Annotated in this window: 164 protein-coding genes, 4 tRNA genes, 2 pseudogenes and 1 riboswitch; of the genes and pseudogenes, 58 read left to right on the top strand and 112 right to left on the bottom strand. The window is 69.7% G+C overall.

Going from position 1 to position 209,144, the window contains the following annotated elements; translation table 11 throughout:
* Positions 1-26: 26 nt before the first annotated feature.
* From ACFU8W_RS22175 to ACFU8W_RS22155, 5 genes are all read right to left on the bottom strand, one after another.
* A tRNA-Gln gene (locus ACFU8W_RS22175) sits at positions 27-98 on the bottom strand.
* Between the two features lie 12 nt (positions 99-110).
* Positions 111-183: transfer RNA gene (locus ACFU8W_RS22170), tRNA-Glu, on the bottom strand.
* A 60-nt stretch (positions 184-243) separates the two neighbouring features.
* Positions 244-316 (bottom strand) — tRNA-Glu (locus tag ACFU8W_RS22165).
* Positions 317-340: 24 nt separating this feature from the next.
* A tRNA-Gln gene (locus ACFU8W_RS22160) sits at positions 341-412 on the bottom strand.
* Between the two features lie 87 nt (positions 413-499).
* Complete coding sequence (locus ACFU8W_RS22155) at positions 500-1,219, bottom strand: HAD family hydrolase (protein WP_345510659.1); 720 nt, start codon at positions 1,217-1,219, stop codon at positions 500-502.
* A gap of 85 nt (positions 1,220-1,304) precedes the next feature.
* Between ACFU8W_RS22155 and ACFU8W_RS22150 the strand changes: the two genes are divergently transcribed.
* Positions 1,305-1,805, top strand: a complete 501-nt coding sequence (locus ACFU8W_RS22150; RefSeq protein ID WP_384039755.1) for a tetratricopeptide repeat protein — start codon at positions 1,305-1,307, stop codon at positions 1,803-1,805.
* Positions 1,806-1,870: 65 nt separating this feature from the next.
* On the opposite strand, the gene gltX is transcribed toward ACFU8W_RS22150, so the two are convergent.
* From gltX to ACFU8W_RS22135, 3 genes are all read right to left on the bottom strand, one after another.
* Entirely contained in the window at positions 1,871-3,382 is a 1,512-nt protein-coding gene (gene gltX / locus ACFU8W_RS22145) for a glutamate--tRNA ligase (protein ID WP_384039752.1), read from the bottom strand.
* The gene (locus ACFU8W_RS22140; protein ID WP_384039749.1) at positions 3,375-4,160 is read right to left on the bottom strand and encodes a fumarylacetoacetate hydrolase family protein; all 786 of its coding nucleotides are present in this window, start codon (positions 4,158-4,160) and stop codon (positions 3,375-3,377) included. Before ACFU8W_RS22140 ends, gltX begins: the two co-directional genes overlap by 8 nt.
* Positions 4,161-4,242: 82 nt before the next feature.
* Positions 4,243-4,437, bottom strand: coding sequence for a hypothetical protein (locus tag ACFU8W_RS22135; protein ID WP_345510663.1), 195 nt, complete (start codon positions 4,435-4,437; stop codon positions 4,243-4,245).
* A gap of 579 nt (positions 4,438-5,016) precedes the next feature.
* Between ACFU8W_RS22135 and ACFU8W_RS22130 the strand changes: the two genes are divergently transcribed.
* The 8 genes from ACFU8W_RS22130 to ACFU8W_RS22095 all read left to right on the top strand — a co-directional run bounded on the left by ACFU8W_RS22130 (position 5,017) and on the right by ACFU8W_RS22095 (position 15,527).
* Entirely contained in the window at positions 5,017-8,709 is a 3,693-nt protein-coding gene (locus ACFU8W_RS22130; protein ID WP_384039746.1) for a nitrate- and nitrite sensing domain-containing protein, read from the top strand.
* Positions 8,710-9,132, top strand: coding sequence for a roadblock/LC7 domain-containing protein (locus tag ACFU8W_RS22125; protein WP_003966009.1), 423 nt, complete (start codon positions 8,710-8,712; stop codon positions 9,130-9,132).
* 133 nt (positions 9,133-9,265) lie between these two features.
* Positions 9,266-9,673 carry a DUF742 domain-containing protein gene (locus ACFU8W_RS22120; RefSeq protein ID WP_266981123.1) on the top strand — a complete coding sequence of 136 codons (408 nt, stop codon included), beginning with the start codon at positions 9,266-9,268 and terminating at the stop codon, positions 9,671-9,673.
* Positions 9,654-10,235 (top strand): ATP/GTP-binding protein, encoded by a 582-nt coding sequence (locus ACFU8W_RS22115; protein WP_072487286.1) that lies wholly within the window; start codon positions 9,654-9,656, stop codon positions 10,233-10,235. Before ACFU8W_RS22120 ends, ACFU8W_RS22115 begins: the two co-directional genes overlap by 20 nt.
* Positions 10,236-10,594: 359 nt before the next feature.
* Positions 10,595-13,786 (top strand): nitrate- and nitrite sensing domain-containing protein, encoded by a 3,192-nt coding sequence (locus tag ACFU8W_RS22110; RefSeq protein ID WP_384039742.1) that lies wholly within the window; start codon positions 10,595-10,597, stop codon positions 13,784-13,786.
* Positions 13,787-13,796: 10 nt separating this feature from the next.
* A complete protein-coding gene (locus ACFU8W_RS22105; RefSeq protein WP_006127847.1) occupies positions 13,797-14,210 on the top strand; it encodes a roadblock/LC7 domain-containing protein in 414 nt (137 codons plus the stop codon).
* Positions 14,211-14,299: 89 nt separating this feature from the next.
* On the top strand, positions 14,300-14,965 hold the full coding sequence (locus ACFU8W_RS22100; RefSeq protein WP_384039739.1) for a DUF742 domain-containing protein: 666 nt from the start codon (positions 14,300-14,302) through the stop codon (positions 14,963-14,965).
* Complete coding sequence (locus tag ACFU8W_RS22095; protein WP_014048542.1) at positions 14,946-15,527, top strand: ATP/GTP-binding protein; 582 nt, start codon at positions 14,946-14,948, stop codon at positions 15,525-15,527. Before ACFU8W_RS22100 ends, ACFU8W_RS22095 begins: the two co-directional genes overlap by 20 nt.
* A gap of 162 nt (positions 15,528-15,689) precedes the next feature.
* Here ACFU8W_RS22095 and ACFU8W_RS22090 read toward each other — a convergent pair whose 3' ends face one another.
* The 4 genes from ACFU8W_RS22090 to ACFU8W_RS22075 form a co-directional block, all read right to left on the bottom strand.
* Positions 15,690-15,893: an acyl-CoA carboxylase subunit epsilon gene (locus tag ACFU8W_RS22090; RefSeq protein WP_384039737.1), complete on the bottom strand. Its 204-nt coding sequence runs from the start codon at positions 15,891-15,893 to the stop codon at positions 15,690-15,692.
* A 62-nt stretch (positions 15,894-15,955) separates the two neighbouring features.
* The gene (locus ACFU8W_RS22085) at positions 15,956-17,539 is read right to left on the bottom strand and encodes an acyl-CoA carboxylase subunit beta (protein ID WP_384039734.1); all 1,584 of its coding nucleotides are present in this window, start codon (positions 17,537-17,539) and stop codon (positions 15,956-15,958) included.
* Positions 17,540-17,857: 318 nt separating this feature from the next.
* The gene (locus ACFU8W_RS22080; RefSeq protein ID WP_384039731.1) at positions 17,858-20,197 is read right to left on the bottom strand and encodes a polysaccharide lyase 8 family protein; all 2,340 of its coding nucleotides are present in this window, start codon (positions 20,195-20,197) and stop codon (positions 17,858-17,860) included.
* Positions 20,198-20,338: 141 nt separating this feature from the next.
* The gene (locus ACFU8W_RS22075) at positions 20,339-24,211 is read right to left on the bottom strand and encodes an endo-alpha-N-acetylgalactosaminidase family protein (RefSeq protein ID WP_384039727.1); all 3,873 of its coding nucleotides are present in this window, start codon (positions 24,209-24,211) and stop codon (positions 20,339-20,341) included.
* A 349-nt stretch (positions 24,212-24,560) separates the two neighbouring features.
* On the opposite strand from ACFU8W_RS22075, the gene ACFU8W_RS22070 reads away from it, so the two are divergent.
* Positions 24,561-25,787, top strand: a complete 1,227-nt coding sequence (locus ACFU8W_RS22070) for a glycoside hydrolase family 64 protein (RefSeq protein WP_384039723.1) — start codon at positions 24,561-24,563, stop codon at positions 25,785-25,787.
* Positions 25,788-25,855: 68 nt separating this feature from the next.
* Here ACFU8W_RS22070 and ACFU8W_RS22065 read toward each other — a convergent pair whose 3' ends face one another.
* Positions 25,856-26,380 carry a hypothetical protein gene (locus ACFU8W_RS22065; RefSeq protein ID WP_384039720.1) on the bottom strand — a complete coding sequence of 175 codons (525 nt, stop codon included), beginning with the start codon at positions 26,378-26,380 and terminating at the stop codon, positions 25,856-25,858.
* 224 nt (positions 26,381-26,604) lie between these two features.
* On the opposite strand from ACFU8W_RS22065, the gene ACFU8W_RS22060 reads away from it, so the two are divergent.
* The 3 genes from ACFU8W_RS22060 (at position 26,605) to ACFU8W_RS22050 (ending at position 28,417) form a co-directional block, all read left to right on the top strand.
* On the top strand, positions 26,605-27,222 hold the full coding sequence (locus ACFU8W_RS22060) for a YceI family protein (protein WP_384039717.1): 618 nt from the start codon (positions 26,605-26,607) through the stop codon (positions 27,220-27,222).
* Positions 27,223-27,350: 128 nt separating this feature from the next.
* The gene (locus tag ACFU8W_RS22055) at positions 27,351-28,004 is read left to right on the top strand and encodes a class I SAM-dependent DNA methyltransferase (protein ID WP_384039714.1); all 654 of its coding nucleotides are present in this window, start codon (positions 27,351-27,353) and stop codon (positions 28,002-28,004) included.
* Positions 28,005-28,243: 239 nt separating this feature from the next.
* Positions 28,244-28,417 carry a hypothetical protein gene (locus tag ACFU8W_RS22050; RefSeq protein WP_384039711.1) on the top strand — a complete coding sequence of 58 codons (174 nt, stop codon included), beginning with the start codon at positions 28,244-28,246 and terminating at the stop codon, positions 28,415-28,417.
* Between the two features lie 165 nt (positions 28,418-28,582).
* Here the strand turns inward: ACFU8W_RS22050 and ACFU8W_RS22045 are convergent, their stop codons facing one another.
* Together ACFU8W_RS22045 and ACFU8W_RS22040 are read right to left on the bottom strand one after the other, a co-directional pair.
* The gene (locus ACFU8W_RS22045) at positions 28,583-29,953 is read right to left on the bottom strand and encodes a hypothetical protein (RefSeq protein ID WP_384039708.1); all 1,371 of its coding nucleotides are present in this window, start codon (positions 29,951-29,953) and stop codon (positions 28,583-28,585) included.
* 175 nt (positions 29,954-30,128) lie between these two features.
* Positions 30,129-30,782, bottom strand: a complete 654-nt coding sequence (locus ACFU8W_RS22040) for a TetR/AcrR family transcriptional regulator (RefSeq protein WP_384039705.1) — start codon at positions 30,780-30,782, stop codon at positions 30,129-30,131.
* Positions 30,783-30,959: 177 nt separating this feature from the next.
* Between ACFU8W_RS22040 and ACFU8W_RS22035 the strand changes: the two genes are divergently transcribed.
* Together ACFU8W_RS22035 and ACFU8W_RS22030 are read left to right on the top strand one after the other, a co-directional pair.
* Positions 30,960-31,994 carry a medium chain dehydrogenase/reductase family protein gene (locus tag ACFU8W_RS22035; RefSeq protein ID WP_384039702.1) on the top strand — a complete coding sequence of 345 codons (1,035 nt, stop codon included), beginning with the start codon at positions 30,960-30,962 and terminating at the stop codon, positions 31,992-31,994.
* Positions 31,995-32,047: 53 nt separating this feature from the next.
* The gene (locus tag ACFU8W_RS22030) at positions 32,048-32,569 is read left to right on the top strand and encodes an SRPBCC family protein (RefSeq protein ID WP_384039699.1); all 522 of its coding nucleotides are present in this window, start codon (positions 32,048-32,050) and stop codon (positions 32,567-32,569) included.
* A 112-nt stretch (positions 32,570-32,681) separates the two neighbouring features.
* Here ACFU8W_RS22030 and ACFU8W_RS22025 read toward each other — a convergent pair whose 3' ends face one another.
* The 8 genes from ACFU8W_RS22025 to ACFU8W_RS21990 form a co-directional block, all read right to left on the bottom strand.
* The gene (locus tag ACFU8W_RS22025) at positions 32,682-35,771 is read right to left on the bottom strand and encodes a glycoside hydrolase family 3 N-terminal domain-containing protein (RefSeq protein ID WP_384039696.1); all 3,090 of its coding nucleotides are present in this window, start codon (positions 35,769-35,771) and stop codon (positions 32,682-32,684) included.
* Positions 35,772-35,815: 44 nt separating this feature from the next.
* Positions 35,816-37,234 carry a GH1 family beta-glucosidase gene (locus ACFU8W_RS22020; RefSeq protein ID WP_384039693.1) on the bottom strand — a complete coding sequence of 473 codons (1,419 nt, stop codon included), beginning with the start codon at positions 37,232-37,234 and terminating at the stop codon, positions 35,816-35,818.
* Positions 37,235-37,261: 27 nt separating this feature from the next.
* Positions 37,262-38,275: an ABC transporter ATP-binding protein gene (locus ACFU8W_RS22015; protein WP_384039690.1), complete on the bottom strand. Its 1,014-nt coding sequence runs from the start codon at positions 38,273-38,275 to the stop codon at positions 37,262-37,264.
* Positions 38,272-39,249: an ABC transporter permease gene (locus ACFU8W_RS22010; RefSeq protein ID WP_384039687.1), complete on the bottom strand. Its 978-nt coding sequence runs from the start codon at positions 39,247-39,249 to the stop codon at positions 38,272-38,274. The genes ACFU8W_RS22015 and ACFU8W_RS22010 overlap by 4 nt, the downstream gene beginning before the upstream one ends.
* 4 nt (positions 39,250-39,253) lie before the next feature.
* Positions 39,254-40,234, bottom strand: coding sequence for an ABC transporter permease (locus ACFU8W_RS22005; protein WP_266981156.1), 981 nt, complete (start codon positions 40,232-40,234; stop codon positions 39,254-39,256).
* Positions 40,231-41,280, bottom strand: a complete 1,050-nt coding sequence (locus ACFU8W_RS22000) for an ABC transporter ATP-binding protein (protein WP_384039684.1) — start codon at positions 41,278-41,280, stop codon at positions 40,231-40,233. The genes ACFU8W_RS22005 and ACFU8W_RS22000 overlap by 4 nt, the downstream gene beginning before the upstream one ends.
* Before the next feature lie 21 nt (positions 41,281-41,301).
* Entirely contained in the window at positions 41,302-42,981 is a 1,680-nt protein-coding gene (locus ACFU8W_RS21995; RefSeq protein WP_384039681.1) for an ABC transporter substrate-binding protein, read from the bottom strand.
* A 205-nt stretch (positions 42,982-43,186) separates the two neighbouring features.
* Positions 43,187-44,161 carry a LacI family DNA-binding transcriptional regulator gene (locus tag ACFU8W_RS21990; RefSeq protein ID WP_384039678.1) on the bottom strand — a complete coding sequence of 325 codons (975 nt, stop codon included), beginning with the start codon at positions 44,159-44,161 and terminating at the stop codon, positions 43,187-43,189.
* Between the two features lie 280 nt (positions 44,162-44,441).
* On the opposite strand from ACFU8W_RS21990, the gene ACFU8W_RS21985 reads away from it, so the two are divergent.
* Positions 44,442-46,310, top strand: a complete 1,869-nt coding sequence (locus tag ACFU8W_RS21985) for a lectin (RefSeq protein ID WP_384039675.1) — start codon at positions 44,442-44,444, stop codon at positions 46,308-46,310.
* Positions 46,311-46,404: 94 nt separating this feature from the next.
* On the opposite strand, the gene cimA is transcribed toward ACFU8W_RS21985, so the two are convergent.
* The 7 genes from cimA to ureA all read right to left on the bottom strand — a co-directional run bounded on the left by cimA (position 46,405) and on the right by ureA (position 54,397).
* Positions 46,405-48,012, bottom strand: a complete 1,608-nt coding sequence (cimA, locus tag ACFU8W_RS21980) for a citramalate synthase (protein ID WP_345510152.1) — start codon at positions 48,010-48,012, stop codon at positions 46,405-46,407.
* Positions 48,013-48,291: 279 nt separating this feature from the next.
* Positions 48,292-49,626 (bottom strand): MFS transporter, encoded by a 1,335-nt coding sequence (locus tag ACFU8W_RS21975; RefSeq protein ID WP_384039672.1) that lies wholly within the window; start codon positions 49,624-49,626, stop codon positions 48,292-48,294.
* A gap of 201 nt (positions 49,627-49,827) precedes the next feature.
* Positions 49,828-50,427: a TetR/AcrR family transcriptional regulator gene (locus ACFU8W_RS21970; RefSeq protein ID WP_345510154.1), complete on the bottom strand. Its 600-nt coding sequence runs from the start codon at positions 50,425-50,427 to the stop codon at positions 49,828-49,830.
* Positions 50,424-50,966, bottom strand: a complete 543-nt coding sequence (locus tag ACFU8W_RS21965; RefSeq protein WP_384039669.1) for a hypothetical protein — start codon at positions 50,964-50,966, stop codon at positions 50,424-50,426. The genes ACFU8W_RS21970 and ACFU8W_RS21965 overlap by 4 nt, the downstream gene beginning before the upstream one ends.
* Before the next feature lie 3 nt (positions 50,967-50,969).
* Complete coding sequence (locus tag ACFU8W_RS21960; protein WP_384039666.1) at positions 50,970-51,989, bottom strand: agmatine/peptidylarginine deiminase; 1,020 nt, start codon at positions 51,987-51,989, stop codon at positions 50,970-50,972.
* 42 nt (positions 51,990-52,031) lie between these two features.
* Positions 52,032-53,714, bottom strand: coding sequence for an urease subunit alpha (locus tag ACFU8W_RS21955; protein ID WP_345510160.1), 1,683 nt, complete (start codon positions 53,712-53,714; stop codon positions 52,032-52,034).
* Positions 53,714-54,397 (bottom strand): urease subunit gamma, encoded by a 684-nt coding sequence (gene ureA, locus ACFU8W_RS21950; RefSeq protein WP_266981180.1) that lies wholly within the window; start codon positions 54,395-54,397, stop codon positions 53,714-53,716. The genes ACFU8W_RS21955 and ureA overlap by 1 nt, the downstream gene beginning before the upstream one ends.
* Positions 54,398-54,523: 126 nt before the next feature.
* Between ureA and ACFU8W_RS21945 the strand changes: the two genes are divergently transcribed.
* Positions 54,524-55,957, top strand: coding sequence for a cytosine permease (locus tag ACFU8W_RS21945; RefSeq protein ID WP_384039661.1), 1,434 nt, complete (start codon positions 54,524-54,526; stop codon positions 55,955-55,957).
* Between the two features lie 78 nt (positions 55,958-56,035).
* On the opposite strand, the gene ACFU8W_RS21940 is transcribed toward ACFU8W_RS21945, so the two are convergent.
* Together ACFU8W_RS21940 and ACFU8W_RS21935 are read right to left on the bottom strand one after the other, a co-directional pair.
* A complete protein-coding gene (locus ACFU8W_RS21940; RefSeq protein ID WP_384039658.1) occupies positions 56,036-57,124 on the bottom strand; it encodes a branched-chain amino acid aminotransferase in 1,089 nt (362 codons plus the stop codon).
* Positions 57,125-57,365: 241 nt separating this feature from the next.
* On the bottom strand, positions 57,366-58,406 hold the full coding sequence (locus ACFU8W_RS21935; protein WP_384039655.1) for a 3-isopropylmalate dehydrogenase: 1,041 nt from the start codon (positions 58,404-58,406) through the stop codon (positions 57,366-57,368).
* Positions 58,407-58,534: 128 nt separating this feature from the next.
* Here ACFU8W_RS21935 and ACFU8W_RS21930 point away from each other — a divergent pair, with 128 nt between their 5' ends.
* Positions 58,535-60,106, top strand: coding sequence for a purple acid phosphatase family protein (locus ACFU8W_RS21930; RefSeq protein ID WP_384039653.1), 1,572 nt, complete (start codon positions 58,535-58,537; stop codon positions 60,104-60,106).
* 21 nt (positions 60,107-60,127) lie between these two features.
* Here ACFU8W_RS21930 and ACFU8W_RS21925 read toward each other — a convergent pair whose 3' ends face one another.
* The 3 genes and pseudogenes from ACFU8W_RS21925 to ACFU8W_RS21915 all read right to left on the bottom strand — a co-directional run bounded on the left by ACFU8W_RS21925 (position 60,128) and on the right by ACFU8W_RS21915 (position 61,698).
* Positions 60,128-60,256: a hypothetical protein gene (locus ACFU8W_RS21925; RefSeq protein ID WP_093772350.1), complete on the bottom strand. Its 129-nt coding sequence runs from the start codon at positions 60,254-60,256 to the stop codon at positions 60,128-60,130.
* A gap of 183 nt (positions 60,257-60,439) precedes the next feature.
* A pseudogene (locus ACFU8W_RS21920) lies at positions 60,440-60,763 on the bottom strand (LysR family transcriptional regulator substrate-binding protein); the annotation flags it as partial.
* 92 nt (positions 60,764-60,855) lie between these two features.
* Positions 60,856-61,698 (bottom strand): helix-turn-helix transcriptional regulator, encoded by an 843-nt coding sequence (locus ACFU8W_RS21915; protein WP_345510169.1) that lies wholly within the window; start codon positions 61,696-61,698, stop codon positions 60,856-60,858.
* A 128-nt stretch (positions 61,699-61,826) separates the two neighbouring features.
* Here ACFU8W_RS21915 and ACFU8W_RS21910 point away from each other — a divergent pair, with 128 nt between their 5' ends.
* The gene (locus ACFU8W_RS21910) at positions 61,827-62,690 is read left to right on the top strand and encodes an NAD-dependent epimerase/dehydratase family protein (RefSeq protein WP_384039803.1); all 864 of its coding nucleotides are present in this window, start codon (positions 61,827-61,829) and stop codon (positions 62,688-62,690) included.
* A gap of 3 nt (positions 62,691-62,693) precedes the next feature.
* Here ACFU8W_RS21910 and ACFU8W_RS21905 read toward each other — a convergent pair whose 3' ends face one another.
* Positions 62,694-63,239, bottom strand: a complete 546-nt coding sequence (locus ACFU8W_RS21905) for a GNAT family N-acetyltransferase (RefSeq protein ID WP_384039649.1) — start codon at positions 63,237-63,239, stop codon at positions 62,694-62,696.
* A 324-nt stretch (positions 63,240-63,563) separates the two neighbouring features.
* Between ACFU8W_RS21905 and ACFU8W_RS21900 the strand changes: the two genes are divergently transcribed.
* Positions 63,564-64,034 (top strand): DUF1877 family protein, encoded by a 471-nt coding sequence (locus ACFU8W_RS21900; RefSeq protein ID WP_384039646.1) that lies wholly within the window; start codon positions 63,564-63,566, stop codon positions 64,032-64,034.
* Positions 64,035-64,145: 111 nt separating this feature from the next.
* Here the strand turns inward: ACFU8W_RS21900 and pruA are convergent, their stop codons facing one another.
* Both pruA and ACFU8W_RS21890 read right to left on the bottom strand, forming a co-directional pair.
* On the bottom strand, positions 64,146-65,777 hold the full coding sequence (gene pruA, locus ACFU8W_RS21895) for an L-glutamate gamma-semialdehyde dehydrogenase (RefSeq protein ID WP_358862168.1): 1,632 nt from the start codon (positions 65,775-65,777) through the stop codon (positions 64,146-64,148).
* A 53-nt stretch (positions 65,778-65,830) separates the two neighbouring features.
* Entirely contained in the window at positions 65,831-66,757 is a 927-nt protein-coding gene (locus tag ACFU8W_RS21890; RefSeq protein WP_345510173.1) for a proline dehydrogenase family protein, read from the bottom strand.
* A 183-nt stretch (positions 66,758-66,940) separates the two neighbouring features.
* Between ACFU8W_RS21890 and ACFU8W_RS21885 the strand changes: the two genes are divergently transcribed.
* Positions 66,941-68,089, top strand: a complete 1,149-nt coding sequence (locus tag ACFU8W_RS21885) for a helix-turn-helix domain-containing protein (protein ID WP_345510174.1) — start codon at positions 66,941-66,943, stop codon at positions 68,087-68,089.
* 11 nt (positions 68,090-68,100) lie between these two features.
* On the opposite strand, the gene ACFU8W_RS21880 is transcribed toward ACFU8W_RS21885, so the two are convergent.
* Positions 68,101-68,583: a carboxymuconolactone decarboxylase family protein gene (locus tag ACFU8W_RS21880; RefSeq protein ID WP_384039642.1), complete on the bottom strand. Its 483-nt coding sequence runs from the start codon at positions 68,581-68,583 to the stop codon at positions 68,101-68,103.
* Positions 68,584-68,630: 47 nt separating this feature from the next.
* Between ACFU8W_RS21880 and ACFU8W_RS21875 the strand changes: the two genes are divergently transcribed.
* Entirely contained in the window at positions 68,631-70,055 is a 1,425-nt protein-coding gene (locus tag ACFU8W_RS21875; RefSeq protein WP_384039639.1) for a PLP-dependent aminotransferase family protein, read from the top strand.
* A gap of 294 nt (positions 70,056-70,349) precedes the next feature.
* On the opposite strand, the gene serA is transcribed toward ACFU8W_RS21875, so the two are convergent.
* From serA to ACFU8W_RS21845, 6 genes are all read right to left on the bottom strand, one after another.
* Positions 70,350-71,942 (bottom strand): phosphoglycerate dehydrogenase, encoded by a 1,593-nt coding sequence (serA, locus tag ACFU8W_RS21870; RefSeq protein ID WP_345510179.1) that lies wholly within the window; start codon positions 71,940-71,942, stop codon positions 70,350-70,352.
* Positions 71,943-72,212: 270 nt separating this feature from the next.
* Positions 72,213-73,214, bottom strand: coding sequence for a ketol-acid reductoisomerase (gene ilvC / locus ACFU8W_RS21865; RefSeq protein WP_345510181.1), 1,002 nt, complete (start codon positions 73,212-73,214; stop codon positions 72,213-72,215).
* Positions 73,215-73,315: 101 nt separating this feature from the next.
* Positions 73,316-73,843 carry an acetolactate synthase small subunit gene (gene ilvN, locus ACFU8W_RS21860; protein WP_266981212.1) on the bottom strand — a complete coding sequence of 176 codons (528 nt, stop codon included), beginning with the start codon at positions 73,841-73,843 and terminating at the stop codon, positions 73,316-73,318.
* A gap of 22 nt (positions 73,844-73,865) precedes the next feature.
* Positions 73,866-75,722, bottom strand: a complete 1,857-nt coding sequence (locus ACFU8W_RS21855; RefSeq protein WP_345510182.1) for an acetolactate synthase large subunit — start codon at positions 75,720-75,722, stop codon at positions 73,866-73,868.
* A gap of 206 nt (positions 75,723-75,928) precedes the next feature.
* Positions 75,929-78,766, bottom strand: coding sequence for a putative bifunctional diguanylate cyclase/phosphodiesterase (locus tag ACFU8W_RS21850; RefSeq protein ID WP_384039634.1), 2,838 nt, complete (start codon positions 78,764-78,766; stop codon positions 75,929-75,931).
* Positions 78,767-79,051: 285 nt separating this feature from the next.
* Complete coding sequence (locus tag ACFU8W_RS21845) at positions 79,052-80,002, bottom strand: 2-hydroxyacid dehydrogenase (RefSeq protein ID WP_384039632.1); 951 nt, start codon at positions 80,000-80,002, stop codon at positions 79,052-79,054.
* 154 nt (positions 80,003-80,156) lie between these two features.
* Between ACFU8W_RS21845 and ACFU8W_RS21840 the strand changes: the two genes are divergently transcribed.
* From ACFU8W_RS21840 to ACFU8W_RS21830, 3 genes are all read left to right on the top strand, one after another.
* The gene (locus ACFU8W_RS21840) at positions 80,157-81,113 is read left to right on the top strand and encodes an aldo/keto reductase (protein WP_345510582.1); all 957 of its coding nucleotides are present in this window, start codon (positions 80,157-80,159) and stop codon (positions 81,111-81,113) included.
* A 192-nt stretch (positions 81,114-81,305) separates the two neighbouring features.
* Positions 81,306-82,460, top strand: coding sequence for a PQQ-dependent sugar dehydrogenase (locus tag ACFU8W_RS21835; protein ID WP_384039799.1), 1,155 nt, complete (start codon positions 81,306-81,308; stop codon positions 82,458-82,460).
* Positions 82,461-82,490: 30 nt separating this feature from the next.
* Positions 82,491-82,742: a DUF6191 domain-containing protein gene (locus ACFU8W_RS21830; protein WP_384039629.1), complete on the top strand. Its 252-nt coding sequence runs from the start codon at positions 82,491-82,493 to the stop codon at positions 82,740-82,742.
* A 62-nt stretch (positions 82,743-82,804) separates the two neighbouring features.
* Here ACFU8W_RS21830 and ACFU8W_RS21825 read toward each other — a convergent pair whose 3' ends face one another.
* The 17 genes from ACFU8W_RS21825 to ACFU8W_RS21745 form a co-directional block, all read right to left on the bottom strand.
* On the bottom strand, positions 82,805-85,939 hold the full coding sequence (locus tag ACFU8W_RS21825; protein WP_384039796.1) for an AAA family ATPase: 3,135 nt from the start codon (positions 85,937-85,939) through the stop codon (positions 82,805-82,807).
* A 58-nt stretch (positions 85,940-85,997) separates the two neighbouring features.
* Positions 85,998-86,171, bottom strand: coding sequence for a hypothetical protein (locus ACFU8W_RS21820; protein WP_345510186.1), 174 nt, complete (start codon positions 86,169-86,171; stop codon positions 85,998-86,000).
* A 308-nt stretch (positions 86,172-86,479) separates the two neighbouring features.
* Positions 86,480-87,136, bottom strand: a complete 657-nt coding sequence (locus ACFU8W_RS21815; RefSeq protein ID WP_384039626.1) for a hypothetical protein — start codon at positions 87,134-87,136, stop codon at positions 86,480-86,482.
* A 102-nt stretch (positions 87,137-87,238) separates the two neighbouring features.
* The gene (locus ACFU8W_RS21810) at positions 87,239-87,793 is read right to left on the bottom strand and encodes a GNAT family N-acetyltransferase (RefSeq protein WP_384039623.1); all 555 of its coding nucleotides are present in this window, start codon (positions 87,791-87,793) and stop codon (positions 87,239-87,241) included.
* Positions 87,794-87,814: 21 nt separating this feature from the next.
* Positions 87,815-90,034, bottom strand: a complete 2,220-nt coding sequence (locus ACFU8W_RS21805; RefSeq protein ID WP_384039620.1) for an MMPL family transporter — start codon at positions 90,032-90,034, stop codon at positions 87,815-87,817.
* Positions 90,035-90,184: 150 nt separating this feature from the next.
* Positions 90,185-90,517: a hypothetical protein gene (locus ACFU8W_RS21800; RefSeq protein WP_384039617.1), complete on the bottom strand. Its 333-nt coding sequence runs from the start codon at positions 90,515-90,517 to the stop codon at positions 90,185-90,187.
* Positions 90,518-90,540: 23 nt separating this feature from the next.
* Positions 90,541-92,652, bottom strand: a complete 2,112-nt coding sequence (locus tag ACFU8W_RS21795; protein WP_384039614.1) for a phosphocholine-specific phospholipase C — start codon at positions 92,650-92,652, stop codon at positions 90,541-90,543.
* Between the two features lie 141 nt (positions 92,653-92,793).
* Positions 92,794-94,032 (bottom strand): SLC13 family permease, encoded by a 1,239-nt coding sequence (locus ACFU8W_RS21790; protein ID WP_384039793.1) that lies wholly within the window; start codon positions 94,030-94,032, stop codon positions 92,794-92,796.
* Between the two features lie 116 nt (positions 94,033-94,148).
* Positions 94,149-95,657, bottom strand: a complete 1,509-nt coding sequence (gene gatB, locus ACFU8W_RS21785; protein ID WP_384039611.1) for an Asp-tRNA(Asn)/Glu-tRNA(Gln) amidotransferase subunit GatB — start codon at positions 95,655-95,657, stop codon at positions 94,149-94,151.
* Between the two features lie 16 nt (positions 95,658-95,673).
* The gene (locus tag ACFU8W_RS21780) at positions 95,674-95,913 is read right to left on the bottom strand and encodes a hypothetical protein (RefSeq protein WP_384039608.1); all 240 of its coding nucleotides are present in this window, start codon (positions 95,911-95,913) and stop codon (positions 95,674-95,676) included.
* Positions 95,910-97,412 carry an Asp-tRNA(Asn)/Glu-tRNA(Gln) amidotransferase subunit GatA gene (gene gatA / locus ACFU8W_RS21775; protein WP_266981238.1) on the bottom strand — a complete coding sequence of 501 codons (1,503 nt, stop codon included), beginning with the start codon at positions 97,410-97,412 and terminating at the stop codon, positions 95,910-95,912. The genes ACFU8W_RS21780 and gatA overlap by 4 nt, the downstream gene beginning before the upstream one ends.
* 5 nt (positions 97,413-97,417) lie before the next feature.
* A complete protein-coding gene (gatC, locus tag ACFU8W_RS21770) occupies positions 97,418-97,714 on the bottom strand; it encodes an Asp-tRNA(Asn)/Glu-tRNA(Gln) amidotransferase subunit GatC (protein WP_327244220.1) in 297 nt (98 codons plus the stop codon).
* 237 nt (positions 97,715-97,951) lie between these two features.
* On the bottom strand, positions 97,952-100,132 hold the full coding sequence (locus ACFU8W_RS21765; RefSeq protein ID WP_384039603.1) for a putative bifunctional diguanylate cyclase/phosphodiesterase: 2,181 nt from the start codon (positions 100,130-100,132) through the stop codon (positions 97,952-97,954).
* A gap of 303 nt (positions 100,133-100,435) precedes the next feature.
* Complete coding sequence (gene ligA / locus ACFU8W_RS21760; RefSeq protein WP_384039600.1) at positions 100,436-102,631, bottom strand: NAD-dependent DNA ligase LigA; 2,196 nt, start codon at positions 102,629-102,631, stop codon at positions 100,436-100,438.
* Between the two features lie 29 nt (positions 102,632-102,660).
* Positions 102,661-103,686: a methionine synthase gene (locus tag ACFU8W_RS21755; RefSeq protein ID WP_345510198.1), complete on the bottom strand. Its 1,026-nt coding sequence runs from the start codon at positions 103,684-103,686 to the stop codon at positions 102,661-102,663.
* An 85-nt stretch (positions 103,687-103,771) separates the two neighbouring features.
* Entirely contained in the window at positions 103,772-104,461 is a 690-nt protein-coding gene (locus ACFU8W_RS21750) for an SDR family oxidoreductase (RefSeq protein ID WP_327244223.1), read from the bottom strand.
* Positions 104,462-104,489: 28 nt separating this feature from the next.
* Complete coding sequence (locus tag ACFU8W_RS21745; RefSeq protein ID WP_384039597.1) at positions 104,490-105,029, bottom strand: TIGR00730 family Rossman fold protein; 540 nt, start codon at positions 105,027-105,029, stop codon at positions 104,490-104,492.
* 76 nt (positions 105,030-105,105) lie between these two features.
* On the opposite strand from ACFU8W_RS21745, the gene ACFU8W_RS21740 reads away from it, so the two are divergent.
* Positions 105,106-105,441, top strand: coding sequence for a DUF427 domain-containing protein (locus tag ACFU8W_RS21740; RefSeq protein ID WP_384039594.1), 336 nt, complete (start codon positions 105,106-105,108; stop codon positions 105,439-105,441).
* A 219-nt stretch (positions 105,442-105,660) separates the two neighbouring features.
* Here ACFU8W_RS21740 and mnmA read toward each other — a convergent pair whose 3' ends face one another.
* On the bottom strand, positions 105,661-106,797 hold the full coding sequence (mnmA, locus tag ACFU8W_RS21735; RefSeq protein WP_345510202.1) for a tRNA 2-thiouridine(34) synthase MnmA: 1,137 nt from the start codon (positions 106,795-106,797) through the stop codon (positions 105,661-105,663).
* Positions 106,798-106,858: 61 nt separating this feature from the next.
* On the opposite strand from mnmA, the gene ACFU8W_RS21730 reads away from it, so the two are divergent.
* A complete protein-coding gene (locus tag ACFU8W_RS21730; protein ID WP_384039591.1) occupies positions 106,859-107,575 on the top strand; it encodes an N-acetylmuramoyl-L-alanine amidase in 717 nt (238 codons plus the stop codon).
* On the opposite strand, the gene ACFU8W_RS21725 is transcribed toward ACFU8W_RS21730, so the two are convergent.
* From ACFU8W_RS21725 to ACFU8W_RS21715, 3 genes are all read right to left on the bottom strand, one after another.
* A complete protein-coding gene (locus tag ACFU8W_RS21725; protein WP_384039588.1) occupies positions 107,568-108,737 on the bottom strand; it encodes a cysteine desulfurase family protein in 1,170 nt (389 codons plus the stop codon). The two genes, ACFU8W_RS21730 and ACFU8W_RS21725, sit on opposite strands and share 8 nt — an antisense overlap.
* Positions 108,738-108,869: 132 nt before the next feature.
* On the bottom strand, positions 108,870-109,184 hold the full coding sequence (locus ACFU8W_RS21720) for a DUF4190 domain-containing protein (RefSeq protein WP_384039586.1): 315 nt from the start codon (positions 109,182-109,184) through the stop codon (positions 108,870-108,872).
* A gap of 62 nt (positions 109,185-109,246) precedes the next feature.
* Positions 109,247-109,408, bottom strand: a complete 162-nt coding sequence (locus tag ACFU8W_RS21715) for a hypothetical protein (RefSeq protein WP_266981258.1) — start codon at positions 109,406-109,408, stop codon at positions 109,247-109,249.
* A 127-nt stretch (positions 109,409-109,535) separates the two neighbouring features.
* Between ACFU8W_RS21715 and ACFU8W_RS21710 the strand changes: the two genes are divergently transcribed.
* Complete coding sequence (locus tag ACFU8W_RS21710; protein ID WP_384039583.1) at positions 109,536-110,204, top strand: TetR family transcriptional regulator; 669 nt, start codon at positions 109,536-109,538, stop codon at positions 110,202-110,204.
* A gap of 49 nt (positions 110,205-110,253) precedes the next feature.
* Here the strand turns inward: ACFU8W_RS21710 and ACFU8W_RS21705 are convergent, their stop codons facing one another.
* The 8 genes from ACFU8W_RS21705 to ACFU8W_RS21670 all read right to left on the bottom strand — a co-directional run bounded on the left by ACFU8W_RS21705 (position 110,254) and on the right by ACFU8W_RS21670 (position 119,277).
* Positions 110,254-111,243 carry a helix-turn-helix transcriptional regulator gene (locus ACFU8W_RS21705; protein WP_384039580.1) on the bottom strand — a complete coding sequence of 330 codons (990 nt, stop codon included), beginning with the start codon at positions 111,241-111,243 and terminating at the stop codon, positions 110,254-110,256.
* Between the two features lie 20 nt (positions 111,244-111,263).
* Positions 111,264-112,109 carry a thioesterase family protein gene (locus ACFU8W_RS21700; protein WP_384039577.1) on the bottom strand — a complete coding sequence of 282 codons (846 nt, stop codon included), beginning with the start codon at positions 112,107-112,109 and terminating at the stop codon, positions 111,264-111,266.
* 69 nt (positions 112,110-112,178) lie between these two features.
* Positions 112,179-112,850 carry a trimeric intracellular cation channel family protein gene (locus tag ACFU8W_RS21695; RefSeq protein WP_345510211.1) on the bottom strand — a complete coding sequence of 224 codons (672 nt, stop codon included), beginning with the start codon at positions 112,848-112,850 and terminating at the stop codon, positions 112,179-112,181.
* 18 nt (positions 112,851-112,868) lie between these two features.
* Entirely contained in the window at positions 112,869-114,143 is a 1,275-nt protein-coding gene (locus ACFU8W_RS21690; RefSeq protein ID WP_384039790.1) for a dipeptide ABC transporter ATP-binding protein, read from the bottom strand.
* Positions 114,144-114,187: 44 nt separating this feature from the next.
* The gene (locus tag ACFU8W_RS21685) at positions 114,188-115,297 is read right to left on the bottom strand and encodes an ABC transporter ATP-binding protein (RefSeq protein WP_345510213.1); all 1,110 of its coding nucleotides are present in this window, start codon (positions 115,295-115,297) and stop codon (positions 114,188-114,190) included.
* On the bottom strand, positions 115,294-116,295 hold the full coding sequence (locus tag ACFU8W_RS21680; RefSeq protein ID WP_384039573.1) for an ABC transporter permease: 1,002 nt from the start codon (positions 116,293-116,295) through the stop codon (positions 115,294-115,296). The genes ACFU8W_RS21685 and ACFU8W_RS21680 overlap by 4 nt, the downstream gene beginning before the upstream one ends.
* A gap of 121 nt (positions 116,296-116,416) precedes the next feature.
* Entirely contained in the window at positions 116,417-118,180 is a 1,764-nt protein-coding gene (locus ACFU8W_RS21675) for an ABC transporter substrate-binding protein (protein ID WP_384039571.1), read from the bottom strand.
* 104 nt (positions 118,181-118,284) lie between these two features.
* Positions 118,285-119,277, bottom strand: a complete 993-nt coding sequence (locus ACFU8W_RS21670; protein WP_384039568.1) for an ABC transporter permease — start codon at positions 119,275-119,277, stop codon at positions 118,285-118,287.
* Between the two features lie 104 nt (positions 119,278-119,381).
* On the opposite strand from ACFU8W_RS21670, the gene ACFU8W_RS21665 reads away from it, so the two are divergent.
* On the top strand, positions 119,382-119,513 hold the full coding sequence (locus tag ACFU8W_RS21665; protein WP_384039565.1) for a hypothetical protein: 132 nt from the start codon (positions 119,382-119,384) through the stop codon (positions 119,511-119,513).
* 155 nt (positions 119,514-119,668) lie between these two features.
* Here the strand turns inward: ACFU8W_RS21665 and ACFU8W_RS21660 are convergent, their stop codons facing one another.
* From ACFU8W_RS21660 to ACFU8W_RS21650, 3 genes are all read right to left on the bottom strand, one after another.
* Positions 119,669-120,445 carry an enhanced serine sensitivity protein SseB C-terminal domain-containing protein gene (locus ACFU8W_RS21660; RefSeq protein ID WP_384039562.1) on the bottom strand — a complete coding sequence of 259 codons (777 nt, stop codon included), beginning with the start codon at positions 120,443-120,445 and terminating at the stop codon, positions 119,669-119,671.
* A 232-nt stretch (positions 120,446-120,677) separates the two neighbouring features.
* The gene (locus ACFU8W_RS21655; RefSeq protein WP_345510219.1) at positions 120,678-121,448 is read right to left on the bottom strand and encodes an enhanced serine sensitivity protein SseB; all 771 of its coding nucleotides are present in this window, start codon (positions 121,446-121,448) and stop codon (positions 120,678-120,680) included.
* Between the two features lie 145 nt (positions 121,449-121,593).
* The gene (locus ACFU8W_RS21650) at positions 121,594-122,289 is read right to left on the bottom strand and encodes an AAA family ATPase (RefSeq protein ID WP_384039559.1); all 696 of its coding nucleotides are present in this window, start codon (positions 122,287-122,289) and stop codon (positions 121,594-121,596) included.
* Positions 122,290-122,447: 158 nt separating this feature from the next.
* Positions 122,448-122,545, top strand: a riboswitch (glycine riboswitch).
* Positions 122,546-122,686: 141 nt separating this feature from the next.
* Here ACFU8W_RS21650 and gcvT point away from each other — a divergent pair.
* The 5 genes from gcvT (at position 122,687) to ACFU8W_RS21625 (ending at position 128,252) form a co-directional block, all read left to right on the top strand.
* Positions 122,687-123,802, top strand: coding sequence for a glycine cleavage system aminomethyltransferase GcvT (gcvT, locus tag ACFU8W_RS21645; RefSeq protein WP_384039556.1), 1,116 nt, complete (start codon positions 122,687-122,689; stop codon positions 123,800-123,802).
* Positions 123,803-123,871: 69 nt separating this feature from the next.
* On the top strand, positions 123,872-124,249 hold the full coding sequence (gcvH, locus tag ACFU8W_RS21640; protein WP_037690095.1) for a glycine cleavage system protein GcvH: 378 nt from the start codon (positions 123,872-123,874) through the stop codon (positions 124,247-124,249).
* A 20-nt stretch (positions 124,250-124,269) separates the two neighbouring features.
* Positions 124,270-125,529: a serine hydroxymethyltransferase gene (gene glyA / locus ACFU8W_RS21635; protein WP_266981289.1), complete on the top strand. Its 1,260-nt coding sequence runs from the start codon at positions 124,270-124,272 to the stop codon at positions 125,527-125,529.
* 156 nt (positions 125,530-125,685) lie between these two features.
* The gene (locus ACFU8W_RS21630) at positions 125,686-127,068 is read left to right on the top strand and encodes an L-serine ammonia-lyase (RefSeq protein WP_345510222.1); all 1,383 of its coding nucleotides are present in this window, start codon (positions 125,686-125,688) and stop codon (positions 127,066-127,068) included.
* Positions 127,069-127,976: 908 nt separating this feature from the next.
* Entirely contained in the window at positions 127,977-128,252 is a 276-nt protein-coding gene (locus ACFU8W_RS21625; RefSeq protein ID WP_384039551.1) for a hypothetical protein, read from the top strand.
* Positions 128,253-128,384: 132 nt separating this feature from the next.
* Here ACFU8W_RS21625 and ACFU8W_RS21620 read toward each other — a convergent pair whose 3' ends face one another.
* The gene (locus tag ACFU8W_RS21620) at positions 128,385-128,867 is read right to left on the bottom strand and encodes a hypothetical protein (protein WP_384039548.1); all 483 of its coding nucleotides are present in this window, start codon (positions 128,865-128,867) and stop codon (positions 128,385-128,387) included.
* A 74-nt stretch (positions 128,868-128,941) separates the two neighbouring features.
* On the opposite strand from ACFU8W_RS21620, the gene ACFU8W_RS21615 reads away from it, so the two are divergent.
* A complete protein-coding gene (locus ACFU8W_RS21615; RefSeq protein WP_384039546.1) occupies positions 128,942-129,904 on the top strand; it encodes a helix-turn-helix transcriptional regulator in 963 nt (320 codons plus the stop codon).
* Between the two features lie 397 nt (positions 129,905-130,301).
* Positions 130,302-131,312, top strand: coding sequence for a terpene synthase family protein (locus ACFU8W_RS21610; RefSeq protein ID WP_384039544.1), 1,011 nt, complete (start codon positions 130,302-130,304; stop codon positions 131,310-131,312).
* A gap of 44 nt (positions 131,313-131,356) precedes the next feature.
* Here the strand turns inward: ACFU8W_RS21610 and ACFU8W_RS21605 are convergent, their stop codons facing one another.
* Complete coding sequence (locus ACFU8W_RS21605; protein WP_384039541.1) at positions 131,357-132,622, bottom strand: PucR family transcriptional regulator; 1,266 nt, start codon at positions 132,620-132,622, stop codon at positions 131,357-131,359.
* Between the two features lie 181 nt (positions 132,623-132,803).
* Between ACFU8W_RS21605 and ACFU8W_RS21600 the strand changes: the two genes are divergently transcribed.
* The 3 genes from ACFU8W_RS21600 to ACFU8W_RS21590 are packed head-to-tail and all read left to right on the top strand — an operon-like array spanning position 132,804 to position 136,159.
* Entirely contained in the window at positions 132,804-134,294 is a 1,491-nt protein-coding gene (locus ACFU8W_RS21600; RefSeq protein WP_384039538.1) for a long-chain fatty acid--CoA ligase, read from the top strand.
* 33 nt (positions 134,295-134,327) lie between these two features.
* Positions 134,328-134,675, top strand: a complete 348-nt coding sequence (locus tag ACFU8W_RS21595) for a hypothetical protein (RefSeq protein WP_384039535.1) — start codon at positions 134,328-134,330, stop codon at positions 134,673-134,675.
* A complete protein-coding gene (locus ACFU8W_RS21590) occupies positions 134,672-136,159 on the top strand; it encodes a carboxylesterase/lipase family protein (protein ID WP_384039532.1) in 1,488 nt (495 codons plus the stop codon). Before ACFU8W_RS21595 ends, ACFU8W_RS21590 begins: the two co-directional genes overlap by 4 nt.
* A gap of 205 nt (positions 136,160-136,364) precedes the next feature.
* On the opposite strand, the gene ACFU8W_RS21585 is transcribed toward ACFU8W_RS21590, so the two are convergent.
* The gene (locus tag ACFU8W_RS21585; RefSeq protein ID WP_037690105.1) at positions 136,365-136,580 is read right to left on the bottom strand and encodes an EF-hand domain-containing protein; all 216 of its coding nucleotides are present in this window, start codon (positions 136,578-136,580) and stop codon (positions 136,365-136,367) included.
* A gap of 142 nt (positions 136,581-136,722) precedes the next feature.
* Here ACFU8W_RS21585 and ACFU8W_RS21580 point away from each other — a divergent pair, with 142 nt between their 5' ends.
* On the top strand, positions 136,723-137,361 hold the full coding sequence (locus ACFU8W_RS21580; protein ID WP_384039529.1) for a GNAT family N-acetyltransferase: 639 nt from the start codon (positions 136,723-136,725) through the stop codon (positions 137,359-137,361).
* A gap of 19 nt (positions 137,362-137,380) precedes the next feature.
* Here ACFU8W_RS21580 and ACFU8W_RS21575 read toward each other — a convergent pair whose 3' ends face one another.
* The 5 genes from ACFU8W_RS21575 to ACFU8W_RS21555 all read right to left on the bottom strand — a co-directional run bounded on the left by ACFU8W_RS21575 (position 137,381) and on the right by ACFU8W_RS21555 (position 142,705).
* Positions 137,381-138,592, bottom strand: a complete 1,212-nt coding sequence (locus tag ACFU8W_RS21575) for a beta-propeller fold lactonase family protein (protein ID WP_384039527.1) — start codon at positions 138,590-138,592, stop codon at positions 137,381-137,383.
* On the bottom strand, positions 138,592-139,404 hold the full coding sequence (locus ACFU8W_RS21570) for a polysaccharide deacetylase family protein (protein WP_384039524.1): 813 nt from the start codon (positions 139,402-139,404) through the stop codon (positions 138,592-138,594). The genes ACFU8W_RS21575 and ACFU8W_RS21570 overlap by 1 nt, the downstream gene beginning before the upstream one ends.
* 425 nt (positions 139,405-139,829) lie before the next feature.
* Positions 139,830-140,345, bottom strand: a complete 516-nt coding sequence (locus ACFU8W_RS21565; RefSeq protein WP_384039521.1) for an ATP-binding protein — start codon at positions 140,343-140,345, stop codon at positions 139,830-139,832.
* Between the two features lie 251 nt (positions 140,346-140,596).
* A complete protein-coding gene (locus ACFU8W_RS21560) occupies positions 140,597-141,364 on the bottom strand; it encodes an enoyl-CoA hydratase/isomerase family protein (protein WP_266981313.1) in 768 nt (255 codons plus the stop codon).
* 87 nt (positions 141,365-141,451) lie between these two features.
* A complete protein-coding gene (locus tag ACFU8W_RS21555) occupies positions 141,452-142,705 on the bottom strand; it encodes an Ig-like domain-containing protein (protein ID WP_384039518.1) in 1,254 nt (417 codons plus the stop codon).
* A 694-nt stretch (positions 142,706-143,399) separates the two neighbouring features.
* Here ACFU8W_RS21555 and glgX point away from each other — a divergent pair.
* Positions 143,400-145,679, top strand: coding sequence for a glycogen debranching protein GlgX (gene glgX / locus ACFU8W_RS21550; RefSeq protein ID WP_384039515.1), 2,280 nt, complete (start codon positions 143,400-143,402; stop codon positions 145,677-145,679).
* Between the two features lie 24 nt (positions 145,680-145,703).
* Here glgX and ACFU8W_RS21545 read toward each other — a convergent pair whose 3' ends face one another.
* From ACFU8W_RS21545 to ACFU8W_RS21530, 4 genes are read right to left on the bottom strand one after another with little or no spacing between them, the layout of a single operon-like run.
* Positions 145,704-146,354, bottom strand: a complete 651-nt coding sequence (locus tag ACFU8W_RS21545; RefSeq protein WP_345510238.1) for a response regulator transcription factor — start codon at positions 146,352-146,354, stop codon at positions 145,704-145,706.
* A 23-nt stretch (positions 146,355-146,377) separates the two neighbouring features.
* Entirely contained in the window at positions 146,378-147,667 is a 1,290-nt protein-coding gene (locus ACFU8W_RS21540) for a histidine kinase (RefSeq protein WP_384039512.1), read from the bottom strand.
* 32 nt (positions 147,668-147,699) lie between these two features.
* Positions 147,700-148,494, bottom strand: coding sequence for an ABC transporter permease (locus ACFU8W_RS21535; protein ID WP_384039509.1), 795 nt, complete (start codon positions 148,492-148,494; stop codon positions 147,700-147,702).
* Position 148,495: 1 nt separating this feature from the next.
* Complete coding sequence (locus ACFU8W_RS21530) at positions 148,496-149,425, bottom strand: ABC transporter ATP-binding protein (RefSeq protein WP_384039506.1); 930 nt, start codon at positions 149,423-149,425, stop codon at positions 148,496-148,498.
* A 181-nt stretch (positions 149,426-149,606) separates the two neighbouring features.
* Here ACFU8W_RS21530 and ACFU8W_RS21525 point away from each other — a divergent pair, with 181 nt between their 5' ends.
* The 5 genes from ACFU8W_RS21525 to ACFU8W_RS21505 all read left to right on the top strand — a co-directional run bounded on the left by ACFU8W_RS21525 (position 149,607) and on the right by ACFU8W_RS21505 (position 158,943).
* Positions 149,607-151,463: an ABC transporter ATP-binding protein gene (locus ACFU8W_RS21525; protein WP_384039503.1), complete on the top strand. Its 1,857-nt coding sequence runs from the start codon at positions 149,607-149,609 to the stop codon at positions 151,461-151,463.
* Positions 151,460-153,463, top strand: a complete 2,004-nt coding sequence (locus ACFU8W_RS21520) for an ABC transporter ATP-binding protein (RefSeq protein ID WP_384039501.1) — start codon at positions 151,460-151,462, stop codon at positions 153,461-153,463. The genes ACFU8W_RS21525 and ACFU8W_RS21520 overlap by 4 nt, the downstream gene beginning before the upstream one ends.
* Positions 153,464-154,407: 944 nt before the next feature.
* Entirely contained in the window at positions 154,408-156,435 is a 2,028-nt protein-coding gene (locus ACFU8W_RS21515) for a M4 family metallopeptidase (protein ID WP_384039498.1), read from the top strand.
* Positions 156,436-156,525: 90 nt separating this feature from the next.
* Positions 156,526-157,206, top strand: a complete 681-nt coding sequence (locus ACFU8W_RS21510) for a response regulator (RefSeq protein WP_384039495.1) — start codon at positions 156,526-156,528, stop codon at positions 157,204-157,206.
* A gap of 138 nt (positions 157,207-157,344) precedes the next feature.
* The gene (locus tag ACFU8W_RS21505; protein ID WP_384039492.1) at positions 157,345-158,943 is read left to right on the top strand and encodes a sensor histidine kinase; all 1,599 of its coding nucleotides are present in this window, start codon (positions 157,345-157,347) and stop codon (positions 158,941-158,943) included.
* A 10-nt stretch (positions 158,944-158,953) separates the two neighbouring features.
* On the opposite strand, the gene ACFU8W_RS21500 is transcribed toward ACFU8W_RS21505, so the two are convergent.
* Together ACFU8W_RS21500 and glgP are read right to left on the bottom strand one after the other, a co-directional pair.
* Positions 158,954-160,186 carry an alginate lyase family protein gene (locus tag ACFU8W_RS21500; RefSeq protein ID WP_384039489.1) on the bottom strand — a complete coding sequence of 411 codons (1,233 nt, stop codon included), beginning with the start codon at positions 160,184-160,186 and terminating at the stop codon, positions 158,954-158,956.
* 203 nt (positions 160,187-160,389) lie between these two features.
* Positions 160,390-162,993 (bottom strand): alpha-glucan family phosphorylase, encoded by a 2,604-nt coding sequence (gene glgP, locus ACFU8W_RS21495; RefSeq protein WP_384039486.1) that lies wholly within the window; start codon positions 162,991-162,993, stop codon positions 160,390-160,392.
* 928 nt (positions 162,994-163,921) lie between these two features.
* Here glgP and ACFU8W_RS21490 point away from each other — a divergent pair.
* The 4 genes from ACFU8W_RS21490 (at position 163,922) to glgB (ending at position 172,009) form a co-directional block, all read left to right on the top strand.
* Positions 163,922-165,991: an alpha-1,4-glucan--maltose-1-phosphate maltosyltransferase gene (locus tag ACFU8W_RS21490; protein ID WP_384039483.1), complete on the top strand. Its 2,070-nt coding sequence runs from the start codon at positions 163,922-163,924 to the stop codon at positions 165,989-165,991.
* Positions 165,988-167,694: a maltose alpha-D-glucosyltransferase gene (gene treS / locus ACFU8W_RS21485; protein WP_384039481.1), complete on the top strand. Its 1,707-nt coding sequence runs from the start codon at positions 165,988-165,990 to the stop codon at positions 167,692-167,694. The genes ACFU8W_RS21490 and treS overlap by 4 nt, the downstream gene beginning before the upstream one ends.
* A 312-nt stretch (positions 167,695-168,006) precedes the next feature.
* Entirely contained in the window at positions 168,007-169,410 is a 1,404-nt protein-coding gene (locus ACFU8W_RS21480; RefSeq protein ID WP_384039478.1) for a phosphotransferase, read from the top strand.
* Positions 169,411-169,510: 100 nt separating this feature from the next.
* Positions 169,511-172,009: a 1,4-alpha-glucan branching enzyme gene (gene glgB, locus ACFU8W_RS21475; protein WP_384039476.1), complete on the top strand. Its 2,499-nt coding sequence runs from the start codon at positions 169,511-169,513 to the stop codon at positions 172,007-172,009.
* Here the strand turns inward: glgB and ACFU8W_RS21470 are convergent.
* Entirely contained in the window at positions 171,966-174,176 is a 2,211-nt protein-coding gene (locus tag ACFU8W_RS21470) for a HelD family protein (protein ID WP_384039787.1), read from the bottom strand. The genes glgB and ACFU8W_RS21470 overlap by 44 nt on opposite strands.
* 437 nt (positions 174,177-174,613) lie before the next feature.
* Here ACFU8W_RS21470 and ACFU8W_RS21465 point away from each other — a divergent pair, with 437 nt between their 5' ends.
* Positions 174,614-175,561, top strand: coding sequence for a TIGR04222 domain-containing membrane protein (locus ACFU8W_RS21465; RefSeq protein WP_384039473.1), 948 nt, complete (start codon positions 174,614-174,616; stop codon positions 175,559-175,561).
* Positions 175,562-175,571: 10 nt separating this feature from the next.
* Here the strand turns inward: ACFU8W_RS21465 and trxA are convergent, their stop codons facing one another.
* The 3 genes from trxA to ACFU8W_RS21450 all read right to left on the bottom strand — a co-directional run bounded on the left by trxA (position 175,572) and on the right by ACFU8W_RS21450 (position 177,903).
* Entirely contained in the window at positions 175,572-175,913 is a 342-nt protein-coding gene (trxA, locus tag ACFU8W_RS21460) for a thioredoxin (protein WP_384039470.1), read from the bottom strand.
* Between the two features lie 3 nt (positions 175,914-175,916).
* A complete protein-coding gene (locus ACFU8W_RS21455) occupies positions 175,917-176,321 on the bottom strand; it encodes a MerR family transcriptional regulator (protein WP_327244276.1) in 405 nt (134 codons plus the stop codon).
* A 217-nt stretch (positions 176,322-176,538) separates the two neighbouring features.
* Positions 176,539-177,903, bottom strand: coding sequence for a cation:dicarboxylate symporter family transporter (locus tag ACFU8W_RS21450; RefSeq protein ID WP_384039466.1), 1,365 nt, complete (start codon positions 177,901-177,903; stop codon positions 176,539-176,541).
* Between the two features lie 130 nt (positions 177,904-178,033).
* Between ACFU8W_RS21450 and ACFU8W_RS21445 the strand changes: the two genes are divergently transcribed.
* The 3 genes and pseudogenes from ACFU8W_RS21445 (at position 178,034) to ACFU8W_RS21435 (ending at position 181,098) form a co-directional block, all read left to right on the top strand.
* Positions 178,034-179,728 (top strand): ATP-binding protein, encoded by a 1,695-nt coding sequence (locus ACFU8W_RS21445; RefSeq protein WP_384039463.1) that lies wholly within the window; start codon positions 178,034-178,036, stop codon positions 179,726-179,728.
* Positions 179,725-180,399, top strand: a complete 675-nt coding sequence (locus ACFU8W_RS21440; protein ID WP_384039460.1) for a response regulator — start codon at positions 179,725-179,727, stop codon at positions 180,397-180,399. The genes ACFU8W_RS21445 and ACFU8W_RS21440 overlap by 4 nt, the downstream gene beginning before the upstream one ends.
* A 28-nt stretch (positions 180,400-180,427) precedes the next feature.
* A pseudogene (locus ACFU8W_RS21435) lies at positions 180,428-181,098 on the top strand (XRE family transcriptional regulator).
* 152 nt (positions 181,099-181,250) lie between these two features.
* Here the strand turns inward: ACFU8W_RS21435 and ACFU8W_RS21430 are convergent.
* Complete coding sequence (locus ACFU8W_RS21430) at positions 181,251-182,276, bottom strand: ATP-dependent 6-phosphofructokinase (protein ID WP_345510259.1); 1,026 nt, start codon at positions 182,274-182,276, stop codon at positions 181,251-181,253.
* Between the two features lie 272 nt (positions 182,277-182,548).
* Between ACFU8W_RS21430 and pta the strand changes: the two genes are divergently transcribed.
* The 3 genes from pta (at position 182,549) to pyk (ending at position 187,424) form a co-directional block, all read left to right on the top strand.
* Positions 182,549-184,621, top strand: coding sequence for a phosphate acetyltransferase (pta, locus tag ACFU8W_RS21425; protein WP_384039457.1), 2,073 nt, complete (start codon positions 182,549-182,551; stop codon positions 184,619-184,621).
* A 5-nt stretch (positions 184,622-184,626) separates the two neighbouring features.
* Positions 184,627-185,919 carry an acetate kinase gene (locus ACFU8W_RS21420; protein ID WP_384039454.1) on the top strand — a complete coding sequence of 431 codons (1,293 nt, stop codon included), beginning with the start codon at positions 184,627-184,629 and terminating at the stop codon, positions 185,917-185,919.
* Positions 185,920-185,993: 74 nt separating this feature from the next.
* Positions 185,994-187,424 carry a pyruvate kinase gene (gene pyk / locus ACFU8W_RS21415; protein WP_037689380.1) on the top strand — a complete coding sequence of 477 codons (1,431 nt, stop codon included), beginning with the start codon at positions 185,994-185,996 and terminating at the stop codon, positions 187,422-187,424.
* A 102-nt stretch (positions 187,425-187,526) separates the two neighbouring features.
* On the opposite strand, the gene ACFU8W_RS21410 is transcribed toward pyk, so the two are convergent.
* From ACFU8W_RS21410 to ACFU8W_RS21375, 8 genes are all read right to left on the bottom strand, one after another.
* Complete coding sequence (locus ACFU8W_RS21410; RefSeq protein ID WP_384039450.1) at positions 187,527-188,801, bottom strand: hypothetical protein; 1,275 nt, start codon at positions 188,799-188,801, stop codon at positions 187,527-187,529.
* Positions 188,791-189,384, bottom strand: a complete 594-nt coding sequence (locus ACFU8W_RS21405) for a DUF6114 domain-containing protein (protein WP_345510263.1) — start codon at positions 189,382-189,384, stop codon at positions 188,791-188,793. Before ACFU8W_RS21405 ends, ACFU8W_RS21410 begins: the two co-directional genes overlap by 11 nt.
* A 97-nt stretch (positions 189,385-189,481) precedes the next feature.
* Positions 189,482-190,120 (bottom strand): DUF6230 family protein, encoded by a 639-nt coding sequence (locus ACFU8W_RS21400; RefSeq protein ID WP_345510265.1) that lies wholly within the window; start codon positions 190,118-190,120, stop codon positions 189,482-189,484.
* Between the two features lie 609 nt (positions 190,121-190,729).
* On the bottom strand, positions 190,730-194,665 hold the full coding sequence (fxsT, locus tag ACFU8W_RS21395; RefSeq protein ID WP_384039446.1) for an FxSxx-COOH system tetratricopeptide repeat protein: 3,936 nt from the start codon (positions 194,663-194,665) through the stop codon (positions 190,730-190,732).
* Positions 194,662-196,008 carry an FxsC protein gene (gene fsxC / locus ACFU8W_RS21390; protein WP_266987346.1) on the bottom strand — a complete coding sequence of 449 codons (1,347 nt, stop codon included), beginning with the start codon at positions 196,006-196,008 and terminating at the stop codon, positions 194,662-194,664. The genes fxsT and fsxC overlap by 4 nt, the downstream gene beginning before the upstream one ends.
* A 91-nt stretch (positions 196,009-196,099) precedes the next feature.
* Entirely contained in the window at positions 196,100-198,403 is a 2,304-nt protein-coding gene (fxsBH, locus tag ACFU8W_RS21385) for a radical SAM/SPASM protein FxsBH, inactivated beta-hydroxylase extension form (protein WP_384039442.1), read from the bottom strand.
* A 30-nt stretch (positions 198,404-198,433) separates the two neighbouring features.
* Positions 198,434-198,598, bottom strand: coding sequence for an FXSXX-COOH protein (locus ACFU8W_RS21380; RefSeq protein ID WP_208857661.1), 165 nt, complete (start codon positions 198,596-198,598; stop codon positions 198,434-198,436).
* Between the two features lie 474 nt (positions 198,599-199,072).
* The gene (locus ACFU8W_RS21375) at positions 199,073-199,783 is read right to left on the bottom strand and encodes a hypothetical protein (protein WP_384039439.1); all 711 of its coding nucleotides are present in this window, start codon (positions 199,781-199,783) and stop codon (positions 199,073-199,075) included.
* 321 nt (positions 199,784-200,104) lie between these two features.
* Here ACFU8W_RS21375 and ACFU8W_RS21370 point away from each other — a divergent pair, with 321 nt between their 5' ends.
* Positions 200,105-201,034 (top strand): DUF4231 domain-containing protein, encoded by a 930-nt coding sequence (locus ACFU8W_RS21370; RefSeq protein WP_384039784.1) that lies wholly within the window; start codon positions 200,105-200,107, stop codon positions 201,032-201,034.
* Between the two features lie 26 nt (positions 201,035-201,060).
* Here the strand turns inward: ACFU8W_RS21370 and ACFU8W_RS21365 are convergent, their stop codons facing one another.
* The 8 genes from ACFU8W_RS21365 to ACFU8W_RS21330 form a co-directional block, all read right to left on the bottom strand.
* On the bottom strand, positions 201,061-201,540 hold the full coding sequence (locus ACFU8W_RS21365) for a hypothetical protein (protein ID WP_327247179.1): 480 nt from the start codon (positions 201,538-201,540) through the stop codon (positions 201,061-201,063).
* 189 nt (positions 201,541-201,729) lie between these two features.
* On the bottom strand, positions 201,730-202,629 hold the full coding sequence (locus ACFU8W_RS21360) for a S1 family peptidase (RefSeq protein ID WP_384039436.1): 900 nt from the start codon (positions 202,627-202,629) through the stop codon (positions 201,730-201,732).
* Between the two features lie 443 nt (positions 202,630-203,072).
* Positions 203,073-203,870: a DUF1684 domain-containing protein gene (locus ACFU8W_RS21355; RefSeq protein WP_384039433.1), complete on the bottom strand. Its 798-nt coding sequence runs from the start codon at positions 203,868-203,870 to the stop codon at positions 203,073-203,075.
* Between the two features lie 4 nt (positions 203,871-203,874).
* On the bottom strand, positions 203,875-205,179 hold the full coding sequence (locus ACFU8W_RS21350) for an NtaA/DmoA family FMN-dependent monooxygenase (protein WP_384039430.1): 1,305 nt from the start codon (positions 205,177-205,179) through the stop codon (positions 203,875-203,877).
* A complete protein-coding gene (locus ACFU8W_RS21345; protein ID WP_384039427.1) occupies positions 205,176-206,243 on the bottom strand; it encodes an LLM class flavin-dependent oxidoreductase in 1,068 nt (355 codons plus the stop codon). The genes ACFU8W_RS21350 and ACFU8W_RS21345 overlap by 4 nt, the downstream gene beginning before the upstream one ends.
* Positions 206,244-206,265: 22 nt before the next feature.
* Positions 206,266-207,240 (bottom strand): ABC transporter substrate-binding protein, encoded by a 975-nt coding sequence (locus tag ACFU8W_RS21340; protein WP_384039425.1) that lies wholly within the window; start codon positions 207,238-207,240, stop codon positions 206,266-206,268.
* 41 nt (positions 207,241-207,281) lie between these two features.
* A complete protein-coding gene (locus ACFU8W_RS21335; protein WP_384039781.1) occupies positions 207,282-208,034 on the bottom strand; it encodes an amino acid ABC transporter ATP-binding protein in 753 nt (250 codons plus the stop codon).
* A 41-nt stretch (positions 208,035-208,075) separates the two neighbouring features.
* Positions 208,076-208,993 (bottom strand): amino acid ABC transporter permease, encoded by a 918-nt coding sequence (locus ACFU8W_RS21330; protein WP_384039422.1) that lies wholly within the window; start codon positions 208,991-208,993, stop codon positions 208,076-208,078.
* Positions 208,994-209,144: the final 151 nt, after the last annotated feature.

Below are 209,144 nucleotides of genomic sequence, written 5' to 3'. Positions count from 1 at the left end.
GCGTATTGTACAGATGAAGATCTGCGCTGGGCTACCAGGACTCGAACCTAGAATGACGGTACCAGAAACCGTAGTGTTGCCAATTACACCATAGCCCATGGTGAAACCCGTACCCCCGACCGGATTCGAACCGGCGCTACTGCCGTGAGAGGGCAGCGTGCTAGGCCGCTACACAACGGGGGCCCTAGCGATCCTGCATCGAAATCGTGGGTGCGACCCAGATGATCTCGCGGGAAGGATCTGTACCCCCGACCGGATTCGAACCGGCGCTACTGCCGTGAGAGGGCAGCGTGCTAGGCCGCTACACAACGGGGGCGTATTGTACAGATGAAGATCTGCGCTGGGCTACCAGGACTCGAACCTAGAATGACGGTACCAGAAACCGTAGTGTTGCCAATTACACCATAGCCCACCAAAACTCAACCCCCAGAGGGGATTTTGTTCGGCTTGCGCTTCCCGACCGGATCTTCCGGCCCGCTCGGGCGGCGCAGAAAGAACATTACCCGAAGGTGTCCGGCGCTCCAAAACGGGTATCGCCCACCAGTAGTCCGGGGAGCTGATCGAGACCGGTGATGCGCTCCAGTTCGGGCCGTCCACCGCGCCCTTCCCGGTCCAGCCAGATCCCCTTCAGCCCCGCCGCCACCGCCCCGGCCGCGTCGATGTCCGGGTGGTCTCCGACGTACACGACGTCCTGCGGCTCCAGCCCGAGCGCTTCACAGGCGGCATGGAACGCGGCGGCCTCGGGCTTGGAGATGCCGAGCTCCACGGCACACACCACGGCCTCGAAACGGTCCCGCACCCCGAGGGTGCGCAGCTTGCGGTCCTGATTGACGATGCTGGAGTTCGACAGGACGGCCTGCCGGTAGCGGCCGGCCAGCACGTCCAGGACCGGCAGGGCGTCCGGGAAGAGCGACCAGGCGGCCTCGTAGTGAGCGAGGTGCCGGGCGAACCAGTCGTCGGCCTCCGCGTCCGTGAGCGGCCGTCCGAGGAACGAACGGACCCGGTCCCGGCGCTGCCCCTGGAAGTCGGTCTCCCCGGCGGCGAAACGCGCCCAGTGGACGTCGGTGATCGCCCGCCAGGCATCGAGGGCCTGAGTGGCGGAACCGTATCCGCCGGGCACGCCCTCGCTCTCCAGATGTTTCCGCAGGCCGACGCGGTCGGCGCCCGTGTAGTCGAAGATCGTGTCGTCGATGTCCCAGAGCACGGCTCGGATCGGCATACGGCCACGCTACCGCCCGCCCGGTGAGGGGGCCGGGCAATGCCCTGAGCCCCGCCCGCAACGCCCGACCTGTGACAATGCGTGCATGAATGAGCACGACAGGGACAGTCTGCTGGCCGAGGCCGTCGGGCTGCGCGAGCAGGGACAGGCGGAAGAGGCCAGGGAGCGGCTGCTGATGCTCGCCGCCGGGCATCCCGAGGACGCGGAAGTGGCGTACCAGACCGCCTGGGTCCACGACGTGCTGGGCCTGGAGGCCGAAGCCGTCCCCTTCTACGAACGCAGCTTGCGGGGCGCCGGGCTGTCGGAGGAGGACCGCCACGGTGCGCTGCTCGGGCTCGGCAGCACCTATCGGGTACTGGGGCAGTACGCAAAGGCCGTCGAGACGCTGCGACTTGGCGTCGCGGAGTTCCCCGGCGACGGCGCCCTGCAGTCCTTCCTCGCGATGGCCCTGTTCAACACCGAGCAGCATCACGAGGCCATGCAGATCCTGCTGAGGCTGCTGGCCACGACCAGCCAGGACGCGTATGTACAGCGGTACCGGCGGGCCATCGAGCACTACGCGCAGGACCTCGACGAGACCGTCTGAGGCATGCAGAAGGGGCGGTCACCGGTACGGACCGGTGACCGCCCCTTCGGGCGTACGGGAGTCGCTTACGCGGTCAGCTTCGCCCTTGCCGCGTCGATCCGGGCCAGGGACTTCTCGCGGCCCAGGATCTCCAGGGACTCGAAGAGCGGCAGACCGATCGTGCGGCCGGTGACGGCGACGCGGACCGGGGCCTGGGCCTTGCCGAGCTTCAGGCCGTGCTCCTCGCCCGCGGCGAGGATCGCGTTCTTCAGGGCCTCGGCGTTCCACTCGGCGTCGGCCAGCTTGGCGCGGGCCGTGGTCAGGAGGGCGTCGGAGCCCTCCTTCATCGCCTTGCTCCAGGACGCCTCGTCCTCGACCGGCTCGTCGAGGAAGAGGAAGTCGACGTTGGCCGTGATGTCCGAGAGGACGGTGACGCGGGTCTGCGCATACGGGGCGATGGCCTCGAACTGCGCGGCGTCGAAGGCCTCCGGGGCCCACGGGGCGAAGGGCGCCTTCAGCCAGGGGCCGCACGCCTCGGTGAAGGTCTTCACGTCGAGCATGCGGATGTGCTCGGCGTTGATGTGCTCGCACTTCTTCAGGTCGAAGCGCGCCGGGTTGGCGTTCACGTCCTTGATGTCGAACGCGGCCACCATCTCCTCGATGGAGAAGATGTCGCGGTCCTCGGCGATCGACCAGCCGAGCAGCGAGAGGTAGTTGAGCAGCCCCTCGGGGAGGAAGCCGCGCTCACGGTAGAGGTTGAGCGAGGCCTGCGGGTCACGCTTGGAGAGCTTCTTGTTGCCCTCGCCCATGACGTACGGGAGGTGGCCGAACGCGGGGGTGCCCTTGGCGATGCCGAGCTCGATCAGCGCCTTGTAGAGCGCGAGCTGGCGCGGCGTGGAGGAGAGCAGGTCCTCGCCGCGCAGGACGTGGGTGATCTCCATCAGCGCGTCGTCGACCGGGTTGACGAGCGTGTAGAGCGGCGCGCCGTTGGCCCGGACGATGCCGTAGTCCGGCACGTTCTCCGGCTGGAAGGTCAGCTCGCCGCGGACCAGGTCCGTGAAGGTGAGCGCCTCGTCGGGCATCCGGAAGCGGACGATGGACGTCCGGCCCTCGGCCTCGTACGCGGCGATCTGCTCGGCGCTCAGGTCGCGGCAGTGACCGTCGTAGCCGGACGGCTTGCCGGCGGCGCGGGCGGCGTCGCGGCGGGCGTCGAGCTCCTCGGTGGTGCAGTAGCAGTGGTACGCGTAACCGCCGGCCAGGAGCCTCTCGGCGACATCCTTGTAGATGTCCATGCGCTGCGACTGCCGGTACGGGGCGTGCGGGCCGCCGACCTCGGGACCCTCGTCCCAGTCGAAGCCGAGCCAGCGCATCGAGTCGAGCAGCTGGTTGTACGAGTCCTCGGAGTCGCGCGCCGCATCCGTGTCCTCGATGCGGAAGACCAGCGTGCCGCCGTGGTGTCGGGCGAACGCCCAGTTGAACAGGGCGGTGCGGACCAGGCCCACGTGGGGGTTGCCGGTCGGGGAGGGACAGAAACGTACGCGGGGGGGTACCCCGTGCTCGAGCGAAGCCGAGAGATTGGGGGAGTTCGTGTTAGCCACGCTTGATCACCTTGTTGGTGAGAGTGCCGATGCCTTCGATGGTGACGGCGACCTCGTCGCCGATGTGCAGGGGCCCGACCCCTGCCGGGGTGCCGGTGAGGATCACGTCGCCCGGGAGCAGCGTCATCGCCTCCGTGATGTGGACGACCAGGTCCTCGATGGAGCGGATCATTTCGCTCGTACGGCCCAGTTGGCGTTGCTCGCCGTTGACCGTGGTCTGGATGGCGAGGTCGCTGGGGTCGAGGTCGGTCTCCACCCAGGGGCCGAGCGGGCAGGACGTGTCGAAGCCCTTGGCCCGGGCCCACTGCTTCTCACGCCTCTGGGCATCGCGGGCGGTGACGTCGTTGGCGCAGGTGTAGCCGAAGATGACGTCCTTGACTCGCTCACGCGGCACTTCGCGGCACATACGGCCGATGACGACGGCCAGCTCGGCCTCGTAGTGCACTTCGTTGGAGAAGGAGGGGTACTCGATGGCGTCCCCGGAGCCGATCACCGAGGTGGTGGGCTTGAAGAAGGCGACCGGTACGTCCGGGACCTCGTTGCCGAGTTCGGCGGCGTGCTCCGCGTAGTTGCGGCCGATGGCCACGACCTTGTTGGGGAGCACGGGCGGCAGCAGCCGGACCTTGCTCAGCGGGACCTTGGTGCCGGAGAGCTCGAAGTCGGCGTACGGAATGCCCTTGATGATGTCGAGGACGAGGTCACCGGAGCCGACGGTGCCGTCGCCCTCGACCGCGCCGAAGGCGACATTGCCGTCGATGGAGAACCTGGCGATGCGCACGGGATGCTGTCGCCCCTCACTTGCTGGCTGGCTGAAGACTGACGCTCCAGGCTAACGCGGGTGAGGGGGACAACCGCGCCCATTACCCGGCGGTCGAGGCGGCCGCTGCCGCCGGGGCCACCATGAGGACGGTGCGACGCGGGTTGGCCGTCTGTGCGGGCAGGTCGACTGCGTGCTCCGGCTGCTCCGGCGTCTGCAGCGCTTCGGCGTCCTTGAGGTGCGCCAGCGTGGTGCGCCGGGGGTTGGCAATGTTGCGGAACATCATCGTCGTCTTCATCTGCCGTTCGGACCCTGTCGGTACGGGCGCCGCCCGGAGGGGCGCCGGTTGTCGGATTTGCCATCCCTGTAAAGCGTCAGGCTAAACATCCAATTCCCTCCGGGCCCCCGGAAGAGAGGGCGATCATCATGTGAGTTTGCTCACGAACGCGTTGACAATTACGTCATTTCGGGCGGTCGATCAAGGTCGAGGAAACGGACATTGCATCACTGAATGAACCATTCCGCTCCCGATCATCTCGACTGGGACACTCCCCACTCCCGCCTGTTTCACCCTTTGATGCCCCCTTTGACCCTGAAAGCTCTCCACATTTCGTGACGCATCCATTACAATGTGTCACCCAGGTCACGGCCCGGTACGCGGGCCTTGTTGGAGATCCGGCACTGTGCTGGAATTCCACGCACCGCCGCGGGTTTCAGGCCGGCGCGCAGGGGGCGCAACGCAGCGCCGAGTGGCGGCGGGAAGGGGAAGAGCGCCGGTCACTCACGACCACCATGGGGCGGGTACGACGCCCCACGACGCCGACACCGTCCCACCCGCCCACGCGGAGGGACGCCTGGTCCAGAGGTTGCGACGCTAGTGCAGGGACGTTTCAAGAGGGATGGCAGCGCTGCGGCGGAACAGGAGCCGCGCGGCGGGACCGACCGCGGTTCCTCGCCCCAGCACGCCCAGAACCCCGGACCGGCCGCGGCCGGCGACAACGGCGACCGCGCTCCGCGCTCAGGTGCCACGGCGAACAGCGGAACCGACCCGGTCGCCCCGCTCCAGCCCCGGGGGCCCGTCAGCACGGGTTCGCGCATGGCTCTGCGCAACTGGCGCATCAGTACGCGCCTGGTCTCCCTGCTCGCTCTTCCGGTAGTCGCCGCGACCACCCTGGGTGGTCTGCGCATCAACGACTCCATGAACGACATCCAGCAGCTGGACCACATGCAGCTGCTCACCCAGATGACCAAGCAGGCGACCCAGCTCGCTGGAAAGCTCCAGGAGGAGCGCGACAAGTCGGCGGGTCCGCTGTCCAACGGCGTGAAGGCCAGCGACTTCAAGGTCTCCGACTCGCGCAAGAACACCGACCGGGCGAAGACCGCCTTCCTGCAGGCGACGAACGAGATCGGCGACACCGAGGGCGACGACGCCCTGAAGTCGATCCAGGCGAGCGTCAGCCAGATCGCCAATCAGCTCGGTCGGATCCGCGACATCCGCAAGACGGCGTACGAGGAGGGCAGCCCGAGCCTCCAGACCGTCGACCAGTACAGCCAGCTGATCAACTCGCTGCTGAGCCTCTCGCAGGACATGGCGCAGGCGACCAGCAACCCCGAGATGATCAAGCGGACCCGTGCCCTGGCGGCCTTCTCCTCCGCCAAGGAGTACGCGTCGGTCCAGCGGGCGATCATCGCCGCGGCGCTGCCCGGCGGGGGCGGCAGCCTGAAGGGATCGCATCTCGACGAGAACGACCAGCAGTTCGGCAAGGCCGCCCTCAGCAAGGAGTCGTCGGCCATGGAGTCGTTCAAGGCGGCCTACGCGGCGACCGGTCAGAACGCCGACCAGCTGACGGCGACGCTGGAGACCGGCAACCCGGAGATCAAGGCCGCCAACACCTACGCCAAGAAGGTGCTCGAGACTCCCAACGGCATGGCGGGAGCGGATGCGCGTTCGTACCTCGACTGGTACGAACAGAGCTCCACCAAGATCCAGACGATGAAGACCATCGAGGCAACCCTCCTCGGCGAGATGGAGGGCAAGGCCCGCGAGCTCCGCGACGAGTCGAAGCGCGAAGCCATCATCAGCGGTGCGCTCATCCTGCTCGTGCTCGGTGTCTCCCTGGTCGGCGCCTTCGTCGTCGCCCGGTCCATGATCCGCTCGCTGCGGCGACTGCAGGACACCGCGACCCGGGTCGCCCAGGACCGGCTGCCGGAACTCGTCAAGCAGCTCTCCGAGTCGGACCCGCAGGACGTCGACACCTCCGTCGAGTCGGTCGGTGTGCACTCCCGGGACGAGATCGGCCAGGTGGCCTCGGCCTTCGACGACGTGCACCGCGAGGCCGTCCGCCTCGCCGCCGAACAGGCCCTCCTGCGGGGCAACGTCAACGCGATGTTCACCAACCTCTCGCGGCGTTCGCAGGGTCTCATCCAGCGTCAGCTCTCGCTCATCTCCGAGCTGGAGTCGCGCGAGGCCGACCCGGACCAGCTGTCCTCGCTCTTCAAGCTCGACCACCTCGCGACCCGTATGCGCCGTAACGGCGAGAACCTCCTCGTCCTCGCGGGCGAGGAACCGGGCCGTCGGTGGACCCGCCCCGTCCCGCTGGTCGACGTGCTCCGTGCCGCCGCCTCCGAGGTGGAGCAGTACGAGCGCATCGAACTGGCCGCGGTGCCCGCCACCGAGGTGGCCGGCCGCGTGGTCAACGACCTCGTGCACCTGCTCGCCGAGCTGCTGGAGAACGCCACGTCATTCTCCTCGCCGCAGACGAAGGTCCGGGTCACCGGTCACGCACTGCCCGACGGCCGGGTGCTGGTGGAGATCCACGACACCGGCATCGGCCTCTCCCCCGAGGACCTCGCGGCGATCAACGAGCGGCTCGCGTCGCCGCCCACCGTCGACGTCTCGGTCTCCCGCCGCATGGGTCTGTTCGTGGTCGGCCGGCTGTCCCTGCGTCACGGCATCCGGATTCAGCTGCGGCCGTCCGACTCCGGTGGCACGACCGCACTGGTCATGCTCCCCGTCGATGTCGCGCACGGCGGCAAGCAGCCGGCCGCGAAGCAGGCACCGGGTCAGCAGCAGTCCGCCCCGGGCGGTCTGCTCGCCGGCGGCAACGGCAACGGTGCGAGCCTCGGCGGCGCTCCGGCCGCCCCGGCGCGCGGTCTCGGCACGGCTCCCGGTGGACAGCGCGGGCAGGTCGGTGCGGGCTCCGGTCCGCGGGCGGCGCTGCCGTCGCGCGACAACGGTCCCCGCCAGCAGCCGAACCAGCAGCCTCAGCACGGCCAGCAGGGCCAGCAGAACGCCGGTTTCCAGAGTGCCGGGCTGTCGCACACCGGCCCTCAGGACACGTCCCGGCAGGAGCCGCCGCGTCAGGGCGGCGGGCTCTCCGGCGCCTTCGGCGGCGGTGCCCGGCTCGGCGCCCGCGGCGACCAGGGCGATTCCGGTCGTACGGAGTCGGGTCAGGCCAACCTGTTCGGTCAGAACCGGCCGGGGCAGCCCGGCCAGCAGAACGGTCCGGGTGACCGGCAGGCCCCGCAGCAGCCGCGGTACAACGCTCCCGACGGCCAGGACGTCTTCCAGCGGCCCGGCGGTCCGGGCAACCCCGGCCGTCAGCTGCCGCCCGTCGGCGGTCCGCGTGCCGAGCTGCCCGGTGGCAACCCGCAGCCGCAGCGCCCGCAGACCACCAGCTGGGGCACCGAGGACCCGTCAGTCCCGCGGCGTACTCCGCTCGACACCCCGCGCGGTCACGAGGAGCCCGAGTCCACCGGCCAGTTCCAGCGGCCGATGAATCCGTCCATGGACCGGCGCCCGCCGATCGACGACCGGCAGGGGCCCGGCTCCACCGCCGAGTTCGCCCGCCCGGACTTCTCGGCCCCGGCACCGCAGCACCAGGACCCCGCGAGCACCGCGCAGTTCGCCCGCCCGGACTTCGGTGTCCCGCAGTCCTCCCAGGATCAGGGGGTGCCCGGGTCGCGTCAGCGCGGCCGGGACGCCGAGGACTTCGGCGCGCCGCGTCCGGCCGCCGCTCCCGCCCCCGAGGCGCAGTACCGCCCGGTGCTGCCGTCCCAGCCCCAGCCCGAGGCATTGCCTCCGGCCGGTCCCGGGGACGGTCGTACGCCGCTGTACGACACGCTGGAGACGAACTGGTTCCACGGCCCGCAGCAGGGCGGCCAGCAGCCGCCCGCCGAGCCGCAGGCGCCGGGCGCCCCTCAGCAGTCCGCCCCTGAGCGTTCCGCTCCCCCCATGCCGCGCCGCGGCGCGGGCGACACCGGCACCACCAGTTCCTGGCGTGCCTCGCCGAACGACGAACTCGTACGGCAGGCGGAGCGGGCCAAGAAGCCCGCAGCAGGCGGAATCACCACTTCCGGACTGCCTCGCCGGGTGCCGCGTGCCAATCTGGTGCCGGGCACTGCCCAGCAGCAGAACCACCAATCCGGTCCTCAGGTTTCGCGTGCGCCCGATGACGTGCGCGGGCGCCTGACCAATCTCCGCCGGGGTATCCAGCAGGGTCGGCAGGCCAACAACGGCCAGTCGACCGGCAGTTTCCCACTCGGCCCCACTCACCAGCAGGAGCGTTAGTTGAGCCCGATGAGTCAGGCCGCGCAGAATCTGAACTGGTTGATCACCAACTTCGTGGACAACACCCCTGGGGTGTCCCACACGGTGGTGGTCTCCGCAGACGGCCTGCTGCTGGCGATGTCCGAAGGATTCCCGCGCGACCGCGCCGACCAGTTGGCGGCGGTCGCCTCCGGGCTCACCTCGCTGACCGCGGGCGCCTCCCGGATCTTCGAGGGCGGCGCTGTCAGCCAGACCGTGGTCGAGATGGAACGCGGGTTCCTCTTCCTGATGTCCATCTCGGACGGCTCCTCACTGGCCGTGCTCGCCCACCCGGACGCCGACATCGGTCTGGTCGGGTACGAGATGGCCCTCCTGGTCGACCGCGCGGGAACGGTCCTCACCCCGGACCTCCGCGCCGAACTCCAGGGCAGCCTGCTCCACTAGGCGGCGATGAACCGGTGACCGACACGATTGCCCCAGGTACCGCACTCCAACCCTCGCCCGTCCGGCCGTTTCAGCCCCCCACCGGCCCCTTCAGACGGCAAGCCGACCCCTTGCTGTCACGCCCGGAGGATTCATGACCCCGCCACCCGCCTCACCCGATCCGTACGGCGCACTGCACCACGCGTCGTACGAAGGTGAAGGCGACCAGCCGCTGGTCCGTCCGTACGCCATGACCGGCGGCCGGACCCGGCCGCGCTACCAGCTCGCCATAGAGGCCCTGGTCTCCACCACGGCCGACCCGGCGCATCTGGCGACGCTGCTCCCGGAGCACCAGCGGATCTGCCACCTCTGCCGTGAGGTCAAGTCGGTGGCCGAGGTGTCGGCGCTGCTGTCGATGCCGCTCGGTGTGGCCCGGATTCTCGTCGCGGACCTGGCGGAAGCCGGCATGGTGGCCATCCACCAGCCGGGCAACGGAGAGGCCGGCGGCGCGCCGGATGTGACACTGCTCGAAAGGGTGCTCAGTGGACTTCGCAAGCTCTAGCGGCGGTGCGGCCCGGGCCACCACCTCGGCGAAGATCGTGGTGGCGGGCGGTTTCGGCGTGGGTAAGACCACGTTCGTCGGTGCCGTTTCGGAGATCAACCCGCTGCGCACGGAAGCCGTGATGACGTCCGCGTCCGCGGGCATCGACGATCTGACGCACACCGGCGGCAAGACCACCACGACGGTGGCCATGGACTTCGGCCGTATCACCCTGGACCAGGACCTGATCCTGTACCTCTTCGGTACCCCCGGTCAGGACCGGTTCTGGTTCATGTGGGACGACCTGGTCCGCGGCGCGATCGGCGCCGTCGTCCTGGTGGACACCCGGCGTCTCGCCGACTGCTTCCCGGCCGTCGACTACTTCGAGAACAGCGGCCTGCCCTTCGTCATCGCCCTCAACGGCTTCGACGGACACCAGCCGTACACACCGGACGAGGTGCGCGAGGCCCTGCAGATCGGCCCCGACACCCCGATCATCACAACGGATGCCCGCCACCGCGCGGATGCCAAGAGCGGTCTGATCACGCTCGTGGAGCACGCGCTGATGGCCCGGCTGAAGTAGCCGAGAGCTCGCCGCAAGTCGGTATGGGCATACGGCAGTTGCCGTAGTCACACGGGGGTGGACTGTGTCCTTTGACACGATCCACCCCCGTGTTCATAACGTTTCGACAGAGAATTGCCCCGGCTTCGACACCCGATGCGTTCGGCCGGTATCACTGTGCTCACATGAGCCCCGCCTTTTGACGGGGCTCGCTCTTTATGCCCGTTTTATCTGCGGCTTGGACCACTCGGAATGGCTCATTCCGAGTGTTTGGAACGCGGCCGGTCCCCGTGCTGCAATTCGACGAAACTCCCGAGTAGTACGGCCCTGAACAAAAAACGGCACAGCGTAGGTGCCGACGCCGAGAGGTTGTTGGTCGAGTGAGGCGTAGCAACAAGGGCTCCGCAGTTCAGTCGGAGCGGGGCAATTTCACCCCGCCGCCGCGCACCGCGGCGTCACCCGCCGATGTGTCCGCACAGGCACCGGCCGGTGGCAGCACCAGCCGGCTGTCCCCCCGCAACTGGCGGGTGCCCACCCGGCTGAACGCGATCCTCCTGATCCCTGTACTGGTCGGCCTCGTCATGGGCGGCTTCCAGGTGAAGGGGTCGATCGACACGTGGAATGAGGCCCAGGACGCCGAGAAGACCGCGCTGATCGTCCGCGCGGCCTCGGAGTACGGGCAGGCACTGCTCAACGAGCGTGACCTCTCCGCGCAGTCCCTGTTGTCGAACAAGCGTGACGCCGCGATCGTCTCCCAGGTGCGTGCCACCACCGACGCCGCCGCCGCCAAGTTCGACGACGCCGTGCAGGACATGCCGAAGAAGCAGGGCCTGGAGCGCCGTCTCCAGCTGTTCAAGCAGGAGGAGCCCAAGCTCCCCGATCTGCGCAAGGCCGCCTACGCCGAGGCCATGGACCCGGTGAAGACGGAAGAGGGCTACGTCAAGGTTCAGCACTCCCTGATGGAGTTCTGCAACGAGCTCGGCCTCGGCACCGGCAACATCACCAGCTACGGCCGTACGGTCTACGCGCTCGAGCTGGCCAAGGCAGCAGAATCGCTTCAGCGCTCCATCGGTATGCACCTGCTGGTGCGCCCGAGCCAGGAGGGCCCCAAGTTCGACGCCCAGGTCAAGGCGTTCGGCTCGTACAACTACCTGGAGCAGATCGCCCTCGGCGAGTACGTCTCCGGTGGCACGGAGGCCGACTCCGCGCGGCTGAAGCAGGTCATGGCCGCCAAGGCGGCCGAGGGTGCGAAGAAGCTGAAGACCGCCAAGGCGCAGGCCGACGCGGCCGGTGTGCCGTTCGTCGCGCCGCCCAGCATCGACGGGTCGGTCTTCGACGGGATGGCCCAGCAGATCGGCCAGGGCAAGTCGCCCGAGAAGCTGGCCGCCAAGGGCATCACGCCCGAGACCTGGATGGCCGCCGCGACCGCCAAGTTCGACGGCTACACCACGGTCGAGGAGGAGCTCGTCGACAAGGCGGTGACCGAGGCCGCGGACATCTCGTCCAGCGCCAAGACCGACGCCATCGTCAATGCCGCGATCGTGCTGGTCGCCCTGCTGGCCGCGTTCGTCCTGGCCGGGCTCATGGCCCGCCAGATGAGCCGCTCGATGCGCCAGCTGCGCACCGCCGCCTTCGGGATCGCCGAGCAGCGGCTGCCGATGCTGGTCGACCAGCTGTCGCGGACCGAGCCCGGCCGGGTCGACACCCGGGTCCAGCCGATTCCGATCACCAGCCAGGACGAGATCGGCGAGGTCGCCCGCGCCTTCGACCAGGTGCACCGCGAGGCGGTGCGGCTCGCGGCCGAGCAGGCCATGCTGCGAGGCAACGTCAACGCGATCTTCACCAACCTGTCGCGCCGCAACCAGTCGCTGATCGAGGGCCAGTTGACCCTCATCACCGACCTGGAGAACAACGAGGCCGACCCGGACCAGCTGGAGAGCCTCTTCCGGCTCGACCACCTGGCCACCCGTATGCGCCGCAACGGCGAGAACCTCCTCGTTCTCGCCGGCGAGGAGCCGGGCCGCCGCTGGAACCAGCCGGTTCCGCTGGTCGACGTCCTGCGGGCCGCCTCCTCCGAGGTGGAGTCGTACGAGCGCATCGAGCTCTCCGGTGTCCCGGAGACCGAGATCCACGGTCAGGCCGTCACCGACCTCGTGCACCTGCTTGCCGAGCTGCTGGAGAACGCCACCACGTTCTCCTCGCCGCAGACCAAGGTCCGTGTCACCGCGACCCGGCTGCCGGACAGCCGCGTGATGGTCGAGATCCACGACAAGGGCATCGGCCTCACCGCCGAGGACTTCGCGGACATCAACCACAAGCTGGCCAACCCGCCGATCGTGGACGCCGCGGTCTCCCAGCGGATGGGGCTCTTCGTGGTCGGCCGGCTCGCCGACCGGCACGGCATCCGGGTCCAGCTGCGTCCCTCGGGCGAACAGGCCGGAACCACCTCGCTGGTCATGCTGCCGGACGCGATCACCCACGGCGGCGGGGGCGAGGGCCTCGGCTCCGTCGGCCCTCAGGACGACTTCACCGTCTCCTCGATCATCCCGCAGCAGGCGTCGTTCGAGCCGGAGCCGCAGCAGCCCCGGCTGCGCACGGCGGCCGAGCTCGGCTTCGACGACTCGCGGTACGAGCAGCCGGCCGACGCCGCGCAGCTGGACCCGGTGGGCCGCTCGCTCATGCGTGAGGAGCGCCGGGCGGCGCTGGAGGCCCAGACGGGCGGAGAGCGCCCGCAGTTCGCGGACGCCCCGTTCGCGGACACCGCGTACGCACAGGACGCGTACGCACAGGACGCGTACGCACAGGAGCCGCAGCAGGGTCAGGAGCAGTACGCACAGACCGCGTACGACAGTTCCTACGACCCGTACCGCGGCGACACCGGCTATCCGGAGCACTCCGACTACGCACCGCAGAACGGCTATCCGGAGGCGACATATGCCACCCCGGAGAGCGCCCAGCAGGGTTACGACGAAGAGTTCGCAGCCCAGCCCCACCAGGAAGAGTGGGCAGATCAGGGCACGTACCAGGACGCGTACGAGTCCACACCGCAGGCTGAACCGGAATCTGTCCCCAGCGCTCCCGCGGAGCCGCAGGAGCGCGTAGGCTTCGACCGTCCGGGCCCCACCCCGAACGCCGGCCACGAGCTGACCGATGCCGGTCTGCCGCGCCGGGGCGGTCAGCAGCACTGGCAGCCCACCGGCCGCGGAAACGAGCAGCCCGTCTCAGCCGAGCAGCAGCCGCCGCAGCAGCAGGAGTTGCCGCAGCGGCCGTCGCCCGCGCAGCAGGACGGGAACGGCTCCGACGACTGGCGCTCGAAGAACGACGAGCGCTGGGAGCGGGCCGAGAAGCTCCGGGAGCCGAAGGCGGGCGGGGTCACCCCGTCCGGACTTCCCCGGCGAGTGCCCAAGGCCAATCTGGTCGAGGGCACGGCGGAGCAGACCCAGCAGGGTGGCCCTCAGGTCTCCCGCGCCCCTGAGGACGTCCGGGGCAGGTTGAGCAACCTGCGCCGGGGCATTCAGCGGGGACGTAACGCTGGTTCGGACGCAAGTAATACCTACAACCAGGAGCGTTAGTGTGAGCCCGATGAGCCAGGCGGCGCAGAATCTCAACTGGTTGATCACCAACTTCGTGGACAACACCCCCGGGGTGTCGCACACGGTGGTGGTCTCCGCCGACGGACTCCTGCTGGCCATGTCCGAGGGATTCCCGCGCGACCGTGCCGACCAGCTGGCGGCCGTTGCCTCCGGTCTGACCTCGCTGACCGCGGGCGCCTCGCGGATCTTCGAGGGCGGCGCCGTGAACCAGACCGTTGTGGAGATGGAGCGCGGATTCCTCTTCATCATGTCCATCTCTGACGGATCTTCGCTCGCAGTTCTTGCACATCCGGACGCCGATATCGGTCTGGTTGGGTATGAGATGGCACTTCTGGTCGACCGTGCGGGCAGTGTCCTCACACCCGACCTCCGCGCCGAACTGCAGGGAAGTCTTCTTAACTAATAGACAGACGGTGCGTTTCGCGCCACCGCGCCATAGGGTGCGTTGGCGCGGCCCCACTGGGACCCGGACCGGCAGTCGGAGGAGGAAACGTGGCAACACCCCCAAGCGGACACCAGTACGACGGTGGTCAGCAGGTACCGGGTGAGCACGGGGACAACCGTTTCAACTTCCCCTCCACGCCCAGCAGACAGGGCTCGCAGCAGCCCTATCAGCCGCCTCAGCAGCCGTATCCGCCCCGACGGGCACAGGGCGGCGGGTGGCCGCAGGCCCAGGACGGTGGGTGGCCCCAGCAGCCCCAGCAGCCCCAGCAGCCGCAACACCCTCAGCGGCCGCACCGGTTTGACGCGCCCCAGCAGCCCCGGATTCAGCCGGTGCAGCCGCGGCAGGCCGCCGAGCCCGCCGCGTCGGCGGCGCACAACCCGCTGGTCCGTCCGTACGCCATGACCGGCGGCCGGACCCGACCGCGCTACCAGCTCGCCATTGAGGCGTTGGTCAGTACCACGGCCGATCCGTCCCGGCTGCAAGGGCAGTTGCCCGAGCACCAGCGGATCTGCCGGCTGTGCTTCGAGATCAAGTCGGTTGCCGAGATCTCGGCGCTTCTCTCGATCCCCCTCGGCGTTGCCCGGATCCTCGTAGCCGACCTGGCCGAGGCCGGACTCGTCGCTATCCATCAGCCCGGCGGCGACGAGTCCGCCGGCGGCCAGCCAGATGTGACACTGCTCGAAAGGGTGCTCAGTGGACTTCGCAAGCTCTAGCGGCGGAGCAGCCCGCTCCACTACCTCCGCGAAGATCGTGGTGGCAGGGGGCTTCGGCGTGGGTAAGACCACGTTCGTCGGTGCCGTTTCGGAGATCAACCCGCTGCGCACCGAAGCCGTGATGACGTCCGCGTCCGCGGGCATCGACGATCTGACGCACACCGGGGACAAGACCACCACGACGGTGGCCATGGACTTCGGCCGTATCACCCTGGACCAGGACCTGATCCTGTACCTCTTCGGTACCCCCGGTCAGGACCGGTTCTGGTTCATGTGGGACGACCTGGTCCGCGGCGCGATCGGCGCCGTCGTCCTGGTGGACACCCGGCGTCTCGCCGACTGCTTCCCGGCCGTCGACTACTTCGAGAACAGCGGCCTGCCCTTCGTCATCGCCCTCAACGGCTTCGACGGACACCAGCCGTACACACCGGACGAGGTGCGCGAGGCCCTGCAGATCGGCCCCGACACCCCGATCCTGACCACGGATGCCCGCCACCGCGCGGATGCCAAGAGCGCGCTCATCACCCTGGTCGAGCATGCGCTGATGGCCCGCCTGCGGTAACCTCCGCCAGCCATGCGGAAGGCCCCGCACTCCTTCGGGAGTGCGGGGCCTTCCGCGTCGCGGGGCTTCGGCCACGCCGTGTCCTCGATCGCCGGACGGGCTGAAACGAATCGCCGGACGGGCTTGATTCCAAGCCCGTCCGGCGATCGAGAACAGGGGCTCTCAGCCCTGCCAGGAGTGCGGGGCGCGGAAGCCCGGGGTGCGCTCCAGACGGCGCCAGCCCGCGGAGGTACGGCCCCTGTGGGCCGGGGCGGCGGACGTGGCTGCGGCGCGGGCGAGCAGAACCGCGGTTATGGCGGCCAGCTCCTCGGGGTCGGCAAGACCCCTCTCGACGCGCAGCACGGACTCGGCAGGAACAGCGCTCATGATTGTGTCTCCGTCTTTCGGCAGTATGTGGCGGACTGTGCGGGGTGGTGCGGCAGCCGCGGTTACTGCGGGGGGTTCCCGTGCTTGCGGGACGGCAGATCGGCGTGCTTGGACCGGAGCATCGCGAGCGAGGCGATCAGTACCTCGCGGGTCTCGGCAGGGTCGATGACGTCGTCGACCAGGCCGCGCTCGGCGGCGTAGTACGGATGCATCAGTTCGGACTTGTATTCCTTGACCATGCGGATCCGCATGGCCTCCGGGTCCTCGGCGTCGGCGATCTGCCGACGGAAGATGACGTTGGCGGCACCTTCGGCGCCCATCACGGCGATCTCGTTGGTGGGCCAGGCGTAGGTCAGGTCCGCCCCGATGGACTGGCTGTCCATCACGATGTACGCACCGCCGTAGGCCTTGCGCAGGATCAGCGAGATCCTCGGCACCGTGGCGTTGCAGTACGCGTAGAGCAGCTTCGCACCGTGCCGAATGATTCCACCGTGCTCCTGATCGACGCCGGGCAGGAAGCCGGGTACGTCCAAAAGAGTGATGATGGGAATGTTGAATGCATCACACATCTGAACGAAGCGGGCCGCCTTCTCCGACGCCTCGATGTCCAGGACACCGGCGAGGGACTGCGGCTGGTTGGCCACGATGCCGACGACCTGACCGTCGAGCCGGGCCAGGGCGCAGATGATGTTGCGGGCCCAGCGCTCGTGGATCTCCAGGTAGTCGCCGTCGTCGACGAGCTCCTCGATGACCTTGTGCATGTCGTACGGGCGGTTGCCGTCGGCCGGCACGAGGTCGAGCAGGACGTCGCCGCGCCGGTCGGCCGGGTCGTCGCTCGCCACGGTGGGCGGGTTCTCCCGGTTGTTGGACGGGAGCATCGACAGCAGGTACCGCACCTCGGCGATGCAGGTCTCCTCGTCGTCGTACGCGAAGTGCGCGACGCCCGAGGTCTCGGCGTGCACATCGGCGCCGCCGAGACCGTTCTGCGAGATCTCCTCACCGGTGACCGCCTTCACGACGTCCGGTCCAGTGATGAACATCTGGGAGGTCTCGCGGACCATGAAGACGAAGTCGGTGAGGGCGGGGCTGTAGGCCGCGCCGCCCGCGCACGGGCCGAGCATCACGGAGATCTGCGGGATGACGCCGGAGGCGCGCGTGTTGCGCTGGAAGATGCCGCCGTAGCCGGCGAGCGCGCTGACGCCCTCCTGGATGCGGGCGCCGGCGCCGTCGTTCAGCGAGACCAGCGGGGCGCCCGCCGAGATCGCCATGTCCATGATCTTGTGGATCTTGGTGGCGTGGGCCTCGCCCAGTGCGCCGCCGAAGATCCGGAAGTCGTGTGCGTAGACGAAGACCGTGCGGCCCTCGACCGTGCCCCAGCCGGTGATGACACCGTCGGTGTACGGCTTCTTCTCCTCCAGGCCGAACCCGGTCGCCCGGTGGCGGCGCAGCTGCTCGACCTCCTTGAACGAATCCGGGTCCAGGAGCAGCTCGATGCGCTCACGCGCCGTCAGCTTGCCCTTGGCGTGCTGGGCCTCGGTCGCCCGGTCGCTCGGTCCGCGCCGGGCCTGCTCGCGCAGCGCCAGCAGTTCGGCCACCCGGCCACGGGTGTCACTCGGCTCGCCCGGGGTTTCGTCCACAACGGTCATGTATCGACCCTACGAACCCGACCAAGAAAATCCTGCCGTCGACTCCGTACAGTCTCCTGACCCGTTTCCTGGTGGAGCCGAACAGAACCCCTGCCCCATGCAGGCAAACCACCAGGGGAATGCGGTCCCGCTTTGTGGGGGCTCCACAAAGCGGGACTGTGGTGTACGGCACAAGCCCGTCACTCCGGGCGTGTGGGCCGTTTGTGCGTACCGCACGCAGGAGCGGCGGTCCGGACCCGTCGGCCCAGGGCCTTTCGGGCCGTTCCTCTTTCGGATCGGGCCGGATCAGGGAGCCCGGCGGGATCCGGAGGAAAGGCCCTAGCGGACCTCACAGCGCAGGCTAGCGCCTGCCGTACCCGGTGTGACCCGCAGGACCAGGCAGCGGCCGGTGGCGCGCACCTCGATCCCCGGGTCGGCTGAGACGACCTCGCGCACCGGACGCTCCCACACCACGTCCACGGGCGTCCCGCTCCGGTCGGGTCCGCTCACGCACACCGTCGTCGAGTGACGCCCCTCCCGTACGAGCACGCTCGCCGGGGCCGTGACGGAGAGCGGGCCCGCCGTGCCCGGCTGCCAGAAGTTGGCGGCGGTCAGCCCCAGCGAGCGGACGGCGACACCCTGCCGGTCCGCGGTGTTGGCCAGGACGGTCAGCCACTGCCGGTCCGCCGCGCGGGCGGCGAGCGTGCGGCGGGAGGCGCCCGGCATCAGCAGATAGAGGTACGTGGCGTCGGTGGGGTCGGTGCCGTGGTCGAGCCAGAGGGTCTGCCAGTGGCGGGTCCGCTGCTCGGTGGAACTGGTGGTGTTGATGTCGGACCAGGCTCCGGTCCTGGCCTCCCGCAGCGTCCGCAGGGCGGCGCCGCCGGGCAGCACCCATCCGCCGTGGCCGTCGAGGTGCGCCCAGCGCGGACGGTCCCCGCCGTCGAGGGTGAACGCGGCGGAGGGTTCCGGACCGAGGTTGCGGTTGTCGACGATCGTCTCGACCGGGACCCCGTCGGCGGCGCTGATACCGGCGCCGAGACAGATGATCGTATCGGCGGCGCAGAACCAGGACTTGCGGGCCTGCAGGGTGGATCCCAGGCCCTTGACATGCTGTCCGACGGCGGCGAACTCACCGTCGTGCGTGCCGCCGACCCACTGGACGGCGGGCCGTGGTTCGCCCCATTCGCCACCCGCGCGGTCGGCGAGGCGCTTGGTCGAGACGGTGGTGCCGGGCAGGCGGTACCAGTCGACGGTCGGCCAGAACCAGTCGGTGTACTGGTCGCCTCCCGAACGCCCCTGCCACCAGTAGAGCATCCCGGCCCCGGTGTGCCAGCCGCGCGGGTTCTCCCCGTTGCCGCATTCGTACGAGCTGATCCGCTCCGACGCCATGGAGAGGTTGGCGACCCAGCCGGGGCGGCGGTGCACGGCCCGGTCCATGGCGGTGAAAAGCGTGTGCCCGACGGGTTCGGGGGCGGCGGGGACGGTGTCGGCGGCGACGGCTGCCAGCCGGGACAGATCGGCGACGCCGAACTGCGGCGCAGTGAGGATCGGGGTGACGGTGTCCCGTTCGATCCACCCCTTCACCATGGCGTTCCACCGGTCGCGCTCGGCGGCCGAGGCGCCACCGGCGAGGAGCGCGATGGCGGCGATCAGCCCCTGCCCGTGGAAATGGTCGCTCCGCATGACCTTGCGCTCGTCGCTCTTGAGCAGCCCCCGGCTGATGGCCCGGCCGTTGACGCTGTCCATCATCAGACCGTCGTGGATGAGCGGCGCGTAGGCGTGCTCGACACTGTCGAGGATGATCTGCCGGTTGGGGTCGGTGACGGCCCAGCTGGACCCGGCGAGCAGCGCGAAGAGCCGGCCGAGGCCGTCGAGCATGACCTGCCCGTACGTTCCCGAGTAGGCGACCCAGGTGTGCTGGACGAACGACCCGTCGGCGTAGAGGCCGTCCCCCTTCGTCACGTACGGGAAGACGGGCGAGAGGGCGTCGCGGGCCAGGGCGGTCTTCACGGGGTCGCGGCCGAGGATGCCGCGCAGGGCGACGGAACGGCAGAGGTCGACGCGGTTGGCGCCGGTGGACGTGCCGCTGTAGTCGCCGAGCATGGCGTCGGGGATGAAGTGGTCCACCGCGGCGCAGGCGGCCTGCCGCTGTTCCTCGGTGAGGTGGTCGTGGAGGACGGCGACGATGTCCATGAGGAGGCGTGGGCTGCCGATCTGCCATTCCCACCAGTTGCCGTACCGGGTGGTGGCGGGGTTGTAGATCGTCGCGGCGAGGTGGTCGAGGCCTCGGACGATGTCGGCGAGGAGCGCGGTGTCACCGGTGTGGCCGGTGCCCTGCTGGGCGTACGCCTGGGTCATCGTCCACAGGCGGCTGTAGCTCGCGGTGATGCCGGACGGCGGGTCGAAGGGGCGGTCGGCCCAGAGGGAGGCCGCGGCGGGGGCCATGGTGGCGCGGAACCCCGCGGCAAGTCCACCGGTCTCGGCGAGCCGAGAGGCGTAGGGCTCGGCGGCGGCGTCGTATCCGGTGCCGAGGGCGAGGTCGACCCAGCGCAGCCGGAGGGTGTCGAACTCGTCGGCGGGTGCGGCAGCGTGGGCCTGTCCGGGGAGGGCCAGGCCGAGTGCGGTGGCGGTACTGGTGGCCAGAAAGACACGGCGGGACCAGGCGGGCAGGAGTGACACAGCAAGACCTCCGGAACCTCAGTGGTGTGGACCGGGCGCCCGTCGGTTTAGCACGCGCCCGTGGGAACGGGAAGGGGGCGGGGCCGAGACCGGCCCCGCCCCCCCTCACCGCTCATTGCTCATTGCTCACCGGTCGCCCGGTCAGCTCCCGCAGTGGAACCGTGCGTTGCCCCAGTCCGCGTGGTCGTTTCCGTTGCCGTCGCCGCCGTCCCCGACGACCAGCTCGACGTACTTCGCGCCGGTGACGTCCGCCGTGAGCGACCAGGCGGTGTCGGCCGCCCTCAGCACCGGTGACTTCACCTTCTCCGTGCCGTCGGCCGTGACGCTGAACTGCACGCTGCCCGCGCTCTTCTGGACATCGTCCACGCCGACCTCGGCGGTGAACGAGGTGCACTGGCCGCCCAGGTAGTAGCGGATCTTCGCGGGGGCGTGGCTGCCCAGGCCCTTGGCGTAGACGGTGCCACCGATCGTCAGCGGGGAACCGTCGCCGGCACCCGTCTCACCGTTGGAGATGTCACGCTCGACCGGTCCCCAGCCGTTGCTGGCAGCGGTCCAGTCCAGGTCGCTGGCCCAGCTGTCCGTAGTGGGCGGCGGCGGCAGTGTCCGTACGGACGTCTGCGCGCCGAGGGTCCGCTTCGCGCCGCCGACCGTGTAGGACACCTCGGAACTCAGGTTGTAGGTCTGGTACTTGGCGTCCACCGGCGGAGTGACCCGCCAGCCGGCGGTGGCTTTGGCACCCGCCGCGACCGAGTCGAAGGCGACCGCGCCCACGGGCTCCGCCTTCCAGCCGTCCGGGACGGTGAGGCCCACCGAGACGCCGGTGACCGCCGTCGCCTCATAGTTGGTGAAGCTCGCCTCGACGATGCCTGCGACGCCCGGCTCCAGGGTCTCCGCGGCCGGGTCGACGCTGAGCGTTCCGCAGGCGGCCATCTCACCGGCCGGGGCGGCGCCGAGGTCCGTCACGGTGAACCCGTCGAGGACGAAGTCGGCACCGTCGGGTGCGTCGCCACGCTTGCGCAGCCCGGTCCAGGTGTCACCGCAGCCCGCCGTGACGGTCTCGGAGAAGTGTCCCGTGGTGCGCTGCTGACCGATCGCCGTGGTGCGGGTCTCGACCGAGTCCGGGGTGCCGTCGGCCGTGATCCGGTCGTACCCGTCGACCCACTCGTAGGCGCCGGCGTGGCTGGACTGGTAGTCGTACTCGACCTTGTAGCGGTGGCCGTCGGCCATCGGCACGGTCCAGGGCGCGGTCCGGTAGACGAGCCCGCCGTTCTCCTCGTGGGCCTTGAGGGACTCCTTGCCGCCGATGACGTCGTCGACGAGCTTCCCGTTCCAGCCGGCCTGGGTGTACGGGGCGTGCAGCTGGGAGATGACGGTGCGGGGGTCGGTGGAACCGCCCGCGTCGCCCTTGAGGAAGGGGCCCCAGCCCTGGTCGACGTCCTCGAAGTCCTCGTGGACGACGGTGTTCTTCTTCGTCGCCGGGGCGTTGGCGACGATACGTACGTCATCGGCCCGCACGCTCGCCGTGCTGCCCCCGGCCGCTTCGATACGGAATGTGGTGCGGCCGCTCGCGGGCGCGGTGAAGTTCACCTTGGCGCGCTGGAAGTACGTGCCGTGCCAGTCGGACGCGGCGACGTAGTCCTTGGCCGTGGAGCGGTCCACGACGACGGACTTCCCGCCAGCCGAGAGTGTCGTGTGCCGGGTCTTTCCGGGCTGGACCTCGATGAGCGCGGACGCGGTGTAGCGCTTGCCGGGCGTGAGGCCGGAGATGCGCTGCGAGAGTGCCGCCGTGCCGGTGCCGGAGAGCTTGGCACTGTTGCGGCCCCGGCCGTCGGTGTCGCGGGCGACGGTGCCGGTCTTCGACCAGGCGTCGAGCCTGTCGTCGTTGAAGCCGGGGTCGCCGACCGGGGTGCCCTCGCCCCACTTGGTGTCGGCGGCCTTCGGCGCCTCGTCCGGGTAGAGGACGTACGGCTGTCCGGCCTCTGCCGTCAGCGTGATCCTCCCGCCGGCGGGCTTGACCGTGCCGACCTTGACCCGGCCGTTGTCGGTGAGCTTGTAGACGGTGTACTCCCCCGTGGACGGCACGGCCCAGCTGCTCGTACCACCGGACTTGCTGTAGTGGTAGAGCTTCTTCCCGCCGTCCCACGGAAGCAGGTAGTCGGTGCCGCTCAGCACCTTGCGGCCGTGGTCGTAGAAGGTCCGCTTGCCGTCCTCGACGGTGCCCCGGACATCACCGGTGAAGGTGATGTCGTTGCCGTCCCAGCGGATGATCTTCTGGTGCTGGAGGTACTTGGCCGGCAGGTTGCGCTGCCAGATGTTGTTGTAGAAGGCGTTCCAGTCGGTCTCGCCGGTCCAGCCCTCGAATTCGCTGATGGCGGTCTGGCCGAGGACCGGGTTGTTGTTCCAGACGTCCTTCTCGCTGTTCCGGATGAACCGGATGATCTGCGAGTTGAGCCCCTTGTTGGTGGCGCCACCGTAGTCGAGGTCATTGGCCCAGTGCGACCAGAGCGAGCCGCGCTCGAACTTGTCGGCCCACTCGGTGGCGACGTTCCAGCCCTGCTTCTGCACGGACTGGAGGGTCTTGTCGGCGATCCAGCCGTGCGAGTAGTAGACGTCGATGTAGAGCATGCTGAGGTTGGGATCGGTCTCGTTGCGCAGTTGCTGGAAGCGGCGGGCCAGGTTGCCGCTGTTGATGTCGCTCCGCTGGTCGATGTAGTAGCTCTGGCCGAGCCAGTTCCAGCCGGGCTTCGTCTTGTCGACGAGCTTCTCGTCGAAGGCGTTGGCCTCCGCGTACGCCTCGGTGGCGTTGACGTGGACGCCGAAGGCGGCGCCCCACTTCTTGCCGTCCTTCAGCAGGGTGTTGAGGTCCTTCAGCCCGCCGGCGCGCTTGTTGTAGTTGCCGCCGTAGTCGGGGTGGGCGGAGTCGTGCCCCTCGGAGGCGTACCCCTTGAGGATCGCCATCTGCCCGAGGCCGTCCGTGGACAGCGAGACCCGCTTGACGTCGTCGAGGGTCCGCAGGAAGGGGTGGGTGGCCTGGCTGGCGAAGTTGAACGGAATGTGGGTGATGACCCGGTCCGCGGTGTCGTCGCCGCCGGGAGCGATCACGCCGATGGTGCGGAACGCGACCGCGCCGTCCTGCCAGTCGACGGTCTTGTCGCCGTTGGCGTCGGGTGTGACGACGACCTTCGCCCAGGGAAGGTCCGCGCCGCTCTCGGGCTCCGGTGCTCCGGCACCGCGGTAGGTCCACTGCCCGGACCAGACGCCGACCCGGACGCTGCCGTCGTCGGCCTTGCGCGCCTGGTGCCAGAACCGGGCGTCGTCGCCGCCGGTGGCACCCGACGGCTTGTCGTACGAAGAGTTGGACTCGACGGCCGCCGCGAGCGAGCCGGTGTTGACGATCGCGTACGAGGCACCGACCGGCGCCTTGTCCGCGGCGGTGTCCGCGGTGACCTTGGCGAAGACGTCGGCGGTCCGCGTGGAGTCCGGGTCGAGCCGGGTGAACGCGGTGGCGGCGCCGGTGTCGGTGGAGCCGACGGAGACCAGGTCGTGGCCGGGGATGTCGATGGTGCCGACCCGGAACGCCTCGGTGTCGCGGACGGCCGTCACCTTGAAGGTGGTGGCGCGCCCGGAGACCGAGAGCGAGGCGTCGATCTCGATGCCGGGCAGATCGGGGAAGGTCAGCGTGTACCGGGCGGTCGTATCGGTGACCTCGGGCGCGGCCTTGAGCTTCACGGCGTGTGCGGTGCCGTTGAGGGTGACCTCGGTGACCGGCTTCGTGGAGCCGGACAGCTGGTTGCCGCTGGCCCGGTCGGTGTACGACAGGACGCGCGGGAAGTCGTCGGCGACAGCGACCGAGAGCTGCGGCGATCCGATGACGGCGGCGTCCGCGGGGACGGCCGTGCCGACTGCGGCGGGTGACAGGGTGGCGGCTGCGGCGGGGAGTGCGGTCCCCACGAGCGCCAGGACGGCGGCTGAGGCGGCGGCTGCAGCGCCCGCCGAAGTGAATCTTCGCGACATGTGCTCTGAGTAGTCCCCGTGTCGGCGCACCGTCAACGACGTACGGCCCCCCGGGGCCCTCCAGTCCAACAACCGCGATGCGTAAGTCCAAGTGGACAGTGCGCAGGCGGGGGCGGGTGCTGCGTTCACTTCCTGACCGCCGCGCCGACATCTGCGCCGGACCGATCCGCCAACCACCGCTCTCTCACGCCGGGTTGTGAAGACTTCTCCTTTTTGAGAGCGCTCTCAGACACAAGTCTTGACGCCTGTCGCAGCCGTCGCAAGAGTGGTGCGCACCGCGGACGCCCCCGGCACCACCTGACCGCACGATCGCCCCGTCCGCGGCCCCCCACACCTCAGGAGTCCCCCCGTGATCTCGCGCAGACTGTTCCTGACGGGCGCCGCCGCCACCGCGACCGCGCTCACCTACCCCACCTGGGGAACCACCCTCGGCCCCCACGCGTCGGCCGCGGCCGCTACCTGCGAACTGGCCCTGGAGAACCGCTCGTTGCCGGGCGCGGTCCACGCCTATGTCACCGGGCACGAGCAGGGCACCGACCGCTGGATACTGCTGCGGGCCGACGGCAGCGTCTACCGCCCCGACTCCCCCGCCACACCGCAGACGCCACTCCCGGTCGATTGCGCCATCCCGCTGAAGGCGGCGGGCGCCGGGTCCGTGATGCTGACGCTTCCTCAGATGTACGGCGCCCGCGTCTATTTCGTACGCGACGACACGCTGGATTTCTTCCTCAACCCCGGTCCCGCCCTGGTCGAGCCGGCGTTCGCGACATCCACCGACGCGAACTACGGGCGCACCTGGTCGTTCTGCGAGTTCACCTTCAACCCGCAGCAGCTGTACGCGAACATCAGCTACGTCGACCTGGTCACCGCGCTCCCGATCGGCCTGACGCTGGAGGGTGACTCGACGCACACGGTCGCACCGCTGCCGAACGGCGCCGTGCAGCGGATCGCCGACGGTCTGACCGCACAGGCGGCGACCGACGGGCAGCCGTGGGACAAGCTGGTGACACGCGGCGCGGACGGAAGCGTGCTGCGGGTGATCTCGCCGCAGAACCTGATGGCGCCGTACTTCGACCGGCCGGACCAGATGCCCTTCCGGGACCTGTTCACCGCGCAGGTCGACCAGGTCTGGGAGAAGTACCGGAGTACGGATCTGCGGATCGATCTCCAGGGCGGGCGGGGCGTACGGACCGGCCGGGTCAGCGGCGACACCCTGACCTTCGACGGCGGCCACACGTTCACCAAGCCGGCATCGAAGGACATCTTCACCTGCAACCATGGACCGTTCATCAACAACCCGGGCGACTCGGACGACAAGAAGGCGCTGCTGGCGCGGCTGGCCGCGGGCTTCAATCGATCGATCATGCTCTCCCACCCGGACCAGCCGAACGGCACGACGGTGGCGGACTACTACCGGGGTGCGGTGACGAACCACTGGTCGCGCGTGGTGCACGCGAACACCCCGATCGGGTACGCGTTCCCGTACGACGACGTCCGTCCCGACGGGCAGCCGGACGTCTCGGGCGCGGCGAACGACGGCAACCCGCGGCGGTTCACGGTGAGCGTGGGGTCCTGAGGTCCCGGCGGAGAACTGCGGGTGCCCCCCGTCCGCTCGCCGGACGGGGGGCACCCTCGCGTACGGGCTCAGCAGCCGCCGCAGTTGTAGTACGTCACGTCCCAGTGGTTGCCCTCGTCCGCGTAGATGTTCCCGGAGGCGGACTTGTACTGGGGGGCGCCGTCACCGCGGAGCCCTATGTAGCTGAAGACACCGTGGACGTAGTTGGTGAGACAGGTGGACTTGCCGAAGTCGAGCTTGTAACCGTTCCAGTGCGAATACGTACCGCTGGCATGCCCGGTCTCGGTGCCGCCGGTGATGTTGAGGGCGCAGCCCGTGGCGCTCTTGAGGGTCTGGGCGCCCTGCGCGGTGGCCTGGTTCAACTGCTCGAACGAGGTACAGGTGGCGTTGTTCCGGTTGGAGCAGCCGCCCGAGGACGACCAGGTGATGCCGGACGCGCGGAACATCGACGTCGCCTGCGCGTGCGTGAGCTTGGTGACGGCGTGCGCCTCGGTGGCGCCGCTGCCGAGGGCGCCGACTCCGGGGGCGAAGAGGGCGCCGAGGACGAGGACGAGGGCGGTCAGGACGGGGCGCAGCGTCATACGGGACACCATGGGGGATTCCTCCTGCTCATGACAACTGGGGCAGGGAGATAGTGCCCGAGTTCTACGCGCGTCCGCCAGAGGGCCTCGCGAGACCGCGAGGTGAACATCGCCCTTCCGGAAACGAATCGGATCCTTGATGTTGAACTTTTAACAAGATGCGTCTACAGTCAATCTCGTTGAAGGTTAAACATCCACTTCGACTACCGCTCGATCACGTCCCCCGAGGAGGAGCCATGGCTCTGTTCAACCGCAAGTCCACCGCCACCCCGTCCACGCCCGCCACCGTCGCCGTGGACCCGGCCCTGACTGCCCTGACCGGCGAGTACACCATCGACCCGGCCCACAGCAGCATCGGCTTCACCGTGCGTCACGCCATGGTCACCAATGTGCGTGGCTCCTTCGGGGACCACGAGGGCAGCCTGACGCTGGACGGCGCAGACCCGAAGAACTCGGCCGCCTCCATCGACATCAAGATCGCCAGCGTCGACACCGGTATCGCCGACCGTGACGGCCACCTGGTCAGCGGCGACTTCTTCGACGCCGAGAAGTTCCCCCTCATGACGTTCCGCTCCACGCAGGCCGAGCAGCTCGGCGGCGACAAGTACCGGATCACCGGCGACCTCACCATCAAGGACGTCACGCGCCCGCTCGCCATCGACCTGGAGTTCAACGGCTCCGCCACCGACGTCTACGGCAACGAGCGCGTCGGCTTCGAGGGCAGCGCGGACATCCTCCGCTCCGACTGGGGCCTGACCTGGAACGCGGCGCTGGAGACCGGCGGCGTGATGGTCAGCGACAAGGTCAAGCTGAACTTCGACATCTCCGCGATCAAGGCCGCTCCGCAGGCCTGATCCCCGGAAGTCCTCCGACCCGAGCGCGCCCGCCCTCCATTCCCCCGCCGGGGAGGAAGGCGGGCGCTCGGCATTTCCTTCCTCGCGACTCTGACGCCGCCCGGGCCGGGACCAATAGGATCCGCGGTATGGCCGAACCGTCCCACCTGCGCGAAACCCGGGCGTCGTACGACACCGTTGCCGTCGACTATGCCGAGCTCGTGCGCCCCGCGTTCGAGGGCGATCTGCTGGGGCGCGCGATGCTGGGCGCATTCGCCGAACTCGTGCGGGCCGCCGGCGGCGGCCCGGTCGCCGATGTGGGATGCGGACCCGGCCACGTGACAGCACATCTTCACTCCCTCGGCCTGCCGGCATTCGGCGTGGAGCTGTCGCCGGGAATGGTCGACGTCGCCCGGCGGGACCACCCCGGCCTGCGGTTCGACGTCGGGACGATGACCGCCCTGGAACTGGCGGACGGCGAACTCGACGGCGTCGTCGCCTGGTACTCGATCATCCACACGCCACCGGAGGTGCTGCCGACGGTGTTCGAGGAGTTCCACCGGGTGCTGGCCCCCGGAGGCCACCTGCTGCTCGGATTCCATGTCGGCGACGAACGACGGCGCAAGGAGAAGGGGTACGGCGGCCACGCCATGACCCTCGACGTCTACCTGTTGCCGCCTGACCGCATCGCCGAGTTGGCGATCCGCGCCGGGCTCGTGGTGCACGCCACACTGGTACGCGAGCTGGAGAGCGGGCGGGCTCCTGGGGCCTGCCTCCTGGTGCGCAAGCCGAGGAATTCGTAACCGCCGATCGGCAACAGCATCGGATTACCGTCCGCCGTCCCGCTCGCAAGGGGACACGGGGAACGACACAGGATTCGCTCCGAAGATGACCCCATTGGGCTCTCTGGAGTCGCTGGCTGCCCGCACTCGGTGTGATCTGACATAGCGCACCGCAACGAAAAGCGGGCGCCGGACGGGCAAGCCCCGGGCTGAAGAGCCGGGCGGCCCCTGCCGATCGACACCGAGAAGTGGAGAAGTCAATGCAGCACAACCAGGGTCAGCGCGTGGAGTACCGGGACGAGAACAACAAGAAGTGCCAGGGCGAGATCACCAAGGTCAGCGGCACCGGCCCGGCGACGACGTACACCATCAAGAATGACAAGACGCACCGTGACGACAAGGTCCGGGAGATGCAGATCGACCAGAACCTGTAGCAACGGCTCCCCCGCTGATGCGCTGCCCGAGCCCCGAAGGCCGGGCTCGGGCAGGACGCTGACTCCAGCGCATGCAAGGGCGCCCGCGACCGCGGCAAAGCGGCTGTGCGGGCGCCCTCTGCTGCGCGGTGGCCGACGGATCCGGCCGGCGCGCGGCAGTGACTCTCAGAAACCGCCGCCACCGAAATCGCCGCCACCGCCGAAATCGCCACCCCCACCGAACCCTCCGCCGTCTCCCCCGCCGCCGAAATCGGACGCGTCGAAGTCGGAGCCGGAGTAGTCGCCGCCCGCATAGTCGCCACCGCCGAAGTCGCCGCCGCCGTAGTCCGCCGCGTAGGCCGGGGACGAGAGCATCGAACCGAGCAGGGTGCCGACCAGCAGGCCGGGAAGGATGCCGCCGCCGAAGTAGCCGCCTGCCCAGGGACCGTATGCCGGGCCCGCCTCCCAGTACGGGCGACGGCCGCCGTCGCCGGTGTCGACCATGCGGCTCAGCGGGTCCTCGCCGTCGCGCAGCCGGATCTCGTCCGCGCCGCAGACCGGGACCTCACGGGGCGTGCCGCCGGACGGGGTCCACATCGCGTCCGCAACCGAAGGGCCGTGGCGCGGGTCGAAGAAGCACGGGGGGCGGCGGTCCGGGAGCGGGCGGCCGGTGCGTCGGGCCTCCAGGACGGCCAGGGAGAAGCGGCCGTCCTCCAGAGCCCGGGTGACCCCGCGCACGTCGGAGGGGTGCTGGGCCTTGTCCATGGCCGACTTGGCGCTCTCGTACGAGTCGAGTGCCCGCTCGTAGTCCGCGCGCATCGCGTCGTCGGCGCCCGCCTCCGCCGGGTGGAAGTCGAGGCGGTCGAGGGTCTCGCCGTATGCGGTGATGTCCTCGTCCACGACGACCCGGAGCTTGTCGAGCGCCGCCCGTTCCTCCTCCGCCTTGCGGCGGCGGCTGCGGCGGACGATTGTGTACGCGGCCCCGCCGCCGATCACGGCGATCGCGCCGACGGCGATCAGTGCCGTCACGCCGGAGCTCGTCCCGGTCGAACCGCCGCTCCAGGAGGCGGGGGCGTGGCCGCGCGCCTGGGCGACGGCCTGGTCGACGAAGACGGTGAGCTGAGTCGCGGCGTCGGCATTCGTGCCGGGGGCCTGCAGCGCCGCGGAGAGATTCTGACGGGCCGCGACGGACATGACCGACCGGTCCGCGCCCAGCTTGAACGTGTCGCCGAGGCGGATTCCGTAGACGCCGGTGATCCCGGTGTCGTTGCGCAGCGTCCGCAACACCGTGGCCTCGGGAAACGCGGAGGTCCGCGGCAGCACCGCCACGAAGACCGGCTTGTCGGCGTCCTTGATCTTCTTGGTCAGGGCCTTGGCCTGACCCGCGGACAGCTGGTCCGCCACTGCCGGATCGACGTACACCGGTCCCTGACGGAGGGCCTGGGCCACCTCGTTGATCGTCGTGGCGTTCTGCGCGGTCAGAGCCATGGCCGGCGCGGCTGCCGACAGAATCAGCAGCAGGCCGGCCAGCAGGGTGAGGAACAGCCTGTTCCGCATATATCGAAGCTAACCCAGGTGGGCGACAAATGCTCCGCCCGCCCGGGTGGGCCCGGTTTCCGCTGAACTCCCGAGGGCACATGGGCGCGAGCGTCGGCCGCGGCCCTCGCGAATCCTCCCGCCGCAACGATCGTGCGATGGTCCGCCACCTCGTACGGACCGGGCCCAGGACCGTTCAGCGGGGGAAGAGAGTGCCCGCCTCGGCCTCAAAGAGCAACTCCGGGTCCAGGTCCATGCCGGCGAAGTGGCCGGCCAGCTCCAGGGAGAGCAGGCCATGGAGGCGACTCCAGAAGGCCAGGGCGCGGCGCAGGGTCGCGGGTTGAGCGGTCGGGTGGCCGGCGGCCCAGGCGCGGTGGCCCTCCACATACGCGTCCAGGGCGGCTTGCTCGCCTGTCGGGGGTTCCTCCGGGCCGGCAGCGACACAGGCGTCGAGCAGCGTCGACATGATCTCCGACGCGATCGCGGTGACGTCCTGCGGTGCCTCGTAACCGGGTACCGGCGTGCCGTAGATGAGGAAGTAGCGGTGCGGGTCCTCCAGGGCCCAGCGGCGCAGTACCTGTGCCAGCCCGGAGAGGTCGAGGTCGGCGGCGCCTCGGAAGGTGTCGGCGAGGCTGCGGTACGCGTCCTTGATGAGTTCGGTGATCAGCTCGTCCCGGCCGGCGAAGTACCGGTACAGAGCCGGTCCGCTCATGCCCATCTGCTTGGCGATCGCGTTCAGGGAGAGCGCTGACGCGCCCACGCCCGCGATCTGCTCCCAGGCCCGCTCCTTGACCTCCGCGCGCACCTGCTGCCGATACCGCTCTCGGGGGGTCGCCGTACTCCCGGTCATGGGCGCCACCTCTCACTTCCTTCTCGTCACCGCATCACCCAGACAGTTAGAAGTTATCACTTACGGCACGCCCCATCACGATCGAACGAACCACACGCTTGACACGGACCAGAGAAGAACTCACTCTAGTTACAGGTCCTAACAACTGTGAGAATCTAAAACACGATGGAGGTCGTGATGAGCACCGTCGAGCGCGTCGAGGTCGTCCTGCCGGGCAAGGTCGAGCCGGAGGGGCTGGAGATCCGCTACGGGCAGCCGGTACCCACCCCGGCCGCGGGACAGGTCCTGATCGGCATGGAGGCGACCGGAGTGTCCTTCGCCGAGCAGCAGATGCGTCGTGGCCGGTACTACGACCAGCCGCCGTTCCCCTTCGTCCCCGGATACGACCTGGTCGGCAGCGTGCTAGCCGTCGGCGAAGGCGTCGGCCCTGACCTGCTCGGCAAGCAGGTGGCCGCCCTGACCAAGACCGGCAGCTGGGCCAGCCACGTGGTGCTCGACGCCGCCGACGTGGTCGAGGTGCCTGCCGGTCTGGGCGCTGCGGAGGCCGAGACCGCGGTCGTCAACGGCATCACCGCCTGGCAGATGCTGCACCGCAAGGCGCGCGTACGCGCCGGACAGACCGTCCTCGTCCACGGGGCCAACGGCGGAGTCGGATCGATACTCATCCAGCTGGCGCTCGGCGCCGGCGTCCGGGTCATCGGCACCGCCTCCGCCCGCCACCACGCCGCGCTGCGCGCTCTCGGCGTGTCCCCCGTCGACTACCGGGGCGGCGACGTCCCTGCTCGTGTCCGGGAACTCGCCCCCGAAGGGGTGGACGCCGTGTTCGACCACGTCGGCGGCCGCAGCGTCATCGACTCCTGGCGGCTGCTCGCCCCCGGCGGCACCCTCGTCTCCTACGGCAGCGCCGCCACCCGGGACGACGAGGGATCGGGGCAGTGGCCCGTACTCAAGCTCCTGGGCCAGGTGTGGCTGTGGAACTGGCTGCCCAACGGCCGCCGCGCATATTTCTTCAACGTCTGGGCCGGCCGCGCCTTCTCCAAGAACCGCTTCCGGTCCCGGCTGCGCACCGACCTCACCCAGGTGTTCACGGCTCTGCAGCGCGGCGAGATCACCGCCCGGGTCGCCGCCGAACTCCCCCTGGCCCGCGCCGGCGAAGCGCTGCGCCTGGCCGAGTCGGGCACGGTCGCCGGGAAGGTCGTCCTCGTCCCGTAACCCCTGTCCGCCACCACCCGACCGCCCCCTCACCGCACACCAGGAGTACCACCGTGCTCGTCTCCCTTCTCGCCAAGGCCGTTGCCCTGCCCGTCGCATTCACGATCGGCGTGTCGGGCGGCTCCCACCTCCCCGTGGAGATCGACCACCGGGCCCCGGTCATCACCCGTGACGACATCGTCATCCACGCGCCGCTGAACAGGATCTGGAAGATCCAGACCGACGTCGAGGCCTGGCCGACCTGGCAGCCCGATGTCACCGAGGCGGTCGAGCTGACCCCCGGCCCGCTGCGGGCCGGCTCCGTCTTCCGCTGGTCGGTGCACGGCCTGAGCGACATCAACTCCACCGTCAAGCAGGTCTCGCCGCAACGCCGTATCGCGTGGGGAGGGCCGGCACAGGGCATCACCGCGGTCCACGTGTGGACCTTCACCCCGCGCCGGGACGGCGTGCACGTCCACACCGAGGAGTCCTGGTCCGGAGCGCCTGTCGAGGCCGATGTCCCCGCACTCCAGGCGGCATTGGATGCCTCACTGGACGCCTGGCTCCACAACCTGAAGGCAGAGGCCGAGAACTGACCGTGCGGGGCGGAGCCCTGACCGCCCGGCCACCGGGCGCGAGTCCACATGCATGGGCGGGCCTTTCAAAGTCTCTGTGACCCTGAAAAGGCCCGCCCAACTCCTGTGCGCCTCAGGCGGCCCGGTACGCCGCCTTCAGCTTGGCCAGCGCCCCGGTCAGATCGCCGGTGAGCAGCAGGTGGTCCGCGTCGGCGAACGGCTTGGACACCGCCGCGGTCGGCTTCCCGCCGGTCCTCTGCTGCACCAGCAGCCTGGCCTGGTCGACGATCGCCTTCCCCGCCGCGGTCCTGCCCAGCCCGGCCTTCTCCGCGACCTGCGCGGCGACCGTGAGCGCGGTGAGAGTCGGTTCGCCGCCGGTCGGGGCCTTCTTCAGCGTGGTCAGTCCCCAGCCGTACGGGAACTGCGGGTCGTACGTCGCGTCGCCGACGTTGATCGGCAGCTGCGACTCGGACTTCGGCCAGGTGACCGGCAGTTGTCCGGTGAAGGCACGCTTCCCGTACAGCACGTCCGCCACCCCGTCGCCCTCGGTGCCGGGCAGCCACGACGCGACGAGTGCGTCGATGTCGCCGAGCCGGTCGCCGATGAGCTGCGGGCGGCCGGACACGACCAGGACCGCGCACTTCATCGCGGCGCAGACCTTGTCGATCGCGGCCTTGTCGGCGGCGGTGAGCTCCAGGTCGTTGCCGTTGCCGACGTCGCCGATGCCCTCGGCGTACGGGGTCTCGCCGACGACCACGACTCCGACGTCGTAGCCGTCCGTGGGGGCGGAGGCGTCCTTGGAGTACGTGGCCGAGGCTGCGTCCTTCTTGATGCCGTCCAGGATCGTCGTACCCGTGGTGATCTTTCCGGACGAACCCTGCCAGCTGACGGTCCAGCCGCCGGCCTGGTTGCCGATGTCGTCGGCGTCGGATCCGGCGACGTACACCTTCTGAGAGGCCTTCAGCGGCAGCACCGCACCGTCGTTCTTCAGCAGGACCTGCGACTTGGCCACCGCCTCACGGGCCACCGCACGATGGGCGGCCGAGCCGACCCGGCCGATGTTCGTGGTGTCCGCGTACGGTTTCTCGAAGAGACCGAGCCGGAACTTCTGGGTCAGGATGCGGGTCACCGCGTCATCGATCCGGGTCCGGCTGATCCGGCCCGCGGTGACCTCGTCCTGAAGCGTCCTGGTGAAGTCCCGGTACGCCGTCGGGACCATGATCATGTCGAGTCCGGCATTGATCGACGTACGGATGTCGCTCGCGTAGTCGCCGGGGATCTGGTCGATGGCCTGCCAGTCGCTGATGACGAAGCCCTTGAAGCCCATCCGGTCCTTGAGCACGCCGTTGATCATCTCGGCGTTGGCGTGCATCTTCACCGGGCCCTCGTCGTCGCCGAGGATGTCCAGCGAGGAGTACGACGGCATGACCGTGCCGACGCCGCGCTCGACGGCCTCGTCGAACGGGGCGAGGTGGACCGCTTCGAGCTCCTTCCGGGTGACCTTCGTGACGCCCTGGTCGATGATGTACGAGCCGGTGGTGGACGACCCGAATTCCGTACCGCCGTCGCCGACGTAGTGCTTGGCGGTGGCCAGGACCTTGTCGTTGCGGTCCAGGTCCTTGCCGGACGCGCTGCCCTGCATGCCCTGGATGACCGTCTCCATGGACTCGACGAGTGCCGGATCCTCACCGTACGACTCGTAGGAACGGCCCCAGCGCTCGTCGCGGGTCACGCAGAGGCAGGGCGCGAAGTCCCACGGGATGCCGGTCGCGCGGACCTCGCTCGCGGTGACCGCGCCGGTCGCCTCGGCGAGCTTCGGGTCGCGGCCGGCGCCGATGCCGATGTTGTGCGGCATGATCGTCGAGCCGATGACGTTGTTGTGCCCGTGCACCGCGTCCACGCCGTAGATCAGCGGGATCTGGAAGCGGGTCGCCCGCGCCCGGAGTTGGTAGGAGTCGACCGTCTTCGCCCAGGCCTCGGGCGTGTTCGGCGTGGGGACGGAGCCGCCGCCGGAGAGCAGCGAGCCGAGGTCGTACGTGGCGATGTCCCCCTGCGACTTCAGCGCGTTGCGCTCGGCCTGGGTCATCTGGCCGGCCTTCTCGGCGGGCGACATCCGGGACAGGAGGTCGGCGACGCGCTTCTTCACCGGGAGCTTCGGGTCGAGGTACGGGAGGCCGTGGGCGTCGATGACGACCTGCGGGTTCTCCTTCGGCGGCTTGGCGCCGGTCACGGTGAGTTCGAGCGGGATCGTCTCGGCGGACTCGGCGGCGCCGTCCTTCTTGGTGGCGACCGAGATCCGGTGCGAGGTCCCGGACGCGGTGCCGGCCGGGAAGGTGTATGTGCCGCTGACCGGTGTGTAGTCCGTGCCGGCCTCGGCGCTGCCGCCCTTCGTCTCGTACGCGACGGTGACGGGTTCCTCGATCGGTGCGGAGCCGGTGGTGGCGACCGAGACATCGATGTCAGCAGTGCCGCCCTCCTTCACCGTGTGGACGGCCGCGTCCGTGACGACGCTCGCCTTCAGTGCGGCGTCGGCCTTCCCGTACAGCTCCACGCCGTCCATGGCGAACGAGCCGGGGGCGCCCGTCGGCAGTGTGACGGCGTAGCCCCACATCCGGTCCAGGCCGAGGACCTGGTCGATGCCGCCGACGGGCTGGTAGTCGGTGCGGTACACGAAGTCGGTGAACGGGATCTCGACCTGGTGCCAGCCCTCCCAGTCGTCGGTGAACGACGTGGTCCACAGCTCGGATGCCTCGCCGTTGGCGCCGCCGTCCTTGATCTCGAAGTTGATCCTCTTGCCCGAACCGGGCGGCAGCGGCGCGGTGTTCTGCCCGTACCACCAGAAGCGGATGCCCTTGTGGGACGACCAGTCGTGGGCGGGCCGGTCGGCGGCGAAGTCGTGGCTGAGTCCGCCGTAACCGCTGATGTCGTACGTGCCTTCGAGGACCTTGGCGCCCTCGGGGGCGTCGGCGCGCTCCTTGAGGGCCAGGGTGGGCGGGTCGTCGGAGTCGCCGCCCCAGGTGAAGATGCCGTCGGCAGGCTGGTTGGCGAACGGGACCTCGCCCTCGAAGCGGTCGACGAGGACAGGTGCCGGGTCGTCCGCCGTCGCCGCGGTGGCGCTCGGGACGGCTCCGGCGAGCAGGCCGGCCAGGACGGTGACGGCGGCGAGCGCCGCTGTCGTCGGTCTGGCCCGGTACCGGCTGTGCCGGCGGGTGCGTGATGGCATTGCGGCTCCTTCGGACACGAAATCTTCTGTCGCAGCGGTGCGGCTCATGCGTCGCGGGTGAGACGGATGGTGTCGCGGTACCACTCGGCGCTGTCCTTGAGCGTCCGCTCCTGCGTGTCGTAGTCGACGCGGACGATGCCGAACCGCTTGTCGTAGCCGTAGGACCACTCGAAGTTGTCCATCAGCGACCAGGCGAAGTAGCCCCGGACATCGGCTCCTTCGGCGCGGGCGGCGGCCACGGCGGCAATGTGGTCGGCGAGGTAGGTGGTGCGGTCGGCGTCGTGGATCCGGCCGTCCGCGGAGACGGTGTCGTCGAAGGCGGCGCCGTTCTCGGTGATGACGGTCGGGATGCCGTAGTCCTTCTCCAGTCCCACCAGCAGGTCGGTGAGGGCAGTGGGGGTGATCTCCCAGTCCATGGCCGTACGCGGCAGATCGCGCTCCACGCCGCGGGTGACGGGCAGGCCGTCGGCGTCCAGCGGGGAGCCGTCCTCGGTGACGCCGGAGAAGAGCGTGCCGCGGTAGAAGTTGACGCCGAGGATGTCGATCGGGGTGGAGATGATCTCCAGGTCGCCTTCCTGGGCTGGGAGTTCGACGCCGCGCAGGGCGAGGTCGGCGACGACGTCCTCGGGGTAGGCGCCCTTGACCAGCGGGTCCAGGTAGAGGCGACGGCCGAGCCCGTCGGCACGGCGGCAGGCCTCGGCGTCCTCGTGGCTGTCGGTCTCGGGTGTGGCGGTGCCGAGGTTGAGTGTGATGCCCAGTTCGAGCTCGTTGCCCCGGGCGGCGGCGGTCCCGCGGATGTACTGGGAGGCGAGCCCGTGGCCGAGGAGGAGGTGGTGGACGGCGTGGATCGCCTCGCCGAAGTTCGTACGGCCGGGGGCCTGGCTTCCGTACGCGTATCCGAGCATCGCGGAGCACCAGGGCTCGTTCAGCGTGGTCCAGTGCCTGACCCGGTCGCCGAGCGCGTCGTAGGCGAGGGCGGAATACTCGGCGAAGCGGTAGGCGGTGTCCCGGGCCGGCCAGCCGCCCGCGTCCTCCAGCTCCTGGGGCAGGTCCCAGTGGTAGAGCGTGATCCAGGGAGTGATGCCCTTCGACTCCAGCTCGTCGACCAGGCGCTTGTAGAAGTCGAGTCCCTTTGCGTTGGCCGGGCCTCGGCCGCCGGGCTGGATGCGCGGCCAGGCGAGCGAGAAGCGGTACGTGTCGACGCCCAGGTCCGCGATCAGCTGCACGTCCTCGGGCATCCGGTGGTAGTGGTCACAGGCCACATCGCCGTTCTCACCGCGGACGACCATGCCCGGCACCCTGCAGTACGTGTCCCAGATCGACGGGGTTCTGCCGTCCTCGGCGGCCGCCCCCTCGATCTGGTAGGCGGCGGTGGCAACGCCCCAGCGGAAGTCGGCGGGCAGACCGTGGACGGGCTCGGCGGCAATCTCGCGAGCGTATCCCTGGGGGATGACGAGGTTCATGGTTCTCCTGTGGTGTGCGTGGGGTCGCTACAAGCGGGGGGCGGCGGTGGCCGGCGTGGGCTGATGGAGCCAGCAGGCCACTGTGCGGGAGCCGTCACCGTCCGGTCGGGCCAGGACCGGCACCTGGGTGGCGCACGGATCGAGCGCCTTGCCGCAGCGGGGGTGGAAGGCGCAGCCGTCCGGCATCGCCGACAGATGCGGGGGCGAGCCGGGGATGCCGGTGAGTTCGCGACGGGGGCCGTGCAGCGCCGGGAAGGAGTGCAGCAGTCCGTCGCTGTAGGGGTGGCGGGGGTCGCGGTAGATGTCGGAGGCACCGGCCTCCTCGACGATCCGGCCGCCGTACATGATCGCGATCCGGTCCGAGAACTCGATCAGCAGCGAGATGTCATGGGTGATGAAGACGACGGAGAAGCCCAGCTCCTCGCGGAGCTTGACCAGTTGGCGCAGGATCTGGCGCTGCATGACGACGTCCAGGGCCGTCGTGGGCTCGTCCATGATGACGATCTCGGGCTCCAGTGCGAGCGCCATCGCGATCATCACGCGTTGCCGCATGCCGCCGGAGAGCTGGTGCGGGTAGGCGGAGAGCCGGTCCTCCGAGATGCCGACCAGGGACAGAAGCTCCACTGCGCGTGCGGTGCGTTCGGCCCGCTTCATCTCCGGGCGGTGGGCCTTGAGCACGTCGGTGAGCTGGCTGTGGACCGTGTGCACCGGGTTCAGGGAGTTCATCGCGCCCTGGAAGACGATCGACAGCTCCTGCCAGCGGAAGGCACGCAGCTCGGGGGCGGTCAGGGTCAGCAGGTCGAGCGCTTCGCCGTCGCGCTGGTGGTAGTGGACCTCGCCGCCGGTGATCACTCCGGGCGGGGAGAGGAGCCGGGTGACGGCGTACGCCAGGGTGGACTTGCCCGACCCCGACTCGCCGGCCAGGCCGAGGACTTCGCCGCGGTGCAGGGTGAGGTCGATGTCGCGCAGCGCGTGCACGGCGTCGTCGCCGGTCCCGTAGTCCACGTGGAGTCCGCTGATGGTGAGGACGGGCTCGCTCATGGGCGGGTCTCCTTCTCAGGGGTGCCGGGACGTGCCACGGGGGTGAAGCCGACCCGCATCCGGACCTTCCGGGACGCGCCCGTCTCCGTACGCAGCCGTGGGTTGACGAACTCGTCGATGCCGAAGTTGATCAGGGCGAGGGACATGCCGAGTAGTGCGATGCAGAGCCCGGCCGGCACGAACCACCACCACGCGCCCTGGGCCAGCGCCTGGTTGGACTGCGCCCAGAACAGGACGGTCCCCCAGTTCCAGTTGGAGATGTCGGCGACGCCGATGAAGGCGAGGGTGATCTCGGAGAGGATCGCGAAGATCACCGTGCCCACGAAGCCGGAGGCGATGACGGCCGTCAGGTTCGGCAGGACTTCGAAGAGGATGATCCGCCAGGTGGACTCGCCGGTGGCGCGGGCCGCTTCGACGTAGTCCCGGCGGCGCAGCGACAGCGTCTGCGCGCGCAGGACGCGCGCCCCCCAGGCCCACGAGGTGAACGCGATGACGGTGGCGATCAGGAGATCACCCGTGTCGGAGACGAAGCTGGCGATGATGATGATCAGCGGCAGTCCCGGGATGACCAGGAAGACGTTGGACAGCACCGAGAGCAGTTCGTCGGCCGTGCCCCCGAGGAAGCCGGCACTGACTCCGATCAGTACGGACAGGATGGTCGCGAAGATCCCGGCGACGAAGCCGACGACCAGAACGCCGCGGGTGCCGACGAGGATCTGCGAGAGGACGTCCTGACCGGTCTGCGTGGTGCCGAACCAGTGTGCTCCGGAAGGCGGTTGGAGCAGTTCGTTGCTCATGGCGTCGGGGTCGTACGGGGCGATCCACGGCCCGATGACGGCGATCAGGACGAAGAAGAGCAGGATGCCGAGCCCGACGGCGGTCTTGCGGCCGCGCAGGAACCGGAATCTGCGCTTACTCGGTGCCGGGGTCTCGGTCGTGTCGAGTACGGCGACCTCGGCGGCGGTGACAGCCATGTTCCTAGGCCTCCCTTCGGGTACGGGGGTCGAGGACCATGTAGATCACGTCGGCGAGGAGGTTCGCCGCGAGGACGGAGAGCGTGATGATCAGGAAGACGCCCTGCATCAGCGGGTAGTCCTTGGCGCCCACGCCCTGGAAGAGCTGGTAGCCGATGCCCGGGTAGGAGAAGACCATCTCCACCAGCAGCGTGCCGCCGACGATGAAGCCGAGGGAGAGCGCGAAGCCGGAGATGTTGGGCAGGATCGCGTTGCGTGCCGCGTATCCGAACATCACCCGGCGCTCGGAGAGCCCCTTGGCCTGGGCCACCATGACGTAGTCCTCGCTGGACACCGTCACCATCATGTTCCGCATGCCGAGGATCCAGCCCGCCACCGCGCTGAGCACGATCGTCAGCCCCGGCAGCGCCGCGTGATACAGCGCGCTGGAGATGAACGGCCAGTCGAAGGCGGGCACCAGGGCGCTGTCGTAACCGCCCGCGGCAGGGAACAGCGGCCACTTCACGGCGAACAGCGCGATGGCGATCAGCCCCAGCCAGAAGTACGGGATGGCGGAGATGAAGGTGGTGACGGGCAGCAGGCTGTCCATCCAGGAGCCGCGCCGCCAGCCGGTGAAGACGCCGATGCCGGTCCCGAGCACGAAGCTGATCAGGGTGGTGACACCGACGAGCGCGAGCGTCCACGGCAGCGACTGGGCGATCACCTCGCTGACCGGCGTCGGGAAGAAGGTGAAGGACAGCCCGAGGTCGCCGTCGAGCAGGTGCGACCAGTAGTCGGTGTACTGCTGCCAGAGCGACTGCTGCTTGTCGAGTCCGAAGAGCGCCTTGAGCGAGGCGATGGCGCTGGTGTCCAACTGGCCCTGGAAGCGGGCCATGAGCGCCTGTACGGGGTCACCCGGCATCATGCGCGGGATCAGGAAGTTGATGGTGATCGCGGCCCACGCGGTGACCAGGTAGAAGGCGAGCCGTTGCAGCAGGTACTTCACTTCGCAGCCGCCTTCTCGTGGTCGCCGGCGTTGTCCGTGGTCTCCGCGCCGTCCGCGTACAGCCAGCAGGCCGCCCACTGGCCGTCCGCCAGCTCGAAGCGCGGCGGCAGTTCGGTGCGGCAGCGCTCCATCGCCTTCGGGCAGCGCGGATGGAAGCGGCAGCCGGCCGGCGGGGCGATCAGCGAGGGCGGTTCGCCGCTGCCGGCCTCCTCCTGTTCCGCCTCGGCGACCACCCGGTCCGGGTCGGGCGCGGAGGCGATCAGCAGTTGGGTGTACGGGTGCGCGGGGCGCTGGGTGACGGTCTCGCTGTCGCCGCCCTCGACGATCCGGCCCGCGTACATCACGAGCGTGGTGTCCGCGAAGTAGCGGGCGGAGGCGATGTCGTGGGTGATGTAGAGGATCGCCAGGTGGAGGCGTTCCTTGAGGTCACGCAGCAGGTTGAGGACGCCGAGCCGGATGGATACGTCGAGCATCGAGACCGGCTCGTCGGCGAGGAGGACCTTCGGGTCGGCACCGAGCGCACGGGCGATGGCGACGCGCTGGCGCTGGCCGCCGGAGAGCTCGTGCGGGAACTTGTCCAGGTACTGCGCGGCGGGAGTCAGTTGCACCCGCTCCAGCAGCTCGGTGAGTTCGGTCCCGGTCGCCTCCCGCCCGTGGATCCTCAGCGCCCGGGTGAGGTGGTAGCGCACGGTGTGCACCGGGTTGAGCGAGGCGAACGGGTCCTGGAAGATCAGCTGGACCTGGCGAACGTAACTGCGGAAGGACCGGCCACGGCCTGCCTTCACCGCCTGCCCGCCCAGCCGGATCTCGCCCCCGGTGAGCGGATACAGCTGGGCGAGCAGCCGGGCGACGGTGGATTTCCCGGAGCCCGACTCCCCCACCAGCGCCGTGACGGTGGAGCGCCGCAGGTGCAGCGAGACGTCGTCGACGGCGTGGACGGTGCGGCGCCTGCCCGCGACGAGGTCGCGGCCGGTACGCCGGACGGGGAAGTGTTTGGTGACTCCGCGCGCTTCGAGCACGACGTCGGTCTGATCGGTGGTGGTCATGGCCGGTCCGTTTCCCCGTACTTACTTCTTGGCGGGCTTGAGCTTCAGCACGATCTCCAGCGCGCTCGGCTGGGTGTGCTGCGGCGGGGCGTAGGGGTCGACCTCGGTGGGCCAGCCCACCCAGTTCTTCGTGGAGTACTCGGCTCCGATGGGGGCGGCCGCCGTCGGGATCATCGGCGCCTGCTCGACCATGATCTTCTGCAGGGTGTTCATGGCGTTGATCCGGGCGGTGTCGTCGGTGGCACTGGCGAAGTCCTTGAGCGCCTCGGTCGCCTCGGTGTTCTTGAAGCGGCCGAAGTTGCCGATCTGGGAGGCCTTGCCGATGGGCTGGAGCAGCGCGCCGTCCATGATGTTCTGATACATGTCGTACGGGGTCGCGCCGCTGTTGGTCCAATGCAGGGTGGCGTCGAAGTTGCCGTTGGCGACGTCCGCGCCCCAGGCCTCGGCGGTCTGCGTCTTGACCTTCGCCTCGATACCGAGCTGCTTGATGTTGTCCTTGATGATCGAGAGCCCGGTGATGTAGTCGTTCCAGCCGGCCGGGTCGGTGAAGGTGAGCTTGACCGGCTTGCCGCTCGGGTCCTTCAGGACCCCGCCGGCGAGCTTGAACCCGGCGTCGGCGAGCACCTTCTTGGCCCCCTCCACGTCCGGCTTGGTGGTGGCGCTCTTGTACTCGGGCGCGAGGAACGACTCACCGGCGGGCAGCGGAATGCCGGTCGGGTTGGTGATCTCCGGGTAGAGGGTCGCCTCGGCCTGCGTGTAGATCGCGTTGCGGTCGACGACCATCGCCATCGCCTTGCGCAGCGCCGGGTTGTCGAACGGTTTGCGGGCGGTGTTGAACCACAGTCCGTGGATGCCGAGCCCGGACGGGAACCAGAGCTTGTGGTTCTTCGGGTCCTTGGAGATGAACAGCTGCTTGTAGTTCGGCATGAAGACGAACGACCACTCGACCTTGCCGCCGGCCAGCGCCGTGGTCGCCGCGCTGTTGTCGTTGTACGCGGTGTAGCGCAGCTCCTTGACCTTGGTCGCGCCCTTCCAGTACGTGGGCGTGGCGGTCAGCGTGGTGGTCTGCGGGGTGAACGTCTTGAGCTTGTACGGTCCCGAGCCGACCGGCGTACGGTTGGGCCAGGTCTCCGGGTCCTTGACGTCCTTCCAGATGTGCTTGGGCACGATGAACTGCTGGATGATCTTGTTCTGGTTGACGTACTGCGAGTCCTGGAAGGTCAGCACGACCTTCTTGCCCTGCACGCCGATCCCGTCGAACGGGATGCCGTTGCCGTTGAGCGCCGGGTGCTTCTTGAGCAGCTCGAAGGTGTACGCGACGTCCTCGGCGGTCAGCGGCTTGCCGTCGGCCCATTTGGCCTTGTCATCCAGGGTGAAGGTGACCTTGGTGAAGTTGAGCTCCCACTTCCAGTCGCTCGCCAGCCACGGGTCCGCCTTGTCCGCGGGCCGGATCTGGTTCGTCATCGCCAGGGGCTCGTAGATCATGAAGCGGTAGCCGAGGGTGGCACCGGCCGAGGTGGACAGGAACGGGTTGCTGTTGTTCGTCTGCGGTCCGTCCGGCTTGCCCAGGGTCAGCACGCCGGAGGCGGCGCCACCCCCTTTGTTGGCACCCGAGTTGGCGGACGAGCAACCGGTGGCGAGAGCGACCACGACGGTGGCGAGTGAGAGCGCTCTCAGCGCGGGGTGACGACGTGCGGACATGGCGACTCCAGGAAGGACTGCGGGTCTGGGAGATCCGGGGAACGGGGGGTGGGCAGCGCTCGGCGCGCCGTGTTCGGGCGGTGCGGAGTGGTGCGGGTGCTGCTGGTCGTGCCGGTGGTGCGCAGACGTGCACGGGGAGGCGCGGGGTGGTGCCTGAGAGAGTGGAACAACGGGAAGCGGATGGCCGGTCGGACCGGCCGGACCGCTACGGCGCCGAGTGGCGCACGACCAGTTCGGTGGGCAGCACGACCGGTTCGTCCGGAACGGCCGTGCCACCCAGATGGGAGAGCAGCAACCGCGCCGCCGTCTCACCCATCTGACGAGTGGGCTGGCGCACGGTGGTCAGCGGCGGTTCGGTGTGCTCGGCCATCGGGATGTCGTCGAAGCCGACCACCGCGATGTCGTCGGGCACGGACCGTCCGGCCGCGCGCAACGCCCGCAGCACGCCTGCCGCACTGATGTCGTTGTGCGCGAAGACCGAGTCGAACTCCACGCCTTCGGCGAGGAGTTGCTCCACGGCCTGGCGGCCGCACCGTTCGGTGAAGTCCCCCTGGACCACGAGATCGGTGGGCAGAACCGTACGGAATCCGTCCAGCCGGTCGCGCACGCAGCCGAAGTGCTGGGGGCCCGTGAGGACCAGGGGCCTGGTACGTCCTGCGGACAGCAGATGGCGGGCAGCGGACGCACCTCCTTCGCGGTTGGTGGTCACGACGGAGGGGAACTCGGGGTGGTGGCCGCGGTCGTCGATCAGCACGATCGGCAGACCACCGCGGTGCAGTGCGGTGAGGTGATCGAGGGTGTTCTCGGGTTCGACGACGACGAGTCCGTCGAAGGCGCGCGCCGACACCTGACTGGTGAAGCGCTCCACCGATTCCGCACCCCGGTTGCAGGTGAAGAGCAGCAGCCCGTAGTCGGCCGCTTCGACGGTGTCGACGACGCCCTGGAGCACTTCGCCCATCCACGGCCAGGTGAGCGAGGGCACCAGCATGCCGACCGTACGGCTGCTTCCGCGGGCCAGTCCGACGGCGCCCGAGCTGGGTACGTAACCCAGCTGTGCGATCACTTCACGAACGCGGGCGGCCGTGGAGCCGTCCACTTCGCCCTTGGTGTTGATGACCCGGGACACGGTCGTCTTGCTGACGCCGGCCTCGCGGGCGACATCGGCGATGGTGACTCGCATCGGGGGGCCTCCAGGGCACGGCATGACAGGGAGCTGAAACCGGTACCGCAACCGGTTCCGGAACCGGTACCGGCGTTGCGGCGTGAGTTAACCGCGCCGGAACAGTGCCGTCAATACTTCACGCCGACATTGGTCCGTACCCATATTCCAAGCAGGCGGGGCACGTTGTGTCTTCAAGTCATGAACGCGCACCCCCTTGACGTGGGCACCTAACAGCAGTTCACTCACGCCTCGATCGACGGCAACTCCCCCACAGCCCTGCCGAGAAAGGCAGCAGCCCATGATCAGATCAAGCGGAGCGGCTCGCGTACTGGTCGCCGCAGTGCTCGCGACAGCGGGTCTCACCGGGGTCTCGTCCGGCACCGCCCAGGCGGCCGGTGAGACCGTGAACATCGCGCTGACCACGACGGACGACGCCGGTGGCCGGCATGTCACCCGGGGCCTGGAGGCACAGACCCCGATTGCCTTCGGCTCCGGGAACGGTGGCGGCGGTACGAACATCACGGTCGACGAATCCACCCGCTACCAGACATTCACGGGCGGCGGCGCCTCGTTCACCGACACGGCCGCGTACCTCATGAAGAGCAGCGGGGCGCTGACCCAGGCGACCCGCGACGCGACGATGAAGAAGCTGTTCTCCCCCACCGAGGGCATCGGGCTCTCGTTCGTACGCAATCCGATGGGCGGGTCGGACCTCGCCAGGACCGGCTACACGTACGACGACATACCGTCCGGCCAGACCGACCCGTCGCTCGCGAAGTTCTCGATCGCACACGATCTGGCGGACGTGCTCCCGCTGACCAAGCAGGCCAAGCAGCTCAATCCGGCACTGACGACGGTCGCGTCGCCGTGGACCGCGCCGGCCTGGATGAAGGACAGCGGCCGGCTGAACGGCGGCTGGCTCAAGGCGGAGAACTACGGGACCTACGCCGACTACTTCGTGAAGTACCTTCAGGCGTACCGGGACCAGGGCGTTCCGGTCGACTACGTCACTGCGCAGAACGAGCCGACCTGCTGTTCCGGCTATCCGTCGATGAGCTGGAACGGCTCGGGGCTCGCCTACTTCACCAAGAGCGAGCTGCTGCCGAAGCTCCAGTCCGCGGGGCTCGCGACCAAGGTCCTCGCCCACGACTGGAACTGGGACACCTACGACGCCTACGCGGCGGCCACCGTGGACGACGCGGCCGTGCGCAACCACCCCAACTTCGGCGGGGTCGCCTGGCACGGCTACGGCGGCGACGTCTCCAAGCAGACCACCGTGCACAACCAGTACCCGACGACGGACGCCTTCCAGACCGAGCACTCGGGCGGCACCTGGATCGCCGACCAGCAGCGCGAGGACATGCTCAACATCGTCGACTACACCCGCAACTGGGCGAAGTCGGTGACCAAGTGGTCCCTCGCGGTGGACCAGAACCGCGGCCCGCACAACGGCGGCTGCGGCACCTGCGACGGGCTGATCACCGTGCACAACGGGGACAGCAGGAGCGGCCAGGTCGACTACACCATCGAGTACTACACGATGGGTCATCTGACGAAGTTCGTCCGGCCCGGCGCCCAGCGGGTCGCCTCGACCGCCAGCTCCACGGTGCCGAACGTGGCCTGGCGCAACCCGGACGGTTCGAAGGCGCTGATCGCCTACAACGGCGGTACGTCGGCGCAGCAGGTGACCGTCAACTGGGGCGGCCAGAAGTTCACCTACTCGCTGCCGGGCCGCACCTCGGCGACGTTCACCTGGTCAGGCAACCCGTCCGGCTCCACCGGCACCTCGGGCGTCTTCTCGGGCCCCGCGGGCAAGTGCCTGGACGTCGCGGGCGGCAGCAGCGCCGACGGGACGGCCGTCCAGCTCTATGACTGCAATGGCTCGGCGGCCCAGCGCTGGACGGTCGCAGCGGACGGTTCCATCCAGGCGTTGGGCTCCTGCCTGGATGTGACGTCCGCGTCGACGGCCGACGGAGCGAAGGTCCAGCTGTACACCTGCAACGGTTCGTCGGCGCAGCGCTGGACGTACAACGCCTCGACGGGTGACGTCGTCGACACGGCGGCGGACAAGTGCCTGGACATCACCGACCACTCGACGGCGAACGGGGCGCGCGCCCAGATCTGGACGTGCACCGGAGCGGCCAATCAGAAGTGGCGTCTCCAGTAAGTGAACGAACCGGTCCGGGGCGGGCCCACGGCGACCACGCCGTGGGCCCACTAGACCTCCGTGCAGCCCGGTGGGCCCGCCCCGGACCCGGGGGCTACTCCGTGGGCTCGACCCCGGCCCGCAGCAGACCGTAGGTGTACGCGTCCTCCAGCGCCTGCCAGGACGCGGCGATGACGTTCTCCGCGACGCCGACGGTCGCCCAGTCACCGGTGCCGTCGCCCGTGGTGATCAGCACGCGGGTGGTGGACTCGGTGCCGGTGCGGCCCTCCAGGATGCGGACCTTGTAGTCGACCAGCTCCAGCTTGGCGAGCTGCGGGTAGATCCGCTCCAGGCCGACGCGCAGCGCCCGGTCGAGGGCGTTGACCGGGCCGTTGCCCTCGGCGGTGGCGACGATCCGCTCGCCCTTCGCCCAGAGCTTCACGGTCGCCTCGTTGGCGTGCGTGCCGTCGGGTCGGTCCTCGACGATCGCCCGCCAGGACTCCGTACGGAAGTAGCGGCGCACTCGGCCCTCGGCCTCGGCGCGCAGCAGCAGCTCGAAGGAGGCGTCCGCGGCTTCGTACGTGTAGCCCTTGAGCTCGCGCTCCTTGACCCGCTCCACGACCCGGCCGACGAGCTCGCGGTTGCCCCCGAGGTCGATGCCGAGCTCCTTGCCCTTGAGCTCGATGGAGGCGCGGCCCGCCATGTCGGAGACGAGCATCCGCATGGTGTTGCCGACGAGCGCCGGATCGATGTGCTGGTAGAGGTCGGGGTCGACCTTGATGGCGGAGGCGTGCAGTCCGGCCTTGTGGGCGAAGGCGGAAACACCCACATAGGGCTGGTGGGTGGAGGGTGTGAGGTTGACGACCTCGGCGATGGCGTGCGAGATACGGGTCATCTCGGCCAGTGCGCCCTCGGGGAGGACGCTCTTGCCGTACTTGAGTTCCAGGGCGGCGACGACGGGGAAGAGGTTGGCATTGCCGACCCGCTCGCCGTACCCGTTGGCGGTGCACTGGACGTGCGTGGCGCCGGCGTCGACGGCGGCCAGGGTGTTGGCGACCGCGCAGCCGGTGTCGTCCTGGGCATGGATGCCGAGCCGGGCGCCGGTGTCCGCGAGGACGGTGGAGACGACGGCCTGGACCTGGGCGGGGAGCATCCCGCCGTTGGTGTCGCAGAGGATGACGACGTCGGCGCCGGCCCCGTGCGCGGCCCGGACGACGTCCTTGGCGTACTCGGGGTTGGCGCGGTAGCCGTCGAAGAAGTGCTCGCAGTCGACGAAGACCCGGCGGCCCTGTTCGCGCAGGTAGGAGACGGTGTCGCGGACCATCTCCAGGTTCTCTTCGAGGGTGGTGCGCAGGGCGAGTTCCACATGCCGGTCGTGCGACTTGGCGACCAGTGTGATCACCGGGGCTCCGGACTCCAGCAGCGCCTTGACCTGGGGGTCCTCCGACGCCCTGGCTCCGGCCCTGCGGGTCGCGCCGAAGGCGACCAGCTCGGCGTTCTTGAACTCGATCTCCTGCTGAGCACGGGCGAAGAACTCCGTGTCGCGGGGGTTGGCGCCGGGCCAGCCGCCCTCGATGAAGCCCACGCCGAAGTCGTCCAGGTGCCGGGCAATGGTCAGCTTGTCCGCGACCGTCAGGTTGATGCCTTCACGCTGTGCACCGTCGCGCAGTGTGGTGTCGAAGACATGGAAGCTGTCGTCGGTGGGCTTGGCCTTGGTGGTCATGCTGGTCTGACTCCTGTCGGATGAGTGGATCCGGACGATTGGGCTCCACTTGCCCCCATCATCCCGCGCGCGCATCGCCCCGGCCGAGGTGAGGGCCGGAAAACGAAAAAACCCCTCGCGGGTGCGAGAGGTCTGCGCGCGGGTCTGGGGCACGGTGCCGCTCCGTACGTGGTGGTACGAGACGGTCACTGCGGACCGGCGCGCCTGTTGCCAATAATCATGACGAACGAGGACACGGACGCAGTCTCGCACAGCACTGCCCCCGTGCCGTCGGCCGTCTCAGGATGCGGGCGTGACGCTCGTCGCTCCGGCCGGCTCCGTCCGCCCGTCCCGGGGAGCCACCGTGCCGACCCGTCCCAGGTCGATGTCGCGGGTCTCGCGCATCGTCAGGTAGACGACCAGGGAGACCGCGGCACAGCCCGCCACGTACCAGTAGAAGCCGGACTCCACGCCGGCCTTCTTGAACCAGAGCGCCACGTATTCGGCGGTGCCGCCGAAGAGGGCGTTGGCGAGGGCGTACGGGAGGGCGACGCCCAGCGCGCGGATGCCGGTCGGGAAGAGCTCGGCCTTCACGCAGGCGTTGATCGAGGTGTAGCCCGTGACCACGACCAGGGCGAGCAGCGCCAGCCCGAACGCGGGCCAGAAGGTGCCCGCGTGCTTCAGCATGGTCATGATCGGCACGGTCAGGAAGGTCGAGCCGACCGCGAACGTGATCAGCAGCGGGCGACGGCCGATCCGGTCGGACAGCCTGCCCGCGAGCGGCTGGATGCACATGAAGACGAACAGGGCGCAGAAGCTGACGAGCGAGGCCGTGGACTTCTCCATGCCCGCGCTCTTCGAGAGGAACTTGGTGAGGTAGGTCGTGTACGTGTAGTACGCGACGGTCCCGCCCATGGTCAGCGCCATCACCAGGAACGCCTCGCGCTTGTGCTGCCACAGCGCCCTGAGCGTGCCGCGGTCCTCCTGGTCCGCGGCGCCCGACTCCGCGTACACCTCGGTCTCCGGCATGGAGCGGCGCAGATAGAAGACGACGGCCGCGCCGAGCGCCCCGACGATGAACGGGATGCGCCAGCCCCAACTGTGCAGGGCCGCATCGGACATGGTGCGCTGCAGGACGATCTGGAGACCGAGGCCGACCAGCTGCCCGGCGGTCATGGACACGTACTGGAAGCTGGAGGCGAAGCCGCGCCGTCGGGGTGCGGACGCCTCGGTGAGGTACGTGGCGCCGGCGGCGTACTCGCCGCCGACGGAGAGGCCCTGGAGCAGCCGGGCCACGAGCAGGACGGCGACGCCGCCGTAGCCCGCCACGGCGTACGTCGGCGCGACGGCGATGAGGATCGCCGAGGCCGACATGAGGGTGACGGTGAGCGTCAGCGCGGCCTTGCGCCCTCTGCGGTCACCGATCCGGCCGAGCATCCAGCCGCCGACCGGCCGCATGAAGAAGCCGACGGCGAAGATGCCCATGGTGTTCATGAGATTGGCGGTCTCATTGCCTTCGGGGAAGAACGAGTCCGCGAAATAGACCGCGAAGGTCGCGTACACGAACCAGTCGAACCACTCGACCATGTTGCCGGCGGAGCCGACCCAGATCTTCTTCCACTGCTCTCGTCCCATGGTCCGTCACCGTGCCGCACCGGCCGGGAACGTAACAACCGTGCAGGGGGCAACGAACGCGCGTACTTACGTGCGCCTCGTTCACGGCCGGGGGAACGGAGGCTTCGGCACGGGCAGTCCGCCGCACCCGATCGGCGGCGGCGTGCGGCCGGGCGCGCGCCGATGCGGAACAGGCTGTCGCCGGGGTGGCGATCGATGGTCTCAGCCGAGCGCCTCGTCCAGGAACTCCCGTACGTGAGTGAGGATCCCGCCCCGGTCGGTGCCCGGCAGGCCGATCGCCACATGGATGCTGAACCCGTCGAGCAGGGCGCGCAGCCGGGTCGCGAACCGGTCCGCGTCCACGGCCCGGAACTCCCCGCGCGATACGCCCTCCGCCAGCAGCGCCACGAGGTCCCGGTGCCAGGCCCCCTCGATCGCGACCTGCCGGGCGCGCGCGTCGGCGTCAGCGTTCTGCGAGCGGTTCCAGACCTCCAGCCAGAGCGTCCAGTGCGGGTCGCGGTGGCCGTCGGGGATGTACAGATCGACATAGGCGTCGAGCCGCTCGCGGACGGGTGTCTGCCGGGCCAGCAGCTCCCGCCGCTCGGCGCCGAGCCGGCCCTCGCTCCACTCCAGGGTCTGCAGGAGCAGCTCGTCCTTGGTGCGGAAGTAGTAGAGGAGATGACCGCTGCTCATGGAGACGTCACGGCCGAGCCCGGCCATGGTGAGCCCGTCGAGCCCCCGCTCGGCGATGGTGGCCATGGCGGCGGCCAGCACCTCCTCGCGGGGCGGGGCGGTGTTGCGGCGGCGCGGGGCGGGGGTCATCGGGCGGCTCCCCCGGTCCATCCGTCCGACGCGAGCAGCGCCCGCAACTCGGCGACGGCGCCCGGCGGAGATGTGCGGACCGCGGCCACGTCGCTCCGGACCGTCCGCGGGTCCATGTCGTAGGCCGCGGACAGCACCGTGCCGAGATCGTCGTCGGTGAGCAGCTCCGCGAGGATCGCCAGCAGCGGGAGATACTGCTCGTCCTCGACCGTCAGACCAGGCAGGAGCAGACGCAACTGCCTGGTCATGCCCAGAAGTTCGGGCGCGATCTCCATCCAGCCCCGGCTGCTGCGCACCTCTTCGGCCGTCTCTTCCATGAACCAGGTCATGACGGCGTACGGAATGTCCCGGTGCCCGGTCTGCTCGTCGAAGCAGACCGTGGGCGTGCGGTCCGGGTCCTCGTCCGCGACGATCGCGGTGAGGAAGGTGCGGCCGGGAGGGTCCGTCTCGGCGAGCTCCAGGTACCACGCGTCGTCCGGCACCGAGTAGAAGCGCTCGATCGCATAACCCTGTCCGGCGTGCTGGATGGTGCTCGGCATGGATCAGACCTTAGGTTGCTGCTGTGTGATGCAGTGGATACCTCCACCACCGGCAAAGATCGTACGGGCGTCGACCAGGGTCACGGTCCGATCGGGGTGGAGACGGCGGAAAATGCCCGCCGCGATCTCGTCACGGGGGTCGTCGAAGGCACACAGCACCACGCCACCGTTGCAGACGTAGTGGTTGATGTACGAGTAGTCGACCCAGTGACCGTCCTCACCCTGCACCACGGTCGGGGCAGGGACCTCGACGACCTCCAGGGGACGCCCCCGAGCGTCGGTCTGGGCCCTGAGCATGGCCACGTTCTCCTTGCAGAGCTCGTGGTCGGGGTGGGACGGGTCCGGCTGGGTGTGGGCGACGACGACTCCGGGGCCGGCGAACGCGGCGACGATGTCGACATGGCCGAGCGTGCCGAAGCCGTGGGGCGGGTAGTCGGCGGTCAGGCCGCGCTTCAGCCAGATCGCCTTCGTGGTGCCGAGCTTGGCGTGGATCTCGGCCTCGACCTCCTCCTTGGTCCAGCCCGGGTTGCGCTCGGAACCGAGCTGGACGGTCTCGGTGAGGAGGACGGTGCCTTCGCCGTCCACGTGGATGCCGCCGCCCTCGTTGACGAGAGACGAGCTGTGCACGGGGACCCCCGCAAGATCCGCGACATGGCGGGCGATCTTCGCGTCGTGTTCCCAGGTCGCCCAGTCCTGCGCGCCCCAGCCGTTGAACACCCAGTCCACAGCGGCCAATCGGGTGCCGTCCGTGACGAAGGTCGGACCGATGTCGCGCATCCAGGCGTCGTCCAGCTCGCGCTCGACCAGGTCGATGTCCGGACCGAGAAGGGCACGGGCGCCCTCCGACTGGCCCGGCCCGACGACCATGGTCACCGGCTCGAAACGGCGTACCGCCCGGGCCACCGAGGCCCACGCCTCGCGGGACTCGGCAAGGTCGTCACCGGTGAACGTGACGTTGGGGCCCGGCCACGCCATCCAGGTGCGCTCGTGCGGGGCCCACTCGGGCGGCATACGGAAGGTCATGTCGTTGGACTCCTCAAGGCTGTGTGCTGAAAGGCTGTGTTCTTACAGGAAATAGAGGCGGTTGAGGGACACCGATTCGGCGGGTTCCGAGCGCATCGGGGCACCGTCCAGCGTGACCAGCCCACTGCGCCCGTCCACCGCCACATCCCCGATGCGGGAGTTGAGCCGGAGATCCGCCGGGCCGATCCCGCGGGTGCCGCGCACGGCCACCCTGCGCCGCCGCGTCGGCATCAGGTCGGAGCCCAGCTCGGCCGCGGCCTTCGCCACGAAGGCCACCGAGATATCGGCGGGGGTCGCGCCGTGCCCCCCGAACAGCGGTCCCAGGACCAGCGGTTCACAGGTGTCGGTCGCTGCGTTGGGGTCACCCGTCACGCCCCACGCCGGGAAGCCCGCCTTCAGTACCATCTGCGGCTTCGCCCCGAAGTACTGCGGCTTCCACAGCACGATGTCGGCGAGCTTGCCCACCTCGATCGAACCGATCTCGTGCGCGAGGCCGTGCGCGATAGCCGGGTTGATCGTCAGCTTCGCCATGTAGCGCAGCACCCGGGCGTTGTCGTCGTGCGCGCCGTCGCCCTCCATCGGGCCCAGCTCGGCCTTCATCTTCCCGGCCATGGCGAAGGTGCGGCGTACGGTCTCGCCCGCGCGCCCCATCCCCTGCGCGTCCGACGAGGTGATGCCGATCGCGCCGAGGTCGTGCAGCACGTCCTCGGCGCCCATCGTCCCGGCCCTGATCCGGTCCCGCGCCATGGCGGCGTCCCCGGGCAGGTCGGTCTTGAGGTCGTGTACCGAGACGATCATCCCGTAGTGCTCGGCCACCGCGTCCCGGCCGAACGGCAGGGTCGGATTGGTGGACGAACCGATGACGTTCGGCACGCCCGCCATCTTCAGGACGTTCGGTACGTGTCCACCGCCGCAGCCCTCGATGTGGAAGGCGTGGATCGTCCGGCCGTCCAGGACACGCAGGGTGTCCTCGACGGACAGGCACTCGTTCAGCCCGTCGCTGTGCAGGGCGACCTGCACGTCGTGTTCCTCGGCGACGCGCAGGGCGGTGTCGAGCGCACGGGTGTGCGCGCCCATGTCCTCGTGCACCTTGAAGCCGGATGCACCGCCCTCGGCGAGCGCCTCAACCAGGGGCGCGTCGCCGGAGGACGAGCCGCGGGCCAGGAAGCCGATGTTGACCGGCCAGGCGTCGAAGGCGTTGAAGGCGTGGCGCAACGCCCACGGCGAGTTGACGCCGACGCCCCACACCGGGCCGAACTCCTGACCGATGACGGTGGTGACGCCGGAGGCGAGCGAGGCCTCCATGATGCGCGGCGAGAGCAGATGGACGTGGGTGTCCACGGCACCGGCCGTCGCGATCAGGCCCTCGCCGGACACGATCGTGGTGCCCGTGCCGACGACGACGTCCACGCCGTCGAGCGTGTCCGGGTTACCGGCCCGCCCGATCGAGTGGATCCGGCCTTCACGGATGCCGATGGAGACCTTGCGGATGCCTTGAACAGCGTCGATGACCAGCACGTTGCTGATGACGACGTCGCAGGTGTCGCGTACGGCCGCGGCCTTGAGGTGCAGCCCGTCGCGCGCGGTCTTGCCGAAGCCGGCCAGAAACTCGTCGCCGTGCGCCTGCGCATCCGACTCGACGCGCACCACCAGGCCGGAGTCGCCGAGAACGACCCGGTCTCCGGCGCGCGGTCCGTGGACCGATGCGTATTCGTTGGGGTCCATCAGGCGTCCTCCGCTCCCAGATAGCCGCAGGCCGCCGCGCGCCGCAGGGCCTCTTCCTTCGCGCCGGGCGCGTCCAGCGGTCCGTCGACCAGGCCGGCGAAGCCGATCGCGATCCGGGCGCCGCCGATCGGCATCAGGCCGACCTCGGTCTCGCCGCCCGGGTCGAAGCGGACCGACGATCCGGCGGGGACGCACAGCCGCATCCCGTACGCCGCGGCCCGGTCGAAATCAAGGCGCGGGTTGGCCTCGAAGAAGTGGAAGTGCGAGGTGACGCTGACCGGGACGGTCGCGGTGTTGTGCACGGTCAGCCGCAGCGCGGGCTCGGGCTCGGCGTGCGGCGGTGCGGGCAGTACGGCGCCGGGTGCGGCGTCGCCGAGTCCTCCCCCGATGGGCTTCGAGACGACCGCGAGCCGGGATCCGTCGTCGAAGACGGCCTCCACATGCACCTCGGTGACCACATCCGCCACACCGGGCAGGACGTCGTCGGGCCCCAGCACGCCGCGCGCGGCCTCGATCGCCTCGGCGAGCCGCTTTCCGTCCCGGGCCGCCTCGCAGACGGTGTCCGCTATGAGCGCGGTCGCCTCGGGAACATTGAGCCTCAGTCCACGCGCCCGGCGCGCCCGTGCCAGTTCGGCGGCACCGAAGAGCAGGAGCCGATCTCGCTCGGTAGGGGTAAGTCGCACGTCAGTACACCTCCAATTTGAACATCACTCTAATCAAGATTTTCCCGTCTGGGAACCATTGACGGAGAGCCGCACTTGGGCTCATATAGAGCGGCACTCAAACTGTCGAACGTCAGGGGCGTCCTCATGCCGGTAGAACAGCGCGGAGTCGACACCATCCCGGAGGCGGAACGCACCAGCGCCCCACGCGACCTCGTCTCGATCCTGCTGGGGTCCAATCTCTGCCTGGGCGTGATCATCTTTGGCTGGCTCCCGGTCTCCTTCGGCCTGGACTGGTGGGCCTCGGTGAGCTCGATCGTCGTGGGCACCCTGCTCGGCACCCTGCTGACGGCACCGCTCGCCCTGGTCTCGCTGCGCACCGGAACCAACCTCTCCACGTCCTCCGGTGCCCAGTTCGGTGTGCGCGGCCGCCTGGTCGGCTCGATCGTCGGCCTGCTGCTCGCTCTCGGCTACACAGCGCTGACCGTCTGGATCGGCGGCGACGCGATGGTGGGCGCCATGCATCGCCTCTTCGGGCTGTCGACCGGGGGGCTCTCGTACGCGGCCGTGTATGCGCTGCTCGCCGCCGCCACCGTGATCGGCGCGGTCTACGGCTACCGGATGCTGCTGCGTCTCTCCCGCGTCCTCGCCGTCGCGATGAGCGCGCTGCTGATCCTGGGCATCGTCGCGTACGCCCCACACTTCACCACCGCCGCGTTGCCCGGCACCGGCGGCCATCTGCTCGGATCCTTCTGGCCGACCTGGCTGCTGGCCGTGGTCGCATCGGGGCTGAGCGGCCCGATCGCGTTCATCACCCTGCTCGGCGACTACACGCGGTACATCTCCCCGGACCGTCACTCCTCCCGGAGCGTGCTGCGCGCAAGCTGGATCGGCCTGCTGATCGGTCTGCTCGTCCCGCAGCTCTTCGGCACGTTCACGGCGTACGCCTCCCGGGCGGCCCTCGACTATGCGGGCCCGCTCGTCGACGCCTCCCCCACCTGGTACCTGATCCCGCTGCTGCTCGCCGCCTCCGCCGGTTCGGTCGGCAACGCCGGCCTGATGCTGTACTCCATGGGCCTCGATCTGGATGCGATCCTGCCGCGCGCCTCGCGCCCCCAGGCCACTTTCGCGGTCGCGGGCGTCGCCACGGCGTGCGTCTTCGTGGGGCACTACGCCTGGGACGCCGAATCCGCGATGACGTCGTTCGTCCTGCTGCTGACCGCCATCGGCACCCCGTGGGCGGTGATCACCCTGATCGGCTTCGTCCGATGTCGCGGTGTCTACGACTCGGAGGCCCTCCAAGTCTTCAACCGGCGCTCGCGCGGCGGCGCCTACTGGTACACAGCCGGCTGGAACCTGCCCGCCACGGCCTCCTGGGCCCTGGGCGCGGCAGTGGGCCTCTCCGCCGTCTCGCTGCCCTCGTACGAGGGTCCGCTGCTCTCCCTGACAGGCGGGGTGGACTGCAGCTTCCTGCTGTCGGGCCTGGTGGGCGGTGTCGCGTACACGGCGCTGACGCGCGGCAGGCGCACGGAGCCCGCGGTGCCGGCCGCCCCGGAGGCACAGCCATCCGCCATGTTCTGAGCGGGAACGACGACGCCCGCCCCGGCTGCTGCCGGGGCGGGCGTCGCGGTACGGGACGTCGCCGTACGGGACCGTGGCTCAGCCGAGCGGGTGCATCCAGCCGTGCGTGTCCTGCGCGACGCCGCGCTGGATGTCCAGCAGGCGCTCGCGCAGCTTGAGCGTGACCTCGCCGGGCCGGCCCTCGCTCTGGGTCCACTCGCCGCCCGCGGACTTGACGATGCCGACGGGGGTGATGACGGCGGCGGTGCCGCAGGCGAAGACCTCGGTGAGGGTGCCGTTCTCGGTGTCGGCGCGCCACTGGTCGATGGAGACGCGGCCCTCCTCGGACTCGTAGCCGAGGTCGCGGGCGACCTGGAGCAGCGAGTCACGGGTGACGCCGGCGAGCAGGGAGCCGGTCAGGGACGGGGTGATGATCTTGTCCCCGTACACGAAGTACAGGTTCATGCCGCCGAGTTCCTCGACCCACTTGTGCTCCACGGCGTCGAGATAGGCGACCTGGTCGCAGCCCTTCGCGGACGCCTCGGCCTGGGCGAGGAGGGACGCCGCGTAGTTGCCGCCGGTCTTGGCGTCACCCATGCCACCGGGGACGGCGCGGACGCGGTCCTCGGAGAGCCAGATCGAGACCGGCTTGACGCCACCGGCGAAGTACGCGCCGGCCGGCGAGGCGATGACGATGAAGAGGTACTCGTTGGCGGGCTTCACACCGAGGCCGACCTCGGACGCGATCATGAACGGGCGCAGGTAGAGCGACTCCTCGCCGCCGTGGGCCGGAACCCATGCCTTGTCCTGCTGGACCAGTGCGTCGCACGCCTCGATGAACGTCTCGACCGGGAGCTCCGGCATGGCGAGCCGGTGTGCGGAACGCTGGAAGCGCTTGGCGTTGGCCTCGGGGCGGAAGCTGGCCACCGAGCCGTCGGGCTGGCGGTAGGCCTTGAGCCCCTCGAAGATCTCCTGCGCGTAGTGCAGGACGTTGGTGGCGGGATCGATCGAGAGCGGGCCGTAGGGAACGAGCTGGCCGTCGTGCCAGCCGCGGCCTTCGGTCCACTTGATGATCACCATGTGATCGGTGAAGTAGCGGCCGAATCCGGGGGTGGCCAGGATCGCCTCGCGCTCCGCGTCGGACAGCGGGGTCGAAGAGGGCTTGAGCTCGATCGTGGGCGTCGTCATGAGTGCGTGTCCTTCACCGGTCTTGTGTGTGATGGACCGCGCTCACGCCGGCTCCTGTCAGACAGGTGCTGGGACGTCCGAGCTTTACCGCAAGCCACGGCCCGTTCGATTATCTCTCGCGGGGACCCGTGCACGAAATGACGTGAATGCGGTCCAGGGTTCGATGGTGGCACCCGGGACCACACAGGAGAAGCCGCCGGGTGCGGTGGGGACCCGGCGGCTTCGAAGTGGAGTCGTCGGGTCAGCTCGCTACGCGTACCGCGAGCGCGTCACCGATTTCCGAGGTCGTACGAGGGGTGTCGCCGCGCTCCGCGAGGTCGGCGGAGACGGCCTCCTCGATGCGCGCAGCCTCGGCCTCGTAGCCCAGGTGGCGCAGCAGGAGGGCGACGGAGAGCACCGCGGCCGTGGGGTCGGCCTTGCCCTGTCCCGCGATGTCCGGGGCGGAGCCGTGGACCGGCTCGAACATCGAGGGGAACTCGCCGCTCGGGTTGATGTTCCCCGAGGCCGCGACGCCGATGCCGCCGGAGACGGCCGCGGCGAGGTCGGTGATGATGTCGCCGAAGAGGTTGTCGGTGACGATCACGTCGAAGCGCTCGGGCTGCGTGACGAGGAAGATCGTCGCCGCGTCCACGTGCAGGTAGTCGGTGGTGACGTCCGGGAACTCGGCCGCGACCTTGTTGAAGATGTTGGTCCACAGGTGCCCGGCGTAAGTCAGCACGTTGTTCTTGTGGACCAGCGTCAGCTTCTTGCGCGGGCGGGCCTGGGCGCGGGCGAAGGCGTCACGGACCACACGCTCGACACCGAAGGCGGTGTTGACCGAGACCTCGGTGGCGACCTCGTGCGGGGTGCCGGTGCGGATCGAGCCGCCGTTGCCGGTGTACGGACCCTCGGTGCCCTCACGGACCACCACGAAGTCGATCTCCGGCTGCCCCTTGAGCGGGGTCGCGACACCCGGGAGGAGCTTCGACGGCCGCAGGTTCACATGGTGGTCGAAGAGGAAACGGAGCTTCAGCAGGAAGCCGCGCTCCAGGACGCCCGAGGGGACCGAGGGGTCACCGATCGCGCCGAGCAGGATGGCGTCGTGCTGCTTGAGCGCCTGGACATCGGCGTCGGTGAGGGTCTCACCGGTCGCGTGGTAACGCTTGGCGCCGAAGTCGAATTCCTTGGTCTCCAGCTTCACATCCTGCGGGAGAACGGCGTTGAGGACCTTGAGGCCCTGAGCCACGACCTCCTGGCCGATACCGTCACCGGGGACCACTGCGAGATTGATGCTGCGAGTCATGTCGGCACCCTACTGCTCGTCCCATCTTGTGACATTTGACGTCCACCATACGGACACATGGGGAGTTGTACGTGTGCCGTTCACTCATCCGGTGGGACGGCGTCAGCACACGGGTGGATGTTCTGGCCATGGACATCCCTCGCTTCGGCATCCCCGAGAAGCTCGCCGACCGCATGACCATGGCGGAGCAGCACGACTATCTGCGCACCCGGCTGACCCGGCGCGGCGTGCTGCGCACGAGCGTGGCGACCGCGGCCGTCGCCGGTGCCGGTCTGGGCACCGGGCTCGCGGCCTCGCCCGCCTCCGCCGCACCCGCTGTGCTCACCTCGCGCAGCTCCACCCAGGTGGACGGCTCTCTGGTCGCACCGTTCGGCCGGCATCTCGCGTACGGCGCCGACCCGAAGACGCAGATGCTGGTCTCCTGGCAGGTCCCGTTCGCTGTCCGGCGCCCGTACATCCGCATCGGCCTCAAGCCGTGGGCGCTGAGCCGCAAGATCGACGCCGAGGTGCGGCACCTGACCACCCCGCTGCTGAACGACGGCAGGATCGCGGCCGCCGAGCAGTTCTACGTACACGCGGGCCTCGACCGGCTGGAGCCCGGCACGACGTACTACTACGGCGTCGGCCACGACGGTTTCGACCCGGCGGACACCCGCAATCTGGGCACGCTCGGCACCTTCACCACCGCACCTTCGCGCGCCGAGTCCTTCACCTTCACCGCCTTCGGTGACCAGGGCGTCAGCTACCACGCCCTCGGCAACGACCAGCTGATCCTCGGTCAGAACCCGGCCTTCCACCTGCACGCGGGCGACATCTGCTACGCCGACCCGTCCGGCTCCGGCCGGACGACCGACACGTACGACGCCCGCACCTGGGACCAGTTCCTGGCACAGACGGAGACCGTCTCGAAGACCGTGCCGTGGATGGTGACCACCGGCAACCACGACATGGAGGCGTGGTACTCGCCCGACGGCTACGGCGGCCAGAACGCCCGCTGGTCGCTGCCGGACAACGGCCCCGACCCGGTGGGCCAGCCCGGCGCCTACTCGTTCGTGCACGGCAACGTGGGCGTGGTCGCACTCGACGCCAACGACGTCTCGTACGAGATCCCCGCCAACTTCGGGATCAGCGACGGCAAGCAGACCCGCTGGCTGGACCGGCGCCTCGGCGAGCTGAGAGCCCGCCACGACATCGACTTCATCGTGGTCTTCTTCCATCACTGCGCCTTCTCGACGACCAATGCGCACGCGTCGGACGGCGGTGTGCGGGACGCCTGGGTGCCCCTCTTCGAGAAGCACCAGGTGGACCTCGTCATCAACGGCCACAACCACGTGTACGAGCGCACCGACGCGATACTGAAGAACGCGGTCGCACGGAAGGTGCCGATCGGCGAGCACACCGACCCGACGCGGGACGGCATCGTGTACGTCACGGCGGGCGGCGCGGGCAAGGCCCTGTACAACTTCCCGGCGCCCGACACGTACGAGGGGCGCGTCAAGGACCAGGAGAGCGTGGACACGTACCACGTGGTCAAGGGCGGCGGCAGGGCGACCGAGACCGTGGAGTGGTCGCGGGTGCGCTACACCGGCTTCTCGTTCCTCGCGGTGGAGGTCCAGCCCGGGCCCCGTGCCCGGATGAAGGTCACCGCGCTCGCCGAGTCGGGCGAGCGCATCGACCACTTCGAGATCAGCCGCGGCTGAGCGCTGCCGGACGGACCGGCCTCAGTGGCCGGTGGAGCCGCCGTTGTCCCTGCGGTCGAGGGCTCGCTGCAGGGCGGCGGCGGCATTCTGGCGCTCCGACTCGGTCGGGCGGTGGGTGTGTCGGACGCGGCGGACAGTCGTCTCGGCCATGGTGGATCGACTCCTTGAGATCGCGAGGATTTCGAGATCGAAAAAACGTGAGCGTGATTTCGAGTTCGGGATTTCGAGGCGCCGGAAGGGGCGGGGAGCGGATGCCGCAGGGGTTGCCTGCACGGGGCATGCGCTCACGACCGCCAGTCGCTGGATCTAGCGAGACGTTCGGCTTCTACAAAGCTAGGACAGCTCGGCCGGTCTGTCTCCACAATTACTCGGACTTCCTACTATCTGAGACGGGGGTTTACGGCCTGCCGCCCGCAGTTCCCGGATCAGAGCCCGGACAGCAAGGGATTGTGCCTGCTCAGGGGTGGTGACATAGCCGACGGAGCGGGTCGGCCGCTCCGGTCCGAGATCAGTGATCTCGACGTCGCCGGGTACTCCTTCGAGGGAGAGCTGCGGCATGATCGCCATTCCGAGACCACGGGACACCATCGAGAGCACCGCTCCGTCGTCCTCGATCTGCGTCGGTGCCGGCGGGTTCCACTTCTGCGCAGCCCACCAGCGGGCTCGGCGCCAGTACCCGTGGAAGCCGAGCGCCACCTGGGCCGCGGGCGGCATCGACGGCGAGGCGCTCGGCATCAGGTCCTGACCGGTCACGGCCCGACGGTCAGGTCCTGGAGGCCCACCACACGCAGCAGTTGCAGCCGTTCGTACGCGTCCGTGCCGGGCCGGGCCGTGTGGATGACCAGCACCTGACCGTGGTCGGCGCTGAGCAGCGCCTCGCATTCCAGGTCCAGTTCCCCGACGACCGGGTGCACGAACCGCTTGTGCTCGGCACGCCGCACGGCGACGACATGCTCGGCCCACAAAAGGTCGAACTCCTCGCTCGCCGCACGCAGTTCATCGACGAGCGCGATGAGCGCGACATCATCGGGGCGGGCGGCGAGCACCGCACGGAGCTGGCCGACATGGCTGCGGGAGTGCGCCTCGTGGTCCTCTGCCGGGAAGAGCGCCCGCCCCTCGGGGGCGGTGAACCAGGACCGGATGATGTTGTGCCCCGGCTGGTGCTCACCGGTCAGCGCCACGGCCATGGCGTTCTGGGCGAGGACCTCGCCGCGGTCGCTCAGGACCTGGGCGGGTGCGTCGTGCAGTCGGTCGAGGACCATCAACAGCCCGGGGCGCACATGCTGGGTGGGGCCGTGGCGGTTGCTCGGCGGCTCCTCCCCGGCCAGCCGGAAGAGATGGTCGCGTTCGTCCTCGCTCAGCCGCAACGCCCTGGCCACTGCGGAGAGCATCTGACGCGAGGGGCGTGAGCCGCGGCCCTGCTCCAGGCGTGTGTAGTGGTCCACGGAGGCACCGGTGAGATGGGCGACCTCCTCCCGCCGCAGCCCCGGGGTGCGCCGCCGGGAGCCGGCGGTCAGCCCCACGTCGGCCGGTTCGAGGCGGGCGCGGCAACGGCGCAGGAAGTCGGCGAGTTCCGATCGGTCGAGGTCCACGCCCCCAGCATGGCTCGTGCGCGGATCCGTATCCAGGGAGTGCCGGTCCTCGGATAGCCCCGTCTCTCCCGCCGGCCGGAGGCCCGTCGCAGGGTGATGGACATCGGAAGCGACGAGAGGAACCGATGATGCTGATTCTGGTGACGGGTGCCACGGGACAGGTCGGCCGGCGTTTCGTACCGCGGCTGCTGCGGCGGGCCGCCCCCGGTGACACGGTGCGGGTGATCGTGCGGGACGAGGAGCGGGGTGCACCCCTCGCCGCGCTGGGGGCCGAGGTCGTCGTCGGTGACCTCCGGGACCCGGAGGACGTACGGAAGGCGCTGGCCGGAACCGACACGGTGGTGAACATCGCGGCGGCGTTCCGAGGGGTGCCGGACGAGGAGGCATGGGCGGTCAACCATGCCGCTGCGCTGGCCCTGGGCCGGGCGGCCGTGGAGGCGGGCACGCAGCGGTTCGTGCAGGTCGGCACGAACCTCGCGTACGGCGCGGGGCGCGGCAGGCCGCTGACGGAGGACGACGCCCCGGTGCCGGGCGGGCAGCTGTGGGGTGCGTACACCGAGTCCAAGGTGGCGGCCGAGGAGGGCCTGCTCGCGCTCCACCGCGACCACGGGCTCGATGTCCGGATCGCCGTCCTGGCCTTTGTGTACGGCGAGGGCGACCCGCACCTCGCGCAGTCGATGGCCTGGGCCGGGCAGTGGGCGGCCACGCAGCGGCTCGCGATGGTGCACCACGCGGATGTCGCGCAGGGACTGCTGCGGCTGCTGTACGCACCGGGCCCGGCGGGTCGCCGCTACAACTTCTCGGACGACGCGCCGGTGACGGCGGTGGAGCTGCACCAGCTCAACGGGGTCGCGCTGCCGGCCGAGTCGGCGGACCGGGTCGACCCCGACCCGTGGTACGGAATCACGTCGACGCTGCGGGCCAGGGACGAGCTGGGCTTCCGGCCGCTGTATCCGTCGGTGTGGACGGCGCGGGACGCGGGGGCCCTGTAGGGATCAGAGCACGTCGCCGTCGCGCCAGTCGAAGATCAGCTTCCTGGACGGCGAGGGCAGTGGGCGGCTGCCCGCCGCCCTGACGTACGTGCTGCCCTCCTCGTCCGGCAGCAGCTCCACCCGGCTCAGCCGCTGCACGCCGATCCGCCCCTGCCACACCTGCCAGCCACGCGCCGCGTACAGGCCGGCCCCGGTGGCGGAGGCGGACAGCGCGCCGAACGTGTACGCATCGTCGATGACGCGTTCCAGCGCAGCCATCACCCGGCCGCCGAGCCCCTCGCGGCGCCGGTCGGCACGGACGGCCACGCCCTCGACATAGCCGATGCGGTACGAGCGGTGGGCGTGGATCACCCGGCGCTGGACGACGCTGCCGTGGGCCAGGAGACCGCTGTTGTCGCGTGCGTAGGCGTGGATGCCGCCCAGGGTGTGGTCCCAGTCGTCGTCGCTGAAGTCGCCCTCGAAAGCGGTGTCGAGGAAGGCGCGGATCCCGTCGCGGGCGGTCGGGGTCAGCTCGTAGGTGTGCGCGATGTGCCACAGCGGCTCAGTCATGTCCCCCAGCCTCGCAGGCACTTGCACCACCGGGTACACAGGACGCATGTGAGTGGCGGCCACGTGTCGAAGAGTTCCGCGCCGAAAGAGAGTTGGCCCCATGAACGGTCTCCGTGCTCTCGAGCCCCGGTACGCGGACCGGCTCTCCGGTGTCCGCGGCGCGCGCGGTCCTCAACGGCCGCACCTCCTGCGACCGGTAGCGGGGGCCGGATCGCCCACCGGGCTCGCCCACCGGCAACCGCGCGCGCCGTTGTCGGTGGGCACCCCTACTGTTCATGGACAGGACAGGGGCCGCGCGCGGCGGCCCGGCGGGAGGGGACAGCGATGAGCTTCAGCATGCAGGCACGGGCCGTTCCGGCAACCGGGCTGCCGCAGAACTTCGCCGGGGTGGCGGCGGTCTTCGCGGACACGGACGACGAGCTCGACCGCCTGGAGACGGATCTGAACATCTCCAAGGATTTCTCCGAGGTGCACAAGCTGTGCCTCACCGCACCGCCAGGCCAAGGCAGTTGCGAGCTCCCGATCTTCGGCGGGGCCATTCATGAGGACCCGGCAGGGATCGAGGCACCGTCGGTGACTCTGGAGGCCGGGGAGGTGCGGGAGGCGGCGGAATTCCTCCGCACCCATCCGTTCGACGAGCTGTGGCGCGCGGCCGCCGATGGCGTTGCCGCGCACTGGAGTCTGCCGGAGCCCGAGGTCCGCGCTGTCTTCGCCCACCACTACCGGCGGGTGCTGGACTTCTACGAGCGGGCCGCGGATTCGGGCGACGCGGTGGTGAAGCGGTTCCTGTACTGAGCGGCCGTGTGCCGGAGGGGCCGAAATGGAAACCGCCTCCCGGCCGGCAGGGGAACCGGGCGGGAGGCGGGAATCATGGCGGGGCGCCGGGGTGCGGCGCCCCGAGGGGCGTCAGCCCTGGTGGGGGTAGGTGTAGTCGGTCGGCGGGACCAGCGTCTCCTTGATGGCGCGGGTCAGCGTCCAGCGCTGCAGGTTCTGCGGCGCACCCGCCTTGTCGTTCGTACCCGAGGCACGGCCGCCACCGAAGGGCTGCTGGCCGACGACGGCACCGGTCGACTTGTCGTTGATGTAGAAGTTGCCCGCGGCGTACCGCAGCTTCTCCATCGTGTGCGCGGCCGCGGCGCGGTCGTTCGCGATGACGGAACCGGTCAGCGCGTAGTCGGAGACCGACTCCATCTGCTCCAGCATCTCGTCGTACGCGTCGTCCTCGTAGACGTGCACGGCGAGGATCGGGCCGAAGTACTCGGTCGTGAAGACCTCGTTCTCCGGGTCGCTGCACTCGATGACGGTCGGGCGGACGAAGTAGCCCACGGAGTCGTCGTACGTACCGCCCGCGATGATCGTGCAGGACGGGTCGGACTTGGCACGGTCGATCGCGGCCTTGTTCTTGGCGAACGAGCGCTCGTCGATGACGGCACCGATGAAGTTCGACAGGTCGGTGACGTCACCCATGGTGATGGAGTCGACCTCGGCCGCGAACTTCTCCTTGAAACCGGAGTTCCAGATGGAGGCCGGGACGTACGCGCGGGACGAGGCCGAGCACTTCTGGCCCTGGAACTCGAAGGAGCCACGGGTCAGCGCGGTCTTCAGGACGGCGTGGTCGGCCGACGGGTGGGCGACGACGAAGTCCTTGCCACCGGTCTCGCCGACGAGCCGCGGGTAGGTGCGGTAGTTGGCGATGTTGTTGCCGACCGTCTTCCACAGGTGCTGGAAGGTCGGGGTCGAGCCGGTGAAGTGGATACCGGCCAGGTCTCGGTGGTTCAGGGCAACCTCGGAGACGGCGATTCCGTCGCCGGTCACCAGGTTGATGACGCCCTTGGGCAGACCGGCCTCCTCCAGGAGCTGCATCAGCAGCACCGCGGAGTGGGTCTGCGTCGGGGACGGCTTCCACACGACGACGTTGCCCATGAGGGCGGGGGCGGTGGGCAGGTTGCCCGCGATGGCCGTGAAGTTGAACGGCGTGATCGCGTAGACGAAGCCCTCCAGCGGGCGGTGGTCCATGCGGTTCCACACGCCCGGCGCGTTGGCCGGGGGCTGCTCGGCGAGGATCTGGCGCGCGTAGTGCACGTTGAAGCGCCAGAAGTCGACGAGCTCACAGGGGGTGTCGATCTCGGCCTGCTGGGCGGTCTTCGACTGGCCGAGCATCGTGGACGCGGCCAGCGTCTCGCGCCAGGGGCCGGACAGCAGCTCGGCGGCGCGCAGGATGATCGCGGCGCGGTCGTCGAAGGACATCGCACGCCACGCCGGGGCGGCGGCGAGGGCGGCGTCGATCGCGTCCTGGGCGTCCTGCTCGGTGGCGCCGGCGAAGGTACCGATGACGGCCTTGTGGTTGTGCGGCTGCACGACGTCGAAGCGCTCGCCGCCGCCCATCCGCTTCTCGCCGCCGATGGTCATCGGGAGGTCGATCGGGTTCTCGGCGAGCTCCTTGAGCTTCACCTCCAGGCGGGCACGCTCCGGGGAACCCGGGGCGTAGGAGTGGACCGGCTCGTTGACCGGCGCGGGGACCTGGGTCACAGCGTCCATGAGTGCCTTGTCTCCTTGCTTCAGCGGGGTGGGGGGGCAGCGGGGCGGGCGGGTCAGCCCTTGGTGAGGATGGAGCGGGCGAAGAACAGCAGGTTGGCCGGCTTCTCCGCGAGGCGGCGCATGAAGTAGCCGTACCAGTCGGTGCCGTACGCGGTGTAGACGCGCATCCGGTGCCCCTCGGCGGCGAGCCGGACGTGCTCGTCGCTGCGGATCCCGTACAGCATCTGGAACTCGTACTCATCCAGTTTGCGCCCGGCCTTGCGTGCCAGCTCCTGGCTGATGGCAATCAGCCGCGGGTCGTGGGACCCGATCATCGGGTAGCCCTCGCCGTCCATCAGGATCTTCAGGATGCGGACGTACGCCTTGTCGATCTCGGCCTTGTCCTGGTACGCGACGGAGGCGGGCTCCTTGTAGGCGCCCTTCACGATGCGGACACGGCTGCCTGCGGCGGCGAGGCGGCGGGCGTCCTCCTCGGTGCGGAACAGGTACGCCTGGATGACACAGCCGGTCTGCGGGTAGTCCTTCCGCAGCTCCTCGTGGATGGCGAACATCGAGTCGAGGGTGGTGTGGTCCTCGGCGTCCAGGGTGACCGTGGTACCGATCGCCGCGGCGGCCTCGACGACGGGGCGCACATTGGCGAGCGCCATCTCGTGGCCGCCCTCCAGTGCTTGGCCGAACATCGACAGCTTGACGGACATCTCGGCCCTGGTGCCCAGGCCGAGGTCCTTCAGGCGGTCGATCAGCTCCAGGTAGGCGTCGCGCGCGGCGGTGGCCTGCTCCGGCGTGGTGATGTCCTCGCCCACGACGTCGAGGGTGACCTCCAGGCCCTTCCCGGCGGCGTCCTTGATGATCGGGACGACCTGCTCGACCGTCTCGCCGGCGATGAACCGGTCGACGACCTGCTTGGTCCCCGGGGCGGCCGAAATGAATCGGCGCATCTTGTCACTGCGCGACGCAGCGAGAATCACGGGAGCCAGCACGGGGCACCTCCAACGGAAAGGTATGTACGAGGGCCGTATCGGCAGGAACTGAATCAGACCGGTACAGCACGGAGAACCACCGTGAAATCTAAGGATCTCGCCGATCCTGTGCCATCGACAGCTGTCACGCATCCGTGCACTGGATCTCAGACATATGTCTGAAGGGGGTGCGAGAATGGCCGGGTGAAGGGCGATTACCAGGAGCTGGTCGACGAGATCTCCGCGCTGCTCGGCGTCCCCGCCACGCTGGAGGACCGGGACTTCGGTCTGGTCGCCTTCGGGGCGCACGACAGCGACGACGACACGGCGATGGATCCGGTCCGCACCCGGTCGATCCTGACCCGCCGCTCCACCCCGGCGGTCCGCGCGTGGTTCGAGGGCTTCGGCATCGCCCGCGCCACCGGCCCGGTCCGGATCCCGGCCGCCCCGGAGGCGGGTGTGTTCCGGGGCCGGATCTGTCTGCCGGTACGCCATCGGGGTGTCGTGCTCGGTTACGTATGGCTGCTCGACGCGGACCCCGGGCCGACCGACGAACAACTGACCGCGGCGATGGACGTGGCGGCCCGGATCGGGGCGCTGCTCTCCGAGGAGGCACGGGCCGGCACGGACCTGTCACGGGAGTTCGGCGCGGTACTCACCGCCGGACGGGGCTGGCAGCGCGACATGGCCGTCGCCGCGCTCCGGGAGGCGCTGGGCCCGGACGCGGACGGCCTGCACACGGTGGTCTGCGTGACGCCGTGGCCGGACGAGATGCCATCGGCCCGTACGGTGCCGTCGGCTGCGGCGCTGTCCACCGTCCCGTCTCCGGCGCGGGCGGGCACCCTGTCGCTGGCAGCGCTGGTCCGGCTGCGCTCATCCGACGTGCTCGACCCGGCTGTCACAGCCGCGGACCGGCTGCGGACCGCCGCGGGCCGTACGGCGACCGCCGGAATCGGTGTCCCCCGCCGAGGCCTGCCGGAGCTGGCCGCGGCCTGGCACGAGGCCGCGGCCGCAGCCCGCGCGGCGGCCGCGGAGTCCCGCCTCGGCCCGGTCGCCGAATGGTCCGCCATCGGCCCGTACCGTCTGCTGACCGCCCTCCCGCCGGCCACGGACACCGCCCCGGACCTCACCGTCCGGACACTGCTCACCCCGCCCCACGCGGAGCTGGCCCGCACCGCCGAGGTGTTCCTCGACTGCGCGGGCCAGGCGAGCCGGACGGCGGCCGAGCTGGGCATCCACCGTCAGACGCTCTACTACCGGCTGTCCCGGGTCGAACAGCTCACCGGCCTGGACCTCAACGACGGCGAGGACCGGCTGCTGCTGCACATGGCGCTGAAGGGGGCCCGGCTCTGAGCTCCGTGCGCTCAGTGCGCCACCCGCTCGTCCGTGCCGGCCACCTTGGCAGTGCTCAGCGCGACGCGGTTCCAGGTGTTGATCGTGAAGATCAGGGCGAGCAGCCCGGCCAGTTCGGTCTCCTCGAAGTGGGCGGCCGCGCGGGCGTAGACGTCGTCCGGGACGCCACCCCTGGAGACCAGGGTGACGGCCTCGGTGAGGGCGAGCGCCGCCTGCTCCTTCTCCGTGAAGAAGTGCGCGGCCTCCGGCCAGACGGCGACCATGTGCAGCCGCTCCTCGCTCTCACCGGCCTTGCGGGCGTCCGTGGTGTGCATGTGGAGGCAGTACGCGCACCCGTTGAGCTGGGAGGACCTGATCTGGACCAGCTCGACGAGCGCGGGGTCCAGGTCCTGGCGGGCGGCGGCGTCGAAGCCGATGAGGGCCTTGAACGCCTTCGGCGCGGCCTTGGCGAAGTTGATCCGAGGGGTGCGGGTGACTGCGTCGTTGTTCGTCATGACCACTACGCTACGGAGTCGGGCGACCTCACGTAGGGTGCATTTTCATGGCGGAATCATGGGTCAATTCGGCGGAGCGGATCGGCAGTGACCTGCTGTTGGAGCTGACCGGTCCCGGCAGTCGCCGGAGCGTTCTCATCCGTGCGCTGCGGGACGCCGTACGGGAGGGCAGGCTGGCCCCGGGCACCCGGTTGCCGCCCTATCGCTCGCTCGCCGCCGACCTCGGCCTGGCCCGCAACACCGTCGCCGACGCCTATGCCGAGCTGGTCGCCGAGGGCTGGCTGACCGCCCGGCAGGGCTCCGGCACCCGGGTCGCGCACCGCGCTGCCCCGGTCGCCCCGGCCCGGGTGCCGAAGAAGGCGCCGACCCGCCCCGCCCCTCCCGTGCACAATCTCCGGCAGGGCCAGCCCGACGCGGGCTCCTTCCCCCGTACACCCTGGCTTGCCGCCTCCCGCCGCGCCGTGAACGCGGCACCGAACGACGCCTTCGGGCCCGGTGATCCGCAGGGCCGGATCGAGCTGCGCCGGGCGCTGGCCGACTATCTGGCGCGCGCCCGAGGGGTGCGCTGTGTGCCCGAACGGATCGTGATCTGCTCCGGTTTCGCGCACGCGCTGCGGCTGCTGTTCGGCGGCGGGGTGCTGCGCGGACCGCTGGCGGTGGAGTCGTACGGGCTCGGTTTCCACCGCTCCCTGCTGGCTGCCGCCTCGGTGCGTACGGTCCCGCTGGCGCTCGACGAACACGGGGCACGCACCGGCGAGTTGACCGGTCTGCCGGGCGTGCGGAGTGTGCTGCTCACCCCGGCCCACCAGTTCCCGACGGGTGGGCCACTGCACCCGAAGCGGCGCACGGCCACCGTCGACTGGGCGCGCACCCGCGGCGGACTGGTCCTGGAGGACGACTACGACGGGGAGTTCCGCTACGACCGCGAACCGGTCGGCGCCCTCCAGGGACTCGACCCGGACCGGGTCGTCCACCTCGGCTCCATCAGCAAGAGCCTCTCCCCCGCGGTCCGGCTGGGCTGGATGGTGCTTCCCGGGCAGCTCGTCGACGCCGTACTGGCCGTCAAGGGTGAACGCGAGGGCTGGGCGAGCGTCCTGGACCAGCTCGCGCTCGCCGAGTTCATCGAGTCCGGCCACTACGACCGGCACATCCGCCGGATGCGGCAGCGCTACCGGCGCCGCCGCGACCAGCTGGTCGCCGCCCTCTCCGAACACGCCCCGCACATCACCCCCACCGGCATCGCGGCAGGTCTGCACGCCGTTCTGCGGCTGCCTCCCGGCTCCGAGCGCTCCACCGTCAAGGCCGCGGCCTGGCAGGGGCTCGCTCTGGACCCGCTCGCCGACTTCCGGCACCCGGCCGCCACGATGCCAGCCGAGGACGGCCTGGTCGTGGGCTATGGGACGCCGCCGGACCATGCGTACGGCGCGGCTCTGGAGGCGCTGTGCCGGGCCCTGCCACCGCCCTCCGCCTGACCGGGCCCGCGCATGACCGGGCCGGGCCCGCGGAGGACGGACCCGGCCCGGCGTTCGGTGGTGCCTGGGCGGCTTCCGGTGATCGGCCTGAGGCCGTCCGTCAAATCCTGCGGCGACGGCGCGGTCTCCTCGACGGCGCGGGCCGTCGTCCGCCCGGCCCCCTTCTCCAGCAGGCAGCGCTCGGCGCCTTCGGGCAGACTCTCACGGCGCCCCCCGACAGCAGCGCACCCGGCATGCAGACGTCCGTTCAGGACGCCCGTATGCCGGGTGCGGCTGGGAAAGAAATCGGCGGAATCAGTCGGTGAGGTTCACCGAGCGGGCCGAGGTCGCGCCGATCTCCTCGGCGATCTCGCTGAGGACGGTCTGCGGGACGTTGTCGTCGACGGTGAGCACGACCAGCGCCTCGCCGCCCGCGGCCGCGCGCGAGACCTGCATGCCCGCGATGTTCAGCCCGGCCTCGCCGAGGATCTTGCCGACCGTGCCGACGACGCCGGGACGGTCCTCGTAGCTCAGGACGACCATGTGGTCGGCGAGCGCCAGGTCCACGTCGTGCTCACCGATCGCGACGATCTTCTGGAGGTGCTTGGGTCCGGCCAGCGTGCCGGAGACCGCGACCTCCTCGCCGTCGGCGAGCGTGCCGCGGACGGTCACCACATTGCGGTGGTCCGGCGACTCGGAGCTGGTGGTGAGGCGGACCTCGACACCACGCTCCTGGGCGAAGAGCGGGGCGTTGACGTACGACACGGTCTCGTCGACGACGTCCTCGAAGACACCCTTGAGCGCGGAGAGCTCGAGCACCTTCACGTCGTGCTGGGTGATCTCGCCGTACACCTCGACGTCGAGGCGGGCCGCGACCTCTCCCGCGAGCGCGGTGAAGATACGGCCGAGCTTCTCGGCGAGGGGCAGCCCGGGACGTACGTCCTCGGCGATGACGCCGCCCTGGACGTTGACCGCGTCCGGCACGAGCTCACCGGCCAGCGCGAGGCGCACGGACTTGGCGACCGCGATGCCCGCCTTCTCCTGGGCCTCGTCGGTGGAGGCGCCCAGGTGCGGGGTGCAGACGACCTGGTCGAACTGGAACAGCGGGGAGTCCGTGCAGGGCTCCTTCGTGTACACGTCCAGACCGGCGCCGGCGACGCGGCCCTCCTTGAGGGCCGAGGCGAGCGCCTCCTCGTCGACGATGCCACCGCGCGCGGCGTTGACGATCCGCACCGAGGGCTTCACCTTGTGCAGCGCCTCGTCGCCGATCAGGCCGAGCGTCTCGGGGGTCTTGGGCAGGTGCACGGTGATGAAGTCGGAGACTTCGAGCAGCTCGTCCAGCGCGAGGAGCTTGACGCCCATCTGCGCGGCGCGGGCCGGCTGCACGTAGGGGTCGTACGCGACGATCTTCATGCCGAAGGCCGACATGCGCTGCGCGACCAGGACGCCGATGCGGCCGAGGCCGACGACACCGAGGGTCTTCTCGCTCAGCTCGACGCCGGTGTACTTGGAGCGCTTCCACTCGCCTTTCTTGAGGGCGGTGTTGGCCTGGGGGATGTTGCGCGCGGTGGCGACCAGCAGACCGCAGGCCAGCTCGGCGGCGGTGACGATGTTGGAGGTCGGGGCGTTGACGACCATCACGCCGGCCTTGGTGGCCGCGGACACGTCGACATTGTCCAGACCGACGCCCGCGCGGGCGACGACCTTCAGCTTCTTCGCGGCGGCGATGGCCTCGGCGTCGACCTTGGTGGCGGAACGCACCAGGATGGCGTCGACATCGGCGATCGCGGGGAGGAGCTCGGCGCGGTCCGCGCCGTTGCAGTGCCGGATGTCGAAGTCCGGGCCCAGGGCGTCAACCGTGGCAGGCGACAGCTCTTCAGCGATGAGTACGACAGGTTTCGAGCTCACGTGAGTCCTCACAGGTCCAGTGCGGACGGCCGTCCCGACGGCCGCAGGCGGTGGAGGGGCTTGCCGCGTGGAAGACGCACGACACTGTGGGCCTGACGCGTGTATGTGGAGAAGTGTAGTCATGCGCGAGGGCGCATTCTGCGCCCCGTTGGAAGGATCACCCACACGGGGCTGGACGACTTGTACACACGTACGACGCCGCTTCTTCCAGCGGTGTTGCGATGGATACGCCGCGGGGCGGGTCCGAAGACCCGCCCCGCGGCGAAGGACTTACGCGTCCTCGTCGTTGACCCAGCTCATGAGCTTGCGCAGCTCACGGCCGGTGGTCTCCAGCAGGTGGTCGCTGTCGGCCTTCTTGTACTCGTTGTACTTGGGCAGACCGTTGTGGTACTCGGCCATCCAGTTCTTGGCGAAGGTGCCGTCCTGGATCTCGCCGAGGACCTTCTTCATCTCGGCCTTGGTGGCGTCCGTGATGATCCGCGGGCCGGTGACGTAGTCGCCCCACTCGGCGGTCTCCGAGATGGACCAGCGCATCTTCTCCAGGCCGCCCTCGTACATGAGGTCGACGATGAGCTTCAGCTCGTGGAGGCACTCGAAGTACGCGATCTCCGGCTGGTAGCCGGCCTCGGTCAGGGTCTCGAAACCGGCCTTGACCAGAGCGGCGGTACCACCGCAGAGGACGGCCTGCTCACCGAACAGGTCGGTCTCGGTCTCCTCGGTGAAGGTCGTCTTGATGACGCCGGCGCGGGTACCGCCGATGCCCTTCGCGTACGAGAGGGCGAGCGCCAGGCCGTTGCCCGAGGCGTCCTGCTCGACGGCCACGATGCAGGGAACACCGCGGCCCTCCTCGTACTGACGGCGGACCAGGTGGCCCGGGCCCTTCGGGGCGACCATGCAGACGTCGACGTTGGCCGGCGGCTTGATGAAGTCGAACCGGATGTTCAGACCGTGGCCGAAGAACAGCGCGTCGCCGTCCTTGAGGTGGTCCTTGATGGACTCCTCGTAGACCTGGGCCTGGATCGGGTCCGGGACGAGGATCATGATGACGTCGGCCTCGGCGGCGGCCTCCGACGGGGTCACCACGCGCAGGCCCTGCTCCTCGGCCTTGGCCTTGGACTTGGAGCCCTCGTGCAGACCCACACGGACGTCGACACCCGAGTCGCGCAGCGACAGCGCGTGGGCGTGGCCCTGGCTGCCGTAGCCGATGACCGCGACCTTGCGGCCCTGGATGATGGACAGGTCGGCATCGTCGTCGTAGAACAGCTCGGCCACTGGGTCTTCTCCTTGGTGTGCAGGTGTTGCGTCCCACCGTACGGCGGGGTGCGTCAGAAACGTTTTCGGGTCTCGCCATACGAGCGGCGAGGGGGTGTCGGCTAGGCCGTACGGTCGAGTGCGCGCAGAGAACGGTCGGTGATCGAGCGCGCGCCGCGCCCTATGGCGATGGTGCCGGACTGGACGAGCTCCTTGATGCCGTACTGCTCCAGCATCTTGAGCATGGCCTCCAGCTTGTCGGCGCCGCCGGTCGCCTCGATCGTGACGGCCTCCGGAGAGACGTCCACGGTCTTGGCGCGGAACAGCTGAACGATCTCGACGATCTGGGAGCGGGTCTCGTTGTCGGCGCGGACCTTCACCAGGACGAGCTCACGCTGGATCGCAGCGGAGGGCTCGAGTTCGACGATCTTCAGTACGTTGACCAGCTTGTTGAGCTGCTTGGTCACCTGCTCGAGCGGCAGGTCCTCGACATTCACGACGATGGTGATGCGGGAGATGTCGGGATGCTCGGTGGTACCGACCGCGAGTGAGTCGATATTGAAGCCGCGGCGGGAGAACAAGGCCGTGATCCGGGCGAGGACACCGGGCTTGTTCTCGACCAGGACGGAGAGCGTGTGCTTGCTGGACATGGAGTCGGTCTCTCTCTGTCTCTCAGTCGTCTTCGTTGTCGCCGAAGTCGGGGCGGACACCGCGGGCGGCCATGACCTCGTCGTTGGAGGTGCCGGCGGCGACCATCGGCCAGACCATGGCGTCCTCGTGGACGATGAAGTCGATCACGACGGGGCGGTCGTTGATGGAGTTGGCCTCGGCGATGACCTTGTCCAGGTCGGCCGGGTCCTCGCAGCGGATCGCGTAGCAGCCCATGGCCTCGGACAGCTTGACGAAGTCCGGAACCCGGGTGCCCTTCGCCGGGGTGCCCTCGGTGTCGGCGCCGGAGTGCAGCACGGTGTTGGAGTACCGCTGGTTGTAGAACAGGGTCTGCCACTGGCGGACCATCCCGAGCGCGCCGTTGTTGATGATCGCGACCTTGATCGGGATGTTGTTGAGCGCGCAGGTGGTCAGTTCCTGATTGGTCATCTGGAAGCAGCCGTCGCCATCGATCGCCCAGACCGTACGGTCCGGCATGCCGGCCTTCGCGCCCATCGCGGCCGGGACCGCGTAGCCCATCGTTCCGGCGCCGCCGGAGTTCAGCCAGGTGGCGGGCTTCTCGTACTGGATGAAGTGCGAGGCCCACATCTGGTGCTGACCGACACCCGCCGCGAAGATCGTGTCCTCGGGGGCGAGCTCACCGATGCGCTGGATGACCTGCTGCGGCGAGAGGCTGCCGTCCTCCGGCAGGTCGTAGCCGACGGGGTAGGTCTCGCGCCAGCGGTTGAGGTCCTTCCACCAGGCGGAGTAGTCGCCGACGTGACCGTCGGTGTGCTCGGCCTGGACCGCCTGGACGAGGTCGGCGATGACCTCGCGGGCGTCACCGACGATCGGCACGTCGGCGGCGCGGTTCTTGCCGATCTCCGCCGGGTCGATGTCGGCGTGGACGATCTTTGCGTACGGGGCGAAGCTGTCCAGCTTGCCGGTGACACGGTCGTCGAAACGGGCTCCGAGGGCGACGATCAGGTCGGCCTTCTGCAGCGCGGTGACGGCGGTGACCGCACCGTGCATGCCCGGCATTCCCACGTGCAGCGGGTGGCTGTCGGGGAACGAACCGAGCGCCATCAGGGTGGTGGTGACGGGCGCTCCGGTGAGCTCGGCGAGCACCTTCAGTTCGGCGGTGGCGCCGGCCTTCATGACGCCGCCGCCGACGTACAGCACAGGACGCTTGGCCTGGGTGATGAGCCGGGCGGCCTCGCGGATCTGCTTGGCGTGCGGCTTGGTGACCGGGCGGTAGCCGGGCAGGTCCTGGGTCGGCGGCCAGCTGAACGTGGTCTGTGCCTGCAGGGCGTCCTTGGCGATGTCGACGAGGACGGGGCCCGGACGGCCGGTGGAGGCGATGTGGAAGGCCTCGGCGATCGTGTGCGGGATGTCCTCGGCGCGGGTGACCAGGAAGTTGTGCTTGGTGACCGGCATCGTGATGCCGCAGATGTCGGCCTCCTGGAAGGCGTCCGTACCGATCGCCTGCGAGGCGACCTGGCCGGTGATCGCGACCAGCGGGACGGAGTCCATGTGCGCGTCGGCGATCGGGGTGACCAGGTTGGTGGCGCCGGGGCCCGAGGTGGCCATGCAGACACCGACCTTGCCGGTGGCCTGCGCGTAGCCGGTGGCGGCGTGGCCCGCACCCTGCTCGTGGCGGACCAGCACATGACGGACCCGGCTGGAGTCCATCATCGGGTCGTACGCCGGAAGGATGGCGCCGCCGGGAATGCCGAATACCGTGTCGGCCCCCACCTCCTCAAGAGACCGGATGAGGGACTGCGCACCCGTGACGTGCTCAACGGTGGCGGGGGACGATCCGCCGCTACGGGCCCGCGGCTGGGGATGGTGGGCCCCGGTGGCCTGCTCGGTCATCGGCATTCTCTTCTCGAAGCTGAGGGTTTTTGCGGGGTTTTGGGGTGTGCCGGTGCAACAAAAAACCCCTCGTGCCGTGAGGCAAGCGAGGGGAGCGCGCCGGTGCGGTCTGCAGAGTGTCAACGAGGGACTCTGCTTCAGCCGACGCGCTTTCCAAGTACGAGAATTCGGGTGCGCATGGCATTGACCCTCTCTCCGACGCGCCCGACGTGTCAAGTGGGTGGGACGAGCGTCTCACCATGTGAGCCGCTGAGGAGCGGGATCGAGCCGCCTGCCAGGACGGGCTGAGCAACCGGACCACCGGGTACCGGGAACTCGCCGCGGGCCAGTGCTCGGCGCAGCCGGTACTCGTCCAGCGGCCCCGAGAAGGCCATTCCCTGCCCGTGCGTACAGCCCATGGCGCGCAGCGCGAGGACCTGCTCCGGTACGTCGACACCGTCGGCGACGGACTGCAGACCGAGGTCGCAGGCGATCCTCAGCAGCCCGCTGGTGATCTTGTGCAGCCGGGCCGATTCCACGACACCCTCGACGAGGCCGCGGTCCAGTTTCAGGACGTCGATGGGGAGCCGGCGCAGCGCGTTGATCGCGGCGTAACCGCTGCCGAAGCCGTCGAGCGCGATCCGTACGCCGAGCCGCCGCAGGGCGACGAGGCGCTGTTCGAGCTCGTCGAAGGAGACCCGGGGGTCACTGTCGGAGACCTCGATCATCAGCGCCCCTGAAGGCAGGCTGTAGCGGGTGAGGAGGGCCTCGACGGAGCCGAACGGCATCGCCTTGTCCAGCAGTCTGCGGGCGGAGAGCCGGACGGCCACGGAGACGTGGTGCCCGGCCCTGGCCCGGTCCGCGGCCTGCTCGACGGCCGCTTCCAGGAGCCAGCGGCCGAGCTCGGCGGTGCGGTCGCTGTCCTCGGCGACACGAAGGAACTCGGCGGGGGTGAACAGCATGCCCTGGGCGGAGCGCCAGCGGGCCTGTGCGGCGACGGCGGCGACATTGCCGGTGGCGAGATGGATCACGGGCTGGTGGAGCAGGGCGAACTCGCCGTCCCGCAGCGCGGTGCGCATCCGGGCCGCGAGCTCCGAGCGGCGTACCACGTCGGCCTGCATCTGCGGAGCGTACAGCTCCACGCGGTCCTTGCCGCCCGCCTTGGCCCGGTACATGGCGAGATCGGCGTTGCGCATGAGGTCGGTGGGGGTGATGGCGGGCTCGGCGAAGGCGACGCCGATGGAGGCGGCGACCCGGACCTCGCCACCTCCGATCCGGTAGGGCTGGGAGAGCCTGAGGCGCAGCCGGTCGGCGATCTCGTGGACCTGGTACTCACGCGCCGACTGGTCCCGGGTGCCGTCTCCGAGGATCAGCGCCGCGAACTCGTCGCCGCCGAGGCGGGCGGCGGTGTCCCCCACCCGTACGGACTCCTGGAGGCGGCGGGCGGCCTGGATGAGCAGCTCGTCGCCCGCCTGATGGCCCAGCCGGTCGTTGACCGCCTTGAAGCCGTCGAGGTCGATGAAGAGCACCGCGGTGCCGGGGTCGCCGGAGCGGCGGCCACCGAGGGCCTGCCGGACCCGGTCGGTGAACAGGGCGCGGTTGGGCAGGTCGGTGAGCGGGTCGTGCTCGGCGTTGTGCTGCAGCTGGGCCTGGAGCCGGACCCGTTCGGTCACGTCCCGGCTGTTGAGGATCAGCCCGCCCTGGTGGCGGTTGACGGTGGACTCGACATTGAGCCAGTCACCGGTGCCGGACCTGAACCGGCACTCGATCCGGGTGGTGGGTTCCTCACTGGGTGGGGCGGCCAGGAACCGCCGCACCTCGTGGACCACGCGCCCCAGGTCCTCGGGGTGGATGATCGAGGCGAGCTCGGCACCGATCAGGTCGTCGGCCTCGCGCCCGTACACCCCGGAGGCGGCGGGGCTGACGTACCGGAGTATGCCGGTGGGTGCGGCGATCATGATGACATCGCTGGAGCCCTGGACCAGGGAGCGGAAGTGGTTCTCCTTCTGCGCCAGCTCCTGGGTGAGGGCGATGTTGTCGACGAGCATGATGCCCTGCCGGACGACCAGGGCGAGCACCACCGTGCAGCCGGTGAACACCACGACGCGGTCCACCCTGCGGCCCTCGATGACGTTGTAGAGGATCCCGAGGGTGCAGACGGCTGCGGCGAGATACGGCGTCAGGGCGGCCAGCGAACCGGCGATCGGGCGGCTGGTGGCACGCGCGGCGGGGCGCTGCTGGACAGCGTTGTCCGAGGTCCGGTTCGCACCCCAGGGGGCGTACGCGAGGAGCAGCGACCCGGCGAACCAGCCGGCGTCCAACAACTGGCCGGAGTGGTAGGTCTGGCGGAGCAGCGGCGAGGTGAACAGCGCGTCCGACAGGACGGTCAGGGCAAGCGCGGCGACGGCCGTGTTCACCGCGGAGCGGTTCACGTTGGACCGCCGGAAGTGCAGGGCGAGGACCATGGAGACGAGCACGATGTCGAGCAGCGGATAGGCCAGCGAGAGCGCCACGCGGGCCACGCTCGTCCCTCCGGCGTCCGCGAGGTGCGCGGTGTGGGCGAGGGCGAGGCTCCACGACAGAGTCAGGAGCGATCCGCCGATCAGCCAGGAGTCCAGTACGAGACAGACCCAGCCGGCCCGGGTGGCGGGGCGTTTGGCGAGGACGAGCAGTCCGATGATCGCGGGCGGGGCGAAGCAGAGGTAGAAGGCGTCGGCGAGGGACAGGCTGGGCACCGGGAGCCCGAGCACGACCTCGTACCACCCCCAGACGGCGTTTCCCCCGGCGGCCATCAGCGAGGAGAGCGAGAACAGCAGCCAGGCGGGCCGGAAGCGGTTCCCCGAGGCGCGCGCGTAGAGGAAACAGGAGACAGCCGCGATCAGGGCGGCAGCACTGAGGCCGAAGTCACCCATGACGAGTGCCAGTTCGGGCGAACCCCAGCCCAGCGCCGCCCCCACGGCGTAACCACCGCAGACCAGGCCGAGGAAGAGCTGCGAGACCAGCCCCCAGGCACCGCCGGCGGTCGGCTGCCGGGAGAGGAGCGCCCCGAGTGCGCTTGCCGGGGCGCTCACCGGGGTGCCTCCGATGTCATCGGATGGGCGCGGGCCCGGCGGGGTGGCCGGCCCGGCGGTCGCCGCCGACCGCCCTGTCGCGTCGGATCGTTCGTCCATCGGCCATACATCGCCTGTCGCCCCCCTCGCGTTCCGCTGCCACCCCGGTACCGCCCCTTCCACAACACAGCCCCCCATCCGGGACGATACACCAGACTCGTCACACAGGGACATAGCGCCTCTACTCTCCGTGACTATCTGGGGAGTTGTCGACACGGTGCGCTACGGAACCGATCCGCAGCGTGGTCAGCCGGTGGTGAGTACGACGTTCTGCACCGGCTCCCCCGCTGCGAACCGGGTGAGCTGGCCGGCCAGCAGGCGCTTGGCACGCGGCAGGAATGCCGAGGTGCTGCCTCCCACATGAGGTGTGATCAGCACGTTCGGAGCATGCCAGAGGGGATGGCCGGCGGGCAGCGGTTCGGGGTCGGTGACATCGAGGGCGGCGCGCAGCCGGCCGGACTCGAGTTCGGACAGCAGGGCCTTGGTGTCCACGACGCCACCGCGCGCGACGTTCACGAGCAGCGCGCCGTCCGCCATCGCGGCCAGGAAGTCGGCGCCCACCAGCCCTTGTGTGGAGGCGTTCAGCGGGGTGGACAGAACGACGATGTCGGCCTCGGGCAGCAGCGCGGGCAGGTCGTCGAGCGTGTGCACGGGGCCGCGCGCAGTTGTCCGTGCGGAGCGCGCGACGCGCGCCACCCGCGCACACTCGAAGGGCACGAGCCGGTCCTCGATGGCGGCGCCGATCGATCCGTACCCCACGATCAGTACGGACTTGTCCGCGAGCGCCGGGTAGAAGCCGGAACGCCATTCCTCCTTGTCCTGTCCGTGGACGAATCCGGGGAAGCCGCGCAGCGAGGCGAGGATCAGGGCGAGGGTGAGCTCCGCCGTCGAGGCCTCGTGGACACCCTTTGCGTTGCACAGCCGTACCCCGGCGGGCAACCGGCCGAGCCCCGGCTGGACATGGTCGATGCCCGCGGAGAGCGTCTGCACGACCTGCACGGCCCCCATCCCGGCGAGCGGGCGGACCGCGATCTCCAGGCCCTTCATGTAGGGAACGACGTAGAAGGCGCAGTCCGCGGGATCGGCGGGGAAGTCCTGCGCGCCGTCCCAGAACCGGTAGTTGAGCCCCTGGGGGAGTCCTTCGATCTCGTCGGCCGGAATCGGCAGCCATACGTCGGGAGTCTTTGTAGAAGTCATGGTCAGGAGGCTATGCGAAGCCCGCCGGGCGGCAGAGGTTACTTTTGGGTGCGGTGCGGCCCCCTGACGGCGGGGCCGAGTGCCTCGCCGGGCGGGGTACCAAGGAGGGTTCGGGGAGTTGGAGCGCAGGAGTCTCGGGGCGGCGGCGCTCGCCGTGGGTGCGGTCGGACTCGGCTGCATGCCTATGAGCTGGGCGTACAGCGCGTCGCAGCAGCGTGGTGACCGTGCGTTGCGGACAGTGCACGCCGCGCTCGACGCGGGTGCCGACCTGCTCGACACGGCCGACATGTACGGCCCCTTCACCAATGAGCTCCTGATCGGCAGGGCGCTGAAGGGGCGTCGGGACGAGGCGTTCGTCTCCACCAAGTGCGGGCTGCTGGTGGGCGATCAGCACATCGTGGCCAATGGCCGTCCCGGCTATGTGCGCCGGGCCTGTGACGCGTCGCTGCGCCGGCTGCAGACCGACGTGATCGATCTGTACCACCTGCACCGGGCCGACCCCGAGGTGCCGGTGGAGGAGACCTGGGGGGCGATGGCGGAGCTGGTCACCGCGGGGAAGGTGCGGGCGCTCGGGCTGAGTGCGGTCGGGGCACGGGCCTCGCGCCGGCCGGGGGCACGGATGCATGACGGAACGATTCGGCAGCTGGAGCGGGTGCAGCAGGTCTTTCCGGTGAGCGCGGTCCAGGCGGAACTCTCGGTGTGGTCGCCGGAGGCGCTGGACGCGCTGCTGCCGTGGTGCGAGGCGCGGGGTGTGGGCCTGCTGGCTGCGATGCCGCTGGGGAACGGCTATCTGACGGGCACGCTGACGCCGGGCCAGGGCTTCGAGCCGGACGATCTGCGGGCCAGGCATCCACGGTTCACCGCCGAGATGATGGCGGCGAACCAGCCGCTGGTGGTGGGACTGCGCCGGATCGCCGAGCGGCACGGGGCGACTCCGGCCCAGGTGGCGCTGGCCTGGGTGCTGCGGCAGGGCCCGCATGTGGTGCCGGTGCCGGGCACGAAGCGGGAGCAATGGGCGGTGGAGAACGCAGGGGCGGCCGGACTGGAGCTGACGGCGCGGGATCTGGCCGAGATCGCGCGGCTGCCACGGGCGCGGGGGTCGTGGGACTGAGGGCGGGTGTGCGCGGGTCCGGCACCTGCCGGAAAAGTTCGTGTGCTTGCGGAACCCGGGGCCGGGCTGCGGTGTAGGAACAGTAGTCAGGCAGCCGTCGAAGGGACCGGTGTTGTGCGCATTGCTGTATTCGGATCGCCGAGAACCCGTGCGGGACGCCCACGCATCCTCCCGGGCGCGCGCCGCGCTGCGGTGGCCGCGCTGGCTGCGGGCTCGCTGCTGCTGACCGCGGGGTGCTCGTCGAACGACGACTCGGAAAACACGCAGGTCCGCCCCACGGGCGCAACCGCCACGGAGCCCTCAGCGCCCTCCTCGCCACTCTCCTCGCCACCGCCGGCGAAGGGCTCGGTGAAGGTGGTGTCGACGCTGACGGAGGGGCTCGCGTCTCCATGGGGGCTGGCGGAGCTGCCGGGCGGCGATCTGCTGGTGTCCTCACGCGACAGGAGAACGATCACCCGGATCGACGGCAGCACGGGAAAGCAGACACTGCTGGGCACGGTGCCCGGCGTGTCGCCCGCCGGGGAGGGCGGGTTGCTGGGGATCGCGGTCTCCCCGGCGTTCGGCACGGACCATCTGCTGTACGCGTACTTCACGACCGCGTCCGACAACCGCATCGCCCGCATGCGGTACGACGGGACCGGCAGAGCCCCCGGCCGGCAGCTGGGTGCACCGCACACGATCCTGCGGGGCATCCCGAAGGGCTACATCCACAACGGCGGCCGGATCGCCTTCGGCCCGGACGGCATGCTGTACGCGGGCACGGGCGAGACGGGGCAGACCAGGGAGCTCTCACAGGACAAGAAGTCCCTGGCGGGCAAGATCCTGCGGATGACCCCGGACGGCAGACCGGCACCGGGCAACCCCGTGCCCGGCTCACTGATGTATTCGTACGGGCACCGCAATGTGCAGGGTCTGGCGTGGGACGGGCAGAAACGGCTGTGGGCGTCCGAATTCGGGCAGGACACCTGGGACGAGCTGAATCAGATCGTGCCCGGCGGGAATTACGGCTGGCCGAAGTACGAGGGCAAGGTGGGCAAGGCGGGTTTTGTCGATCCCGTGGCCCAGTGGAGACCGTCCGAGGCATCCCCGAGCGGGATCGCCTTCGCCCGGGGCTCGATCTGGATGGCGGGCCTGCGCGGTGAGCGGCTCTGGAGGATTCCGCTGTCCGGCAGCCCGGGCAGGGAACCTCTGGCCGCCCCGCAGTCGTTCCTCCGAGGGAAGTACGGCCGTCTGCGCACGGTGCTCGCCGCGGGCGGCGACAGACTCTGGCTGGTCACGAGCAACACGGACACCCGCGGCACCCCGAAGCCGGGAGACGACAGAGTCCTGGTGCTCCAGGTGCGGTAGCGGCGACAGCAGGTGAAAGGGTGCGATCCGGTGTTCAACTTCTTCGAGGAACTCTTCGCCCCGGGCCGCAAGCACGCCGCGGAGGAACAGAAGCGGCTGGAGCTGACCCGGGTGGATCTGGGCACGGGCGACCCCGCCCGCGGCCCGATAGACCTGAGCTCGGGAAAGGTGACGGTGCGCGTCCCCGGTCCGGAAGATACCCCGCCACCCCCGCCGACCCCGCTTCAGGACCCGGAAGACACCGAGGCCCCCTCAAGCCGCTCGGGCCCACCCGGCAATTGAGGACAAAACGGTCACCGGACGGCGCGGGTACCCGTTCCCCGCACCGGCCCCGCCGAGCTCCTCTAAGACACCCCGTTGTCCCGGTACAGGCGGAGGCGGTGCGCCAGAGCCGCAGCCTCGCCGCGACTGGAGACGCCGAGCTTTGCAAGGATGTTCGAGACATGCACGCTCGCGGTCTTGGGCGAGATGTACAGCTCCTCGGCAATCCGCCGGTTCGTATGCCCCGCAGCGACAAGCCGGTGCACGTCCTGCTCGCGCCTCGTCAGCCCGAACGACTCCACGGCCGCGACGGCCGCGTCCTGGAACTGGTCCTCGGAGTGCTCCCGCTCCGCGGCCCCACCCATGGAGCCCGCCTCGGCCGGGACGGTGACCGCGACCGGAATCTCGTCCGGGGAGGGGGCGAGCGTGATGCGTGCGCGGCCGGCCAGCAGCTCGATGGTCTCGGCCAGCGGGCGCGCACCGAGCCGCTCGGCGATGCTGTGGGCGTCGCGCAGGAGACCGGCCGCCGCGGCACGGTCACCGGAGGCGACGAGGATGGCCTCCGCCCAGCGGTGGTGGACCTGGGCCTGTTCGTACGGGCGGGAGAGGGGGGCGAAGGCGGCGGCCGCGCGGGACCAGTGCTCAGGGGTGTCGGCGCCCTCCGCCCGGGCCAGCTCGGCGTTGATCAGCAGGCCGTACGCGGCCCAGACCGGGACGAACATGGGCAACTGCCCCACGTGCTTGCGGATGAGGGCGAGAATCGCAGGCCGGCCTGGCTCCGTGGCGGGCAGCCCGCGGGCGTCCGCCTCCGCCGCGGCGGCGGTATGGAGGAGCGGCAGCGCGTACCGCTGGGTGCCGGGCGGGAAGCCCTGCTCCGCCTGTGCCTCGAAGACGGCCCGCGCCTCCAGGAGGCGCCCCTGCTGCACGGCCAGAGTCATGGCATGGCGAACGGGGTTGATGAGGTGCTGGGGCTGCGGGTCGCGTGAACCGAAGTGCCGCTGAGTGAGCGCGAGCTGGACCTCGGCCTCGGCGAAGTCGCCACGGGCGAGAGCCAGCTCGGTGCGGCGCGAGGCCACGAGGCCCTGCGCCTTGCGGGACTGTGCTGTGCGGGCCGCCGCTTCCGTGGTCGCCCGGCTCTCGTCCCAGTGGCCGAGGGAGAAGTACGACGTCGCCTGGTTGGTGCGGACCCACACCTCCATGTCGGCGACACCGTGGCTGTGGCAGACCTCGATGCCGTGATCCGCTGCGGCGACCGCTTCCAGGGAGCGGCCCATGGCTTCGAGCGTCGAGGGGAGATTGATGCTGGCGCGGCCCATGATGCCCACGAGGTGGAGTTCATCGGCCCGGTCGCGCACGGCGTACATCTCGGCGATGCCCTCGTCGATACCGCCCGCATCGGCAGTGAGCCAGCCGCGGGTGAGCCGGGCGTGAAGCTCGATGTACTCGTCGCCGACGAGCTGCGCGTACTCCACGGCCCGGTCGACTGCGGCGAGCGTCTCCGCGCCGGGGCGGTGCAGGGCACCCCATCCGGCCACGCTCATGAGGACGTCGGCATGGACGGCGGACGGGGGCAGGCCACGGACCAGGTCCTGGGCGATGGCCAGTTCCTGCCAGCCGTCGCCCCGGGTGAGGTCCTGCATCAGCCGGGAGCGCTGCACCCAGAACCAGGCGGCCCGCAGCGGGTCGGGGTCGTCGTCCAGGACCCGTATGGCCTTCTTGGAGATGGCGAGGGCACGTTCGCGTTCGCCGCCGAAACGGGCGGCGACCGTGGCTTCGGCCATCAGATCGAGATAGCGGAGCGGGGTGGCCTCGGGATCGCGGCCACAGGCCGGGTAGACCTCTGCGTAGTCGATGGGGCGCAGGGTGCGGCGTATCTCGTCGGGGACGTCGTCCCACAGTTCCATCGCGCGTTCCAGCAGCCGGAGTTGCTCGGTGAAGGCGTAGCGGCGGCGGGCCTCGACGGAGGCCTTCAGGACGGCGGGGAGTGCCTTGGCCGGATCGTGGGCGCCGTACCAGTAGCTGGCCAGGCGCGTCGCGCGTTCGCCCGCGCGGACGAGCGTGGGGTCGGCCTCCAGCGCCTCGGCGTAGCGGCGGTTGAGGCGCGAGCGTTCGCCGGGCAGCAGGTCGTCGCTGACGGCTTCGCGGACCAGTGAGTGCCGGAAGCGGTAGCCGTTGCCCTCCCCGGTGGTGAGAAGCAGGTTGGCGCCGACGGCTCCGCGCAGTGCCTCGATGAGTTCGTCCTCGGTCAGTCCGCAGACCGCGGCCAGCAGTTCGTACTCGACGGTGGAGCCGCCCTCGGCGATGACCCGGGCGATCTTCTGGGCATCCTCGGAGAGCGCTTCGACGCGGACGAGAAGAAGGTCGCGGAGCGAGTCGGAGAGTCCGGCGCTGTCGCCGCACTCCAGGCTGCAGGCGAGCTCTTCGACGAAGAAGGCGTTGCCGTCGGAGCGTTCGAAGATCTCGTCCACGAGGGCGGGTTCGGGGGTGGCCGCGAGGATGCCGGTGAGCTGACGACGGACCTCGGCGCGGTTGAACCGGGCGAGTTCGATCCGGCGGACGGTGCGGAGGCGGTCCAGTTCGGCAAGGAGGGGGCGCAGGGGGTGGCGGCGGTGGACGTCGTCGGCCCGGTAGGTGCCGATGACGACGAGGCGGCCGCTGCGCAGCGTGCGGAAGAGATAGGCGAGGAGGTGGCGGGTGGAGGCGTCGGCCCAGTGCAGGTCCTCCAGGACGAGAACGACGGGCCGGTCCGCAGAGATGCGTTCCAGCAGCCGGGCGGTGAGCTCGAAGAGCCGTGCGGTGCCGTGCTCGTCGGTGGCGTCCCGGTCGGCCTCGCCGAGTTCGGGGAGGAGCCGGGCCAGTTCGCCTTCCTGCCCGGCACAGGCTGCGGCCATCTCGTCGGGCAGGGTGCGGCGCAGGGCGCGCAGGGCCGTGGAGAACGGGGCGTACGGCAGCCCGTCGGCGCCGATCTCGACGCAGCCGCCGACGGCGACGGCGGCGTCGCGGCGGCCGGCCTCGATCAGGAATTCCTCGACCAGCCGCGTCTTGCCGACGCCGGCCTCGCCACCGATGAGCAGCGCCTGCGGTTCTCCGCCGGGCGCCCCGGCGCTGTCGGGGTGTCCGGCGGTGGCGCGGACGAGCGCATCGGTGAGCGAGGTGAGTTCGCCTGCGCGACCGACGAACACGGGACTGACAGACCTGGTCTCCACGTCGCCGAGCATCGCACATGGGTGCGACACCGTGACGGCGAGAGGGAAATCGGTACTCATCGCACGCCCGTTACGCGGCGTGGACGAACCGGTTCCGTAGCGAACTCACCGCCCCCTCGTCCTCCTTGCGTCCGGATCGGCGAGCGGCGCGGCGGTCCCGGCGGACCTGTCGGAGGACGCGCTCGCGCTCGGCCCGGTGCAGGAGTTCGGCTTCCCTGATCTTGTGGAGGTCGTACGCGTACATGTGGTTCTCCTGGATGTCGACGGCCCGGTGGGGCCCGGTGGAGGGGCAGTTGGTGCGACGGGCCCGGTTCTGCCGGGCTCGTCCTCTGCCGTGCCTCTACTTTCGTCTTCCAGGGGGTGTCGCCGCATCGGGCGACTTCCGCATCTCTGCGGGGCGGGGGGCCTTAGTCGCAGGCGGCAGGTGCCGCATCCGGACCAAGACCCCCCGGGTGGATGCCTTAGAGGAGCGCCGGTCGGTGCGTACTGGCCGATCGGCCATCCCTCGCGGCGGCCCGATCACCCGCACCGGCTGCGGCCCGACCGCCTGTCTCAGCCGGCAGCGCTCGCGGTCGGCAGGGCGACGATGAGGTCGAAGTACATGCCGACGGAGATCAGTACGCCGAGGACACCGAGTGCGATTCCGGCGGTCGCCACGGCGCGGACCCAGCCGGGCTGCGGGTCCTTGGCGGGTGCGCCGAACGCCGGGCGGACCAGGGCGAAGACGCCGACCAGCACGGCGAGGAGCGCGAAGAGGCCGTTGACGAGGGCGGTGGAGTGCCAGGCGTCGCCGTAGATCTCGGAGATCTGTTGGGCCACGGAGCCACCGGAGGCGGTCTTCATCTGGCCCAGCAGGGTCTCCCGCTCGGCGGCGACCCGGCCCGACCATGCCCCGGTGAGGCCGACGACGCCGAGGCCGGCGGCGACGACGGCCGCGGCGGCCGCGCCGAGCCCCGACGGCGCCCGGTCGACATCGTCGTCCTTCGGATCGAAGTCGAGGTCCGGATCGGAGTCGGTATCGGCGCCGCTGTCGTGACCGGGACCGTCGCCGTCGCCCGGCACCCGCCCGCCCTCGGCTTCGCCTCCCGCCTCGTCCGACACGTCGGAGGCGTCCGACGCGCCCTTCGCGAGCGTCGCGGATGTCGCGTCCGTGGCTTCGGGTGCCTCGGTGGTAGGGGCTTCGGTGGTCTTGGACGTCGTGGGGTTCATGCGCCGCACGCTAGGCGGCCCGGATGAGAACCCTCTTAACGTCCACGGCCGGTCCGATACCGCCCGGCCCGGAGTGGACCCGCACCGGGCAGCAGCCCCGTCTCAGCCCTGCTGGGCGCGCCACTCGGGTGCCAGCACGGACCAGATCTCCGAGTCGTGCCGCGTCCCCCGGTACGGGTAGCTCTCGCGGAGTACCCCGTCGCGCGTCATACCGAGCCGCTTCGCGACCGCGACACTGCGGGTGTTGGCGGAGGACGCGACCCACTCCACGCGGTGCATCCCGCGCTCCTCGACCGCCCAGTCGATCAGCTTCCGCACCGCCCGGGTCACCAGACCGCGCCCCTCTCCCGCGGACTCCAGCCAGCAGCCGACCTCACAGTTCCCCGACTCGGTGTCGAAGATCCGGAAGAGGACGCCGCCGACGAGCGTGCCTTCCAGCCAGATGCCGTACAGCCGGCCCGTGTCGGCCGCCTGCTTGTCGGCGTACCGCTGCAGCAGGGCGCGCGCCGATTCGAGATCGGTGGCGAAGGCCGCGAACGGGATCCACGGGTCGACGAGCTCGCGAGCCCGGTCGATGTGCGCGAGGAACTCCTCCGCCTGCCAGACTTCCAGCGGGCGCAGTTCCGCACCGTCGTCACCCAGGGATACCGCGAACATCGTGCTCCTCCAACTGCCTCGTCAGTGGACGCGCTGCGCGGCCGGTTCGTCGTCCTCGCTGCTGCGCGCCGAAAGAATTTTCGCATGCGGGGCCCGGCAGTCGGGCGGCTCGATGCTGATGCGCGGAAGCCATCGGTCCAGCCGGCGCGGCAGCCACCAGTTGGCGCCGCCCAGCATGTGCATCAGGGCGGGAACCAGCAGGGTGCGCAGGACGAAGGCGTCCAGGGCGACCGCGGCGGCAAGTGCGATGCCGAACATCGCGATGACTCGGTCTCCGCTGAGGACGAAGGCGAGGAAGACGGAGATCATGATCACCGCGGCGGAGTTGATCACCCGGCTGGTCTCGGCGAGGCCGACCCGGACCGCCCGCCGGTTGTCGCCGGTCTCCAGCCACTCCTCGTACATCCGGCCGACGAGGAACACCTGGTAGTCCATGGAGAGGCCGAAGAGCACGGAGACCATGATGACCGGGAGGAAGGGTTCGATGGGTCCGGCGCTGCCCAGCCCCAGCAGTTCGCTCCCCCACCCCCACTGGAAGATCGCGACGACGACGCCGAAGGAGGAGGCGACGGCGGCCACGTTCATCGCGGCTGCCTTCAGCGGGATGCCGATCGACCGGAACGCCAGCAGCAGGAGCAGGCAGCCGAGCCCGATGACGGCGCCGACGAAGAGCGGGAGTTTGCCGATGATGATCCGGGCGAAGTCGTCGTAGCCGGCCGTCGCACCGCCCACGTACGCGTGCAGTGAGGTGTTCTCCTCGGTGTGCGGCAGGACGTCCGTGCGCAGCCGGTCGACGAGTGCGCTGGTCTCCCGCGACTGCGGCGACGAGGCCGGGACGACGGTGACGAACGCCGCGTCGCCGCTGTTGTTGTACGTGACGTGGCTGACCGAAGCGACACCGTCGATGGCCCGGAGGGTGGCGGGCAGACCGTCCATCGCGAGCCGGTCGTCGGCCCCGTCGAGCTGCGCGGCGATGGTCAGCGGGCCGTTGACGCCGGGCCCGAATCCGTCGGCCAGCAGGTCGTACGCCTGCCGGGTGGTGGACGACGCGGCGTTGTTGCCCTGGTCGGAGCTGCCGAGGTGGAGCGCGAACGTGGGCAGTGCGAGGACGAGCATCACCACGGCGGCAACCGCGCCGAGCAGTTTGGGGTGGCGTTCGACAAACGCCGACCAGCGCGCGGCGAAACCGGTGGGCAGCTCGGGCTGTGGTCCGTGCTCGGCGAGTTGCTTGCGCTCGCGCCGGTTCAGCGCCCGTATCCCGATGAAGGAGAGCAGCGCGGGCAGCAGGGTCACCGAGGCGGCCACGGTCAGCACCACGGTGAGCGAGGCGGCGATCGCGACGCCGTTGAGGAACCCGAGCCGCAGGATGAGCATGCCGAGCAGTGCGATGCATACGGTGGCTCCGGCGAAGACGACGGCGCGCCCGGTCGTCGCGACGGCGTTCTGCGCCGCCTCCGCGACCGACATGCCGCGCCGCAGTCCGCTGCGGTGCCGGGTGACGATGAACAGCGCGTAGTCGATGCCGACGCCAAGGCCTATCAGCATGCCGAGCATGGGAGCGAAGTCGGCGACGGTCATCAGGTGCCCGAGCAGCACGATGCCCGCGTACGCCGTTCCGACCGAGACGAGGGCGGTGGCGATGGGCAGCAGGCTGGCGGCGAGCGAGCCGAAGGCGAGGAAGAGGACGACCGCGGCGACGACCACTCCGATGGCCTCGCTGAGATGGGCGGACGGTGCCTCGGTGAGGGCGACGGCGGAGCCGCCCAGCTCCACCTGGAGTCCGTCGCCGGCGGCCGCCTTCGCGGTGTCGACGACGGCCCGGGCCTGCTGCACCGGGATGTCGTCGGCCTGCTGGTCGAAGGTGATCGTGGCGTAGGCGGTGTGTCCGTCCGCGCTGATCTGCCCCGCGCCGGAGCCCCCGTAGGGCCCGGTGACGCCGCCGACGCCGGGCAGTTGCTCGATCGCGTGGAGGGTCCGGGTCATCGTCTGCCGGACGTCGGCGGCCCGGACGGTGGAGTCGGTGGTGTGCCAGACGACGGTGTCGGTGTCACCGCCGAGGTCCGTGAATCCGCTCTTCAGCAGTTCGGTCGCCCGCCCGGACTCGGTGCCGGGCACCTCGTAGTCGTTGGAGTAGGCGGACCCCGCGAACCCCGCCGCGGTGGCCGCGCCGCCGAGGGCGAGCAGCCAGATGAGGACAGCGAGGAGACGGTGCCTGATGCACCAGCGGGCGATGGCAGCCAACGGATGTGCTCCCTGGTGGTTCGTGGATCTTTTTCGGGAGATCTGATGAACGGCCCGCAAAGAACACATGACCTGAGAATCGTCACTCTGGCAGCCGGCGGTGATCCTTTGCCCGTTTCGTGGCGATGCTCACAGGGACTGATATTTCCCCTACACGCGCGGCCGGACACCGACCGCGCGTCGCCCCCGGCGCCTCGCCCCTCCGTGAGATACGGATGCATCTCGTGCGCACGGTCGCGTCTCCAGAGCCTGCGCCGCGGCGCCGAGCGCGTCGACGGCAGCCCGCCCGACGATGTACGGCGCCATGCCCACCAGGGCGAAGGTCAGCGGGACGGTCTGCTCGCCGCCCGGTTCGGCGGCGAGCAGGCGGGCGCACTCCAGGACGACGGGGTCCGCCTCGTCCGGGGTGGACCCCGTCGTGACGCCGGACCAGTTCTCGATCGGTTCAGCCGTGATCGTGAATACGCCCGTCGCACGCGGCACGGTTCCGCGGTGGTGTCCGGCGGTCAGCCCGAGACGCTCGCCCGGCCGTTCTCGATGTGCCCCATCAGCCGGCGGCGGAACACGTCGTCCCCGTCGACGGAGACGGACAGGTCGTACCAGCCGTGCGCGTCGGCGGCCGAGTGGACGACCGTACGGCTCCGGCCGGGCTTGACCTTGATGGTCCGGGTCCAGTCGCGCAGGTCCGCCTCGTCGACGTACCCGAGCGGCCGGACGGTGAAGGTGAGCGTCCGCTGCCCCGTGTTGCGCAGGGTGACGTGCAGATCGCGCTCGTGGGCGTCGATCCAGGTGGCGACCTCGGGTCCGCCGGTGGCGGGTCCTGCGAACTCGCGCCGGAAGCCGTTCGGTCCGGTCACCGTGAACCGGTACGCGTCGCCGGTCAGGGGGACCGTCCATTGCGCCGTGCCCCGTACATCCTGGTGCTGCGGTACGGAGAACTCGCCCGCGTACGGGTACAGCGCGAAGTGTGCCGATGAACGGCCCGTGTTGCTGAGGGCCACCCGCACTGCCCCGTTCGCCACGGTCGACTGGGCGTCCGGCTGGTACGGCAGCGGGCGGGCGGGCCGGACGCCGGGCTCCTGCACGGGCATCTGCTGGACGGCCGGCGGCTTCGGCTGCCAGCGTCCACTGAACGCCGGAATGGCGCCGGGCTGCTCCACCTCGGGCCTGCGCAGCCCGCGCGTGAAGTCGAACGCAGAGGTCAGATCGCCGGTGACGGTGCGCCGCCAGTCACTGATGTTCGGTTCCTGCACACCCGTCCACCGCTCCAGGAAGCGGATCACCGAGGTGTGGTCGAAGACCTCGGAGCAGACGTAGCCGCCCACGGTCCACGGCGACACGACGAGCAGCGGCACCCGCACACCGAGGCCGGTGGGCTTGGAGTCCCACTGTTCCTCGGTCACCTCGGGCGGTGCCACGGGCGGCGGGACGTGGTCGAAGAAGCCGTCGTTCTCGTCGTAGTTGATGATGACGGCGGTGTGCCGCCACACATCGGGGTGCTTGCCCAGCGCGTCCAGGACCTTGTAGACGATCGTCGCGCTGTGGATCGGGGAGGAGACACTCGGGTGCTCCGAGTCGACCGCCGACGGCACCAGGTAGGAGACCTCGGGCAGTGTGCCCGCCGCCACGTCCGCGGCGAACGCGTCGGCCAGCGTGCCGGTCTCGACCCGGCGCAGCGCCCGCTCGAAGAGGCTGCGTTCCGTGTCCGTCAGCGTGGCGACACCGTCCTCCAGCAGACCGAGCAGCCTGGCCCGCTCCGCCGCGTCGTCCGTGTCGCGGACGGCCGCGTAGAAGGACTCCATGTAGGTGTGGCCACCGGTCTTCGCCAGCGCCTTGCGGGCGATCGCCTTGAAGGTGGCGAAGAACTCGATCTGGTTGTCGGTGAAGTTCTCCCACTCGGTGTACGTCTTCCAGCTGTGCCCGGCCTTCTCCAGCCGCTCCGCGTACGTGGACCAGTCGTACCCCGGATGGGTTCCCTCGCTGTACGCGTCGTTGCCGACCGCCCGCTTGCCGTTCGCCTCGAAGCCCGTCTTCCCGCTCCACAGGTGGTTGCGGTTGGGGCTGGTGGAGGTGTGGATGGACGAGTGGTAGGCGTCGCAGACGGTGAAGGTGTCGGCCAGTTCGTAGTGCAGCGGGATGTCGCGGCGGTCGTAGTACGCCATGGTGGCGGCCGTCTTCGCGGTCACCCAGCCGTTCATCCAGCCGCCGGCCCATGCCTTGCCGCCGCCGCTCCAGGAGTGGTCGAGGGCGCCGATGTACTGGAGGTCCTTCTTCTGCGTCGCGGCGGCGTCCCGGACCGGGAAGGGCAGCACGGAGGTGCCGGCCGCGCCCGGCTGCTCGAAGACCGGCTTTCCGGAGGGCAGCTCGATGGCATTGCGGTCGCCGAACCCGCGTACGCCGCGCAGGGTCCCGAAGTAGTGGTCGAAGGAACGATTCTCCTGCATCAGGATCACCACATGCCTGATGTCCCCGAGCCCGCCGCCGGACCCCGCCGCAGGCGAAGGCTGTGCGGCCATCGCGGCCTGCAGCGACGGCGGCAGCAGCGAACCGGCCGCCGCGACGCCGAGCGCGCCGCCACCGAGCGCGAAGAGCCGTCGCCGTGAAATGTCCGTGGTCAAGTTGAGCCTCCCGAGTCCGGTCGTACAGCCGGGAAGCTAATGAAGTCAGGTGGCTGCGGAAAGGCCACCGCACGGCCCGGCGGTGAACGTCCAAGAGGTCGCCCGGGAAAGTCCAACCCGCTTACCCGGTGAGAATGCCGGTCACACCCCGATCGTGTGCAGCGCTCCCCACAGTGCGAGCGTCGACGCGGCCAGGGTCCCCGGTACGGTCAGCAGCCCGAGCCTGGTGAAGTGGCCGAGCTCGGGCGCGGCACCGTGGGTGTGCAGGATGCGGCGCCAGAGCAGGGTCGCGAGCGAGCCGACGTAGGTGAGGTTCGGGCCGAGGTTGACCCCGATCAGGGCGGCGAGCAGCGGTCCCGGTCCGGCCGCCGCGACAACCGGGAGCAGGGCCAGGATCGCGGGCAGGTTGTTGATCAGGTTGGCGAGCACCGCCGCCACCGTGGCCACCGCCAGCAGCGCGGGCAGTGACGAGCCGTCGGGCAGGAGTGCGCCGATCCCGGTGCCGAGGCCGTGGTCGACGACCGCCTTGACGACGACGCCCAGGGCGAGCACGAACAGACAGAACAGCGGGTGAGCGGCGTGCACCAGCCCCTTGACCGTGGTCTTCCGCTGTCCCAGCGCGCGGACCGCGAGAACAGTCGCCCCGGCCAGCGCCGCCCACAGCGGTTCCGCTCCCGCGAACGAGGTGACGACGAAGCCCGCCAGCGTCGCGGCGAGGACGACGAGGGTGAACACCGGGACGCCCGGCCCGCCCTCGTCCGGCTCCGGCGGGTGCGCGCCCGCTGCCAGGTCGGCGGCGAAGACGCGGCGGAAGACGACGTACTCGACGGCGATCGCCGCCAGCCACGGCAGGGTCATCAGCGCGGCGAAGCGGGTGAAGGAGAGGCCGCTCGCGGTGAACGCCAGAAGGTTGGTGAGGTTGGAGACGGGAAGCAACAGGGACGCCGAGTTGGCGAGATGGGCGCAGGCGTAGACGTACGGGCGGGGACGGGCGCCCACGCGGGCGGCCGTGGCGAGGACGACGGGTGTCAGCAGGACCACCGTCGCGTCCAGGCTGAGCACGGCCGTGATCAGCGCGGCGACGACGAAGACCCCGCCGAGCAGCGGCCCGGTCCGCCCTCGGCAGAGCCGGGCCACCAGATGACCGGCGGCCACGAACAGTCCTTCGTCGGCACAGAGCTGGGCCAGCACGAGAATGGCGGCGAGGAAGCCGACCACCGGCAGCAGGCCGCCGATCTGAGCCCGGGCCTCGGCGAACGGCACGGCGCCGATGACGACGACCAGCAGGGCCGCGGGTACAGCGACGGTCGCCTCGGGCAGCCCTCCGGGGCGTACGACGGCGAACACCAGCACCGCGAGGAGCAGCGCGACGGAGACGATTTCGGTGGTGACGGTGTACAGCGGACTTTCTCCGGGCGCGAGAGGAACAGGAAGGGGCGGTGCACCCGGTCAACGGGTGCACCGCCCCTTCATCTGCGTGCAGCGGCAGGAAGGGCTCAGCCTTCGACGCCGAGCTTCTCCAGGATGAGTTCGCGGACGCGGGCCGCGTCCGCCTGGCCGCGGGTGGCCTTCATGACCGCGCCGACGAGCGCGCCCGCCGCCGCGACCTTCCCGCCGCGGATCTTGTCCGCGATGGCCGCGTTGGCGGCAATGGCCTCGTCGACGGCCGTGCCCAGCGCGCCCTCGTCCGAGACGACCTTCAGGCCGCGCTTCTCGACGACGGCGTCCGGGTCGCCCTCGCCCGCGAGGACGCCCTCGATGACCTGGCGCGCCAGCTTGTCGTTGAGGTCGCCGGAGGCGACGAGCTCGGTCACCCGGGCGACCTGCGCCGGCGTGATCGCCAGCTCGTCCAGGGCGGTACCGGTCTCGTTGGAGTGACGGGCCAGCTCGCCCATCCACCACTTGCGGGCCTGGTCGGACGGGGCGCCCGCCTCGGTCGTGGCGACGATCAGGTCGACCGCGCCCGCGTTGAGGATCGACTGCATGTCGAACTCGGAGACGCCCCACTCCTCGCGCAGCCGGTTGCGGCGTACGCGCGGCAGCTCGGGAAGTCCCTTGCGCAGCTCCTCGACCCAGTCGCGGGCAGGAGCGACAGGCACCAGGTCCGGCTCCGGGAAGTAGCGGTAGTCCTCGGCGTTGTCCTTGATGCGGCCGGCCGTGGTGGAGCCGTCCTCCTCGTGGAAGTGCCGGGTCTCCTGCACCACCGCGGCGCCGGAGTTCAGCACCGCGGCGTGGCGCTGGATCTCGTAGCGGGCGGCACGCTCGACGGAACGCAGCGAGTTCACGTTCTTTGTCTCGGAGCGCGTACCGAACGTCTCGGTGCCGTTCGGGCGCAGCGACAGGTTCACGTCGCAGCGCATCTGGCCCTGCTCCATGCGGGCCTCGGAGACGCCGAGCGCCTTGATGAGCTCGCGCAGCTCGGCGACGTACGCCTTCGCGACCTCGGGGGCACGCGCGCCCGCTCCCTCGATCGGCTTGGTGACGATCTCGATGAGCGGAATGCCCGCGCGGTTGTAGTCGAGCAGCGAGTGGGACGCGCCGTGGATACGGCCGGTGGCGCCGCCGACGTGCAGCGACTTGCCGGTGTCCTCCTCCATGTGGGCGCGCTCGATCTGCACCCGGAAGGTCTCGCCGTCCTCCAGCTGGACGTCCAGATAGCCGTTGTAGGCGATCGGCTCGTCGTACTGCGAGGTCTGGAAGTTCTTCGGCATGTCCGGATAGAAGTAGTTCTTCCGGGCGAAGCGGCACCACTCGGCGATCTCGCAGTTGAGCGCGAGACCGATCTTGATGGCGGACTCGACGCCGATCGCGTTGACGACCGGGAGCGAACCGGGCATGCCGAGGCAGGTCGGGCAGGTCTGCGCGTTCGGCTCCGCGCCCAGCTCGGTCGAGCAGCCGCAGAACATCTTGGTCTTGGTGCCGAGCTCGACATGGACCTCAAGGCCCATGACGGGGTCGTACGTCGCGAGGGCGTCCTCGTACGGCACCAGGTCAGTGACAGTCACGGTGAAACTTTCCCTCTCAACCCAGCAGTACGTCGTCGTCGCCCAGGCGCTTCAGCTCCCGGAAGAGCAGAGCGATGCCGGTGGCGATGGCGGCAGCGGAGACGACGGCGTCGACCAGCCGGAGCGTGTCGTGCTCGGAGCGTGCCTTCTTGGCCTGCTTGAGCACGCCGATCGCGCCGAAGGCGGTGGTGCCGATGGACAGGTACGTACCGGTCTTGGACTTCTTGAAGCCCTTGGCCTTGGTCAGTGCGCTCACAGTGACGGAGCCTCCTCCAGCAGCGGGTGCCCCCACTTTTCCACGAAGGCGGCCTCGACTGCGGCCCCGACCTTGTACAGCCGGTCGTCCTTCATGGCGGGGGCGATGATCTGCAGACCGACCGGCAGGCCGTCCTCCGGTGCCAGACCGCAGGGCAGCGACATGGCGGAGTTGCCGGCCAGGTTGGTCGGGATGGTGCACAGGTCGGCCAGGTACATCGCCATCGGGTCGTCGGCACGCTCGCCGATCGGGAAGGCGGTGGTCGGGGTCGTCGGGGAGACGATGACATCCACCTGCTCGAAGGCCTTCTCGAAGTCCCGCGTGATGAGCGTGCGGACCTTCTGCGCCGAGCCGTAGTACGCGTCGTAGTAGCCGGAGCTCAGTGCGTACGTCCCCAGGATGATGCGGCGCTTGACCTCGTCGCCGAAGCCGGCCTCGCGGGTGAGCGCGGTGACCTCCTCGGCGGACTTCGTGCCGTCGTCGCCGATCCGCAGGCCGTAGCGCATGGCGTCGAAGCGGGCCAGGTTGGACGAGCACTCGGACGGCGCGATCAGGTAGTACGCCGACAGACCCAGGTCGAAGGACGGGCAGTCCAGCTCGACGATCGTCGCGCCGAGCGACTTCAGCAGCTCGACCGACTCGTTGAAGCGCTGGACGACACCGGCCTGGTAACCCTCGCCGGAGAACTGCTTGACGACACCGATGCGCATGCCGTCGACGCTGCCGTTGCGGGCGGCCTCGACGACGGGCGGGACCGGGGCGTCGATGGACGTCGAGTCCAGCGGGTCGTGTCCGGCGATCACCTCGTGCAGGAGGGCTGCGTCCAGGACCGTGCGGGCGCAGGGGCCGCCCTGGTCGAGAGAGGACGAGAAGGCGACCATGCCGTAGCGGGAGACGCCGCCGTAGGTGGGCTTGACGCCGACGGTCCCGGTGACGGCGGCGGGCTGGCGGATGGAACCGCCGGTGTCCGTACCGATGGCGAGGGGGGCCTCGTACGACGCGAGGGCGGCCGAGGAGCCACCGCCGGAGCCGCCCGGGATGCGGGTGAGGTCCCACGGGTTGCCGGTCGGTCCGAAGGCGCTGTTCTCGGTGGAGGACCCCATGGCGAACTCGTCCATGTTGGTCTTGCCGAGGATGACGACGTCGGCCGCCTTCAGCTTCTTGGTCAGGGTCGCGTCGTACGGCGGGACCCAGCCCTCAAGGATCTTCGAGCCGACGGTGGTCGGCATGTCCTTCGTGGTGAAGATGTCCTTGAGCGCGAGCGGGACACCGGCCAGCGGGCCGAGCTTCTCGCCCGCCGCCTTCTTCGCGTCGACGGCGCGGGCCTGCGCGAGCGCGCCCTCACGGTCGATGTGCAGGAAGGCGTGGACCTTCTCGTCGACCGCGTCGATCCGGGCCAGGTGCGCCTCGGTGACCTCGACGGCCGTGAGCTCACCGGAGGCGATCTTCGCGGCGATCTCGGCGGCGGTGAGCTTGATGATGGAGCTGTTGTCCGTCATGACTTCTAGTCCTCCCCCAGGATCTGCGGCACCTTGAAACGCTGCTGCTCCTGGGCCGGGGCGCCGGAAAGCGCCTGCTCGGGGGTGAGCGACGGACGGACCTCGTCCGCGCGCATGACGTTGGTCAGCGGCAGCGGGTGGGAGGTCGGCGGTACGTCTTGGTCGGCGACCTCGGAGACGCGGGCGACCGCGCCGATGATGTCGTCGAGCTGACCGGCGAAGTGATCGAGCTCTTCGCCCTTCAGTTCCAGACGCGCCAGCCGGGCGAGGTGGGAGACCTCCTCGCGCGTGATGCCAGGCATGCAGCGATCCTCAGGGGTGAGTGTTGTGGTTTTGGCCCCAATCCTATGGGGTCCGCCATGGGAGGGGCCGCCACCCGGGGAACACCCGGCTCTGTTCTGCGCGTATCGGGGCCGGTCGGGCCCGTCGCGAAGGTCCCCCCGTGCGTGTGAGGTGTCGTCGATGCCGTGGGGGAGAACGAGGACAGGACGCCACCCGTGCGTTCCGGGCTCTCCTCTCCTACCGGCCGGCCCGCCCGCTCACGTCGTCGCCGGACGCGAGGGGACCCCTCGCCCGGGGGACCGCGGCTCAAGCTCGGCCGTCCCCCTCGCCGCAGCCGCAGCTGCGGCCGCAGCTGCGGCTGCGGCTGCGGCTGCGGCTGCCAGCTCGGCCGGCCGACGCCAGCCGTGCTCGCCGCGCGCCCTCAGCCAGGCCGTCGTCTCCTGCGGCGGCATCGCGGCGGCCACCAGCCACCCCTGCACCGCGTCGCAGCGCAGGTCCCGCAGCCGCTCCCACGTCTCGTCGTCCTCGACGCCCTCGGCGACGACCAGCAGGCCCAGCGAGTGGGCCAGGTCGATCGTGCAGCGGACGATCTCCGCGTCCTCCTGGTCGACAGCCAGCCGCGCCACGAACGACCGGTCGATCTTCAGCTCGCTGACCGGCAGCCGGCGCAGGTGGACCAGCGAGGAGTAACCCGTACCGAAGTCGTCGAGGGACATCTTCACGCCGTGCCCGGTCAGCCCGGCCAGCGTGTCCGCGGCGCGCTGCGGGTCCTCGAGCAGCACGTGTTCCGTGATTTCCAGCTGCAGGGAGCCGGGAGGAACGCCGTGCCGGGCGAGCCGGGCCGCGACGCCGCCCGCGAAGCCGGGGGTGTGGACGTCGCGCGGGGAGACGTTGACCGCGACGGGGACGAGCAGCCCCTGGGCCCTCCACCGGGCGACCTGCGCCAGCGCCGTCTCCAGCACGTACTCGGTGAGGTGCGGCATCAGGCCCGACGACTCGGCGATGGCGATGAACTCGTCCGGAGGGACCCGCCCGCGCTCCGGATGCACCCAGCGCACCAGCGCCTCGAGTCCGGCCACCTGCCCGTCGAAGCGGACCTTCGGCTGGTAGTGGAGCTCCACCTCACCGGCGTCCAGGGCGCGCCGCAGATCACCGAGGAGACCGAGCCGGTCCGGGGTGTTGCTGTCCCGCTTCGACTCGTACACCTCGACGCCCGTACGGTCCCGCTTGGCCTGGTACATCGCCACGTCGGCGCGCCTGAGCAGCCCTTCGGCGTCCAGTGCGTGCTCGGGGTAGACGGCGACACCGGCACTGGCCTCCAGCACCAGAGTGAGTCCGTCGAGGTCCAGTGGTGAGGAGAGCTCGGCGACCAGATGGCGGGCGACACGCTGGGCGCTGGTGGTGGAGTCCGCGGTCGGGAGCAGTACGGCGAACTCGTCGCCGCCGAGCCGCGCGGCCTCCGCTCCGCGCGGCAGGGCCAGCCGGAGCCGTTCCGCTATCTGCAGCAGCAGGCGGTCCCCCGCCAGATGACCGAGGGTGTCGTTGACGGCCCGGAACCGGTCGAGGTCGATCAGGACGAGGGCGGTTCTGGCACCGATGCTCTCGGCGTCCTCCAGGGCCGTCCAGGTCCGTTCCAGCATCCACTGCCGGTTGGGCAGTCCGGTCAGCGGGTCCCGCAGCTGCTCCTCGGCTCTGGCCCGGGCGATCCAGAGGGTGGAGTCCAGGGCGATCAGCGGGACCGCGAAGAGCGGCAGCAGGACGGGGGCGGCCATCGCGACGACACAGATCAGCGGGGCGATGCCGAGCAGGGCGACCGCGACGAGCCCCTGCCGCAGCAGGGCCGTGCGTGCGACGGTCGGCAGTCCGCCGCCCTGGTGTGCCCGCGCGTACCACAGGAGGACCCGGGTGACGAGGAGGTAGGTGGCGGCGGCGAGGAGGACTTCCGGGGCTGCGTCGATGCCCCAGTCGAGTGGCTGCCAGGGCGACTCGACGGTCTGCAACTCACCGAACGCGGCGAGGACCAGCGCCGCCGCCCCTATCCCCAGAATGTCGACCGCCCCGTGCAGCAACCCCTGCGACCAGCGGTGTCTTCGTGCCACACCGACGAGGACGACGACGACCATGCTGACGAGCCCGGCGGCCACCCAGCCGTAGAGCAGCAGGACGGCCAGGGTGAGGGCGGCACCGGATCCGGTCCCGCCCCACCAGCGGTCGCGCCCGAGGGCCACCAGATGGCCGACGATGATTCCGGTGAGGACGGCGAGCGACCAGCCGGCCGCGCCGTCCGGGAAGAGCGCGTGCCCGTCGCTCACAGTCCGGTAGAAACCGGTCGCGAGCTGGACAGTGGCGATCGCCATGACGACGGCACCCACTTTGGGGGTGAGGCCGACGAAACCTTGCAGCCGCGACACCGGTGCGGCGCTCTCGGTCGGTTTCATTCCGTCCCTCTCACAGCCGGCGGTGCCGATGTCACCTGTTGTCCCGCTCCCATGCCACCATGGCCCCACGGCGGTCGTGCAGCCGGGGCTCGGCAAGCGCAGGACTCAACAGTAGGCCGCGAAACCCCCTACGGGCAGCGCTCTACAGCTCTTGCCCGAATGCAATCCGACTATCCGTCAGCGTCGGTTATGCGCCGAACGGGTGAACTCGAACGTCCCCGACCGGGCTCCCTTGCCCGGACGAGCCCGTTCCGTATCGCGTCCTGTCCCGTCCCGAAACCCGTCCGGTGCCACCGCGGCCCGCTACTCCTCAACCGGCCCGGCGACAGGCACAGCCGCCGCGCGCGCCGCTTCCGGCCCTTCTTCGAGCAGCACGGCGAAGCCTGCCCCGTCCAGAACCGGAACCTTCAGCTGCATGGCCTTGTCGTATTTCGAGCCCGGGTTGTCGCCGACCACGACGAACGAGGTCTTCTTCGAAACGGAACCGGTGACTTTGGCTCCCCGGCTCTGCAGAGCCTCTTTCGCACCGTCCCTGGTGTGGTCGGCCAGCGTGCCGGTGACGACGACGGTGAGTCCTTCGAGCGGCCGCGGCCCCTCGTCCTCGCCCGCGGCCTCGTCCGCCATCCGGACCCCGGCCTCCCGCCACTTGCGCAGGATCTCGCGGTGCCAGTCCTCCGCGAACCACTGGATGACCGAGGCGGCAATGATGGGTCCGACCCCGTCGGCGTCGGCCAGCTCCTGCTCCGTGGCCGCCTCGATGCGGTCCATCGAGCGGAACTGACGGGCCAGCTCCGCGGCCGCGACCGGACCCACATGACGGATCGACAGCCCGGTGAGAATCCGGGCCAGGGGAGCCTCCTTGGCGGCGGCGACGGATTCCAGCATCGCCACGGCGTTCTTCTTCGGCTCGCCGTGCTGATTGGCGAAGACCAGGGCGGTCTTCTCCTCGCCGGTCCTCGGGTCGCGCTTGGGCAGCCCGCTGTCCATGTCGAGCACATAGGCCCGGATCGGCAGCAGCTGCTCGACGGTCAGCCCGAAGAGATCGCCCTCGTCGCTCATGGGTGGTTCCACGGGCTCCAGCGGCCTGGTCAGAGCGGCCGCTGCAACGTAGCCGAAGTGGTCGATGTCCAGACACTTACGGCTTGCGAGGTAGGCGACGCGCTCCCGCAACTGGGCCGGGCAGGAGCGCGCGTTGGGACAGCGGACGTCGATGTCGGCCTCCTTCATCGGCCGCAGCTCCGTCCCGCACTCGGGGCAGTGGGTCGGCATCACGAACGCCCGCTCGGTGCCGTCCCGCAGGTCGACGACCGGGCCGAGGATCTCCGGGATCACATCGCCCGCCTTGCGGAGCACCACCGTGTCGCCGATGAGGACACCCTTCTCCTTCACCACGTTCTGGTTGTGCAGAGTGGCGAACTCGACCTCGGAGCCCGCCACCTCGACCGGCACGACCTGCGCGTACGGAGTGACCCGGCCGGTGCGTCCGACGCCGACCCGGATGTTCACCAGCTTGGTGTTCACCTCCTCCGGCGGGTACTTCCAGGCGATCGCCCAGCGCGGGGCGCGCGAGGTGGAGCCCAGCCGGCCCTGGAGCGCGATCTCGTCGACCTTGACGACGACGCCGTCGATCTCGTGCTCGACGGAGTGCCGGTTGTCGCCGAAGTGCGCGATGAACTCCCGTACACCGTCGAGGGAGTCGACCACCTGGTTGTGTCCGGCAGTGGGCAGGCCCCACTCGTGCAACAGCTCGTAGGCGTGCGAGAGACGGTCGATCCCGAAGCCCTCACGGGCACCGATGCCGTGCACCACCATGTGCAGCGGACGGCCCGCGGTGACCTTCGGGTCCTTCTGCCGCAGCGAACCCGCCGCCGCGTTGCGCGGGTTGGCGAACGGCTTGTCGTCGGCCGCCACCAGCCGGGCGTTCAGCGCCTCGAAGGCCTCCATCGGGAAGAAGACCTCGCCGCGGATCTCGACCAGCTCCGGGATCCGGTCGCCCTTCAGCCGGTGCGGAATCTCGGAGATCGTCCGGATATTGGGGGTGATGTCCTCGCCGGTGCGGCCGTCGCCGCGGGTCGCCGCGCGGGTCAGCACCCCCCGCTCATAGGTGAGGTTGACCGCGAGGCCGTCCACTTTGAGCTCGCACAGGAAGTGGTAGTCGGTCGTGCCGACGTCCTTGGCGACGCGCTCGGCCCAGACCGCCAGCCCGTTGTCGTCGAAGGCGTTGTCCAGGGAGAGCATCCGCTCGCGGTGCTCGACCGAGGTGAACTCCGTCCGGTACGGCCCCGCGACCTTCTGGGTCGGCGACTCGGGCGTACGCAGCTGCGGATACTCGTCCTCCAGCTTCTGCAGCGAGCGCATCAGCCGGTCGAACTCGGCGTCGCTGACGACCGGCTGGTCGTTCACGTAGTAGCGGAAGCGGTGCTCCTCGATCTGCTCGGCGAGGAGCGCATGCCGCCCCTGTACCTCCACGGGCACTTCCGACTGCTGTCCGCCGGCCATCGTCTCGTCCTCCCGTTACCCGATACCCGTCACTCAGGGTTGTCTGCGAGCGATCTCGCGGCCCGGGCGCAATGGGCGAGCGCGGCGCGCGCGTACGCGGGCGACGCACCCGCGAGGCCGCACGACGGGGTGATCACCGACGACTCGGCGAGAGTCCCCGGATTCAGCCCCAGCCTGCGCCACAGCGTCCTGACACCCATGACGCTACCGCCCGGGTCCGACAATGCGTCCGAAGCCGGGTCGGTGCCGGGCACCACACCGAGGAAGAGCTGGGTCCCGCCCTCCACCGCTTCCCCGATCGCCTCCTCCTCACGCTCGGTGAGCAAGGAGAAGTCGAACGAAATGCCGTCGGCCCCGGCGCGACGGAGAAGCGCGAACGGCACGTCGGGCGCGCAGGTGTGGACGACCGTGGCGCCGTCCCCGTTCGCCGCCAGCACATCGCGGAGCGTGCCCTCCACCAGCTGCCGGTCCACGGCCCGGTAGGTGCGGTATCCGCTCGCCGTCCGGATCTGTCCACGGAGCACACCGGTCAGGGACGGCTCGTCGAGCTGCAGGACCACCTGCGCGCCGGGCACCCTGCGCCGTACGTCGGCGAGGTGGTTCCGCAGCCCCTCCGTCAGGGAGCCCGCGAGATCGCGGCAGGCGCCCGGGTCGCCGAGCGCTGCCTCGCCGCCCCGGCGCTCCAGCGCGGCGGCCAGCGTCCAGGGGCCGACGGCCTGGACCTTGAGCGGCCCCTCGTACCCCTGGGTGAACTCCTCCAGGGCGTCGAGGTCCTCGCCGAGCCAGGAGCGGGCCCGGCGGGTGTCGCGGCCCGGCCGGTCACTGATCCGCCAGCCACTCGGCTCGACATGGCCGTACATGTCGACGAGCAACCCGACGGTCCGCCCGATCATGTCCGCGCCGGGCCCGCGTGCGGGCAGTTCCGGCAGATGGGGCAGGCCCTCACCGTCCGCGAAGGACCCGGTGACGGTCTTCGCCGCCTCCCGCGCGTCTCCCCCGGGCATCGACCCGATCCCGGTGGCCCGGCACCCGCTGAACTTGCTTTTCTCGCTCACGCAGGAAGCCTACGGTCCGGGTCGCCGGGCCCGTAGCGGGGCGGGCCCGGCACAGCGCTTGCGCCGGGCCCTGTCCAGGTCCCGGTCAGTGCCCCGGGCGGACCGTCAGGTCGTTGACCTCGGCGTCCCGCGGCAGATCGAGCGCCATCAGCAGCGTGGTGGCCACCGACTCCGGGTCGATGAACCGGGAGGCGTCGTACTCCTTGCCCTCCTGCCGGTGGACCTTGGCCTGCATGGGGCTGGCGGTGCGCCCGGGGTAGACGGAGGTCACCCGTACCCCGTTCTCGTGCTCCTCGTGGCGCAGCGAGTCGGCGAGCGCCTTCAGGCCGTGCTTGCTCGCGGCGTACGCACTCCACTCCGCGTGTGCGCTGAGCCCTGCGCCCGAGTTGACGAAGACGACATGCCCCTGGGCGACCCGTAGCTGCGGCAGGAAGAGCCGGGTCAGCTCGGCGGGGGCGACCAGGTTGGCGTTGAGCTGGAAGTGCCATGCCTTGGGCGTGAGGTCGCCGACCCGGCCGAGCTCCACGACGCCCGCGATGTGCAGCAGCGAGTCGAGCCGCTCCGGCAGGGACTGCTGGGCGAAGGCCCAGGAGAGCCGGTCCGGGTTGCCGAGGTCACCGACCAGCGTGCGGGCGCCGGGGTGGAGCGCGGCGAGCTCCTTGGCGCGGCCCGCGTCACGGGCCAGCAGCACGAGCTCGTCGCCCCGCTCCAGAAGACGGCGTGCGACAGCTGCGCCGATGCCGGAGCCGGCGCCGGTGATGAGATGAGTGGACATGGCCCCATGGTCGCATCCACCCGCCCGCTCACTGCAGCCCGGACCATTCCTCGAGGTACGCCAGGGCCCCGACCCCGTCCTTCGCGAAGAACACCAGCTCGGCGAGCGGAAGCGGCAGGAAGCCCTCGTCCTCCATGCGCTGGAACTGCTGCCGGAGCCCGTCGTAGAAACCCGCCGTGTTCAGCAGGACGACCGGCTTGTTGTGCTTGCCGTGCTTCTTCAGCTCCAGGATCTCGGTGGCCTCGTCGAGCGTCCCGGTACCCCCCACCATGATCACGATCGCGTCTGCCTTCTCCAGGAGCAGCGCCTTGCGCTCGGCGAGATCGAGCGCGATCACCATCTCGTCGGCGTTGGTACGCGCCTTCGCGGCCAGGAAGTCCACCGACACCCCGACGAGCCTGCCGCCCGACTCCTGCACCCCGTCGGCGACGACCTTCATCAGCCCGCTCTCCGAACCACCCCAGACCAGGGTGTGCCCGCCGCGGCCGAGCAGTTCGGCGAACTCACGGGCGGGCTGGGTGTAGCGGTCGTCGAGGTCGGCGGCGGAGAGGAAGACGCAGATGTTCATGGATCCACCGTATGCGGCGCCACTGACACTCCACGGAGGGGGGAAGAAATCGGCGTACGGAGCGGCTGCACCTGACATGACTTCCACCTCAGGACACCGCATCACCGTCGAACCCGGCACCGAGCACGTGCGCGTGGTGCGCGACGGTCAGCTGCTCGCCGAGAGCCGCCGTCCGATCGTACTGCGCGAGACGGGCTGTCCGGTGCGCTACTACCTGCCGCCGGCCGACGTCCGTACGGAACTGCTGACGGCGTCGGACACCCACACCCACTGTCCGTTCAAGGGAGACGCCTCCTACTGGTCGCTGCCGGACGCGGCCGATCTCGTCTGGGCCTATCCGGACCCGAAGCCCGAAGTCGCCGCGATCAAGGACCACTTCTGCTTCTACGACACGGAGACCGTCTCCGAGTGACCGTCAGGCTTCGTTCCCACGTACCGAACGGAACATTCCCAGAAGTTCTCGGCAGGATCGACGAGTTCGGCGACGCACGCCCTGATCGGCGGCTTCAGCACCACCCCGGCCGGCTGACGACCCGGGCCCTCGCGGACGCGATCGCGCGCGCCAGGCGTCCCAGCACCAGGAGTGTCCGGCCCTGAGCCGCCGGACACTCCCGCGCGTGTTCGCCAGGGGTCAGCCCTGGCCCACCGCTGCTTCGGTGCGCCGCACCGTCGTCGCGATCGTCGCCGAGCCGACCACCCGCGTCCCGTCGTACAGCACGACCGCCTGGCCGGGGGCCACGCCCCGTACCGCCTCGGTGAAGGTGACGTTCAGTGTCCCGTCCACGAGCTCGGCGGTCACCTCGGTCTCGCCTCCGTGGGCGCGGAGCTGGGCGGTGTAGGTGCCGGGGCCGACCGGGGCGGTACCGCACCAGCGGGGCTTGATGGCGGTCAGCGCGGTGACGTCGAGGGCCTCGACCGGGCCGACCGTCACCGTGTTGTTCACCGGGGAGATGTCCAGGACGTAGCGCGGCTTGCCGTCGGGGGCCGGGTGACCGATGCGCAGGCCCTTGCGCTGGCCGATGGTGAAGCCGAAGGCGCCCTCATGGGTGCCGAGCCTGTTGCCGGACTCGTCGAGGATGTCGCCCTCGGCCTTGCCGCCGAGGCGGTCGGCCAGGAAGCCCTGGGTGTCGCCGTCGGCGATGAAGCAGATGTCGTGGCTGTCGGGCTTCTTCGCGACGGCCAGGCCGCGGGCCTCTGCCTCGGCGCGGATCTCTTCCTTGGTGGTGAGGGTGTCGCCGAGCGGGAACATCGCGTGGGCGAGCTGCTTCTCGTCCAGGACGCCGAGGACGTACGACTGGTCCTTGGCCATGTCCGAGGCGCGGTGGAGCTCACGGCTGCCGTCCTCGTTCAGCACGACCGTGGCGTAGTGGCCGGTGCAGACGGCGTCGAAGCCGAGGGCGAGCGCCTTGTCGAGCAACGCCGCGAACTTGATCTTCTCGTTGCAGCGCAGGCACGGGTTGGGGGTGCGGCCCGCCTCGTACTCGGCGATGAAGTCCTCGACGACGTCCTCGCGGAAGCGTTCCGCCAGGTCCCAGACGTAGAACGGGATGCCGATGACGTCCGCGGCGCGGCGGGCGTCGCGGGAGTCCTCGATGGTGCAACAGCCGCGCGCTCCGGTACGGAACGACTGCGGATTCGCGGAGAGGGCGAGGTGCACACCGGTCACGTCGTGGCCCGCCTCGGCGGCGCGGGCCGCTGCGACGGCGGAGTCGACACCGCCCGACATGGCGGCGAGCACCCGGAGGGGGCGCGGGGAAGTCTGGTTCATAGCTCCACCAGGGTACGGGTCACCGGGAACCGAACGCTCGCGGATATGCGTTGTCGATCACATGGGGACCAAGGGGACGGCGGGCGCCAAGGGCTCCGCGGGGTCGAAGTCGGAGCACGGCATCAGCCGGCGCGGGCTGCTGATCGGCGCTGCCGTCACGGCCGTGGGCACGGCCGCGCTGGCGCGGACGAAGCTGGAGCATGCCTGGTGGCGGCTGCCGGGAATCGACAAGCCCCGGAAGCCGGGTGAGCTGGATTACGCCCGGGCGGAGTGGATAGCGGCCTCCACGGCGAACTGGCGGCGGGCGGACCGCCCCGCCGACTACGACATCGACCGGGTCGTCATCCACGTCACTCAGGGCAGCTACCGCGGCGCGGTCAAGGTCTTCCAGAGCCCGGCCCACGGGGCGGCGGCGCACTACGTGGTGCGCCGGGACGGCCATGTGGCGCAGATGATCCGTGAGCTGGATGTGGCGTTCCACGCCGGGAACAGGTCGTACAACGAGCGCAGCGTCGGCATCGAGCACGAGGGGTTCGTGGACCGGCCGCAGGACTTCACGGCGGCGATGTACGCGTCGTCGGCGCGGCTGACGGCCGCGATATGCGGGCGGTACGGGATTCCGGTGGACCGCGAGCACATCATCGGGCATGTGGAGGTGCCGGGCACGGACCACACCGATCCCGGTCCGCACTGGGACTGGGACCGGTATCTCAAGCTGGTACGGACGGCGGCTGCCGGCCCGACGAAGGGCTCCGGGGACCCGACACCCCCTAGCTGAGCCCCGCCGTCCTGGCGCGCTCGACCGCCGGCCCGATCGCCCGTGCCACGTCCTCGACGTCCTGCTTGGTCGACGTGTGGCCGAGCGAGAACCGCAGCGTGCCGCGGGCCAGGTCCGGATCGGTGCCGGTGGCCAGCAGCACATGGCTGGGCTGGGCGATGCCCGCCGTGCAGGCGGAGCCGGTGGAGCACTCGATGCCCTGGGCGTCCAGCAGCAGCAGGAGGGAGTCGCCCTCGCAGCCGGGGAAGGTGAAGTGGGCGTTGGCCGGGAGCCGGCCGCCGGGGGCCGGGTCGCCGCCGAGGATGGCGTCGGGGACCGCGGCCAGCACGGCCGCGACCAACTCGTCGCGGAGCCCGCCGATCTCGCGGGCGAACTCCTCACGCCGTTCGGCGGCAAGCCGTCCGGCCACCGCGAAGGCGGCGACGGCGGGCACGTCGAGGGTCCCTGAGCGCACATGCCGCTCCTGGCCGCCGCCGTGCAGCACGGGTACGGGGGTGTGTTCGCGGCCGAGCAGCAGCGCGCCGATGCCGAACGGGCCGCCGATCTTGTGCGCGCTGACGGTCATCGCGGCCAGCCCCGAGCCGGCGAAGTCGACGTCCAGCTGACCGAAGGCCTGGACCGCGTCGGCATGCATCGGCACGCCGAACTCGTTCGCCACGGCGGCCAGTTCACGGACCGGCATGATGGTGCCGATCTCGTTGTTGGCCCACATCACGGTGACCAGCGCGACATCGTCGGGGTTGCGCACGATCGCCTCGCGCAGTGCGTCCGGGTGGACGCGCCCGTACGTGTCGACGGGGAGGTATTCGACGGTCGCGCCCTCGTGCTCGGCGAGCCAGTCGACGGCGTCCAGCACCGCGTGGTGCTCGACGGGACCGGCGAGAACGCGGGTGCGCCGCGGGTCGGCGTCGCGGCGGGCCCAGTAGAGGCCCTTCACGGCGAGATTGTCGGCCTCGGTGCCGCCGGAGGTGAAGACCACCTCGCTGGGGCGTGCTCCGAGGGCGTCGGCGAGGGTCTCTCTCGACTCCTCGACGGTACGGCGGGCCCGGCGCCCGGCGGCGTGCAGTGATGACGCGTTGCCGGTGACGGCGAGCTGGGCGGTCATCGCCGCGATCGCCTCCGGAAGCATCGGCGTGGTCGAGGCGTGGTCGAGGTAAGCCATGGTGGGCTCGATTCTACGAGCCTGTGGCGGGGCGCATGCCGGGCGCATAGCGGTCCGGTACCCGTGCGCGGTGGACGGGCGCTGCGCCACCTGTCCCGATCCGGTCGGGAGGGGGCCGGGGCGCACCGTCGGTCAGCTGCCGAAGCTCCAGGAGACGGTGCCGCTTCCGGTGACCAGGAAGGCCAGGACGACGAGATCGGCGATACCGAGGGCGAGCCCGAGGAGGGCGCGGCCGCGGCGGGCGGTGGAGCGGGCGAGGGCGATGACCGCCATCACGATGGCGACCGGGCCGAGCAGGATGTTCATCACCAGGAGGCCGATCAACCCGAGCACGAAGGAGGCGACGGCCAGACCGTCGGCGTCCCGGGTGGAGCGGGCGGCGTCGCCCTCCTCGGTGGCCGCTTCCGTACCGGACGTGGCGCGGCGGGCGAATGCGGTGAGGGTCATGGTGCGGGCTCCTTCGTCTCTGTCGTGGGTGCGGATCGGCCGCGGGTACGAACGTGCCGGGGTCAGCGGGACCGGCGCTGCGTGCTCAGCCGTTCGCGCATCGCGAAGACCAGCAGCCAGCAGCCGATCGCGGCGGCGAGGACGAGGGTCAGCGGGAGCGGGATCTGGACCACCGCTCCGAGGACGACCCCCAGCAGAAGCAGGGCGGCAACGAGGACGATCATGTCCGGCCTTTCCGTGAGCTCTCTCCGGCTCACGAGGAGCAGTTGAGAGTACGAATGTTCACTGACTTGTCAGTCTAGACCCGCCCGACGCTTCCCCGTTCCGGAGAACAGTTGTTTACTGAATGGCATGAGTCACACCGTCGGCATCCGCCGGACCCAGAAGCTGAAAACCCGTCAGGCCCTGCTGGACGCCGCGCTCCAGCTGCTGGAGCACCAGAGCCTGAGCAGTCTGGGCCTGCGTGAGGTGACCCGGGCAGTGGGCGTCGCACCGACTGCCTTCTACCGGCACTTCGAGGACACCGCCGCGCTCGGGGTGGCGCTCGTCGAAGAGGCGCTGGGCAGCCTGCACGGGATGATCGGCGAGATCCTCGCAGCGACGGGCGACAGCGAGGTCCGGCTGGACCGCAGCGTGGACCTGATCATTCGTCATGTCCGCGAGCAGCCCGCCCACTTTCGCTTCATCGCCCGCGAGCAGCACGGCGGCGTCGGCCCGGTCCGCGAGGCCATAGCGGCTCAACTGCTGAGCTTCGCCGAGGAGGTGGCCGCGGCACTCGCCGAGGATCCGGATTCGCGGGGCTGGAGCGACGAGGATCTGCTGATGCTGGGCGGCCTCTATGTCGACCATATGGTGCTCACGGCCTCGGCGATGCTGGAGGCGGGTCCGGCGGGCGAGCACCGGGTCGCCGAGGTCGCCCGCCGGCGACTGCGGCTGGTCACCCTCGGCAGACTCCACTGGCTGGACGACACGAATCCCGCGGACATGCCCGGGATTCCGTGCACGAGTGACGACGACTGAGCACCGGACCGCAGCTGCAGCAGTCCCTACGAAGAGCCGACCGCCGCGCTCATCGGCCGTCTGCGGGCGGACCGGACGGATCCCCGTACAGCCGGGTGACGGCCGCCGCATGACGGGCGACCACGGTCCGGGCCTCGGGCGGTGAGAGCACTTCGAGGTTCGGGCCGAACGCGAGCAGGGAACGGGCCCATTCGACGGAGGGCACGGCCAGCTCGGCGAACAGCCACTCCCCCTCGTCCGGATCGGGGTGCGGCTCGCCCGTCAGCACCCCCGCGTGGAGACGTACGAACAGGTCGAGCCGGGACCGGCGCACCCGCACCCGCAGGCGTACGCCCCCGGGCCGCTCCTCGACCTGTCTGCGCAGCCCCTCCCAGACCTCGGACAACTCCACCCCCGGGCGGCGCACGACCGGGTCGTCGGTCGCAGTGGCCTGCCGGATCCGGTCGGCACGGAAAAGCTGCGGCGTCCCGTCGCGGTCCGCGACCAGGTACCACACACCCGCCTTCACGACGAGGCCGTACGGATCGACGACATAGGTGCGGGCGGTGTCCGTGCCGCCGTGCCGGTAGCGAAGCCGCAATCGGCGGTCGGCGAACACGGCGTCGTGCAGCTCTGCTACGTCGACGGTGACCTGCGGTCCGCTCATCCAGCGGACCGGGTCGACGAGGATCCGCCGGCTGGTCAGCTCGGCCGCGGGCCGGTGCGGCGCGGGCAGAGCCGCCATCACCTTGCGCAGCGCGGAGCCGAGCGCCGCGTCCAGACCGAGTGCGGCATGGGCGCCCCGCGCGGCCAGAACGAACAGGGCGCGCGCCTCGTCGGTGGTCAGGCCGGTGACATCCGTCCGGAAGCCGGGCAGCAGGGCGATACCGCCGTGCCTGCCGCGTTCCGCGTAGACCGGGACGCCCGAGGCCGAGAGCGCCTCGATGTCGCGGTAGATGGTGCGCACGGAGACGTCGAGGCGCTCGGCGAGCTCGGTTGCGGGGATCAGACCGCGCGTCTGGAGCAGCAGCAGGATCGAGAGCAGCCGGTCGGATTTCACGCCGCCCAGCGAACCATGGGTCAGCTGCGCGGCGCGCGGGCCAGCTGGCGGGACTGGGCGACCAGCCGGTCGGCGCTGTCCCAGACGTCCGCGTCCTCCTCCAGGAAGCCGCCCGCGAGGTTGCGGGTGGTGATGGAGACACGCAGCGGGCCGGGGGCCGGGCGGCAGCGGATATGGGTGGTGAGTTCGATGGTCGGCGTCCAGCCCTTGAGCCCCAGCTCGAACGAGGTCGGCGGCAGCGCGTCGACGGTGAGCAGCAGGGAATACGGATCGGCGTCGCGACCGTCCGCAAGGCCGAACCAGCCGCGCATCTCACCCTTGCCGGACGGGGCACCGACGGCCCAGCCCACGGTCGACGGGTCGAGCTTGATGCTGAGCCGCTCGGTGATCGCGGAGCTTCCGGGGATGGGCGCCGGGCCATCGCCCGGGCCGAAGCACTGCTCGATCGGCGCCATGGCCGGCGGCGTCGCCGACGTACGGATGTCGTCGGAGAGTGAGTCCAGGTCGCCGTAGGTGCCGAGGACCCGGATGCGCTCGACCTCGGTGCCGTCCTCCGCGTACTGGAAGAGGGACGCCTGGCCGGTGGAGAGGGTCCGGCCGGTGCGGACAACCTGCGTACGGATCACCGCGGGGCCGGGGACGGACGCGGTGAGGTAGTGCGCGGAGACCGAGAAGGGATCGGAGTGGGGCAGGGCCTCGCCGAGCGCGCGGCCGAGCATGGCCAGTAGATACCCGCCGTTGACGGCGTGGATGATCGTCCAGCCCGCGGAGAGTTCGGCGTCGTAGACGCCTTCTTCGCGAAGGGTGACGGCGGTGTCCCTGTCGAACTCGCTGTCACCGATGAGTGCCTGAGCTGCCTGTGCCATGGGATGCACCGTACACCGATTGCATTACTGAGCGGTAGCTTTTTTCGTATCGCGACCAGGGGTGCCCGGTCAGGTGGCTGCGGAGCTCTCCTCAGCCGTGGCCGAGGAACGGTTGTAGGCGCGGGGCGCCCGCCAGTGGAAGCGCATCGCCAGCAGCCGCAGAACAAAAGCGGTGATCACGGCGGTGCCGCTGGTGAAGGCGTTCAGCGCGTCGAAGCGAATGCACAGCACGATCATGGTCGCGCCGACGATCGCGGGCACGGCGTACAGATCTCGGTCCCAGCGCAGCAGCGACGGCGTCTCGTTGGCCAGTACGTCACGCAGCACACCGCCGCCGACCGCGGTGGCCAGCCCCAGGGCCGCCGACGCGGTGAGGCCGAGGCCGTAGTCGTACGCCTTGACCGTGCCCGTGACGCAGAACAGCCCGAGGCCGGCCGCGTCGAAGACATTGACGCCCACCTGGATCCGTTCGACCTGCGGATGCAGGAAGAACACCAGGCCTGCGGCGAAGAGCGGGGTGGTGAAGTAGCCGAGATCCGTGAACGCCGCGGGCGGGACCGCCCCGATGACGATGTCACGGAACAGCCCCCCGCCCAGCGCTGTCACCTCGGCGAGTACCGCGATGCCGAAGACATCGAAGTTCTTGCGTACGGCGAGCAGTGCGCCGGAGATCGCGAAGACGAAGATTCCGACGATGTCGAGCGCATGCTGGACGGAGGGCGTGAACAGTTCGTTGAGCACCGGGCAATTGTGCCGGTACTACTCCTTGGGGCTGTCCTCCGCGGTCCCGGAGGGCGTCGCGGCGTCGTCCGAGGACGGTGCGGCGATGTCGTCGCCGTCGGCCGTTTCGCTGGAATCCGTAGCCTCGGCGGCCTCGGCCGACTCCACGACCTCAGCCACCTCGGTGGCCTCCGAAGACTCGGTGACCTCAGCAGGCTCCGCGATCTCGGCCGGCACCGCCTTGGTCACCGAAACCACCTGGACCACCTCCCGCGCCGCGGCCGACACCGTCTCACCCGGCACCTGGTCCGGCGCGTTCTCCGGGTGGTGGCAGGCCACCTGGTGACCGGTCTTCAGCGCGATCAGCGGAGGTTCCTGCGTCTTGCAGACCTGCGTCGCCTTCCAGCACCTCGTGTGGAAGCGGCAGCCGCTCGGCGGCGAGATCGGCGACGGCACATCGCCCTGGAGGAGAATCCGCTCGCTCTTGACGCCGCGCCGCCGCGGGTCCGGTACCGGCACCGCGGACATCAGGGCCTTCGTGTACGGGTGCATGGGCGCCTCGTACAGCGACTTGCGGTCCGTGAGCTCGACGATCTTGCCCAGGTACATGACGGCGATGCGGTCCGAGACATGGCGGATGACCGAGAGGTCGTGCGCGATGATCACGTACGTGAGCCCGAGCTCGTCCTGGAGGTCGTCGAGCAGGTTCACCACCTGTGCCTGGATCGACACGTCCAGCGCCGAGACCGGCTCGTCGGCGACGACCAGCTTCGGCCGCAGGGCAAGCGCACGGGCGATGCCGATGCGCTGGCGCTGCCCGCCGGAGAACTCGTGCGGATACCGGTTGTAGTGCTCGGGGTTGAGGCCCACCAGCGAGAGCAGGTCCTGGACCGCCTTCTTGACCCCGCCCTCGGGCGTGACGCCCTGGAGCTTGAAGGGCGCACTGACGATCGTGCCGACCGTGTGCCGCGGGTTCAGCGAGGAGTACGGGTCCTGGAAGATCATCTGCACGTCGCGGCGCATCGGCCGCATCGCCGAGACGCCCAGGTGCGTGATGTCCTTGCCCTCGAACTCGAGCGTGCCACCGGTCGGTTCGAGCAGCCGGGTGATCAGTCGGCCCATCGTCGACTTGCCGCAGCCGGACTCACCCACGACACCCAGGGTCTCCCCCGCACGCACGTCGAAGGAGATGCCGTCGACGGCCTTCACCGCGGCGACCTGACGCTGCAGCAGCCCCTTCTTGATGGGGAAGTGCTTGACCAGGTTGTCGACCTTGAGCAGCGGCTCGGGCGAGCTCGTCGACTGCGTCGGGATCGCCGTCGCGGCGGCGCTCTTCTCGGTCTTCTCGCTCTTGTCGCTCACAGCTTCGGCGCAATCTCTTCGGTCCAGATCCGGGTCCGATCCTCCGGCGACATGTGGCAGGCCGCGAAGTGGTCGCCCTCGACCTGCTGCAGCTCCGGGCGCGTGGTCCGGGTGATGCCGCCCTTGGGCACATCCGCGTACGGGCAGCGCGGGTTGAAGGCGCAGCCGGACGGGATGTTGATGAGGCTGGGTGGGGAACCCTTGACCGGGACGAGCCGGTCGGTCTCCTCCTTGTCGATGCGCGGCATCGACGTGAGCAGACCCCAGGTGTACGGGTGCCGGGGCTCGTAGAAGACCTGCTCGGCGGTGCCGCGCTCGACGCAGCGACCGCCGTACATGACCAGGATGTCGTCGGCCATCTCGGCGACGACGCCCAGGTCGTGAGTGATCATGATGACCGCGGAACCGAACTCCTTCTGCAGATCGCGGATCAGGTCGAGGATCTGCGCCTGGACGGTCACGTCCAGGGCGGTCGTCGGCTCGTCGGCAATGAGCAGTTCGGGGTTGTTGACCAGCGACATCGCGATCATCGCGCGCTGGCGCATACCGCCGGAGAACTCGTGCGGATAGGAGTCGACGCGCTTGGCGGGCTCCGGGATACCGACCCGGTCGAGCATCTCGACCGCGCGCGCACGGGCCGCCTTCTTGCTGACGTCGTGGTGGTTGCGGTACGCCTCGACGATCTGCGCACCCACCGTGTAGTACGGGTGCATCGCCGACAGCGGGTCCTGGAAGATCATGGACATCTGCCGACCGCGCAGCTTGCGCACGTGGTCGTCACCGGCGCCGATCAGCTCTTCGCCGTCCAGCCAGATCTCACCGCTGATGTCGGGGCGGCTGCGCGCCTGACCGGATCGGTGCAGGCCCATGACGGCCAGCGAGGTGACCGACTTGCCGGAGCCGGACTCGCCCACGATGCCGAGGGTCTTGCCCTTCTCCAGCTGGAAGGAGAGCCCGTCGACGGACTTGACGATGCCGTCGTCGGTCGGGAAGTGCACCTTCAGGTTGCGCACGGAGAGGAAGGCCTCGGGCCGTGGGCCGCCCTGCTCGGGAACACCGACCGGACCGGCCGGCTGCTTGTCCTGGGTGGGGGTGTTGTCGGTCACGTCAGCCTCACACGCGGGTCGACGACCGCGTACAGCAGGTCGACAATCAAGTTGGCCATGACTACGAAGAACGCCGCGATGATGGTGACGCCCATGATGACCGGCAGGTCACCGGAGTTGATGGCATCGACGGCGGCCTTGCCGAGTCCGGGAAGGTTGAAGGTCGACTCGGTCAGCACCGCGCCGCCGAGCAGGGCGCCCAGGTCCAGACCGAAGACCGTGATGATCGGAGTCAGGGTGGACCGCAGCGCGTGCTTGCGGATGACCACCTGTTCCTTGAGGCCCTTGGCACGGGCCGTACGGATGTAGTCCTCGCCCAGGATCTCCAGCATGGTGGCGCGGGTGAGCCGGGCGTAGGTGGCCGCGAAGAGGAAGGCCAGGGTGATCCAGGGCAGGAGCATGCTGTTGAACCAGGCCGCCGGATCGTCGGTGAACGGCGCGTAGTCGCTCACCTGCAGCCATTCCAGGCTGTAGACGAAGACGGCCGAACAGACCAGCCCGGTGAAGTAGATGGGCAGTGATACACCCGCCAACGCGGTGATCATGGTGACCCGGTCGAGCAGTGTGCGTCTGCGTAGTGCGGAGATCACGCCGGTGGCGACACCGCCGATCAGCCAGAGCACCGAGGCTCCCGCCGCCAGCGACAGCGTGACGGGTACGCGCTGCTTCAGGTCCTCCCACACCGGCTGCTCGTTCTTGAACGAGTAACCGAAGCAGGGCGCCGGACAGTGAGTGATCTCCGCGCCCGTGTCGTAGTCACGGCCGACGACTATGCCCTTGACGAAGAGCCCGTACTGGGTGGTGAGGGGCTTGTCGAGGCCCATCTTCTTACGGATGCCCTCGATGGCCGTCTTGTTGGTCTCACGGCCGGCATAGAGGAGTGCGGGATCGCTTCCGGTGATCTTCGGCACCATGAAGAAGATGCCGAAGGTGACCATGGAGACGATCACCAGCATGACGACGACATTGACGAGTCGCCGGAGGAGGTAGACGAGCACTGCAGTCGGCCTGGTCGGCGGGCGGCTGTCGTCCCTTGTGGGGACCACAACCGCCCGCCCGCGGCCTTCACCTGCCCTTCGAACTAGCGCATGCGAGGTGAAGGACCCGCATGTCCAACTGCTACTTGACGACGCCCATGACCGCGAGGTCGAGACGGCCCATGGATTCGTTGTAGAAGACGTTGGTCAGCCGCGGGTTGCGGTAGACGAGCGCCTTGTCGAAGTTGATCGGGAGATAGAGGGCCTTCTCCATGATCGCCTTGTTGATCTGGGTGTAGAACGGCGCGGCGGCCTCGGGCGACGCTGCGGAGGCGGCCTGGTCGAAGAGACCGTTGACCGTCTTGTCGTTCAGCATCGTGTAGTTGTTGTTGCCGTTCTTCAGGATGAAGGAGCCGTCAACCAGCGGCTGCAGGAAGCCCGCACCCGAGTTGTAGTCGGCGCCCCAGCCCATCACGATGATGCCGTAGCCCTTCTTCTTCACGTTGTCGGGAGCACCGATCACGGAAGCAGAGTTCTTGCCGTCGTACTGGTCGATGGAGGCGTCGATACCGACGGCCTTCAGCGAAGCCTGCAGCGACTCGGCGGTGGCCACCTCGGGCTTGCGGTTGTTGCGGACCGCGATGGTGGTCTTGAAGCCGTTCGGCTTGCCACAGGCCTTCAGGGCCTCCTTGGCCTTGTCGACCTGCGGCTTGCCCTGGGTCAGGCCCCACGGGTCGTAGGACTTGTCCGAGCCCGGGATGCCCGGGGGCAGCATGTTGGCGCCGAGGTCACCGCTGGTCGGGCCGCCACGGGCGGTCTGCAGCGACTTCGGGTCGGCGGCGTAGATGACCGCCTTGCGGCACTCGATGTTGTCGAACGGCGCGACCGTCTGCGGGAACGCGAAGTACCGGATGTAGCCGCTGAACGGGTCGTCGGCGTTGGCCTTGTACTTGGCGTTCTGCAGGATCTTGATCTTGGCGGCCTGCTGGACACCGGTGCCGTCGACCGCGTAGTCGACGTCGCCCGAGAGCAGACGTGCGTCCATGTCGTCCGGGTTCGAGGTCACGGTGAAGGTGACCTTGTCCGGCAGCCCCTTGCGGATCGGGTCGGTCTTCGGGTCCCAGTTGGGGTTCCGTACGAAGACCGTCTCCTTGCCGGCGACGAAGGACTGGACCTTGTACGGGCCGGTCGCGACCGGGTGGTTCGTGTACTTCGCGCCGTCGTCCTTGGCGGCCGGGACCGGCGAGGAGTCGGCCATCGCCATCAGGTACGAGAAGTCCGAGTTCGGCTTCGCCAGGTTGAAGACAATCGTCTGGTCGTCCGGCGTCTGGACCGACTTCAGACCCAGCTTGTTGGGGTCCTTGTCCTTGTAGGGGCCCGGGTACTTCTGGCCCTGGTCGAGGATGTCGATCAGGTAGGTCGGACCGCCGGAGAGGACGTCCTGCGCGAAGACGCGCTCGATGCCGTACTTGATGTCCTTCGAGGTGATCGGCGTGCCGTCCTCGAACTTGACACCGGCCTTCAGCTTGAAGGTGTACGTCTTGCCGCCGTTGCTGAGCGTCGGCAGCGACTCGGCGAGGTCGGGGACCAGCTTGGTGCCGGCCTCACCGGGCTTCGCGTCGTACGCGAGCAGCTGGCGGACGTACAGCCGCTGCATGTTCCAGACGAAGCCGTAGTAGGCACGGGCCGGGTCCAGGAAGTCGACGTCCTGAGGGGACATCAGCTTCAGCGTGCCGCCCTTCTTGTCGGACGCGTTGATGACCTTGCCCTTGGTGGCCGCGTCGTAACCGGCACCCTGGTTCGAGGAGGACTTGTTGTCGCTGCCCCCTCCGCCACAAGCGGTTGCGGTCAGCGCAACCGCGGCCGCGAGGGCCGTGAGGGCAACTGCCTTCCGTGAGCGATTCACTGTCTAGCAACCTCCGTGATGTGGTGTGGCCCGTGGGTACGCAGTCCGCGCCCAACGGTCGATCGAGTGCCAACCGGCTCGCGCCGGAGACCTTTTGGGTCGGCTCAGCTGCCCTTCGGGTCGAGGGCGTCACGCAGCCCGTCGCCGAAGAGATTGAATGCCAGAACGGTGATGAAGATCGCGAGTCCGGGGACCACCATGTATGTCGGGTCCGCCTGGTAGGTGTTGATCGCGTCGGAGAGCATCTTGCCCCACGAGGCGGTCGGCGGCTTCACACCCGCACCCAGGTAGCTGAGCGCGGCCTCACTGAGGATGTTGGTCGGGATGATCAGCGTCGAGTAGACGAGGATCGGCGCGACCAGGTTGGGCAGCAGCTCCTTGAAGAGGATGTAACCCCGTCCGGCGCCCAGGCTGCGTGCCGCCTCGACGTACTCGCGTTCGCGCAGGGACATCGTCTGCCCCCGGACGATACGGCCGATGTACGGCCACCCGAAGAAGCCGATCACCACGATCAGCACACCCATCCTGACGCCCGTGCCGGTGAGCCCCCAGAGGGAGTTGGGCACGACGGAGACGAGAGCGATGGTGAACAGCAGCTGCGGGAAGGCGAGCAGCAGGTCCATCAGCCGGCTGATGAGCGCGTCGACCCAGCCGCCGAAGAAGCCGGCCACCGAGCCGAGGATGCTGCCGATGATCACGGAGACCATTGCGGCGAGGAAGGCGACCAGGAGCGAGATGCGCGCGCCGTAGACGATGCGGCTGAACACATCGCGGCCGTTGGTGGGTTCGACACCCAGCAGGTAGTCCGAATTCATCCCGCCGAAGGAGCCCTTGGGGATGCCGAGGTCCGGGTCGAGCAGATCCTCGTGGAATTCGTTCGGCGGGTGACCGAGGAGATTCACGATCAGGGGTGCGAACACCGCGATCAGGATCAGCAGGAGCACGACCACACCGCCGGCGAGCGCCACCTTGTCGCGCTTCAGCCGCGTCCAGGCGATACGTCCTGGCGAACGGCCTTCGATGTCCTTGGCCGAAACATCGGTCGTGACATCGACGGTCGCAGTCTCGGCCGCGCTGTCGTGCAGTGGTGCCGTCATCGTTGTGGGGACCCCTCTCGGCTCGACCGACTGTGGCCGGCCCGTGCCCGCCGCTGTAGCGGCTTGTTCACATCACAGGTGCAAGTCGCACTTTGGTGCGGGTGGTGCGGAAGAAGCAGGTGGTACGAGTGGAGCAGTTCAACTGGTCCAACCAGAAGCCGCAGGTCGCACTGGGCGCCGAACGCTTCTTGTTCCGGGGAGTCTTCAACGCGTCGCGGATCACCCGCCAGCCCTGATGGGGAATGGATGCGCAACCGTGATGTGACCAGTCGGCTTCCGTTATCCGGACGCCGTGATCGTCCCAGCGAACCGAGTCGGCACTCTTCGCCCAGATCGGACAGGTGCCCCAACAGGGTTCATCCTGGCGTTAATTGACAGGTGTCCGGGCGGGTCAGCCGTGAACAGGGGGGTAGCCGTAACCCACGGCGGGAGCGGGCGCGACGTGCGCCTCGCGGTCGTAGAACGGGCGGGCGTTGGCGCGGAGCCACATCGCGACCGGGTCGTACTCGTCGGACATCGCGACGGTGGAGACGGGCAGCCCGTCCGGGACCGCGCCGATCGACTGCTGCATCATCGCGCGCACCGCGTCGACGGAGGTCTGGCCCGTGTCGTAGAGATCGAGACCGATGGCGAGGTACGGCACCCCGAGCGCGGGCTGCACCCAGGCCCGGCGCAGGGAGCGGATCGCGGGGGTGTGATGGGCGTTCTGCGAGAGCAGGGCGTAGAACTGCGGGATCTCGATGGCCGGCTCGGTGAGCCGGAGCGGTCCCGCGGGCATCCGGTCGAGGCCGGTGGCGATACGGCGCAGATCCAGCCACGGGATGCCGACACCACCACCGGGGGCGTGCGGGTTGAGCCAGATGCCCCAGCGGTCCGGGAAGAGAGCGCGGGCGATGTCAAGTCCGGTGACCACTTCATGGGCCCGGTTCCAGCCGCTGGCCGAGAGTTCCTGGGCGGAGGTCACACAGGGCGCGTAGCCCAGCCCGTCGACCTCCATGTTCCCGTACTGGGCGTCGGGCGAGCCGGCGCGGCCGTGCCAGAGCAGCATCCAGATCCGGTCCCCGGCGAGCGCTCGGAGGAGTGCCTCGTACGCGTCGTAGCGCCCGGGCGTCACTTGGCGCAGCATGTGCTCGACCTGCCCGGCCGCCGCGGTGCCTGACGCACTCACCCTGGGTCCCGCCCCTCTTCGATCCACTGTGTCGGCCTGCCGCTCCCGGGGCACGCGGGTGCGGCTCGGTGGCCGAGGCACTAGCCATCAAACCAGCTTATGCGGCACCCCTGACACCGACTTGACGCCACAGGTCGACGGTGTCGCGCCCGCCCTCCCCGGAGTCGGGGACTCCGCGCTCCGGTGCCGTGACCGGCAGAGGAGGGAGGGGCAAAGCTTGCCGGGAGGGGCGCTAGTGCCCCTCGCGCTGGTAGAACGGCCGGATCCTGGCCCGCATCCAGTCGGCGACCGGATCCTGCGCCACATCGAGCAGGACCAGATTGACCGGCCAGGGCACCTCGACACGGCCCAGTGCGCGGCCCAGGGCGTCCATCGGGGCGTTGCGCCCCGCGCCGTCCCAGGTGGAGAACTCGACGCCTATGAAGAGAACGGGATCGCCGCCCTCGATGCTGGCCAGCGTCCGGCGTGCGGTGCGCACGACGCCGCTCTCCTCGAATTCCCCGGCCGCGGCCGCGAGGAAGTCGACGGGCTCCTCCTGCCAGTCCGGCTCGTACAGCCGGACCCGTCCGCCGGTGGCCGGCCCGTCCAGCGAGGTGCGTCCGGCACGGCAGAGCTCGGCGACGGCGGGCGGCGGCAGCGGCATGCCGACAGCGCCGCCCGGGTTGACCGCGATGCCGAGCTGCGGGGGCAGCCCGCGGGCGAATTCGACGGCGGGCGCCACCGTGAAGGACATATGGGTACCGACGCACTGCAGGAACTGCTGTTCGGAGCTGAAGACGGGGACGTACGGAGCGCCCTCGATCTCCACCGTCGGCAGGTCGAGCGACGGGGCATCGGGGCCCCCGCCGTTGGGAAGCGGCACCCAGACGTGACTGCGGCCGAGCACTTCGACGAGCCTGCCGCCCGCCTCCGGGCTGCCCAGCGAGGCGACCAGTACCTCTTCGAGCTCATTGGCCGGCCATCCGCTCTGCGGATGGTTCTGGACCGGTGCCGGAATGTCCACTGCGCTGCTTCCCCTTCTCACCCATGCCTTGCCGCAGAACAGTAACTCCGGCGCGCCCCTCCGCGCTGACGGACGACCGGGGGTGCCAGGGCCTCTCTTGCGGATCATGCCGGGCGCGTGGGGCCTGATCCGAAGAGGAGGACCCTCAGGGCTGTCCCGTCGTCCCCTGGGCGTCGGCGAACGTGATCCGCGCCAGCATCCCGGCCGCCTCCCGGTCCAGCAGCACTGCGGAGGAGCAGCCGAGCGGCAGGGCGCCCGCCTCGGTGTCCCGCACCAGCCGGCCGACGGCCCTGCGGTGCCGGGCGAAGGCGTATCCGGAGACTCCGCGCCCACGCTCGCGCTGGCCCTCCCTGGCCTCCTGCGGGGTGACGTCGAGCAGCACGAGGTGCAGCGTGCGGGCGCGACGCCGTGCGTGCCGGGCCAGCCAGCCCCGCACCCATGTCTGGGTCCCGCAGTCGTGGACGACGACGGACTCACCGGAGCGCAGCGCCCGCCACAGCCCCCAGTAGTGGGCGACGCGGACCAGCGGGCGGTAAAGGGCGTACGGGAGTAAGCGGGGCACCCGCTGCGCCCAGCGGTCCCGGGTGTCCTGGGAGTCGATGGCCCGTGCGGCCACCGCCCGCCGGATCAGTGTCGACTTTCCGCCCCCCGGCAGCCCGGAGACCACCACCACATCGCCTGCCTCGAAATGCAGCCCGCGCGGGCTGCGCCCGGCGCGCTCGCGCAGGTCCCGCACCACGGGCGCGTGCGTGCCCGGCAATTCCCGGGCGGGTGCGCCCGGCTGCGCGGGCATCGCGCCGTGCGCGGCCCCCGCGGTCGTCGCGTACCGCTGCAACGTCATCGCCCTCCCCTGTCGGGTCACCCACGTCTGCCCACGAAGTGTAAAGAAAAGGTAATGCGATACAACCGTCCCACTACTCGTCCCGTGCACGGGGTACCGACGCCCCACTCTTCCGCAATGCGTGCAATGATGACCCGGCCAACTGCATAAAGGCCGCTTGAATCCGCGCGGGAGAGCTCCGGCCACAGTGTGTGCCGGGCGCCGAAGGAGCAAGATCCTCCCTTGAATCTCTCAGGCCCCGTACCGCGTGGACGAGGCAGATCTGAAAAGCGAGTCGCCCGGCGGCTCCACCCAAGGTGCAAGCCGAACCCCCCGGGGGTCTCTCGGCGAACCTCTCAGGTTCCGATGACAGATGGGGAGGGATCGTCATCGTCGTCATGCCCTGGGAGCCACACCTATGAGCAACGCCCCCCGTCTCACCGCCCTCGACGCCCTGCATCGCTCGCTGGGCGCGACCATGACCGACTTCGCCGGCTGGGACATGCCGCTGCGGTACGCCAGTGAGCGCGACGAGCACAACGCGGTGCGCACGAAGGCGGGTCTCTTCGACCTGTCGCACATGGGTGAGATCACCGTCACCGGTCCGCAGGCCGCCGCGTTCCTGAACTTCGCGCTGGTCGGCAACATCGGCACCGTCGCCGTCGGCCGCGCCCGCTACACGATGATCTGCGCCGAGGACGGCGGCATTCTGGACGACCTGATCGTCTACCGGCTGGGCGAGACCGAGTACATGGTCGTCGCCAACGCCGGGAACGCCCAGATCGTGCTGGACGCGCTGACCGCCCGCGTCGACGGGTTCGACGCCGAGGTGCGCGACGACCGCGACGCGTACGCGCTGCTCGCCGTGCAGGGCCCCGAGTCCCCCGCCATCCTGGCCTCGGTCACCGACGCCGACCTGGACGGTCTGAAGTACTACGCGGGTCTGCCCGGCACCGTCGCCGGTGTGCCCGCGCTGATCGCCCGTACCGGTTACACCGGCGAGGACGGCTTCGAGCTGTTCGTCGCCCCCGAGCACGCCGAGCAGCTCTGGCAGGCCCTCACGGCGGCGGGCGCCTCCCGTGGCCTGATCCCGTGCGGTCTGTCCTGCCGCGACACGCTGCGCCTGGAGGCGGGCATGCCGCTGTACGGGCACGAACTGACGACCGAGCTGACCCCGTTCGACGCCGGTCTCGGCCGGGTCGTGAAGTTCGAGAAGGAGGGCGACTTCGTCGGCCGCAAGGCCCTGGAGGCCGCCGCCGAGCGCGCCGAGACCGCCCCGCCGCGCAAGCTCGTCGGCCTGATCGCCGAGGGCCGCCGGGTGCCGCGCGCCGGCTACCCCGTTGTCGCCGAGGGCCAGGTCATCGGCGAGGTCACCTCCGGCGCCCCGTCGCCGACGCTGGGCAAGCCGATCGCCATCGCGTACGTGGACGCCGCTCACGCCGCGCCCGGGACCACGGGCGTCGGAGTGGACATCCGGGGCAGCCACGAACCGTACGAGATCGTCGCCCTGCCGTTCTACAAGCGCCAGAAGTGACGCAGTCGCGTCTCACACCGTAAGACCACCGTTCATCAGCACTCCCCCGCGTACAGGAGAATTCAGGTCATGAGCAACCCCCAGCAGCTGCGTTACAGCAAGGAGCACGAGTGGCTGTCGGCCCTCGAGGACGGTGTGGCCACGGTCGGCATCACCGAGTTCGCGGCCAACGCGCTCGGTGACGTCGTCTACGCCCAGCTCCCGGAGGTCGGTGACACGGTGACCGCGGGCGAGACCTGCGGCGAGCTCGAGTCGACCAAGTCCGTCAGCGACCTGTACTCGCCGGTGACCGGCGAGGTCACCGCCTCCAACCAGGACGTCGTGGACGACCCGTCGCTGGTGAACTCCGCTCCCTTCGAGGGCGGCTGGCTGTTCAAGGTACGCGTCGCGGAGGAGCCGAAGGACCTGCTCTCCGCCGACGAGTACACCGAGTTCTCCGGCAACTAAAGACTCCAAGGGACCACCTGATGTCGCTTCTCAACTCCTCCCTCCACGAGCTGGACCCGGACGTCGCCGCCGCCGTCGACGCCGAGCTCCACCGTCAGCAGTCCACCCTCGAAATGATCGCCTCGGAGAACTTCGCTCCGGTCGCGGTCATGGAGGCCCAGGGCTCCGTCCTCACCAACAAGTACGCCGAGGGCTACCCGGGCCGCCGCTACTACGGCGGCTGCGAGCACGTCGACGTGGTCGAGCAGATCGCCATCGACCGGATCAAGGCGCTGTTCGGCGCCGAGGCCGCCAACGTCCAGCCCCACTCGGGTGCGCAGGCCAACGCCGCCGCGATGTTCGCGCTGCTGAAGCCGGGCGACACGATCATGGGTCTGAACCTGGCCCACGGCGGTCACCTGACCCACGGCATGAAGATCAACTTCTCCGGCAAGCTCTACCACGTGGTCCCGTACCACGTCGACGACACCGGTGTCGTGGACATGGCCGAGGTCGAGCGCCTGGCCAAGGAGTCCAAGCCGAAGCTGATCGTCGCCGGCTGGTCCGCGTACCCCCGTCAGCTGGACTTCGCCGCCTTCCGCCGCATCGCGGACGAGGTCGGCGCGTACCTGATGGTCGACATGGCGCACTTCGCGGGCCTGGTGGCCGCGGGTCTGCACCCGAACCCGGTTCCGCACGCCCACGTCGTCACGACCACCACGCACAAGACCCTCGGCGGTCCGCGCGGTGGCGTCATCCTGTCGACGCAGGAGCTCGCCAAGAAGATCAACTCTGCCGTCTTCCCCGGTCAGCAGGGTGGTCCGCTGGAGCACGTGATCGCGGCCAAGGCGGTCTCGTTCAAGGTCGCGGCGACCGACGAGTTCAAGGAGCGCCAGCAGCGCACCCTGGACGGCGCCCGCATCCTCGCCGAGCGTCTGGTCCAGCCGGACGTCACCGAGGTCGGCGTCTCCGTCCTCTCCGGCGGTACGGACGTGCACCTGGTCCTCGTCGACCTGCGCAACTCGGAGCTGGACGGCCAGCAGGCCGAGGACCGGCTCCACGAGCTCGGCATCACGGTCAACCGGAACGCCATCCCGAACGACCCGCGGCCGCCGATGGTCACCTCGGGTCTGCGGATCGGCACGCCGGCCCTGGCCACCCGCGGCTTCCAGGCCGAGGACTTCACCGAGGTCGCCGAGATCATCGCGTCGGCCCTCAAGCCGTCGTACGACGCCGACGACCTCAAGGCCCGCGTGATCGCGCTGGCCGAGAAGTTCCCGCTGTACCCCGGCCTGAAGTAGTCCGGGTCACTTTTCGCACGTTTGGGGCGGGGCACCGCGCACACTGGACAGTGAGCACGGTGCCCCAACCCTTGTCCCGCTGCTCTTCGGACCAACCGGTCCGTACCGCACCACCCGGCAGACAACGGCGTCTACCAACCCCTTAGGAGTCACACCGTGGCCATCTCGGTCTTCGACCTGTTCTCGATCGGCATCGGCCCGTCCAGCTCCCATACGGTCGGCCCGATGCGCGCGGCCCGTATGTTCGCGCGCCGCCTGAAGAACGAGGGTCTGCTCGCCCACACCGCTTCCATACGCGCCGAGCTGTTCGGCTCGCTCGGCGCCACGGGCCACGGCCACGGCACGCCGAAGGCCGTCCTGCTCGGTCTGGAGGGCGAGTCCCCCCGTACCGTCGACGTGGAGTCCGCCGACGACCGGGTGGCCGCGATCCGCTCCTCGGGCCGGCTCAACCTGCTGGGCATGCACGAGATCGACTTCGACGCCGACGAGCAGCTGGTCCTGCACCGCCGCAAGGCGCTCCCGTACCACGCCAACGGCATGACGATCTTCGCGTTCGACCGCGACGGCGCCCCTCTGCTGGAGAAGACCTACTACTCCGTCGGCGGCGGCTTCGTCGTCGACGAGGACGCTGTGGGCGAGGACCGGATCGTCCTCGACGACACCGTCCTGAAGCACCCCTTCCGCACCGGCGACGAACTGCTGCGGCTCTCCCGCGACACCGGCCTGTCGATCTCCTCCCTCATGCTGGAGAACGAGCGGGCCTGGCGGACGGAGGAGGAGATCCGCTCCGGTCTGCTGGACATCTGGCGGGTCATGCAGGCATGCGTATCGCGCGGCATGGCCCGCGAGGGCATCCTCCCCGGCGGCCTGAAGGTCCGCCGCCGCGCCGCGAACACCGCGCGCCAGCTGCGCGCCGAGGGCGACCCGCAGGCCCACGCGATGGAGTGGATCACCCTCTACGCGATGGCGGTCAATGAGGAGAACGCCGCGGGTGGCCGCGTCGTCACCGCCCCCACCAACGGCGCAGCCGGCATCATCCCGGCCGTGCTGCACTACTACATGAACTTCGCCGCGGGCGGCGCCACCGAGGCCGAGAAGGAGGACGGCGTCGTCCGCTTCCTCCTCGCGGCCGGCGCCATCGGCATGCTGTTCAAGGAGAACGCCTCGATCTCCGGCGCCGAGGTCGGCTGCCAGGGCGAGGTCGGCTCCGCCTGCTCGATGGCCGCGGGAGCACTCGCCGAGGTCCTCGGCGGCTCCGCCGAACAGGTCGAGAACGCCGCCGAGATCGGCATGGAGCACAACCTGGGCCTGACCTGCGACCCGGTCGGCGGTCTCGTCCAGATCCCCTGCATCGAGCGCAACGGCATGGCGGCGGTCAAGGCGGTCACCGCGGCGAAGATGGCGCTGCGCGGCGACGGCAGCCACAAGGTCTCCCTCGACAAGGTCATCAAGACCATGAAGGAGACGGGCGCGGACATGAGCGTGAAGTACAAGGAGACCGCGCGCGGCGGGCTCGCGGTGAACATCATCGAGTGCTGATCGCATAGGCCCTGATCAGCGCCTTCGAATCCTTCGGCGCTGATCAGGGCCTTTTCTGCTTGCACGGCGGAAGGCCCCTGAACCGTCCCCGGGACCTTCCGTACCTGTTCAGGGGCGGTCCGGCCGGCTGTCAGCCACCCGGTGAAGCCCGGTCCGGCCGCAGCTTCCCTGTCGTCTCACGCCTCGCTCACGCACGGGCTGCCTCTCCTGCCTTCGCCGGCACGACGGTGTGGGGACGCCCTCAGGGGTGCAGCAGTCACCAGCGCTGTCATGCCCCGCCCTGGAGGACCGCCGGCCCTGTGGTGGCGATCAGCGCCGGGTCGGCGACGAAGTCCGCACCCATGGCGCCCCGCACCTCCGGCGCCGCGAATCGCGCTTCGTCCACGGCAGCCTGACGCCGTGCCCGAGCGTCGCATCACCGGACTCGCTGCGTGAAAGATGCGGGCGGCTGCGGGGGCCTCGGCGGTCCCGGGAAACTCGCGGCATGGAATTCCGGCTTGTGATGGCGCGCATTCATCCTGCGCATACATTCGGTGCAGATCTGCGGGTCATACACGAAGCGATTCGCTTTGGTCGAGCGAGCGGAAACAATGGACGAACCGTCACCTGAAAGAGCGTCAACTGTCCCTAATATCCCATCGGTCGACGTGTCACATGAATACCGGTCAGGAATCACACCGCTACGGTCAACTCCCGTCGGAGCGAGGGGGCCAGTGTCTCTCGGTGCACCCCCGACGGGTGGTTCGCCCTGAGCTCACACCAGCCTCTTTCGGCCATGCTTTCCGAATCCCCGAGGAAGATTACAATCGCTATTTCAAGGGCTACGAGAAGCTGTATGAAGGTGGCCCTGAATTAGAAGTGCCGATCCCGACCACAGCGTTCGGTCAGCTGAACACACACGAAAGGCTGTGGCATCGATGACAAGCGAAGAGTGGGATGCCGCCAAGCGAAAGTACCCTTACGGGTCCACGGTGCACGGCGCCGTGGACGAGGTCACTCCCTTCGGAATCTTCATTTCGGTCGAGGGTGTGCAAGGGAGTTGCACTTTCGCAGATGTGGCGGGAATGCGCCACGGCGGTGCCGATGGCTCCACGGTGATCTGGCCCGAGTTGGGTGAGGCGGTCACCGGAGTCGTGGTCGAGCACACAGAGCACAACCATCAGCTCAAGCTCCACCTGAGATGACCTGAGATGACCTGATCCGATCAGGTCGGGTCCCGGATCGAGAACACAGGTGGGTGAGCCCCGAGGGGGCTCACCCACCTGTTGCCGGTCCTGACCGGGGCGCTTCACCGCTCGCCGCGGACACCTACGGTCTCAGCGCCGGGTGAGATCCATGAGCCAGTTGGTGACCCAGGTGCCGCCGTCGTCCATGGAGAACGCCTGCTCCCAGTGGGCCGAATCCGCTGTGATGCCGGACCAGATGAAGCGGACACGAACGGGCTTGCCCTCGTGTGTGTCGTCACCGTAGAACTCGCCCCGGCCGTCCACGAAGCCGCCGACCACCGGGGGAAACAGCCGCCCCGTGCGGCGGTCGGCCCAGTGGAGCGCCCAGAGCTGTGTCTCCCGGTCGAAGAGACGCAGGGTGAGACCCGCGAAGCCCTTCGTCGGAAACTCGATCTCGTCGAAGTTGGCACCACCGTCGAAGTGCCGTGTGCCGTGGCTGACGGCCGGGAATTCTTCCCACTCGCTCGCCTGGTCCAGGAAGTCGGTCCGCCGGCGATTGGTGACGTCCCATTCGCCGACCAGGAAGTCGAAGTCCGTCGATACGGGGGTGGCGGTGCGGGTGGAGCTGCTCATGAGTGGGGCCTTCCGTGTCCGATGTGTGCGCCGACCCCGGGAAACTAGGCGCACTTCACTGACATCCTGTGTCAGTGAAATCCAGCCGCCTGCTCGCGATCCTCCTCCTGCTCCAGACCAGGGGCCGGGTCACCGCCGACGAGCTCGCACGGGAATTCGAGGTCTCCGTACGGACCGTGTACCGGGACATCGAGGCTCTCCACGCCGCAGGCATCCCGCTCTACGGCGACGCCGGGCATCACGGCGGCTACCGACTCCTCGGCGGGTACCGCACGAGGCTCACCGGGCTGAGCGAGGACGAGGCGCAGAGCCTGTTCCTCGGCGGGCTGCCCGGGCCGGCCGCCGCGCTGGGGCTCGGGTCCGCGCTCGCCTCCTCCCAGCTCAAGCTGCGTGCAGCGCTGCCGCCCGACCTGCGCGCCGAGGCCGACCGGATGCGGGCCCGTTTTCATCTGGACGCTCCCGGCTGGTACGCGGAGGTGGACGACCTGCACCATCTTCCCGAGGTCGCGGAGGCCGTGTGGACCGGGCGGAGACTGATGGTCCGCTACCGGCGGTGGAAGGCCCCGACCGAGGTCGACCGCACGCTGGACCCGTACGGCCTGGTACTCAAGGCCGGGCGCTGGTACCTGGTCGCCGGGCCCGGCCCGCGCACCTTCCGGGTCGACCAGATCCTGGAACTGCGCGTCTCGGACGACACGTTCGAGATACCGGGCGGATTCGATCTGGCCGAGCACTGGCGCCTGGCGCAGGAGGACTTCCACGCCCGGCTGCACCAGGGCGAGGCAGTCGTTCGGGTGGCTCCCGGCGCGTCCTCCCGGTTCACCGGGGCCGCCGCGCAGGCCTTTGCCGAGACAGCCGTGCCCGAGCGGGACGGCTGGTCGCGGGCCGTGCTGCCCACGGAGTCGCTCGAGCACGCGATCGGGATGTTCCTCGTCCTCGGCCCGGACGTCGAGGTGCTGGAGCCCCCACAGCTGCGGGACGGGTTGTACGAAGCGGCCCGCACCCTGGCCGACGTGTACCGGCCCCGGAGTTCCTGAGGAGCCGAGGACCGCCCTCGCAGGGTCCTGCGCCGACGACGTCGGACGACATCACCGAACCGACCGTCTCCGCACCCTCGACCGACGGTGCCACTCGATCAGGAGTTCACCAACTACGCGTAAGCGAACAGGTGTTCATTGAGATCATGCGCTTTCGGTCAGAAACGGCTTCCCTCGGCCGCGCTCTAGGGTTCACTGGACGTGACGAGTGGTGACGCGATCGCCATCAAGGCGCCGTCCGCTGCCGAGGGCCCACGGCCCCGCTCGGACGCCCGGCCCCGGCGGAGGAAAGAGGACAGCGAGGAACTCCCCGGGAATCGACCGCCCGCCGCCTGCATCGATTCGCGAATTCGACCCATTCCCATTCCCTGTTCGTAACGTTCAGACGAGGGGCACCATGAGCAAAATTGTGCTTCCAGAGTTTCATATGCCGTTCGAGAGCACGGGCTGCAACCCAGGAATTCAGAAGACCAAACAGGCCGCCTGGGAGTGGGCGGACGCCAATGATCTGATCCTGTCGCCGGTGGCTCAGAAGAAAATGGTCCGTACGCGCCCCGAGCTCTGGATATCACTCATATTCCCGGCCGCATCGCAGGAACACCTCGATCTCTTCTGCCAGTGGCTGTTCTGGGCTTTCCTGGTCGACGACGAGTTCGACGACGGTCCCGCCGACCGCGACCCGCACCTGTGCGAGGAGGCGATCGCCCGGATGGTGGACGTGCTCGACGGCACCAGCGCGCCGAACGGCCCCATGGAGCACGCGCTCGACGGCCTCACGCAGCGGACCTGCGAGGGGCGGTCACCGCGCTGGGTCCGGCAGTTCCGCCGGGACACGGTCGCCTGGCTGTGGACGTACTACGCGGAGGCCGTCGACCGGGCCGCAGGTCATGTGCCGAGCATGGCCGACTTCGTGAAGCACCGCCGCGATTCGGTGGCCATGCAGCCGTTCCTCGATCTGCACGAGATCACTGTCGGAATAGATCTCCCGGAATCCGCCCGATCCCTTCCCGCATATATCGCGCTACGCAATTCGGTGGCCGATCACTCGGGGCTATGCAACGACATCTGCTCGTTCGAGAAGGAAGCCGTGCTCGGATACGAGCACAATATGGTCCGGCTCATTCAGCGGGACCGCCGCTGCTCGGTCCAGGAGGCCGTCGACGAGGCCGGGACATGGCTGGCGGGCATCGCCGACCGGGTGCAGCGATCGGAGAAGGAACTCGTCGAGGAGATAGAGGCGGCTCATATCGACGGCCCTGCGCGCGCCGCACTGGAGCGCTGTATCCAGGACTACCGGGGGCTCGTTCGCGGGGACTTCGACTACCACGCACGGGCGGAGCGGTACACCCGCCCCGACCTGATGGAAATCGACGAACAGCACGCTCTGTCCCGGAACTTCGCCGCCTGACCCGCACAGGTCCGGAGGGCTGGATCCAGCCAATCATGCAACGTTCAACCGAAGTAGCCGTCCAGGGGCGCCGGCTCGTCACCGGCACCCATCAGAGGCAGGGCGCGCAGGGCCAGCGCCCAGCCGAGCCGGACCTCGCCCGACTCGGCGGAGCGACCGGTGAGTTCGGCGATGCGGCCGATCCGGTTGAGGACCGTGTTGCGGTGGCAGTACAGCAGCTCGGCGGCGCGCGCCGCCGAGCACCCGTTGTCGAGCCAGACCCGCAGCGTGGAGAGCAGCGCCTCGCGTTCGGCCACCGTGTCCAGGACGGTGCCGAGATGGGTGGTGACGATGCGTTCGGCGATCTCGGGCCGGCCGACGAGGAGCACCTCGGCGAGTCGGTCGTCGAACGCCGCCGCCCCACCGCTCTTGGCGGGCAGCGTGCGCAACGCCTGTTCGGCGAGGCGCAGGGCCCTGCCCGCGCCGGCGAGCCGGTCGAACTCCGGGGAGACCCCGGCGGTGGCGCCGGTGCGGTGACGCAGCAGGCCGATCAGCACGCCGGACTCCCCGGCGGCCAGCCGCACGATGCCCGCGTACCGCCCCGCCCGTGGCCGCCAGAACGACCAGATCCCGTGCTCCTCCAGGACGGGCGCCGGGTTGGGCGGGGCGGCCGGGTCCTGGGCGGCGACCACCATGACGTACCGGTCCTGGACGGGGACGCCGAGCGCGGCGGAGGCGGCGACGGCGACGGCGGGGTCGTCGCCGCGCCCGTCGAGCAGGGCCTCGAAAAGGGCGACGCGGCGGGTGTCCTGGCGGCCCTGCATCTCCAGCTGGGTCAGCCGGTACGACTCGGCCATGACCAGTGAGTAGCGGTCGATGGTCTCCCAGACGGCGCCCGCCATGTCGAGCTCGCGGTCCCGGTCGGTCGCACCGAGACCGCCGCCCGCCCGGGTGGCGCGCAGATGCTCGGCCATCACCTGCCACATCACCCGGCCGCCACGGCGGTATGCCTGCAGCACGGTGTCCAGCGGCACGTTCTGCTCGGCACGGCGCCGCCCCGTCTCGCGCGCGGCGTTCTCGAAGTCGCCCCCGGTGGGCGGCAGTCCGCCGAAGTCCTCCAGGGCGCGCAGCAGGTTGTCCCGGCAGATCTCCCACAGGTCCTCGCGGCTGACCGGTGTGCCGGAGGCGTACGTGCCGCTGTGGGCGTGGATGTCGTCGACGACCCGCCCGGTCAGTTCGTCGATCCCCGGCACCATGGCCGAGGCCAGGGCCCGGCGCAGCTCGCCGTCGCCGCCGGTACAAGGAGCGGGGGCTCCCGGTTTCTCCGCCATGGCGGAAGGTTAGCGCCGCGCACCGTTTAGGCGGATGCCCCGCACTGTGCGTCTTCGAGGGGCTGCTGCCCAGATAGGTACGGCACATGGTGGGCATCTGCACATTGTGCCCAGATACGCGCACGGCCGATTCTGAGCAGCAAGAGCCGCCGCGTCGACGCCATGTTTCCTGGAGCGTGTCATGTTTCTCAGCGTTGCCACTGTCCTGGGTGAGTCAGCCCGCAGGTACCCCGAGCGCGTCGCGGTGGTCGACTCGGGTGCGCGGATCACCTACCGGGACCTGTGGGCACAGGCACTGGGCTGCGCGGGGGCGCTGCGCGAGTCCGGGGTACGGCCGGGCGACCGGGTGGCGGTGCTGCTGCCCAATGCGGTGGAGTTCCTGTACGCGTACTACGGGGCGCTCGCCGCCGGTGCGACGGTCGTGCCCGTGCATGCGCTGCTGGTCGCCGACGAGGTGGCGTACGTGCTGCGGCACAGCGGTTCCGTGGCCCTGATCAGCGACGGTCCGCTGTGGCCGGTGGCCGAGGAGGGGGCGCGCGCCGCGGGCGTACGGGCGGTGCGCGGTGTACCGACGGGTGGCGCACCGCTGCCCGCGCCGGAGCCCGCCGCGCCGGACGACACCGCGGTGATCCTCTACACCAGCGGAACGACCGGCCGGCCCAAGGGGGCCATGCTGACGCACCTCAACATCGTCATGAACGCGTCCGTGATCGCCACCGACCTGCTGGGCACGGGCGTGGACGACGTGATCCTGGGCTGTCTGCCCCTCTTCCACAGCTACGGGCAGACCTGCGCGATGAACGCGACACTGCGGGCCGGGGCGACGCTCGTCCTGATGCGGCGGTTCAGCGGTGCGGGCGCGCTGGAACTTCTGGCCGCCGAAAATGTCAGCGTCTTCATGGGGGTACCCACGATGTACCACGCGCTCGTCGAGGCCGCGGCGCAGCACGGGACCGGGCCGAACATCGCCCTGCGGGCCGCGGTTTCGGGCGGCGCCGCACTCCCCGTAGCCTTGCTGGAACGCTTCGAGGAGACGTTCTCGACCCAGGTCCTGGAGGGCTACGGGCTGACCGAGACGTCCCCCGCCGCCACGTTCAACCAGCCGCAGACCGGCCGCCGGCCCGGCACGGTCGGGCACCCCGTGTGGGGTGTGGAGGTCGGTGTCGCGGACGCGGCGGTCGACGACAGGGTGCGACTGCTGCCGGACGGCGAGACCGGCGAGATCGTGGTGCGCGGACACAATGTGTTCGCGGGCTATCTCGACGACCCCGAGGCGACGGCGGCGGCGATGGTGGACGGCTGGTTCCGCACCGGGGATCTCGGAGTGCGGGACGCGGACGGCTTCCTGTCGATCGTCGACCGGAAGAAGGAACTGGTCATCCGGGGCGGGTTCAACATCTATCCGCGCGAGGTCGAAGAGGTGCTCGTCCGGCATCCGGCGGTCTCCGAGGTGGCGGTGATCGGAGTACCGGACGAGAAGCGCGGCGAGGAGATCTGCGCGGTCGTCGTGGTGCGCACGGACGCCGGCCCGGTGACGGCGGACGAACTCATCGCCTGGTCCCGGGAGCGGCTCGGCCGTCACAAGTACCCGCGGATCGTCCGGTTCACCGAGGCACTGCCGCTCGGCCCCACCGGCAAGGTCCTCAAGCGGGCCCTGACCGCCTCGACCTGATCGCGTCCCGCCCGCCCGGAGGCAGAATCTGCCATGACCGCCCCCGCACGCCCCGGGACCGCACCCGCAGCCCGCACCGGACCCGGTGAACACCTCCCCGTCACCGAGAAGTTGAGCCTCTTCGCCCCACGGCCCGGTGGACTCTCCGGGGGGCGGGGCGCGGTACCGACCCCGTACGGCCAAATCCGGGTGGATGCGGCACCGGAGCGGGTACGTATCGACTCACCGGTCGAGGTGGACGTGCTGCACCCCGACGGGTCCGTCACCCGTCATCCGGCCGGAGCGTCGACCGTCGCCCTGTCCCTCCCCGCAGTCCCGACCACCACCCCACCGTCGAAACCGCCACCGCCGCGCCGCAGAAGGGCTGAAGCCACCTCATGACTGCCGCACCTCCCCCGATAGCCGGGACATCTCCGCTGGTCAGTACGGTCCACGGCGTGGTGCGCGGTGCGCTCGAACAGGGCGTCGCCGTCTTCCGCGGCATCCCGTACGCGGCCGCGCCGGTCGGCCCCCGCCGCTTCCGGGCGCCGGAGCCGCCGGAGCGCTGGGACGGCGTGCGGGAGGCGGTGACGTTCGGGCCCACCGCCCCCAAGCGGCCCTACTCCCCTCCGCTGGACGAGCTGCTGCCCGACCCCGAAGTGCCGGGCGACGACTGCCTCAACCTCAATGTGTGGACGCCGTCCCCCGCCCGGGCCGGGCTGCCCGTGCTCGTCTGGATCCACGGCGGTTCGCTGCTGCACGGTTCGTCGGCCGTGGAGCTGTACGACGGGGCGGCGTTCGCCCGTGACGGCGTGGTGCTCGTGTCGGTCAACTACCGTCTCGGTATCGAAGGGTTCGGCGTCTTCCCCGACGCCCCCGCCAATCGCGGTCTGCTCGACCAGCTGGCGGCCCTGGAGTGGGTGCGGCAGAACATCGCGGCGTTCGGCGGCGATCCGCGGCAGGTCACGGTGTGCGGCGAGTCGGCAGGCGCGATCTCCATCGCGGCGCTGCTCGCCGCACCGCGCTCACAGGGACTGTTCCGGCGGGCGGTGCTGCAGAGCGGTGCGCCGACCGCGCTCTCCCCGGAGGCCGGCCGGGGTACCACGGAGCTGATCGCGAAGCGGCTGGGCGTCGCGGCGACGGCCGAGGCTCTGGCCGCGGTCGCCCCGGCCGCACTGCTGGCTGCGCAGACCGAGGTGACGGGCGGCGGCACCCCGCTGACCGGTGGGAACTCCTTCCAGATCGTGGTGGACGGCGATCTGCTGCCCCACGACCCTGCCGAGGCCCTGCGCGAGGGTGCTGCCGCCGGGATCGATCTGCTGATGGGGACGAACACCGAGGAGTACCGGCTCTGGTTCGTCCCCAGCGGGCTGACCGAACGGTTGAGCCGCTTCACACTCCGTCTGGCGCTGCTGAAGTTCAAGGTGCCGGGCGCCACGGCGCGTACGTACCGTGCGAACCGCCCCGGAGCCACTCCGGGTGAACTGCTCGGTGCGCTCGCCACCGATCTTCTGCTGCGCGTCCCGCTGAACCGGCTGGCCGACGCCCGCAGCGGCAGTCCCGGCCGTACCTTCCTGTACGAGTTCGGCTGGCGGACGCCGGTACGACAGCTCGGCGCCTGTCACGCACTGGAGATCGGCTTCGTCTTCGACACCCTGGACCGGCCCGACACCATGGCCCTGACCGGCGAGAACGCCCCGCAGGAGCTGGCCGACGCGATGCATGCGGCCTGGGTGCGGTTCGCCGCGACCGGTGGCCCCGGCTGGCCGTCCTGGGACGCGTCCCGCCCGGTGATGGTCTTCGGCCCCGGTGCGCCCGCGGTGGTGCACGCCCCGCGCAACGACGAACTGCGCGGCTGGGCACCGTACCGGGAAGAGAGGCCGTAGGGTCCCCACGGGCCCGGCGGCGTGCGCACGGGGCGGACCCGGCTGATCCGCGGCTGCCCGAGAGTGCTGCGGCTACCGCGGGCCGGGCAGGTGCGTGACCGGTTCCGCTCCGTCGCCGCTCCGGCGCGAGCCGTCCGCCCGGAGGGTTGAGCGGCCGGTGGTCCGGCGGACCCCGGCCGGGCAGGGCCGGGGGTCCTTCCGGCGATCAGCCCTTGTTCTGGGCAGCCCAGAACTCGTCGAAGGTGAGGAGACCGTCACCGTTCGTGTCGTGGGAGTTGATGACGGCCTGGGCCACCGGCTCGGTGACGTAGGGGTCACCCAGCTGAGCCATCACGCTCTTGTACTCGGCGGCCGAAATCAGACCGTCGCCGTTCAGGTCGTACCGCTCGAACGCCTTGCGCGCCGACTCGATGTCCGCCACTGTTCCGCCCCTTCGTAATGCCTAACTGACGGAGGTCAGATTAACGGGCGCGAGGGGGACCGATGGCGGCGGCCGGTCGTCGATCATGGGTGGGTGTCCGCGGACGGCGGACAGGACCGGGAACCCGGGAGGGGAACACTTCATGACCGACGCACTGGCCCAGATCCTGACGGCTGCCGCACACGGGCGGTTCCCGCCGCCGGACGGCTCCACGACCGTGGTGGCACAGCCGAACGCACGGGACGCCGGGGTGGTGGCCTTCACCGCGCACTCGGTGGTGTTCACCGACGAGGATCCGGACTGGGTACGGGCCACGCTGGCCGGCACCCCGGGCGACGCGCTCGCCGCGACGATGAATCCGCACTTCCTGGGCGCGTTGCTGGCCCGTACCGGACGGCACATGAACACCATCGATCTGCTGACCGTCGCGGGAGCGCTGCCGGGCGAGCCGGAGATCGGGCTCCGGGAGATCGAGGACCCGGAACACCCGCGGGTGGCACGGGCGATGAAGTTCCGCGACGAGGTCCGGGTCTGGGCGGCCGACGGCGGGGTGCTGATCCTCGGCCGTGGGGTCGCCGGTCGCTGGGAGACGGCGATCGAGGTGGCGGAGGAGGCGCGCGGCCGCCGCCTCGGGGAGCACCTGGCGCGGGCGGCCCGGCACCTGGTGCCCAACGAAGTGGTGTGGGCGCAGCAGTCGCCGGGGAACGCCCGCAGTGTGCGGACGTTCCAGGCGGCGGGCTACCGTCCGGTGGGCTCGGAGGCGCTGCTGGTCGCGGGCTGAGTCACGGACTCTGCGGTGGTCAGCGGAAGACGCCGGTGTGGCCGAGCGAGTAGCGGCCCGGCTGCGGGTAGACGGCGAGTCCGTGCGGTCCGCTGCCCACCGGGATCCGGGCGAGCTGCTTTCCGGTGGCCGTGTCGATCGCGTACACCTCGGCGTTGTAACGCCCCGACAGCCAGAGGACCTTGCCGTCCGGTGAGACTCCACCCATGTCCGGGCTGCCACCGTTCGGCAGGCGCCACTTCTTCGTCAGCTTGTTCCGTGCGAAGTCGAAGACGGAGATGGTCCCTTCGCCGCGGTTGGAGATGTACATCACCTTGGAGTCCCGGCTGACGTACAGCCCGTGGGCCCCCTTGCCGGTGGGCAGCAGCTTCGGGGTGGTGAACTTCTTCCCGTCCAGCACCCACATGCCGTTCGCGATCATGTCCGCGATGTAGAACGTACTGCCGTCCGGCGACAGCTTCACGTCCTGGGGCATGGCGCCCTTGAACGGCAGCTTCTGCTTGCCGACGATCTTCATCTTCGCCGTGTCGACCTTGAGGAGTTCGCCGGAGAACTCGCAGGAGACGATGAAGTACCGGCCGTCCATGGAGAAGTCGGCGTGGTTGACGCCCGAGCAGTCGACCGGAACGGTCTTGGCCGTCTTCATGGTGTGGGCATCGCGGAAGACCAGCTCACGGTCCATCGAGGCCATCACGACGGCGTACTTGCCGTCCGGCGTGAAGTACAGGTTGTACGGGTCGGAGACGGGGACCGCCTTTCCGGGCTTCCCAGTAGCGGGGTCGATGGGCGTCAGACTGTCGCCGAGGTCGTTGTTCACCCAGAGCGTCTTCAGGTCCCAGGACGGGACGACGTGCTGCGGCTGGTGTCCGACCGGGATGGTCTTGATGACCTTGTACGTCTTCGGGTCGATCACCGACACCGTGTTGGAGTTGGTGTTGGGTACGTAGATCCGTGCCGGGAAGCCCTTGACGGCCGGCGACATATTGCCCGGCCGGTCGGCCGCGTACACGTCCTTGGGATCGAGCACCGGCGGCATCCCGGCGAGCCCGGGCGACGTGACGCGTCCGGGAACGGCCTGCTCCGGTGTGGCATTCCCCGGGACGGGGCGGGGTGCGGCGGCCTCGGTGCCGACGGCCTCGGGCGTCCCCTTCTCGGCCGGGCTGCCACAGCCCGTGAGAACGGCGATGAGGATGCCACCGAGCAGGGCCGCGGTGCGCGTGGTGGTGAGCATCAGGTCAGCAGCTCCGTGGTCGTCACCGCGCGCAGGCCGCGGCGGTCGATTTCGCTGAGGAGGACCGGCAGTGCGGCGACCGTGTCCGCGTAGCCGAAATGCAGGCTCACCACCGATCCGTTGCGGATCTCCCCGGCGACCTTGCGGGTGACGGCCGCGGCGCCGGGAGAGGTGAAGTCGAGGGAGTCCACGTCGTACGAGAGGACGTGCGGGTAGCCCGCCCGGTGGGCGAGGCGCTGGACGAGCGGGGTGGCGTACCGGGTGCGCGAGGGCCGGAACCAGGTGCCGATGGAGCCGGTGAGCCGGCGCAGCCGTTGGGCGCAGCCGGTGATCTCCGCGTATGCCTCGGACTCGCCCATCGCCGAGATGTCGGCGTGGTGCTGGGTGTGATTGCCGAGGTCATGGCCGCCGTCGAGGATCCGGCGGGCCATGTCGGGGTGCTCGTCGAGCCAGCTGCCGACGGCGAGGACGGTGATCCGGGCGTGGGCCCGTTCCGCCTCGGCGAGCACGGTCCGCGCGATGGCCGGATCGCCCTGGCCGTGGAAGGTGAGGGCGACGCGGGCGCGGTGACGGGGACCGTGGTCGATCTGGACCGGCTGCCCGGGGAAGCGGTGCGGGGCGGGTGCGGGGTGCGGGGCCGGGGGCTTCGCACCCCCGGGGGTCGTCGCGGGGGTGGTGGCCGGGGTCTTCGCCGAGGTGTTGACGGCGCCGCCTTCGTCCGTACATCCCGCCGCAAGGACGCCGGCCAGGGCTGCCCCCGCACCCGCGCGCAGTGTGCTGCGGCGGTGGACCGGCGTCTCGGAGGCCTTCATGAGCAGAACAGTAGGTGCGAAATGTCAGAAAAATAACAATCACCCACATTCACACTCCTTCCCGGGTCGCCAAGGAAGTGCCGCCGATGGCTCGATTACTCGATGATTCACCCGCCGAATCACATATTCATTCATGCATTGCCAGGCCAGTGACTCATCACACCTACGATTCACTAGCAAAGAGTCATGATGTGACCAGATTTATCCGATTAGTGCTTTTGGACCCCGGGTCGCCCATCTGCCATAGTCGGTTCCACGACCCCCATTGACCCGGGCCAGGTCGTCCAGAGCGGCCGTGAACACACCCCCCATTTCACGGCCCCCACACAGAAGCCCCCGCAGCGCCGCACCACGGCCGACCGGGGGCTTCTGTGCGTCGTGCCGGGTGTCGTCACAGAGGGCACGGGGGCGGGGGCCGGATCGGCTCAGCGGTCGGAGATCCGCATCTCGAACCAGGTGGTCTTGCCGCGCGGCAGCAGATCCACCCCCCAGCGGTCGGAGAGCTTGTCGACGAGAAAGAGCCCACGACCGCTGATGTCCATCTCCTGGACCGGCATGAGGCACGGCAGCCCGCGCGAGGGATCGCACACCTCGATCCGGATCCAGCCGCGACGGCGCAGCATCCGCAGCCCGAAAATGCGCGCACCCGTGTGCCGTACCGCATTGCCGACGAGTTCCGACACGAGCAGAACGGCATTCTCGGCGGTCTGCGGGGAAAGCGCCCACTGGCGCAGCACCACGCAGGAGGTGAGCCGCCGGGCGGTGGCCGCGGACTCCGGACGGGAGGGCAGCCGGACTTCGTCCTCCGCCGGATTTCCGAACAACTCCAGTGCCTTGAACGCCTGTTCGTCCTCGACGGCCGACATCCAGCGTGCCGCAGTCGCGCCGCTGCGTTGCCGCGGCTGTTCCACACCCTCCAGGCCCGCCATGTCCACCATCATGGCCGCACAGCGGGCACTCCGGGGCCGTTCCGAGGGAATCCCTACCCCGGAATGGGGCATTCCGGGGTGGTCGTCAGGCATATGCCAGTGGCAGAATGCGACGCTCGATACTGCCGCTGGCCTGCGCGTATGCCCCGCCCGCGCGGGGTTGCCGGGGTCATCCGAGCACTGAGCCTTAAGGTTCCCTTAAGGCTCAGCCAATCCGCTCGCACGGATGAATCCGCGGCAGCCTGTGCCCAACTTGCGTTCGGTCAGAGGAACTTGGCTTTGCCCGGTCCCTCTTCGACAAAACTGCGCATACCGCGCTCACGGTCCTCGGTGGCGAACAGACCGGCGAACCAATTGCGCTCGATCGTGAGACCGGTATCGATGTCCGTCTCCAGCCCCGCGTCGACCGACTCCTTTGCCGCGCGCAGCGCGAGAGCCGGCCCCTTGGCCAGCCGGGCTGCCCAGGCGTGCGCCTGCTCGTACACCTCGGCCGCGGGCACCACCCGGTCCACCAGGCCGATCGCCAGCGCCTCTTCGGCCTTCACGTGACGGCCGGTGAAGATCAGGTCCTTGGCCTTGGACGGGCCGACGAGCCGGGCCAGTCGCTGGGTGCCGCCCGCGCCGGGAATCAGGCCGAGCAGGATCTCGGGCTGGCCCAGCTTGGCGTTGTCGGCGGCGATCCGGAAGTCGGCACAGAGCGCCAGCTCGCAGCCGCCACCGAGCGCGTAACCGGTGACGGCGGCGACGACAGGCTTGGGGATGCGGGCCACCGCGGTGAAGGAGTCCTGCAACGCCTTGGACCGCACGACCATCGCCGTGTGGTCCATCGCCTGCATCTCCTTGATGTCCGCGCCGGCCGCGAACACCTTCTCACCGCCGTAGAGGACGACGGCGCGCACATCGTCGCGCCGCGTCGCCTCCTCGGCGAGTTCACGCAGCCGGTCCTGGGTGGCGACGTCCAGGGCGTTCATGGGCGGACGGTCCAGCCGGATCGTGCCGACGCCGTCGCTTGCTTCGAGGGTTACGGTCATGAGAGGCAGGTTAACCGCCGCTAACGTCGGCGGGCCCGGTGCTGTTGGTCACAGCACCGGGCCCGCCGACATGTCGTGCTTCGCGGACTACTTGGTCCACTCCGCCCAGGTCATGTTCCAGCCGTTGAGGCCGTTGTCCGGCTGGATGGTCTTGTCGTGGGAGTTCTTCACGATCACGACGTCGCCGATGAGCGAGTTGTCGAAGAACCAGGCGGCCGGGGTCTTCTTGCTCCACGCGCCGCGCACGTCCTGCAGACCGACGCAGCCGTGGCTGGTGTTGGTCGAACCGAAGACATAGGGCGCGCCCCAGTAGTTCCCGTGGATGAAAGTGCCCGACGTGGACAGACGCATCGCGTGCGGCACGTCCTTGATGTCGTACTCGCCTCCGAAGCCGACGGTGTCACCGTTCATCCGGGTCACCTTGAGCTTCTCGCTGATGACCATCTGACCGTTGTACGTGGTGGTCGCAGGGGCGCCCGCGGAGATCGGGATGTTCTTGATCTGCTTGCCGTCACGGACGACCTTCATCCGGTGCGTGCTCGCGTCGACATGGCTGACCTGGCTGCGGCCGATGGTGAACGAGACCGTCTTGGCCTGCTTGCCGTAAACCCCCGGGCGTCCCTCGACGCCGTCGAGGTTGAGCTTCACGGTCACCTTGGTGCCCGCGGCCCAGTACTTCTCCGGGCGGAAGTCCAGGCGGTCGTTGCCGAACCAGTGACCCTCGACCTGTACCGCCGGCTCCGCCGTCACCTCGATGGCCTTCTCGACCGCTTCGGGGTCGGTGATACCGCGGGTGAAGTGGATCGAGACCGGCATGCCGACGCCGACCGTGGAACCGTCCTCCGGCGTGTACTGCCCGATGAAGGTGTTCTTCGGGACCAGCGTGGTGAACGTGGTGTCCTTGGCCGACTCACGGCCCTTGGCGTCCTTGGCGATCGCGTGGACCGTGTACTTCGTCGCCGCGGCCAGGTGCTGCTCGGGCTCCCAGCTCGCGCCGTCCGCCGCGATCTTGCCCTCGACCTCGACTCCCTTGGGGTCCGCGACCTCGACCGTGGTCAGCTTGCCCTGCTCGGCCGAGATCTTCAGCGCCCCGCTCGTGGCGACCGAGTCGGCACCGTCCTTGGGCGCGACGGTCACCACCGCCTGCGAGGCGGTCGTGTCCGCGCTCCTGCTGCCGCCGCTCTTCCCGCCCTTGTCCCCGGCGTCGGTGTCTCCCCCGCCGCACGCCGTCACCAGCAACAGCAGCGCACCCAGTACCAGAGCCAGCAGTCCGGTGGTCCCCCGACCACGCCGTCCGCTGTCCGCCCCGACCGATGTCCCCGATATCGGCTGCCCGTTCAATGTGGTCGTCTCCCCTCACACGGCCTGGCCCCGCCATGGCCCCGGGAGCCTGCAGGCTCCTACCCCCGCGCGCTGCACATGCGCGCTAGCGAAAGGAAATCACACGGACCTTTGAGAGATCCCCCCAAGGATGTCACCGTTCAGTCCCAAGTTGTCCCAAGACTCCACCAGGTGACGCCTGGTCGGGACGCGACGGCGCCCGCCGGTCCGTTCCGTTTCGGAACACCGTCGGGTGGCCCCAGGGAGCTTCGGCGCGGACGCGCGTCAACGGAGCGCGGAGCCCGCCTTCCACCGGGTCCGGTTCAGGTTCCGTCCGTCGAGCCCGTCGTCCGGCGCGACGTGGCTGTCCTTGGAGTCGACGACCTCGACGACGCCCCCGATGAGCGTCCGGCCGAAGGGTCACGGTCATGCCGGTGCCGACGGTCGACCTGTTGTCAGGTTCGGCCGGTCGGCACGAACAGCGCGGCCAGTACGGCGAGCGGTCCTGCCCATGTCAGCGCGGTGACCGTGCTCGCCCCTGCCTTCCTCGCGCTGTGGTTCACGCCCCCGCAACGACCAGGGCCGGCGGGGGAAACGTGAGTGCGGGCCCCGCTGTGGGCAGAACAGAGGGGAGGACCACATTCGGGGAGCCGCGGCCGGGACGCCGTGTGCTCCTCTTCGGCGCCGGGTCCGATGAGCCGCGGGAGGCTGAGAGGTGTCGAGCGCAGCCGAGCAGGAGGCAGTGCGGGAGTCGGTCAGGAAGGTTCTGGAGCGGACGTCGAAGGAGGCGGGGGCCGAGGCGGGGACCGGCCCGCTGGAAAAGCGGGTTCTCGACGGCGGGCAGCGGCCTCCGGCCGTGTGGCCCGGTGCGCCGATGCCGCTCGGAGCCCGTTTCCGGGTGGGCCCGGACGGGGTGGCGGGCACCAACTTCGCGCTCTGGGCGGGCGGGGCCGAGGCGGTCGAGCTCTGTCTCTTCGACGAGGAGGGGGGCGAGACACGCCTCCCGCTGACCGAGCTGACCCATGAGATCTGGCACGGTTTCGTGCCGGATGTACAGCCGGGTCAGCGGTACGGCTACCGGGTGCACGGCCGCTGGGACCCTTGGACGGGTGCCCGCTGGAACCCGGCGAAACTGCTGCTCGATCCGTACGCACGTGCGGTGGACGGCTCGTTCACCCTCCCGGCCGAGGTCTACGGCCATGTGCGGGACTGGCCGCAGCAACAGGTCGCCGACACCGTCCGGGACGAACGGGACTCCGCTCCGTACGTACCGAAGGGTGTCGTCGTCCACGATGACGACGACTGGGCGGAGGACCGGCGCCCCAAGACCCCGTGGGCCGACTCCGTCATCTACGAACTGCATGTGCGTGGCTTCACCAAGCGGCACCCGGAGATCCCGGAGGAACTCCGGGGCACATACGCCGGGCTCGCCCACCCGGCGGCCATCGGCCATCTGACGCGGCTCGGCGTGACTGCGGTGGAGCTGCTGCCGGTGCATCAGTTCGCCCACGAGGACCACCTGCTGCGGCGCGGACTCCACAACTACTGGGGATACAACTCCATCGGCTACTTCGCTCCGCACGCGGACTACTCGGCGAGCGGTACGGGAGGCCAGCAGGTCGGCGAGTTCAAGCGGATGGTGCGGGCGCTGCACGACGCCGGGATCGAGGTCATCCTCGACGTGGTCTACAACCACACGGCGGAAGCGAGTGAGCTGGGTCCGATGCTGTCACTGCGCGGCATCGACAACCGCGGCTACTACCGGCTCCAGTCCGACGCCCGGAGGTACACCGACTACACCGGCTGCGGAAACACCCTGCATGTGGTGCAGCCGCATGTGCTGCGACTGATCACGGACTCGCTGCGGTACTGGGTCACCGAGATGGGCGTCGACGGCTTCCGCTTCGATCTGGCGGCGGCGCTGGCCCGCTCGATGCACGACGTCGACATGCTGTCCCCGTTCCTCGCGGTGATCGCCCAGGACCCGGTGCTGCGCCGGGTGAAGCTCATCGCGGAGCCATGGGACGTCGGCAACGGCGGCTACCAGGTCGGCGCCTTTCCTCCGCTGTGGACGGAGTGGAACGACCGCTACCGGGATGCCGTACGGGACTTCTGGCGCGGCGCCCTGCCCGACGTACGGGACCTCGGCTACCGGCTGACCGGTTCCAGCGATCTGTACGCGTGGGGCGGCCGCCGCCCGTACGCATCGGTCAACTTCATCACCGCGCACGACGGCTTCACGCTGCGCGATCTGGTCAGCTACGAGCAGAAGCACAACGAGGCCAACGGCGAGGGCAACCGGGACGGCACGTCGGACAACCGGGCCTGGAACTGCGGCACCGAGGGCGAGACCGACGACCCCGGGATCAACGCGCTGCGCCGCCGCCAGCTGCGCAATCTGCTCACCACCCTGCTGCTGTCGACCGGGGTGCCGATGCTGGTCGCGGGCGACGAGATGGGCCGGACGCAGGGCGGCAACAACAACGCCTACTGCCAGGACAACGAGATCGGCTGGCTGGACTGGTCGCTGCTCGACCAGCCGCAGTGGCGGGAACTGACCGAGCTGACGGCGCGGCTGCTCGCGCTGCGCCACACCCATCCGGTCCTGCGCCGCCGCGCCTTCTTCTCCGGCCGGCCGCAGGCCGCGGACGGGCTGCGGGACCTCGCGTGGTTCACCCGGCAGGGGACGGAGATGACGGAGGAGGACTGGTACGCACCCGCCGCGACCGTCGGGCTCTATCTCTCCGGGCGTGACATCCCGGGCCGGGACGCGCGCGGCGAACAGGTCACGGACGACAGCTTCCTGGCAATCCTGCACGCCGCCGACCGCCCGAGCAGCTTCCGGCTTCCCGGTCCGCCGTGGGCGCAGGCCTACGAACTGGTGCTGGACACCTCGCGGGAGGACCAGTCCACCGCTCCGGGGACCGTGCACCGCGGCTCCGAGATGCTGACGGTGCCGGCGAGGTCTGTGGTGCTGCTGCGCGTCAGGGAGTGATGCGGAACAGGGCGGACGGCCGGCTCAGCCGAGGATGCCGCGCTCGTAGGCGGTCGCGACGGCCGCGGCGCGGTCCTTGGCGCCCAGTTTCGCGAAGATGTGTGTGAGATGGCTCTTCACCGTTGCCTCGCTGATGAACAGTTCGGCGGCGATCTCCCGGTTCGAGGTTCCCTTGGCGACCAGTTCGAGCACCTCGCGCTCCCGGGCGGACAGCGCCTCGTGGCCCGCGGCGCCGGGGCTGCGTACCCGCGCGAGGAGCCGGGAGGCGACCGCGGGCGACAGCACGGTGCGTCCATCGGCGGCGGCGCGCACGGCGGTGAACAGCTCTTCGCGGGGCGCGTCCTTGAGCAGATAGCCGGTCGCGCCCGCCTCGATCGCGGGCAGGGTGTCGGAGTCGGTGTCGAACGTGGTGAGAACAAGCACCTTGGAACGTGCGCCGCGCCGGGTGAGTTCGGCGATCGCGGCGACCCCGCCGCCGCCGGGCATCCGCAGGTCCATCAGGACGACGTCGGGGTCGAGCCGGGTGGCCAGATCGACTCCCGCGACGCCATCGGCCGCCTCGCCGAGCACCTCGAAGCCGGGAGCCGATTCGAACATGCCGCGCAGACCGTCCCGTACGACGGGGTGGTCGTCGACGACGATGAGGGTGATGGTGCGTGCGGTCTCGTCAGCCATGGCGGTCCCACCGTACGCCCTGGTCATTGATGAGGCACGAGGGGGACGCGGGCGGAGACGGCTGCTCCGTTGCCCGGTTCCGACTCCACCACGACGGCGCCCGCGATCCGTTCGGCGCGGGCGCGCATGCCGCTGAGACCGAAACCGTCCGTTCCCCGGTACGGCGGCAGGGCCACCGGATCGAAGCCGCATCCGTCGTCCCGTACGTCCAGGGTGACTTCGTCGCCCATGAAGGAGAGCGTGACGCCGACCCGGGAGGCCCCGGAGTGGCGTCCCGCGTTGGCGAGGGCCTCCTCCGCGATCCGCAGCAGCGTGGCCCCGACCTCGTCGTGCAGCGGTTCGGCGGTGCCGGTCACCGTGAACTCCGCTCGTACGCCGACCCGTTCCGCCCAGCTCGCGACCGTCTTCTCGAGAGCTTCGGGCAGGTCGTCGTGGGCCAGTGCGGCGGGGACCAGATTGCGCACGGACCGGCGTGCCTCGCCGAGGCTGTGGCGGGCGAGCGCGGCAGCGCGGTCGAGGTGCTCACGGGCCAGCGCCGGGTCGGAATCGGCGGTGGAGGTGACCGCCTGGAGCTGGGCGATGATGCCGGTCAGCCCCTGGGCGATGGTGTCGTGGATCTCCGCGGCCAGCCGGCTCCGCTCGTCGGCGACGCCCGCCTCGCGGGCCTGGACGAGGAGTTGGGCGTGCAGGCCCGCGTTCTCCGCCAGGGCCTGTTCGAGACGGGCGTTGGCGGACTCCAGTTCGGCGATGGTGTCGATCTGGGTGCGGGCGTGCTCGGCCTGCCGGGTGTCGAGCTGTGCGAAGACGAGGACGAGGGTGCTGTGCAGGGCGAGGAGGATGCCGAAGGCCGTCCAGTTCGTCAGCGTGTCCGGCGGGAAACCGCTGCCGCACTGGGAGCCCGCCATGGTGACGGCGGTGGCCAGCATCCCGACGCGTGCGGCCCGCTTGGGGAGGAGGCGCGCCGCGTCGAAGTAGCCGAGGAGCGCGAACATGGAGAAGAACGGGTTGCACCAGGTCAGTACGAAGGCGACGACCGTGCGTACGGTGAAGTAGAGCTGCGCGGCCCGCGACCGCCCGCCAGGCCGGTGCCGGCTCCGGCTCCAGCTCCACCCGAGCTGGAGCGCCAGCGCCACCGGGACCAGCACCCCGGCCACATACATCCCGGTGCGGCTCATGATCAGGTCGGCGGACATCGCCGAGACGACGGTGGCCAGCCCGAGCAGACCGTACGGCCCGTACCGGAAGAACTGTTCCCACCACTGCTCGGCCGTGGTGACCGCTGCGGCATTCCCGCCGGTGCGCCCCGTTCCCATGGGCGCAGTCTGCCCCGGACCGGCCGGAAGCGTCACTCCCACTTGAACCAGCGGCCGGCCGCGGCAGCCGGCAGGACCGTCCACAGGGCCATCACCCCCAGATGCGTCCAGCCCGGCCAGCCGCCGGAGGCCGCCCGGTCCAGCGCCTGGGAGGCCGCACCGAAGGGAGTGCACTCGACAATCCGGCGGAGGACATCGGGCATCGCCTGGACCGGTAGCCAGACCCCCGCGGTGAACATCATCACGAGGTAGACGACCGAGCCGACGGCGGCGGAGACCTTGGTGGTCCGGGAGAGCGCGCTGACCATGGCGCCGAGGGCGAGGACGCTCGCGGTCGCCAGAAGCAGGGCGAGCAGGTAGCCGGCGGGCTGACCGGGCAGCCGCACGTCGAAGGCGATCCGGCCGACGGTCAGAGCCAGCACGGCCGAGCCCAGGGCGGCGGCGCCGTGCAAGGCGATCTGCGCGGTGAGCAGGGCGGACGGACGTACCGGAGTGGTCGACATACGGCGCAGGATGCCCCGCTCGCGATAGCCGGCAAGGACGGGCGGCATGGCCTGGAGCCCGGACATGATCATGGCGAGCAGTACGGCCACCGGCACATACAGGTCGATGACGCGGCGGCCGCCGAGGCCGTCGTCGGCTTCCCGGTAGGACGGGACCAGACCGAGGATCGTCAGCAGGACGGTCGGGAAGACGAGGATCCAGAAGAGGCTGCCGGGCTCGCGGAGGAAGAGCCGGGCCTCGCAGGTGAGGACGGCGAGGGAGGGGGTCGAAGCAGAAGTGGGGGCGGTGGGGGCCGGAGGGTTCGATGCGAGAGGTGTGGTCATCTCAGGCCGCCTGTTCCGTGTCTGCTGCCTCAGTCCGTGTCTCGGTGAGGTCGAGGAAGGCGTCGTCCAAGGTCGCTTCGGAGACGCGCAGTTGATGTGCGGTGATGCGGTGCCGGGCCAGCAGCGAGATCACCGCGTTGACGGTCTCGTCGGTGCCGTCGATGACGATCCGGCCGCCCTTCTGCTCGATCGATGCCGCTGCGGGGAGCGCCGCCAGATCGTCGGGGGCGAGCGGTTGCGAGGGAGTGAAGGAGATGACGGTGGAACTGCCGGTCTTGCGGATCAGGCCGGACGGGGTGTCGAGGGCGACGACCCGCCCCTTGTCGATCACGGCGATCCGGTCGCAGAGCCGCTGGGCCTCCTCCATGAAGTGGGTGACGAGGAGAACGGTCACGCCGCTGTCGCGCACCTCTTCGATCAGTTGCCAGGTGTCACGGCGGGCCCGCGGATCGAGTCCGGTGGTCAGCTCGTCGAGCACCACGGCCCGCGGGTTGCCGATCAGCGCGAGGGCAATGGACAGCCGCTGCTTCTGACCGCCCGACAGCTTGGCGAACCGGGTGGTGAGCCTGGTGTGCAGACCGAGGCGTTCGGCCAGGGACCGCCAGTCGGCGGGGTCCGGATGGAAGGCGCTGTACAGCTCCAGTGCCTCGCGGACCGTGAGCTTGGCCTGCAGTTCGCTTTCCTGGAGCTGGGCGCCGAGCAGGCGCGTCACCCGGTCGTGGTCGGCGACGGGGTCGAGTCCGGCGACCCGGACCGTACCGGCGTCCGGGATCCGCAGACCTTCGACGCATTCGACAGTCGTGGTCTTGCCCGCGCCGTTGGGGCCGAGAATCCCGAAGATCTCCCCCTCGTCGACGGCGAACGTCACACCGTCCACCACGGTGCGCCCGGCGTAGGCCTTGTGCACCGCGTTCACTTCGATGATTGCCATGGGTACGAGGGTCCCGTCGGGCGGCCCCGCGCGGCATCGGCCATCACGCTCGGATAGACATCCGCCGATCGGTTGACTCCGGGGTACGACCGGGCAGTCTCGGGCCATTGGGGGCGAGATGTCGACAGAGCGACGAAAACCAGATGAGCGATGTCAGAGGTGAACCGTAGGCTCGCCCCTGATGCCCGAAACACATGTAGAGCCCAAGGACCGGTCCGCCGCGCGCTCCCTGCTGCGGTTGTGGCCTTACGTGAAGCCTGTACGTATCCGCCTGTTCGGAGCGGCAGCCGTGGCGATCGTCGCCTCCTGCCTCGGCCTGGTGATACCCCTCGTACTGAAGTGGATCGTGGACGGCCCGGTCGCGCACCGTGATCCGGGCGGAGTCTGGCTCGGTGCGCTGTACCTGTTGGTACTGGGCATCGCCGAGGCACTGCTCTTCGGGCTGCGGCGATGGCTGGTGGCGCGGCCGCTGGCGGGCGTCGAGGCTTCGATGCGGGCCGACCTGTACCGGCATCTGCAACGGCTGCCGGTGGCCTTCCACGACCGCTGGCCGTCCGGGCAGCTGCTGTCGCGCGGAACCACGGACCTGATGCTGCTGCGCATGTTCCTGGCATTCCCACTGACGTTTCTCCTGGTCAACGCCACCACCATCCTGGCGGGTTTCATCATTTTGCTGGTGCAGCAGTGGACGCTGGGCCTGGTGCTGCTCGTGCCGGTCGTGCCGCTGGTGATTCTCTGCTCCGTCTTCGAGACGAAGTTCGCGGTGGTGGCGCGCAAGGCCCAGGACCAGGTCGGCGATCTGACGACGGTCGTCGAGGAGAGCGTCCTCGGCATCCGGATCATCAAGGGCTTCGGGAGGCACCGGAGCCAGGCCCTGGCCTTCCGCGGCCTCTCGCAGCGACTGCGCGGCACCGAACTCGACAAGGCCCGGCTGCTGGCCGGCATCTGGGCCTTCATCACCACGATCCCGGAGCTGGCGATCGGCGCGGCGCTGGTTCTCGGCACGATCCAGGTCGCCGACGGAGATCTCTCGGCGGGCACGCTGGTGGCGTTCCTGTCGACCGCTCTCGCGCTGCGCTGGCCGGTCGAGTCGATCGGTTTCCTTCTGGCGATGAGTCAGGAGTCGGCGACGGCGACCGAGCGGTTCTTCGAGGTGATGGATACCGCGGAGGAGCGCGAGACCGCCGGGGAGTCTTCCTCGCAGTCCTCCCCGCCGAACTCGCAGCAGCACGCGGACGGCGGAATGGTCTTCGAAGGCGTCGAGTTCCGCTACCCCGACGCGGAGTCGGGCTCCGCGCCCGTGCTGGCCCGGATCGATCTGCGGATCCGCCCCGGCGAGACGATGGCCCTGGTCGGGGCCACGGGATCGGGGAAGACGACGCTCACCGCCCTCGTCCCGAGGCTGCACGACGCCACCGCCGGGCGGATCACGCTGGACGGCACCGACATCACCGCCATGCGGCGCGAACAGCTGCGTGAGCTGGTGTCCGTGGCGTTCGAGGAGCCGACACTCTTCTCGGCGAGCGTCGGGGAGAACGTCCTCATGGGCGCCGACGGCGCCAGCGAGGACGAGCTGCGGCGGGCGCTCTCGATCGCCCAGGCCGACTTCGTGTACGACCTGCCGGAAGGCATCCACACCCAGGTCGGCGAGCAGGGGCTCAGTCTCTCCGGAGGCCAGCGGCAGCGCCTCGCACTGGCTCGCGCCGTCGTCGGGCAGCCGCGCTTCCTGGTGCTCGACGACCCGCTCTCCGCCCTGGACGTACATACGGAGACGCTGGTGGAGGCCGCCCTGCGGCGCGTGCTCGAGTCGACCACCGCCATCGTGGTCGCCCACCGGCCGTCCACCGTGATGCTCGCGGACCGGGTGGCGCTGCTGTCCGAGGGCCGGATCAGCGCCGTGGGCACCCACCAGGAACTGCTGCGCAGCAACGCCGAGTACGCCTGGCTGATGTCCGGCGCCGGGGACACACCCGAATTCCTGTCCACCGACGGCATGCCTGCCATGGTCGTCCCTGCCGAGAAGGACAGCACCCGATGACCGACGCAACGACCGGACGCCCCGCGGGAGCGGGCGGCAGCGACGAGAACGAGCACCTGAGCGGCACCGGCGCAACCACCGGCTCTGCAGACGCGGCCAGGGGTACGGATACGGACACCCTGACCCGTGACCGGCCGGCAACAGGACCGGACGACACCACACGGAAGCCGCCGGAGGCCGCGCCAGGGCCCGGCTCCGCCTCCGGCGCCCAGGACCCCTTCGACCAGGACGACCTGCCCACTCCGCGCGGCGCGACCCGCACCCTGCTGCTTTCCCTGCTCGGCCCGCTCAGGGGCAGGGTGGTGGTGGCCGCCCTGTTCCTGCTGATCCAGCAGGCCGCGGTCCAGGTGGGTCCGCTGCTCGTCGCCTACGCCATCGACAGCGGCGTACCCGCGCTCCGCGACAAGGACTACGGACCGCTGATCGCCGTGGCGATCGGTTACGCGCTCTGTTCGGCCGGCGCGGGGAGCATGCAGTACGCGTTCATCCAGGCCTCTGCCCGGATCAACCAGGACGTGCTGCTCGATCTCCGGGGGCGGATCTTCCGTCACGCGCAAGCACTGAGCGTGGACTTCCATGAGCGCTACACCTCGGGTCGGCTGATCTCCCGGTCCACCACGGATGTGGAGTCGCTGCGGGAGCTGCTCAGCGAGGGGCTGCAGGAACTGATCGGCGTCGTGCTCTCCTTCATCTCCATCTCGCTGTTGCTGCTGTGGCTGGACGTCGGTCTCGGAACGGTCGCCGTCCTCTCGTTCGTACCGCTGTATCTGCTGGTGCGGCTCTACCAGCGGCGCGCCGGGGTGATCTACACCGCCCGGTCGACAGCGATCGCATCGGTCATCGTGAAGTTCGCGGAGACGATCAACGGGATCCGTCCCGTCCAGGCGTTCCGTCGCGAGCGCATCAACGACACAGAATTCGAGCGGCTCAACCAGCGGCACAGCCGGACGAACGGCGACGCACTGCTGGAGATGGCGCGCTACGTGGTCGGCTCCCGGCTGGTCGCCAACACGGCGGTCGCCGGGATCGTGCTGTGGGGTGCGTACCGAGTCGCCTCAGGGACGCTCGCGCTCGGCGTGCTTGCCGCGGCCGTGCTCTACCTGCGACGGCTGTACGACCCGATCGACCGGCTCGGCATGTTCCTCAACTCCTACCAGTCGGCCGCGGCTTCGCTGGAGAAGATCGCGGGACTGCTGGCCCAGACGCCCACCGTCCCCGAGGCGACGAACCCGCGGGAGCTGCCTGCCCGCACGGGTGAACACCCGGGGCGGGACGTCTCCTTCGACTCGGTGAGGTTCGCCTACCGCACGGGCGGCGAAGTGCTGCCCCGCTTCGATCTGACGATCCCGGCGGGGCAGACCGTGGCCGTGGTCGGCTCGACAGGAGCCGGGAAGTCGACGCTCGCCAAGCTGCTGGCCCGGTTCTACGACCCGACCGACGGCCGGGTGCTGCTGGACGGGACGGATCTGCGTGATCTGGCCATGCCCGAACTGCGGCGCGGTGTCGTGATGGTGACCCAGGAGGCGTTTCTCTTCTCGGGGACGGTCGCCGAGAACATTGCCATCGGCCGTCCGGAGGCCTCTCGCGAGGAGATCGAGCGGGCCGCGAAGGCGATCGGCGCGCACGACTTCATCAGCGGACTGCCCGACGGGTACGACACGGATGTCCGCAAGAGGGGCGGGCGAATCTCGGCGGGCCAGCGCCAGCTGGTCGCCTTCGCCCGCGCCCTGCTCGCGGACCCAGCGGTCCTGATCCTCGACGAAGCGACGAGCTCCCTCGACATCCCCGGCGAGCGCGCCGTGCAACAGGCCATGGACACGGTGTTGCACGGCCGCACCGCGGTCGTGATCGCCCACCGGCTGTCGACCGTGGAGATCGCGGACCGGGTACTGGTCATGGAGCACGGCCGGATCGTTGAGGACGGCTCCCCGTCCGAACTCATCGGCGGTACCGGCCGGTTCGCCGGGCTCCACCGCGCCTGGCGGGAAAGCCTGGCCTGACCCGCTTCCCGGCAACAACCACCGGCGTCGGCACAACCACGCCGGGCGGACGACCGGCGGTGCGGCGGTGCCGCGCACCGGCTCGGTAGCGGTGGGCCAGGTGTCGTTGCCGGCCTGACCCCACCCCGTCGCACTGCCAGGTCGTCACCACGGCCCAGGAACAGCACGTGTTCCCGGGCCGTCCGCGCCTTGGCCAGGAGCTCCCTGCGTTGCCGGGCGTGGTCCGGGTCACCGTGCGGATCACCGCATGCTCTGCCACCGATCGAGGACTTCGCACGCCCTCGCCGCTGTCGGTGTGGAGCCGTGCCGCAGAAGTCGCGGACGGCCGGGGTGCTCGCCCGAGGCCCGCGTGGACCGCCCGGCGATCTCGGCAAGCTCAGCAATTCGCCCCGGCCCGCGCGGTGTCGGCAGGCCCTCACACGCCGGTCCTCGAGGGAGCCAACTCCCTTCTGAGCCCGGGGCCCGCACGGCACGCAGAGCGAGCCACCGCGAGCCGCCTCTTTCCTCCTCCTTGTCCGTGTCCTTGTCCTTGCGAACCGAGCGGAAGCCGCCACGGCCGGCCGCGTCGCCCGACGCTTTACCTGGTCTTTGCTGCACGACAAGGGCTGACCCGTTCAGAACGAGCCACAATTCAAGACACTTTCGGCCGGTGACCACGACCCCGCGCCGAACGCTCCGTTCGAACACGATGTGTTCGAGCTCGACCCGGACCCGCTCGTCGAAATCGGCCGCTCCGGACCGTGGACACCCTCCCGGTAACGATCGGCGAAACGTCCGCTTAACGAACATGACCTTTCTGGCAACGGACGAATTCCGGCCAACTTGTTGACGCGGTCCTGACAGGAACGTCCATCTGCTGACACTCTTCCCCCGTTCCGCGCACCGCCTGCCCTGCCCGGTCGGCTCACCCAGCCGCCGGTACCCCCCTCGCAGAAGGAGTCCGCGTGAGATCCACGCCCAGCCGTCGCGCCACCGCGACCGGCGCTCTGATAGCCGTAGCAGCCCTCCTCGCCGTAGGAGTCCAGACAGGCACGGCAACTGCCACAGCCGGCGGTTCCGCCGCCGCTGCCCCGGTCGCCACCAACGCCAAGCATGGCGCGCTGGCCAAGCAGCTCTCCCCCTCCGCGCGTGCCGAGCTGATCCGCGAGGCCAACGCGAGCAAGGCGGCCACGGCCAAGGAGCTCGGTCTCGGCTCTCAGGAGAAGCTCGTCGTCCGGGATGTCATCCAGGACAACGACGGCACCACGCACACGCGTTACGAGCGCACCTTCAGCGGGCTTCCGGTCCTCGGTGGCGACTTGATCGTCCAGGAGTCCAAGGCCGGTGAGACCGAAGGCGTCACCAAGGCGTCCAAAGTCACCTCTGCACAGCTGAAGGCCGTCGACACCGCCGCCGACGTCGCCCCGGCCAAGGCCGAGACACAGGCTCTCGGTGCGGCCAAGGCTGCCGGTTCCAAGAAGACCGTCGCCGACCGGGCACCGCGCAAGGTGGTCTGGATGGCCCAGGGCAAGCCGCAGCTCGCCTACGAGACCGTCGTCGGCGGACTCCAGGACGACGGCACCCCCAATGAACTGCACGTCGTGACCGACGCCTCCACCGGTGCGAAGCTCTACGAGTGGCAGGCCATCGAGACCGGTACCGGCAACACCCAGTACAGCGGCCAGGTCACGCTCGGCACCGCACCGTCGTACACGCTGACCGACACCGGACGCGGCAACCACAAGACGTACAACCTGAACCACGGCACGTCCGGCACCGGGACGCTCTTCTCCGGCTCCGACGACGTGTGGGGCGACGGAACTCCGCAGAACGCCGAGACGGCCGCCGCGGACGCGCACTACGGTGCGGCCGAGACCTGGGACTACTACAAGAACGTGCAGGGCCGCACCGGCATCCGGGGCGACGGCGTCGGCGCGTACTCCCGCGTCCACTACGGCAACAACTACGTCAACGCCTTCTGGGACGACAGCTGCTTCTGCATGACCTACGGGGACGGCAGCGGCAACGCCGCGCCGCTGACCTCCCTCGACGTGGCCGCGCACGAGATGACGCACGGTGTCACCTCCGCCACCGCCGGCCTGGTCTACAGCGGCGAGTCCGGCGGCCTCAACGAGGCGACCAGCGACATCATGGCCGCCGCGGTCGAGTTCTACGCCAACAACGCCACCGACAAGGGCGACTACCTGGTCGGCGAGAAGATCGACATCAACGGCAACGGCACCCCGCTGCGTTACATGGACAAGCCGAGCAAGGACGGCGCGTCCAAGGACGCCTGGTACTCCGGCATCGGCGGAGTGGACGTCCACTACTCCTCGGGTCCCGCGAACCACTTCTTCTACCTCCTCTCCGAGGGCAGCGGCGCCAAGACCATCAACGGTGTCTCGTACAACTCCCCGACCTCCGACGGTCTGCCGGTCACCGGCATCGGCCGCGACAAGGCGGCGCTGATCTGGTTCAAGGCGCTCAGCACCAAGTTCAGTTCCACGACGAACTACGCGGCCGCTCGCACCGGAACCCTCGCCGCGGCCGGTGACCTGTACGGCACGACGAGCGCCGAGTACAAGGCGGTCGCCGACGCCTGGGCCGGCGTCAACGTCGGCTCGCGCTCCGGTGGCGGCACCGGCGGCACGGTCTTCCAGAACACGACCCGCGTCGCCATCCCGGACGCAGGCGCGGCCGTCACCAGCTCGGTCAACGTCACCGGAATCACGGGCAACGCGCCCAGCACCCTGCAGGTCGGCGTGGACATCACCCACACCTGGCGCGGTGACCTCGTCATCGACCTCGTCGCTCCGGACGGCACGGCCTACCGGCTGAAGAACTCCTCGATCTCCGATTCGGCGGACAACGTCCAGACGACGTACACCGTCAACGCGTCGTCCGAGGTCGCCAACGGCACCTGGAAGCTGAAGGTCCAGGACGTCTACTCGGGTGACACCGGCGCCATCAACAGCTTCAAGCTGACCTTCTGAACCCAGCACCGCATTCCGCGCACGTGATGCGGTGGCCCCGCCCGGGAGGAGCTCCATTCCTCCCGGGCGGTTCGCCGTAGGGTGAGCCGCATGATCAGGGTGTTGCTTGCCGACGACGAAAGCATGATCCGCGCGGGTGTCCGGGCGATCCTCGCCACCGACCCCGCCATCGAGGTCGTCGCAGAAGCCGGGGACGGACACGAAGCTGTCGAACTCGCCCGGAAGCACCGGCCCGATGTGGCCCTCCTCGACATCCGGATGCCCCGCCTCGACGGCCTGCAGGCAGCGGCCGAGCTGCGCGGGACACTGCCCGAGACGGCGCTCATCATGCTCACCACCTTCTCCGAGGACGAATACATCGCACGGGCACTGGGATCGGGAGTGAGCGGCTTCGTCCTCAAGTCCGGTAATCCGCGCGAACTGATCGCGGGGGTGCAGGCCGTGGCAGAGGGAGCGGCATTCCTCTCCCCCGAAGTGGCTCAACGGGTGATCGCACATCTCGGTACGGGCCGGCTGTCGCGGGCCGCCGATGCCAGAGCCGCGCTGGAGCCGTTGACGGCGCGCGAGCGGGACGTCGTTGCGCTCGTCGGCGCAGGCCTCTCCAATGCGGAGATCGCCGCAAAGCTGTATGTCGTCGAGGGCACCGTCAAGGCCCATGTCAGCGCGGTCCTGAGCCGTCTCGGGCTCAAGAACCGGGTGCAGCTCGCAATCCTTGCGTACGAGGCGGGAATCGTCGGTGGCACCGACGAGGGGTCCGGGCCCGCACACTGATCCGTTCAGTCCGGTCGACTTGGTCATGCCGACGAAACTACGGAGCCGGCCCCGCCCGGCTCATCGGACGAAAGACAGGTTCCACCCTTCACTTTCGTCAGGGGACTCGGTGCCAGGCGCTCGGGCAAGGTAAAGACCATGCTGAGGGAACGAAAGCGGGACTACGTCACCGACCTGGCCGTCTGGGCAATTCTGTCCGGGCCCGTGCTGTTGTGGGACGGCCCGGCCGACGGCGGGTCATGGCTGTCCGTGGGCGTGGGAGTGGGCGCGCTCGGCATGGCCGTACTGGTCCACCGCGCATGGCCGCTGGCAGCGCTCGGCATCGCAGTCGCTCTCAGCCTCGCCGACTCGCGCGAGCTGTACACCGTGTCGTACTCCACGGCGCTGATCGCTCTCGGTTTCTTCGCCGGTCGCCGGTTGGCGGGCGCCCGACCGGCGCTGTTCAGCTTCGCGGGTATCGCCGCGGTGGGCCTGGTGATCACTCTCACCGCGGGCGCCGAGCTCTGGGAGTGGTTCACCTTGGTGATCACACTGCTGTTCGCGGTCGTGGTGCCCTGGTTGATCGGACGGTACGCGCGGCACTACGCCCAGCTGATCCGAACGGGCTGGCAGCTGGCCGACCGGATGGAGCGCGAGAAGCACACGGCAGCGGATCGGGAGCGGATACGGGAGCGGTCCCGCATCGCCGGAGACATGCACGATTCTCTCGGGCACGAGTTGTCGCTCATCGCGGTCCGCGCGGCAGCGCTGGAAGTCGACCCGTCGCTGAATCGGAGGCAGCAGGCCTCGGCCGGGGAACTGCGCCAGGCGGCGGCGGACGCCACCGCAAAGCTGCGCGACATCATCGGCATACTGCGGACCGACGGCGAAGCGGCGCCCACGGTGCCGTCCGACGAGTCGGTCGCCGAGCTCGTCGAGCGGGCGCGGTCGTCCGGGATGACAGTGCTTCTTCATACGCCCGGCCCCCTCTCGGGGCTGCCGCGAATGATAGAGCGTGCCGTGCACCGGATCGTGCAGGAGGCACTCACCAACGCTGCCAAGCACGCCCCGGGCGCAGAGGTCGACATCGGCATCTCGATGGACGAGAAACCGACTCTGACGGTCGTCATCACCAATGCGGCGCGTGCAGAGGGCCGCCGCCTACCGGGGATCGCGTCGGGCGGCACCGGGCTGGTGGGTCTCGACGAGCGGGTCCGGCTCGCCGGCGGGTCCCTCGCTCACGGCCCACTCGACGACGGGGGGTTCGAATTGGTTGCGCGGTTGCCGGTGATCGCACGGCTCTCGCCGGCCTTGGAGGCCCCCGAGATACCCGGCGCTGCCGGGCCCGCCCCGTCCACTTCGGCGCGTGAACTGAGCAGGGCCCGGCAGCGTGTGCGGCGCGGTCTGGTGCAGGTGATCGTCGCGCCGGTCAGTGTGCTGGCCGTTCTCGGGGTGCTGATGTTCGCCTTCCAGTTCTACGTCCAGTCCCGCTCGGTCCTGGATCGCACCCAGTTCGATCTGATCAAGGTCGGTGACTCCCGGGCGGACGTCGAGACGCGCCTGCCCAGCCACACGCTGGACGGCGCGCCCGACGGCCTGCGTCCCGAGCCGGCCGGGGTGGACGACTGTGTCTACTACCGGACCAAGAAGTACGACGCGACGCCGGTCTACCGACTGTGCTTCAAGGAGGGACGACTGGTGGAGAAGTCGATCGGAGTCGACGTCCCGGACGAGAACCGTCGCCGGGACGACCAGTAGACCGGACGGGTCAGTTGGGGTTGTTTGCGTGGGTGAGGGTCTCCCAGGCGACGAACAGGTTGTTGGATCCGGCGGGCCTCTGCTGTTCCGTGAGGGTCTGGGTGTTGGTCATGGCGATGCCCATCCGGTTGTGCAGGGCGTTGAAACCGACCTCGGTGATCGGGCCGAGGTTGTCCGTGAGACGCCCTCCGCAGAGCGATGACGGGACTGCCGCGCCCAGCTGGTACTTGGCATGCAGCCCCAGTGCGTGGCGGAGGCGGTCGGCGATCTCGGGGTAGAGATCCTGTCCCCGGATCCGGCCGGTTTCGGCGATGTGGGAGATGGCGGAGAGTCCGTAGCCGGTGTGGGTGAGGTCGCGGCAGGTCTCCTGGGAGAGTCCGTCCATGAAGGTCGACTGGCCCTGCCAGTACGTGATGATCTCGTCGCGGGTGTCGAGGCCGCTGCCCGGTGCGGTCTTCGGCAGGGCGCCGTCCGAGACGAGGTAGATGTACGCGGGGACACGTCCACGGAACTTGGTGACGGCCTTGTCGTAGGCGGTGCGGTCTTCGAGGAAGACCGCGATGCCGATCGCGGCCTCGGTCATGCTCAGTTCCCAGTTCCCGTTGCTGTGGGAGCCGTTGATGACCTTGGGGAGGTACACGTTGCGCAGCATGGTGCCGAAGCGGGTGGAGTTCGGCCAGTTGCTGTATGTGTATGTGATGATCTCGGCGGCCCGCGGCCAGGAGGAGCCGGCCCAGCCGGTCTGAAGCGGGGCGTTGCTGTTGGTGTGGTCCCGGATGACGGCCGACCAGGCGTCCATGATCTCGATGGACTTCTGGGCGTAGCGACTGTCCTGGGTGATGTACCAGGCGAGCGCCAGGGTGTAGGCGGCTATCGCGTCTTCGCGTTCGTCGGTGCAGCCGTAGTTGGGATTGGAGTACGAGCCGCACTCCACGATGGCGCGTGGTTTGGCGGTGCGCGTGAGCGAGGCGTACTTGCTGGCCAGCATCTGGTCGTACGCGCTCTTCCAGGGCTGTGCGCCGCCCTGGACCTTGGCGCGTACGAAGTCGAGTTGGGGGCGGTTGACCAGGACGCCGGGGTGGGTGAAGGAGGCGGGGGCGGCGGCTGTGGCGGCCTTCACCTCTCGGGCGTTCGCGGCGGGTGCGGATCTTTCTGCCGATGCCGGGGCCGTGAAGACCGCGGTGAGCAGTGCGGCCAGGGCGGTGGCGAGGCCGAGGCCGCGCCCGATGGATCCGGTACGCATGTGGGGTGCCTTCCGGTGCGGGGGTGGTCCAGCAACTCCGGCCAAGATCAGCCCAGTTCACAGACATGAACTTTGAGTCGAGTTGTGAACTCTGCAATGAGTGAGGAACCTAAATGCATCTCATGGACACGTCAAGGTGTTGCGTTCAGGAGACGAAGGGGCCCGGCACCTCACAGGTGCCGGGCCCCGGGGAGGACGGGTGGTCAGCGCATCAGCAGGCCCGCACCGTCACCCGCCGCCTCCGTCGGCAGTGCGACCAGGCCGAGTTCCGCGCTGGTCGCCAGCAGCGGGTGAGCGGGAAGCACTCGCACCGTGTAGCCGTAGGGGCCCGTGCGGTCGAGGGCGAGCGGGCCCTCGTACAACCAGCGGCCCTCCAGGTCCTGGCCTCCGCCCGGCTTCAGCGGGAAGAACTGCGCGTCCGAGATCGAGTCGGCGGCGTCGACCCGCCCGGCCACCGCCTGCACCTCCACGTCGTCCGGCTCCAGCGCTCCGAGAGCGATCCGGACACGCAGCCCCAGCATCGCCCCCAGCTCGGCCGAACCGCCGACCGTGCTGGGCGCCACGGCCTCCACATGGTCGACAGCGACCCGCGGCCAGGCAGCACGGACCCGCGCCTTCCAGTCCGCGAGCTCCCGCGCCGTGGCGGCGTCCAAGGAGCGGTGGGCGAGCGCGGCGGGGGCGTACAGCCGCTCGACGTACTCGCGCACCATGCGTCCGGCGAGGACCTTGGGGCCGAGCGTGCTCACGGTGCGGCGGACCATCTCGACCCAGCGCCCGGGAAGCCCGTCGTCGCCCCGGTCGTAGAAGCGCGGTGCCACCCGCTCCTCGATCAGCTCGTAGAGGGCATTCGCCTCCAGCTCGTCACGCCGGTCCTCGTCCATCGCGGACCCGTCGGCGGTCGGAATCGCCCAGCCGAAGTCGGGTTCGAACCACTCGTCCCACCAGCCGTCGAGCACGGACAGGTTGAGACAGCCGTTGAGCGCGGCCTTCATGCCGCTCGTGCCACAGGCCTCCAGGGGCCGCAGCGGGTTGTTGAGCCAGACGTCGCAGCCGGGGTAGAGCTTCTGCGCCATGGCCATCCCGTAGTCGGGCAGGAAGACGATGCGGTGGCGGACCCTGGGGTCGTCGGAGAACCGGACCAGTTCCTGGACCAGCCGTTTCCCACTGTCGTCGGCGGGGTGTGCCTTGCCTGCGACAACAATCTGAATCGGCCGCGTCGGGTGGAGGAGCAGCTCCATCAGCCGGTCGCGGTCACGAAGCATCAGGGTCAGCCGCTTGTACGAGGGCACGCGGCGCGCGAAGCCGATCGTCAGCACATCCGGATCCAGCACGCCCTCGATCCACCCGAGTTCGGCCGGCTCGGCACCACGCGTGCGCCAGGAGGCGGCAAGCCTCGTGCGGACCTCGGTCACCAACTGTTCGCGGAGCGTCCGCCGAAGGTCCCAGATTTCACGGTCCGGGATTCCGGCCGCCGCATCCCAGCGTCCCGGCGTGCCACCGTACCGGGCTCGCAGCCCGAAGATCTCGGGGGCGACCCAGGTGGGCGCGTGAACGCCATTGGTCACCGAGGTGATCGGCACCTCTGCGGCGTCGAAGCCCGGCCACAGCCCGGCGAACATCTTCCGGCTGACCGCACCGTGCAGGGTGGAGACGCCATTGGCCCGCTGGGCAAGCCGCAGGCCCATGACCGCCATGTTGAAGAGGGTGGGCTCGCCACCGGGGTACGTCTCCATACCGAGCTGCAGGATCCGCTCGACCCCGACACCCGGCAGTTCGCCGTCGTCGCCGAAGTGACGGGCGATGAGCTCCCGGTCGAAGCGATCGATTCCGGCAGGCACCGGGGTGTGGGTGGTGAACACCGTGCCGGCCCGCACCGCCTCGACCGAGGAGTCGAAATCCAGCCCGGTTCCGGAGAGTTCACGGATGCGTTCAAGACCGAGGAAACCTGCGTGCCCCTCGTTGGTGTGGAAGACCTCCGGGGCCGCGTGCCCGGTGAGCCGGCAGTACGCCCGCACGGCTCGTACGCCTCCGATACCGAGCAGCATCTCCTGCAGCAGCCGGTGTTCGCTGCCACCGCCGTACAGCCGGTCCGTGACGTCGCGTTCGCCTGGCGCGTTCTCCTCCACGTCGGAGTCGAGCAGGAGCAGAGGAACGCGGCCGACCTGGGCCTGCCAGATGCAGGCGTGGAGCGAGCGGCCACCCGGAAGGGCCAGTACCACGCGGCTCGGTGTTCCGTCGGCCTCGCGCACCGGGGTGAGCGGCAGTTCGTTCGGGTCGAGGAGGGGATAGTGCTCCTGCTGCCAGCCGTCGCGCGACAGGCTCTGCCGGAAGTAGCCGTGCCGGTAGAGCAGGCCGACCCCGACGAGGGGCACGCCCAGGTCGCTGGCGGCCTTCAGATGGTCTCCGGCAAGGATGCCGAGTCCGCCGGAGTACTGCGGAAGGGCTGCGGTCACACCGAATTCGGGCGAGAAGTACGCCACGGCGGCAGGCAGTTCCGCACCCTGTGCCAGCTGCTCCTGGTACCACCGCGGACCGTCGAGGTACTCCTGGAGCGCGGCGGACACCTCGGCCAGCCGGTGCAGAAACTGCTGGTCCTGGGCCAGCTCGGCAAGGCGCCCGGCGGAGACGGCTCCGAGCAGGCGCACGGGGTCGGAGTCCGCCGCCCGCCTGCCCCCCGGGTCGATGGCCTGGAAGAGCTCACGTGTCTCGGTGTGCCAGGACCAGCGCAGGTTGCGGGCGAGGCCGCTGAGCGGTTGAAGGGGATCGGGGAGGACAGGACGCACGGTGAATCGACGAATGGCCTTCACGTATTCCACCTTTACAGGGGACGTACGAATCCGAGGGGACGCACCACGGTGTGCGCCGCTCCGTCACCCTCGACGGTAGCGGTGTGCCGTACTCCGCAACCACGGCGCGCGACCGGCTCATATCGAACGGACCCCGGCGAGCCGCCCGCCCCGGATCCGCCCCGGCCCCGTCGCCACCGCGGTCCGGCGTCGGATCAGCGGCCCCCTGCATCTCGTCCGCCCCACCGCCCCCTTCCGTAGATCGGTGCTCATCCGCCACGGGCGTTATGGCCGATTCCACCCCCTCGGACGGCCTTGTGGCCCTTCACGGCACAGGGAAGGCTGCCCAGTGGCGTGTACGTGGGTCGGGTCGAGGCGGACCGGCCGGCCTTCGATGCGACTCCGTGCGGCGCGCACCGCGTCGAGGAGGAGGTTTCGGTTCATGGGACTGACACGGCGACGCCCACGACCGGCACGGGGCGATGCGGACAGGCGTGTTCGAGGCCACCGGCGCTGCCTCGGCGACGGTTGAGGGCGGTCTTCCGCGAGCCTCCGCGCACGGGGCGGAGCCCGGCGTATTCAGACCTTCACCGCTACGCCCGAGTAGTTAACAAACCACCGGATTGGCCCCCCGACAACCGTGGGAAGGCTTCTGCGGTACACAGCCCGAATACAGCCCGAATGCGGATCAACTGCGATCCGGCAGCGGTTCGTATGCAGTCCGTACGCGTCCGGTGCGATGCGGTACTCACCCGCGCACCACACCCGCGCCCCAGCCATTCGAGTGCCATTCGAGTGAATGCGGACAGGAGCGGCCATGCTCACACCCCATCAGCCGTCAACGGAACAGCTAGAAAGGACGGACCCTCACAGTCGCGGCGTACGCACACCTCTCTCCACGCCCGCACCGCGTTCCGTGCAGCCCGAGCTCCAGTCCCCAGGTGATTCCATGATCGGTCGCATTCCCGTCCTCGACGTCCGCCCTCTCGTCGATTGCGGCAGGAGGCCCGCCAAGGCCGTTGCCGGTGAGACCTTCCAGGTCACGGCCACCGTCTTCCGTGAGGGACATGAGGCGGTCGCCGCCAATGCCGTTCTGCGGGATCCGAGCGGCCGGCCGGGCCCGTGGACGCCGATGCGTGAGCTCGCTCCCGGCACCGACCGCTGGGGCGCCGATGTCACGCCGGACTCCGAGGGGCACTGGACGTACACGGTCGAGGCCTGGAGCGATCCGGTGACCACCTGGCGCCGGCACGCACAGATCAAGATTCCGGCGGGGATCGACACCGCGCTCGTCCTGGCGGAGGGCGCCGAGCTCTACGAGCGGGCTGCCTGGGGCGTACCGAAACGGGACGGGCGTGAGGCGGTGCTGGCCACGGCCGATGCGTTGCGCGACGAGTCACGTCCGGCCGCCGCGCGGCTCGCCGCCGCGCTCGCCCCCGAGGCCACCGCCGCGCTCGCCCGCCATCCTCTGCGCGAACTGGTGACCGCGGCCCGCCCACTCCCCCTCGTCGTCGAGCGCCGACGGGCCCTGTTCGGATCCTGGTACGAACTGTTCCCGCGGTCGGAGGGCGCCAGGTTCGAGCCGGCCGAGCCGACGAAGGCGACAAAGGCGACGAGAAGGGGCAGTACGGGGAAGACGCCGGACCATCTGCAGGGGCAGGGGCACCGGGGAAGGGTTGTCAGCGGCACCTTCCGTACTGCCGCCGAGCGGCTTCCCGCGGTTGCCGCCATGGGGTTCGACGTCGTCTATCTGCCGCCCGTCCACCCCATCGGGACCACCCATCGCAAGGGCCCGAACAACTCGTTGTCCCCCGGCGCCAACGACGTGGGGGTGCCGTGGGCGATCGGTTCGGCCGAGGGCGGTCACGATGCCGTCCACCCCGAACTCGGCACGCTCGACGACTTCGATCACTTCGTCGAGACCGCCCGCGCCCTCCGTATGGAGATCGCTCTGGACTTCGCGCTCCAGTGCTCTCCCGACCATCCGTGGGTGGAGAAACATCCCGAGTGGTTCCACCACCGCTCGGACGGCACGATCGCGTACGCGGAGAACCCGCCCAAGAAGTACCAGGACATCTATCCGATCGCCTTCGACAAGGATCTGCGGGGGCTGGTCGCGGAGACCCTCCGCATCCTGCGGTTCTGGATGGACCACGGCGTACGGATCTTCCGCGTCGACAATCCGCACACCAAGCCGGTGATCTTCTGGGAGAAGGTGATCGCCGACATCAACGGCACCGACCCCGATGTGATTTTCCTGGCCGAGGCGTTCACCCGCCCCGCGATGATGCATGCGCTCGCCACGGTCGGTTTCCAGCAGTCGTACACGTACTTCACCTGGCGCAATACCAGGCACGAGCTCACGGAGTACGTCACCGAGCTGGCCGGTGAAGCAGCCTCCTACATGCGGCCCAACTTCTTCGTGAACACCCCGGACATCCTGCCGGGCTATCTCCAGGACGGCGGACGCCCGGCCTTCGAGGCGCGGGCCGTGCTCGCCGCCACACTCTCGCCGTCCTGGGGCATGTACGCGGGGTACGAGCTGTGCGAGAACACCCCGGTGCGGGCCGGCAGCGAGGAGTACCTGAACTCGGAGAAGTACGAAATCCGCCCCAGGGACTGGGAGTCGGCGGAGCGCGAGGGCCGTTCCCTCGCTCCGCTCATCACCTCGCTCAACCGGATCAGGCGCCGTCATCCCGCACTGCAGCAGCTGCGCGACGTGCACTTCCACGCCGCCGACAACGACGCCCTGATCGTTTACAGCAAGCGCTCGGGTTCGAACATCGTTCTGGTGGTCGTCAACCTCGACCCTCACCACACCCAGGAGGCCACGGTCTCGTTGGACATGCCGCAACTCGGCCTCGCCTGGCACGAGACCGTGCCGGTGCGCGACGAGCTCACCGGCCACACCTATCACTGGGGCAGGAACTTCTATGTGCGCCTAGAGCCGGGCGTCGCGCCCGCGCACATCGTCGTCCTGCGACCGTCCCCGCCGACCGGAGGGTCACCCACACCATGATTGTCAATGAGCCCGTCCACGACACGTTCGAGGACACCCCTGCCAAGGACCGGGATCCCGACTGGTTCAAGCGCGCCGTCTTCTACGAGGTCCTCGTCCGGTCCTTCCAGGACTCCAACGGCGACGGCATCGGCGATCTCAAGGGCCTCACCGCCAAGTTGGACTACCTGCAGTGGCTGGGCGTCGACTGTCTCTGGCTGCCGCCGTTCTTCAAGTCGCCTCTGCGCGACGGCGGATACGACGTCTCCGACTACACCGCCGTGCTGCCGGAGTTCGGCGATCTCGCCGACTTCGTGGAGTTCGTCGATGCCGCGCACCATCGCGGTATGCGCGTGATCATCGACTTCGTCATGAACCACACGAGCGATCAGCACGACTGGTTCCAGCAGTCACGCAGCGATCCCGACGGGCCGTACGGCGACTACTACGTCTGGGCCGACGACGACAAGCAGTTCCCTGACGCGCGGATCATCTTCGTCGACACGGAGACGTCCAACTGGACCTTCGACCCGGTGCGCAAGCAGTACTACTGGCACCGGTTCTTCTCCCACCAGCCGGATCTCAACTACGAGAACCCGGCGGTGCAGGAGGAGATCATCTCCGCTCTCCGGTTCTGGCTGGATCTCGGTATCGACGGCTTCCGCGTCGACGCCGTGCCGTACCTGTACCAGCGGGAGGGCACCAACTGCGAGAACCTGCCGGAGACCCACCAGTTCCTCAAGCGGGTGCGCAAGGAGATCGACGCGCACTACCCGGACACCGTGCTGCTCGCCGAGGCCAATCAGTGGCCGGAAGATGTCGTCGACTACTTCGGTGACTTCCCGGCCGGCGGCGACGAGTGCCACATGGCGTTCCATTTCCCGGTGATGCCGCGCATCTTCATGGCCGTGCGCCGCGAGAGCCGCTATCCGGTCTCGGAAATCCTGGCGAAGACCCCGGCGATTCCGTCCGGTTGCCAGTGGGGCATCTTCCTGCGCAACCACGACGAGCTCACGCTCGAGATGGTCACGGACGAAGAGCGCGACTACATGTATGCGGAGTACGCCAAGGACCCGCGGATGCGGGCCAACATCGGCATCCGGCGGCGTCTCGCATCCCTCCTGGACAACGACCGCAACCAGATCGAGCTGTTCACGGCTCTGCTCCTGTCGCTGCCGGGCTCCCCGATTCTGTACTACGGGGACGAGATCGGGATGGGCGACAACATCTGGCTGGGCGACCGGGATGCCGTACGCACCCCGATGCAGTGGACGCCCGACCGGAACGCGGGATTCTCCTCCAGCGATCCGGGGCGGCTCTACCTCCCCACGATCATGGACCCGGTCTACGGCTACCAGGTGACCAACGTGGAGGCGGCGATGGCCTCGCCGTCGTCGCTGCTGCACTGGACGCGGCGGATGATCGAGATCCGTAAGCAGAATCGGGCCTTCGGCCTCGGTTCGTACAACGAACTGCCGTCCTCGAACCCCGCGGTGCTCGCCTTCACCCGTGAGTACAAGGACGATCTCGTGCTGTGCGTGCACAACTTCTCGCGGTTCGCACAGCCGACGGAGCTCGATCTGCGGACGTTCAACGGGCGTCATCCGGTGGAGCTGATCGGCGGGGTGCGCTTCCCCGCCATCGGCCAGTGGCCCTACCTGCTGACTCTCGCCGGGCACGGGTTCTACTGGTTCAGGTTGCGCAAGGATGTGCCGCAGATCTGATGCGGCGCCACTTCCGCACATACCCAGCGGGGCGGTTTCCGCCGCCCCGCACGGGGCAATCTCCCCCACATCGAGCTCTTCAGGGCTTCTCTCCCCGAATTCACCAAAGTGCTTCCGAGTTCGGCGGAGTTCGCCGGAGTCCTTCGGAGTCCGGCGGGGGCCTCAGGGGGCTTCCGGGGTTCTTGGAGCCCTGCATGTCGAGTCCGTACGGACCATCCTGACCCGACACGTCCCGCACAGCCGGACAGCTATTGCCGCAATCCGGGACACTCTTCGCATCCTGTGGTGTGCCCGGGGAAAGGACGCGATGCCATGTCGAAGGCTGCATCCACTCGGGTCGCCCTCGCCAACAGCACAGCACTACTCCCGTCACTCGCCCCACTGCTGCATGAGTGGCTGCCCCGGCAGCGGTGGTTCGCAGGCAAGGGGCAGCCGGTCACGGCCTTCTCCCTTGTCTCGGCGACCGAAATACTGCCGGTGGATCCCGAATCGGCAGGGAGCAGCGCCGGCAACGGGCCCGGGCTGCTCCATCTGCTGGTCCGGGTCCATCAGCCGTCCATGCCGGCCTCGCCCGATGACTGCTACCAGATGCTGCTCGGGGTCCGGGCCACGCTGCCACCATGGCTCGCCCCCGCCCTCATCGGCCATGTGAAGGGGGGTCCACTGGCCGGTCTGGCGGTCTACGAGGGGCTGCACGATCCACGGCTCGCCGAACTTCTGCTGGAACGGTTGCGCACCCCCGGCACCCTCGGCCCCCTCCGTTTCGACCGGGGCGCCGCCCCCATCCCCGCCGGGCTCACCCCGCGGGTGCTCGACACGGAGCAGTCCAACTCCTCGCTCGTCTACGGCAACGCCTACATCCTGAAGATCTTCCGCAGGGTCTTCCCGGGGATCAATCCCGATCTGGAACTGCCGCGCGCCCTCTCCCGGGAGGGCTGCGGTCGGGTTCCGGAACCCGTCGCCTGGTTCGAGGCGACAGCGTCGGAGCCGCTCACCCTCGGCGTTCTCCAGCCCTTCCTGCGGGGCGCGGAGGACGGCTGGCAGCTTGCGCTACGGGCACTGGCCACGGGCCATGACTTCACCCGTGAGGCCCGCGCACTCGGTCGCGCCACCGCCGAGGTGCACACGGCACTCGCCACCGCGCTGCCGACGCCCGTGCTGCGCCGATCCCAGACCGAGCATCTCGCCACCGGGATGATGGAGCGGCTGGAGGCGGCTGCCCACGCGGTACCGGCGCTGGTGCCGTATGTTCCCGGGCTGCGTACGGCGTTCGACGCCGTTGCCGCACTGGGCCACAGGGGCCGCAGCTGGGCCGCACAGCGCGTGCACGGCGATCTGCATCTCGGCCAGACCCTGCGCGCGGCCGACGGCTTCTGGTCGCTGATCGACTTCGAGGGTGAGCCGGCGCGGCCCCTTCTGGAGCGCCGCCGTCCGCAGCCTCCGGTGCGTGACATCGCGGGCATGCTCCGTTCCTTCGACTACGCGGCCCGCTCCCACCGGCCCTGGAACGCCGAGTGGGCGGCCCACTGCCGGACTGCCTACTGCGACGGGTACGCGGAGGCCGCGGGCGTCGATCCGCGCAGCGAACCGGAGTTGTTGCGGGCCCACGAGACGGACAAGGCGGTGTACGAGGTGGTGTACGAGGCCCGGCACCGGCCCGACTGGCTGCCGGTGCCGATGGCCGCCATCCAACGTCTGGCCGCCGCCGTCGACTGATGCGCCGCACACCGCCCGGTTTCGGCCATGGCTGCGTTCCCCCGCCCGTCACACCCCGCCCCGCCCCGATTCACCCACACCCCCCGAGGAGGCAGTCCCTGTGACCGCCCGCAAGCCGTCCCGCACCGCGCCCGATCCCACCGTGGCCGCGTCGCTCCCGCCGACGCCCGTCGAGCCCGCGCCCCCGGGGCCCGCCGCGACACCCGCAACCGACGTGACTCCAGTCACCGCCGCGGCCGCCGCGACCCCGGCAGCGCCGGAGGCGGCTCCGGCCCCCGCGGCACCGTCAGCACCTGCGAGTCCCTCGGCCTCAACGCCTTCCCCCGCCAAGCGGAAGAAGGGGGCGGAGAAGCGGGCCACTGCCGCACCGTCCCGTCCCCGGCGCACGGGCGGCGGTGGCCGCGGGGTCCGGCCGGTGCGTGCCCTCGACGACGGCGACCGCGGGCGGCTGCTCGCCGGTGAGCACCACGCACCGCACGATCTGCTCGGCGCGCACATGGTCCGCGGCGGTGTGGTGCTCCGGGTGCTGCGTCCGTACGCGCGTTCCGTGACCGTGCTCGCCAAGGGCCTGCGGGCGGAGCTTCACGACGACGGCGACGGGCTGTTCTCCGGGCTGCTGCCGATGCCCACCGTCCCCGAGTACCAGCTCCTGGTCGGCTACGAGGACAACGAGATCGAGGTCCAGGATCCGTACCGATTCCTGCCGGCGCTCGGCGATCTCGATCTGCATCTGATCGGCGAGGGGCGGCACGAGGAACTGTGGACGGCCCTCGGTGCGCAGCCCATGGAGCACCAGGGTGTCACCGGTACTCGGTTCACCGTCTGGGCGCCCAATGCCCGCGGGGTCCGGGTCGTCGGGGACTTCAACTACTGGGACGGCACGGGCTACCCGATGCGCTCCCTCGGTTCGACCGGGGTCTGGGAGTTGTTCCTTCCCGCGATCGGGGAGGGCACGCTCTACAAGTTCGACATCTGCCGTCCGGACGGTTCCCACACAGTGCGCGCCGACCCGATGGCCCGCCATGCCGAGGTCCCGCCCGCCACTGCCTCGATCGTGACGGCCTCGCACCATGAGTGGCGGGATCAGGAGTGGATGGCGCACCGCGGGGACGTACCCGTGCACGAGGCACCGTTCTCGGTCTACGAGGTGCATCTGCCGTCCTGGCGCCCCGGTCTCACGTATCGCAGGCTCGCCGAGCAACTCCCCGCCTACGTACGTGATCTGGGGTTCACGCATGTGGAGCTGATGCCGGTCTCCGAGCATCCGTTCGGCGGCTCCTGGGGCTATCAGGTCACCGGTTTCTTCGCCCCGACCTCGCGGATGGGATCACCGGACGACTTCCGGTACCTCATCGACGCACTGCACCGGGCCGGCATCGGCGTCATCGTCGACTGGGTGCCCGCGCACTTCCCGCGTGACGACTGGGCACTCGCCGAATTCGACGGCCGTCCGCTGTACGAGCACTCGGACCCGGCCCGGGCCGCGCACCCCGACTGGGGCACGCTCGAATTCGACTTCGGCCGTACCGAGGTGCGCAACTTCCTGGTCGCCAACGCCACGTACTGGTGCGAGGAGTTCCACATCGACGGGCTGCGAGTCGATGCCGTCGCCTCGATGCTCTACCTGGACTACTCACGCGAGAACGGGGATTGGGCTCCGAACGAGCACGGCGGCCGGGAGAATCTGGATGCCGTCGCCTTCCTCCAGGAGATGAATGCCACGGTCTACCGGCGCAATCCGGGTGTCGTCACCATCGCCGAGGAGTCCACGGCCTGGGACGGCGTCACGCGCGCCACGCATCATGTCGGCCCCGGCGGTTTCGGCGGTCTCGGCTTCGGGCTGAAGTGGAACATGGGCTGGATGCACGACTCCCTGGAGTACGTGTCGAAGGAACCGGTGCACCGCAAGTACCACCACAACGAGATGACGTTCTCGATGGTGTACGCGTACAGCGAGAACTACGTGCTGCCGATCTCGCACGACGAAGTGGTGCACGGCAAGCAGTCGCTGGTCAGCAAGATGCCCGGCGACTGGTGGCAGCAGCGCGCCAATCACCGGGCCTACCTCGGTTTCATGTGGGCCCACCCCGGCAAGCAACTCCTCTTCATGGGACAGGAGTTCGCCCAGGGCGCGGAATGGTCCGAGGGGCACGGCCCCGACTGGTGGCTGCTCGATCCGTCGTACGCGGCGGAGAGCGACCACCGGGGCGTACGGGACCTGGTGCGTGAGCTGAATGCGGAGTACGCGGCGACACCGGCGCTGTGGCAGCGGGACACCGTCCCCGAGGGCTTCGCCTGGGTCGACGGCGGAGCCGCCGAGGACAATGTCTTCGCCTTCCTGCGTTTCGACGCGGACGGTGCGCCGCTGCTCGCGGTGTCGAACTTCTCGCCAGTGGTCCGCCACGAGTACCGGCTGGGCGTGCCGCCGTCCGTGTCCGCCTGGGCAGAGGTGCTCAACACGGACTCGGCACGGTACGGCGGCGGTGACGTCCTCAACCCGGATCCGCTGAAGCCGGAGTCCGTCGCCGCCCACGGTCACCGCACGAGCGTCCAGCTCACTCTGCCGCCGCTGGCGACGGTGTGGCTGAAGCCGGTGTGATGATCCCGAGCCGCTGCGTGGCCCGGGTCAGCGCCACATAGAGATCGTTGGCGGTCATCAGCGCTGGCGCGACGACGAGAACCGTGTCGAACTCCAGGCCCTTGGCCTGGCGCGGGTCGAGCAGGACGACGGGCCGGTGCAGATCCAGCGGCCCGGCGTCGAGTCCTGTGAGTTCCGCGTGGAGCTCGCGCGGGGCGATGACGGCGAGCCTGCCCTCCGCCGGGGTCTCGGCCTCGGCGAGCCCGGCCACATCGGCGAGCGGCAGGGTGCGCTCCCAGGGCCGTGCACCGGTGGAGCGGATGGAGCGCGGAGGTTCGAAGGCGGGATCGGTGGCCCGGCGCCGCTCGGCCGCGTACTCCATGATCTCGGCGGGCGTACGGTAGTTGACCCCGAGCCGGGCCAGCTGCCAGCGGTCCTGGACATACGGCGCGAGGATCTCCTGCCAGGAGTCGCAGCCTGCCAGGTCACCGGTCTGGGCCGGGTCGCCGACCAGGGTCATCGAGCGGGTCGGGCTGCGGCGCATCAGCAGCCGCCAGGCCATGGCCGACAGCTCCTGCGCCTCGTCGACGATGATGTGCCCGAACGCCCAGGTCCGGTCGGCGACGGCGCGCTCGGCGGCGCTGCGGTGGTCGGCCTCCTCCTGACGCTCGGCGAACCGTTCGGCGTCGATGATGTCGTGCGCCGCGAGGACCTCGGAGGCGTCCTCGTCGATGTCCTCCTTGTCCTCGAACTCGTAGGTACGGGAGGCGTACGAGACGTCGAGGACGCCCTGCGCGTAGGCGATCTGGCGGGCCCGCTCGGCCTCGGCGGCGGCCCGGGCGGCGGAGTCGTCCGCACCGAGGAGCTCGGCGGCCTCGTCGAGGAGGGGCACGTCGGCAGGTGTCCAGGCGGCCTTCTTCGCGCGCCGGAGCAGCTCGGCATCGTCCTCGGCCAGATGCGTGGGCTCCTCCAGATAGCCGGCGAGGAACTCCTGTGGGGTGAGCGGGGGCCACAGGGAGGTGATGGCGGCGTGCACCTCCGCGCTGGCGGCGATGCCCTTGCCGAGCTGGGCGATGTCGTCGGGGCCGAGGAAGTTCGGGCCGGCGTAGGGGTCGGCGCCGATGCGGTCGGCGAGCTGCGTGGTGAGATCGTCGATGATCCGGAAGGCGAAGGTGGGCAGGGCGAGATTGTGCGGCAGCCCGGTCTCGCGGGCCTTGTGCCGCGCTTCGACTGCCATGTCCCAGTCGAGGATCAGCTCCCCGTCGTCGTGCGCGATGACGATCGGCTCGCCTTTCTCGGGCACCTGCTGCCGGCTCCGTACGGCCTCGGCCAGTACGTCGGCCATGTCCGCCCGGCCCTTCACGGCCGCGGCCGCGGGGCTGTCGGTGCCGGTGGCGTGTACGCCGGGGAACAGTTCGCCGACCGTCGACAGCAGCACGCCGGTCTCACCGAGCGAGGGCAGCACGTCGCCGATGTAGCCGAGGAAGGCCGGGTTGGGCCCGACGATCAGCACGGCCCGCTTGGCGAGCTGCTCCCGGTGCGCGTACAGCAGATACGCGGCCCGGTGCAGCGCGACCGCGGTCTTCCCGGTGCCCGGCCCTCCTTCGACGACGAGCACCCCGCGCTGCGGGGCGCGGATGATGTGGTCCTGCTCGGCCTGGATGGTCGAGACGATGTCGCCCATCCGGCCCGTGCGGGCGCTGTTCAGCGCGGCGAGCAGCACCTCGTCGGCGTCGTGCGACTCGTATCCGGTGCGGGTGGTGTCGGCGAGATCCATGATCTCGTCGTGCAACCCGGTGACCGTGCGCCCCTGCGTGGTGATGTGCCTCCTGCGGCGCAGCCCCATCGGTTCGTACCCGGTCGCGAGATAGAACGGCCGCGCGACGGGAGCCCGCCAGTCGATCAGCAACGGGGTCCGCTCGGCATCGTCCCGCCGGATTCCGGTGCGCCCGATGTGGTACGTGACTCCGTCGCGCCTGTCGATCCGTCCGAAACAGAGTCCCGTGTCGGCGGCATGCAGCGCGGCGAGCGAGGCGGAGTGCTCGGCGACGCCGGTATCGCGCTCCACCCGCGCCTGTCGACCGGTGCTGAGCTGCGCGATCGTGGCGCGCATGGCAGCTTCGGCCGCTACCCGGAGCTGGTCGAGCCGCTCGTGGGCGAGGGAGACGAATTGCTGCTCCTGCCGCATTTCCTCGGTAGACAATTCAACTCCTGACGCGATAGAATATGCTTATTGGAGTTTTCCGCATATTGCACGGAATGCACACACGGAACTATTCAATATAGGCGAAAAAATACCCCGGCCGCCAATTCGGACCGGGGTATTTGTTTTGCTTCCAGGAGCCTCTCAGCAGAGGGTCGCCGCGCCCGTCGCATCGAGCACGGCGCGCGGCCGTACGAGGATGTCCCGCCACTCGTCGGCTTGACGCACCACGCTCATCGCCGTGACACCGGCCGACAAGAACCGACTTTCACGTCGGATACCCACCAGTTGGTACGCAAGGAGCACAGAACAAGCTCAGAAAAAGCTCAGAAATCAGGCTTGTTCGGATTGACCGTGCTTCACACGGAGATACCCCTCGCATACGCACATTCATCCGGAGCACGTCCGGATCGGGGGCTGCCATGTGGACCACGCTCACGCTCATCGACGCCGCGACCGCACTGGTCGCTGCCACTGCCTGCCTGGTTCTCTCCGGTCGGCGACTGCTGCCGTGGCGGCGCCGGGAGCGCGCTTCCGAGCTGGGTCCGTACGATGCGGCTTTCCTGGCGGGCGGGCCCGAGCGGGTGGTGGAGGCGGCGCTCCATACCCTGTGGGGCAGCGACAACAATGTCGTGATCGGGTCGGGTGGGCGGCTGCGGTTGCCCGAGCCCTGGACGGAACCCGAGCATCCGGTGGAACGAGCCGTGGTCGAAAAATGGCGGACCGCGGGCTCCACGACACCGACGCTGCTGCGGGTACGGGCGGTGCGGGCCGGGGCCGTACGCGAGATCGGCGACCGCCTCGTCTCATGCGGTCTCCTCATGACCCCACCCCGTGCCCGGGCCCGGCTGTTCGCCGGGCGGGTCCTGATCGCCGTGGTGTGCGGCACCGCGGTCCTGGCCGCCTTCGCCGTCCCTCACGGGCTGCGGCAGACGGCTCCCTACCTCGTGGTGGGCTTCTCCTGTCTGGCCGTGCGCGCGCTGTGTCCCGCGCGCGGCCCACTGACTCCGATGGGACGCCGTCGCCTCGCAACGCTCCGCGCGAGCGAGCCATGGGCCGCGGCCGCGCTCGGGGCCGTGGTGTTCGACGGGCGGGGAGGGCTGCCGGGCGAGCGTCGGCGCTCTCAGCGATGGAACAGGGGCGGGGGGCGTCTGCCGTCGGTGGGACGGATGCTGATCAAGTACGGGAAGGCACTGGATTCGGACTCCGCCGACGAGAACACGGACAACTACGTGAGCGAGAGCGGCCATGGCTCCCACGGGTACGGCGGCTCCCACGACTCCTACGGCTCGCACGGCTCCTCGTACGACGGAGGGGGTCACCACCACAGCTGCGGCAGCAGCAGCAGCTGTGGTGGCGGGAACTACTGAGCGTTGCGGCTCACACCGTCTCGAACACGTCCTCCAGCTCCTGGAGGAGCCTGCGCTTGGGTCGGGCACCCACCATCGACTTCACCGGTTCGCCGGACCGGAACACCATCAGGGTCGGCATCGACAGCACCCCGTACCGGCTCGTGACCTCGGGGTTGTGGTCGACATCGAGCTGGACGACCTTGATGCGGTCCGCCTCCTCGGCGGCGATGGCGCTGAGCACGGGGGCGAGCTGGCGGCACGGCCCGCACCAGTCGGCGGTGAACTCGACCAGGACGGGAAGCTCGGCCCCCAGCACCTCCCCGTCGAAGGTGGTGTCGGTGACCTCGGCCACGCCCTCTGCATGAATCATCTGTCATCCTCCCAGTTCGCATCGTGGTTCCGGGCCGCCAGGAAGCTCGGCCTCGGCCTCCAGCTCGGCCCTCGCCAGTTCGGCGCCCACCTGGGCGCGGACCGACTGGAGCTGCTCGATGAGCGAGTCGAGCTCGCCGAGCTTGCGCCGGTAGACGGCGAGCGAGGCGGGGCAGGCGTCACCGGCCGGATGGCCCGCACGCAGACAGTCGACGAACGGTCGGGTCTCCTCCAGTTCGAACCCGAAGTCCTGCAGGGTCCGGATCTGTTGCAGCAGGCGCAGATCGTCCTCGTCGTAGGTGCGGTACCCGTTCACGGCCCGCCGCGCAGGCAGCAGCCCGCGTGACTCGTAGTAGCGCAGAGTCCGCGTCGTCGTCCCGGCCCGCTCGGCCAGCTCCCCGATTCGCATGTGTCGACGGTAATCCTTGACGCGGACGTCAAGGCAAGCCCGGAACTTGCTGTCTCCGCTGCGCAGGTGATGCACGGGGCTCGCCGCCTCGTTCGTCCCGCGTTGCCGCCGGCTGCGCCGTGCCGTCGACAACGCGGGAGCAGAAAAGGGGCGGGGCCGGTACGGACGTTCCCGTACCGGCCCCGCCTCGCGCGCGTGACTCGTGCCTCTCCCGGCACTAGACCTTCGCCGTCACGTCCGCCTTCCCGCCGTCCCTGGGCTCGGGAACCTCCGTCGCGCCGTGCGGATCGTCCTGGGTGAGCGTCTTCTCGTCGAACGGGATGGCGCCGGCCAGCACCTGGCCGACCCGTTCCCTGTCGATCTCCTTGGTCCAGGTGCCGATGAGCACCGTGGCGACGGCGTTGCCCGCGAAGTTGGTGAGGGCGCGGGCCTCGCTCATGAAGCGGTCGATGCCGATGATCAGGCCGACGCCGTCGACCAGCGCGGGCTTGTGCGACTGGAGCCCGCTGGCCAGCACCGCGATGCCGGAACCGGAGACACCGGCCGCGCCCTTGGAGGCGATCATCATGAAGAGGAGGAGCGAGATCTGCTGGCCCAGCGCCAGCGGCTGGCCCATCGAGTCGGCGATGAACAGCGACGCCATGGTCAGGTAGATCATCGTGCCGTCGAGGTTGAACGAGTACCCGGTGGGCACGGTGATGCCGACGACCGGGCGGCTGACGCCCAGGTGTTCCATCTTCGCGATGAGGCGCGGCAGCGCCGACTCGGAGGAGGACGTGGAGAGGATCAGCAGGAACTCGCGGCCCAGGTACTTCAGGAGCTGGAAGAGGTTCACCCCGGTCACCAGGCGCAGCAGTGTGCCGAGCACCAGGACCACGAACAGGATGCAGGTGATGTAGAAGCCCAGCATGATCGTGGCGAGGGCCTTGAGCGCGTCCACACCGGTCTCGCCGATGACGGCGGCCATCGCGCCGAACGCGCCCACCGGGGCCGCCCACATGATCATGGACAGGACGCGGAAGACCAGCTTCTGGATGTGCTCGACCCCGCGCAGCACCGGCTCACCGGCCGTGCCCATGGCCTGCAGCGCGAAGCCGACGAGCAGCGCGACCAGCAGGGTCTGGAGCACCGAGCCACCGGTGAAGGCCGACACGAAGGTGGTCGGGATGATGCCGAGCAGGAAGTCGACCGGCCCTTCGGCGGCGTCGCTCGCCGCCGTGTGGCCGACATCCTTCACCGTCTGCGTGAGGTGCATGCCGTCGCCGGGGTGCAGCACATTGCCGACGACCAGGCCGATCGCCAGCGCGACCACCGACATGGCCAGGAAGTAACCGAGCGCGAGGCCGCCCACCTTGCCGATCTTGGCGGCCTTCCGGACGGAGCCGACGCCCAGCACGATGGTGCAGAAGATGATCGGCGAGATCATCATCTTGATGAGGTTCACGAAGCCGGTACCGATCGGCTTGAGCTCGACGGCGAACCCGGGGGCCACGAAGCCCACCAGGATACCGAGGCCCACAGCCGCGATCACGGCGAGATACAGATAATGCGTACGGTCCCGCCTGGCGGCTGGCACTCCCACGGGGTTCTCCTCGGCTCGTCCCGGTCGGTCCCCCGTCCCTGGGGGTCTCGGCGAATATCCCGCTCCCTGTGACGGCGGTCACCCTTACGTTCATTTCGTTCATATGTTTTCGGCCAGGCACACTGTGACCATGCGTCTCCCCCGGACCCGTCCGCGCAGTCTGGCCGGTCAGCTCTTCGCCATGCAGGTGGTGCTGGTGGCGGCCGTGGTGGCCGGATGCGCCTTCTTCGCGTACGTCTCCGGCCGCGGACAGGCGGAGGAGACCGCGGCCCGGCAGGTCCGGGCGGCGGCTCTGGCGGTGGCCGATTCCCCGTCGGTACGGGAGGCGATCCGCACCCCGGACCCGTCCGCCGTGCTGCAGCCGTACGCCGAGCAGGTCCGCAAGGACACCGGGATCGCCTTCGTCACGATCATGAGCCCGGACCGGATCCGCTGGACGCACCCCGACGCCGACCGGATCGGTGAGACGTTCCTCGGGCACACGGCGCGGGCGCTGCGCGGCGAGACGTTCTCGGAGACGTACACCGGCACGCTCGGTCCGTCGATCCGGGTCGTCACCCCGATCCTGGACGGCGGCAGGATCACCGGTCTGGTCAGCGCGGGCATCACGGTCGAGCGGGTCTCCTCGCAGGTGCGGGCCCAGCTCGGTGCGCTGGGGCTGGCGGCGGGCGGGGCGCTCGCGCTCGGCGGCGTCGGTACGTATGTGATCAACGCCCGGCTGCGGCGCCACACGCACGGCATGAACGCCGCCGAGCTGAGCCGGATGCACGACTACCACCAGGCCACGCTGCACGCGGTGCGCGAGGGGCTGCTGATGCTCGACGGGCGGCGCAGGATCGCGCTGATCAACGACGCGGGCCGGGAGCTGCTCGGGCTGCCCCCGGGTGCGGTCGGGCGCCGGGTCGCCGATCTGGAGCTCCCGCCGCCGCTGACCGGGGCGCTGCTCGCATCCGAGGAGCGGGTCGACGAGCTGCATCTGACGGCGGACCGGGTGATCGTGGTCAACACCCGTCCGGTGGTGGGCGGCGAGCAGCGCGGCACGGTCGTGACCCTGCGCGACCACACGGAACTTCAGGCGCTGTCCGGCGAGTTGGACTCGGAGCGGGGCTTCACCCAGGCGCTGCGCTCGCAGGCGCACGAGGCGGCGAACCGGTTGCACACGGTCGTCTCGCTGATCGAGCTCGGCCGGGCGGAGGAGGCGGTCGGCTTCGCCACGGCGGAGCTGGAGCTGGCCCAGGCCCTCACCGACCGGGTCGTCGGCGCCGTCGCCGAACCGGTGCTGGCGGCCCTGCTGCTGGGCAAGGCGGCGCAGGCGAACGAGCGGGGGGTGGAGCTGGTGCTCGCCGACGACAGCCTGATCGACGACGGGGCACTGCCCGAGACGCTGTCGTCGCGCGATCTGGTGACGATCCTCGGCAATCTGATCGACAACGCGGTGGATGCGGCGTCCGAGGCGGCGACGAGCCCCTCCCCCGCCGGAGGTGTTCCCGGCCAGCGGGGTGGTGTGGCGGGCCGCCCGGTCCGTGCCCGGGTCACCGTGACCGCGCTCGCCGATGACGGCGAGCTGCTGCTGCGGGTCGCCGACACCGGTGCCGGGGTCGATCCCGGTGACGCGGCGCAGGTGTTCCACCGCGGCTGGTCCACGCACGGCGCCGGTCGCGGGCTCGGTCTGGCGCTCGTGCAGCAGGCCGTGCACCGGGGTGGCGGGACGGTCACCCTGAGCGGGGGCCCGGACGGCGGTGCGGAGTTCACCGTACGACTGCCGCTGCCGCCCGCGTCCATGCCGTCCGAGTCCGCGCACGTCCCCAAGGAGCCCACCCCATGATCCAGGTGCTGGTCGTCGAGGACGATCCCGTGGCCGCCGACGCCCATCAGCTGTATGTGGGCCGGGTTCCCGGCTTCACCGTGGCCGCGGTCGCTCATTCGCGTGCGGAGGCGGTACGGGCACTGGACCGTACCCCCATCGATCTGCTGCTCCTGGATCTGTATCTGCCCGACGGGCACGGTCTGCAGCTGCTGCGCTCACTGCGCGCCGCCGGGCACGCGGCGGATGTCATCGCCGTGACGTCGGCGCGTGATCTGGCGGTGGTCAGGGAGGGGGTGTCGCTCGGTGTCGTCCAGTACGTGCTGAAGCCGTTCACCTTCGCCACCCTGCGCGACCGCCTCGTCCGCTACGCCGAGTTCCGTGCGGCGGCCGGTGAGGCGAGCGGGCAGGACGAGGTGGACCGGGCGCTCGGCGCGCTGCGGGCGCCGCAGCCGGTCCGGCTGCCCAAGGGGCTGAGCGGCCCGACGCTGGAGGCGGTGACGCGTGCGCTGCGGGCCTCCCCGGACGGGGTGACGGCAGCGGCCGCCGGCGTGGAGCTGGGCATCTCGCGGATCACCGCCCGCCGCTATCTGGAGCACCTGGTGTCGACGGGGCGCGCCGTTCGCAGCCCCCAGTACGGGCAGATCGGACGGCCGGAGCTGCACTACCGGTGGGTGGCCGCATCGCGGTGAGGGACCGCGACCACACTCCTGGGGCCTGATCCGGAAGAAGACCCCTGACGGCCCAACGAGCGCTTCCTGCACGGGCATTGACCTCGGCCATGTCGCGTACGGTCTCGGCGCCCAGTACGGACTCCGGATCAGCGCCGACACCGACGCCGCCTGGGAGCGCGGTCTCGCGCTGCCCAGCGAGTACGAACACACGGCGCCGGCCGGATTCCTGTGGTGCGCGCCGGGCGACCTGCTGACGTCCGCCCGCTCCCTGCGGGAGCACCGGGTGGCCCAGGGTCTGGCCGCGGACGAGCTCGCGCGGCTGGTGGGGCTGGAGGCGTCCGCCTGTCCATGGACGGAGGAGTCGGGGCACTGGCGCGGCAACGAGCGGCAGTCCGCGGCGCTCAGCGAGGTGCTGGGGCTGTCGGCGGCCGGCTTCGTGACGGCGACGGGGCGCTACGAGGAGCCGGCGGAGCTGCTGCGCAGTGCGGTGACGACGCGCCGGCAGGCGTACACCCGGCGGTCGCGAAGCTGGTGCCGCTGGAGCGGCGGCTGCCGCAGGACGTGCTGGAGCGGCTGCACGGGGACTACCAGGCGCTGATGGTGTCGACGCTGAGCTGGAGCACGGGGCGCGCGGAGCGGGTGGGGTCCGACGGGGAGGCCGGGCGGGCGGTCCTGGACGGGATCGTGGAGCGGTTCCGGGAGACGGCGGGGGTGTAGGGCCTGTCGTTCGGGTCGTGCCGGGCCCACGGGGTCGGGCACGCGCCCTGATCCGGCCTGATCCGAAAGAAAGCGGCCCGACGGGGCGGCCTCCGCGCCCTCGAACACCGGACGGGCCGGACGTCACCGGCCCGCCCGGTGCCCGGAAACGGTCAGAACACGGACTCCGCCTCGTACATCCGGTCCATCGGTACCGTCTTCAGCTGCGTGATCGCGTCCGCGAGCGGGACCATCGTGATGTCGTTGCCGCGCAGCGCCGTCATCCGGCCGAAGTCGCCCCGGTGCGCCGCCTCGACCGCGTGCCAGCCGAAGCGGGTGGCGAGCACCCGGTCGTACGCGGTCGGCGTGCCGCCGCGCTGGACGTGGCCGAGGATGACCGGCCTGGCCTCCTTGCCGAGCCTGGTCTCCAACTCGACCGCGAGCCGGTTGCCGATGCCCTGGAAGCGCTCGTGGCCGTACTGGTCGATCTCGCCCTTGGCGTACGGCATCGAGCCCTCGGCCGGGTGCGCGCCCTCGGCCACGCAGATGACCGCGAACTTCTTGCCGCGTGCGAAGCGTTCCTCGACCATCTTGACCAGGTCCGCGACCTCGAACGGCCGCTCGGGCAGACAGATGCCGTGCGCACCGCCCGCCATGCCGGACTCCAGCGCGATCCAGCCCGCGTGCCGGCCCATCACCTCGACGACCATGACCCGCTGGTGCGATTCGGCCGTGGTCTTGAGACGGTCTATGGCTTCGGTGGCGACGCCCACCGCCGTGTCGAAGCCGAAGGTGCGGTCGGTGGACGAGATGTCGTTGTCGATGGTCTTCGGGACGCCGACGACGGGCATTCCGGCGTCCGACAGCATCCGGGCCGCGGTGAGGGTGCCCTCGCCGCCGATCGGGATCAGCGCGTCGATGCCGTAACGGCGGCTCAGCGCGTCACAGTTCTCGGCCGCTTCGCGGAGCCGGTCGCGCTCCAGCCGGGCCGAGCCGAGGATGGTGCCGCCGCGGGCGAGGATGCCGCTGACCGCGTTGAGGTCGAGGGGGCGGAAGTGACCGTCGAGGAGTCCCTTGAACCCGTCCTCGAAGCCGATGACTTCATCACCATGACCCACCACGGCGCGGTGCACGACCGACCGGATCACTGCGTTCAGGCCCGGGCAGTCGCCGCCTGCGGTGAGAACTCCGATGCGCATCGTGCTGTATCTCCTGCTCGCTAGTGCCGTGCATTTCGGGGGCGACTACAGAATCCCCCGTACCGTGAGCCACAACGATTGTCCCACGTCAGGTCTGGACCTCGCGCTACCGACTCTTCCACCGCCACCGCACCGGACGGAGTGCCGGGCGCGACGGGGTTCTTCCCGCACCCGATCAGGGCCTTTCGTCCGGCGGGCGGCAAATCCGCCCCCGCAGGTATCGTCAACAGGGCGATATCGCTCCAACCGGACAGAACGACGGGAGAGCACGCGTGACGCGCAGCGTGTACGTGACAGGAATCGACCGGGGAGACGGCCGTCAGGTCGTCGATCTGGGAGTCATGGAACTCCTGACACGTCAGGTGGACCGGGTCGGGGTGTTCCGGCCACTGGTCCATGACGGCCCCGACCGGCTGTTCGAGCTGCTGCGGGCCCGCTACCGGCTCTCCCAGGACCCGTCGACGGTCTACGGCCTGGACTACGCGGAGGCGTCCGCGCTGCAGGCGGAGAAGGGTACCGACGAACTGGTCTCGCAGCTCGTCGACCGCTTCCATCAGGTGGCCCGCTCGTACGAGGTGGTGCTGGTCCTCGGCACGGACTTCGCGGCCACCCAGCTCCCCGACGAGCTGGCGCTCAATGCCCGGCTGGCCAACGAGTTCGGCGCCTCGGTGATCGCCGTGGTCGGCGGGAAGGGGCAGGACGCGGAGTCCGTGCGGGCCGAGACGAGCAACGCCTACCGGGCGTACGCCGGGCTGGGCTGCGACGTCCTCGCGATGGTGGTGAACCGGGTGGCGGCGGAGGACCGCGAGGTCATCGCCGAGCGACTGGCCGCGCGGCTGCCCGTCCCCTGTTCGGTGCTGCCGGACGACGCGGCGCTCTCCGCGCCGACGGTCGCCCAGATCACCGCGGCGCTCGGCGGAACGGTTCTGCTCGGCGACGACGCGGGGCTGGCCAGGGACGCGCTGGACTTCGTCTTCGGCGGGGCGATGCTGCCGAATCTGCTGAACGCACTGACGCCGGGCTGTCTCGTGGTCACGCCCGGCGACCGGGCGGACCTGGTGGTCGGCTCGCTGGCGGCGCACAGCGCCGGAACCCCGCCCATCGCGGGCGTGCTGCTGACCCTGAACGAGCGCCCCGGCGAGGAAATACTCAAGCTGGCCGCACGTCTCGCACCGGGCACCCCGGTCGTGTCGGTGGCCGGCGGATCCTTCCCCACCGCGGGCGAACTCTTCGCGCTGGAGGGAAAGTTGAACGCGGCGACGCCCCGCAAGGCAGAGACCGCACTGGGCCTCTTCGAGCGCCACGTCGACACCGGCGCCCTGCTGGAGCGGATCTCCTTGGCCCGCAGCGGCCGCGTCACCCCGATGATGTTCGAGCACGAGCTGCTGGAACAGGCCCGCGCGGACCGGCGCCGCGTGGTGCTGCCGGAGGGCACCGAGGAGCGGGTCCTGCGCGCCGCCGATGTGCTGCTGCGCCGCGACGTCTGCGAGCTCACCCTGCTCGGCGATCTCGACATCATCCGCAAGAAGGCCGCCGACCTCGGCATCGACCTCGCCGATACACAGCTGATCGACCCGCAGACCTCGGAGCTGCGCCAGGCGTTCGCGGAGCGGTACGCACAGCTGCGGGCGCACCGCGGGGTCACGGTGGAGCTGGCGTACGACGTCGTCTCGGACGTGAACTACTTCGGCACGCTGATGGTCCAGGAGGGCCTGGCCGACGGCATGGTCTCCGGGGCCGTGCACTCCACCGCCGCGACGATCCGCCCGGCCTTCGAGATCATCAAGACGAAGCCGGACGCGTCGATCGTCTCCTCGGTCTTCTTCATGTGCCTCTCGGACAAGGTCCTGGTGTACGGGGACTGTGCGGTCAACCCGGACCCGGACGCGGAGCAGCTCGCGGACATCGCCGTCCAGTCCGCCGTCACCGCCGCCCGCTTCGGTGTCGAGCCGCGGATCGCGATGCTCTCGTACTCGACGGGCACCTCGGGCACGGGCGCCGATGTCGACAAGGTGCGGCAGGCGACGGACCTGGTGCGCGCGAGCCGGCCGGATCTCAGGGTCGAGGGTCCGATCCAGTACGACGCGGCGGTGGAGCCGAGCGTCGCCGCGACCAAGCTGCCCGGCTCGGAGGTGGCGGGGCAGGCGACCGTGCTGATCTTCCCGGACCTGAACACCGGCAACAACACCTACAAGGCCGTGCAGCGCTCGGCCGGCGCGGTGGCCGTCGGCCCGGTGCTCCAGGGGCTGCGCAAGCCCGTCAACGACCTCTCCCGCGGTGCGCTCGTCCAGGACATCGTCAATACCGTGGCGATCACGGCGATCCAGGCCCAGGGCGAGGAGTGATCCGCATGACCACCCCCACGAAGGAAGGTTCCGCCGCCGTGCAGGCCCGTCGCGTCCTCGTCCTCAACTCCGGCTCCTCATCGGTGAAGTACCAGCTCCTCGACATGGAGAACCGCTCCCGGCTCGCGATCGGCCTGGTCGAGCGGATCGGCGAGGAAACCTCCCGTCTGCTGCACACCCCGCTGACCGGCGGCGCCGCGACACGTGAGCGCATGGGCAGGATCGCCGACCACGAGGCGGCGCTGAAGGCTGCGGCCGAGGAGCTGGCCGCGGACGGGCTGGGGCTGGACTCTCCCGAGCTGGCCTCGATCGGCCACCGGGTGGTGCACGGCGGCCTGCGTTTCACCGAGCCGACCGTGATCACCGATGAGGTGCTGGCGGAGATCGAGCGGCTCGTCCCGGTGGCACCGCTGCACAACCCGGCGAACATCATCGGGATCCGTACCGCACAGGCGCTCCGCCCCGACCTGCCCCAGGTCGCCGTCTTCGACACCGCGTTCCACACGACGATGCCGGAGTACGCCGCGCGCTACGCGATCGACGTGGAGACCGCGGACGCCCACCGCATCCGCCGCTACGGCTTCCACGGCACCTCGCACGCGTACGTCTCCCGCAAGGCCGCCGAACTGCTGGGACGCACCCCCGAGGAGGTCAATGTCATCGTGCTGCACCTGGGCAACGGCGCCTCGGCATCGGCGGTGGCGGGCGGCCGTTGCGTGGAGACGTCGATGGGACTGACCCCGTTGGAAGGGCTGGTGATGGGGACCCGGTCCGGGGACATCGACCCGGCGGTCACCTTCCATCTGACGCGGGTGGCGGGGATGTCGGTCGACGAGATCGACGTCCTGCTCAACAAGAGGAGCGGTCTGGTCGGGCTCTGCGGGGACAACGACATGCGGGAGATCCGGCGCCGGATCGACGAGGGCGACGAGCGGGCGGCGCTGGCGTTCGACATCTATGTGCACCGGCTGAAGAAGTACATCGGCGCCTATTCGGCGGTCCTCGGGCGGGTGGATGCCGTGGTGTTCACGGCGGGGGTCGGGGAGAACTCGGCGCCCGTACGGGAGGCTGCGATCGCCGGTCTCGAAGAGTTCGGCCTCGCGGTGGACGCCGGTCTCAACGCCGTACGGTCCGGTGAACCGAGGCTGATCTCGCCGGACTACGCGCGGGTCGCGGTCGCCGTGGTGCCGACGGACGAGGAGCTGGAGATCGCCGGCCAGACCTTCGCGCTGGTCGAAAGGCTCGGACGGACCGCGCAGCCCGGGCAGGCCGAACCGCTCGGACAGGTCGACAACTGAGCACCCCCGCGCCCCTTTGTATCTTCCACCAGCCGGAATATTCCGCAGTGAAACAAACCGATAGGATCCGCCTCATGCGCCGTTCCAAAATCGTCTGCACCCTCGGTCCCGCCGTCGACTCCCACGAGCAGCTCGTCGCTCTGATCGAGGCCGGCATGAGCGTGGCCCGATTCAACTTCAGCCACGGCTCCCACGAGGAACACCAGGGCCGTTACGACCGCGTCCGCCGGGCCGCCGCCGAGACCGGCCGGGCGGTCGGCGTACTCGCCGACCTCCAGGGCCCGAAGATCCGCCTGGCGAAGTTCGCCGAGGGCCCCGTCGAGCTGGTCCGCGGGGACGAGTTCACCATCACCACCGACGACGTCCCCGGTGACAAGTCGATCTGCGGTACGACCTACAAGGGACTGCCGGGCGACGTCGACAAGGGCGATCCGATCCTGATCAACGACGGCAACGTCGAGCTGAAGGTCGTCGAGGTCGAGGGTTCCCGGGTCAAGACCATCGTCATCGAGGGCGGGGTGATCTCCGACCACAAGGGGATCAACCTGCCGGGTGCGGCGGTGAACGTCCCGGCCCTGTCCGAGAAGGACGTCGAGGACCTCCGCTTCGCCCTGCGGATGGGCTGCGACCTGGTCGCCCTCTCCTTCGTGCGCGACGCCGACGACGTCAAGGACGTCCACAAGATCATGGACGAGGAGGGCCGCCGGGTCCCCGTCATCGCCAAGGTCGAGAAGCCGCAGGCCGTCGAGCACATGGAGGGCGTCGTCATGGCGTTCGACGGTGTGATGGTCGCCCGTGGCGACCTGGCCGTCGAGTACCCCCTGGAGAAGGTCCCGATGGTGCAGAAGCGCCTCGTGGAACTCTGCCGGAGGAACGCCAAGCCGGTGATCGTGGCGACCCAGATGATGGAGTCGATGATCACCAACTCGCGGCCGACCCGCGCCGAGGCGTCCGACGTCGCCAACGCGATCCTGGACGGGGCCGACGCGGTCATGCTGTCCGCCGAGTCCAGCGTGGGCGCGTACCCGATCGAGACGGTCAAGACGATGTCGAAGATCGTCGTCGCCGCCGAGGAGGAGCTGCTCTCCAAGGGTCTGCAGCCGCTGGTCCCGGGCAAGAAGCCCCGTACCCAGGGTGGTTCGGTGGCCCGCGCGGCCTGCGAGATCGCGGACTTCCTGAACGGCAAGGCGCTGGTCGCCTTCACCAAGTCCGGTGACACGGCCCGCCGGCTCTCCCGCTACCGCGCCGCGCAGCCGATCCTGGCCTTCACCACCGACGAATCCACCCGGAACCAGCTCGCGCTGAGCTGGGGCGTCGAGGCCCACGTCGTGCCGCACGTGGACAACACCGACGCCATGGTGGACCTGGTCGACGCGGAGCTGCTGAAGCTGAGCCGCTACAACGCCGGCGACACGATGGTCATCACGGCCGGTTCGCCCCCCGGCGTCCCCGGCACCACCAACATGGTCCGGGTGCACCACGTGGGCGGCAGCGACCGCGGCTGACGAGCCGACCGCACCGGCATACGACTGTGGCCCGCATCCCCTTCGACGGGGGTGCGGGCCACAGCCTTGTGCGGCTCCCTGACGGGTCCTTGAGTCACTTCATCAGCTGTTGCCGCCGGTGAAGTAGTTGTGCAGCCCGGGCACCGTGAGCGTGCCGCCGAACTGGCCGGCCTGGGTGACCTTCACGTTGGTGAAGAACGCGAACGGCACGTTCAGCGGCGGCGGGGTCTCGGGGCTGAACGTGATCGGGATGAGGCCGAAGAGGTTGCCCTTCAGCTCCTCCGTGTACATCGTCACCGTGCCTTCGCGGATGGTGGACGTCGAACCCTTCCGCGCCTGGACGTGGCCGGTGGTGCCGCCCGGCCCCTCGGTCAGCTGGTGCAGGTCCTTGATGTCGATGGACGACGCGGTGAACTTCAGCACCTTCTTCGTGGTGCCGTCGCCCTTCTCCACCTCGACGATGCCCTTGTAGTCGAGTCCGTTCAGGGTGAGCAGCGAACTCTCCAGGATCCACGGCTCGTTCGGAACCCTGGGGATGCCCTGCTCCAGGTCCGCCGCGGCCAGCGCCTTGGGGTCGGCGGTGGGGCACGGGAACGGCTGCTTGGCGCCGTCCGGGATGTCGTCGTCCTTCTTGGGGTCGAGTCCCTTGGCGCTCTCGTCGAGCTCCTCGACCGACGTACCCGCCTTGTCGGCCGCCTCGCGGATGGCGTCGGCGGTCTTGCCGACCGTGTCCTTCGCCGCGTCCGTCACCTTGGACACGGGCTTCTCGGCGGGCTCGCTCGTCGCGGACGCCGACGGCTTCGGGGACGCGGTGGTGGCGCTCGGGGACGGGCTCGCCGTCTCCTTGTCCGGTCCGTCGAAGAGATCCTTGAGCGCGTCGCCGACGCCCAGCGGGTCGAGCGGGTTGTTCGTCGCCGTGGGCGACGGGGAGGCGCTCGGCGCCGCGGCGGGCGCCTCGCTCTGCTGGTCCGCCGCGGCGTTCGCCGACGGGGTCGCCGACGGCTTCGGCGTCGCCTCGGCACCCTGGTCCGCACCGCTGTCGGCGGCACCGGAGGAGGCGCTGGCGGACGGCGACGGTGTCTTCGTCTCCGACGCGGACGCCGAGGGCTCCGGCGACTGGCTCGGCTCGTCCGAGCGCGTCACACAGGGGCCCGGCGCGAACGGGATGTCCGTCGCGTCGTCGGCCAGCGCGAGCTTGGGGGTGAGTCCCATCCCGACGAAGACAGCCGTCGGCATCGCGGCGAGCGCGAAGGCCTTGCCCGCGGGTATGTGCAGCTTCGTCAGCAGCGACTTCCTCGGGGCCGCGTGGCGCGGCCCGCTTCTCGCCCGGAGATCCTCGCCCCCGGTCGAGTTCAGCTGCGTCTCGTCACCCCGCACTGTTCCTCCCGCCGCCTGCGTCAACTTTGCCGTTCGTGCTGTCGTCGTTCCACGGAGCGGGCCCGGGGCTGTACGTCCCCGCGGCACCGTGCTGCGGGTCGGAACCGTCCGGCAGCGCACCGTCGGGCCCTGCCGGGTCCTTCGGGCCGGCCCCGGCTCCGGGTTCGGCCGGCTGCTCGGCGACCGGCGTGCCCGGTGCCCAGGAAAGGGCGAGGCAGCCACCGATCATGGCGAGCAGGAATCCGATGAGGAACCCGCCGAGGTTGGACACCGGGATGGAGACCAGCGCCAGCAGGATCGAGGCGACACCGGCGAAGACCCGGACGATTTGGTGGAACCACATGGTCAGACCGAGCGTGATCAGCAGTACACCGATGATCAGTGAGCCCGCACCCGCGGTGGTCGCCATGGCCAGCGTGAGGTGGCCGATCTTGAGATTGGCGTACGGGAAGTACGCGATCGGCGCCCCACCGAGTGCGGTGAGCAGGCCCGCCCAGAACGGTCGGCTGCCCCGCCAGGCACGGAAACGCTGCCGAAGGACGCGGGTGTAGTGCTCGTTCTGCCCCGTGGAGTCGGCGCTCATGGAAAACAGCTCCCTGGAACCGGTATTGCTGTGAAAGAAGAGGGAGCCGGTTGGGCGGAGCAGCGTGACCGCTCCTCCGCCCGCCCGGACGGAGTGCTTAGTAGCACTCCTTGACGCCGTTGTAGAGGCGCATGCTCAGCCCGCTGAGCTTGAAGGTGCCGGCCGTGGTGGCCCACGCCTTCTGCTTCACGTTGTCGAGAATCGCGCGGTCCGCCTGCTGGGCGAAACCGTTCTCCTTGATGTTCTCGCCGGACTTGATGGCCGGACCCTTGGAGGCGTCCTTCGCCGCAACACCGATGTCGATGTTCTTGAACGTGGCGTCGGCGTCCAGATCCGCGACATCGAGGTACAGGTTCTCGGCGTGGACCGGGGTACCGCCGCCGCCGGCCTTCAGCATGAGGCTGACGGACCCGAGGACCGGGATGTCCGGCGTGACGACGGACTGACACATGCCCGTGATGTCGGCCGACTTGAACGACGAGATCGCGACCGGGTGCACCGTCTTCGCGTCACCCTTGAGCTCCGCGTAGCCGACGTCTATGCCGCCGTACTGCGAGAAGCCCTTGCCGTCCAGGTGCTCCGCTGTCACCTTGAACGACTGGCCGGAGACGCTGAACGACGCGGCCAGCGCGCCCTGCGCCAGGGCTACACCGACCGCGGCCGTCGCGGCCACACTCGGAACCATGACGAGAGCGAACCGCTTCCATCTGGTCCCGCCACGAACTTGGGACTCCATGACTTTCCTCCTTCTCGGACGTACATCTCCGGTCCGGGCCTTGGCCCGTCCTGGGATGGGAGAAGTGCTACGTCCTCGGAAAGGAGAGCGCCGGAACCGGAGGCGTGAACCGCGTCCGAATCACTGGCGATCACCCCCGAGCGACAACCACCGGCCACGCGTTCGCGCAACCTGTTCGGACAGGCCCTGCCGGACGGCAGGAACCCCCCTGTCCGCGGTCGGCGCCACTGCCGCCGACCCACTCGGTGGGGACCCAAATCGGCCGCCGCGCCGACTGGCGGTCGGGCTGGCGTCATTGGACCGAGCGTGGCCGATCGTGGTGCATTAGCGCCCGCGGCACAAGGGGGTTCGTTACTCGCTAGTAACGGCCCGATAACCAAGGCACGACAGGGCGGCGCCGCCTGGCCACACAGGGTGGCATCCCTCGCAAGAAGGAAAGGGAGAATTGAGGTGCTTAAGCGGACAGAACCCCACGCACGATTTACTGGCAGTAACAGTCCGTGCTTTTATCAAGATTTGGTAAAGCGAGGGCGCTTATTGTCGCCGGATCGCGAAAACGGCCGTGGGGGCCCCCGGGGGGGCCCCCGCCTGGGGGGGCCCCCGCCCGGCTCAGATCGTGATCGGCTCCAGTTCGCGCTGGAACCGGGTCTCGTCCCGGGCGATCCGGGTCAGCGGATGCTCGTCGCCAAGCTGCCGGGACAGCTCTTCGACCACTTCCGCCCGCACCTGCAACGCCTCGTCCTTGCGCCCCATCTCATCGAGCGTGACAGCCATGTTCGACGTCATGGCCAAGGTCTCCGGATGGTGCGCCCCGAGGGTCTCCCGAAGCTGCGCGGACACCTGCCGCTCCGTCGACAGCACGATGTCGAGGTCGCCGAGGTCCGCGGTTGCGTTGGCCAGGTTCATGACGCAGAACAGGGTGTGCGGATGCTCGCGTCCGAACACCTCGCGCATCGAGGCGACCACCCGTTTCAGCAGTTTCTCCGCCTCCTCCGCCGCACCGGCCCCCGAGACATAGACGCCGAGGTTGTTCTGGGCGGCCAGGGTGTACGGGTGTTTCTCGCCCGGGACCTTCATGTACTGGTCGACGACTTCCTGCGCGGTGTCCCTCGCCTCGACCGCCTCACCGGCCGCGAACAGGTCGGCCGCCATGTTGAGATCACAGGCCAGCGATTCGGGGTTGGCCGAGGTGTACTTGGCCCGGTACCTGGCGCGGGTGGCCACCGTCAGTCTGCGGGCGTCCTCCAGCCGGCCCGCCCTGCGCAGCGAGACCGCGAGGCTCTTCGCCGCACTCAGCGTGCCCGGGAAGGTTCGCCCGAGGTGTGTCTTGTAGCTGTCGTAGGTGCGGCTGAGCAGACCGACGGAGTCCTCGTACCGTCCCACGTCCCGCAGATCGCGAGCCAGGTTCATGGCGGAGGACAGGCTGTACGGGTGGTTCGCGCCGAGCACCTCGGTACGCCGGTCGTAGACGTCCTGATCGATCTCCCTGGCCCTGGCGTACTGCCCGACGAGGCGCAGGTTCAGAGCCAGGTTGTTGGCCGCCGCCAGCGTCCTGGGGTGTGAGTCGTGGAAGATCTGGCTGAACCCCTCGGTGGCTTCGGTCGCCAGCTCGATCGCCCGGCTGTAGTCGCCGAGGGTGCCGAGGTCCGTCGCGAGGCTACTGGTGGTCATGTACGTGTGCGGGTGCTCCGAACCCAGTACCTCCCGCTGTCGGGCGAGGGTGATCTCGTCGAGTTCCTTCGCTTCCACATAACGACCGCGCGAGCGGTAGATGTTGGAGAGGTGGAAGCAGAGGTAGAGGTACTGGAGATCCCGCTCGCCGAGCATCTCCTCCCATGTCTCGCGCAGTTCGGCGCCGAGGGTGCCGGCCGTCCTGAAGTCACCACGCTTCCACAGGTAGCGCACTCGGTCGATCAGGAGCCTGCGGGTCTCGGGTTCCCTGCAGTTGCGCGCATCGGACGGGCCGAGGTGCGGCCATATGGTCGCGAACCGCGGCCAGGTCGCGGGGTTGTCGATCGGCTCGTCGTCATCGGGCCGGGCACCCGCCAGAATGCGGTGGACGACATGCCGGGCGTCACGCTGCTCCTCCTCGCTGAGCTGCGCCCGGATGACGGCCTGGACGAGGCGGTGCACCTGGATGGAGTTGGAGACCTGGTCGACCTTGGCGAGGGCGAACCGACCGATCTCCCGGATGACCCGGCCGAGCACCAGCTTCTCCTGGAGCGAGGGGTCGTACGGTTTCAGCGCCTCGATCATCTCCTTGCTGTACAGGAGGTTGGCGTTGATCGGCTCGGGGGCGAAGAAGGCACAGAGCTGGAGCAGCCGCACGGCGGCGGGCGAGCGCTCCTTGAGGCGCTGGATGGAGATGTTCCAGGTGGCGGCGACGGGTTCCGGGTAGCCCGCGGGCTGGTTGAGGGCCAGCACCTGAGGGGCTTGCTGGGCGAGCTGTTCCAGATAGGCGTCGATGGGCGTGGCGGTCTCCGCGATCCAGGCCGCCGCCTGTTCCACCGCGAGCGGCAGGTCACCGACAGCGGTGGCCACCTGCGCGGCGTCCTCGACACTGAGCCCGGGGGCGCGGCGCTGGAGGTGCTCGATGGACTCCTCCCGCAGGAAGACGTCGACGGGCAGTGCGTCGCCGAGCTGGGACCAGGTCTGGTTCCTGGAGGTGACCAGGATGTGACCGGAGCCGCCCTGCGGGAAGTAGCGCCGGAGCCGTTCGGGGTCGTCGGCATTGTCGAAGACCAGCAGCCAGCGGTCCGACGGAACTCCGCGGCGCAGCAGGTCGACGGCCTCCTGGGAGGCCGCGGCCATGTCGTCGCCGCCCTGGGCGCCGAGCCGGACCGCAAGTTCGGCGAGGCCGGCCACCACGTCGTCGGTCTGCTCGGACGATATCCACCACACCAGGTCGTAGTCGGCCATGAAGCGATGCACATACTCGAGAGCGACCTGCGTCTTGCCGACGCCGCCGAGACCGTACAGGGTCTGCGGCTGGGGAAGCACGACGGCCATGCCACCACCGAGCTGGTCACGCATCCGTTCCAGGACCAGGGAGCGGCCGGTGAAGCCGGGGTTGCGGGGTGGTGCGTTCCAGATCTTCGGCACGGTGCCGGGGAAGCGGGGCCCGGGCGCGACCCCGTCGACGAGCTGTACCGGGCGGTCCAGGGCACGCATCAGCGCCGCGGTGGCGTGCACCTCGTCGAGCCGGAAGAGGTCGACGGGGTTGCGGTCGATGTAGGGCGCGGAGAGGCGTACGTCCCCGACCCTGAGAGGCAGCAGCTGACGCCTTCCTCCGCCCGGGTCCTCGGCGACCGCCCTTTCCCACAGGCTCACGGCCCGCTGGGACTTGAGATAGGCGCTGGAGAGCAGGACGACCGTACGGGTGGCGCTCTCGGCCGCGAGTTGCGCCGGGTCGGCCACGCCGGGCTCGGCGGAGACATCGCGCGGGACGACGCGGAATCCGGCCCGGGTGAGGACCGATTCGATCCAGTCGGCCCACATCCGGTTCTCCGCCACATAGTTGAGGTAGAGATCGGCGGGCAGCGCGGGCCTGCGCCGGGTGAAGGCGTCGCGGATGCGCAACCGCACCTCTTCCCCCACGGGAGGCATCGAGGTGATCTGCCGGTCGGTGATGACGGCGGTGAGCCGCTCGAAGGCGGAGAGCAGCGAGTTGGTCAGACCTGCCTCGTCGCCGAAGGTGGCCAGCGTCTCCTCGTACGCGTAGTAGGGGCGGTACGGAATCTCCACCGCTCCCCAGTAGGCGGTGAGCTCGTCGCTGGACAGGTCCCGGGGCAGCCGGTCGAACTTCAGCCGGGCCAGGGCGCGGCCCGCGTCGGCCTTCTCCTTCTCGCCCTCGTCGATGCGCATCGGGACGGGGAAGATCGAGATGGGCCGGCCGGTGTAGCGCTCGGAGATCTGCCGGGCGACGGATGCCGCGCCGTCGATGGACTGGTCGCTGAGGGTGAAGCAGTCGACGAGCAGGTCCGGAAGGTGGACGGTGCAGATGTCGGCGATGTCGCTGAGACCGGTCCGGCTGTCGATGAGGACGTAGTCGTAGTTGGCCTTCATGTCGTCGCGCAGGGCGTCGAAGAAGTGCCCGCCGCCGAGCCGGTCGTAGAAGTTGTCCCAGTCGAAAGTGGAGACGGTCGCGGAGTATTCGCGGTTCTGGCGCCCGGCGGAAACGAAGTCGAGGGTGCCCCCCTGCGGGAACTCCCAGCCGAGCGCCTCCGGGGCGAGGGAGACGGCGTGCGGCTGGATGCGGGCGTAGTCGCGGTGCCAGTCGTCGGCACGCTCGACCGGGCTGGTCGCGGCCCAGGCATACTCGGTGATCAGGTCGATGACGCCGGTGGTGGCGCCGAGTGTCGACGGGTCGAGGAAGGGATGGAAGAACCGGTGGAGTCCGGGCGCCTCCAGGTCCCAGTCGACGGCCAGTACCCGTTTGCCGTTGGCAGCCAGGATCCAGGCGGTGTTGGCCAGGGCCATCGTGCGCCCGGTACCGCCTTTGTACGAGTAGAAAGTGACGATGCGTCCGTCACGCCCGGCCGTCATACGTCCTCCGCATCCGTCGCAGGGTCGTGCATGTCCGGTATGAACTGCGTGTTGCCCATGGGCCCCATCAGTCGTGTTCGTTCAGTGTGACCGCCGCCCGTCGCCGGCGGATAGACCGCCGCGTGGCGCAGATACTGCTGGGCCGCCGCCTCCACCACCTGGGGCAGCACCTGTCCGAAGGCATCCATGCTGGGCACTCCCCTTGCCGCGGCGCGGCAATACGCGCGCCCCTGTCGAATCTTGGACGGCATGGTCTGTTCGAGCTTCTCGGTCAACTCCGCCTCGGCGGCTCTGCTCTGGGGGTCCTCGCGGTTCCAGGGCACCACCATGGTCACCCACGGGCGATTCTCGGCGTCGAAGGCCGCGAGTCTGCGACGTCGGTCCTCGTCCATCAGCGCCCAGCGGTCGACGACCAGGATTTCCGGCCTGTTCGGTGGCCCCTTGCTCTCCGCGTGGCCGGACTCCTCGTCGAAGGAGGTGACGGTGGCCTGGTAGTTGAGGGAGCGCACCAGGTCCTCGGCGACATAGGCCAGGGGCCGCGCGGAGGCCGGATGGTAGGGATTCCAGTCGTGCGGATTGTCGCCGTAGTAGTCGGCGTTGCGTCCCTCGGGCAGGTCGTGCCGGGTGGGAGCCGCGATGGTCACCTTCATCGGGCGAGGCGCACCGGCACCGCTGCTCTGCGAGCCGAAGGCGCTGGGGGCCAGCCGGTAATCGACGGGGCGGCCCACTTCGATCCGGGCGGTGGCCGCGACGCTGACGATGCGTTTGGCGAGTTCGTAGACGGCCCGTTCGTACTCCTGGGCGAAGAGTCTGAGTTTGATCAGTCCGTAGAGCCCGTCACTGACGTAACGGTCCCCGAAATCACGGTGATTGAACTGCAGCCGCTCCGCCGGCCCGGGCAGCTGGTTCGGTGGAACCGGCACCCAGAGCGCGGGCACGATCGCTTCGGCGGGCTGATTGCTGCGGGCGCGGTGGGCGATGGCGCGCTGTTCGAAAGCGTGCCACTCCTTTCCGCACATCTCGCTGGCGAAATAGCGCGGAGAGAAGAGCGGAACGAACACCCGGCAGGTGGCCAGCACGCTGCCGAGCCGTTCCGACCACCCCTCGCCGGACCGTATCTCCCGGTCCATGAACCCGGCGGAGGCACCCGCCGGGAGATCGGTCATGGCCATTACGTGGCCGCAGAGATCCTGAAACAGCCGCTCGACCCACATATCCGGGTCCGTTCCACCGCCGTACCCCGGTGTATGCGCATAGCTCAAGAAGAAGTACGGCCGATGGTCCGCCGCTCGCGGTTGCGTTGATGCGTGCACACGACCCCCGTCCTGTGTGAGCACTCGCATCCGAGGAGTGTGGGAAGAATGCGAGCGAATTCATCATTCCGGAGCGGACCTTGCTCCACCCCCATGGCGTTCGGTCATTCAACGCCGCTTTTCAGTCATCCATCCTCACGCCCGGTCGATCAGGTTCTTGATCAAAAGCAGTCTTGCAACTGTTCTTCCCGGATGTCCCGTGTGTACCGCTGATCTCCTTTCGGACTGCGGTCAGCAGCTGCTTTCCGTCGATGGTCAGTTCGGCCGCAGCTTCGAGTGTGTCGAGTGCCTGCGGCACCCCGTCCAGGAACCGGGGGTCGAAGAGACCCAGTCCCACCCGCTCATAGGTCATGGACAGCAGTCGGGAGAAGGGAACGGACTTTTCCTGCCAGGGCGTCCGATGGTCCCAGGCTCCGTCCGATGCGTACAGATCCGTGACGTCCACGAGGGCCCTCAGCTTGGCCCGCCGGAATCCGCGGAGCAGGCCGAGCGCCAGTTCCTCGGTATCCGTGCACACGCCGATCCCCAACGCCCCGTAGCCGTGCCGCCCCACAGCGGGGTGCCCGGTGGCGAGCGGCGTCAGCGCGATCAGGCTGCCCGCCGCTTCGGCCGCCTGCTCCGGCACGACCGCCATCAGCCGTTCCCAGGCCCCGGCGAGTCCCGCGCTCCACGCATCGGCCTCGGACTGCCCGAGCCGGGGAGCGACGGGCGTGTCGAAGCAGTCCCGGTACGGGTCGAGGTCGTCGAGTACGAAGCCGGGCGCCCCGCCGACACCCACGTGGCGCACCGGCAGCCAGCCAGGGTCTTCCGTCGACGTCCGCACGATCCGCCGTTCGGCGGGGTGCCCGTCCCGCCGGATCAGGAATCCGTCGTCGGTGGCGCGCACGAGAGCAGTCCCGTGTTCCCCCGGCCCACCGATCCGCGCCTCGCCGAGGGTGGGCAGGAAGATGCTGCCGTCCCGGTAGGCGACGGGGACATCCCGCTCGAGTCCGGCGCGTACGGCGGCAGCGGCCACGGACGACGACAGCCGCAGCGTCGCCGACCTGTCGGCACCGGGCCGGCCGTCGTACACGGCGTCCAGCGCGTCGAGCAGCCAGGTGCGGGTGTAGGGATGGGCCAGAACACCGTCCAGGCCACCGGCGCCCGCCTCCGTCCGGTCCAAGGCCTGCACCAGCTCCCAGGCCTCGTCCCAGCGCTCTCCGCCCCGGCCGTCGAGGTCCGCGTGGAGCCGGGCGAGCAGAGTCCGCGTCAGGTCCTGGTGCGCGGCGATCAGCTCGTGCGGCTCCGCGACCGCGGCCGACTCGGTTTCCGCCGCCGTCCGCACCTCGATGCCGCGCACCAGTGCTTCGAGATCCGCGCAGTACACCGAGGGGTTGTCGAATCCGCTGTCCGAGCGGTAGCGGTGTGTGTAGAGCCCCCCGCCGCACGAACGTACAACGGGGCAGCGTCGGCAGGTCTCGCTGACCCCGGCCAGGCCGAGCTGCCGCGCTCGCACCCCGGGGTGCGCCGCGACCTCGTCGAAGGCGTGCGTGAAGACGTCGAACCCGGTGGAGGCCGCGCCTTCATAGGCGCTCTTGAGCGAGTCCACCTGTTCCAGCTGCCCGTCGGTCTCGACGACGACGAGGTCCGTGGGGGCCAGGCCCAGGGATTCGGTGAGACTGGGTCCGCCGCTCAGGCTGGACAGGATCGAGGAGAAGAACCGCACCGGCACCGGCCGGCCCTGCTCTCTCCAGCGGTCGAAGATCGCGAGGAGCCAGTCGGCATAGGCCGTGGGCGATCCGTCCGGACGCGGCGGCGGCTGCTCCCAGGTGGCGTGCGGAAGCAGGAAGTCGATGAGCGGTGGATCGAGTTCGGCCAGGGCGTCGAACACCGCGTGCGGATCGTTCCGGATGTCGACGGTGCACAGCAGGCCGAGGTTGAGGTGCCGGTAGCGCTCCTGGCGGAGGAGCTCGACGGCTCGCAGGACCAGGGGGTGGCTGGTGCGTCCGTCGGCGAAACGGCGGTGCCGGTCGTTGGCGGCCCGGTCGCCGTCGAGCGAGATGCCGACCTTGACGCCGAACTCGTCGAAGAGGTCGAGATAGCGCGGGCTGAGCTGCAGACCGTTGGTATGGATCCGTAGATCGAGATCGGCGATGCCCTTCAGCGCCGAGGTGAGCTCCTCGCAGACGCGGCGCAGACGCGCGGGGCCCGCCAGGAGAGGCTCCCCTCCGTGCAGGATCACTGACACGGAGGGCAGCGCATGCGTCAGAGCATGCTCGGCCAAGCGTTGAGCGGTCCAGGAAATAGCCTCATCAGAGATTGCCTTAGGGCGGGTACGCCAGCTCTGATCAGCATGTTCATAGACGTAACAATGATCGCAGGCAAGATCGCACCTGCTGTGCACTTTGAGCACAATTTCGCGGAAGGGGACCAGGGGTCCTGTCATTCCGTCAGTCTAGCCACCTTACGGCGCGACTCAGAGAGCCGAGCTGAAGGTTGACGCCTTGGTGGAACGGCCGGTTGACGTGCTGAATACCCGATCGAGCTTCCTGGTGGCTTCGACGCCACGGATGTCGATCTCGGCGAGCGGCACACGGCTCTTCGCATTGGCGAAGGATGAGGTGGATTCGTTGGTCTTCACGGCCGTCCTTGATGGGATTGTTCCGGACACTGAAACGCTTCCGGCTACTGCATAAATGCAGTGTCCGGCGGCACGACTTTACTCCGCTGACAGCGCTTGGCAAATGCCGACGTCGCACGAAACGCAGCTGTCACACAGCATTACGCCGGACGGAACGCGACTCGACTTTCCGCCGTCGGAGTGAGGAGAGAAAGCGCAGGCCGGAGCAGATGACACGAGCCAGTTCCGGAAGGCCGGGCCCTCCCCTTCGCCGGCCTGTATGCGGGCCGGTGGGGTGCCCCTGCACCAAGGACGGGTGATGCGCCACCCCGATTTCGGCGAAGCGTACGTGGATTTGACTTCAGGACAGATGCGCGATGCCGCGTGTTCACTTCCGCTCCGTTCACCCGCCCGGCGCCACGCTCTGCCGGTTCCGTCCGCGAACGCCTCCCATCGGCTGCCTCCACCGAGCGGGCGGGCGGGTCCTGCCGGACCTCAGTCGAGCGGGGCGTTGAGATCCGTCCTCGCCCCCTTCATGCAGTCCAGGACACGCTCGTGGGTGTCACCCACGACATCGGTGACCCTGAACCGCAGGTACAACGCCTCGACGTCACGGACGAACCGCTTCGAGAAGGCACCCACCAGCACCGTTTCGTATCCCCCGGTGCCCACCAGGGGGAAGCCCGTCCCGAAGCGGATGATCTGGAAGTCCTGTGCGACGACGAGCCCGGCAGCTGCCAGTTCGGCCACGGCCTCGTCGAGATCGACCCACTGCGCACCGGCGGAGTCGGCCTGCCCGGCCAGGACGAGGCGGCAGTCCCAGGTATCGATCACGGCAAGGTGCTGCCCGCCGTTGAGCACGCCGACGCGCCACGCGGACGCATCCTCCTTCAGATGCCCCTTCTGCCAGGATCCGCGCCAGCCCAGATACGGCCGTACCGTGCGGGCGTACTGCGCCCTGGCCAGGACCGCGCCGCCGGCGACGGCCAGCAGACTGCCCAGGGCGTCCATGTCGAGCAGGTGCAGGCGCCACGGCCATTCGGTCTGCGCCTCGGCTGTGATGTTGGAGCGGATCACTTCCCAGAGAAGGATCGCGGTGAGCAGTGCGAGCAGCACGAGGGGTGTGGTGAACAGCAGTGGACTTCGTCGGATCCTCCGTTGGGCACCGGCCGTCGACTGAACGTCGCCCTCGTTCGCATCCTGCACCTTCGCTCCCCCCGGCGAGAGGCGAGACCCGGACACCACCAACAGGGAACTCGCCTGCAACAAAAGCAAGTTGACCAACCATGCCACAGCGTTTCGGATCGCACGAGAGCGACCGGATCCGGATCCGGGGAAGCAGCCGGCGCCCAGGGCACCATTGCAGTGTCAGGGCGGGCGACTCTACTCTCGTGCACCCGGTCGGCCTCCGCCCACGCACGCGTGCGCCCCGGGCACCGCACAGGGGCCTTCCAGACGTTCCGGCCGGACCGGACAGGCCATCCGCCTGGCTGAACGAGCATGTCCAAAACTGCAGACGGGGTGAACATGACGGCGATTCCCGGACCGCTTCAGTCCATGGTCTTCAGGAGCGAGGACCTCCCGGCGCTCTTCCACCACACGGACGCCATCGCCATCGCACGTCAGCGGGAGGCGGTCAATACGACCCGCGGCCAGCTGATCCTGCTCGTGGTGGGTGCCGTGCCGGCGGCCCTGCCGTGGCACGGCAGGATCGGTGGCTCATTTCAACTGCTCGACGCGGTGGGCGTGTTGGCCTATCTCGGGGTTCTGGTCACGACGTATGTCGCTTCCCGGCGCAAAGCAAAGTCGCATTGGCAACTGAACCGCTCCGCCGCCGAGTTCATCAAGTCGATGTGCTGGCGCTACGCCGTCCACGGCTCCCCGTTCGGCACCGGTACCCAGCACCCGGAAGCGGTGTTCGCCAACCGGCTCGAAGAGGGTCTGCAGGAGCTCAGGAAGGTCGGCTGGGTGGACCCCCGGGACGAGATGAACGATGCCGGCAGCGGGCTCATCACGGAGTCCATGCGGGAGCTACGGAGCAGGGCGTTCACGGTCCGCAAGGAGACGTACGTACGGGACCGGCTGATCGAACAGCGGCGCTGGTACCGCAGGCGCCAGCAGGTTTCGCGGCGCGGCGCGTTCGTCTGGTCGAGCGCCGTCGCCGCACTGACCGTCCCGGCGCTGACGCTCAGCCTGCTGCAGACGTTCGGGGCTGCCCGGTCCTTCGCCCTGACAGGGGCGCTCTCGGCGGCAGCGGCCGCCTGCCTCGCCTGGAACGAGATGCGCCGCCATCACCCGCTGATATCCGCGCACTCGCTGGTCGAGGAGGACCTGGAGTCGATGCAGGCCGCCATGGAGACCAGCCTGACCGAACGACAGTGGCCGGTCGCGGTCTTCGAGACCGAGCGGATCGTCTCCCCCGAACACACCGACTGGCTGGCACGGCACCGCATGTGAGGCGAGGCCGGTGAGATGACGTCGGATCAGGCGCGCTCGACCCCGTCGCGCCAGATGACCGTGACCGGGCGGCCGAGGGTCCGCGCATACGTCACGATGTCGCCCGTGCCGCCGAGGCCGCGGGCCGGCCGGCCGTCCCACACCGCGAGCAGCCGGTCACAGTGATCGGCGATATAGGCGCCCGCCGCGTAGTACGCCTCGTCGGTGGAGTGCGGAAAGTCCAGCAGGACCTCCCGGGCCGCCCGGTCCTTGAGGCTCCGGTAGCGGGCCAGTTCGGCGCCGGCGGCAAATGATGTCTCGTAGTCCCCGCTGGGGATGACGACGGTCAGTTCGGCCCCGTGGGCGAGTGCCAGGTCGGCGAAGAGCTGATCCGCGCCCACGGCCAGGCTGGAGAGGGCTTCCAGGGAGCCGTCGAGCCCGCAGAGCGCCGCCCGGATCCCGGCCAGCACATGGGCGTGTGCCTCCTCGGGAATGCTGCGATGGCCGGTCACTCCGATGCGTTTCACGGACTGGAACCCCCTGGAGTGTCTCCGGGGGTTCCCGGAGGACATCCCTCCGGGGGGCACAGCATCCGCCCCCGTTGTTCCTGCGCGACCGACCTCCCCACATCCTCTCAAAAGCCGCGGGGTGTGCGGGAGCCCCCGCCCGGAATTCGGGCGAGGGCTCCGTCATGTGTGCGATCGGGTGCCGGCGCGTCAGTAGACGCTGACGCCGTATGCGCTGAGCGCCTCGGTGACCGGCTGGAAGTACGTCGTACCGCCGGAGCTGCAGTTGCCGCTGCCGCCCGAGGTCAGTCCGATCGCCTTCGTCCCGGAGTAGAGGGGACCGCCGGAGTCGCCGGGCTCCGCACAGACATTCGTCTTGATCATGCCGTAGACGATGTCTCCGCCGCCGTAGTTGACCGTGGCGTTGAGACCGGTGACGGAGCCACTGTGGATGCCGGTGGTGGAGCCGCGACGGGTGACGGACATGCCGACCGTGGCGTTGGCCGCGCTGGTGATGTCCTGGCTGCCGACGGTACCCGCGTGGGCGACGGAGGTGTTGTCGTACCGCACCAGGCCGTAGTCATTGGTCGGGAAGCTGGATCCGACCGTCGGGCCGATGTACGTCGACTTCGACGAGTTGGTGTACCAGGGCGGGTTGCCGTCGGTGCAGTGACCGGCGGTCAGGAAGTAGTAGGTGCTGCCGCTGCGGACGTTGAAGCCGAGGGAGCAGCGCCAGCCGGGGGCGTAGATGGCGTCGCCGCCGGAGAGCAGCTTGCTGAAGGTGCCGGATGTGCGCTCGATGCGCAGGGCGCCGGCGTTGGCGCCGGCGGACTTCTTGATCTGCTTGATCTCGGCCTGGGTGACCGTGCTGTCGGCGGTGACGACGAGGGTCTTGGTCGCCGGGTCTATGTTCCAGGCGGTACCGGCGATGTCGGCGCCGAGCACCGCATCACTGGCGGCGGAGAGCTGGTTGGTGCTGAATGTCGTGGTGGAGTCGGCCTGGGCGCTGGGGACGGCGATGGCAGCGACGGCAACCAGGCCCGCGGCGACCGCGACGATCCGGCTTCGTCTCGCTGTGGCGCTGAGGGGGGTGGTGCGCTTGTTCCTCACTTGTCATTCCTCCCGAGGGGAAACGGGGGTCCGCCTGTGGGGTGGTCGGACCCGTGAGGCGCAGTCGGGGACACGGTCGCGTCTCCGCATTCCGGATGCGACGTGTTCCTGACAAGCGCTGCTCGGGAGTATTCAAGGCGTCAACTTCGCGCGCAAGAGGGCCCTTTGGCCTGAACTCACCGCAACGGGGCCTGATGTACCTCCCACCGCTCGCCCACTGGTGCCACGACCGGCGATGTCTGCCCCGTGAGGAGCGTCGTCCGGTGCCTGCGATCGCAAGCGGGTGATCTTCCTCGTACTGGACGTACGTGGACGACTGAGGACAGCGCACAGCGAGATGCCGTGCCGGGACGTCGCGGGCCCACGAAGATCGGTCGGACGGAGCTCAGGCCCCGGCAGCGCGCGGGTCGCCGGGGCCTGAACCGATCGGGTGCGGTGGTGCGTCAGTGGTCGATCCGGTTCCGCTCCCCCGCTCCGACGGCGACCGGCAGGGTGTTGCCGGGCGGCGGGAAGGGGCAGATGAAGTGGTCGGCGAAGGCGCACGGCGGCAGCAGCGCGCGGTTGAGGTCGACGGTCACGCTGCCGTCCTCGGCCGGCGCGGCCGGCCGCAGGAAGCGGAAGCGGTAGCTGCTGTTCCCGCTGGTGGCGTCGGCGAAGACCGCCCAGAGCGAGCCGTCGTGCTCGACCGCGACCTGAAGCGTGTGCTCGGTGCCGTCCACCTCGAACGCGATCTCGCCACCGAGGCCGAGCCCCCGCTCGACACCGTCGGCGTTCTCGACCCGGACCGTGCGGGCGGTGGCGTACGGACGGAAGGTGCCGGACAGCACCCAGCGGGCGTCGTACGGCGTCGCGTCGATGGCACGGAAGGCCTTGCGTGCCGGGGAGTCCGGGTCGAAGTCCCGTACGGCCCAGAGCCCTTCGCGGCTCAGCACGACCAGCCGACGCTCGCCGTGCGCGACGCGGGACTCGCCGATCGGGCCGCGGTCCGCGGTGAGCCGCGCCTCGCCGGTGAACGGCTTCCCGTCGACGGTGAGCCCGTCCTCGACACCGGCCGTGAGCACCAGTTCGTCGCCGTCCTCACGCCATTGCCCGGGAAGGGCCGGAATTCGACCCTCCGGGTGGTCGGAGAGCCAGTGGGTACCGGTGAGGGAGAGCGGTCCGTAGGGCGCCGAGACCGTGGCCGTGCGCTCCTCGTGCCAGTGGATCCAGTCCTGGGCTGCCTGCTGTGCGTCCGTACTCATGCGATCAACCTTTCCACACCGGCTCGGCCAGCCCGAGATGCGACCGCAGAGTGGAACCGGTGTATTCGGAGCGGAAGGCTCCGCGTTCTTGGAGGAGCGGGACGACCCGGTCGACGAAGTCGTCGAGGCCGCCCGGCGTGAGATGCGGTACGAGGATGAAACCGTCGGCCGCGCCGGTCGAGACGAACTCGATCAGTTCCGCCGCGACCGTCTCCGGGCTGCCGATGAACGACTGCCGGCCAGTGGTCTCGATCACCGTCTGCCGGATGGACAGCCCCTTGGCCTGCGACAGCGCGCGCCACCGGGCGGCCACCTCGAGCTGGTCACCGATCCTGACCCGGCCTTGCACCAGAGTCGAACCGGGGACCGGGTCGATCTCGGGGAGCGGCCCGTCGGGATCGTACGAGGAGAGGTCACGGCCCCAGATCTGCTCCAGGGCGAGGATCGCGTTCTGCGGGGAGATCTGCTGGAGCCGGATCTCGGCCGCACGCTCCTGCGCCTCGGCGTCGCTGTCGCCGAGGACGACGGTGACCCCGGGCATGATCTTCAGTTCGTCGGGTTCCCGGCCGTACTTCGCCAGCCTCGCCTTGACGTCGGCGTAGAACGTGCGGCCCGCCTCCAGAGTGCCGTGCCGGGTGAAGATGACGTCGGTGGCGGACGCGGCGAACTCGCGGCCCTCCGCGGAGTCCCCGGCCTGGATGACGACCGGGTGGCCCTGCGGGGAGCGCGGGACGGTGAACTCGCCCTCGATGGTGAAGTGCTGTCCGTGGTGGTGGAAGGGGCGCGGGGTCCCGTCGGGAGTCCAGGTGTCCCACAGCTCGCGGGCGGTGGCGACGAACTCGGCGGCCCGGGTGTAGCGGTCGGCCCGGTCGAGGTAGCCGCCGCGCCGGAAGTTCTCCCCGGTGAAGGCGTCGGAGGAGGTCACGACGTTCCAGGCGGCCCGGCCGGCGCTCAGGTGGTCGAGGGTGGCGAGCCGCCGTGCCAGTTCGTAGGGCTCGTTGAAGGTGGCGTTGACGGTCGCGGCGAGCCCGAGCCGGTCGGTGACGGCGGCCAGCGCGCTCAGCACCGTGAGGGACTCGGGACGGCCCACCACGTCCAGGTCGTGGATCCGGCCGTTGTGCTCGCGCAGTCGCAGCCCTTCCGCGAGGAAGAAGAAGTCGAACCTGCCGCGCTCCGCCGTGCGGGCGAGGTGCTCGAAGGAGGAGAAGTCGATCTGGCTCTTCGAGCGGGGGTCGGACCAGACGGTGGTGTTGTTCACGCCGGGGAAGTGGGCGGCGAGATGCATCTGCTTCTGCGTCGGTGCGGTCATGCTCGTCCCTCCGCGAGGGCGTATCGGTTGGCCGGCCGCGTCAGCCCCAGGTGCTCGCGGAGCGTTCCCCCGGGGTAGAAGGTGCGGAACAGGCTGCGGTGCTGCAGCAGGGCCACGGTGCCGTTGACGATCCGTTCGAGATCGCGTGCGGGCGTGAGGGGTGTGAGGTGGAAGCCGTCGGCGGCTCCGCCCCGGTGCCACTGGCCGATGAGTTCGGCGAGGTCGACCGGGCCGCCGCGATAGTACGAGCCCCCGGCGGCGAGCCGCGGTCCGCTCTCCGGACCGGGTTCGGGTGCGGTCTCCGCGTCCCCGAGATCCACGGTGAGCGCCACCAGCACCCGCAGGGCATCGGGGTCGCGGCCGTACGTCGCGGCACGGCGCCGTACCTCCGCCCGGATGCCGGCGGCCTGCTCGGGTGTGGTGGCCCGTACGAGCACGACATCGGCGTGGCGTGCGGCGGCGTCCTGGCTCGGTCCGCCCGTCCCGTCGATGACGGTGACCGGGTGGCCCTGCGGGGGCCTGGGCACGATGGCGGGTCCGCGGACGGTGAAGGTGGCGCCTTCGAAGTCGACGTAGTGCAGCTTGGCGCGGTCGATGAAGCGCCCGGTGGCGACGTCACGGATCTCCGCGTCGTCCTCCCAGCTGTCCCAGAGCCGGGCGCCGGCCTCGGCGGTGTCGGCGGCCTCACGCCACAGGTCCGCGGCGGGGGCGGCGGGCCGCCGGCCGAAGAGCCGGGCCTCGGCTCCGGTCGTCGACACCTCGGCGCTCCAGCCCGCCCGGCCGCGGCTCACCCAGTCCAGGGTGGCCACGGCGGACGAGACGTGGAACGGCTCGGTGTGGGTGGTGGTGACGGTCGGCACCAGCCCGATCCGGCGGGTGGCGGGCGCGACCCGGGAGAGCACGGCGAGCGCGTCGAGGCCGGGGCGGGCGAACGAGTCGCCGAGGGTGACGAAGTCGAGGCTCCCGCGCTCGGCCAGCTGGGCGAGCGCGGTGTAGTGCGGGGCGTCGTAGTGGGGCGGACCGCCGATCTCGGCGGCCAGATGAAGTGCGGTGGTGGCAGGCATGGCTGTGCGGACCTCTCGGGGCTCAGTTCTTGGGCTTGGGAAGGCCGGGCGGGTTGATCTCGGACTTCTCGACGGCCTCGTTGGAGAGCCCCCAGCGCTGCAGCACCCTGGCGTACGAACCGTCCTCGATGATGTGGTCGATGGCGGCCGCGTACGCCTCGACCAGGCCGCTGCCCTTCTTCGTGGTGGCGGCGATCTTCCCCTGGACCCCGTCGCCGCCGCCCGACAGCGTGCCGACGATCTCGGACTGACCGGCGGACGCGACGTGGTAGTTGGCGGACGGGCTGGGGCCGAGGTAGGCGTCGATCCGGCCGGACTGGAGCGCCAGGTAGTAGTCGGTGTCCTTCTGGAAGTACTTGATGTCGACGGGCTTGCGCCCGGCCCTCTCGTTCTGTTCGCTCCAGTCGACGAGGATCTTCTCCTGGTTGGTGCCGGACGAGACGGCGACGGTCTTCCCCGCCACGTCCTTCGGGCCCTTCACCTTCCAGCCGGATCCCTTCTTCGCCTCGAAGGCGATGTTGTCGAGTCGATAGGTCGCGAAGTCGTACTTCTCCTTGCGCTCCTCGGTGACCGTGACGTTCGACAGGACCCCGTCGAACTTGGAGCTGTCGAGGCCGACGAAGAGGTTCTCCCAGGAGACCTGCTCGAACTGCGGCTTCAGCCCGAGCGTGTCGGCGATCAGGGTCGCTATGTCGATCTCGGAGCCGATCCGGGTCCTGTCGTCCGTGGCGTAGAAGCCGAGCGGCGGGGACGCGTCGGCGCTCGCGCCCAGTCGCAGCGTGCCGCGTTCACGGACGGCCTTCGGCACCTTCGCCGCGACGGCGTCGACCTTCCTGCCTCTGATCCGGTGCTGGTCGGGCCCGATGTTGATGCCGGTGCCCTTCTGACCCTTCGGCTTGATCTCGTCAGTGGCGGCGTCGCTGGTACCGCAGGCGGTGAGCAGCCCCGCGGCGGTGAGGGTGGCGAGCGCGGCGGCGAGGGTGCGGCGGACGGACACGTGCGTACTCCTTGGAGGAAGGGCGGGAGAGGACATGGGGGTCACAGGACCTTGGAGAGGAAGGCGCGGGTGCGCGGGTTGTCCGGGCGGTCGAGTACGTCGGCGGGGGCGCCCTGCTCGACGATCCGGCCCTCGTCCATGAAAACGACGGTGTCGGCGACCTCGCGGGCGAAGCCGATCTCGTGCGTGACGACGATCATCGTGGTGCCGCCACGCGCCAAGTCCTTGATGACATCGAGGACTTCGCCGACCAGTTCGGGGTCGAGCGCCGAGGTCGGCTCGTCGAAGAGCAGCAGCTTCGGTTCCAGGGCCAGCGCGCGGGCGATGGCGACCCGCTGCTGCTGCCCGCCGGAGAGCTGCTTGGGGTACGCCCCCGCCTTGTCGGCGAGCCCGACCCTGGCGAGGAGCTTCTCGGCGGCGGCGACGGCGTCCTTGCGGGGGCGTCGCAGTGCGGAGACCGGCGCCTCGATGATGTTCTCCAGGACCGTGAGGTGCGGGAAGAGGTTGAAGTTCTGGAAGACGAAGCCGATCCGGGTGCGCTGGCGCAGGACCTCGCGCTCACGGAGCTCGTACAGCTTGTTGCCGTCCCTGCGGTAGCCGACAAGGGTGCCGTCGACGCTGATCCAGCCGTGGTCGACCTTCTCCAGGTGGTTGATGGTGCGCAGCAGCGTTGACTTGCCTGAGCCGGACGGGCCGAGGACCACGGCCACTTCTCCGGCGCGTACGGACAGGTCGATGCCGCGCAGGACTTCGAGGGTGCCGAAGCTCTTGTGCACGGCGCGGATCTCGACCATGGCGTCCGGGGAATCGGTGGTGGTGTCCTTGGTGGTGCTGCTCATCGCGCGGCCCCCTTGGCGTAGTGACGTTCGACGTAGTGCTGGAGGACGGAGAGCGCGGTGGTCAGGAGGATGTACCAGACGGTGGCGACCATGAGCAGGGGCACGACCCTGCCGTTGCGCCCGTAGACGACCTGGACCTGGTAGAAGAGCTCGCCGATCGCCATCACCGAGACGATCGAGGTGCCTTTGAAGAGCGAGATGATCTCGTTGGCGGCGTTCGGCAGGATGGAACGCATCGCCTGCGGCAGCACGATCCGCCGGAGCTGCCGGTACCGCGGGATCCCGAGGGCGGCCGCCGCCTCCAACTGGCCGCTGTCCACAGCGAGTACACCGCCGCGGACGATCTCCGCCGCGTAAGCGGCCTGATGCAGGGCGAGTCCGAGGACGGCCGCGCTCATCGCACCGACGAGGTTCATCGTGTCGAAGGAGAAGAAGCCGGGCCCGAAGGGGATGCCGAACTGCAACTCCTTGTAGAGATAGGCGAGGTTGAACCAGAAGAGCAGCTGGACGATGAGCGGGATGGAGCGGAACGCCCAGATGTACGCGTAGGCGACCGCGCTGAGGAACGGGCTGGCCGACAGGCGCATGAAGGCGAGCACGATGCCCAGCGCGAAGCCGAGAACCGTTCCGTAGAAGGTCAGTTGGAGGGTGACCCCGACGGCCTTGAGGATGATCTCGGCGGTGAAGAAGCGGGCGAAGACGTCCCACTCCCAGCCGGGGTTGGTGACCAGGCCGTGCAGGAACTGGGCGAGCAGGACGGCGGTGGCGGCGACCGCGACCCATCGCCAGGGGTGGCGTACGGGGACGACGGTGAGCGCACCGTGGTCGACGCCGCCATCCGTATCGGTGCCGGTTCCGGTATCGGTGTGCGGACCGGCCGGCCGGTCGAGGGGTGGATCGCTGGTGAGCGACATGGGAGTCCTTGGGGTGCGGGCGATGGAGCTACGGAGGTACGAGGCCGGGACGGCGTCGGGTCAGACACCCCATGACGTTTGAGGTCAAGCGGCATGGGGATGTGCGTGGTGCGACCAGGCGGTCGCTTCGTCGTAGTGGGTGCGGGTCTTG

Source organism: Streptomyces sp. NPDC057565 (assembly GCF_042801455.1).
In the GTDB taxonomy this organism is placed as follows: domain Bacteria; phylum Actinomycetota; class Actinomycetes; order Streptomycetales; family Streptomycetaceae; genus Streptomyces; species Streptomyces yanii.
The sequence above is the reverse complement of the archived record's forward strand: the minus strand, read 5'-3'. Positions and strand labels throughout refer to the sequence as shown.

Coding starts and splice junctions, on each gene's coding strand:
- ACFU8W_RS21345 (WP_384039427.1), bottom strand. CDS start 206,243: ATGCCTGCCACCACCGCACTTCATCTGGCCGCCGAGATCGGCGGTCCG.
- ACFU8W_RS21580 (WP_384039529.1), top strand. CDS start 136,723: ATGACCGACGCACTGGCCCAGATCCTGACGGCTGCCGCACACGGGCGG.
- treS (WP_384039481.1), top strand. CDS start 165,988: ATGATTGTCAATGAGCCCGTCCACGACACGTTCGAGGACACCCCTGCC.
- ACFU8W_RS21985 (WP_384039675.1), top strand. CDS start 44,442: ATGATCAGATCAAGCGGAGCGGCTCGCGTACTGGTCGCCGCAGTGCTC.
- ACFU8W_RS21565 (WP_384039521.1), bottom strand. CDS start 140,345: ATGATGGTGGACATGGCGGGCCTGGAGGGTGTGGAACAGCCGCGGCAA.
- ACFU8W_RS21930 (WP_384039653.1), top strand. CDS start 58,535: ATGGACATCCCTCGCTTCGGCATCCCCGAGAAGCTCGCCGACCGCATG.
- ACFU8W_RS21945 (WP_384039661.1), top strand. CDS start 54,524: ATGCCGGTAGAACAGCGCGGAGTCGACACCATCCCGGAGGCGGAACGC.
- ACFU8W_RS22060 (WP_384039717.1), top strand. CDS start 26,605: ATGGCTCTGTTCAACCGCAAGTCCACCGCCACCCCGTCCACGCCCGCC.
- ACFU8W_RS21545 (WP_345510238.1), bottom strand. CDS start 146,354: ATGGCTGACGAGACCGCACGCACCATCACCCTCATCGTCGTCGACGAC.
- ACFU8W_RS21355 (WP_384039433.1), bottom strand. CDS start 203,870: ATGAGTACGGACGCACAGCAGGCAGCCCAGGACTGGATCCACTGGCAC.
- ACFU8W_RS21570 (WP_384039524.1), bottom strand. CDS start 139,404: ATGAAGGCCTCCGAGACGCCGGTCCACCGCCGCAGCACACTGCGCGCG.
- ACFU8W_RS22000 (WP_384039684.1), bottom strand. CDS start 41,280: ATGACCACCACCGATCAGACCGACGTCGTGCTCGAAGCGCGCGGAGTC.
- ACFU8W_RS21480 (WP_384039478.1), top strand. CDS start 168,007: ATGTCGAAGGCTGCATCCACTCGGGTCGCCCTCGCCAACAGCACAGCA.
- ACFU8W_RS21765 (WP_384039603.1), bottom strand. CDS start 100,132: ATGAAACCGACCGAGAGCGCCGCACCGGTGTCGCGGCTGCAAGGTTTC.
- ACFU8W_RS21725 (WP_384039588.1), bottom strand. CDS start 108,737: ATGGCTTACCTCGACCACGCCTCGACCACGCCGATGCTTCCGGAGGCG.
- ACFU8W_RS21530 (WP_384039506.1), bottom strand. CDS start 149,425: ATGGCAATCATCGAAGTGAACGCGGTGCACAAGGCCTACGCCGGGCGC.
- ACFU8W_RS21970 (WP_345510154.1), bottom strand. CDS start 50,427: ATGACCCCCGCCCCGCGCCGCCGCAACACCGCCCCGCCCCGCGAGGAG.
- ACFU8W_RS21560 (WP_266981313.1), bottom strand. CDS start 141,364: ATGACCGTAACCCTCGAAGCAAGCGACGGCGTCGGCACGATCCGGCTG.
- ACFU8W_RS22120 (WP_266981123.1), top strand. CDS start 9,266: ATGACCCCGCCACCCGCCTCACCCGATCCGTACGGCGCACTGCACCAC.
- ACFU8W_RS21590 (WP_384039532.1), top strand. CDS start 134,672: ATGACTGCCGCACCTCCCCCGATAGCCGGGACATCTCCGCTGGTCAGT.
- ACFU8W_RS21855 (WP_345510182.1), bottom strand. CDS start 75,722: ATGCCGATGACCGAGCAGGCCACCGGGGCCCACCATCCCCAGCCGCGG.
- ACFU8W_RS21875 (WP_384039639.1), top strand. CDS start 68,631: ATGGCGGAATCATGGGTCAATTCGGCGGAGCGGATCGGCAGTGACCTG.
- pruA (WP_358862168.1), bottom strand. CDS start 65,777: ATGGACGCTGTGACCCAGGTCCCCGCGCCGGTCAACGAGCCGGTCCAC.
- ACFU8W_RS21605 (WP_384039541.1), bottom strand. CDS start 132,622: ATGGCGGAGAAACCGGGAGCCCCCGCTCCTTGTACCGGCGGCGACGGC.
- ACFU8W_RS22015 (WP_384039690.1), bottom strand. CDS start 38,275: ATGAGCGAGCCCGTCCTCACCATCAGCGGACTCCACGTGGACTACGGG.
- cimA (WP_345510152.1), bottom strand. CDS start 48,012: ATGACCACCAAGGCCAAGCCCACCGACGACAGCTTCCATGTCTTCGAC.
- ACFU8W_RS21715 (WP_266981258.1), bottom strand. CDS start 109,408: ATGATCGTCCTCGTTGCCGCCCTGCTTCTGCTGGGGGTCGTCCTCGGA.
- ACFU8W_RS21540 (WP_384039512.1), bottom strand. CDS start 147,667: ATGGGAACGGGGCGCACCGGCGGGAATGCCGCAGCGGTCACCACGGCC.
- ACFU8W_RS21600 (WP_384039538.1), top strand. CDS start 132,804: ATGTTTCTCAGCGTTGCCACTGTCCTGGGTGAGTCAGCCCGCAGGTAC.
- mnmA (WP_345510202.1), bottom strand. CDS start 106,797: ATGAACCAGACTTCCCCGCGCCCCCTCCGGGTGCTCGCCGCCATGTCG.
- ACFU8W_RS21330 (WP_384039422.1), bottom strand. CDS start 208,993: ATGTCGCTCACCAGCGATCCACCCCTCGACCGGCCGGCCGGTCCGCAC.
- ACFU8W_RS21745 (WP_384039597.1), bottom strand. CDS start 105,029: ATGAACATCTGCGTCTTCCTCTCCGCCGCCGACCTCGACGACCGCTAC.
- ACFU8W_RS21730 (WP_384039591.1), top strand. CDS start 106,859: ATGGGGACCAAGGGGACGGCGGGCGCCAAGGGCTCCGCGGGGTCGAAG.
- ACFU8W_RS21720 (WP_384039586.1), bottom strand. CDS start 109,184: ATGACCCTCACCGCATTCGCCCGCCGCGCCACGTCCGGTACGGAAGCG.
- ACFU8W_RS21575 (WP_384039527.1), bottom strand. CDS start 138,592: ATGCTCACCACCACGCGCACCGCGGCCCTGCTCGGTGGCATCCTCATC.
- ACFU8W_RS21405 (WP_345510263.1), bottom strand. CDS start 189,384: ATGAGCGCCGACTCCACGGGGCAGAACGAGCACTACACCCGCGTCCTT.
- ilvN (WP_266981212.1), bottom strand. CDS start 73,843: ATGTCCAGCAAGCACACGCTCTCCGTCCTGGTCGAGAACAAGCCCGGT.
- ACFU8W_RS22155 (WP_345510659.1), bottom strand. CDS start 1,219: ATGCCGATCCGAGCCGTGCTCTGGGACATCGACGACACGATCTTCGAC.
- ACFU8W_RS22135 (WP_345510663.1), bottom strand. CDS start 4,437: ATGAAGACGACGATGATGTTCCGCAACATTGCCAACCCCCGGCGCACC.
- ACFU8W_RS21925 (WP_093772350.1), bottom strand. CDS start 60,256: ATGGCCGAGACGACTGTCCGCCGCGTCCGACACACCCACCGCCCGACC.
- ACFU8W_RS22045 (WP_384039708.1), bottom strand. CDS start 29,953: ATGCGGAACAGGCTGTTCCTCACCCTGCTGGCCGGCCTGCTGCTGATT.
- ACFU8W_RS22085 (WP_384039734.1), bottom strand. CDS start 17,539: ATGACCGTTGTGGACGAAACCCCGGGCGAGCCGAGTGACACCCGTGGC.
- ACFU8W_RS21905 (WP_384039649.1), bottom strand. CDS start 63,239: ATGACTGAGCCGCTGTGGCACATCGCGCACACCTACGAGCTGACCCCG.
- ACFU8W_RS21505 (WP_384039492.1), top strand. CDS start 157,345: ATGCTGAGGGAACGAAAGCGGGACTACGTCACCGACCTGGCCGTCTGG.
- fsxC (WP_266987346.1), bottom strand. CDS start 196,008: ATGCGAGTGCTCACACAGGACGGGGGTCGTGTGCACGCATCAACGCAA.
- ACFU8W_RS21490 (WP_384039483.1), top strand. CDS start 163,922: ATGATCGGTCGCATTCCCGTCCTCGACGTCCGCCCTCTCGTCGATTGC.
- ACFU8W_RS22055 (WP_384039714.1), top strand. CDS start 27,351: ATGGCCGAACCGTCCCACCTGCGCGAAACCCGGGCGTCGTACGACACC.
- ACFU8W_RS21900 (WP_384039646.1), top strand. CDS start 63,564: ATGAGCTTCAGCATGCAGGCACGGGCCGTTCCGGCAACCGGGCTGCCG.
- ACFU8W_RS21650 (WP_384039559.1), bottom strand. CDS start 122,289: ATGACGTTGCAGCGGTACGCGACGACCGCGGGGGCCGCGCACGGCGCG.
- ACFU8W_RS22025 (WP_384039696.1), bottom strand. CDS start 35,771: ATGCCATCACGCACCCGCCGGCACAGCCGGTACCGGGCCAGACCGACG.
- ACFU8W_RS21370 (WP_384039784.1), top strand. CDS start 200,105: ATGACGGCGATTCCCGGACCGCTTCAGTCCATGGTCTTCAGGAGCGAG.
- fxsBH (WP_384039442.1), bottom strand. CDS start 198,403: ATGACAGGACCCCTGGTCCCCTTCCGCGAAATTGTGCTCAAAGTGCAC.
- ACFU8W_RS21740 (WP_384039594.1), top strand. CDS start 105,106: ATGACTTCCACCTCAGGACACCGCATCACCGTCGAACCCGGCACCGAG.
- ACFU8W_RS22075 (WP_384039727.1), bottom strand. CDS start 24,211: ATGTCGCGAAGATTCACTTCGGCGGGCGCTGCAGCCGCCGCCTCAGCC.
- ACFU8W_RS21810 (WP_384039623.1), bottom strand. CDS start 87,793: ATGTTCGCGGTATCCCTGGGTGACGACGGTGCGGAACTGCGCCCGCTG.
- ACFU8W_RS22065 (WP_384039720.1), bottom strand. CDS start 26,380: ATGGTGTCCCGTATGACGCTGCGCCCCGTCCTGACCGCCCTCGTCCTC.
- ACFU8W_RS21430 (WP_345510259.1), bottom strand. CDS start 182,276: ATGCGCATCGGAGTTCTCACCGCAGGCGGCGACTGCCCGGGCCTGAAC.
- ACFU8W_RS21955 (WP_345510160.1), bottom strand. CDS start 53,714: ATGGACCCCAACGAATACGCATCGGTCCACGGACCGCGCGCCGGAGAC.
- gatC (WP_327244220.1), bottom strand. CDS start 97,714: ATGCCTGGCATCACGCGCGAGGAGGTCTCCCACCTCGCCCGGCTGGCG.
- ACFU8W_RS21440 (WP_384039460.1), top strand. CDS start 179,725: ATGATCCAGGTGCTGGTCGTCGAGGACGATCCCGTGGCCGCCGACGCC.
- ACFU8W_RS21335 (WP_384039781.1), bottom strand. CDS start 208,034: ATGGTCGAGATCCGCGCCGTGCACAAGAGCTTCGGCACCCTCGAAGTC.
- gatA (WP_266981238.1), bottom strand. CDS start 97,412: ATGACGGACAACAGCTCCATCATCAAGCTCACCGCCGCCGAGATCGCC.
- ACFU8W_RS21965 (WP_384039669.1), bottom strand. CDS start 50,966: ATGCCGAGCACCATCCAGCACGCCGGACAGGGTTATGCGATCGAGCGC.
- ACFU8W_RS21670 (WP_384039568.1), bottom strand. CDS start 119,277: ATGACGGCACCACTGCACGACAGCGCGGCCGAGACTGCGACCGTCGAT.
- ACFU8W_RS21510 (WP_384039495.1), top strand. CDS start 156,526: ATGATCAGGGTGTTGCTTGCCGACGACGAAAGCATGATCCGCGCGGGT.
- ACFU8W_RS21995 (WP_384039681.1), bottom strand. CDS start 42,981: ATGTCCGCACGTCGTCACCCCGCGCTGAGAGCGCTCTCACTCGCCACC.
- ACFU8W_RS21595 (WP_384039535.1), top strand. CDS start 134,328: ATGACCGCCCCCGCACGCCCCGGGACCGCACCCGCAGCCCGCACCGGA.
- ACFU8W_RS21750 (WP_327244223.1), bottom strand. CDS start 104,461: ATGTCCACTCATCTCATCACCGGCGCCGGCTCCGGCATCGGCGCAGCT.
- ACFU8W_RS21825 (WP_384039796.1), bottom strand. CDS start 85,939: ATGCTCGGCGACGTGGAGACCAGGTCTGTCAGTCCCGTGTTCGTCGGT.
- ACFU8W_RS21610 (WP_384039544.1), top strand. CDS start 130,302: ATGAGCAAAATTGTGCTTCCAGAGTTTCATATGCCGTTCGAGAGCACG.
- ACFU8W_RS21990 (WP_384039678.1), bottom strand. CDS start 44,161: ATGCGAGTCACCATCGCCGATGTCGCCCGCGAGGCCGGCGTCAGCAAG.
- ACFU8W_RS21820 (WP_345510186.1), bottom strand. CDS start 86,171: ATGTACGCGTACGACCTCCACAAGATCAGGGAAGCCGAACTCCTGCAC.
- ligA (WP_384039600.1), bottom strand. CDS start 102,631: ATGGCCGGCGGACAGCAGTCGGAAGTGCCCGTGGAGGTACAGGGGCGG.
- ACFU8W_RS21465 (WP_384039473.1), top strand. CDS start 174,614: ATGTGGACCACGCTCACGCTCATCGACGCCGCGACCGCACTGGTCGCT.
- ACFU8W_RS21525 (WP_384039503.1), top strand. CDS start 149,607: ATGCCCGAAACACATGTAGAGCCCAAGGACCGGTCCGCCGCGCGCTCC.
- ACFU8W_RS21880 (WP_384039642.1), bottom strand. CDS start 68,583: ATGACGAACAACGACGCAGTCACCCGCACCCCTCGGATCAACTTCGCC.
- ACFU8W_RS21520 (WP_384039501.1), top strand. CDS start 151,460: ATGACCGACGCAACGACCGGACGCCCCGCGGGAGCGGGCGGCAGCGAC.
- fxsT (WP_384039446.1), bottom strand. CDS start 194,665: ATGACGGCCGGGCGTGACGGACGCATCGTCACTTTCTACTCGTACAAA.
- trxA (WP_384039470.1), bottom strand. CDS start 175,913: ATGATTCATGCAGAGGGCGTGGCCGAGGTCACCGACACCACCTTCGAC.
- ACFU8W_RS21445 (WP_384039463.1), top strand. CDS start 178,034: ATGCGTCTCCCCCGGACCCGTCCGCGCAGTCTGGCCGGTCAGCTCTTC.
- glyA (WP_266981289.1), top strand. CDS start 124,270: ATGTCGCTTCTCAACTCCTCCCTCCACGAGCTGGACCCGGACGTCGCC.
- ACFU8W_RS21620 (WP_384039548.1), bottom strand. CDS start 128,867: ATGAGCAGCTCCACCCGCACCGCCACCCCCGTATCGACGGACTTCGAC.
- ACFU8W_RS21470 (WP_384039787.1), bottom strand. CDS start 174,176: ATGCGGCAGGAGCAGCAATTCGTCTCCCTCGCCCACGAGCGGCTCGAC.
- ACFU8W_RS21910 (WP_384039803.1), top strand. CDS start 61,827: ATGCTGATTCTGGTGACGGGTGCCACGGGACAGGTCGGCCGGCGTTTC.
- ACFU8W_RS21815 (WP_384039626.1), bottom strand. CDS start 87,136: ATGAACCCCACGACGTCCAAGACCACCGAAGCCCCTACCACCGAGGCA.
- ACFU8W_RS21455 (WP_327244276.1), bottom strand. CDS start 176,321: ATGCGAATCGGGGAGCTGGCCGAGCGGGCCGGGACGACGACGCGGACT.
- ACFU8W_RS22105 (WP_006127847.1), top strand. CDS start 13,797: ATGAGCCAGGCGGCGCAGAATCTCAACTGGTTGATCACCAACTTCGTG.
- ACFU8W_RS21710 (WP_384039583.1), top strand. CDS start 109,536: ATGAGTCACACCGTCGGCATCCGCCGGACCCAGAAGCTGAAAACCCGT.
- ACFU8W_RS22090 (WP_384039737.1), bottom strand. CDS start 15,893: ATGAGCGCTGTTCCTGCCGAGTCCGTGCTGCGCGTCGAGAGGGGTCTT.
- ACFU8W_RS21700 (WP_384039577.1), bottom strand. CDS start 112,109: ATGGCACAGGCAGCTCAGGCACTCATCGGTGACAGCGAGTTCGACAGG.
- ACFU8W_RS21420 (WP_384039454.1), top strand. CDS start 184,627: ATGACCACCCCCACGAAGGAAGGTTCCGCCGCCGTGCAGGCCCGTCGC.
- ACFU8W_RS22040 (WP_384039705.1), bottom strand. CDS start 30,782: ATGACCGGGAGTACGGCGACCCCCCGAGAGCGGTATCGGCAGCAGGTG.
- pyk (WP_037689380.1), top strand. CDS start 185,994: ATGCGCCGTTCCAAAATCGTCTGCACCCTCGGTCCCGCCGTCGACTCC.
- ACFU8W_RS22150 (WP_384039755.1), top strand. CDS start 1,305: ATGAATGAGCACGACAGGGACAGTCTGCTGGCCGAGGCCGTCGGGCTG.
- gcvH (WP_037690095.1), top strand. CDS start 123,872: ATGAGCAACCCCCAGCAGCTGCGTTACAGCAAGGAGCACGAGTGGCTG.
- ACFU8W_RS21500 (WP_384039489.1), bottom strand. CDS start 160,186: ATGCGTACCGGATCCATCGGGCGCGGCCTCGGCCTCGCCACCGCCCTG.
- ACFU8W_RS21845 (WP_384039632.1), bottom strand. CDS start 80,002: ATGACTTCTACAAAGACTCCCGACGTATGGCTGCCGATTCCGGCCGAC.
- ACFU8W_RS21935 (WP_384039655.1), bottom strand. CDS start 58,406: ATGACTCGCAGCATCAATCTCGCAGTGGTCCCCGGTGACGGTATCGGC.
- ACFU8W_RS21535 (WP_384039509.1), bottom strand. CDS start 148,494: ATGACCACACCTCTCGCATCGAACCCTCCGGCCCCCACCGCCCCCACT.
- ACFU8W_RS22010 (WP_384039687.1), bottom strand. CDS start 39,249: ATGGCTGTCACCGCCGCCGAGGTCGCCGTACTCGACACGACCGAGACC.
- ACFU8W_RS21975 (WP_384039672.1), bottom strand. CDS start 49,626: ATGGGACGAGAGCAGTGGAAGAAGATCTGGGTCGGCTCCGCCGGCAAC.
- gcvT (WP_384039556.1), top strand. CDS start 122,687: ATGAGCAACGCCCCCCGTCTCACCGCCCTCGACGCCCTGCATCGCTCG.
- ACFU8W_RS21960 (WP_384039666.1), bottom strand. CDS start 51,989: ATGACCTTCCGTATGCCGCCCGAGTGGGCCCCGCACGAGCGCACCTGG.
- ACFU8W_RS22020 (WP_384039693.1), bottom strand. CDS start 37,234: ATGAACCTCGTCATCCCCCAGGGATACGCTCGCGAGATTGCCGCCGAG.
- ACFU8W_RS21940 (WP_384039658.1), bottom strand. CDS start 57,124: ATGACGACGCCCACGATCGAGCTCAAGCCCTCTTCGACCCCGCTGTCC.
- ACFU8W_RS22050 (WP_384039711.1), top strand. CDS start 28,244: ATGCAGCACAACCAGGGTCAGCGCGTGGAGTACCGGGACGAGAACAAC.
- ACFU8W_RS22035 (WP_384039702.1), top strand. CDS start 30,960: ATGAGCACCGTCGAGCGCGTCGAGGTCGTCCTGCCGGGCAAGGTCGAG.
- ACFU8W_RS21400 (WP_345510265.1), bottom strand. CDS start 190,120: ATGGAGTCCCAAGTTCGTGGCGGGACCAGATGGAAGCGGTTCGCTCTC.
- ACFU8W_RS21350 (WP_384039430.1), bottom strand. CDS start 205,179: ATGACCGCACCGACGCAGAAGCAGATGCATCTCGCCGCCCACTTCCCC.